General features: G+C 62.7%; 195 protein-coding genes, 6 tRNA genes, 3 pseudogenes, 1 CRISPR repeat array and 1 riboswitch (2 of these 206 running past the window's edge). Of the genes and pseudogenes, 99 read left to right on the plus strand and 105 right to left on the minus strand.

Annotation, left to right across the window (positions count from 1 at the left end):
• Window positions 1-360 carry the 5' end (the start) of a J domain-containing protein gene (locus tag MacB4_RS07265; protein WP_206863220.1) on the minus strand. 420 nt of this gene lie to the left of the window's left edge, so only the first 360 of its 780 coding nucleotides appear in the window; its start codon is at window positions 358-360; the stop codon falls past the left edge of the window.
• A 393-nt stretch (window positions 361-753) separates the two neighbouring features.
• On the opposite strand from MacB4_RS07265, the gene MacB4_RS07270 reads away from it, so the two are divergent.
• The 8 genes from MacB4_RS07270 (at window position 754) to MacB4_RS07305 (ending at window position 10,370) form a co-directional block, all read left to right on the plus strand.
• Window positions 754-1,491 (plus strand): MotA/TolQ/ExbB proton channel family protein, encoded by a 738-nt coding sequence (locus MacB4_RS07270; protein ID WP_206863221.1) that lies wholly within the window; start codon window positions 754-756, stop codon window positions 1,489-1,491.
• Window positions 1,488-1,928: a biopolymer transporter ExbD gene (locus MacB4_RS07275; protein WP_206863222.1), complete on the plus strand. Its 441-nt coding sequence runs from the start codon at window positions 1,488-1,490 to the stop codon at window positions 1,926-1,928. Before MacB4_RS07270 ends, MacB4_RS07275 begins: the two co-directional genes overlap by 4 nt.
• 34 nt (window positions 1,929-1,962) lie before the next feature.
• The gene (locus MacB4_RS07280; protein WP_206863223.1) at window positions 1,963-2,769 is read left to right on the plus strand and encodes a TonB C-terminal domain-containing protein; all 807 of its coding nucleotides are present in this window, start codon (window positions 1,963-1,965) and stop codon (window positions 2,767-2,769) included.
• Window positions 2,770-2,854: 85 nt separating this feature from the next.
• Window positions 2,855-3,934: a biopolymer transporter Tol gene (locus tag MacB4_RS07285; RefSeq protein ID WP_242529167.1), complete on the plus strand. Its 1,080-nt coding sequence runs from the start codon at window positions 2,855-2,857 to the stop codon at window positions 3,932-3,934.
• Between the two features lie 6 nt (window positions 3,935-3,940).
• The gene (locus MacB4_RS07290; protein WP_206863225.1) at window positions 3,941-4,486 is read left to right on the plus strand and encodes an OmpA family protein; all 546 of its coding nucleotides are present in this window, start codon (window positions 3,941-3,943) and stop codon (window positions 4,484-4,486) included.
• Window positions 4,443-5,942: a replication-associated recombination protein A gene (locus MacB4_RS07295; RefSeq protein WP_206863226.1), complete on the plus strand. Its 1,500-nt coding sequence runs from the start codon at window positions 4,443-4,445 to the stop codon at window positions 5,940-5,942. Before MacB4_RS07290 ends, MacB4_RS07295 begins: the two co-directional genes overlap by 44 nt.
• A gap of 16 nt (window positions 5,943-5,958) precedes the next feature.
• On the plus strand, window positions 5,959-7,704 hold the full coding sequence (locus tag MacB4_RS07300) for a VWA domain-containing protein (protein WP_206863227.1): 1,746 nt from the start codon (window positions 5,959-5,961) through the stop codon (window positions 7,702-7,704).
• Window positions 7,705-7,706: 2 nt separating this feature from the next.
• Window positions 7,707-10,370, plus strand: coding sequence for a BatD family protein (locus MacB4_RS07305; RefSeq protein ID WP_206863228.1), 2,664 nt, complete (start codon window positions 7,707-7,709; stop codon window positions 10,368-10,370).
• Here the strand turns inward: MacB4_RS07305 and MacB4_RS07310 are convergent.
• Complete coding sequence (locus MacB4_RS07310) at window positions 10,280-11,413, minus strand: hypothetical protein (RefSeq protein ID WP_206863229.1); 1,134 nt, start codon at window positions 11,411-11,413, stop codon at window positions 10,280-10,282. The genes MacB4_RS07305 and MacB4_RS07310 overlap by 91 nt on opposite strands.
• A gap of 86 nt (window positions 11,414-11,499) precedes the next feature.
• Here MacB4_RS07310 and MacB4_RS07315 point away from each other — a divergent pair, with 86 nt between their 5' ends.
• Together MacB4_RS07315 and MacB4_RS07320 are read left to right on the plus strand one after the other, a co-directional pair.
• Window positions 11,500-12,369: a L,D-transpeptidase family protein gene (locus tag MacB4_RS07315; RefSeq protein WP_206863230.1), complete on the plus strand. Its 870-nt coding sequence runs from the start codon at window positions 11,500-11,502 to the stop codon at window positions 12,367-12,369.
• 130 nt (window positions 12,370-12,499) lie between these two features.
• Window positions 12,500-12,652: a small basic protein gene (locus tag MacB4_RS07320; protein ID WP_206863231.1), complete on the plus strand. Its 153-nt coding sequence runs from the start codon at window positions 12,500-12,502 to the stop codon at window positions 12,650-12,652.
• 57 nt (window positions 12,653-12,709) lie between these two features.
• Here the strand turns inward: MacB4_RS07320 and MacB4_RS07325 are convergent, their stop codons facing one another.
• Both MacB4_RS07325 and MacB4_RS07330 read right to left on the minus strand, forming a co-directional pair.
• Window positions 12,710-13,675: a ChaN family lipoprotein gene (locus tag MacB4_RS07325; RefSeq protein ID WP_206863232.1), complete on the minus strand. Its 966-nt coding sequence runs from the start codon at window positions 13,673-13,675 to the stop codon at window positions 12,710-12,712.
• Between the two features lie 44 nt (window positions 13,676-13,719).
• Window positions 13,720-14,868, minus strand: a complete 1,149-nt coding sequence (locus MacB4_RS07330) for a hypothetical protein (protein WP_242529168.1) — start codon at window positions 14,866-14,868, stop codon at window positions 13,720-13,722.
• A 297-nt stretch (window positions 14,869-15,165) separates the two neighbouring features.
• Between MacB4_RS07330 and MacB4_RS07335 the strand changes: the two genes are divergently transcribed.
• From MacB4_RS07335 to MacB4_RS07345, 3 genes are all read left to right on the plus strand, one after another.
• Entirely contained in the window at window positions 15,166-18,393 is a 3,228-nt protein-coding gene (locus tag MacB4_RS07335; protein WP_206863234.1) for an efflux RND transporter permease subunit, read from the plus strand.
• Between the two features lie 17 nt (window positions 18,394-18,410).
• Window positions 18,411-19,646 (plus strand): efflux RND transporter periplasmic adaptor subunit, encoded by a 1,236-nt coding sequence (locus MacB4_RS07340; RefSeq protein WP_206863235.1) that lies wholly within the window; start codon window positions 18,411-18,413, stop codon window positions 19,644-19,646.
• Window positions 19,647-19,675: 29 nt separating this feature from the next.
• A tRNA-Ile gene (locus MacB4_RS07345) sits at window positions 19,676-19,749 on the plus strand.
• Between the two features lie 39 nt (window positions 19,750-19,788).
• Here MacB4_RS07345 and MacB4_RS07350 read toward each other — a convergent pair.
• Window positions 19,789-20,367 carry a BsuPI-related putative proteinase inhibitor gene (locus MacB4_RS07350; RefSeq protein ID WP_206863236.1) on the minus strand — a complete coding sequence of 193 codons (579 nt, stop codon included), beginning with the start codon at window positions 20,365-20,367 and terminating at the stop codon, window positions 19,789-19,791.
• A 109-nt stretch (window positions 20,368-20,476) separates the two neighbouring features.
• Here MacB4_RS07350 and pgsA point away from each other — a divergent pair, with 109 nt between their 5' ends.
• The 5 genes from pgsA (at window position 20,477) to MacB4_RS07375 (ending at window position 23,986) form a co-directional block, all read left to right on the plus strand.
• Complete coding sequence (gene pgsA / locus MacB4_RS07355) at window positions 20,477-21,142, plus strand: CDP-diacylglycerol--glycerol-3-phosphate 3-phosphatidyltransferase (protein ID WP_206863237.1); 666 nt, start codon at window positions 20,477-20,479, stop codon at window positions 21,140-21,142.
• A gap of 43 nt (window positions 21,143-21,185) precedes the next feature.
• Complete coding sequence (locus MacB4_RS07360) at window positions 21,186-21,677, plus strand: DUF1802 family protein (RefSeq protein ID WP_242529169.1); 492 nt, start codon at window positions 21,186-21,188, stop codon at window positions 21,675-21,677.
• 68 nt (window positions 21,678-21,745) lie between these two features.
• Window positions 21,746-22,375 (plus strand): IS607 family transposase, encoded by a 630-nt coding sequence (locus MacB4_RS07365; protein WP_206864984.1) that lies wholly within the window; start codon window positions 21,746-21,748, stop codon window positions 22,373-22,375.
• Entirely contained in the window at window positions 22,369-23,646 is a 1,278-nt protein-coding gene (locus MacB4_RS07370; protein ID WP_242529170.1) for a transposase, read from the plus strand. The genes MacB4_RS07365 and MacB4_RS07370 overlap by 7 nt, the downstream gene beginning before the upstream one ends.
• The gene (locus tag MacB4_RS07375; protein ID WP_206863239.1) at window positions 23,621-23,986 is read left to right on the plus strand and encodes a lipid-A-disaccharide synthase N-terminal domain-containing protein; all 366 of its coding nucleotides are present in this window, start codon (window positions 23,621-23,623) and stop codon (window positions 23,984-23,986) included. Before MacB4_RS07370 ends, MacB4_RS07375 begins: the two co-directional genes overlap by 26 nt.
• 38 nt (window positions 23,987-24,024) lie before the next feature.
• Here MacB4_RS07375 and MacB4_RS07380 read toward each other — a convergent pair whose 3' ends face one another.
• Window positions 24,025-25,044 carry an aldo/keto reductase gene (locus tag MacB4_RS07380; protein WP_206863240.1) on the minus strand — a complete coding sequence of 340 codons (1,020 nt, stop codon included), beginning with the start codon at window positions 25,042-25,044 and terminating at the stop codon, window positions 24,025-24,027.
• Window positions 25,045-25,123: 79 nt separating this feature from the next.
• Between MacB4_RS07380 and MacB4_RS07385 the strand changes: the two genes are divergently transcribed.
• From MacB4_RS07385 to tal, 9 genes are all read left to right on the plus strand, one after another.
• Entirely contained in the window at window positions 25,124-25,645 is a 522-nt protein-coding gene (locus tag MacB4_RS07385) for an NADH-quinone oxidoreductase subunit I (protein WP_206863241.1), read from the plus strand.
• 107 nt (window positions 25,646-25,752) lie between these two features.
• Window positions 25,753-26,244, plus strand: a complete 492-nt coding sequence (locus MacB4_RS07390; RefSeq protein ID WP_206863242.1) for an NADH-quinone oxidoreductase subunit J — start codon at window positions 25,753-25,755, stop codon at window positions 26,242-26,244.
• A 20-nt stretch (window positions 26,245-26,264) separates the two neighbouring features.
• Complete coding sequence (gene nuoK / locus MacB4_RS07395) at window positions 26,265-26,573, plus strand: NADH-quinone oxidoreductase subunit NuoK (protein WP_206863243.1); 309 nt, start codon at window positions 26,265-26,267, stop codon at window positions 26,571-26,573.
• Window positions 26,574-26,579: 6 nt separating this feature from the next.
• Window positions 26,580-28,355 carry an NADH-quinone oxidoreductase subunit L gene (gene nuoL / locus MacB4_RS07400; RefSeq protein ID WP_206863244.1) on the plus strand — a complete coding sequence of 592 codons (1,776 nt, stop codon included), beginning with the start codon at window positions 26,580-26,582 and terminating at the stop codon, window positions 28,353-28,355.
• A gap of 51 nt (window positions 28,356-28,406) precedes the next feature.
• The gene (locus MacB4_RS07405; protein WP_206863245.1) at window positions 28,407-29,870 is read left to right on the plus strand and encodes a NuoM family protein; all 1,464 of its coding nucleotides are present in this window, start codon (window positions 28,407-28,409) and stop codon (window positions 29,868-29,870) included.
• A 35-nt stretch (window positions 29,871-29,905) separates the two neighbouring features.
• Window positions 29,906-31,342 (plus strand): NADH-quinone oxidoreductase subunit N, encoded by a 1,437-nt coding sequence (locus MacB4_RS07410; protein WP_206863246.1) that lies wholly within the window; start codon window positions 29,906-29,908, stop codon window positions 31,340-31,342.
• 30 nt (window positions 31,343-31,372) lie between these two features.
• Window positions 31,373-31,444, plus strand: a tRNA-Val gene (locus MacB4_RS07415).
• Window positions 31,445-31,504: 60 nt separating this feature from the next.
• A complete protein-coding gene (locus MacB4_RS07420; RefSeq protein WP_206864985.1) occupies window positions 31,505-33,544 on the plus strand; it encodes a sodium-translocating pyrophosphatase in 2,040 nt (679 codons plus the stop codon).
• A 401-nt stretch (window positions 33,545-33,945) separates the two neighbouring features.
• Entirely contained in the window at window positions 33,946-35,031 is a 1,086-nt protein-coding gene (tal, locus tag MacB4_RS07425) for a transaldolase (RefSeq protein WP_206863247.1), read from the plus strand.
• Window positions 35,032-35,076: 45 nt separating this feature from the next.
• On the opposite strand, the gene MacB4_RS07430 is transcribed toward tal, so the two are convergent.
• Entirely contained in the window at window positions 35,077-35,868 is a 792-nt protein-coding gene (locus tag MacB4_RS07430; RefSeq protein WP_206863248.1) for an inositol monophosphatase family protein, read from the minus strand.
• A gap of 1,085 nt (window positions 35,869-36,953) precedes the next feature.
• On the opposite strand from MacB4_RS07430, the gene MacB4_RS07435 reads away from it, so the two are divergent.
• Together MacB4_RS07435 and MacB4_RS07440 are read left to right on the plus strand one after the other, a co-directional pair.
• A complete protein-coding gene (locus tag MacB4_RS07435) occupies window positions 36,954-38,120 on the plus strand; it encodes an IS256 family transposase (protein ID WP_206863134.1) in 1,167 nt (388 codons plus the stop codon).
• A gap of 440 nt (window positions 38,121-38,560) precedes the next feature.
• The gene (locus MacB4_RS07440) at window positions 38,561-39,166 is read left to right on the plus strand and encodes a Uma2 family endonuclease (protein WP_206863249.1); all 606 of its coding nucleotides are present in this window, start codon (window positions 38,561-38,563) and stop codon (window positions 39,164-39,166) included.
• Window positions 39,167-39,202: 36 nt separating this feature from the next.
• Here MacB4_RS07440 and MacB4_RS07445 read toward each other — a convergent pair whose 3' ends face one another.
• The 9 genes from MacB4_RS07445 to MacB4_RS07485 form a co-directional block, all read right to left on the minus strand.
• Window positions 39,203-39,778 carry a hypothetical protein gene (locus MacB4_RS07445; RefSeq protein WP_206863250.1) on the minus strand — a complete coding sequence of 192 codons (576 nt, stop codon included), beginning with the start codon at window positions 39,776-39,778 and terminating at the stop codon, window positions 39,203-39,205.
• A 36-nt stretch (window positions 39,779-39,814) separates the two neighbouring features.
• Window positions 39,815-40,621 (minus strand): hypothetical protein, encoded by an 807-nt coding sequence (locus tag MacB4_RS07450; RefSeq protein WP_206863251.1) that lies wholly within the window; start codon window positions 40,619-40,621, stop codon window positions 39,815-39,817.
• A gap of 8 nt (window positions 40,622-40,629) precedes the next feature.
• Window positions 40,630-41,409, minus strand: a complete 780-nt coding sequence (locus MacB4_RS07455; protein WP_206863252.1) for a TIGR00282 family metallophosphoesterase — start codon at window positions 41,407-41,409, stop codon at window positions 40,630-40,632.
• 81 nt (window positions 41,410-41,490) lie between these two features.
• Window positions 41,491-41,811 (minus strand): RNA-binding protein, encoded by a 321-nt coding sequence (locus tag MacB4_RS07460; RefSeq protein WP_206863253.1) that lies wholly within the window; start codon window positions 41,809-41,811, stop codon window positions 41,491-41,493.
• A 214-nt stretch (window positions 41,812-42,025) separates the two neighbouring features.
• Complete coding sequence (gene glcE, locus MacB4_RS07465) at window positions 42,026-43,090, minus strand: glycolate oxidase subunit GlcE (protein WP_206863254.1); 1,065 nt, start codon at window positions 43,088-43,090, stop codon at window positions 42,026-42,028.
• A gap of 55 nt (window positions 43,091-43,145) precedes the next feature.
• A complete protein-coding gene (locus tag MacB4_RS07470) occupies window positions 43,146-44,585 on the minus strand; it encodes an FAD-linked oxidase C-terminal domain-containing protein (RefSeq protein ID WP_242529379.1) in 1,440 nt (479 codons plus the stop codon).
• 155 nt (window positions 44,586-44,740) lie between these two features.
• Window positions 44,741-46,021, minus strand: a complete 1,281-nt coding sequence (gene glcF / locus MacB4_RS07475; RefSeq protein WP_206863255.1) for a glycolate oxidase subunit GlcF — start codon at window positions 46,019-46,021, stop codon at window positions 44,741-44,743.
• A gap of 132 nt (window positions 46,022-46,153) precedes the next feature.
• Window positions 46,154-47,758, minus strand: coding sequence for a phosphoenolpyruvate carboxykinase (ATP) (gene pckA / locus MacB4_RS07480; RefSeq protein WP_206863256.1), 1,605 nt, complete (start codon window positions 47,756-47,758; stop codon window positions 46,154-46,156).
• A gap of 62 nt (window positions 47,759-47,820) precedes the next feature.
• Window positions 47,821-48,786: a ketose-bisphosphate aldolase gene (locus MacB4_RS07485; protein WP_206863257.1), complete on the minus strand. Its 966-nt coding sequence runs from the start codon at window positions 48,784-48,786 to the stop codon at window positions 47,821-47,823.
• Between the two features lie 144 nt (window positions 48,787-48,930).
• Between MacB4_RS07485 and MacB4_RS07490 the strand changes: the two genes are divergently transcribed.
• Both MacB4_RS07490 and MacB4_RS07495 read left to right on the plus strand, forming a co-directional pair.
• A complete protein-coding gene (locus MacB4_RS07490) occupies window positions 48,931-49,725 on the plus strand; it encodes a CbiX/SirB N-terminal domain-containing protein (RefSeq protein ID WP_206863258.1) in 795 nt (264 codons plus the stop codon).
• Window positions 49,703-50,278 carry a DR2241 family protein gene (locus MacB4_RS07495; protein ID WP_206863259.1) on the plus strand — a complete coding sequence of 192 codons (576 nt, stop codon included), beginning with the start codon at window positions 49,703-49,705 and terminating at the stop codon, window positions 50,276-50,278. Before MacB4_RS07490 ends, MacB4_RS07495 begins: the two co-directional genes overlap by 23 nt.
• Here MacB4_RS07495 and argA read toward each other — a convergent pair.
• From argA to MacB4_RS07525, 6 genes are all read right to left on the minus strand, one after another.
• Window positions 50,262-51,542 carry an amino-acid N-acetyltransferase gene (gene argA, locus MacB4_RS07500; RefSeq protein ID WP_206863260.1) on the minus strand — a complete coding sequence of 427 codons (1,281 nt, stop codon included), beginning with the start codon at window positions 51,540-51,542 and terminating at the stop codon, window positions 50,262-50,264. The genes MacB4_RS07495 and argA overlap by 17 nt on opposite strands.
• Window positions 51,539-52,441: a 4-hydroxythreonine-4-phosphate dehydrogenase PdxA gene (pdxA, locus tag MacB4_RS07505; protein WP_206863261.1), complete on the minus strand. Its 903-nt coding sequence runs from the start codon at window positions 52,439-52,441 to the stop codon at window positions 51,539-51,541. Before pdxA ends, argA begins: the two co-directional genes overlap by 4 nt.
• Window positions 52,442-52,549: 108 nt before the next feature.
• Window positions 52,550-53,650, minus strand: coding sequence for a peptidylprolyl isomerase (locus MacB4_RS07510; protein WP_242529171.1), 1,101 nt, complete (start codon window positions 53,648-53,650; stop codon window positions 52,550-52,552).
• Between the two features lie 127 nt (window positions 53,651-53,777).
• Window positions 53,778-56,861, minus strand: a complete 3,084-nt coding sequence (mfd, locus tag MacB4_RS07515) for a transcription-repair coupling factor (RefSeq protein ID WP_242529172.1) — start codon at window positions 56,859-56,861, stop codon at window positions 53,778-53,780.
• A gap of 72 nt (window positions 56,862-56,933) precedes the next feature.
• A complete protein-coding gene (locus MacB4_RS07520; RefSeq protein WP_206863263.1) occupies window positions 56,934-57,287 on the minus strand; it encodes a hypothetical protein in 354 nt (117 codons plus the stop codon).
• Window positions 57,288-57,400: 113 nt separating this feature from the next.
• Entirely contained in the window at window positions 57,401-58,051 is a 651-nt protein-coding gene (locus tag MacB4_RS07525) for a hypothetical protein (protein ID WP_206863264.1), read from the minus strand.
• Between the two features lie 213 nt (window positions 58,052-58,264).
• Between MacB4_RS07525 and MacB4_RS07530 the strand changes: the two genes are divergently transcribed.
• The 6 genes and pseudogenes from MacB4_RS07530 to MacB4_RS07555 all read left to right on the plus strand — a co-directional run bounded on the left by MacB4_RS07530 (window position 58,265) and on the right by MacB4_RS07555 (window position 66,294).
• A complete protein-coding gene (locus tag MacB4_RS07530) occupies window positions 58,265-60,766 on the plus strand; it encodes a TonB-dependent siderophore receptor (RefSeq protein ID WP_242529173.1) in 2,502 nt (833 codons plus the stop codon).
• A 54-nt stretch (window positions 60,767-60,820) separates the two neighbouring features.
• Window positions 60,821-60,894: transfer RNA gene (locus tag MacB4_RS07535), tRNA-Arg, on the plus strand.
• Between the two features lie 234 nt (window positions 60,895-61,128).
• Window positions 61,129-62,253 carry an IS1380 family transposase gene (locus tag MacB4_RS07540; protein WP_242529174.1) on the plus strand — a complete coding sequence of 375 codons (1,125 nt, stop codon included), beginning with the start codon at window positions 61,129-61,131 and terminating at the stop codon, window positions 62,251-62,253.
• 297 nt (window positions 62,254-62,550) lie between these two features.
• Window positions 62,551-64,044, plus strand: a complete 1,494-nt coding sequence (gene ltrA, locus MacB4_RS07545; protein ID WP_206863265.1) for a group II intron reverse transcriptase/maturase — start codon at window positions 62,551-62,553, stop codon at window positions 64,042-64,044.
• A gap of 414 nt (window positions 64,045-64,458) precedes the next feature.
• Window positions 64,459-65,952 (plus strand): annotated as a pseudogene (gene ltrA / locus MacB4_RS07550) (group II intron reverse transcriptase/maturase).
• Between the two features lie 15 nt (window positions 65,953-65,967).
• Entirely contained in the window at window positions 65,968-66,294 is a 327-nt protein-coding gene (locus MacB4_RS07555; protein WP_255551671.1) for a transposase, read from the plus strand.
• 84 nt (window positions 66,295-66,378) lie between these two features.
• Here the strand turns inward: MacB4_RS07555 and MacB4_RS07560 are convergent, their stop codons facing one another.
• The 5 genes from MacB4_RS07560 to MacB4_RS07580 all read right to left on the minus strand — a co-directional run bounded on the left by MacB4_RS07560 (window position 66,379) and on the right by MacB4_RS07580 (window position 72,258).
• Window positions 66,379-68,412 carry a TonB-dependent siderophore receptor gene (locus tag MacB4_RS07560; protein ID WP_206863266.1) on the minus strand — a complete coding sequence of 678 codons (2,034 nt, stop codon included), beginning with the start codon at window positions 68,410-68,412 and terminating at the stop codon, window positions 66,379-66,381.
• Between the two features lie 35 nt (window positions 68,413-68,447).
• Window positions 68,448-70,010 carry a zinc ribbon domain-containing protein gene (locus MacB4_RS07565; RefSeq protein ID WP_206863267.1) on the minus strand — a complete coding sequence of 521 codons (1,563 nt, stop codon included), beginning with the start codon at window positions 70,008-70,010 and terminating at the stop codon, window positions 68,448-68,450.
• Window positions 70,010-70,957 (minus strand): IS1595 family transposase, encoded by a 948-nt coding sequence (locus MacB4_RS07570; RefSeq protein ID WP_206863268.1) that lies wholly within the window; start codon window positions 70,955-70,957, stop codon window positions 70,010-70,012. The genes MacB4_RS07565 and MacB4_RS07570 overlap by 1 nt, the downstream gene beginning before the upstream one ends.
• Window positions 70,958-71,005: 48 nt before the next feature.
• Complete coding sequence (locus tag MacB4_RS07575; protein ID WP_206863269.1) at window positions 71,006-71,314, minus strand: hypothetical protein; 309 nt, start codon at window positions 71,312-71,314, stop codon at window positions 71,006-71,008.
• Window positions 71,315-71,580: 266 nt separating this feature from the next.
• Window positions 71,581-72,258 (minus strand): lipid-binding SYLF domain-containing protein, encoded by a 678-nt coding sequence (locus MacB4_RS07580; RefSeq protein WP_206863270.1) that lies wholly within the window; start codon window positions 72,256-72,258, stop codon window positions 71,581-71,583.
• A gap of 167 nt (window positions 72,259-72,425) precedes the next feature.
• Here MacB4_RS07580 and MacB4_RS07585 point away from each other — a divergent pair, with 167 nt between their 5' ends.
• Window positions 72,426-73,799: an MBL fold metallo-hydrolase gene (locus MacB4_RS07585; RefSeq protein ID WP_206863271.1), complete on the plus strand. Its 1,374-nt coding sequence runs from the start codon at window positions 72,426-72,428 to the stop codon at window positions 73,797-73,799.
• Here the strand turns inward: MacB4_RS07585 and MacB4_RS07590 are convergent.
• The 6 genes from MacB4_RS07590 to thpR form a co-directional block, all read right to left on the minus strand.
• Window positions 73,694-75,238: a glycosyltransferase family 39 protein gene (locus MacB4_RS07590; RefSeq protein ID WP_206863272.1), complete on the minus strand. Its 1,545-nt coding sequence runs from the start codon at window positions 75,236-75,238 to the stop codon at window positions 73,694-73,696. The two genes, MacB4_RS07585 and MacB4_RS07590, sit on opposite strands and share 106 nt — an antisense overlap.
• 163 nt (window positions 75,239-75,401) lie before the next feature.
• A complete protein-coding gene (locus MacB4_RS07595; RefSeq protein ID WP_206863273.1) occupies window positions 75,402-76,001 on the minus strand; it encodes a methyltransferase domain-containing protein in 600 nt (199 codons plus the stop codon).
• Window positions 75,979-76,710 (minus strand): phosphoribosylformylglycinamidine synthase subunit PurQ, encoded by a 732-nt coding sequence (gene purQ, locus MacB4_RS07600; protein WP_206863274.1) that lies wholly within the window; start codon window positions 76,708-76,710, stop codon window positions 75,979-75,981. Before purQ ends, MacB4_RS07595 begins: the two co-directional genes overlap by 23 nt.
• Entirely contained in the window at window positions 76,707-76,967 is a 261-nt protein-coding gene (purS, locus tag MacB4_RS07605) for a phosphoribosylformylglycinamidine synthase subunit PurS (protein WP_242529176.1), read from the minus strand. Before purS ends, purQ begins: the two co-directional genes overlap by 4 nt.
• A gap of 6 nt (window positions 76,968-76,973) precedes the next feature.
• Window positions 76,974-78,281, minus strand: a complete 1,308-nt coding sequence (gene purB, locus MacB4_RS07610) for an adenylosuccinate lyase (protein ID WP_206863275.1) — start codon at window positions 78,279-78,281, stop codon at window positions 76,974-76,976.
• Window positions 78,282-78,328: 47 nt separating this feature from the next.
• Complete coding sequence (thpR, locus tag MacB4_RS07615; protein ID WP_206863276.1) at window positions 78,329-78,889, minus strand: RNA 2',3'-cyclic phosphodiesterase; 561 nt, start codon at window positions 78,887-78,889, stop codon at window positions 78,329-78,331.
• Window positions 78,890-79,017: 128 nt separating this feature from the next.
• Between thpR and MacB4_RS07620 the strand changes: the two genes are divergently transcribed.
• Complete coding sequence (locus MacB4_RS07620; RefSeq protein ID WP_206863277.1) at window positions 79,018-79,395, plus strand: NADH-quinone oxidoreductase subunit A; 378 nt, start codon at window positions 79,018-79,020, stop codon at window positions 79,393-79,395.
• A gap of 4 nt (window positions 79,396-79,399) precedes the next feature.
• Here MacB4_RS07620 and MacB4_RS07625 read toward each other — a convergent pair whose 3' ends face one another.
• Genes MacB4_RS07625 through MacB4_RS07635 form a run of 3 tightly spaced genes read right to left on the minus strand, consistent with a single transcriptional unit; the run spans window position 79,400 to window position 80,674 of the window.
• A complete protein-coding gene (locus MacB4_RS07625; protein WP_206863278.1) occupies window positions 79,400-79,726 on the minus strand; it encodes a multidrug efflux SMR transporter in 327 nt (108 codons plus the stop codon).
• A gap of 15 nt (window positions 79,727-79,741) precedes the next feature.
• The gene (pyrE, locus tag MacB4_RS07630; RefSeq protein ID WP_206863279.1) at window positions 79,742-80,287 is read right to left on the minus strand and encodes an orotate phosphoribosyltransferase; all 546 of its coding nucleotides are present in this window, start codon (window positions 80,285-80,287) and stop codon (window positions 79,742-79,744) included.
• Window positions 80,288-80,293: 6 nt separating this feature from the next.
• On the minus strand, window positions 80,294-80,674 hold the full coding sequence (locus MacB4_RS07635; protein ID WP_206863280.1) for a RidA family protein: 381 nt from the start codon (window positions 80,672-80,674) through the stop codon (window positions 80,294-80,296).
• A 91-nt stretch (window positions 80,675-80,765) separates the two neighbouring features.
• Here MacB4_RS07635 and MacB4_RS07640 point away from each other — a divergent pair, with 91 nt between their 5' ends.
• The 8 genes from MacB4_RS07640 to murD all read left to right on the plus strand — a co-directional run bounded on the left by MacB4_RS07640 (window position 80,766) and on the right by murD (window position 89,184).
• Window positions 80,766-81,407 carry a MarC family protein gene (locus tag MacB4_RS07640; RefSeq protein ID WP_206863281.1) on the plus strand — a complete coding sequence of 214 codons (642 nt, stop codon included), beginning with the start codon at window positions 80,766-80,768 and terminating at the stop codon, window positions 81,405-81,407.
• A 27-nt stretch (window positions 81,408-81,434) separates the two neighbouring features.
• On the plus strand, window positions 81,435-82,583 hold the full coding sequence (locus MacB4_RS07645; RefSeq protein WP_206863282.1) for an anthranilate synthase component I family protein: 1,149 nt from the start codon (window positions 81,435-81,437) through the stop codon (window positions 82,581-82,583).
• Window positions 82,580-83,545 (plus strand): HPr(Ser) kinase/phosphatase, encoded by a 966-nt coding sequence (gene hprK, locus MacB4_RS07650; RefSeq protein WP_206863283.1) that lies wholly within the window; start codon window positions 82,580-82,582, stop codon window positions 83,543-83,545. Before MacB4_RS07645 ends, hprK begins: the two co-directional genes overlap by 4 nt.
• A 14-nt stretch (window positions 83,546-83,559) precedes the next feature.
• The gene (locus MacB4_RS07655; RefSeq protein WP_255551652.1) at window positions 83,560-83,883 is read left to right on the plus strand and encodes an HPr family phosphocarrier protein; all 324 of its coding nucleotides are present in this window, start codon (window positions 83,560-83,562) and stop codon (window positions 83,881-83,883) included.
• 100 nt (window positions 83,884-83,983) lie between these two features.
• Complete coding sequence (gene ptsP, locus MacB4_RS07660; RefSeq protein WP_206863285.1) at window positions 83,984-85,738, plus strand: phosphoenolpyruvate--protein phosphotransferase; 1,755 nt, start codon at window positions 83,984-83,986, stop codon at window positions 85,736-85,738.
• Between the two features lie 13 nt (window positions 85,739-85,751).
• The gene (locus MacB4_RS07665; protein WP_242529178.1) at window positions 85,752-86,498 is read left to right on the plus strand and encodes a nucleotidyltransferase family protein; all 747 of its coding nucleotides are present in this window, start codon (window positions 85,752-85,754) and stop codon (window positions 86,496-86,498) included.
• A gap of 8 nt (window positions 86,499-86,506) precedes the next feature.
• Window positions 86,507-87,853, plus strand: coding sequence for a hypothetical protein (locus MacB4_RS07670; protein ID WP_206863286.1), 1,347 nt, complete (start codon window positions 86,507-86,509; stop codon window positions 87,851-87,853).
• The gene (murD, locus tag MacB4_RS07675) at window positions 87,850-89,184 is read left to right on the plus strand and encodes a UDP-N-acetylmuramoyl-L-alanine--D-glutamate ligase (protein ID WP_206863287.1); all 1,335 of its coding nucleotides are present in this window, start codon (window positions 87,850-87,852) and stop codon (window positions 89,182-89,184) included. The genes MacB4_RS07670 and murD overlap by 4 nt, the downstream gene beginning before the upstream one ends.
• Before the next feature lie 32 nt (window positions 89,185-89,216).
• On the opposite strand, the gene MacB4_RS07680 is transcribed toward murD, so the two are convergent.
• Window positions 89,217-89,288, minus strand: a tRNA-Lys gene (locus MacB4_RS07680).
• A gap of 125 nt (window positions 89,289-89,413) precedes the next feature.
• Between MacB4_RS07680 and folE2 the strand changes: the two genes are divergently transcribed.
• The 5 genes from folE2 to lpdA all read left to right on the plus strand — a co-directional run bounded on the left by folE2 (window position 89,414) and on the right by lpdA (window position 98,005).
• Window positions 89,414-90,235: a GTP cyclohydrolase FolE2 gene (folE2, locus tag MacB4_RS07685; protein ID WP_206863288.1), complete on the plus strand. Its 822-nt coding sequence runs from the start codon at window positions 89,414-89,416 to the stop codon at window positions 90,233-90,235.
• 107 nt (window positions 90,236-90,342) lie between these two features.
• Window positions 90,343-90,483: riboswitch (TPP riboswitch) on the plus strand.
• A gap of 43 nt (window positions 90,484-90,526) precedes the next feature.
• On the plus strand, window positions 90,527-92,449 hold the full coding sequence (thiC, locus tag MacB4_RS07690) for a phosphomethylpyrimidine synthase ThiC (protein WP_206863289.1): 1,923 nt from the start codon (window positions 90,527-90,529) through the stop codon (window positions 92,447-92,449).
• Between the two features lie 143 nt (window positions 92,450-92,592).
• Window positions 92,593-95,358: a 2-oxoglutarate dehydrogenase E1 component gene (locus tag MacB4_RS07695; protein ID WP_206863290.1), complete on the plus strand. Its 2,766-nt coding sequence runs from the start codon at window positions 92,593-92,595 to the stop codon at window positions 95,356-95,358.
• A gap of 8 nt (window positions 95,359-95,366) precedes the next feature.
• Entirely contained in the window at window positions 95,367-96,569 is a 1,203-nt protein-coding gene (gene odhB, locus MacB4_RS07700) for a 2-oxoglutarate dehydrogenase complex dihydrolipoyllysine-residue succinyltransferase (RefSeq protein ID WP_206863291.1), read from the plus strand.
• A 23-nt stretch (window positions 96,570-96,592) separates the two neighbouring features.
• A complete protein-coding gene (gene lpdA, locus MacB4_RS07705) occupies window positions 96,593-98,005 on the plus strand; it encodes a dihydrolipoyl dehydrogenase (RefSeq protein WP_206863292.1) in 1,413 nt (470 codons plus the stop codon).
• On the opposite strand, the gene alr is transcribed toward lpdA, so the two are convergent.
• The 7 genes from alr to metG form a co-directional block, all read right to left on the minus strand.
• A complete protein-coding gene (gene alr / locus MacB4_RS07710) occupies window positions 97,973-99,211 on the minus strand; it encodes an alanine racemase (protein WP_242529179.1) in 1,239 nt (412 codons plus the stop codon). The genes lpdA and alr overlap by 33 nt on opposite strands.
• An 18-nt stretch (window positions 99,212-99,229) precedes the next feature.
• Window positions 99,230-99,829, minus strand: coding sequence for a tRNA (adenosine(37)-N6)-threonylcarbamoyltransferase complex dimerization subunit type 1 TsaB (tsaB, locus tag MacB4_RS07715; protein ID WP_206863294.1), 600 nt, complete (start codon window positions 99,827-99,829; stop codon window positions 99,230-99,232).
• Between the two features lie 42 nt (window positions 99,830-99,871).
• Window positions 99,872-100,291: a tRNA (adenosine(37)-N6)-threonylcarbamoyltransferase complex ATPase subunit type 1 TsaE gene (tsaE, locus tag MacB4_RS07720; RefSeq protein WP_206863295.1), complete on the minus strand. Its 420-nt coding sequence runs from the start codon at window positions 100,289-100,291 to the stop codon at window positions 99,872-99,874.
• On the minus strand, window positions 100,263-101,186 hold the full coding sequence (locus MacB4_RS07725; protein WP_206863296.1) for a thiamine-monophosphate kinase: 924 nt from the start codon (window positions 101,184-101,186) through the stop codon (window positions 100,263-100,265). The genes tsaE and MacB4_RS07725 overlap by 29 nt, the downstream gene beginning before the upstream one ends.
• A gap of 31 nt (window positions 101,187-101,217) precedes the next feature.
• Window positions 101,218-101,988 (minus strand): CPBP family intramembrane glutamic endopeptidase, encoded by a 771-nt coding sequence (locus MacB4_RS07730; protein ID WP_206863297.1) that lies wholly within the window; start codon window positions 101,986-101,988, stop codon window positions 101,218-101,220.
• Window positions 101,989-102,079: 91 nt separating this feature from the next.
• The gene (gene sppA, locus MacB4_RS07735; RefSeq protein ID WP_206863298.1) at window positions 102,080-103,093 is read right to left on the minus strand and encodes a signal peptide peptidase SppA; all 1,014 of its coding nucleotides are present in this window, start codon (window positions 103,091-103,093) and stop codon (window positions 102,080-102,082) included.
• A gap of 82 nt (window positions 103,094-103,175) precedes the next feature.
• A complete protein-coding gene (gene metG / locus MacB4_RS07740) occupies window positions 103,176-104,693 on the minus strand; it encodes a methionine--tRNA ligase (protein ID WP_206863299.1) in 1,518 nt (505 codons plus the stop codon).
• Between the two features lie 254 nt (window positions 104,694-104,947).
• Between metG and MacB4_RS07745 the strand changes: the two genes are divergently transcribed.
• The 9 genes from MacB4_RS07745 to MacB4_RS07785 all read left to right on the plus strand — a co-directional run bounded on the left by MacB4_RS07745 (window position 104,948) and on the right by MacB4_RS07785 (window position 113,588).
• Window positions 104,948-105,283 carry an HU family DNA-binding protein gene (locus MacB4_RS07745; RefSeq protein WP_206863300.1) on the plus strand — a complete coding sequence of 112 codons (336 nt, stop codon included), beginning with the start codon at window positions 104,948-104,950 and terminating at the stop codon, window positions 105,281-105,283.
• 67 nt (window positions 105,284-105,350) lie between these two features.
• Complete coding sequence (gene hisS, locus MacB4_RS07750; RefSeq protein ID WP_206863301.1) at window positions 105,351-106,628, plus strand: histidine--tRNA ligase; 1,278 nt, start codon at window positions 105,351-105,353, stop codon at window positions 106,626-106,628.
• A gap of 2 nt (window positions 106,629-106,630) precedes the next feature.
• Window positions 106,631-108,415, plus strand: a complete 1,785-nt coding sequence (gene aspS / locus MacB4_RS07755; RefSeq protein WP_206863302.1) for an aspartate--tRNA ligase — start codon at window positions 106,631-106,633, stop codon at window positions 108,413-108,415.
• A 92-nt stretch (window positions 108,416-108,507) separates the two neighbouring features.
• Window positions 108,508-109,929: a pyruvate kinase gene (gene pyk, locus MacB4_RS07760; RefSeq protein WP_242529180.1), complete on the plus strand. Its 1,422-nt coding sequence runs from the start codon at window positions 108,508-108,510 to the stop codon at window positions 109,927-109,929.
• Between the two features lie 16 nt (window positions 109,930-109,945).
• Window positions 109,946-110,824: an SDR family oxidoreductase gene (locus tag MacB4_RS07765; RefSeq protein WP_206863303.1), complete on the plus strand. Its 879-nt coding sequence runs from the start codon at window positions 109,946-109,948 to the stop codon at window positions 110,822-110,824.
• Window positions 110,808-111,377: a dCTP deaminase gene (gene dcd / locus MacB4_RS07770; RefSeq protein ID WP_206863304.1), complete on the plus strand. Its 570-nt coding sequence runs from the start codon at window positions 110,808-110,810 to the stop codon at window positions 111,375-111,377. The genes MacB4_RS07765 and dcd overlap by 17 nt, the downstream gene beginning before the upstream one ends.
• Window positions 111,378-111,421: 44 nt before the next feature.
• Entirely contained in the window at window positions 111,422-112,543 is a 1,122-nt protein-coding gene (gene rlmN, locus MacB4_RS07775) for a 23S rRNA (adenine(2503)-C(2))-methyltransferase RlmN (RefSeq protein WP_206863305.1), read from the plus strand.
• A 17-nt stretch (window positions 112,544-112,560) separates the two neighbouring features.
• Entirely contained in the window at window positions 112,561-113,184 is a 624-nt protein-coding gene (locus MacB4_RS07780) for a DUF4412 domain-containing protein (RefSeq protein ID WP_206863306.1), read from the plus strand.
• 77 nt (window positions 113,185-113,261) lie between these two features.
• A complete protein-coding gene (locus MacB4_RS07785; RefSeq protein ID WP_206863307.1) occupies window positions 113,262-113,588 on the plus strand; it encodes a DMT family protein in 327 nt (108 codons plus the stop codon).
• Window positions 113,589-113,600: 12 nt separating this feature from the next.
• On the opposite strand, the gene MacB4_RS07790 is transcribed toward MacB4_RS07785, so the two are convergent.
• From MacB4_RS07790 to cysK, 3 genes are all read right to left on the minus strand, one after another.
• Entirely contained in the window at window positions 113,601-114,143 is a 543-nt protein-coding gene (locus MacB4_RS07790; RefSeq protein ID WP_206863308.1) for an adenine phosphoribosyltransferase, read from the minus strand.
• Entirely contained in the window at window positions 114,140-114,976 is an 837-nt protein-coding gene (locus MacB4_RS07795) for an RNA polymerase sigma factor RpoD/SigA (RefSeq protein ID WP_206863309.1), read from the minus strand. The genes MacB4_RS07790 and MacB4_RS07795 overlap by 4 nt, the downstream gene beginning before the upstream one ends.
• Window positions 114,977-115,147: 171 nt before the next feature.
• On the minus strand, window positions 115,148-116,113 hold the full coding sequence (cysK, locus tag MacB4_RS07800) for a cysteine synthase A (RefSeq protein WP_206863310.1): 966 nt from the start codon (window positions 116,111-116,113) through the stop codon (window positions 115,148-115,150).
• 59 nt (window positions 116,114-116,172) lie between these two features.
• Here cysK and MacB4_RS07805 point away from each other — a divergent pair, with 59 nt between their 5' ends.
• The 3 genes from MacB4_RS07805 to MacB4_RS07815 all read left to right on the plus strand — a co-directional run bounded on the left by MacB4_RS07805 (window position 116,173) and on the right by MacB4_RS07815 (window position 119,295).
• A complete protein-coding gene (locus MacB4_RS07805; protein WP_242529181.1) occupies window positions 116,173-117,198 on the plus strand; it encodes a glycosyltransferase family 9 protein in 1,026 nt (341 codons plus the stop codon).
• A gap of 80 nt (window positions 117,199-117,278) precedes the next feature.
• Window positions 117,279-118,106: a homing endonuclease associated repeat-containing protein gene (locus MacB4_RS07810; protein WP_206863311.1), complete on the plus strand. Its 828-nt coding sequence runs from the start codon at window positions 117,279-117,281 to the stop codon at window positions 118,104-118,106.
• A 163-nt stretch (window positions 118,107-118,269) separates the two neighbouring features.
• Window positions 118,270-119,295, plus strand: coding sequence for a transporter substrate-binding domain-containing protein (locus tag MacB4_RS07815; protein ID WP_206863312.1), 1,026 nt, complete (start codon window positions 118,270-118,272; stop codon window positions 119,293-119,295).
• Window positions 119,296-119,317: 22 nt separating this feature from the next.
• Here MacB4_RS07815 and MacB4_RS07820 read toward each other — a convergent pair whose 3' ends face one another.
• Entirely contained in the window at window positions 119,318-119,644 is a 327-nt protein-coding gene (locus MacB4_RS07820; protein WP_206863313.1) for a hypothetical protein, read from the minus strand.
• A 208-nt stretch (window positions 119,645-119,852) separates the two neighbouring features.
• Here MacB4_RS07820 and MacB4_RS07825 point away from each other — a divergent pair, with 208 nt between their 5' ends.
• From MacB4_RS07825 to MacB4_RS07840, 4 genes are read left to right on the plus strand one after another with little or no spacing between them, the layout of a single operon-like run.
• Window positions 119,853-123,041 carry an efflux RND transporter permease subunit gene (locus tag MacB4_RS07825; protein WP_206863314.1) on the plus strand — a complete coding sequence of 1,063 codons (3,189 nt, stop codon included), beginning with the start codon at window positions 119,853-119,855 and terminating at the stop codon, window positions 123,039-123,041.
• Complete coding sequence (locus tag MacB4_RS07830; protein WP_206863315.1) at window positions 123,038-124,432, plus strand: efflux RND transporter periplasmic adaptor subunit; 1,395 nt, start codon at window positions 123,038-123,040, stop codon at window positions 124,430-124,432. The genes MacB4_RS07825 and MacB4_RS07830 overlap by 4 nt, the downstream gene beginning before the upstream one ends.
• Window positions 124,433-124,436: 4 nt before the next feature.
• Entirely contained in the window at window positions 124,437-124,760 is a 324-nt protein-coding gene (locus tag MacB4_RS07835) for a hypothetical protein (RefSeq protein ID WP_242529182.1), read from the plus strand.
• A 49-nt stretch (window positions 124,761-124,809) separates the two neighbouring features.
• Complete coding sequence (locus tag MacB4_RS07840) at window positions 124,810-125,751, plus strand: 2-dehydropantoate 2-reductase (protein WP_206863317.1); 942 nt, start codon at window positions 124,810-124,812, stop codon at window positions 125,749-125,751.
• Here MacB4_RS07840 and MacB4_RS07845 read toward each other — a convergent pair.
• Genes MacB4_RS07845 through hisD form a run of 3 tightly spaced genes read right to left on the minus strand, consistent with a single transcriptional unit; the run spans window position 125,738 to window position 130,726 of the window.
• Complete coding sequence (locus MacB4_RS07845; RefSeq protein WP_206863318.1) at window positions 125,738-128,248, minus strand: ATP-dependent Clp protease ATP-binding subunit; 2,511 nt, start codon at window positions 128,246-128,248, stop codon at window positions 125,738-125,740. The two genes, MacB4_RS07840 and MacB4_RS07845, sit on opposite strands and share 14 nt — an antisense overlap.
• Window positions 128,249-128,263: 15 nt before the next feature.
• Window positions 128,264-129,364, minus strand: coding sequence for a protein arginine kinase (locus MacB4_RS07850; RefSeq protein ID WP_206863319.1), 1,101 nt, complete (start codon window positions 129,362-129,364; stop codon window positions 128,264-128,266).
• A 48-nt stretch (window positions 129,365-129,412) separates the two neighbouring features.
• Window positions 129,413-130,726 carry a histidinol dehydrogenase gene (gene hisD, locus MacB4_RS07855; RefSeq protein ID WP_242529183.1) on the minus strand — a complete coding sequence of 438 codons (1,314 nt, stop codon included), beginning with the start codon at window positions 130,724-130,726 and terminating at the stop codon, window positions 129,413-129,415.
• A gap of 252 nt (window positions 130,727-130,978) precedes the next feature.
• On the opposite strand from hisD, the gene MacB4_RS07860 reads away from it, so the two are divergent.
• A complete protein-coding gene (locus MacB4_RS07860; protein ID WP_206863320.1) occupies window positions 130,979-131,419 on the plus strand; it encodes a hypothetical protein in 441 nt (146 codons plus the stop codon).
• A 56-nt stretch (window positions 131,420-131,475) separates the two neighbouring features.
• On the opposite strand, the gene MacB4_RS07865 is transcribed toward MacB4_RS07860, so the two are convergent.
• Window positions 131,476-131,985, minus strand: coding sequence for a peroxiredoxin family protein (locus MacB4_RS07865; protein ID WP_242529184.1), 510 nt, complete (start codon window positions 131,983-131,985; stop codon window positions 131,476-131,478).
• Window positions 131,986-132,039: 54 nt separating this feature from the next.
• Here MacB4_RS07865 and MacB4_RS07870 point away from each other — a divergent pair, with 54 nt between their 5' ends.
• Window positions 132,040-132,723, plus strand: coding sequence for a TetR/AcrR family transcriptional regulator (locus tag MacB4_RS07870; RefSeq protein ID WP_206863321.1), 684 nt, complete (start codon window positions 132,040-132,042; stop codon window positions 132,721-132,723).
• Window positions 132,724-133,022: 299 nt separating this feature from the next.
• On the opposite strand, the gene MacB4_RS07875 is transcribed toward MacB4_RS07870, so the two are convergent.
• The 13 genes and pseudogenes from MacB4_RS07875 to MacB4_RS11385 all read right to left on the minus strand — a co-directional run.
• The gene (locus MacB4_RS07875; protein ID WP_206863322.1) at window positions 133,023-134,843 is read right to left on the minus strand and encodes a hypothetical protein; all 1,821 of its coding nucleotides are present in this window, start codon (window positions 134,841-134,843) and stop codon (window positions 133,023-133,025) included.
• Complete coding sequence (locus MacB4_RS07880) at window positions 134,822-136,099, minus strand: hypothetical protein (RefSeq protein WP_206863323.1); 1,278 nt, start codon at window positions 136,097-136,099, stop codon at window positions 134,822-134,824. The genes MacB4_RS07875 and MacB4_RS07880 overlap by 22 nt, the downstream gene beginning before the upstream one ends.
• Window positions 136,096-136,986, minus strand: coding sequence for a hypothetical protein (locus MacB4_RS07885; RefSeq protein ID WP_206863324.1), 891 nt, complete (start codon window positions 136,984-136,986; stop codon window positions 136,096-136,098). Before MacB4_RS07885 ends, MacB4_RS07880 begins: the two co-directional genes overlap by 4 nt.
• 194 nt (window positions 136,987-137,180) lie before the next feature.
• Window positions 137,181-138,071, minus strand: coding sequence for a hypothetical protein (locus tag MacB4_RS07890; RefSeq protein WP_206863325.1), 891 nt, complete (start codon window positions 138,069-138,071; stop codon window positions 137,181-137,183).
• 407 nt (window positions 138,072-138,478) lie between these two features.
• Window positions 138,479-138,879: direct repeats of the CRISPR family, unit length 30 nt; unit sequence ATGAGGCCGAGGCGCGAAAGCCTCGGATAC.
• A 268-nt stretch (window positions 138,880-139,147) separates the two neighbouring features.
• Entirely contained in the window at window positions 139,148-139,438 is a 291-nt protein-coding gene (cas2, locus tag MacB4_RS07895) for a CRISPR-associated endonuclease Cas2 (protein WP_206863326.1), read from the minus strand.
• A 9-nt stretch (window positions 139,439-139,447) separates the two neighbouring features.
• Window positions 139,448-141,126, minus strand: a pseudogene (gene cas1 / locus MacB4_RS07900) (CRISPR-associated endonuclease Cas1).
• 53 nt (window positions 141,127-141,179) lie between these two features.
• Complete coding sequence (csb2, locus tag MacB4_RS07905; protein ID WP_206863327.1) at window positions 141,180-142,697, minus strand: type I-U CRISPR-associated protein Csb2; 1,518 nt, start codon at window positions 142,695-142,697, stop codon at window positions 141,180-141,182.
• A 3-nt stretch (window positions 142,698-142,700) separates the two neighbouring features.
• Entirely contained in the window at window positions 142,701-143,933 is a 1,233-nt protein-coding gene (locus MacB4_RS07910) for a type I-U CRISPR-associated protein Cas7 (RefSeq protein WP_242529185.1), read from the minus strand.
• Between the two features lie 40 nt (window positions 143,934-143,973).
• Window positions 143,974-146,064 (minus strand): type I-U CRISPR-associated protein Csx17, encoded by a 2,091-nt coding sequence (gene csx17, locus MacB4_RS07915; RefSeq protein ID WP_242529186.1) that lies wholly within the window; start codon window positions 146,062-146,064, stop codon window positions 143,974-143,976.
• A gap of 140 nt (window positions 146,065-146,204) precedes the next feature.
• Window positions 146,205-149,030 (minus strand): DEAD/DEAH box helicase, encoded by a 2,826-nt coding sequence (locus tag MacB4_RS07920; protein ID WP_206863330.1) that lies wholly within the window; start codon window positions 149,028-149,030, stop codon window positions 146,205-146,207.
• Window positions 149,031-150,138: 1,108 nt separating this feature from the next.
• Window positions 150,139-151,041, minus strand: coding sequence for a DUF3800 domain-containing protein (locus MacB4_RS07925; RefSeq protein ID WP_206863331.1), 903 nt, complete (start codon window positions 151,039-151,041; stop codon window positions 150,139-150,141).
• Complete coding sequence (locus MacB4_RS07930; RefSeq protein ID WP_206865045.1) at window positions 151,038-151,223, minus strand: hypothetical protein; 186 nt, start codon at window positions 151,221-151,223, stop codon at window positions 151,038-151,040. Before MacB4_RS07930 ends, MacB4_RS07925 begins: the two co-directional genes overlap by 4 nt.
• Window positions 151,224-151,466: 243 nt before the next feature.
• Window positions 151,467-151,532, minus strand: a pseudogene (locus MacB4_RS11385) (hypothetical protein); the annotation flags it as partial.
• Between MacB4_RS11385 and MacB4_RS11325 the strand changes: the two are divergent.
• Window positions 151,533-151,658 (plus strand): hypothetical protein, encoded by a 126-nt coding sequence (locus tag MacB4_RS11325; RefSeq protein ID WP_255551653.1) that lies wholly within the window; start codon window positions 151,533-151,535, stop codon window positions 151,656-151,658. It abuts the pseudogene before it with no gap.
• 576 nt (window positions 151,659-152,234) lie between these two features.
• Here MacB4_RS11325 and MacB4_RS07940 read toward each other — a convergent pair.
• From MacB4_RS07940 to rsmI, 11 genes are all read right to left on the minus strand, one after another.
• Window positions 152,235-153,443 (minus strand): ISL3 family transposase, encoded by a 1,209-nt coding sequence (locus tag MacB4_RS07940; RefSeq protein WP_206863332.1) that lies wholly within the window; start codon window positions 153,441-153,443, stop codon window positions 152,235-152,237.
• A gap of 319 nt (window positions 153,444-153,762) precedes the next feature.
• Entirely contained in the window at window positions 153,763-154,740 is a 978-nt protein-coding gene (locus tag MacB4_RS07945) for a nucleotidyl transferase AbiEii/AbiGii toxin family protein (protein WP_206863333.1), read from the minus strand.
• Complete coding sequence (locus tag MacB4_RS07950) at window positions 154,740-155,549, minus strand: hypothetical protein (protein WP_206863334.1); 810 nt, start codon at window positions 155,547-155,549, stop codon at window positions 154,740-154,742. Before MacB4_RS07950 ends, MacB4_RS07945 begins: the two co-directional genes overlap by 1 nt.
• 171 nt (window positions 155,550-155,720) lie before the next feature.
• Window positions 155,721-155,846: a transposase gene (locus MacB4_RS11330; protein ID WP_255551672.1), complete on the minus strand. Its 126-nt coding sequence runs from the start codon at window positions 155,844-155,846 to the stop codon at window positions 155,721-155,723.
• A 12-nt stretch (window positions 155,847-155,858) separates the two neighbouring features.
• Entirely contained in the window at window positions 155,859-157,475 is a 1,617-nt protein-coding gene (gene guaA / locus MacB4_RS07960) for a glutamine-hydrolyzing GMP synthase (protein ID WP_206863335.1), read from the minus strand.
• A gap of 4 nt (window positions 157,476-157,479) precedes the next feature.
• The gene (locus MacB4_RS07965; RefSeq protein WP_206863336.1) at window positions 157,480-158,658 is read right to left on the minus strand and encodes a GuaB3 family IMP dehydrogenase-related protein; all 1,179 of its coding nucleotides are present in this window, start codon (window positions 158,656-158,658) and stop codon (window positions 157,480-157,482) included.
• Between the two features lie 244 nt (window positions 158,659-158,902).
• Window positions 158,903-159,655: a hypothetical protein gene (locus tag MacB4_RS07970; RefSeq protein ID WP_206863337.1), complete on the minus strand. Its 753-nt coding sequence runs from the start codon at window positions 159,653-159,655 to the stop codon at window positions 158,903-158,905.
• A complete protein-coding gene (locus MacB4_RS07975; protein WP_206863338.1) occupies window positions 159,652-160,095 on the minus strand; it encodes a biopolymer transporter ExbD in 444 nt (147 codons plus the stop codon). The genes MacB4_RS07970 and MacB4_RS07975 overlap by 4 nt, the downstream gene beginning before the upstream one ends.
• Window positions 160,058-160,807, minus strand: coding sequence for a MotA/TolQ/ExbB proton channel family protein (locus MacB4_RS07980; protein WP_206863339.1), 750 nt, complete (start codon window positions 160,805-160,807; stop codon window positions 160,058-160,060). The genes MacB4_RS07975 and MacB4_RS07980 overlap by 38 nt, the downstream gene beginning before the upstream one ends.
• A gap of 3 nt (window positions 160,808-160,810) precedes the next feature.
• Entirely contained in the window at window positions 160,811-161,332 is a 522-nt protein-coding gene (locus tag MacB4_RS07985; RefSeq protein ID WP_242529189.1) for a hypothetical protein, read from the minus strand.
• Between the two features lie 12 nt (window positions 161,333-161,344).
• On the minus strand, window positions 161,345-162,199 hold the full coding sequence (rsmI, locus tag MacB4_RS07990; protein ID WP_242529190.1) for a 16S rRNA (cytidine(1402)-2'-O)-methyltransferase: 855 nt from the start codon (window positions 162,197-162,199) through the stop codon (window positions 161,345-161,347).
• 88 nt (window positions 162,200-162,287) lie between these two features.
• Here rsmI and MacB4_RS07995 point away from each other — a divergent pair.
• From MacB4_RS07995 to MacB4_RS08030, 8 genes are all read left to right on the plus strand, one after another.
• Window positions 162,288-162,368: transfer RNA gene (locus tag MacB4_RS07995), tRNA-Leu, on the plus strand.
• 185 nt (window positions 162,369-162,553) lie between these two features.
• Window positions 162,554-163,327 (plus strand): NAD(+)--dinitrogen-reductase ADP-D-ribosyltransferase, encoded by a 774-nt coding sequence (locus tag MacB4_RS08000; protein WP_242529191.1) that lies wholly within the window; start codon window positions 162,554-162,556, stop codon window positions 163,325-163,327.
• Window positions 163,324-164,268 carry an ADP-ribosyl-[dinitrogen reductase] hydrolase gene (draG, locus tag MacB4_RS08005; RefSeq protein ID WP_206863340.1) on the plus strand — a complete coding sequence of 315 codons (945 nt, stop codon included), beginning with the start codon at window positions 163,324-163,326 and terminating at the stop codon, window positions 164,266-164,268. Before MacB4_RS08000 ends, draG begins: the two co-directional genes overlap by 4 nt.
• Before the next feature lie 197 nt (window positions 164,269-164,465).
• Window positions 164,466-164,546 carry a K(+)-transporting ATPase subunit F gene (kdpF, locus tag MacB4_RS11390; RefSeq protein WP_206864998.1) on the plus strand — a complete coding sequence of 27 codons (81 nt, stop codon included), beginning with the start codon at window positions 164,466-164,468 and terminating at the stop codon, window positions 164,544-164,546.
• Window positions 164,547-164,558: 12 nt separating this feature from the next.
• Entirely contained in the window at window positions 164,559-166,310 is a 1,752-nt protein-coding gene (kdpA, locus tag MacB4_RS08015) for a potassium-transporting ATPase subunit KdpA (RefSeq protein ID WP_206863341.1), read from the plus strand.
• Between the two features lie 11 nt (window positions 166,311-166,321).
• Window positions 166,322-168,361: a potassium-transporting ATPase subunit KdpB gene (gene kdpB / locus MacB4_RS08020; protein ID WP_206863342.1), complete on the plus strand. Its 2,040-nt coding sequence runs from the start codon at window positions 166,322-166,324 to the stop codon at window positions 168,359-168,361.
• Window positions 168,362-168,372: 11 nt separating this feature from the next.
• The gene (kdpC, locus tag MacB4_RS08025) at window positions 168,373-168,969 is read left to right on the plus strand and encodes a K(+)-transporting ATPase subunit C (RefSeq protein ID WP_206863343.1); all 597 of its coding nucleotides are present in this window, start codon (window positions 168,373-168,375) and stop codon (window positions 168,967-168,969) included.
• A 321-nt stretch (window positions 168,970-169,290) separates the two neighbouring features.
• On the plus strand, window positions 169,291-171,009 hold the full coding sequence (locus tag MacB4_RS08030; RefSeq protein ID WP_370569350.1) for an alpha/beta fold hydrolase: 1,719 nt from the start codon (window positions 169,291-169,293) through the stop codon (window positions 171,007-171,009).
• 10 nt (window positions 171,010-171,019) lie between these two features.
• On the opposite strand, the gene MacB4_RS08035 is transcribed toward MacB4_RS08030, so the two are convergent.
• The 4 genes from MacB4_RS08035 to MacB4_RS08050 form a co-directional block, all read right to left on the minus strand.
• The gene (locus tag MacB4_RS08035; RefSeq protein ID WP_242529192.1) at window positions 171,020-172,483 is read right to left on the minus strand and encodes a hypothetical protein; all 1,464 of its coding nucleotides are present in this window, start codon (window positions 172,481-172,483) and stop codon (window positions 171,020-171,022) included.
• Window positions 172,484-173,083: 600 nt separating this feature from the next.
• Window positions 173,084-175,633: a TonB-dependent siderophore receptor gene (locus tag MacB4_RS08040; protein ID WP_242529193.1), complete on the minus strand. Its 2,550-nt coding sequence runs from the start codon at window positions 175,631-175,633 to the stop codon at window positions 173,084-173,086.
• Between the two features lie 73 nt (window positions 175,634-175,706).
• Window positions 175,707-176,147 carry a Fe-S cluster assembly sulfur transfer protein SufU gene (gene sufU / locus MacB4_RS08045; RefSeq protein WP_206863345.1) on the minus strand — a complete coding sequence of 147 codons (441 nt, stop codon included), beginning with the start codon at window positions 176,145-176,147 and terminating at the stop codon, window positions 175,707-175,709.
• 30 nt (window positions 176,148-176,177) lie between these two features.
• On the minus strand, window positions 176,178-177,401 hold the full coding sequence (locus MacB4_RS08050) for a SufS family cysteine desulfurase (protein ID WP_206863346.1): 1,224 nt from the start codon (window positions 177,399-177,401) through the stop codon (window positions 176,178-176,180).
• Between the two features lie 233 nt (window positions 177,402-177,634).
• On the opposite strand from MacB4_RS08050, the gene MacB4_RS08055 reads away from it, so the two are divergent.
• A complete protein-coding gene (locus MacB4_RS08055; protein ID WP_206863347.1) occupies window positions 177,635-178,216 on the plus strand; it encodes a carbonic anhydrase in 582 nt (193 codons plus the stop codon).
• Window position 178,217: 1 nt separating this feature from the next.
• Here the strand turns inward: MacB4_RS08055 and MacB4_RS08060 are convergent, their stop codons facing one another.
• The 6 genes from MacB4_RS08060 to MacB4_RS08085 are packed head-to-tail and all read right to left on the minus strand — an operon-like array spanning window position 178,218 to window position 185,801.
• Window positions 178,218-179,486, minus strand: a complete 1,269-nt coding sequence (locus MacB4_RS08060) for an acetate/propionate family kinase (protein WP_206863348.1) — start codon at window positions 179,484-179,486, stop codon at window positions 178,218-178,220.
• A 34-nt stretch (window positions 179,487-179,520) separates the two neighbouring features.
• Window positions 179,521-180,636: a site-2 protease family protein gene (locus tag MacB4_RS08065; protein ID WP_206863349.1), complete on the minus strand. Its 1,116-nt coding sequence runs from the start codon at window positions 180,634-180,636 to the stop codon at window positions 179,521-179,523.
• Window positions 180,637-180,640: 4 nt separating this feature from the next.
• Entirely contained in the window at window positions 180,641-182,071 is a 1,431-nt protein-coding gene (locus tag MacB4_RS08070; RefSeq protein WP_206863350.1) for an RtcB family protein, read from the minus strand.
• Window positions 182,072-182,097: 26 nt separating this feature from the next.
• Entirely contained in the window at window positions 182,098-182,547 is a 450-nt protein-coding gene (locus MacB4_RS08075) for an archease (protein WP_242529194.1), read from the minus strand.
• Between the two features lie 24 nt (window positions 182,548-182,571).
• Window positions 182,572-183,384, minus strand: a complete 813-nt coding sequence (locus MacB4_RS08080) for a hypothetical protein (RefSeq protein ID WP_206863351.1) — start codon at window positions 183,382-183,384, stop codon at window positions 182,572-182,574.
• The gene (locus MacB4_RS08085; protein WP_242529195.1) at window positions 183,381-185,801 is read right to left on the minus strand and encodes a Lon protease family protein; all 2,421 of its coding nucleotides are present in this window, start codon (window positions 185,799-185,801) and stop codon (window positions 183,381-183,383) included. Before MacB4_RS08085 ends, MacB4_RS08080 begins: the two co-directional genes overlap by 4 nt.
• A 140-nt stretch (window positions 185,802-185,941) precedes the next feature.
• Between MacB4_RS08085 and MacB4_RS08090 the strand changes: the two genes are divergently transcribed.
• Both MacB4_RS08090 and MacB4_RS08095 read left to right on the plus strand, forming a co-directional pair.
• Window positions 185,942-186,595 carry a hypothetical protein gene (locus MacB4_RS08090; protein WP_206863352.1) on the plus strand — a complete coding sequence of 218 codons (654 nt, stop codon included), beginning with the start codon at window positions 185,942-185,944 and terminating at the stop codon, window positions 186,593-186,595.
• Between the two features lie 86 nt (window positions 186,596-186,681).
• Window positions 186,682-187,272: a Uma2 family endonuclease gene (locus MacB4_RS08095; protein WP_206863353.1), complete on the plus strand. Its 591-nt coding sequence runs from the start codon at window positions 186,682-186,684 to the stop codon at window positions 187,270-187,272.
• Between the two features lie 135 nt (window positions 187,273-187,407).
• Here MacB4_RS08095 and MacB4_RS08100 read toward each other — a convergent pair whose 3' ends face one another.
• From MacB4_RS08100 to MacB4_RS08120, 5 genes are read right to left on the minus strand one after another with little or no spacing between them, the layout of a single operon-like run.
• Window positions 187,408-188,352: a class I SAM-dependent methyltransferase gene (locus MacB4_RS08100; RefSeq protein WP_206863354.1), complete on the minus strand. Its 945-nt coding sequence runs from the start codon at window positions 188,350-188,352 to the stop codon at window positions 187,408-187,410.
• 5 nt (window positions 188,353-188,357) lie between these two features.
• The gene (locus tag MacB4_RS08105) at window positions 188,358-189,194 is read right to left on the minus strand and encodes an ATP-binding cassette domain-containing protein (RefSeq protein WP_206863355.1); all 837 of its coding nucleotides are present in this window, start codon (window positions 189,192-189,194) and stop codon (window positions 188,358-188,360) included.
• Complete coding sequence (locus tag MacB4_RS08110) at window positions 189,160-190,026, minus strand: ABC transporter ATP-binding protein (RefSeq protein WP_206863356.1); 867 nt, start codon at window positions 190,024-190,026, stop codon at window positions 189,160-189,162. Before MacB4_RS08110 ends, MacB4_RS08105 begins: the two co-directional genes overlap by 35 nt.
• Window positions 190,027-190,039: 13 nt before the next feature.
• Window positions 190,040-191,068 (minus strand): ABC transporter permease, encoded by a 1,029-nt coding sequence (locus tag MacB4_RS08115; RefSeq protein ID WP_370569351.1) that lies wholly within the window; start codon window positions 191,066-191,068, stop codon window positions 190,040-190,042.
• A 38-nt stretch (window positions 191,069-191,106) separates the two neighbouring features.
• The gene (locus tag MacB4_RS08120) at window positions 191,107-192,078 is read right to left on the minus strand and encodes an ABC transporter permease (protein WP_206863358.1); all 972 of its coding nucleotides are present in this window, start codon (window positions 192,076-192,078) and stop codon (window positions 191,107-191,109) included.
• Window positions 192,079-192,240: 162 nt separating this feature from the next.
• Here MacB4_RS08120 and MacB4_RS08125 point away from each other — a divergent pair, with 162 nt between their 5' ends.
• Entirely contained in the window at window positions 192,241-193,578 is a 1,338-nt protein-coding gene (locus tag MacB4_RS08125; protein WP_206863359.1) for a hypothetical protein, read from the plus strand.
• Window positions 193,579-193,695: 117 nt separating this feature from the next.
• Here MacB4_RS08125 and MacB4_RS08130 read toward each other — a convergent pair whose 3' ends face one another.
• Window positions 193,696-195,477, minus strand: a complete 1,782-nt coding sequence (locus tag MacB4_RS08130; protein ID WP_242529196.1) for an ABC transporter substrate-binding protein — start codon at window positions 195,475-195,477, stop codon at window positions 193,696-193,698.
• 144 nt (window positions 195,478-195,621) lie between these two features.
• Between MacB4_RS08130 and MacB4_RS08135 the strand changes: the two genes are divergently transcribed.
• The 3 genes from MacB4_RS08135 to MacB4_RS08145 all read left to right on the plus strand — a co-directional run bounded on the left by MacB4_RS08135 (window position 195,622) and on the right by MacB4_RS08145 (window position 198,798).
• Entirely contained in the window at window positions 195,622-196,935 is a 1,314-nt protein-coding gene (locus MacB4_RS08135; RefSeq protein WP_206863360.1) for a bifunctional UDP-3-O-[3-hydroxymyristoyl] N-acetylglucosamine deacetylase/3-hydroxyacyl-ACP dehydratase, read from the plus strand.
• 9 nt (window positions 196,936-196,944) lie between these two features.
• Entirely contained in the window at window positions 196,945-197,721 is a 777-nt protein-coding gene (gene lpxA / locus MacB4_RS08140; RefSeq protein ID WP_206863361.1) for an acyl-ACP--UDP-N-acetylglucosamine O-acyltransferase, read from the plus strand.
• A 135-nt stretch (window positions 197,722-197,856) separates the two neighbouring features.
• A complete protein-coding gene (locus MacB4_RS08145) occupies window positions 197,857-198,798 on the plus strand; it encodes an aldolase (RefSeq protein ID WP_206863362.1) in 942 nt (313 codons plus the stop codon).
• Here MacB4_RS08145 and MacB4_RS08150 read toward each other — a convergent pair.
• A complete protein-coding gene (locus MacB4_RS08150) occupies window positions 198,777-200,402 on the minus strand; it encodes a sodium/solute symporter (protein WP_206863363.1) in 1,626 nt (541 codons plus the stop codon). The two genes, MacB4_RS08145 and MacB4_RS08150, sit on opposite strands and share 22 nt — an antisense overlap.
• On the minus strand, window positions 200,399-202,297 hold the full coding sequence (locus MacB4_RS08155; RefSeq protein WP_206863364.1) for a phospho-sugar mutase: 1,899 nt from the start codon (window positions 202,295-202,297) through the stop codon (window positions 200,399-200,401). The genes MacB4_RS08150 and MacB4_RS08155 overlap by 4 nt, the downstream gene beginning before the upstream one ends.
• 215 nt (window positions 202,298-202,512) lie before the next feature.
• On the opposite strand from MacB4_RS08155, the gene rpsO reads away from it, so the two are divergent.
• The 4 genes from rpsO (at window position 202,513) to MacB4_RS08175 (ending at window position 206,688) form a co-directional block, all read left to right on the plus strand.
• The gene (gene rpsO / locus MacB4_RS08160; protein ID WP_206863365.1) at window positions 202,513-202,779 is read left to right on the plus strand and encodes a 30S ribosomal protein S15; all 267 of its coding nucleotides are present in this window, start codon (window positions 202,513-202,515) and stop codon (window positions 202,777-202,779) included.
• 71 nt (window positions 202,780-202,850) lie between these two features.
• On the plus strand, window positions 202,851-204,992 hold the full coding sequence (locus MacB4_RS08165) for a polyribonucleotide nucleotidyltransferase (protein WP_206863366.1): 2,142 nt from the start codon (window positions 202,851-202,853) through the stop codon (window positions 204,990-204,992).
• Between the two features lie 75 nt (window positions 204,993-205,067).
• Window positions 205,068-205,544, plus strand: a complete 477-nt coding sequence (locus MacB4_RS08170) for a redoxin domain-containing protein (RefSeq protein WP_206863367.1) — start codon at window positions 205,068-205,070, stop codon at window positions 205,542-205,544.
• A gap of 49 nt (window positions 205,545-205,593) precedes the next feature.
• Complete coding sequence (locus MacB4_RS08175) at window positions 205,594-206,688, plus strand: 6-phosphofructokinase (protein WP_206863368.1); 1,095 nt, start codon at window positions 205,594-205,596, stop codon at window positions 206,686-206,688.
• A gap of 52 nt (window positions 206,689-206,740) precedes the next feature.
• Here the strand turns inward: MacB4_RS08175 and MacB4_RS08180 are convergent, their stop codons facing one another.
• The 4 genes from MacB4_RS08180 to MacB4_RS08195 all read right to left on the minus strand — a co-directional run bounded on the left by MacB4_RS08180 (window position 206,741) and on the right by MacB4_RS08195 (window position 209,231).
• Entirely contained in the window at window positions 206,741-207,310 is a 570-nt protein-coding gene (locus tag MacB4_RS08180; protein WP_206863369.1) for a Slp family lipoprotein, read from the minus strand.
• Window positions 207,311-207,363: 53 nt separating this feature from the next.
• Window positions 207,364-207,924, minus strand: a complete 561-nt coding sequence (locus MacB4_RS08185) for a Slp family lipoprotein (RefSeq protein ID WP_242529197.1) — start codon at window positions 207,922-207,924, stop codon at window positions 207,364-207,366.
• Between the two features lie 148 nt (window positions 207,925-208,072).
• Window positions 208,073-208,630: a Slp family lipoprotein gene (locus tag MacB4_RS08190; protein ID WP_206863371.1), complete on the minus strand. Its 558-nt coding sequence runs from the start codon at window positions 208,628-208,630 to the stop codon at window positions 208,073-208,075.
• Window positions 208,631-208,652: 22 nt separating this feature from the next.
• The gene (locus tag MacB4_RS08195) at window positions 208,653-209,231 is read right to left on the minus strand and encodes a Slp family lipoprotein (RefSeq protein ID WP_206863372.1); all 579 of its coding nucleotides are present in this window, start codon (window positions 209,229-209,231) and stop codon (window positions 208,653-208,655) included.
• A gap of 179 nt (window positions 209,232-209,410) precedes the next feature.
• Here MacB4_RS08195 and MacB4_RS08200 point away from each other — a divergent pair, with 179 nt between their 5' ends.
• The gene (locus MacB4_RS08200; RefSeq protein ID WP_206863373.1) at window positions 209,411-210,058 is read left to right on the plus strand and encodes an energy transducer TonB; all 648 of its coding nucleotides are present in this window, start codon (window positions 209,411-209,413) and stop codon (window positions 210,056-210,058) included.
• A 26-nt stretch (window positions 210,059-210,084) separates the two neighbouring features.
• Here the strand turns inward: MacB4_RS08200 and MacB4_RS08205 are convergent, their stop codons facing one another.
• Window positions 210,085-210,855, minus strand: a complete 771-nt coding sequence (locus tag MacB4_RS08205; protein ID WP_206863374.1) for a hypothetical protein — start codon at window positions 210,853-210,855, stop codon at window positions 210,085-210,087.
• 319 nt (window positions 210,856-211,174) lie between these two features.
• Here MacB4_RS08205 and MacB4_RS08210 point away from each other — a divergent pair, with 319 nt between their 5' ends.
• From MacB4_RS08210 to MacB4_RS08225, 4 genes are all read left to right on the plus strand, one after another.
• On the plus strand, window positions 211,175-214,177 hold the full coding sequence (locus MacB4_RS08210; protein WP_242529198.1) for a tubulin-like doman-containing protein: 3,003 nt from the start codon (window positions 211,175-211,177) through the stop codon (window positions 214,175-214,177).
• Between the two features lie 68 nt (window positions 214,178-214,245).
• Entirely contained in the window at window positions 214,246-215,865 is a 1,620-nt protein-coding gene (locus MacB4_RS08215) for a phosphate ABC transporter substrate-binding/OmpA family protein (protein ID WP_206863375.1), read from the plus strand.
• A 134-nt stretch (window positions 215,866-215,999) separates the two neighbouring features.
• Complete coding sequence (locus MacB4_RS08220) at window positions 216,000-217,682, plus strand: hypothetical protein (RefSeq protein ID WP_206863376.1); 1,683 nt, start codon at window positions 216,000-216,002, stop codon at window positions 217,680-217,682.
• Window positions 217,683-217,796: 114 nt separating this feature from the next.
• Window positions 217,797-219,452 (plus strand): hypothetical protein, encoded by a 1,656-nt coding sequence (locus MacB4_RS08225; protein ID WP_206863377.1) that lies wholly within the window; start codon window positions 217,797-217,799, stop codon window positions 219,450-219,452.
• Window positions 219,453-219,561: 109 nt separating this feature from the next.
• Here the strand turns inward: MacB4_RS08225 and thiS are convergent, their stop codons facing one another.
• Together thiS and thiH are read right to left on the minus strand one after the other, a co-directional pair.
• Complete coding sequence (gene thiS / locus MacB4_RS08230; protein WP_206863378.1) at window positions 219,562-219,774, minus strand: sulfur carrier protein ThiS; 213 nt, start codon at window positions 219,772-219,774, stop codon at window positions 219,562-219,564.
• Complete coding sequence (gene thiH, locus MacB4_RS08235) at window positions 219,747-220,877, minus strand: 2-iminoacetate synthase ThiH (RefSeq protein WP_206863379.1); 1,131 nt, start codon at window positions 220,875-220,877, stop codon at window positions 219,747-219,749. Before thiH ends, thiS begins: the two co-directional genes overlap by 28 nt.
• A 102-nt stretch (window positions 220,878-220,979) precedes the next feature.
• On the opposite strand from thiH, the gene hemW reads away from it, so the two are divergent.
• Window positions 220,980-222,131: a radical SAM family heme chaperone HemW gene (hemW, locus tag MacB4_RS08240; protein ID WP_206863380.1), complete on the plus strand. Its 1,152-nt coding sequence runs from the start codon at window positions 220,980-220,982 to the stop codon at window positions 222,129-222,131.
• Window positions 222,132-222,161: 30 nt separating this feature from the next.
• On the opposite strand, the gene MacB4_RS08245 is transcribed toward hemW, so the two are convergent.
• From MacB4_RS08245 to MacB4_RS08255, 3 genes are all read right to left on the minus strand, one after another.
• Window positions 222,162-222,494: a septum formation initiator family protein gene (locus MacB4_RS08245; RefSeq protein ID WP_206863381.1), complete on the minus strand. Its 333-nt coding sequence runs from the start codon at window positions 222,492-222,494 to the stop codon at window positions 222,162-222,164.
• Window positions 222,495-222,574: 80 nt separating this feature from the next.
• The gene (gene eno, locus MacB4_RS08250) at window positions 222,575-223,852 is read right to left on the minus strand and encodes a phosphopyruvate hydratase (RefSeq protein ID WP_206863382.1); all 1,278 of its coding nucleotides are present in this window, start codon (window positions 223,850-223,852) and stop codon (window positions 222,575-222,577) included.
• A 61-nt stretch (window positions 223,853-223,913) separates the two neighbouring features.
• On the minus strand, window positions 223,914-225,500 hold the full coding sequence (locus tag MacB4_RS08255) for a DHA2 family efflux MFS transporter permease subunit (protein ID WP_206863383.1): 1,587 nt from the start codon (window positions 225,498-225,500) through the stop codon (window positions 223,914-223,916).
• 81 nt (window positions 225,501-225,581) lie between these two features.
• Between MacB4_RS08255 and MacB4_RS08260 the strand changes: the two genes are divergently transcribed.
• A complete protein-coding gene (locus MacB4_RS08260; protein WP_206863384.1) occupies window positions 225,582-226,097 on the plus strand; it encodes a histidine phosphatase family protein in 516 nt (171 codons plus the stop codon).
• Window positions 226,098-226,168: 71 nt separating this feature from the next.
• On the opposite strand, the gene MacB4_RS08265 is transcribed toward MacB4_RS08260, so the two are convergent.
• Window positions 226,169-226,243 (minus strand) — tRNA-Asn (locus MacB4_RS08265).
• A gap of 115 nt (window positions 226,244-226,358) precedes the next feature.
• Between MacB4_RS08265 and MacB4_RS08270 the strand changes: the two genes are divergently transcribed.
• Both MacB4_RS08270 and MacB4_RS08275 read left to right on the plus strand, forming a co-directional pair.
• A complete protein-coding gene (locus MacB4_RS08270) occupies window positions 226,359-227,243 on the plus strand; it encodes a 5'-3' exonuclease H3TH domain-containing protein (protein ID WP_206863385.1) in 885 nt (294 codons plus the stop codon).
• Window positions 227,244-227,301: 58 nt separating this feature from the next.
• A protein-coding gene (locus tag MacB4_RS08275; protein WP_206863386.1) for an iron-sulfur cluster assembly accessory protein crosses the window boundary here: on the plus strand, window positions 227,302-227,455 show its 5' portion. The gene runs 215 nt beyond the window's last position; the window shows 154 of its 369 coding nt (coding positions 1-154); the start codon lies at window positions 227,302-227,304; its stop codon lies off the right edge, out of view.

Raw genomic sequence — 227,455 nt, forward strand, 5'->3', positions numbered from 1 at the left:
GGGGTGGAGCCTTCTGGCCAGGATTCGGTAAGCCTTTTTCAGCCGCCTCCTCGTTTCTCCGATCTCCACGCTCTCCCGGAGCCCCGAATCGAGAGGCTCCTCTCCCGGGCCTCTCTTGCGATCGGGCTTCTCTGCCGCTGGGCGAGAGGAGCGCTTCGCCGACACCTTGCGATAGGACAGGGCGAGTCCTTGCCCTTTAAGCCAGCTCATCGACTCGACTTCGAAGACGAGCTGCCTGAGCTCGTGCAGAGACCCTTCCGCCTGCTCGATTTCGCGCGCCAATGCGGGAAAGTGCTTTTCGATCCAGGAACGGAACTGGCGGCGCTCATCAGAAAGAAACGTGCGGATGCGCTCGCGCACCCGCACAAGACGCTGTAGGAGAACCCGGTAGCGTTCCTCCCAACTTCTGCGGATCGTTCCCTCTTCCACGAGGAGAAGCCAACGGCAGGGCGCGGAGAGCGACGGTGCAGAGCAAATCCGGAAACGAGACCGCCGCAAACAGGAGTCGCCGCTTTGCAAGTGAACTGGATCCTTCCCGTTAGCGACCTAAGGCATTGGCCTGCCCTCCGCATCGTGGAGGATAGGCTCGGTCGAGCGGTCGGCGCCCGAATGAGATCCGTCCTCGCGCGAGGCCGACGCGCGAGCGTAGATGAGGCGTTGTTGCGGAAATTGCCGTCCTGCCATGAGTGACGCGGTCCGCATGCTCGGTCCGTTTGACGGCGTAGCCCCAAACGCGCATGCTCCTTCCAGATTATGGAAAGCCTTGCCTTGGTCAACTATTTTGCCGCCGCGGGTCTGGTTTACGCCTTTGAGAAGGCGACGCTGGCGAGCAAGTTGATCCTCTTCCTGCTGCTCCTGGCATCTTCGCTGAGCTGGACGGTGATCTTTGTCAAGCTGGGCCAACTCCGTTACGCACGCCGCCAGACCCGGCGCTTCCTCCAGAGGCTGCGTACCGATGCGTGGTATCTTCCGTATGTCAACCGGGAGCGGTTTCCTGGTTCTCCTGAGCACGCCGTCTACTCGGCGGCCTTTCGCGAGCTGCTGCACCAGGCGCATGCTCTCTCCGTTACGGGGGAATCCTCCTTGGAAACTCTGCTTCCCGAGATCCTGGTGAAACCGCCGGCAATGAAGGCGGTCGAGGGAGCGATCGAGCGCGAGCTGGGCACGCAGGGCCTCTACTTGGAGGAGCAGATGGTGCTTTTGGCGACCGCCGCCTCTGGAGCCCCTTTTCTCGGCCTTTTGGGAACGGTTTGGGGGGTCATGGATGCATTCAGCGACATTGCCGTTGTCGGCAAGGCGTCCCTTGCCGCGATGGCACCGGGAGTCTCTGGCTCTCTGATCTGTACGGTTACCGGGCTTCTGGTGGCGATTCCCGCGCTTTTCGCCTACAATTTCCTGATTGCGACCATTCGTTCGCAGGTCATTCGCATGGAAAATTTTGCTGCCGAACTGCAGAGCGAAATCGAGAGCAGATTCCTGGAACCGGAATGATGAAACGCTTTTCCGAGCGATCTTCGACGCGCGGGTTTGCGGAGCTGAACGTGACTCCGATGCTCGATTTTGCCTTTACGCTTTTGGTGATTTTTTTGATCACGACACCACTCCTGGAAAGCGGCATCGACGTCGCGCTGCCGCAAGCGGCCGCCAATCGCCATCCTCCCGATCCCCGCTTTGTGCAGACCCTTACGGTCGCCCGATCCGGAGCGCTCTATTGGAATCAGCAGCGGATCACGAGCGCGCAGCTCCCTGTCAAGATCGCAGAAGCTCTTCACGCTCATCCGGATCTGGCGGTCGCGGTCTACGCCGACCGCGATCTTCGCTACCAGGAGCTGGTGGCTGTCTTCGATGCGCTGCAAACCGGTGGAGTTCCTCAAGTGGCTCTCGTGCATTCGGATGGGCAGCCGGAACGCTCTCCTCCTGCTCCTTGACGCGGCGCTCCTTCCCCGCTCAGAATAGGGAGCCGTGCCGCGCGACTCGATCTCTCGTGAGCCATCCCTGCCGCAGGGAGAATCATTTCCGATCCGTTCCTTCCGGCGAACCTACCCTCTGGTGGCCGCCGGCCACCTCCTGGCGCTGCTGCTTTGCGTTCTGCTCGCCAAATTCATGTCGAACCGCTCGTCCGCACTCTCCTTTTTTTCCCCCGTCTCCGTGGGAAGAACGGGGGTGGGCGCGGGTCCGCCCCTGCGGAGTCATGCGGTTCCGGGAAAGCCTCCGCCCTATTCGACATCTGGAGCGGCGCCGACCCCGAAAGAGGCTTCCCCGGTGGGGAAGCTTCCTGGTGCGGCGATGAAGCCTCCGCCCGCTCCGGCGGCAAAAAAGCATGGCGAGCCGCCCAGGAAACCTCTTATTCGGCCCAACCTGCAGGAAGTCACGCGCGCTCTCCCTGCGGCTGCCCCCCGCCGCGCCCGACCTTCGCCCCAAACCGTCTCTTCGCAGACGAGCCCACCCGGCAACGGAGAGGCAGCCGGGGAATCAGCCTCGAATTCTTCCTCGCTCGGGCCTGGCTGGTACTACTCCCTCATTCGCGATCGTCTTTACGCGGCCTGGGATCAACCTTTGGGCCTCTCGAATCAAAACCTTGTCGCAAGGGTCCAGATTTTCGTTGCCAAGGATGGCCGCATCTCTAAACCTGTGCTCCTCAGCCCATCCGCCAATGAGGAGTTTGACCGCACCGTCCTGGCAGCGGCCCATCAGGTCGACACGGTGGGGGAGCCTCGTCCTTCCGATGTGCCCGAAATCGTCACGGTCACCTTCCGCATGGTGCATTGATTGGATTGGTTCCGGGAGATCGAGAGCGGTGCTTGGGGTTTTGTTGGTGCTCCTGGCGTTGCCTCTACCTCCATGCTGGAGTCAAGTGGAGGTGACCGGTGGCAAGGTGGGGGTGGCACTCCTGCCCTTCACCGGACCCGAATCGGCCAAGGCTCATGCCATCGTGAGCGCCGATCTAGCCCGGACCCTTCTCATTCAGGTGGCTTCTGGCGGGCCGGAGCGCTTCGAAGCCACCGCCACGGTGGGCAGCGGGTCGCTGACCGGCCGTCTTGTCGATCGACTCCAGAAAGGGGCACCGATGGAACGGACCTTCGCCGGCGATCTGCGCACGATTGCGCATCAGTTTGCCGACATGATCACCCAGCAGGCGACGGGCGTCTCCGGCTTTGCAACCAGCCGCATCGCGTTCATTTCGCAGGACACGGGTTTCAAGGAGCTTTATATCATGGACATCGATGGAGCGAATGTTCAGCGCCTTACCGCGGATCGGTCCATCAGCGCCCATCCTCGTTGGAGCCGCGACGGCGCCCTTTTGGCCTACACCTCCTACCGAAGCGGCTACCCGGATGTATTTATCGTGAAGCTCGGCAAACGGACGCGCAGCCGAGTGGCCTTTTTCCCCGGCATCAATTCGGGTGCGGCTTTTTCGCCCGACGATCTGACCCTGGCGCTCACGCTCAGCAAGGACGGAAACCCGGAAATCTATCTTATGCCCGTCGAAGGGGGAATTCCCCGCCGACTGACGCATAACCGGGCGACCAATACCTCGCCGAGCTGGTCTCCCGACGGAAAGGAGATCGTCTACACCTCGGACGAACGAGGGAGCGTCCAGCTATTCGTGATTTCGGCCCAGGGGGGAACGGCTCGCCGCCTGCTGACTGGGAATGCCTACAGCTCGGAGCCCGATTGGTCTCCGGACGGAAAGAGAATCGCCTATGTCGCCCGGATTGCCGGGGAATTTCAAGTCGGCGTCTATGAGCTCTCTTCCGCGACGGCGACGCTGCTGAGCAGCGGGGGGGGCGAAGACCCGTCCTGGACGAGAAACTCCCGCCACCTGGTGTTTGCGCATAGCGGCTCCCTCTACCTCATGGATTCGGTCACCAAGCAGATCGTGGCTCTTCCGAACGGTCTTTCTCGTTGCTCCGAACCCTCTGCCTCACCCTGAACCAAGATGAAGTCATCCCCCCTTCTTCGCCGTTTTCTCCCCACGATCGACTCTCCCGAGCTTTTTCTCCTCCTGACTCTTCTCGTGGGTGCCTCTGGTTGCGCTGGCCCAAAGAAAAGTGGGGGCGTCTCGGCTCCGGAAGAGGAATCTCTCACCACTTCCCCCCTGCCAAGCCGTGGAGACTTCAATCCCGAGACCGATGTTAACTATGCCCCACTTCACGCCGAGACCGTCTATTTTGCGTTCGACAGCTCGGCGATCCCGAACGGAGAAAGAGGCAAGCTGGAGAAGGTGGCGCAGTGGATGACCGACAACCCCGAGAGCTCCCTTCTTTTGGCGGGCCATTGCGACGAGCGGGGCACGGAGGAATACAATCGCGGACTCGGAGAGCGCAGGGCGCTCGCGGTCCGCGAATATCTCATCGGCCTTGGCATCTCGCCCCAGCGGCTTCATACAATCAGTTACGGAAAGGATCGACCGGTCTCCTCCGGGCACAGCGAGGCGGCCTATGTCCGGAATCGCCGGGTCGAGCTGGGAGTCATCGGACGATAGCCGCTCCCTGGAGTCGCTCCCACGCAGACGGCAGGAAGGCGCGGCCTTTGTGGCACGCGCCGACTTGGGGTATCATCGAGGAGTGGACGAACTCTTCCCAACCGCGAGCGATTCCTTTCCGCGTGATTCGAAAACCATCCCGTTGGCGACCCGGCTTCGTCCGCGCGCCTTGGAAGAGATCGTGGGGCAAGAGGCCCTGCTCGCTCCCGGGAAGCCGCTGCGTAGGCTCGTCGATGCCGACCGGCTCGGTTCCGTAATCCTCTTTGGACCGCCGGGTAGCGGCAAGACCTCCTTTGCCGAGGCTGTCGCGTCCGCAACCAAGCGGCCATTTGCGCGACTCAACGCCGCGGATTCCGGCGTTCCGGAGCTTCGCAAGATCCTGGAACGCGCCTCCCTCCATTCTTCCCGGCGGGGCGAGCCGACCGTGGTATTTCTCGACGAGATCCATCGGTTCAATCGGGCGCAGCAGGACGCGCTGCTTTCCGGAGTAGAAGAGGGGGTGATCCGGCTGATCGGTGCGACGACGCACAACCCGTGCTTTGCGCTGACGGCACCCCTTCTTTCGCGGTCCCAGGTCTTCGAGTTTGCTCCCCTTGCGCCAGCCCATTTGGACCGCCTCCTCTCCCGAGCCCTGGAAGATCCCGAGCGCGGCCTGGGCCGGTTTCGCTGCCGTTTGGATCCCATGGCCCGCAAACACTTTGTTGCGACCGCCGAAGGGGATGCGCGGCGTCTCCTCAATACCGTGGAGGTGGCCGTTCTCACGACCCCGCCTTCCCCGGATGGGATCATCGAAATCGACTTGGCGACCGCCGAAGCTTCGTGCCGGCGGAAGATGCCTCGCTACGATCGGGACGAGGACGAGCACTACGATACGATTTCGGCGTTCATCAAAGCGGTTCGCGGGGGAGATCCGGACTCGAGCCTGTACTGGCTGGCGAAGATGCTGGTTGCCGGCGAGGATCCGCGATTCCTTGCCCGGCGGCTCGTCATCTTGGCATCGGAAGACATCGGACTCGCCGATCCCTCGGCCCTCTCGCTCGCCGTTGCCGCCTCTCAGGCAGTCGAGCAGATCGGGATGCCCGAAGGCCGGATCCCGTTGGCCGAGGCGACCGTCTACTTGGCCACCTCCCCGAAGAGCAACGCTGCCTACGCGGCCATCAATCGGGCGATCGAGACGGTGGAACGCGGAGAGACCGTTCCTGTTCCGGTCGCCCTCCGCGATGCCCACTACGCGGGCGCGGCCCGAATGGGACGCGGGATCGGTTATCAGTACAGCCACGACTATCCCGAGGCGATCTCTCCGCAAGGCTATGGCGTTGCTCCCGGCAGCTTCTACCAACCCACGGATCGGGGGGCGGAAAGGGAGATCGCCGACCGTCTGAAGCGATGGCAGCTCCTGCGCTCGCAGGCGAGCCGGCCGTCCGTGGAAGACGCCGCGTCTTCCGAAAAGCAGTAGGGCCTTTTTACCGGCTATGACCTGGCGTTCTCCTTCCTGGCTCATTCTGGGAGTTCCGCTCTTGGCCACGGCCGCATTTCTGCTCTGGCGGTCGAAGGCGCCCGCCCCGAAGGGGAAATCCTTTCTCCGTCTGGTTCCCGAGGAGGGGCGCTGGGCCATCCGGAGCGGCCCGCGCGTTTTCCGCCGGCGGCCTTGGCTCCTGATCCTCTCCGGCCTCCTGTCGATCCTGGCGCTCGCTGGACCGCAGTGGGGCCAGAGCCCTCGGCAACTCCTTCGCCCGTCGAGCGACGTGATCCTTGCCTTGGACCTCTCCCGGAGCATGACCACCCCCGATCTGACTCCCTCTCGCCTCGATCGCGCCAAGCTCTTGATTCGAACCTTTCTCCAGGAAGCTGCCGGCCAGCGGATCGGCCTCTTGGTCTTTTCCAACTCGGCGCAACTCGCCGTGCCTCTGACTACGGACTACAGGGCCCTCGAGGAGCTACTGGGCGAGCTCGGTTCCGCCAGTCTTCCGGAAGCGGGGACCGATTTCTCGGCCTTCCTGGAGGAGGCTTGCGATGCGTTTTCCCAGAGCGATGCGGCTCGCCGGATTCTTCTGGTCCTCAGCGATGGGGAAGACCACGGAAACGGTTGGAAGGAACGGCTTCCCCGGCTGATCCGTGAAGGCGTACGGGTTTATGCCATCGGTTTGGGCACAGACCGGGGGGGGTTGATTCCCGATCCCAAAGGGGGCTTCCTCAAGGACGAGGCGGGGCATCCGGTGCTCTCGCACCTGCAACCGGAGGGGCTGCGCGCCTTGGCCTCCGCCACCGGCGGGCAGTATTTTCGCGGGGACCGGTGGGTCAGCTTGTCCGACATCTTCGGATTTGACGCGACTGCGGACCCGTCCCGATTGGAGAGAACGTTTGGCCGGACGGAACGGTTCGCCTATTTCCTTCTTCCCGCTGTTCTCTGCTGGTCGGCCAGCCTGCTTTTAGAGCTGCCCGCGTTTCGTTCCTCTCCTCGTGTGCGTTCGCCGCTCCGCCCTGCGGCTTCCGGATCGAAGCTCCGCCTTGCTCTGCTTCTCGGGCTGGCGGGGCTGCTCACCCTTCTCTGCTCCACCCCGGCTCATTGCGGTCCAGCCACGGCTTCCGGCCGCGAAGCGGAGGACCCCCTGGTCCGATCCGTCCAGGCTCTTGTGAGGAAGGATCGGCTTTCCGCATCCGATTACGGCACTCTCGCCCGGGAAACGATCTCTTGGTGCCAGAGCCGGCGGGAGCAAGGGCTATCCACCGGGGTGATTTCGGACGGATTGGCCGCGGTCGACCAAGGGGAACGGCTGGATCCGCGTCTTTTCCCCTGGGAGCAGCTCCGCAAAGAGCTTCGGGCCTTGCTGGAGTCGGCTCATCCTCGGGACGCAGCCCCAGAGGGCTCTTCCCCTTCGTCCGAGAACCAGGGAGACTCTTCTCCAAAACTATCGCGGTTTCGTCCCTGGCCGACCGGTCGGCCCGTGCGGCCCGAGGGCAACGGCCGCCCACGCCCCTTGCCTGGAGGCTCCGCGGGAAAGAGGCAGACTTCCCCGCCGTCCTCGACGGCGGCCTCCTCTCTGCCCAAGGATGGAGAGGAGCCGCAGGCCCGTCCGGCGCCTTCGGAGCCCCGGAACGGAGCCAGAGCCCGCCTGCGCCAAGTGGAACGTCTCGACCGCCCGGCGCTCCTCTTTGAGCGAATGCGGCAAAAGGAGGCGGAACAGGTCGATGCCCCGCCGGACACGATGGATTGGTGAAGGTGAAACGACTTCTGGCTTTTCCTCTTCTCGGTGCGATTCTTTCGAGCTCTCTTCTCCATGCCCAAAGCGCTCACTGGAGTCCTCCCGAGAGCAGGGCGGCTCTCGATTCGTCCTGCCGGTTGGAGCTTTTCATCGAGGGCGGGGTTCCTCCGACCGATCCCGAGCTTCCGGTGGTCCCCTATCTGGAGGTGAGCGCACCGAAGAGAGAGCGTTCCATCGGGCTGGAGCAGGGCAAAGAGTCCTCCGTCGCCTATGCTTACACCGTGCACCCGCTTCGCGCCGGTCCTTATACGGTCCCTGCGTTTCCCCTGGTGACCGATCGAGGCGTCGTTTCCGTCCCGCCCCTGACGTTCTGGGTTGGCGAACCATCCCTGGCTCCTTCCTTTGCCTCGTCGGCGGAGGCGTCGCTCACCCTGTTTCGAAACGAGGTCTGGCAGGGAGAGCCGTTTCCCGTCGAGTATCGCCTGCTCGCCCATGCGGGTGCCTTTCTTGAGATCACAGGGCAGCCGGAGTGGACGCCCCCCGATCTTCTCGTCGACCGCTGGAGCCGCCCCGAAAGGGTGAGCGGCGAATCACGCGGGGCTTTCTTCAGCGGCCTGCGCTATTCGGCGCTCGCAATCGCCCTTAGTCCCGGGAAGATCTCCCTTCCCCCCGTCAGCCAACCTGTGACCATGGAAGCGGGAAAGTTCGGCCAAGGGCTTTTTTCCCAAGCGATCATTCGGCCACTCATTCTTCGCTCCGCTCCCTTCTCCCTCCAGGTCAAGCCGTTGCCCTCGCCGCCCGGCGAAGGGTTTAGTCAGGCTGTGGGAACCTTTCGGTTAACCAGCCAGATTTCTCCCTCTGACGTCCAGGTCGGGGAGCCGGCCACCTGGATGCTTCGCATCGAGGGCATGGGCAACTGGACATCCCCTTGGAAGCTCACACCCCCGGTGGTTCCCTCCGGGCTGCGCGTGATCGAGCCGGCTCCACGGCGTCAAAATGATCCCGATTCCCTCTTCTGCGCCTCCCTGGTCATGGAGCGGATCCTGGTGGCCGATCGTCCCGGCCGGTATGCGATCCTTCCCTATCGGTTTACCTACTTCGACCCCCTCGCGGGTATCTACCGGACCGCTCTGGCACCATCCGCCGTCCTGACGGTCACTCCCGGTTCCTCGGCCTCAGCAGGCTATCCGCCGGACCGGTCGTCTCTGAGCCGAGAAGAGATCCCCAAGGCCGAAGAGCCCGGAAAAAATCGGCGGCCGAGAGCGCCCCTTTCGGGGTTTGCGCGCGGCCTCGCTCCGATGGAGAACGGCTGGCTTCTTGGCGAAGCGGGCGGACTCGGAGCGGTGATCCTTGCTCTTTGGCTCTCCCTGGCGCGGCGGCACGCCCGCCTCGCCGATCCCCTGCAACGCCGCCGCGCCGGGCTGCGTCGCCTTCGGCGGATCCATCGGGAGATGGGTCGAGCGGTCGCGCCGGCGGAACGGCAGAAACAACTCTTTCGCTGGCAATCGGCGATTCGGGATGCCTGGCTCGTCGTTCCCGCCGCCCCGGAGCTGGCAGAGCTCCAAGCGGCTCTGGAGCGGGCCCAGGTCGATCCTGTCATTCGCACAGCTTGGATGAGGCTCTGGCAGGAAGCGGAGGTTCATCTTTACGCGAGAGAGGCGAGTCTCCCTCCGGATTGGATCGAGCGATCCCAAGAGCGGGTTCGAGAACTCCGCATTCCTCGATCATCCTGGAAGACGACTTTTGCCCTACGTCACCTGTTCCCTCTCTTGACGATCTCGGGCCTCTTTCTTTTCTCGGCTTGGGGGACCAGCGGCGCGGCTCCTGAGGGTTCCGGGCGATGGGCGCATTCTGGAGGGCTTCAGGACCTCAGCCTACAAAACCGCCCGACCGACTGGATTGCCCGGAGCAACGCTGGCGCCGTGCTCGCCGGGGAGGGACGCTGGGCGGAAGCCCTCGCCCAATGGTCGGCCGCCTTTCTGCTAGCGCCCCGGGATTCCGCCGTCCGTTGGAACTTTTCCCTGGCGCTCTCCCGCTGCCCCGGGGTCGACGAGAGGCTCTCGGCCTTGGCGAACGGACCTCTCTGGATTCGCTGGATCAGCATCGGATCTCCCGCGGAATGGCAGATCCTTCTTGCGGCCGCTCTTGCGGCTCTCTTCCTGGGCGGGGTCTTGCTGCTCCTGGCGCGCTACGGCTTGATCCCACCGGCGCTTCCGCTCCAGAGGGCTTTGCTCGCCTGCGGTTTGGCCCTGTCCGGGATGGCGGCAATCGCCGTGGCCCTCTACGGACCGATGGCCGATCCTTGCGCCGGCCTCGTGACCGAAGAGGCACCTCTTCGTTCTGTGCCGACGGAAGCCCAACCGCAGATCCGGGCGGTGGTCTCTCCCGCGCTTGTCGTGATCGGAAAGCCGTTCCTTCATTGGGTCCAGGTGCGCCTTGCGAGCAGCCACTCGGGATGGATGCGTGCGGAGGCCGTCGTCCCTTTCTTCCAACCCCCGCTCGAGGCTCCGATCTCTCCTGGGGCAAGGAGTGAAAAGACGGTTCTGCGGTCGCCTCCTCCCCCGGTGGAGGCGCTCGAAGGAACGGTGGATCAGAGCTGCTCCAGCAGGCGGCCGATGACCTTTCTGGCATCGAGCGCCTCCACCGCAAAAGACCGGGCTCCGTCTGCTTCCATGGAGTAGTGGGCTTCGGCCGTTTCGATGGCATGAGCCGCCTCGTCGATCGAGGAAAAGGAATGCAGCCCGCGCGCCGGCAAGAGCAGCGAGCTCCAGCCAGTTTCCTGGAGCACCACCGGTTTGCCCAGAGCAAGGTAGCAGGCGCTCCGATCGCTGAACCAACCGCAACCGGAGATCCGATATCCGCCTTTGACGACGGAAAATTCCCCGCGGCTCCCGTTCAGGAAGGTACGGTACTGCTTCCAATCGTTTGCAATCCCTCGACTTGGCACCAGCTCCCATCCTGCGGCACGGAATCTTTCGGAGACATCCTCCTCCTCCAGGTCGGAGGCGATGCGAAAGGGAACGCCGACCCGCCGGGGCAGGTCGATGAACCTTTCCCATTCCGGAGCCTTGTTCGTAAAGGTGCATCGGCCCCAGCGGACTTCCGGGTAGGCGCGCCAATGGGTGACCGTAGTCCAGCTCTCTCCGCCGCCCGGGATCCCCGTCCAGTAGTCGAGAGCCACGGGTGGCAAGGTGGGAAGCCAGCGTACGCCCAGGTCCGGAGCACGGACTCCGGGCGCATTCATGCAGAGCCCGACGGTCAAAAAGAGGTCGTGACCACCGAGGCCGAGATCGCATCCATACTCTCGCACCCAGATCGATGTGAATGCCGGATCGAGATCGAGGTAGATGCGCCGTCTGGGTAGCTCCAAGAGATCGCGCCGGCGACAGACGCCCGATATGTTCAAGATCAGGTCGGCCTCTCGGGCAAAGTCACGCAGATCGTCCCACTCCGCTTTTTCTCCCTCTCGAAAAAGTGTCGCTTTCCCGCTCCACCCGAAGTCCTGGATCGCCTCTTGCCAACGGATGGCATTGACGGAATGGCCGGAGGTGGCGGGGTTCCCGTCGGCGTCGACGCAAGCCGAGGCCGGGAGCTCTTCGACGAGCCAAGTGTCCCAGCCGAGGGAGCGGAAGCCGAGCGCCCATTGGAGAAAGGCCCAGGTTACGCCCGCGGCATTTTGGGGATAGCGGGCAAAAGCCGTCGTGAGGATTGCCTTACCGCTCAAGCTGCCTCCACGGCGGTGACTCGCTGCGCAGCCGCGAAAAAAGGCTTTTCGGAGGACCTCTTCTCTCGCTAGAGTTCCCTGATTTCATGCGACGTGTAGGCCTGGGCGGTAAGCTTTGCATCTGCGCCCTCGCGGTCCTGCTCTCGAGTTGCGTCACTTCCACGACCTATAAGCCGACCACCGTCGTGCGCGTGAGCGTGCACGATCAAGCCCTCGAAGTGGTCAAGGATGGGACTCCGACACACCGGTTTCCGGTCTCCACCTCTCGATTCGGCCTAGGGGATCAACCGAACAGCTTTCGTACGCCGCTTGGCCGCTTCGTTGTCCAGAACAAGATTGGCGACGGAGTCCCATTGGGAGGAAAGTTCTATCATCGCCACTATACCGGGGAACGGGTCGACTTGGAACGGGGAAGCGCGCCTGGCCACGACAGCCTGCTCACTCGAATCCTCTGGCTCCGCGGTCTGGAAGAGCAGAACCGCAATGCCTATGGCCGAGGAATCTACATTCATGGAACGAATCAGGAGGCGTTGATCGGCCAGCCCGCGAGCTATGGCTGCATTCGCATGCGGAATCGGGATGTCCTTTCCCTTTACGAAAGCGTGCCGGTCGGCAGCTTGGTCGTGATTCAGCTCGACCCTCTTTCTCCCCCTCCTCGTATTGTGGCCGCATCCTCCGTGGCGCGACCGGCTCTCGCATCCCCCCCGCCGCCTGCCGCGACCCTGCCGCCGTCGGCCAATCCCTCCTCGGTCCCTCCAAAGGCTCTCCCAGTCCAGGCGAGTCCTTCGCCGCGGCCCGCCGCCACTCGCAGCCAGCAGCGACGCTCCACTTCCTCTCGGAAGGGGGATCGGCATGCCCTAGCCCACCACCCTGCTCGGAGCCGGGGGCATTCTCACGGCAATCGCTCCGTTCGAGGGAAGCCTCTGGCCAAGGCAACTACCCGCAAGGATGCCTGACCGCCGCCCACAAACGCGCTCCCCCGGGCATGGGCGACGCGGAAAGGCTTTCCTCGGCAGGTTTTTCGTGACAGAGGCGCCCCGCTTTGCGATAAGCGACTCTCTTAGCCTTTTTTGGAGGGCAATCGACATGTCGCAACACCGGAGTCTTCGCAGAGGTTCGCAGCTCGCCACCAAGCGAAACGTGCTGAAACGCTTTGAGCGCATCGCCCTTCTGAAGAAACGGGGTCGATGGAAAGAGGGCATGCGCGTTTTCGGGCTGCCCAAGACCCGTCCGCTCTAAGCGGGCCCGCAGGAGCCGCCCGTTATTTTGATCTTTGGGGCGCTTCGCGGGCGGCTCTCAGGGAGCCTCGTTGCGGGATCGGGAAGCATTCTTGACCGGAAACGCACGGGGAGGAAGCCAGAGATAGTCGGCAAGCGGACGGTCGACGAACGCGAGAGCGGCGTGGGAAAGAGGGGGAGGGGCCGCTGCTCTTCGAGCGAGCGGGAGACCCGAGGTTCTCGCGCGTTCCGGGGGGGGTGCGAGGAGGAGAATCCGCTGCGGGAGCGACAGGCGGCGGGCGACATGCTCGGGCAAGCCCAAGCCGAAGCGTAGATGGCCCGCTCCACAGACGACCAGCGCGCGTTCCTTGCGGCCGTGGGTCGTGCGCAGAGCCTCGACGATGCGCTCCGCCATCCAATCGTCGCGCACTTCCTGCGCCTCGGCGGCCCGGACTTGCCACGATCGCCCCATTCCGCGATGAATGGGAAGGAAAAGCTGAAGAAGGCGCTGATAGAGCGGATCGAAACGGACCTGATTCAATCCCAGGCGCTCCCGTTCGGCAGGAGGCACCGACCGCCACCCTTGCCGAGCGATCCGGTGGAAGAGTAGGGGGGGGCCGTCGAGGCCGAGGACCCGAACGCGCTTTTCTCGGGCGCCAAGGCAGAGGCCGCGGTAGTCCTGATAGTTGCTCCACCGTCTTGGCCAGTCGATCTCCTGAGCGAATTCCTCGAAGGAAAGCGCCCCAGCGAGAAAGCGGGAGAGGACCGGGGAGTCCTTCGCATCAAGCGCCTCCAGAAAGAGAGAGAGCGGAGCGTTTCCGGCGGCAAGCGAGCGGAGCAGTCGCTCCTCGATCCGGTGGTGGGAGGGGGCGGTGTGCATTTCCCCCAGGTAGATGATTCGCGCATTCTGCAGGTCGGAGAGAAGGTCTGCGTCCGAAACGGGCTCCCCGGCCAGAAGATCAATCCATCCTTGGCCGGATGCTTTCCCGGCGTAGCAGAGAAGGAGCAGGGTGAGTGCCGCGAGCGTCTCTCGAAGCGAAAGCAACCGGTGGATCCTCCTATCCTTCCGAGGGAAGGGCGCGCTCTGGGTCACGCGGTCGCGCGCGGCGGCTCCTCCGGTGCAGAAAGCCGCAGGGTCCGGATCGCAGCGATCCGCTCCGTGGTCCGAAAAGGGTCCCCGAGCCGACAGACGAAACGCTCGACGTCGTCGAGGAGGCTGTCGGAAAACGAGTGCCACTCCCACTTCAGCAAAAGGACCAGAAGGCGGCGGATTCCAAAAAGAGCCAGAGAGTCTCCCGAGAGTCCGGATTGCGCAGCGCTCAGACCTTCGGAAAGGGCGCCCATCCGAAACAGGGCCAATAGGATCAAGTAGGCGACGGCGCCGTAGCCCCGCTGGCCCTGGAGCCGCTCGCAGAGGGCCGTCCGGAGGCGCGTCTGCTCCTCCTCGGAGGGAAGACGCGAAAACAGTCGGAGCAGGGCCTCCACGTTCGGAGAGGAAACCTGCCGTTGGGCGCAGCCCGCGGCCTGGCTTGGCTCCCAAACCAAGCCGTCGGCCCCATTCTCCTGGGGTGCCGAAAGGCTGCCGAGCTGCGCTGGACCGCGAGAGCGAAGCTCCACGAGCTCGAATTGGAGCACCGAGGTCGCATTTTTCTCCATGGGGTCGGAAATCTGAAAGCCGGGCTCCTGCGGTAGCTCGATGTCACTCAGGATCGCCTTAAGCGGGCGGAGAACCAAGTGGATCGGCACGTGGAACTTGCCTTCGCCTCGGAGAGAGAACGCGACCCAGAAATCCGTCGTTCCGGCCGGCGGCGCTCCGCGCAAGCCCATTTCCAAGGAGAGATCGAGCGCTCCTTGCGGCGGAACCTCGACATCCCGATTCGGTGGCGCATGGGAGGAGAGAATCGAACGGTAGCAGAGATCGGCGCCGACGCGCGACGAGACGAGGCGGACGTCGAGCAGGTGAAACGGCTTTCGGGTGTGGTTGAGAAGAGAGCCTCCCGCGCACAAATAGGACATTTCACTCATGCGGGCAGAGAGGTCGACCCACCAGCAGCGATCCCTTTTCCATTCCACCTCTACGCCGGGACGACCCGTGAAGGGATAGAGCCGGTGGACCCAATCGAGCGCGGAATCCGCAGCTACGCCCAGCGATTCCGGGGAAATCCACTTATCCAGCCAGGCGAAGGCTTCCGATTTTGCGGGCTTGTCCTCCGGCGGTGCTGCTTGGGGATCTGCCACGAAACCCAATTCTAGCCGATTCCTGACCGACTGTCGAGCGGCGCATCGACCCAAGCCCCGAAAGGGGTTGCCGGCGGCTGCCTTGCCCTTGATGCGCGAGCCGTTGGGCTCGGGATTGTTGCGAAGCTCGCTGGGAAAAGCAAAAGCCAGACCACGCGACACCGGAAGGCCGTTGGACCCTGCGCGGGAGAAAGCTTGCCAGGCATGCCGGCCAGATATCGCGGTTGTTGCTGACAACGGCTTCGCCTATCATCTCTTGACGGGAAGAGCCTTCGCAAGGCAACAAGGGAGTCGGAAATGTGGCTCGTTCGTACCGCCCTCAAGAAACCCTATACGATTGGGGTGCTTGCGATCCTGATCCTCTTTCTCGGGTTTTTCGCCATCCGAAAAACGCCCACCGACATCTTCCCGGAGATCGACATTCCGGTCGTGATCATCGCTTGGCAGTACCTGGGCCTGGTGCCGACCGACATGACCAACTACATCACGACCTTCAGCGACTACCAGATCGCCAACTTTGTCGATGGGGTAAAGCGGGTCGAGTCGAACGTCTTCTTCGGCTTTTCGGTCACGAAGGTCTATTTCCAGCCGAACGTCAACATTTCCATGGCCGTCGCCGAGATCACGGCGGTTCTCCAACCGCTCATCAAGCGGATGCCGCCGGGGACTACGCCTCCGTTGATCTTTCGCTTCAATGCCTCCTCGGTTCCGGTCGTCCAGATCGCCGTCTCCAGTCCCGTCCTCTCAGAATCGAAGCTCTATGATTACACGGTCTGGCAGCTCCGCCGGGACCTCCTGGCGGTCCGCGGAACCCTTCTCATTCCCCCGTGGGGCGGCATCGTGCGCTGGATGACCGTGGACTGTGATCCCAACCAGCTCTTAGCCCGGGGCTTGACGGCCCAGGATCTGCTGAACGTCGTCAACGGGCAGGTCATCGACTATCCGTCGGGAGACGTGAAGATTGGGGAGCGCGACTATTTTGTCACCCTCAACAACGTTCCGAAAGACATCTTCGAGGTGAACAACTTCCCGGTGAAGCTCGTCCCGGATCCGAACACCTCGGTCGTCCGGAAGAACATCAACGACCGCGTCGTCTACGTGCGCGACATTGCCAATGTCCACGACGGCGGAGTGCCGCAATGGAACCTGGTCCGGCTCAACGGACGGCACGGGGTTCTGATGACGGCGCTCAAGATCGCCGGGGGCTCCACCATCCAGATCATCGACCAGATCAAGGCGCTTCTGCCCGAGATCCGCCGGGCCAATCCGCAGATCGAGATCCGGGAGCTCTTCGACCAGTCGGTTTACGTGGAGGCGGCGATCAAGGGGGTGGTCAGCGAGGCGGGGAGCGCAGCGTTCCTGACAGGGGTCATGATCTTTCTCTTCCTGGGGAGCTTCCGGACGACCTTGATCGTCGTGACCTCGATTCCGCTCTGCATCCTTCTGGCGCTCTTCGTGCTCAGCAGCCTGGGGCATACCCTCAATCTGATGACCCTCGGGGGGCTTGCGCTCGCGGTCGGAATCCTGGTGGACGATGCAACGGTAGCGATCGAGAACATTCACAGGAATCTCCAGTTGGGAAAGCCCTTCCGGCAAGCGATCCTCGATGGGAGCCAGGAGATCGCTGCACCCGCGTTCATGGCGACGCTTTCGATATCCGTCGTTTTCACTTCGGTCGTCTTCTTGGAAGGCCCGCCCCGCTTTTTGTTCATCCCGATGGCGCTGGCCGTCGTCTTCGCGATGCTCTTCTCCTATTTTCTCTCCCGGACCCTCGTTCCCGCGATGGCGGTGCTCTTGCTGCGCGAGGAATCCGAAGGCGCTGAAGAGGCACGGGGCTCGGCCATGCAGCGATTCAACGCGGCATTCAACCGAGCGTTCGATGCGCTCCGCGAACGGTACGCACGAATCCTCGCCTTCCTTCTCGCTCATCGCCGGCGCGTCTTTGAGACCGCGGCCATGCTCGTGCTCGTGAGCCTGGCGGTGGCGTTCTGGGTGGGTCGTGACTTCTTCCCGGTCGCCGACGCCGGGATCTTGCGGCTCCATGTCTATGCGCCTACCGGGACTCGGATCGAGGTCACCGAAGGAATTTTTGCTGATGTGGAAAAGACCATTCGGGAAGTCATTCCTCCCGAAGAGTTGCAGACGGTCGTCGACAACATGGGAATCCCGATCTACTTCATGTCGACGCTCGCACTTTCCGATTCGATGAATGAAGGAGTCTTCGACGGCGAGATCTTCATTCAGCTCCAGGAGCGACACCATCCGACCGCTCAGTACGCCAAGCGCCTGCGGGATCTCCTTCCGAAGCGTTTTCCCAGCTGCGAATTCTTTTTTCAGCCAGCCGATATGGTCAACGAGGTGCTCAATTTCGGGATCGCCGCTCCGATCGACATCCACGTCAGCGGCCTGGATCTCGACCTCGCCTATAGGTTCGCGGGCGAGATCCGTGATCGGGTCCGATCGGTGCCAGGGGCGGTCGACGTCCACATCCACCAGCGAATCGATTATCCCACCCTGCATCTCGAAATCGATCGCGTGCGCGCGATCGAGATGGGGCTCAAGCAGGTGGACATCACCAACAACGTCCTCAACAATCTCTCCAGCAGCTTCATGGTCAGCCCGACCTACTGGGTCGATCCACGAACGACCATCAACTATCCGTTTCTGGTCTTCACCCAGCAGCGAAAGATCTCCTCGATCAACGATCTTCTCAACATGACGCTGGCTCCCACGACGGCAGAGACGGTTCCTCCGGCCGCCTCGACGCAGACCCTCCTCGGAAACGTTCAGAATGCGGAGCTGCTGGCGAACGTGGCCCAGTTAACCGAAACGCTCCAACCGGCCATGATGAGCCGCTCCACCATGAAACCGGTCTTCGACGTCTTGGCGAATGTCCAGGGCCGCGATCTGGCGGGGGTAGCGACGGAGATCGAAAAGATTCTGCGAGACGTGCGGCACAGGCTGCCACCCCTCTATCGGGCCGAGGTCATGGGCCAGGTAGTCAGCATGCACGATGCGTTTTCCCAGCTCGGGTTCGGCGTCCTCTTCGCCGTCGTGCTCGTCTACCTGCTGCTGGTCACCAACTTTCAGTCCTGGAGGGAGCCCTTCATCATCCTCTCGGTCCTGCCGATCGGAGCTTGCGGGATCATCTGGATGCTCTTCCTGACGGGAACTGCCTTCAGCGTGCCCGCCTTGATGGGCACACTCATGACCGTCGGGGTGGCCAGCTCCAACAGCATCCTGTTGATCACCTTTGCCAATCAGCGCATGGCGCAGGGATTGACGGCGGTCGACGCGGCCGTGGAAGCTGGCAGGATCCGGCTCCGCCCCGTCTTGATGACGGCTGGAGCGATGATTGTGGGCATGCTTCCGATGGCCTTGGGAGTGGCAGAGGGAGGCGAGCAATATGCTCCTCTGGGACGCGCGGTCATCGGAGGATTGGTCCTCGCAACCGTTGGCACGCTGCTCTTCGTCCCTACCGTCTTCGCCTCGATTCGGAGCCGGGAGGCTGGGAACCGGCGGTAACCCAAAAAGGAGAGAAGTTGCGGAAAGAACCGGCATCGCATCAGAATCTCCTCCTGCGGTTTGTACCCGCTTTGCGGCCGGGAGGCCTACCGGCATTCTGGACGCGGTTCTCGAAGTCGGTGGCCAGGATTGCGGGGAGGCGGCATCCCGGCTGGATCGTGGGCGCCATGCTCGTCGTGCTCTTCGGGGTCGGGCTGGTGAAGCGGGCCATCGATTGGAGGGCCTTGCAGCGGATCGTTGCGGAGAGCAAGAGGATCTACGTACAGCTGGTCACCCCGGAACCGACCCCCGCTTCGCTCCCTCTGGCCTTGCCGGGCACGACGCAGGGCTTCTATGAGACGCCGATCTGGGCTCGGGTCAGCGGATATGTCAAGAGGTGGTATCATGACATCGGCGAGCGAGTGAACGAAGGGGACCTGCTCTGCGAGATCGATGCGCCGGAAGTCGACCACACCGTATCGAACTTGAGAGCCAAGGCAGACATCGCCCGAATCAACTTCGATCGCTGGAAGGCGCTAGTACAAACCAGGGCGGTCTCGCAGGAGGAATACGATGTCCAGCGAACCGGGTACGATGCGGCCCTTGCGGAGCTCAACCGGTGGATCGAATGGCAGAAGTTCGAAAGGGTGACCGCTCCCTTTGCCGGCGTAATTACGGCGCGCAACATCGACATCGGAACCCTCGTCGCCGGCCAGGGCGAATTTCCCTTTGGAGCGTTGCGGCAGCTCTATCGGATGGCGCAAATCTCTCTTTTGCGCATCTACGTCGCGGTGCCCCAATCCTACTCCTTCGCGGTCCGGGAGGGCATGACGGCGAAGGTGATGATCCCGGAGATGCCGAACGAGATCCGGGACGCGCTTGTCGTCCGTACCGCGATGGGGCTCGAGTCGGCCTCGCGCACCCTGCTCACCGAGGTCGACCTGCCCAATCCCGATCAGAAGCTCCTGCCGGGTCTCTACGTGCTGGTCAGCTTTCAGGTCCCAAGCCGGGCTCCCTTCACCTTACCAGTCAACACGGTCTTCGATCGCCCCGATGGCCATTATCTCGTCGTCGTCGATGCGTCCAATCGATGTCACCTCCGGAAGGTTGATCTCGGGAACAACGACGGATACAAGGTAGAGATTCAATCCGGCATCCAGGCGGGGGAGCGAGTGGTCTTGAGCCCTCCGGACCGAGCGAAGGTGGAGGGCGCCACCGTCACGGTCGTCTCCGTGCGGGAAGGCCCTCGACCAGAACCCAAAGGGAAGCCGTAGGGGCCCCGAGCTGGCACCGTCCCAGAAGAGGGTCCGTAGCTCAATCGGTCAGAGCAGGGGACTCATAATCCCTTGGATGCGGGTTCGACTCCCGCCGGACCCACGCCGGAGGCAGCGCAGAAAAGAGGCGTTGTGCGGGAGGCTACGGCACCACGGTGAAGGAGGTGGCCGCGGTGACCTCGGGATACCCGGCCAGGGTCATCTCGACGTGGTAGGTCCCCGGGGAAAGCGGACGGTCGAGATCCTCGACCGGCAACACATCGGTAAATGTCAGCGAATCACCCGGGTCGAGCATCGACATCCCCTCGATCGAGAGAAATTCCTTATCCGCTGACCAGACGTAGATCGGCTGGTTCGACGCATCGCGCAGGACGAAATCGTAGCGCTGGGCATTGGGAAAGGTAAACGAGTAGGTCTGCTTCCCCTTGTTGAATACCTGAAAGGTGAGCCGTATGGTAGCCGAGTCGAGCCGATCGTGAAGCAAGGCCAGGGGAAACGGATTCCGCTCGACCTGCAGGCGCGCTTCCAAGTTGCGAAAATTGACCTGGTTTGCCTTTTCGATTCGCTTCGGGTCGCCAAAGCGAAACGAAAAGAGGCTCCAATGCTTCCGCGGCGTGTCGTCGATGATGTTGGGATGGGTGTTCTTGCTCGGGCTTACATCGATGCTCCATGCCGGAAGCAAGGCAAGCCACCAGGCGAGCAGCACGATCGCGCGTTTCACCAGGACAAAGTTTACTTCGTCCGAGGCCCGCGTCGAATGCTTTCTTGAGTGTGCTCTCGCAGGTTTCTCTTGCTCAAGGGGGTGGATCGGAGGCTTACTGCGAGGAGCGGTGGCGACTGCCAAACAGTGGAACCTCCCGAACCAGATCAGTCTGGCAAGGCTGTGCATCTGCGGGCTCTTCGTCGCGGATGTCAGCGTGACTTGGCCCTATTCCACCACGACGGCGCTGGTGCTTTTCGCGGTGGGCAGTCTCACGGATTGGGTGGATGGTTGGATCGCACGGAGGAATAACCTCGTCAGCGATCTGGGGAAGCTCCTCGATCCCCTGGCCGACAAGATTCTGATCTGCGCCGCCTTCCTGGTTTTGCTCGAGCGAGGAGCCGTTCCTCTTTGGGCCGTGGTCGTCATCATGGCTCGGGAGTTTCTCGTCACGGGGTTGCGTGCCCTGATGGCCGCGCGAGGCGCGGTCCTTGCGGCTGCATCATCGGGGAAGTGGAAGACCTTGGCGCAGATGCTCTACGTTCTCCTGGTGCTGACGCAGATGGCCCTGGCGGAGCTGGGAGGGGGACAGCGTGGGGCGGCCCAGTTGCTGCAACTGCCTGCGATTGTGCTCCTCTGGCTGGCTGTAGCGACCACCTTTACCTCCGGCGTGCTCTACTTTTATCGTTGCCGCGCCCTGGTTTTTTCGGGAGAAAGCGAGACGGAAGGAGGGGAAGCAGGCCTTGGTCGCCGACGATATTCGTCCAGCTCCGAGAAGCGGATGGCCCGCCCTTAAGGAGGCGGAGCCGATTGTCCGAGCATTGGGAACGGGAAGGCAGATGTTGCTCCTTCGAAAAGGGGGAATTGCCGAAGGGCGCGGCGGCTTCATGGCAAGCCATTCCGACTTCTGGCTCTTGCCCACGCGCTTTCATGCCCAGTCCGTTCGGATTCGTCCGGAATTCCGCTTCCTGGTGGAAGAGGGAGAACGAGCGGAATCCGAAGAAGCGGAGCTGCAATTCGTGGCCAAGCTCCTCTGGTCGCGGTTTCTCGGGGATTGGGAGAGCGTCCGCCGCCTCATCGTTTTTCAGCTCTGGGAGGAGGAGCTGCTCCGAGAGCGATTTGCCTACGGAGCCAAAGAGGGGTTACATCTCTTGCTCGTGCGCGTCTACCAGAGCCAGAAAGTGGTCTGTCCTTGGGAGGGCAGCCTGGCGGGATGCCGCTCCTGGGTGACGGTGCGGCATCCGTGGAGCGACCGATTGGTGCCTGTGGTTTCCGATGAGGAATTCGTCCCGAGGGAGCGGGAGGTGCGGATCGCGGCTATGGCGGGATGAGGGAAGAGAGGGCTTGAACAGTTAATTTACTTATTGCTTATTCCTGCGCTTGTTTGAATAGTTTATACATAAATCGCAAGCTGGTAAGCATCCGCGAAGCTGCCGAGTTCCTTGGTGTCTGTGCCCAAACGCTGCGGCGTTGGGAACGGGAAGGCAAGCTCATTCCCGATGAGCGCACCACTGGTGGGCGGCGACGCTATGACCTTGCCAGGTTGCGTCCTGGGCAATTCCATTCACCCGAATCGGAACGGCAGACCATCGCCTACGCCCGCGTATCCAGTCATGACCAGAAGGAGGACCTGGAGAGGCAGAAGCAGGTTCTGGAACGCTACTGCGCCCGGCAAGGATGGACGTTCGAGGTCATCTCGGACCTGGGTTCGGGCAGGAACGATCACAAGAAGGGACTGAAGACGCTGCTCGATGCCGTCCTCGGCGGAAAAGTCGGCAGGTTGGTTATCACCCACAAGGACCGGCTGCTGCGCTTTGGCGCGGAGCTTGTGTTTGCCATCTGCGAGGCCAAGGGCGTCGAGGTCGTGATCCTCAACCAAGGCGAAGACACGACCTTCGAGGAAGACTTGGCGAAAGACGTGCTCGAGATCATCACGGTCTTCAGCGCCAGGCTGTACGGAGCTCGCTCGCGCAAGAACCAGAAGCTGCTCGAAGGTGTCAGGGCCGCCGTGGAGGCTGTGCAATGCTGATCGCCCACAAGATCGCCCTCGATCCAAACAACGCGCAGGCGACCTATTTCACCAAAGCTGCGGGCACGGCACGCTTCTACTACTGGGCGCTTGCGGAGTGGAAAGGGCAATACGAGGCAGGGAAGGCCGACAAGAGATTGCCCAAGCCATCGCAATATTCTTTGCGCCGCCAGCTCAACGCCATCAAGCGCGAGCGCTTCCCCTGGATGCTCGAAGTCACCAAGTGCGCTCCGCAGATGGCGATCATCCAGCTGGGAAAGGCATTCCAGAACTTTTTGGCCGGTCGCGCCAGATACCCGACCTTTCGCAGGAAGGGCGTCCACGACCGGTTCACGCTCACCAACGACCAGTTCGACCTCGACGGCTCCCGCATGCGCATCCCGAATCTTGGCTGGGTGCGCCTGCGCGAGACGTTGCGTTTTCCTGGGACGGTGATGTCGGCCACGGTCTCCCGGGTGGCCGACCGCTGGTTCGTCCGCATCGTTGTCCAGATGCCGGAGGGGTTGCGTCCGCCAGAAGCCGAAAGCCAAGGCGTGGTTGGCGTGGATCTGGGCGTCTGGGCGCTGGCGACGCTCTCGACGGGGGAGAAGGTGCCTGGCCCCAAGCCGCACAAGGCGCGGCTGGGCCGCTTGGGCAGGCTCTCGCGGAGCCTGAGCCGCAAGAGGAAGGGGTCGGCCAACCGGCGCAAGGCCAAGGAGAAGCTGGCGAGGCTGCACGCCCGAATCACCAATGGCCGCCTGGACGCCCTGCACAAGCAGTCGGCTGGCCTCAGGCGCCGGTTTTCGCTCATCGGCGTCGAGGGCCTGAACGTGCGCGGCATGATGGGCAACCGGCGTCTGGCCCGGTCGATCGGCGACATGGGCTTCTTCGAGTTCCGGCGGCCGCTGGAATACAAGGCCGCGATGCGGGGCGGAGAGGTGGTGGTCGCCGATCGGTTCTTCTCCAGCCGCAAGACCGGCTCCCACTGCGGCCATCGGCTGGAGAGCTTGCCGCTCTCGGTGCGGGAGTGGACCTGTCCGGCCTGCGGCGCGGAGCATGACCGGGACGTGAACGCCGCGATGAATCTCAAGAATGTGGCCGTGAGTTCCACGGTGTCAGCCTGTGGAGAGGAGGGCTCTGGCTCGGCACGCAAGCGCCGGGTGAAACCAGCCTCAATGAAGCAGGAAGTCAGCTTTGTTCCTGTTTTAGCAGGAATGAGTAAGTCTGACGGAACGGAACGCACCGCAGGAAAGAGGGAGAAGAGGAATGAGCGCGCTTTTCTTGGCCGATAGCTCCTGGTTGGGAGTGCACTGGAGCCTCATGAAGGTCATCGGGTGGGCCGGCAACCTGCTTTTCTTCTCGCGCTTTGTCATTCAGTGGCTGGCCACCGAGCGAAAGAGGAGCGTGGTCATCCCGGTGGCCTTCTGGTACTGCAGTCTCGGAGGCTCGCTGCTACTCTTGATCTACGCGCTTTCGCGGCGGGACTCGGTATTCGTCTTCGCCTACCTCTTCACCTGGATTCCCTACATCCGGAACCTCTACTTCGCTCATCGGGAGCGACGGTTGAAGATCGCCCCCCTTGCGGCCCCCCCATCGGAAGTTGAAAGAGTCGTCCCCCCCGCAACGCGATAGCAAGGAGCCGCTCTAGGACTCGTAAGCTTCAAACGGCTCTACGCCGACATCGCCGGGGTCATGGTGCCTTTGTAGGCTTCCCGGGGCTCCTCGATTCCGAAGTTCGCGGCGAGGAGTCCGTCGATTCGGTCGAGCTCGCTCGGGGAAAGGGGAGGGGCATCGGGGGCTGCGGCGAACTCCTCGAGCTGCTCCGTGGTGTAGATGTTGGGGAGGCAGGAGAGAATGCGCGGCTCGCAGAGAATCCACTGCAGGGCGGCTTGCCCCAGGGTCCTCCCAGGTACTTCCAGAAATCGGAGTTGTTCTACCTTTTTGAGCCCGTTGGGGAGCCAATGGGCCGGCCGATGATTGCGATGATCTCCTTTCGGAAAGGTCGTGTCGGCGGTATACCTTCCTTCGAGCAGCCCGCTCGAGTGAGGCACGCGGACGAGGAAGCGCGGGCTCAAGTCCGGAGCCGCGTCCATGAGCGGCCGCCCGGGGAAAGGCTCGAGGAGGTTGTAGATGTGTTGCACCACGTGGGGCCTGCGGCTCCGGAGGGCGTGGATCCCTTCATAGAGCCAGCCGATCGCCGGCCCGAGAGCGATTCCGTAGGAGCGTATCTTGCCTTCCTGGCGGAGCGTTTCAAGAAGTGTCCAGATCTGGTCGTCGTCGACGTGCTCCATCCGGACATTGTGGAGCTGGAGGTTGTCGATTGTCTCCCGACGGAGGCGGCGCAGGGAGCTTTCGACAGCCTCCCGGAGGAAGCCCTCGGAAAAGTTATGGGGGAGCTCGCGCTGGCCGCGGCTGCGGGCGGGGCCCGAAAAGTCATACCCGACCTTGGTCGCGATCACCACCTCGCGGGGATCGCGGTCGAAGGCCTTGCCGAGCAATTCCTCTCCGTATCCGTGTCCGTAGACATCCGCCGTGTCGAAGAAGTTGACCCCTAGATCGAGCGCTCGGTGGAGAAATGCGAGCGCCTGCTTTTCCGTATATTCCCCCCACCAACCGGTCGAAAGCGTCCAGACGCCAAAGCCGACCTCGGAGACCCTCTGTCCCGTCTCGGGCAGCAACCGATACTTCATGCCCTTATCCTGGAGCAGCCTAGGGTGGGAGGAAAAGAAAAAAGGCTGACAGCAGATCCATTGCCGGTAGAGTAGCGTCATGATCGTCGTTCGCAGGCCCGATCTCTCTTGGGTCGAGAAGCTCTATCTGCCTGGTTTCTGGGAGGGGTTGAGAATCACCTGGAGCCATTTCGTGGCTCGGCTCGCGGGGAAGACGCACATCACCCTGCAATATCCCGAGGAGCGCCCACCGATCCCTCCCGGATACCGAGGCGCACCCGTCCTGGTGAAGGATGAGGAGGGGCGGGAAAAATGCGTGAGCTGTCAGCTCTGCGAGTTTATTTGCCCTCCGAGGGCGATCCGGATCATCCCGGGGGAGATTCCGGAAGATTCTCCCTACGCCAAGGTCGAGAAGGCGCCAAGGGAGTTTTGGATCGACATGACGCGCTGCATCTTTTGTGGCTATTGCGAGGAGGTCTGCCCGGAGGAGGCGATCTTCCTTCTGCCGCAAAACTACTCCTTGAACGGGCGGAGCCGCAGGGAGCTTCTTCACGACAAGGCCAAGCTCTATGAAATGGGGGGGGTCTTGCCGCTGCCGATTCGGAAGTGGGCCAACAAATAGGCCCAAGGCGTCGGCGGTCGCACGTCTCTGGAAAGCGGAGAGTTTTTCAGAATCGCTCTTGATTTTCTGTGGGGAGTCGCTAACCACGGAACAGTCAGAAGGAAAAGATGGAAGGATTTTTGTTTTGGTTTGCGGCCCTGGTGCTCTTGGGGAGCGCTGCCGCAGTCATCCTCAATCGGAGCCCCGTTGCTTCGGCATTGAGCTTGGTGACCATGATCCTCGCGCTGGCCGGACTCTTCGGTCTCCTGGGGGCCTACTTTCTGTCCGCCGTCCAAGTCTGGGTCTATGCCGGGGCGGTCATGGTCCTTTTCCTCTTCATCATCATGCTGCTCGATCTGAAGGCCGAAGAGGGAGCCCCGCTCCGCCCGCTTGGCTTTGGAGCGGGCCTGCTCATATTGGTGCTCGTCGGGGCCGGGTTCTGGAGGGCCATTCCGCCCTCCGCGTGGGAGGCGAAGAGCGCCCGCGTCGCAGAAGCCAATGAGGCGACGAGCATCGGGCACCTGCTCTTCGGCACTTATGTGCTCCCCTTCGAGGCGGTGGGGCTGCTCCTCCTCGTCGCGATGATTGGGGTCATCGTCTTGAGCAAGAAAGACGTGTAGGAAAAACGGACACATTGGGAATGGGAACGCCGACTCTCGGTCATTACTTGGTGTTAAGCGGGCTGCTCTTCGCGATCGGCTTGGCAGGGGTTATCGTCCGGCGGGACTTGCTGATCATGTACATGTGCCTGGAGATCATGCTCAACGCGGCAAACCTCTCCCTGGTCGCCTTCAGTCGGTTTTCGCAGCAGGTGCGAGGACAAGTGCTCGTCTTCTTTGTCATCACCGTAGCCGCAGTGGAAGTGGCCGTGGGCTTGGCGCTCCTCGTCTCTCTCTATCGGATGAAGCGGACGACGAAGGCGGAAGAGATTACCGCTCTCAAATTCTAAGCGCTTATGGCCTGGCTTCTTCTTCTGGCTCCTCTGACTTCCGCCTTTCTGGTGTGGGTCGCCCTCCGGCCCTATCCCCGGCTCAGCCAAGCGGTTTCGCTTGCGGCGAGCGGGCTTACCTTCTTGACCGCCCTGGGGATCGTCCTAGGGAAGATCGAGGCGCCCGCAGCACTTTCCTGGGTCGACCTGCCCGGACTCCGGATCGAGATCGGAATGACCCTCGATTCCCTGGCTCGCCTCATGCTGCTCATGGTGACCGGAGTCGCCTTTCTCATCCACGTCTATTCCCTCGGCTACATGGCCGAAGACCCCGGCCGAGCCCGGTTCTTCGGCGAGCTCTCGCTCTTCCTTGCCTCCATGATCGGGATCATCGTCTCGACGAATTTCGTCATGATGTACATCTTCTGGGAGCTCGTCGGGGTAAGCTCCTACCTGCTCATCGGCTTCTGGTTCGAGAAAAACTCGGCCGCAGATGCGGCCCGGAAGGCGTTCCTGGCGAACCGAGTGGGAGACTTTGGCTTTCTGTTGGGAATCCTGACGTTCTGGGCCACTTGCGGAACGGTTGCCTTCGATCCCGGAGCTGCGCACGGACTCGCCGGGAGCTGGCTGGCTCCGGTGGCCGCACTCCTTCTCTTTTGCGGTTGCGTTGGTAAGTCGGCGCAGATTCCCCTTCACGTCTGGCTGCCGGACGCGATGGAGGGTCCGACCCCGGTCTCCGCCCTCATTCATGCGGCCACGATGGTGGCGGCGGGCGTGTACATGCTCTGCCGCATCTTCTTTGTCCTCGAGCTCTCACCAGGGGCCCTTTCGGTGATCGCGTGGACCGGCGGGATCACGGCACTCGTAGCCGGTCTGATCGCCACGCAGCAGAACGACATCAAGCGGGTGCTTGCCTATTCGACGATGTCGCAGCTCGGCTACATGGTTCTCGCCGTGGGCTGCGCCAGCACGACAGCGGCGATGTTCCACTTGACGACCCACGGCTTCTTCAAGGCTCTCCTCTTCATGGGTGCGGGCTCCGTGCTCCACGCGCTCCATCACGAGCAGGACATCTGGAGAATGGGCGGGGTCGGACGAAAGATGCCGCTGACCTTTGCCACCTTCGGAATCGGGGCGGCCGCGCTTGCGGGAATACCGGGCCTATCGGGATTCTTCAGCAAGGAAGAGATTCTGCAGGCGGCGGCACGCAGCGAGCCTATCCTGTTCTGGATGGCGGCCCTTACCGCGGCGCTGACGGCTTTCTACATGACCCGGATCACCTTGGTGGCGTTTCTCGGGAGGCCTCGCACGAAGGCCGCCGAGCATGCCAAGGAGTCGCCGTTTGTCATGGGGTTTCCCTTGATCGTCCTATCGGTTCTGGCGGTCATTGCTGGATACTCGTTCTTCGGGATCGAGCATCTGCTCGGGGGCCACGAGAAGGAAGGGAACAACCCGCTGGTGCCGATGGCATCCTTGACTGCCGTCCTGCTGGGCCTTACTGCGGGCGCAATCACCTATGGGCGCGCCAACCGGGAGCGGATTGCCATCCCCCTCTTCGAGAGGAAATTTTACTTTGACGAGATCTACGACTGGACGGTTCTCAAGCTGCAGGAGGAATTGGCGCGGCTTCTCGCTTGGGCCGATCAATGGATCGTGGGGTTCGTCCTGGTTCGCGGCGGGGCTTTTGTGGTCAGCCTGGGAGGAGAGATGCTGAGGCTGCTCCAGGCAGGAAACTTGCGGGAATACGCCTTTTTCTTCGCTTTGGGGGCGGGGGGAATCCTCCTGTTGCTCTTCGGTCGCTGAGGAGGCGAGCGGCACAATCGGAGAATGGAAGGATCACGCGCTGAATTGCTTATGTCACCCTTAACGCTCCTGCTCCTCGTCGAGGCCGCCGCGATCGGCCTGATCCTCTTCGGCGCTTCCCCCAAAAAGGTCTCCCTGGTGGCGGCGGGCACAAACTTCCTCCTGAGCCTCTGGATCTATGCCCAATTTCCCGTCGGCCTCGGCGGGTATCATTTCGTGGAGAATCGCAGCTGGATCGCGCTCGGCGGGCTTCCGGAAATCCGGTACCACGTGGGTGTCGATGGGATCAGCCTCCCTCTGGTCCTTCTCACGACGCTCGTCACCCTGGCCGCAATTTGGGTGGCTCCTGCGAAGATCAAGCGCGCCAGCGAGTTCTATACCTATCTCCTCCTCATCTCGCTCGGGGCGCTGGGAGCGTTCGTCTCCCTCGATCTCTTTTTCTTCTACGCCTTCCACGAGTTTGCTCTGATCCCGACGTTTCTCCTGATCGGGATTTGGGGGGCGGAAAATCGCCAATTCGTGAGCCTGCAGATCACTCTCTACCTCGGTCTGGGGAGCCTGGTCCTTCTCGCCGGAATTATTGCCCTTCTGGGCGTGTTGCCTGCGGAGGAGCGAAGCTTCGACATTCCCCGGCTGACGGAGTACCTGCGGGAAAATCCGCTGGCGACCAGCCAGCAGATGTTGCCCTTTCTGCTTCTGGCCATCGGCTTCGGGACGCTGGTTTCCCTCTTCCCGTTCCATTCGTGGGCCCCCTTCGGGTATGCGTCGGCTCCCGCCTCGACCGCCATGCTGCACGCCGGGGTTCTGAAAAAGTTCGGTCTCTACGGCCTCCTGCGTGTGGCCATGCCGCTGCTTCCTGGAGGGGCAGAGGCATGGAAGCCTTGGATCCTCGCGCTCCTGTTGGGCAACATCCTCTTCCTCGGGCTCACGACCATCGCCCAGAAGGAGCTTCCCGCCATGCTTGGGTTCTCCAGCGTGATGCACATGGGGTACCTCTTTCTCGGTCTGGCCTGCTGGAATGCACTGGGGGTCAGCGGGGTGGTCTTCCTGATGGTTGCTCATGGCTTAAGCGCCGCACTCCTCTTCGCGGTCGCCGGAGAAGTACGCGAGCGAGCGGGAGAGATCCGCTTTGCGGAGCTGGGCGGACTCGCCCGGCGGATGCCTTTCATCGCGGTCGCGTTTCTGGTCGGCTCCTTTGCATCGGTGGGCGTTCCGGGCCTCGCGAATTTCCCCGGGGAGCTCCTGATCTTTTTCGGATCGTGGAAGAGCCAGCCGCTGCTCACCGCCGTGGTGGTCTGGGGGATCGTGATCTCGGCGGTCTACCAGCTGCGGGCCGTTCGGGCGGTTTTTTACGGCGACCTGCCCCAACATCTGGCCGATACGGGAGATGTGGAAGGGGTCGAGCGGATTCCCTATGTCCTGTTGATGGCCGCGCTGTTGATTCTGGGAATCTGGCCCGGGACGCTCCTGGGAGTTGTCGGATCCGGAGTCAAGGGATTTCTCTCGCTAAATTAGGGAGAACACGGAAGGGGAGCGGGAGGGACAACGGCATGCACGAAGGATTGTGGATCATTGGGGCGCCGGAAGTCATCTTGTCAGTGGGCGGGGTCTTGCTCTTGCTGGCCGAGTCGGTAGCGAAGCTTCAATCCAAGGCCGTCGGGGTCCTGGTCCTCGGCGTTCATCTGATCGCCGGGCTCTGCCTCCTGCCGTTTGCCACGACCGGAGCGGTGCTCTGGGAGGGGATCTACACCTGGGATCGGTTCGCGGTTTCCGGGAAAGCCTTCTTTCTGCTGGTCGGCATGCTCGTTACCTTTCTGAGCCTGGAAGGGGAGCAGAAGATCCCGGCGGCGCGAGCCGAATTTTATATTCTCCCGCTCTTTTGCACCGCGGGCATGGCCCTGCTCTGTTCCGTGCGCGACTTCGTGCTGCTCTTCGTCGCCCTGGAGCTTGTGACCGTCACTCTCTTCGTCCTGGTCGCCTATCGCCGAACCGACGCCTCTTCCTTGGAAGCCGGCGCCAAATACCTCATTGTCGGCGGCCTGGCGACCGCCTTCCTGGTCATGGGGATTGCCTACCTCTTCGGTGCCACCGGCTCGACCCAGTTCGATGGGGTCGCTCGTTCGGCGGAGAGCGAGGGGGTGGGCCCCGTCCTGCTGCTGGGCTTGGCATTCCTTTTGGTTGGATTGGGCTTCAAAGCGGCGGCAGTCCCTTTTCACATCTGGGCACCCGATGTTTACCAAGGTGCGCCGACCCCGATCACCGCCTACCTTTCGGTCGGCTCCAAGGCGGCAGGCTTCGTGGTGCTGCTCCGGGTCCTCCTTTTGCCCTTTTGGAGCACGACCTTCCAAAGCCATTGGGTGCCTTTGATCGGATTGCTCGCCGCCCTTTCGGTTCTCCTGGGGAACCTCGCGGCGCTCCCGCAACGGAATTTGAAGCGGCTGCTGGGATACTCGAGCATCAGCCATGCCGGCTTCCTCCTTCTGGGGCTGGCGTCCCACAGCTTCCTCGGCTTCGCTTCCCTGCTTTACTATCTGTTGGCTTACCTGGTCGCGACCTTCACGGCGTTCCTGGTTCTGGTTCTCCTGGAGCGGGAAAAAGCGGGAGAGACGATCACCGACCTCTCCGGCCTCGCCCAGAGGAGCCCGCTCCTCGCCTGGTCGATGGCGCTGGCGATGGTCTCGCTGGCGGGGATTCCGCCGCTCATGGGCTTCTTCGGTAAGCTTCTGGTCTTTTTTGCGGCCTGGCAGAGCGGGCTACACCTTTTGGTCATGATCGGAGTGGCTGCGGCGGCTGCGGGCATCTACTATTACGTCGCGGTCGTTCGGGCGATGTTCTGGAGCGATCCCGTGCAGCATGGGCCGATCGACGTTCATCCGGCCACACGGACGCTGCTCATCGCGCTCAACGTGGGGAGCGTCCTCTTCGGCTTCTACGCCAAGCCGATCCTGACCCTGGCGGCTGGGGCGGTGGCCGGAATCGGGGGGTAGAGCGTTGCGGTTTTACTCCGAGGAGGCATCGGGCAGTTAGCTCAGAGGCAGAGCGTCTCGCTTACACCGAGAGGGCCGGGGGTTCGAATCCCTCACTGCCCAGTGTGACAAAAAAGTGGGGAAGAAGAAAAAAAAGAGGGATTGCGCGGCATGCAAGAGTATTTGATCGATCACGCCCTCGGGCTCTCCATCGGCTTTGCTCTCGTAGGGATTGTTGCCGCCATCGCCTTGGCCTGGCAAGTACGCGGCATGGACGCCGGCAACGAGCAGATGCGCTTGATCGCTGGCGCCATTCAGGAGGGAGCCGCGGCTTATTTGGGCCGACAGATGCGGGCAGTGGCGGGGATCGCCGTCGTCCTCTTTCTTCTCATCGGTTTCTTCAAGAGCTGGTGGGCCGGCGGAGGCTTTCTGCTGGGTGCGGGCTGCTCCTTCCTGGCGGGATTCATCGGGATGCGCGTGGCCGTGCTGGCGAACGTGCGAACGGCGCAGGCGGCCACGATGGGGCCGGAGCCAGCGATGCACGCGGCTTTCCGTGGGGGAGCGGTGACCGGGTTGCTCGTCGTCGGGCTCGCCCTCTTTTCCGTGGGAGCTTTCTATTTGCTGTCAGTCTCCTATCAAGGCTTGCGAGAGACCGTTTCGGCGCTCGTCGGGTTGGCGCTGGGGGCTAGCTTAATCAGCGTCTTTGCACGGCTGGGTGGTGGGATCTACACCAAGGCAGCCGACGTGGGAGCCGACCTGACCGGCAAAATCGAGCAGCGTCTGGAGGAGGACGATCCGCGCAACCCGGCCACGATCGCGGACAACGTCGGTGACAATGTCGGTGACTGCGCAGGAATGGCGGCAGACGTCTTCGAGACCTACGTCGTCAGCCTGATCGGAGCGGTTCTCGTCGCGGCGATCAGCCTGGACGGAAACCCCGCCGCGATGATGTATCCCTTTCTGGTCGGCTGCATTACCATCCTGGGGGCCCTTTGCGGGATCGGCTATGTGAGCTTCTCGAAGGCACCAGCGGGGAAGGCTCTGGTTCAAGGGGTCGTGGCCAATGGGGTCGTTGCATCCGTTCTTTTCCTGCCCCTCTGCTTCTGGCTCTTCCCGGACCGGTGGGCACAAGAATACAGCTGCTCGGTGATCGGGGTGCTGATGACCGCCGCCATGGTCATCATCACCGATCACTATACAAAGACCACGGCGAAGCCGGTGCAGAAGATCGCGCGTGCCTCTCAAACAGGTCACGCGACGAACATCATCGCGGGATTGGCCTTGGGGATGGAGGCGACCGCCTTGCCCGTCCTCTTCATCGCGATCGCGGTGCTCGCCACCTTCTGGCTCGACCGGCTTTATGGCGTCGCCATCGCCGTTCGCTGCATGTTGAGCATGGCGGGCGTGGTCATCTCGTTGGACAGCTTCGGACCGATCACGGATAACGCGGGGGGAATCGCCGTCATGAGCGGACTGCCGAAGCAGACGCGCCAGGTGACCGACGAGCTCGACGCGGTGGGCAACACGATGAAAGCGGTTACAAAGGGCTATGCGATCGGCTCGGCGGGGTTGGCAGCCCTGGTCCTCTTTGGTTCCTATGTCGAAGAGCTCCGCCACTACAGCTCGCAGGCAACCGCCGAGGTCTTGCAGTTCCGGCTCCAGGATCCCAAGGTGATCGTGGGCCTCTTCCTGGGCGCTCTCCTCCCCTACCTCTTCGCTGCCCGGAGCATGGCCGCGGTCGGGAATGCAGCCGGTGCGGTCGTCGAAGAAGTCCGGAAGCAGATTGCGGAGATCCCGGGCCTCCTCCAGGGGACAGCCCGGCCTCTCTACGGCCGGTGCGTCGACATCGTGACCAAGGCTGCCCTGCACGAAATGGTCCTCCCCGCGCTCCTCCCTCTGATCCTGGTGGTCGCCATCGCCGTGATCCCTGGGCTCGGTCCGATCGTTCTTGGAGGCGCTCTCATCGGCACCATCGTCACCGGCCTCTTCGTCGCGATCTCCATGACCTCTAGCGGCGGCGCATGGGACAACGCCAAGAAATACATCGAGGAAGGTCATTACGGGGGCAAGGGATCCGAGACGCACGCCGCCTCGGTCACGGGCGATACCGTGGGTGACCCTTACAAGGATACTGCTGGGCCCGCCATCAACCCGATGATCAAGGTCGTGAACGTCCTGGCGATTCTGGTGATCGGGATCTTCGCCCACTACTGGAAACTCTAGGGTGGTCTCGTCCGAGCGGGACGCAAGCCCCGGGCGGATCCGAGAGGTCGACGAAGACGGGGTTTGAACAGTTGATTAATTATTTGAGCTTTTTCAATCTTTCTTGTAGATTTTAATTTACAGTGGCCATCCTGGACGGCCCTACGGCGAGTTCCGCCGGAAGTCACGCCTGTGGAGAGGAGCGCTCTAGCTCGGCACGCAAGCGCCGGGTGAAACCAGCCTCGACGAAGCAGGAAGTCAGCTTTGTTCCCGTTTAGGCAGGAATGAGCAAGTCTGACGAAACGGTTGACCCGCCCGTGGCAGAACGGATAGCATGGGCGCGAAGGCTCCTCGTATCGCGCGTGCGATAGAGGAGCTAGCCTACGGGCAGACCGCCCGAAGGGACCGAACGGCACATCCCCATGAAAGCGACGCAAACACTCCACGAGCTTGGTCAAAGTCTCTGGGTAGACAATATCTCTCGGCAGATGCTCGATGATGGACTGCTCGATCGATATATCCGGGAGTATTCCGTTACCGGATTGACCTCGAATCCGACCATCTTCGACCATGCGATCGCGAAAAGCCATTGGTACGACGAGGCGATTCAGGAGCACGCCTCGCGCGGGCTGGAGGGTGAATCTCTCTTCTTCGGTCTGGCCATGGAGGACCTTCGAAGAGCGGCCGACTTGTTTCGCCCGACCTACGAGGCGACCGAAGGGGGCGACGGCTGGGTCTCCCTGGAGGTTTCGCCGCTGTTGGCTTACGATGCGAATCGCACCTTGCAGGAGGCGAAGCGGATTCATGAAGCCATGGGGCGCCCCAACCTGTTCGTGAAGATCCCCGGTACGCGGGAAGGGCTTCCCGCAATTGCGGAGTCGATCGCCGAAGGGGTCTCCATTAACGTTACGCTCCTTTTCTCCGCTGAACATTACGCGGCGGCGGCCGATGCTTATATGACCGGTCTGGAGCGGCGAAAGGCGGCAGGGCTTCCCTTGGGGGTGGTTTCTTCCGTGGCCTCCGTTTTCATCAGCCGGTGGGACAAGGCGATCATGGGCAAGGTCCCAGAGCGGCTTCGAAACCGGCTGGGGACCACGGTAGCCAAGCAGGCCTACCGTGCCTATTGCGAAGTGCTGGCTTCGGATCGCTGGCGCTCGCTCGAGGCCGCGGGTGCGCGACCCCAGCGGCTTCTCTGGGCCAGCACCGGCACGAAAGATCCACACGCTTCAGACATTCTCTACATTCGCGCCCTTGCCGCCCCAAAGACAATCAACACGATGCCGGAGGAGACGCTGCTGGCCTTTGCGGACCATGGCGAGATTGGAGAGCTTCTTCCGGCCGATGGAGGGGACGCAAGTGCTCTCCTTGCCGAATTCCATGACGCGGGCATCGATGTGTCGGCTCTGGCCGCGCAGCTGCAGCGTGACGGGGCGGAAGCCTTCGTCTCCTCCTGGAAAGATCTCCTGCGATCCCTTTCCGAACGAAGCGCGCTTCTGCAGAACGCCTAGGGAATATCGCCTTCCGGGCGAGCTCGCCCGAGCAGGCAAGCGGGGCTATTCGTCAACCGGCAGTCCGCTCAAGTCAAGCCGGCCGTTGGTCGCCGTCACGCGGAAAGTGTCTGTACCCGGATTGGGAAATTGGTGCATGTGGCCTCCTGCTTGCTGGAGGAGGAGGACTCCTGCGGCGATATCCCAGAGGTGGATTTCCTGCTCCAAGTAAGCGTCGATTCGTCCGGCGGACAGGTAGGCCAGATCAAGGGCTGCCGAACCGGTGAGCCGGACCTTTCGGACGCGCGGGACGAGGTATTGAACGAGCCGTAGCCCCTGTTCGATTCCCGCTCGGCTTCGGGAAAAGCCGACGACGCAGACCGCTTCGGAAAGGTGAGCTCGCTTGCTTGCGGCGATCGGCTTCCCGTTGAGTCGGGGAACGCGACCCCGTTCGGCGGTAAAAAGCTCCTGGCGGATCGGATCGAAGATCACCCCCACGAGCAGCTCTCCCTCCAGCCGGACGGCGATCGAGGTGCAAAAGTGGGGAATTCCGTAGGTGAAGTTCACCGTCCCGTCGAGCGGATCGACGATCCATTCGACCGCACCGGTGGGCGACCCCGCGTTGCCCTCTTCTCCCAAGATGCGATGATCGGGGAAGTCGTGCAGGATCATCTGGGAGATCAACCCCTGGCACTGCCGATCCGTTTCGATCTTGATGTCGTAGGCCTTCTCCTCGCAGACGATGACGGGCCCTCCGAAGCTCCGCCGGAGGTGATCTCCGGCAACGAGGGCGGCGTCGACCGCCGTGCGTGCGCATCGCGCGGAGAGGGCGGAAAGTTCAGCCGGACGGTGACTCATAGGCTACTCCGCAGGGCGGGGGTGAGGAAGGCGGGTGGAACGCGAGATTGGTCCAGCGCCTGCGGGCTCTGCTTGTCCTCATTATGGAAGCCCGGAGGGGTGGTGGAGCGAGTAGATCCGGGACGTACCCCGCTCCGGCATGCTCCCTCCGTAAGCCCGATCGGCTGCCGCTACGTTAGGGAGATTCTCTCGGAGGATCAAGAACTCTGAAGAGCTCCGAAAAGGAAGGATCAGGCCAGCCGGGGCGCAAGGTCGCTCCTTCCTCTTCTTCGCCCGGGAATCGCTTGTGCTCGGGGGATGTGTCCATCGCCAACCGGTCCATGCGGTTGCGAAGGTACAGACGCTGATGTGACTGCCTGTGGTTTTTTTCGGGTTTGGCATGGACTTTTGGGCGTTTGAGTGTCGCCTTGAGGACGCAGCTTCGTGGCAGCTCTGGTTCGCGGAGCTTCCCGAGTTGATCCACCGCCGGACGGGATCGCGCCTAGTCGCTGATCTCGCATCTGTCCCTCTGGTCGCTGTGTGCGTTGTGCCACTCTGGAGGCTGCGTGAGATGCTGCTTGACCGACTGATACCACTCCGAGACCGGCTGCCTTCTCATCTTGCGGAGCTGCTTAGGCGGTAATCAGGGATGATCCCGCATGGATTCTTCTAATCGTCTGCCCGACTCGTCCACGAGAATTTCGGTTTCCCTGCGCAAGTAATTTGTACGGACAATGCTAGCCCATTCTTTGAGAATGGGTAGTGCATCCGGCGAGATGTGTCCCGTGCCGGTCCTTGGCAAGTCGGCCGACCCTGAGAGAGTGTGGCGGAATCTGTCGTACCGATAGGATGCGGTCCAGTCTGCGCTTACTCCGCAAGGAAGCGTGCGGCTTGGCGTCACAGAGAGCGTTGTGAGTGCAACGAAAGCCCCCCAGTGTGTGCGGAGGACCTCCGTCGTGAAAGGTGGAAGTGCAAACACGCTTTGTCCAAAAAGGCCCTCTTCAGTTGTGTATCGTCCTTTCTGTAAATTCTCTTCCAGCCGCTGGCTGGCTGGTTTGCCCAGCGCAATCATGATGCCATGACTTTGACAAAGGAGCGTAACGATCATGGTAATGCGAGTCGAAACAAACCCTTTGGAAGCAGCCTATGCGGTGCTACTCGAGCATGGGCTGGATGGCGCAGGCGAAGCCTTGCGCATTTTGGTGAATGAAGCGGCCAAAATTGAACGGGTCGAGTTTCTCGGCGCCAGGCCCTACGAGCGCACCGCAGCCCGGCGCGACTGGGCCAACGGTTATAAGCCCAAGACGGTGCTGACCAAGCTGGGCGAGCTCACCTTCGAGGTACCGCAAGTGCGTTCTGGCGACTTCTATCCTTCTGCGCTCGAGAAAGGCACCCGCACCGATCAGGCGGTGAATCTGGCCTTGGCCGAGATGTACGTCCAGGGCGTCTCCACCCGGCGGGTGATCGACGTGTTGCAGCGGCTCTTGGGGCCGGAGATCAAGCTTTCTTCAGCCCAGGTCAGTCGCGCTGCCGCCAGACTCGATGAAGGGCTCAAGGCCTGGCGGGAACGCCCGTTGGGCGAGGTGCCTTATCTCTTTCTGGACGCCCGCTATGAGAAGGTGCGCCTGGAAGGACGGATCGTCGATTGCGCGGTACTGATTGCAGTGGGTATCGAGGCAACGGGCAAGCGCCGGGTGCTGGGCTGCGAGGTGGCTACATCGGAAGCGGAGATCAACTGGCGCCGCTTCCTGGAAAGCCTCCTTGCCCGTGGATTGAAGGGGGTCAAGCTCATCGTTGCCGACGACCACGCGGGACTGAAGGCCGCGCGCCGTGCAGTGTTGCCTTCCGTGCCCTGGCAGCGCTGCCAGTTCCACCTGCAGCAAAACGCCGGTCAGTTTGTCACGCGCCAAGAAGCGAAGAAGACCGTTGCCCGGCAGCTGCGCACGATCTTCAATGCGCCGGATCGAAGCGAGGCCCAGCGGCTGTTACGGGAGGCGCTTGCGCAATGGCGCACGGAGCATCCCAAGCTCGGGGAGTGGGCTGAGGAAGCCATACCAGAAAGCCTGACCGTCTTCGACTTCCCTGTCGAGCACCGCGTGCGGCTGCGCACCACCAACGGCCTGGAGCGCATCAACCGGGAACTCAGACGCCGCACCCGGGTGGCAAGCATCTTCCCCAATCCCGAATCGTGCCTGCGGCTCATTTCCGCCCTGCTGGCCGAACTCGACGACGAGTGGATGACCGGCAAGGTCTATCTCAACCCCAACCCGTAACCCAGGCATCATGATCTGCTGCGCGGAAATTTACAGAAAAGGAGTTGCACCATCCCCTCTTCTTGGCGAAGCGCGGTGTAGATCATATTGCTGACCTCCACCCTCGTCTGCTCGGTGATCGGCGGACATCCTCCTGGCAGGAACCCCCAAACCCATTCCGCGCCGATCCGGTCGGCACGGCGTTGGGAGGCCCGCCCTGTTGGCGGTGCTGCGGCGGATTGCCGGATCCGCTCCAGGGTGAAGAGCAGGTCGGAAGGCCGACGGCGAGGAGCATGGGGAGCAGCAGGATTCGCATCGTTGATGTCTCCTGGGGGAAGGTATTGCGCTTACTTTGGTCTGAATTCGTCAAGCCGATTCTCATGCCCGATGAGCCGATCGAGTGGGCTATTGCCGCTTCCCACCAGCGGGCGTATTGTCGAAACCGAGGGAAGTAGCTTTCCATGGCAACAGCGGCTCTTGGACCGTACACGCTGAAGGATTGGCTCTCGACTCCCGAGGGAGAACATTGGGAGCTCATCCACGGGAATCTCGTCATGACGGGGGAGACGGCAGGCAATAGCAAGCTGGCGCGGAAAATCCTGGTTGCTCTGGACAACTATCTTGAGCGGCATCCTCTAGGCGAAGCGGCGCACAACACGGCCTTCGGCTTCCCCGGGATCATCGATCTGGACCGTGAGGGCGTCGTTCCCGACCTCTGCTACATCCCAAACGACCAGCTCTCGAAATGGGATGATGAGGCCAACGTCCAAAAAGGCGTGATCCCGGCTCTCGTGGTCGAAATCCTTTCCCCTTCGACTAGGGAGATCGACCTTGTGGACAAGGTCGAGATCTACCGCGAGGCGGGCGTCTCGGAGTATTGGATCCTCGATCGCTCCCAGGAGGCGATGCGGATTTGGAGATTCTCGGAGAATCCGAATGCGCCGATCGCGGTCCAAAGCTTCGCCGAGACCATCACGACTCCACTCCTGCCCGGCTTCGTCCTGGATCTGCCGAAGATCCGGAAGACGCTGGTGGTGGGAAGAAAGTGCCCGGACCAGTCGCGCTAGGCGTTGGGCGTGTTGCCGCCGCGATCAGCGGCCTCTCTATGGACAGTTGATTCCCAGCAAGCGATAGGCGGTCCTCTGGAGAGGCGCCGAATGAAATTGGCTGTTGGCGACCATGGCCTGGAGAGTGGTCCGCCCCTCGCTGTTCAGCTCGTGCTGAGCCCAAAGCAGCGCCACGCAGAGGGCCTCGTCCTGAGAAAGGCCGATCTTGGGAAGCTCGGCGTAAGGGCTGGAAAAGGAGAAGTAGTGGAGGAAACGGAACTCGTTTCCGCTGGTGCCGAACAGAAGGTTGCCGCGCCGCTCGTTTCCTCTCTCGATCACGAAAAAGAAGCCCCGCTTTTCGCACATCGAGGGTCCCACGAGGGAGTGAGTGCAGTCGAAGGCCAGGTAACTGCGAATCAAGAGTTGGTTGCTCTCCGGTAACGTATCGAGAAAACGGGCGAGCCGCTCCGTCAAGAATGGAGTCATCGCCGCCCGACGACCCTCCACGGGACCTGGACGGAGAAGCATCAGGAACGCCAGGGAAGCGGCGAACCAGCCCGCGTAACGCAGCTTTCGAAGCGGAGGCCAGGAGGGCTTTTGACCGGAGCCGGATCGGATGGGGTGACTGTTCATGCGGGACCTGGATCTTTCCTCAACGGGTGATGGCATTCATTGGCCAGGCACATTCGCGGCCGGCTTGGCGAGACGATAATCGACGAGCTCGATCTGCTGTCGCTCATGCCGAGAAGCGAAGGGAATCCGAACTCGATAATGAAACACGACCGTCTTGGGAACATAGCCGAGAGGGATGCGCTGTGCCACATAGGAAAAAGCGAGCCGCTCGAAGCGGACGAGAAACCACGCGACGCTGACCGGCCGGGCCAGGAATGCGTGCGTTTCCAAGATCGAATAGTCTCGGGCGCTTACGTGCATCTCTCCATGTACTTGGTTGAGAATCTTTTCCAAAGGGGTTCGATAGGGTTCGTCCGGCTTGCCGGAAAAGCCGATATGATAGGCGGGCTCTCCATGCCAGTCGCCGTGGTCAAGGAGCACGACGCGGAACCGGGGAACCGCCTTTCGGAAGGAATAGACCGTTTCAATTCCCCGGCGAGCTCGTTTGACCTCTGCCTCCGACATCTCCCTTCTGGCCTTCTCGTCACCACGCACATCCGTGAGGATCAGTGCATGGCTGTTCGGGAGAACCCGGATCACGAAGTGGGAGCGCTTTCGGGAAAGATTGTCGGATCCGAGCGAATCGACCTCAATCTGCTCGAGAAACTGATAGGCATTCAACTCATGAGCCAGCGACTCCTGCCTCTTGACCATCCGATCGACAATCAAAGAGAGTGGCGGAATCGGAGTGGAAGAAGAGGCAGGCTCGGTCTCCGCCAGCAAGCCCGTTTGCAGGGCGAAGCCCCACAGGCAAAGGAAGAGGGTGGTGCCCCCCCGAAACGGCTTCAAGGGAGGAAGCCGCATAGGCTTTCCTAGATAGCAAGTTGGATCGGCTCGATCGCAATCGCTCGCCCGGAAGGGTCATCCAGGGTGAGCAAGACTCCGTCGGCCTGAAGGCCCTTGGTAGCCAAACCAAAGCGCTGGGGAAGAAGGGTGACATACCTCTGGATCACGGGCCCGACTTCTCGCCCGATGACCGAATCGTGTGCACCGCAGAAGCCAACGTCCGTCAGGTAGGCTGTGCCTCCCGGAAGAATCTTGCCATCCGCCGTTTGCACATGCGTATGCGTGCCCACGACCGCCGACACCTGCCCGTCGAGGTATCGACCGAAAGCGATCTTTTCCGAAGTCGCCTCCGAATGGAAATCCACAAGAATGCAAGAGGTTTCCCGTCGAATCGCTTCCAAGGCGGGACGAACCGTCAGGAACGGGTTGTCCGTTTGCGGTGTCATGAACGTACGCCCGAGCGCACATACGACGCCCAGCTTCTTCCCGTTGCCCTGGACCACGATCGAGCCGCTGCCCGGAGTGTTCGAGGGGTAGTTGAGCGGACGGAGCAGGCGGGGCTCGTCGGCCAGAAACGGGACGATTTCGCGCTGATCCCAGGCATGATCGCCCAACGTGACCACGTCTACGCCATAGCGGAGAAGCTCGTAGGTAATCTTGGGGGTGATTCCACTGCCGCCGGCCGCGTTCTCCCCGTTGACGACGACGAAGTCGATCGTCTTCTCCTGGCGCAACCGGACGACGGCAATGCGAACCACCTCTCGTCCGGCTTCGCCGACGACATCGCCCAAAAAGAGGACCTTCACCGAGCCAGCGTCGTCTCTCGCGGACTCCGCCGACAGGGGAAGCACGAGAAGAGCGACTGTTCTCCAACATGCGAGAAACGGCTAGCGCCGATCCCGCTTACGGAAGCCTCCGGAGCCGGAGCCAGAGCCAGAGCCGGAGGGCGCGAAACGTTCCTCCTTCGGTTTCGCCTCGTTGACGACGAGACTCCTCCCTTCGACTTTCGTGCCGTGCAGCTTGTCGATCGCTGCCTTGGCTTCGTCCGGGGTTTCCATCGTAACGAAGGCAAAGCCACGGGACTGGCCGGTCATACGGTCGATGATCAAATTTACCTCGGTGACTTTCCCGTACTGGCTAAAGAGCGCGCGCACGTCTTCCTCTCGGTGAGAGAAAGGGAGGTTCCCGACATACAATCTTCTATTCATGCAATCTTTCCTCAGTACAAACACATCCGATCTGCCGGGTCTCCCCGATCGCAGTGGCCATCGGAAGGAGCACGTTCAGCCCTTGCTGTCCGGCCCTCTTTCGCAGACCTCGGTCACAATCCCACATCGCGGAAAAGAGTCAAGCGGAAAGCGGCGGACCCAGCTGCGATCCATGACTGGCTTTGCCGTACCGAGGGCCGATGGGCCGGTGCAATCAAACCTCGTCGTAGAGGCGTCCCGGATTGAGAATTCTTTTCGGGTCGAACGAGGCTTTGAGCCTCCTGTGAAGAGAGAGCAGAGCCGGCTCGAGGGGCTGCAGGCAGGATCGACCCGCATCGAGCAGAGTGGCATGCCCGCCCCTGGATCGGGCCCACTCCCAGACGGCGGCGGGCTCGAGCGCCCCTCTCCACCAGCGCTGCGCTCCACTCCAATCGAGGAAGAGGGAGCCTCTGCCTGGCGCAGGAGGGAGGGTCGCCGGAGGGACGGAAAGCCGCCAGAGCGGGCCCGGCCGGGCGAAAAAAGAATGGGTGCGCTCGCGGACCGACTCCCAAAAGAGCTCTGGATCGACCATGCGATCCCCTCCGATCCGCTGCGCCGCAGCCTGCACTCCCGCTTTCGAGCCGCACAGGCGCACGAAGAGCCGTTCCCCGTCGTGGCAGGCTGCGCTGATGGGGAAGGGCTCTGCTGCCAGCCGGCAGAGCCGCCGGACCGCCGTCTCGGGCGCCTCTTCCCATGCGAGCGTTTCCGAGGCGGGCGGCCTCGGGCTCACCTTGAGGCTGATCTCCAGCAAGACCCCGAGAGTTCCTTGCGCTCCCGTCACGAAGCGTGACACATCGTATCCGGCCACGTTCTTGATGACCTCCCCCCCGAAGCGGAGAATCTCTCCCTTCCCGTTGAGCAGGCGGACGCCGAGCACAAAGTCCCGAGCGGCTCCGGTGAAGGGGCGCGCGGGTCCGGAAAGGCCGCAGGCGATCGTGCCGCCCAGCGTCGCGGACGCTCCAAAGGAGGGCGGCTCGAAGGGGAGCCACTGGCCCTGCGCGGCGAGCAGGCCATGGATCTGGTCCAAGGGTGTGCCGGCGCGGGCGGTCAAGACGAGCTCGGTTGGCTCGTAGCGGAGGATGCCGCGATGCTCTCCCAGAGGAAGGCGTCGGCCCGTGACGGAGCGGCCCAGGAAGCTCTTGGTCTCACCACCAACGAGGGCGAGCGGAGTTCCCAAATCATGGGCTCGCCTGACCTCGTCCGCCAAGACGTCCGTAAGATCCTGGTCCTGGTGGCTCACGCGCTTCTCCTGCCGTGCGATCGGTCGACGGCTCTGGTGGATCGCTGCTTCGACATCAGTACCGTTCGATCTCGGGGAAGGGTAGCCCGCCGCGGTGGAGGTGCATCGCGCCCAGCTCGGCGCAACGATGGAGCAGCGGAACCGCCTTGCCCGGGTTGAGGATGCCGTCTGGATCGAACGCCTCCTTGATGCGGTGAAATTGCCTCAGCTCCGGGGCGCGAAACTGGAGGCACATGGACTCAAGCTTTTCGACTCCGACGCCATGTTCCCCGGTGATGGCCCCACCCAGCTCCACGCAGAGCTCCAGGATCCGGCCGCCGAGGCGCTCGGCTCGCTGAAGCTCCTGCGGTCGGCTCGCGTCGTAGAGGATCAGCGGGTGCAAGTTGCCGTCCCCCGCGTGGAAGACGTTGGCAACCGGCAGACGGAATTCCTCCGAAAGCCGGGCGATGCGGAGCAGCGCTTCCGGAAGGCTCCGCCGGGGGATGGTGCCGTCCATGCAATAGTAATCGGGGGCCATCCGGCCGGCAGCGGGAAAGGCCGACTTTCTCCCCTTCCAGAGCAACTGCCTTTCCTCTTCGGAGGAGGAGAGGCGCAAAAAGCAAGCGCCGCTCTCCCGTAACCGCTTTTCGGCAAGCTCGATCTGCTCGTCGACCTCCTCGGGTCCCCCGTCGAACTCGCAGAGCAGGAGCGCGGCCGCCTCCACCGGATAGCCGGCATGGACGTAGGCCTCGGCTGCTCGAATGGCCAAGTTGTCCATCATTTCCAGGCCTGCTGGCGCGAAGCCCTCCCCAATCAGCTTTCCCACCGCTAGGGAGGCTGATTCGACGGAAGGGAACCCCGCGACGATCAGACGGGCGAAGGGAGGATTTGGCAGGAGCCGAACCGTCGCCTCCACAACCACCCCCAGTAGTCCTTCGGACCCGATGAAGAGGGCGAGAAGATCGAAGCCGGCCGCGTCGAACGCTTCCGCCCCAAGGACGAGGAGCTCTCCCTCGGCGGTGAGGATCTTCACCGAAAGGACGTTGTGAACGGTCAGCCCATACTTGAGGCAGTGGAGCCCGCCCGCATTCTCGGCAATGTTGCCCCCGATGGTACAGGCGACTTCTGACGAAGGGTCCGGAGCGTAGAAGAGGCCGAAGGGCGATGCGGCTTGCGAGATCGCGCGATTGGTCACCCCGGGTTCGACCCGAGCCGTCCGGTTGAGCGGATCGACAGCAAGGATCTTGCGAAATCGCGTCATGCTCAGGACCAGCCCTGACCGATTCGGGAGAGTGCCTCCCGACAAGCCGGTGCCCGCCCCGCGGGGAATCACCGGAACGCGAAGCGCACGGCAGACGCGGAGGAGCTCTTGGACCTGAGCGACCGACTCCGGGATCGCGACCGCCAAGGGGAGCTGGCGGTAGGCGGTCAAACCATCGCATTCGTACGGTCGCAGCTCCTCGGGGTCGGAAAGCAAGGGGCAGTCGGGCACGGCACCGCGCAATCGGCGCAAGATCTCCTGAGGGGAGCAGGAAGGGCCTTCCGTTCCCGGCGTCCCGTACGGGCGATCCGCTTGCTCCCCCCGCTCAGCGCGGAGGCGGCGGAATGAGCCAAGAGACAGAGGAGTCACAAGTGACGATTGCCTGGAAAGGGAGGCTTTGACAACTCTTCCTATGCCCTGGGGCACGCCTTGCGTTCATGCCCATTGGCCTCCCCTCGGGTGCAAGCACCGGGAGAAGCGCGGGCTTGCTCCTGGCATTCATCGATCAGCTCGATCCAGTGACGGACCCGGAGCTGGCTCCCGCCCGCAAGATGGAGTTGGCAGCCGATATTGGCCGTGAGAATCTCCGCGGGTGCCCCCGCTTCCAAGGCGGATAGTTTCTGTGCCCGAATCTGGTGGGAGAGCTTCGGCTGCAGGAGCGCATACGCCCCGGCGGCCCCGCAGCAGGCAGGGGAGTCGCTCTGCGGAGCCAGGGGGATTCCTAGGTTGCGAAGCAGCGCGTTGAGCAAGCCCGGTTGCTGCGTGCATGGGCAGTGGACCGCAACCGCCCGCTCGGGCGGGATGATTGGATGGCTTAGTCCCTCGGAAAGGAGCAGATCGGCGGGGTCCTTTACCGCGTCCGCGATCCGGCGGGCACGGTCGGCGTAAGCCGGATCGCTCGCGAGAAGGTCGGGATACTCGTGGACCATGAGGGCACAGGCGCTTGCGGGAATGAGGAGCGCTTCGGCCCCCGCGTGCAGCTCCGACCACCAGAGATCGATGTTTCGCCGGATTTGGCGAAGAGCCGCTTCCTCGGAGCCGAGGTGGTGGAAGAGGGCGCCGCAGCAGCCGGATCCGGGGGAGAGGATGGGCTCAATCCGCAGCCGGTCACAGACGCGGGCGAGAGAGAGATGGGTGGCGGGAGAGAGAACCGATTGGGCGCAGCCAGGAAGGAGCAGCATGCGGCGGGGGTGAGACCGGAGAGGGTGGGGAGGTGCGGCCGGAGGAGGAGGTGGGGCCGGAAGCTTGACCGCAAGGGAAGCCGGAAGGAGCGGCCGGAGCCGCCGGGCGATGGCGACGGCGCGGGAGAGCCGGGCGGGATGGGGGACCACGGCCCGGATCAGCCACCGAAGCAAGCGGTCCCTCAGGCTCCGAGCAGCCTGGGCTGTCAGCAGCTCCCGGGTCGTTGCAACGAGCCGTCCATATTCGACCCCGGAAGGGCAGGCCCGCTCACAGGCCCGGCAGAGGAGGCAGCGATCGAGGTGCTCCCGGGCAATGGCTCCCCCCCGGCCTTCCAGCACCTCCTTGATCAGGTAGATCCGGCCTCGAGGGCTATCGAGCTCATCCCCTAGCAGCTGGTAGGTCGGGCAGGCCGGCAGGCAGAAGCCACAATGGACACAGGCACGGATCAGCCGCTCCCCTTCCCGGGCCGCAGGCTCGCCTTGCAGGGAATGGGAGAGGCGAACTTCCATGGAGCGCTATGCGGAGGAAGCTACCCGCTTCGGGTTCTTCTTGCAAAACGATTGTAGTGATTGCGTTCCCCAATGAAAGGGAGCGCACGGGTTGGTACCGCAATCGACTTACAATGGCTGGGCAAGAGAGGCTCACATCCGAGGACCTGCGTCCGCGAGGTCGGCGGGAACATCGGTGCCGAAGCGTGCGAAGTTCTCCCGGAAGAGAGCGGCGAGCTTGCGGGCTTGGCCGCGATAACGCTCCGGATCGTTCCAGGTTGTCGCGGGAAAGAGCATTGCCGTGTCGACATTCGGGCAGGCGCGGGGGATCCGGAGGCCGAAAAAGGGCTCTTCGACGCAGTCGGCCTTGGCAAGGGAGCCGTCGCAAATGGCGTGGACGATGGCGCGTGTCGTGGAGAGGGGGATTCGCCGGCCTTCTCCATAGGGCCCCGCCGTCCAGCCGGTGTTCACGAGCCAGACATGAGCGCCGTGCTCCTCGAGCTTTTTCTTCAGTAGCTCCGCGTAAACCTTGGGAGGATGGACGAGGAAGGGGGCGCCGAAGCAGGTGCTGAAGGTAGCCTCCGGGCTCCGAACGCCAACCTCGGTCCCCGCCACCTTGGCGGTATAGCCCGATAAGAAGTGGTAGAGGGCCTGATCCCGGGTGAGCCGGGAAACGGGTGGCAAGATGCCGAAGGCGTCGCAGGCGAGAAAGACGACCTGTTTTGGATGCCCTCCCATCCCGTCCTCGACCGCATGCGGCAGGTAGTGTACGGGGTAGGCCGAGCGCGTGTTTTCCGTCAGCGAGGCATCGTCGAAGTCCACGCGGCGACTGTCGACATCGAGCGAGACGTTTTCCAAGAGGGTGCCGAACCGCTGGCTCGCGGCGAAAATCTCGGGCTCGCCATGGGCGGAGAGGCGAATCACCTTGGCATAGCAACCCCCTTCGAAGTTGAAGATCCCGGTGTCGGTCCAGCCGTGCTCGTCGTCGCCGATCAGCGTCCGATGCGGGTCGGCGGAAAGGGTGGTCTTACCGGTGCCGGAAAGCCCGAAAAAAATGGCCGTCTCCTTGGGAGACGCGCCGAAGTTGGCCGAGCAGTGCATCGAGAGGATCCCCTGCGGAGGGAAAAGATAGTTGAGGATCGTGAAGACCGATTTTTTGATCTCTCCGGCGTAGGCGGTCCCGCCAATCAGCACCAAGCCCTGGCCGAGATGGATCGTAATGAATGCTTCGGACCGGATCCCATCGACCGCGGGGTCGGCGCGGAAATCGGGTGCGTGCAGGATCGTAAAGGCGGGGTTGGCGTGGGGCAGCTTCGACCGGTCTTTCTCTCGCACGAAGAGAGTTCGAGCAAATAGGGAGTGGACGGCCCGCTCCGTGATGATCCGCAGGGGGATGCGATGACGCGGGTCGGCGCCGCCGTAGCAGTCCTGGATGAACAGGTCCTTGCCCTGAAGGTAGGCGAGGAGCCGTCTCCGCAGGAGCTCGAAAGCCTCTGGGGAGAGCGGCTGATTCACGGCTCCCCACCAGATCTTGTCCCGGGAAGCAGGCTCCTGAACGAGGAACTTGTCCTTGGGGAGCCGGCCGGTGTGCTCTCCCGTCCGGAAGACAAAGGGGCCAAGATGGCTCACCATTCCCTCGTAACGGCGGATGGCGGCCTCGTAGAGGGCTGGCGTTGTCAGATTCCAATAGACTTCGCGAACGTTCCGGATGCCGAGAGATTCCAGACCAGCGGTATAGGCCACGTACCCTCCGTTCATGTGCGCCGGGCGCCGCTTCTCTGGCGGAGCCTCTTGGCTCGGCCAAGAGCCGAGCCTGGAGCCTAGGCACCTCGCTGAGCGAGGATCGCCTTGCGCACCGACTCGAGCTGCTTGGCGCAACCCAGCTTTTCGCTCTTGTGTGCGATGAAATTCGCATACTCGGCCATGTAGGTCCGGCCCGCTCCGCGGAAGTCGAAGTCCTCTGGATGATCGCGCAAATACTCGCGGTGGACGCGCGTCCATACCAGGCGTCCGTCGGTGTCAATGTTGATCTTGGTGACTCCCAGCCTTGCCGCAGGGAGGTATTCGTTGTCGTCCACGCCACAGGCGCTCGGATCGAGCTTCCCGCCCGCCGCATTGATCCGACTCACTTCCTCCTGAGGAACGCTCGAGCTTCCGTGCATCACGAGCGGAAAACCGGGCAGGCGCTTGGAGATCGCTTCCAGCACGTCGAAATGGATCGACTGTCTCCCCTTGAACTTGTAGGCCCCGTGGCTCGTTCCGATCGCGCAGGCGAGGGAATCGCAGCCCGTCCGCTCGACGAACGCCTTTGCCTCTTCTGGGTCGGTGAGGCAGGCGTGACCCTCTTCAACCTTGATATCCTCTTCGACCCCGCCGAGCATTCCGAGCTCAGCCTCTACGCTCACCCCCTTGGCATGGGCCCGCTCGACCACGCGACGGGTAACGGCGACGTTCTCCTCGAACGGGTGGTGCGAGGCATCGATCATGACCGAGCTGTAGAAGCCCGAATCGATGCAGTCATAGCAGGTCTCCTCATCACCATGGTCGAGGTGAACGGCGAAGATGCTTTCCGGATAGATGCTTTCGGAGGCCCGGATGATCGCTTCGAGCATTCGCTTGTCCGCGTACTTCCTTGCTCCTCTCGAGATTTGGATGATGAAGGGAGCCTGTGCCTGCGCGCATCCCCGGAAGAGGCCGAGGGACTGCTCCATGTTGTTGATATTGTACGCGCCGATCGCATATTTTCCATAGGCGCAACGAAACAGTTCCGCTGTCGTGACAATCATGGCATCTGCCTCCTTTCCCTTGGCTTGCCGGAGCCCATCCGGCGATCTCTGCTCATGTAGGGTAAGCGCCAGAGTACGTTTCCCTCCATTCCTGAGCAAGCGTGAAGTAGGGGGATCGGCGCAGGCGAGGAGCGGGCAGGGCGTGTGAGCAAGTTCCGCGATCGGGCCCTCGTCCTGGCGGGTCACGGTTCGATGTTCTCTTCCGAATCGGCTCTCCCGGTCTATCGGCATGCCGCGTCCTTGCGAAGGTCGGAGACATTCGCCGCAGTCTATGAGTGCTTCTGGAAGGAGGAACCTTCCTATCGCACCGCGTTGTACGGAGTGGAAGAGGAGTGCATCTATCTCGTTCCCGATTTCCTCAGTCATGGCTATTTCACCCGGGAGATCCTTCCGCGGGAGTTCGAGCTGCTCGGGCCCCTCACCCGACGGGGCTCACGCGAGATCCGCTATTGCGAGCCGCCGGGGCGCCATCCGCGCATGGCGGAGGCGATCGTGGAGCAGGCGCTGGGGGCGCTGCGGGAAGTCGACTGCCGCGACGTCACTCTGCTCCTGGTCGGACATGGAACCGACCGAAACGAGAATTCCGCAGAGACCGCATGGGAGCAAGCCGAGCGCATTCGCGCCTCCGGCCGATTTGCCGGATGCAGCGTGGCATTCCTGGAGCAGGAACCGTGTGTCTCCCGATGGCGCGAGCTGATGAGCACGCGGGATCTCGCCGTCGTTCCGTTCTTTCTCTCCGAAGGGAAGCACTCGTATACCGACATTCCTCGGCTGATGGGCTGGACCCGGCATCCGCGGGATCCGGAGTTCTGCCACCCACAAGCGACCGAGGGAGGACGACGAGTCTACTATGCCGGAGCGGCGGGAATGGCTTCCATCGTGGATCAGGTCATCCTGGCACAGGTACTCGCATTCGATGAAGCTCACGGACTGGCTTGAAGCTCGGCTTGCGCGGACCCGCTCTCCCTGGATCCTGGGGGAAATTCGGATCTCTCCCGGCTATCTTCTGACACATCGAGAGGACCTTCCGGAAGATGCTCGGCTGGAGCTCGTATCGAGTGACCAAGCCTTTCTGGATCTGGTCCGCTTCGATGCTTCCGGCCATTTTCGGCCGCTGCGAGGAGCTCCCGGATTGTGCAAGGGGTGGCGGCGCGGACCGCTTTCGGCCACTCGGCTCATTGCCGACCTCCAGCTTCTCTATCCGGGAGCGGTAGCACTGCTCGCCGCCTGGGAGGAAGGGAGGCTCGCGCCGACGCCTTTTGCGGAGACGGCCGGTCGCCAGACCGGCCTCTACCAGGGCACACGGCGGCTCTCCTCCGAAGACCTCCCCCCCTTGGTCGGCGAGATCTGCACGCAGGGCTGCCTGCGCCGACCTCTTTGGCATGCTCCAGAGCTCGGGTCGAATACGGCAGGCACGCTCTCTCTCCTCTGCCCCGAGGCGTGCCCATTTTTCCTCCACAAGGCTCGCTCACGAGTTAAAGGACCGGCTTGAGGAGAACCTTCGAGCGCCGACCGCTCTGCTCGTAGAGGAGCCGGCGGCTCGGCGGCAGATCGTCCGGAGTCCCCTCGCGGAACCCGACCTTCTGGGTAAAGAAGTTATACGTCCGGGCCGAGAGCGCGAAGAGCTGCCGGATTCCCTCCTCGCGCGCGACCGAGTGGGCGAAATGGACGAGCTTTCGTCCGAGCCCTTGGTTTTCGTAGACTCGAGCGACAGAAAGGCAAGCGACTTCGGCCTGCGAGGAGTCCGGGAAGCGATGGAGGGCCACGCAGCCGACGAGTCCCCGGTCGATCTCCAGTACGTAGTAATCGTCGAGCCGGGCCAGAATGCTCTGTCGGGTGCGGGGCAGCAGCTCGGCGGCATCCACCGATTGGGAGATGAGCTGGAGGATCGAGCGGACATCCTTTTTCTGCGCCTTTCGGATCGACTCGTACCCCTCGGCGTAGACCATCGTACCCACCCCCACCTGGGAAAAGAGCTCGGAGAGGAGCGCTTCATCGATCCGAATGTCGAGGAGGTGAATCCGCCGCACTCCGCTCCGGCAGGCGGCAATCGAGTGGGAAAGCTTGGAAAGCAGGAGCGGGGAGGTCGTGTTCCCATGGCGATGAACGAAGGACTCGGCCTCGCTCACGGAGAGCTGTCGCGCCAGGTCGCTCTCCTTGGCGTAATCGACTTCACCCGAAAGGTAGATCAGCTTCACCGCACGGACGGCCTCTGCGATGGCGACCGCCACCGCATCGGAGTTGACCCGGAAGAGATTGCCCTCTCGGTCGGAGCCGATCGGACTGATGATCGGTACGATGCCGCGATCGAGAAGGTCGTGAAGGAAGGCGGTGTCGACCCGCTCGATCCGTCCGGTCAGCAGGTAGTTGACTCCTCCGACGATCCCGAAGGGGTGGACCACCAGCGCGTTGGGCAGGGCCGCCCGAAGATCGGCGGCTCCGAATGCGGCGAGAATCTGCTGCGCCACCTGGCAGGATGCGGCCAGGCTCACCTTCAAGGTCGCGGTGTCGGTGGGTCCGGTTCCGTCCGAGGAAGAGAGAGGGATCGAACGTTCGGCGGCGAGCTCCCGCATCTGGCGGCCGATGCCGTGGACGACGATCACGCGCACGCTCAGGCTGCGGAGAACGGCAAGGTCGAGCGCGAGATTCGCGAAGTTTTCGTGGGTGACGACTGCCCCGTCGATCGCGATGACGAAGATCTTGTCTCGAAACTCGGGAACATAGGTGAGAATCCCCCGCAGGTTCGTGAAGTTCATCGGCTCTCTCTGGCAGGTTTCCGGCTTCGTCGGGCTTCCACCAAGCGTGTGGCCAGCCGGATCGCCGCAATCATGCTTCTGGGATCCGCAGCGTCCTTGCCGGCGATCGGGAATGCGGTTCCGTGATCGGGAGAGGTTCGGATGAGCGGGAGGCCGAGCGTGACATTCACCCCGGTCGCAAAGGCCACCAGCTTGAAAGGGATGAGTCCTTGATCGTGATAAGCGGCCACGACCCCGGCAAATTCCCCGCGAAAGGCTTGGCGGAAGACGGAGTCGGGCGGCAGAGGGCCGGAAACGTCCCAGCCTCTCTTCTGCAAGAGAGTTATGGCCGGCTCGAAGAGATCTCGCTCCTCCGATCCGAAGAGGCCGCCCTCTCCGGCATGTGGATTGAGCCCCGCGACGGCGATCCGCGGAGACGGGCGTCCGAGTCGAGCCAGGAATTCGGCGAGAAGCTCGGCCGAAAGCACGATCTTCTCGGGACGAATTGAGGCGATCGCCTCGCGGAGGCTGCAGTGCGTGGAGAGCAAGGAAACCGAGAGCCTTGGATGCCAAAAGCCCATTACGACTCTTCCCATCCCGCACCCGGTCCGTTCGGCAAAGAACTCGGTCTGCCCGGGATAAGGGAAGCCCGCCGCCTGTAAGCCCGCCTTGTGCACGGGCCCGGTTACGATGGCCTGGATCGCACCCTCCTTCCACAGGAGGATCGCCTCCTCCAGCCATTCCCGCGCGGCTCGGGCGGACGAGAGGCTCGGGCTGCCCGGGCGAAATCCCTGGTCGGAGCCGATGATGCGATAGTCGAAGCGAGCAGGAAGTCGGCCGGAGCGAACCGCCTTGCGGACCACTTCCGGGCCGATTCCCGTCGGTTCTCCTACGGGGATGCCGATGACCCCTGTTTTCATCTTAGGGCTTCCCGATGAGGATTTCTTCTCTGGAGGCGAAGCCCGCACAGAGCCCGGGCTCGTGTTGGATGGGGGACGGAGAAGGAGGAAGCGCCTCTGCCATGGAAGCTAAAACATCTTGATGAACGCCTTGACTCGCAGGCTGTCGAGCCATTCTTGCTGGCGCTTCTGCCGCTTTTCTTGCAGGAGCGCGGTCTCGATCTGGGTGCGCACGCTCGAGATCGGCTTGACCCGCTCCCGCCGCTTGTCCTCGAGGTGGAGAAGATAATAGCCATCGGGAGTGGAGATCACGTCGCTGGTCTGTCCCGGAAACATTGCAAAGGCGGCGTCCGCAATCTCGGGACGCAGCGTGTCCCGGGTCACCCAGCCGAGATCGCCTCCCTCCTGCTTGCGAGGTCCTTCGGAATAGCTGCGCGCCAAGTCGCCGAAGTTGGCTCCGAAGCGAAGCTTCGTTTCCAGGTCCTTGGCGGTCTCCAGTGGCTGATCGTACTCTTCCTCCTGCCCATCGGGTCCAACGCGACGCTCCTTTAAAGCGGACCTTTGGAGGAAGATCAACCGCAGCTTTACGCTCGGGGGCTCGACAAAAACGGCGAGGTGATCGTGGTAGTACTGTTCGACCTGATAGGGGGAAATCACGATGCTGTCGGAGACGTTCTTCATCCGCATCGCCTGAACGACGATCTGGTCGAGGAGGTTCTGCTTATACCGCTCTTCGGTCATCCCGCTGGCCTGCAAGGTCCGAATGAAGGCGATGCGGTCCCCGTCGAACTGGCTCCGAATCATGTCTCGGACGCGCGTTTCAATGAAGGTGTCCGGGATCTGGTAGCCTTTCTTCTTGAAGTCCTGAATGATGAGCTCTCGCTCGATCAGCGCGCGCAGCGCATTGAGCCGCGCATCCTTGACCCGGTCGACCAACTCTGGGCCTTGATAGGTTTCCCGGAGGACCGCCTCATTCGGCTCGACCTGCTTCTTTACCTCCGAAAAGGTGATCACCTTGTCGTTGACGATCGCCGCAACCCCGTCGACGCCGGCCTGCGCGAAAAGGCGGCAGGGGATCGCCGCCAGGACGAGCAGCAAGCCGGCGAAAGACGCCGACCGGCTCACCATCCTGGGCTCGCGCCCGATGGAGAGGCTCCTTGGGCGAAGGCCGAGCCGCCCGGCCCAGAACCGGGACTGGGGCATGCGCAGCATGGAGGAGTAGGAAATCACCCGACCGCTCAAGGATCTCGTCTCAATCGCGAAGGGCACCCGTCAAAGAAACCCGCCGCAACCCACACCTGGAGGCAACCGGATTGAAAAAACCCGTTGCTCCTGCGGCTCCGATGCGTGGTGGCGCCTAGGCAAGGGTCAGGATCCACTTCTTGACCGACGCGAGCTTACTTCCCGCATCTAGTCCGGTCAAGCGGGGGAATCGGCCGCCGACCATGAGGTAGCTGCCTTTGCGCTGCAAGAGCACCTTCTCTCCTTGCACCTCGATGCGCTCCAGCGAGCGCTCGCTTCCCAGGATGCGCAGCTCCACCTCCTCCAAGAGGAGGCGTACGGGTTCGGGTAGCGGGCCGAATCGGTCGCGCCAGGATTGCTCGAGCTCCCGCCGTTCCTCAAGAGACGCCGCTTCCGCAGCCTGACGATGCGCTGCGATCCGTTCTTCGGTGGAGGAGATGTAGGATGCGGGGATACCGGGCCGCTCGAAAGCGCTCTCGAGAAAGTCGATCGAGACCTTGCAGGCGAGTGGGCTTCGGGCCTTCTTCCCTTGTACCGCGGCAACCGCCTCCCGGAGCAGGCGGCAGTAGAGCTCGAAGCCGATGGCGGCGATATGTCCGCTCTGGGCTGTTCCCAGCAGATTGCCCGCTCCGCGAATCTCGAGGTCGCGAAGGGCGATGCGGAAGCCCGCCCCGAGCTGGCTGTATTCCTGCATGGCCCGGATGCGGCGCTTGGCATCGGCGGCAAGGAAGCGGTCGCGGGGCAAGAGGAGATAGGCGAAGGCTTTTTGGTTGGACCGGCCGACGCGACCCCGGAGTTGATAGAGGTCGGCCAGGCCGAATCGGTCCGCCCGATCGACGATGATCGTGTTCGCGTTGGGAATGTCGAGACCGTTTTCGATGATCGAGGTGGCCAAGAGAACGTCGGTCTCGCCCGAAACGAATCGCTGCATCACGCTCTCCAGATCCTCTTTGTCCATCTGGCCGTGCCCGATTTCGACGCGAGCCGCGGGAATGAGCTCCCGAAGACGACGGCAGACCCGGTCGATCGAAGCGATCCGATTGTGCAGGAAGTAGACCTGCCCGCCCCGAGAAAGCTCCTTTTCGATCGCAGAGCGGATCGTCCGCTCGTCGTAGGGGCAGACCAGCGTTTCGATCGAGAGGCGATTGGAGGGCGGAGTCTCGATGAGGCTCAGGTCGCGCGCGCCCGCCAGCGCGAGATAGAGGGTGCGGGGAATCGGGGTGGCGGAAAGGGCGAGCATATCCACGGCCCGAAAGCGCTCCTTCCAGCGCTCCTTCTGGTGCACCCCGAATCGTTGCTCTTCGTCGATCGCGACGAGTCCCAGACGCGCGAAGCGAATGTCCGGGGAAAGGAGCCGATGCGTGCCCACGACGACATCACATTCACCGGAGGCGATCGCGGCCAGCACCCGCCGCTCCCCCGCGGCCGAAGCGAGGCGGCCGAGGAAGGCAACTTGAATGGGATAGTCCGCAAATCGCTGCCGGAGGGTCTGGTAGTGCTGGTAGGCGAGCACGGTCGTCGGAGCGAGCAAGGCGGCCTGCTTGCCGCCAACGGCGGCTTTGAAGATGGCCCGAATGGCGACCTCGGTCTTGCCGAACCCCACATCACCGCAGACGAGTCGATCCATGGGCCGCGCCGCTTCCATGTCCGCCTTGGTCTGGGCGATGGCGCGGAGCTGATCGGGGGTCTCCCGATAGACGAACGATTTTTCAAACTCTCGTTGCCAATCGGAGTCAGGAGGGCAGGCGCTTCCCGAAAGAACCTGCCGTTCCGCCTGGATGCGCAACAACTTGGCCGCATAGTCTCGAATTGCACCCTGGGCGACCGCTCGCGCCTTTTGCCATCGGGTCCCTCCAAGCGTGTCCAGCTTCGGGGCGCGACGAGTACCTCCAATATAGCGTGAGACCAGGTAGCTCTGATCGATCGGCACGAAGAGCTTCGCGGCATCGGCAAATTCCAGGAGCAGCGCCTCGCCGCCTTCGTCCGGGAGGGTTTCTACGCCCCGGTAGCGGCCGATGCCATGCTGCAGATGCACGACGAAATCTCCAGGTTGCCATTCCGCAAAGGGCGTTTCGACCGCGCGAACCTCTGCGGCACCCTGCGCCCGCTTTCCCCGCTGGGGGATCGTCTGATAGCGGCCGAAGATCTCGGCGTCGCTCAGAATCGCAAGCCGAGCCGCAGGCCAGGAGAAGCCCCGTGTGAGAGCTCCCGAAATCCAGGCAACTCCGTTCGTATCGATCTTCTCCGCCGTCAAGAGCTCCTCGAGCCGCTTCTCTTCCCCTTCGTTGTTGACGAAGATCCCGACCTCCCACTCCTCGGAAAGCCAACGACGGAGCTCGGCGGCGAAAAGCGTCCAGCGGCCCTCCCGCATCAGGTGGTCTTCCCTCGGCGTGCCCAGGAAATCGTGTTCCCGAAAATCGGGCTCCGGCTCCAAGGTGTCGCTCTCGATCTCGGCGCAAGCGCCGTCGATCAGGAAGCGACACGGCGCATCGGGGAGATAGTCCTGCAGGGTGGCAGCCTGCTCCTCGGCGAGCTCGGCCGGGGGGAGGAGAGAGATCGTAGCGGAGGGGAGGGTGCGCAGGGAACGTTGGGAGATGGGGTCGAATTCCCGAAGGGAAGCCAGGGCGTTCCCTTCCCATTCCGTTCGCAGAGGGCAAGCAGCCGTCCAGGGGAAGAGGTCGAGGATGCTGCCGCGCAGGCTCATTTGACCTCGGACGCTGACGCGCGGGCAGCGCTCGAACTGGGCGGCCGCGAGTTCCTCCAGGAAGGTTGCCCGATCCGGTGGGAGCGCGGGAGAGAGCCGGAGGGTGCTTTTTTCCAGGGCCTGTGCCTTGGGCACGGGGTGACGCAGGGCAGCGGGAGTCGCGATCAGGCCGGGAAGCTCCTTATGGAGAAGGGAGGTGGCGATTTGCAGCCGGGAGGCCGCCAGATCGAGATCGGGAAGAGCGCCTTGCGGCACGGGAGCGCCTTCCGGAAGAATAGGAATTCGCCGGTCCCATGCTTCCAAGGCGGAGGCCAAGGCGGTTGCCCGCTTCGGAGAGCTGGTAAGGATGAGCAGGAAAGGCGAAGAAGCGCAGAAAAGGCCAGAAAGAAGAAAGGCCTGCGCGGAGATCGGGAGCGACGCAAGGCTGTAGGCCCCTCCCGGCCGCGCCTGCGTTCGCCACCGATCAAACGGGCTCGCGGCGAACCAGCGCGCCATAGGGTGCGTGCCTTGCGTCATCTTCCTGCCAGAGGTCGGATGTTATCGATGGAAAGCCTCGTCTTCCCGTATCTAGGGGAGGGGCTGCACGCTCAAGCGCCCGGCTTGGGGCTCGAGATGAATTTCCAGCCGTCCATAACGGAGAATCTCGTGATAGCCCATCTCCTCTTTGGCACTGCCTAAATCGCAGCAGGCCGAGACCCGTTCCGCGAAGGAGACTGACAAGACCACTATGACCCCGCTCCCGCTCTTTCGGATTGCGTCAATATGGGCCCGCCACGGCCCGGGCCATCCGCCCTCTTCGCAAAACGACTCGAGCGGAAGCCGCTCGGGCTCCCGTTCCAGGCGATCGAGGATCGCTGGACCCAAGGCCTGCTCGTCTCCCGGCAATCCATTCGCGTCGAACCAAACGATCCGTTTCTTCATTCGCCTTCTTTGGTTCCCCCGGAGACTTCCACAAGCTAAACCTGAGGGGAAGGGAAAGAGAAGTCAAACGGCGGCGAGTCCGTCATCCATCCCCACTTTCGAGCGGATCGGCTTCACTGCCGTTGCGAGACGAGGCTACGGTACGCGATGGCCGTCATGGTGTAGCAGAGGGGAATGCTCACCAGGGTGCCCACGATCAGCAAGGCGCCAATCTCGACCAGGCCGACCACCAGGATGCCGACCGCCAGTGCCTGGGCATAGTGGGAGACTCCCAGTCGAAACGAGGCGACAAACGCATCGGCCGCTTGAGTCACGGCTCCGTCGGCGATGAGGAACGGCCCGAACAGGACCAAGGGGAGCAGGCCCAGGACGAGCAATAAGGCGAGCGGAGCCCGCCCCAAGACCAGCAGGACCAGCAGGATGAACGTTCCGACGAGCCAACCGAAGAGAGTTCCCGCCAAAATCTTCCAGGGAGCGCGGAAGCCATCCAGGAGCTCGCGGAAGTCCGGATCGTTGCCCTCCGACAGGGAGAGGAAGAAGCGGGCAAGGCCGACGATCAGAATCCCCAGGAGCCCCTGGCAGAGAAGAACGGCGAGGATCACCGAGAACCTGCCGGGCAAGAAGCGAAGGGAAGCAATCCACTGGAGCCCGAAGGTGAAGGCAAAGTAGGCGGCCCCAACGGTGAGCGAAGGACCCGCCGCTTCGCGGACGCGGGCGAATGCCAACTTCAAACATTCGAGCGCGAAGCGGAAGGATGGGGCCATGTGCCATTTAGGCTGTGCCGGAAATCCCGGTCAAGGATTTGGGATCGGCGCCGTTCCACAGAGTTGCCTTGGCAACAGGAGCTGCCGTTACAGGCTCGTCTGTGTGACATCCAAGCTATAAGTTAGGCTTGGCTAAAAAAAGACTTGTCCATCCTGGGCGACGCCCTACATTTGGCTCCCATGTCCGTGGGGAGAAGCGTCTCGCCGAAGGGAATGGCCTTCTTCCCCTGGGTGCTTGCCGTTTGCTTCTGCCTCGAAGCGCTTCCGTGCGCTGCTCAAGAAGAGGCCTCCCCCTCTCCCGCAGCAGCCGGCCTCATCCCCGATGCCGGAACCCCATCCGAGGTGCCTTCTGGTGCTGGGGCGGCAGCGCCCGTTCTCCCGGCCCAGGAGAATGTCCCTACTCTCTTGCCGGAAGTGGAGGTGACCGAAGGCCTCCCCGGCCCGGCATCGACGCCGACGAGCGCCTACGGCACGGAGATGAGCATCCTCGATACGCCGCGGGAAGTGACCCCAGTATCGCGAGAGCAGCTCGACACGGTCGCACCCGGGAACCTCATGGGATACGACGACCTTGCCCCACTCATCCCTTCCCTCACTACGATGGCTCCCGCCGGGGACTATTCGGTGGAGCCCTTCATTCGGGGGCTTCCCGGCACGGTCTTCCGCAATGGGATGCTGGTTGGCCTGGAAAGCTACGGAACCTCGGGGCCCATGCCCAATTTCTTGGCGTATGAGAACCTCGATGTGGTGCAAGGGCCGGTGGCTGCCGTTTTCGGCGCCCGAGAGATGGCGGCGGGCTACGTCAACGACGTGACCAAGCAGCCCTACTTCGACCGCTTTCGCGGAGACGCCCAATACAGCATGGGGATGTACGATCAGAACCGGTGGAACGTCGATCTCGGGGGACCTTTCGCCGGGGGGAAGGCGGCCTACCGCTTCGACTACTCGGGGCAATACTCGGGCAGCTACTACGAGGGGGCCTACATGCACAGCCAGGACTTCTACCTGGCCCTCTCCGCCCATCCCTCGGAGAACTACACGATCGACTCCAATTTCGAGCTCGATACCCTCGGCTTCAACCTGCCGCTCGGGATCAACCGGCCCGATCCGGCGTTGATCGATAGCGATCTCTACCAGAGCGGAGACATGATCGGATGGCTCGGGCCCAACGGCACCTTCCATCCCGGAATCGGCAACACCGGGAATGGCATGGTCATTCAGTGGGGACCGCAGGTGCCGATCAGCTTGCGGGACAACCTGGCGAATCTCGCCGGCTCGGGAAACCGGAGCGAATACGGAGTGGCCCAGGTGATCCAGACCCTCAAGCTTTCGGACGACCTCCGCATCGTCAACAACACGATGTTCGAATATTTCAGCATGCTCCAGGATCCGCTCGCCAACTCCAACTGGAGCTACACACCGGGTGATTGGCTGATCGAGCATCGGATCGAGGCGCAGGCCAAGGCCGAGACCGGGCTGGGGGAGCTCTCCCTGGCTCATGAGCTCGACGGAGGGCTCTTCCTCTGGTTCGATAGCCAGGTCGACTATTGCGAAACGAGCCGAATCGCCGATAACAACTGGAACATGGCCCAGCCGCTCTCCCGTTCAGGGCTCCTTCCGCCGATCACGATGGCCGAGGCCTTGCGTGCCAACAATATCTATCTCACGGACATTCCGGTGCCGGGTGTCCCGGGCATGACCTACAACGTGGACAACTTCTCGAGCGCTCGGTCCCAGTTCTTTCAGGTCTCTCCGTTTGTCCAGGATAATATCCGCCTGGGCGATCATTGGAGCCTGCTCTTGGGAGCCCGCTTGCAATGGTATTCGGTCGCCAACAGCACTCCCCCAGGGACCCCGGCTCTCTTGACGATGCAGAGCAACTATTCGATCCTGGAGCCGCAGGCGAACGCGAGCCTGAGCTATAAGCCCTACCCGTGGATGAATGCCTACTGCACCTATTCCTATGCGCAGACGGCGGCCATGGACGTCTTGGGTGCGTTCTGCCCGGAGTTCACGAGCTCCTACTACCACCTCTCAAACATCATGTACGAGTCGGGTGTGAAGTTCAACCTGCTCCGTGACAAGCTCTTCTTGAGCGCCGAAGGCTTCTACTACTCGACCTTCTTTCCCGTGACGGTCCTCCCGGGAGGCTTTACCCCCATCACCCCAGCCGACGTGCTGGGAGCGGAGCTGGCCGGCACCTATCAGCCGGACCGGAATTGGACCTATACCTTCGGCTTCGACTATCTCACCGGCGAGGAGTTTTGGACGCAGAGCGCAGCCCAAACAGGTCCCACCATCATCCAGAGTTACTCCGCCGCGACCGCGGCACGCTACGGCCTCCCGGTTGATAACTATCCGACCCTTCCGACGGGTACATACCCGTTCATCGGCTTTCCCCACGAGCATGGGACGGCGATGGCAACCTACAAGTCAGACCAGGGGTTCGGTGCCTCTCTCTGGCTCTGGATCCAGAGCGGGATGTTCCTCTCCTACGACTACTCGACGCGGATTCCGGTCGACTACACGCTCAACGCGAGCGTCTTCTATGCCACCAAGCGGTGGGAGGCCCGGGTGCAGATTTATAACTTGACCGATAACCACTACTGGTTCCCCACCGGGACAGGCTTCCAGGGAGACCGGGTTTACAATTACGACAAGGTCCTGATCGGCCTTCCCTTCTGGGTCATGGGAACCGTCCGCGTCTTCTTTTGAGGAACCACCCCGGCTTGACGGCGGAGGGAAAATCGCTCAGCCTGTACCCTTCCGGCACCCATAGCTCAATCGGATAGAGCACCGGGCTTCGGACCCGGGGGTTGGGGGTTCAAATCCTCCTGGGTGCAACTGACGCTCTTCGGTTAAAACTTCCAGGTCACGGTTCCCTCGATCCAAAAAGGCCACCCCGGGTAGATCGTGTCGAGGTTGAGGGTGCGCACTCGGCTAACCGCCATTTCTCACGAAGGCCGACCAAAACGGGAAGCAAAAAGCCTGCAAAAGAGCATAGGAAAGGCCGCCTTTCCCTGGTATAAAGTGCGTGAACGATACGTAATTACAACCAGGAAGGAAAGCGGCCTTCGATGACAGAGTGTAGCCAAGAGACTTTTGGATTTACAGCCCATTTTTCGCGTCGGGTGGAAGCGGGATTTACCGCGGGTCGGGTTTCGAGTGATGGGGGCGCGATCCTCTTACGAGAAGCGGATCGGAAGATCGGGTTGTTAAGACGGCTGGAGCGTTGCTTCCGGGATCGACGCCATCCGGGGCGCATTGTGCATCGGGTGCGGGAGATGCTAGCGCAGCGCATCTTCGGGATTGCGCTGGGCTACGAGGATCTCAATGACCACGAGCAGCTGCGTACCGATCCTTTGGTGGCTCTCCTAAGCGGTAAAAGGGATCTGGAAGCGGATCTGGCGGGCAAGAGTACGCTCAACCGCCTGGAACTGGTAGGTCGAAGCGAACGCTACCACAAGATCGACTACTCGGCCGAAGCGATCGACCGGCTGTTGGTCGATCTCTACCTTGAATCGCATCCCCAGGCTCCCAAGGAGGTGGTGCTCGATCTGGATGCGACCGACATCCCTCTTTACGGCCATCAGCCCGAGCGCTTCTTCCATGGCTATTATGATGCGTATTGTTATTTGCCGCTCTACATCTTCGCCGAAGATCAGCTCCTCGGCGTGCGGCTTCGGCCATCGAACCAGGATGCGGCGGAGGGATCCCTTGCCGAGATCATCCGGATCGTGGGACAACTCCGCACCCATTGGCCCGAGGTCAAGATCGTGCTCCGGGCCGACTCGGGCTTCTGCCGGGAAGAGATCATGGCCTGGTGCGAAGCCAATCAGGTCGACTTCCTCTTCGGCCTGATTCGCAACGAGCGCTTGTGCCGACCCATTGAGGCGTCGATGAAGCAGGCCCGTCGTCTGCACGAGTCCACGGGCAAACCGGCTCGCGTCTTTTCCGAGTTTGCCTATCGCACCTTGAGTAGCTGGTCGAGGGAGCGCCGAGTGGTCTCCAAAGCTGAGTACTTGGAGAAAGGAAAGAATCCGCGCTTTGTCGTCACCTCTCTCTCCACCGAGGAGTGGCCCGCCCAGGCCCTCTACGAGAAGCTCTACTGCGCGCGCGGAGAGATGGAGAATCGGATCAAGGGTGCGCCGGCAAAACCGGCGAAGAGTAGGTGGTGCAAGTCCACTACACTGAAGAAATAGCGAATCACAGTGGCCCTGAGTCATGCGCCGTTGACCGTGAGGACAACGGTGAAGCGTTGACAAGGGTACGCACAGGCCAGCCATGGAGCCGCGAAAATGGTTTATGTTCCGAACGCTGACACGGTCTTTGACGTGGAAGGCAACACGGCCGGAGGCGATAACGCGAGCCTTCGATCGGTTCGGCGTGGTCTTTAGAACCTGGCATGTGCGCACGCTCTTCGTACGGGAACCGGGAGATCTTGGGCCTGACCGGCAAGCACTACCGGTCCGCATCGGGAAGGTGAGGAGCCAAAGCCGATGATGAACGGACCCAAGAAGTCTGACCTCGCCATAGTAGCTGAGAAGCCGACGAACAAGGCCGGGAAACCGGCGGCGGAGCCGGTGGAGCCAAGGGCGAGGACCGAGGGGAACACGCATCAGCAAAGCACGGACCGGACTCAGGGCCGGGTTCGCGTGTCACAGGCGCTGGAGCGTGTACGGCAAGTAGCAAAGGCGAGGAAGAAGGAACGGTTCACTGCGCTGCTCCACCATATCAGCGTCGATCTACTCCGTCAGTCGTTTTACGCACTCAAGCGCAACGCGGCTCCCGGAGTGGACGGGGTGAGATGGTCGGACTACGAGGCAAACCTGGAGAGCAATCTGCAAGGTCTGCATGATCGGGTTCGTCGGGGCGCGTACCGGGCACTGCCCAGCCGGAGGAAGTACATTCCAAAGCCGGATGGGCGGCAGCGGCCGTTGGGCATCGCGTCGTTGGAGGATAAGCTCCTCCAGCGGGCGGTGGTGGCGGTGCTGAATGCGATCTACGAGGAAGATTTCCTCGGGTTCTCGTATGGATTCCGGCCGAAGCGCAGTCAGCACGATGCGCTGGATGCTTTGGCAACCGGCATTCAACGACGGAAGGTGAACTGGATACTCGACGCAGATTATCGAAGCTTTTTCGACACGGTGAGTCATGAATGGCTTATTCGTTTCCTGGAGCATCGAATCGGCGACGAGCGCATCCTCCGTCTGATCCGCAAATGGCTGAAGGCGGGAGTACTGGAGGCGGAGGTTGTCACGGAGAGCGAAGCAGGCACGCCTCAGGGTGCGACGGTGTCGCCCCTGTTGGCCAACGTCTATTTGCATTACGTGTTCGATCTCTGGGCGCAACAGTGGCGGAAACGCCACGCCCGCGGGGACATGATCGTAGTGCGCTACGCCGATGATAGTGTCCTCGGCTTTGAGTATGAAGCCGATGCCCAGCGGTTTCTGGCGGAGATGGGGACGCGGTCGAAGGCATTCTCGCTGCAACTGCATCCGGACAAGACACGGATCATTCGGTTTGGCCGTTTTGCGGCTCTCAATCGAAAAGAACGTGGTCGGGGCAAACCGGAGACCTTCAACTTTCTCGGCTTTACCATGATCTGTGGCCAGAAGCGCACGGGTGGCTTCCAACTTCTGCGAAGAACCCGCCGCGACCGTCTGCAGCGCACGATACAGCGCGTGAAAGAGGAATTGCAGCGAAGGCGGCACCAGCCGATTCCTGATCAAGGAAAATGGCTGGCGCAGGTGGTCAGGGGCTTTTATGCATACCACGCAGTGCCGACGAACTATCCGGCGCTGCGGCTGTTTCGGGTTCGCATTGCACAGCTCTGGAAGCGCGCGTTGTCACGGCGTGGCCAGCGCGGTCAGTTGACCTGGAAGCAAATGCCCAAACTCGTTGATGCCTGGCTGCCACCACCGCGTATTCTGCATCCTTGGCCCGAGCGTCGCTTCGCCGTCAAGCACCCAAGGTGGGAGCCGTGTGCCTGAATCGGGCTTGCACGGATCTGTCCGGGGGGCGTTCCGCAAGGAGCGTCCCTACCGGGAAGTGCGCCGGCAAAACCGGCGAAGAGTAGGTGGTGCAAGTCCACTGCACTGAAGAAATAGCGAATCACAGTGGCCCTGAGTCATGCGCCGTTGACCGTGAGGACAACGGTGAAGCGTTGACAAGGGTACGCACAGGCCAGCCATGGAGCCGCGAAAATGGTTTATGTTCCGAACGCTGACACGGTCTTTGACGTGGAAGGCAACACGGCCGGAGGCGATAACGCGAGCCTTCGATCGGTTCGGCGTGGTCTTTAGAACCTGGCATGTGCGCACGCTCTTCGTACGGGAACCGGGAGATCTTGGGCCTGACCGGCAAGCACTACCGGTCCGCATCGGGAAGGTGAGGAGCCAAAGCCGATGATGAACGGACCCAAGAAGTCTGACCTCGCCATAGTAGCTGAGAAGCCGACGAACAAGGCCGGGAAGCCAGCGGCGGAGCCGGTGGAGCCAAGGGCGAGGACCGAGGGGAACACGCATCAGCAAAGCACGGACCGGACTCAGGGCCGGGTTCGCGTGTCACAGGCGCTGGAGCGTGTACGGCAAGTAGCAAAGGCGAGGAAGAAGGAACGGTTCACTGCGCTGCTCCACCATATCAGCGTCGATCTACTCCGTCAGTCGTTTTACGCACTCAAGCGCAACGCGGCTCCCGGAGTGGACGGGGTGAGATGGTCGGACTACGAGGCAAACCTGGAGAGCAATCTGTAAGGTCTGCATGATCGGGTTCATCGGGGCGCGTACCGGGCACTGCCCAGCCGGAGGAAGTACATTCCAAAGCCGGATGGGCGGCAGCGGCCGTTGGGCATCGCGTCGTTGGAGGATAAGCTCCTCCAGCGGGCGGTGGTGGCGGTGCTGAATGCGATCTACGAGGAAGATTTCCTCGGGTTCTCGTATGGATTCCGGCCGAAGCGCAGTCAGCACGATGCGCTGGATGCTTTGGCAACCGGCATTCAACGACGGAAGGTGAACTGGATACTCGACGCAGATTATCGAAGCTTTTTCGACACGGTGAGTCATGAATGGCTTATTCGTTTCCTGGAGCATCGAATCGGCGACGAGCGCATCCTCCGTCTGATCCGCAAATGGCTGAAGGCGGGAATACTGGAGGCGGAGGTTGTCACGGAGAGCGAAGCAGGCACGCCTCAGGGTGCGACGGTGTCGCCCCTGTTGGCCAACGTCTATTTGCATTACGTGCTCGATCTCTGGGCGCAACAGTGGCGGAAACGCCACGCCCGCGGGGACATGATCATAGTGCGCTACGCCGATGATAGTGTCCTCGGCTTTGAGTATGAAGCCGATGCCCAGCGGTTTCTGGCGGAGATGGGGACGCGATCGAAGGCATTCTCGCTGCAACTGCATCCGGACAAGACACGGATCATTCGGTTTGGCCGTTTTGCGGCTCTCAATCGAAAAGAACGTGGTCGGGACAAACCGGAGACCTTCAACTTTCTCGGCTTTACCATGATCTGTGGCCAGAAGCGCACGGGTGGCTTCCAACTTCTGCGAAGAACCCGCCGCGACCGTCTGCAGCGCACGATACAGCGCGTGAAAGAGGAATTGCAGCGAAGGCGGCACCAGCCGATTCCTGATCAAGGAAAATGGCTGGCGCAGGTGGTCAGGGGCTTTTATGCATACCACGCAGTGCCGACGAACTATCCGGCGCTGCGGCTGTTTCGGGTTCGCATTGCACACCTCTGGAAGCGCGCGTTGTCACGGCGTGGCCAGCGCGGTCAGTTGACCTGGAAGCAAATGCCCAAACTCGTTGATGCCTGGCTGCCACCACCGCGTATTCTGCATCCTTGGCCCGAGCGTCGCTTCGCCGTCAAGCACCCAAGGTGGGAGCCGTGTGCCTGAATCGGGCTTGCACGGATCTGTCCGGGGGGCGTTCCGCAAGGAGCGTCCCTACCGGGAAAACAGCTCTACCTCTTTGCCGAGCGCCTCTCGACCGCGCAAATGGCCAGCAATCAGCTTCGCCTCTACTTTTCGGCTTTGGCCTATGCCCTGGTCGAAGCGCTGCGACGGCTGGCTCTGCAAGGAACGGAGTGGGCCAACGCCCAGGTCGACACCCTCCGGCTCAAGCTCGTCAAGATCGGCACGCTGGTCCGTGTCAGCGTCCGACGCGTCCTCTTGTCGATGAGCAGCGCCTATCCTTGGAAGCACCTCTTCACCCACGTCTTCCAGATGCTGCGTTGCTGAGCATCCCTGAAAACCAGAGCGCTTCCCCCTGCAGTAGAGCCTCCCATCGGGCGGAGCCTTGTTCCCAAAGCGGATTTTTGCCCTTTACAGAGCTCGCATTAAGCCAAATCGAGCAAAAATCTTGCTCCATCCCCACTCACGAAGACCCTTTCCTCGCCGAACATCCTCGCAATCGACTCGGCCCTTCCTTTCTTGCGCGAAAGCTCGCGTTGGTGAGAAATGGCGGCTAAAGGCAAAGCCGTTGGGCAGCCAGTAGTGCTCATTGGTGAAGTTGAAGAGGTAGAGACGCGCCTCCCAGCGGGGCCGAGCGTAGAATGCCTGGGCGTTGAGCACGAATTCTGGGGGAATCCGCACCTGGTGCTCGTAGCCCAGATACATATCGCTCAAGAAGAGCCCTCCAACGGTCGCCCCTAGGCCGTTGTCGAGTTGGTAGGTTGCCATGCCCGAGACCGTCTCTTCCGGCCAACCGATCAGCGCGTAGCTCCCCGGCGGGAAGCTCCCCGAGTTGTCGAGGGGCAGGCCGAGCCGATCCGCCTGCGCGGTCGAATAGGTCTGCACAAGCGGCGGCCCGTAGGGCGAAGCGCTCCAGTTCTCGACTCCGCTCATGAAGAGATAGTTGGCGCGGATCCAGAAGCTTTGGTTTGGCTGGTAGGTCGCGGTCGTTTCAAACCCGTTGATCTGCGCAGGGTTGGCTGGCTCCAGGTAGTTGAAGAGGTAGGTGTCTTCGTGGAAGACGTCCGCGGAGAGGAAAAGCCGGTTCCGAGCGAGGCTCAACTTTACCCCCAGCTCCTCGAGCTCGTTGAGGAGATGAAACGCCTGGTTCGTGAATGTCGGCGAGTAGCCGCCTCCGCCGCCCACGTCGGTCGCCTGGGCCCAGTTGAAGTTGAAGTAGGTGGTCATCCAGGGAAAAGGCTTCCAGGTGGGACTGGCGTTGAAAAGGGGTAGCGCTTGGGTTGTGTTGAGCTGCTCGAAAAGCACGGCGGGCGTACCGGGGGGTGTCTCGGCCGAGATCAGGTAGAGGTCGAGCCGTGCGCCCAGGATGAGCGAGAGCGTGTCCGTGAGCTGAATCGTCTGCTGCCAGAAGGGGGAAGCCTTCCCATAGCGCGTGAAATTGGTGCCGGTGGCGCCATTGAGCGGCTCGAAGTAGAAGGGATAGGGCCCACCGGGAACCAACCACTCGCCTCCACCGGGGGCCGAAGGATTGCCGACCAGGGTTTGGAAGTAGGGGGAAAAGGCGCCGTTGCGGAGATTGGGATTCTCGAAGACGCTCCACTGGTTCGGGACCGTAAACTCGAGAGAGTCGTAGGCGAGCACGTACTGGTAGCGCCATTCGACTCCCACATCCAGGAAGTGCTTCATCGGTCCGAAGAAGCCCGGAGTCGTGAACCTCTCTCTGAGCTCGGTGCGGTTGTCGATTTCGTAGCAGCCCTTCCACGCCTCTTGAAAGAAGATCTCGTCCTCGCTCGCGAGATGATCCGCGTACCAGAAGAGGGTGTTGTTGACCAATTGCAGGTCATCGCTCATCTGGACCGATTGAACGAGCTGCGCCATGCCGGTGATCGCCCGTCCGAGGTCGCCGGGATATTTGATCGTCTGCCGGGGGCTCACCGGAACGGGGGTGCCGAGGAAGGTGTTTGCTGGCGGGGGCGTTGGGGAACCTACCTGAGAAAGCGGCGGATAGCCCGGATAATAGAGGCCGTCTTGGATCAGGGATTCCGTCGGACGGTTCATGAGCACGTCTTCGAGCATATACGAGTAAGTGCCGAAGTCGGCAAAAAGGTCGGCATGATAGCGGTCGTTTGGGTGCCAGCCGATCGCGCCGTAGAAGTTCTCCTGCTGATCGAAGATCGAGTCGTAATAGCTGCCGTTATTCATGCCCAGGTAGCTCAACCGGTAGCCGAGCGTGGAGGACTGGCCTGCGCTCGGATGGTCGATCGGTCCGCCGACCTCGGCACCCCACAGATACTGATCGTACATCCCGATCGTCGCCCAGGCGTCGCCGCGGAAGCAGTCGAAGTAGGGCTGCTTGGTAATATAATTGACGTAGCCGTTGGAAGGCTGGGTCGCTCCAAAGACGGCACCCGGCGGACCTTCCACAAGATCCATGCTTTCCACCATGTTGAAGTTCCAAGGAAGGGTACTATCGCGTTGACTCAGGCAGCCACAAGGGCTGGAGGATCGGGCGATTTCATGGACGCCTCGCGGCGTTCGGATGACCTCACCACGGTCGACGGCACTCCACCGAAGTAGGGATTGGTGGATCGTGGGTCGGCGGGGGCACCCCGGCTCCCGGTTCTGCCCAGGCCCAGCGCCCGGACAGGTCGCTCCCCGAACTCGCGCACGAGCTCGGCAAGGACCGCAGCCTTCCCCTGGAAGAGCCAACCATTGGGGCGCGCACGGCGCGCTTCGATGTTGGCCGCCGCATTGAGGTCGGCGTGCATTTGGTGACCGCACCAAAGGCAGACGAAGGTCTTCTGGTCGCGGCGGTTCCGCTTGTCCACATAGCCGCAACTCGAACATGCCTGAGAGGTGTATGCGGCGTTGACCTCGGCGGAGGGGATTCCGAACCGCTCCTCCAGGTCGCGCAACTTCTCCTGGACGATCGAGCGTCCGCAGTTGCGCAGGATCGCGTTGAGCCGCCTTGAGAGGTCGGAGTGGCGGAAGTCGAGCCGCTCCAGCACCAACTCCTTGGGCTTGCCCTGCTCGACAAGGCGGTTGAGCACGCGGCCAACCTCGGTGCGAAGGAAGCCGCGCACATCCTCCACTAGCGCCCGATACCGCTGGCTCTCCCGCGGCCTGCGTCCGGCACGCTGCTGGCTGGCCGCGATCAAGGCAAGCAGCGCGTCGTACCGCTTGAGCCGCTTGAGCCAGCCCTGGCCGAGCAGCCGGCCATCGGATGTGGCCAAGAGCGTGGACAGCCCAAAATCAAGCGCCAGCGCGCCGTGGCCGTCGTAGGCGGCGCGGCTTTTGGCGCAGACCTCGCCCATGTCGGTCACCACGCCGAAGCTCAGGCGACCCTCGCGCTCGTTCACCTGGATGCCGTTGGTCACGCGGCCAGGGCGCTTGGCATGGTAGTCGTAGGTGAGCAGCGGGATGGCGATCTTGCGCCCCTTCTCGAGCGTGGAGAGGCTCACCCACCAGCCGACCCTGCCGCGCTGCGTCGCCTGGATGGGGCGGGCGATGCTCCCCGCGCGGTGGTCGAGGCGCATGGAGATGCGCGAGAGGTCCGGGCGGCGATGCCGCGCCATGCAGTGGCGCATCATGGCGCGCGCCAACCGTCGCACGGAAACCGGAATCACCTCGCCCGTGTCTCTCCTCGCCACCTCGCCGCGCCAGAACCACGCGCCCAGGCCGTTGATGGCGTGGAGCATCTGCTTGGTGGCGGGTGCCAGCGTGCTGTGGTTGACCATGTCTCGAAACTCATTGGCCCGGTTGCGGATCCAGCCCTGGAGCTGCCCGACGACCTGCCAGCGGGCCATCTGGACGCGGTTGGCCGCGCCGATGACGGCGGCGAAGGTGACCTTGTCCACGTCGTGGTTCTTCTCCAAGCGGCCCGTCTCGAAGAAGAGCCGCCACTGTTCCCGGCCCAGCAGCACCGCACCCCGGCGGTAGGCTCTAAGCAGCGCGCGCACGGCCGCCTCTTTGCTGGCCGTCAGGTTCGACGGCAGCAGGTCGGTCCGATGGACGGGCGGATGCTCGGGCTTGGTGCGGGCCATCAGGCGGTTCCCGTGAGAAAGCGGTAAGGCAGCGTGCGCCCAACGCCGCCCCGGACGAGCAGGGCCATGCGCTCCAGGCAGGCGTCGGCCTTGCGGTTCCAACGGAAGGCGGCTTCGCTGGCGTAGCGTCCGAGATGCTTGGGCGAGACGAAGTGGAAGACGCCGACCACCGCGCGTCCCAGGAACCCGTTGAAGGATTCGACGCGGTGGCCGGTCGCGGAGTCGGTGCGGACGTACTCCCGTTGGCTCTGGTTGACGGACAAGTGGGTGCGTTCCGCGCCCAGGTGCCTGTAGACCGGGAGACCATCGGTCATCGCCAGCGCATCGGCGGAGAGCACGCCGTCCAGAGCCCGGGCGACGGGGGCCTTGCCGTGGGTTGGAATGACCTTGGTTGCCACCTCGCCGCCACGCTCTGCGGCGACCAGCAGCAGCGGACGTTTGGTGCCGCGCCCCTCGGGGTTGGGCGGAGGCGGGTCGCAGTCGTCGTCCGCGCGTTCCGGCTTGGCGCGCTTGCGCGGCGTCGCTTCGGCATGGGTCTTGTCGATCTCGGCGAGGTTGGACAGCAATGGGCTATCCTCGGCCATCATGGCACGGATGCGGTGGCCGAGGTGCCACGCCGTCTGGTAGGATACGCCCAGGATCTCCGAGAGCTTCACGGCGGAGATGCCCTTGCTCGACGCGACGATCTGGTAGATGGCCTGCGCCCAGGTGAGCATCGGCAGGTGGGTGCGGTGCATCGGCGTGCCAGCGGTGACCGAGAACTGTCGGTGGCAGGCGGTGCATTCCCAGCGGCGGATCGTCCGCAGCCAGGAAGCGTGGTTGACGCATCCGCACACCGGGCAGATCGGGCCGTCCGGCCAGCGGGCGCGCTCAAACCACGCCCGCGCGGCGTTCTCGTCCGGGAAGAGATCGTGGAAGGCGCGGAGCGTAAGGGCGGTGCCGGACATGATCAAAATCTAGGGATTGTGGCGGTCTGCGTCAAGCTGATAGGCCCGTCAAGGAATATCCTGGAGGCCGAAGTTGACGTTCTCCTCGATTCCGTTGAGGAAGGTCAGGCCCTGCCGCCCGCGGATATCAGGGGCAGAAGCGCAGGCGGCTTGCGAGGGATCGACCATCGCTGCGGGGTTGAGGTAAGTGATCGAAAGCGGGTCCCATTTTCCCCACTGTCCGATTCCGGCCGCTTCCATGAGCGTCTTCGAAACCGGAGTAACCGCCCTGGGCGTATCGACGACATCCATGGGAATGGCGTAGGCGGAGGAGCAGCTTCCCGGAAGGATGCCGCCCGTGCTTGGGACCGCCTCCACGATGACTGGCGAGAGCGTGGTCGTCTCGTCCGCACCTTCATTCCCGACTTCTGCTGCTCGTCCGGGAACGGGACGGAATGCGAGGCACGCAAGGAAAACCGCCAAAGGAGCTGAGACGCCGCGCGCCATGCAGAGAATCGATAATCGAATATCATATATAAGCAAAGAAGAATCGGGAAGCAGGACAAAAAAGCGGGCCTCCTCGACTCGGAGGAAGCCCGCTTCTTCTCCTCTGAAAGGTACGAATGCGCGTCTCTGTCGGGGCCCTACTTGCGATACGGCGCTTCGAGCGCGCGGATGAGTTCCTTGGCCCCCGCCGGAGGGAGCACCTTGCGCTCCAGGATCTCCCGGGTCGTGACCGCCTTGCCGTAGTACTCCTTGTCGGTTCCCCGATCCGGTTCCACGCTGCTCTCCTTGAGGGCGATGGCGGTCCAGAACCCTTTCTTCCGGGTGTAGACATAGACCGGAGCGACCTTGTGGTGCTTGATTTCTTGCTCCGAGGTGGGGCCTGCCGTCATGGCGAGATCCGCGCCGAGCTTGAATTTATGCCCCTTGGCGAAGTGCTCGACCGCTTCCGCAGTGTTCAGGATAAAAAGAAGCTGCTCCGTCTCTCCCCCGACTTCGAGGCCGAAGCTCATTCCGCCGCTCTTCATCGCCGCAGGGCCAGACCAGCCGTGGGCCGTCTTCGCCATGACCAGGCCCTTTCCGGAGGAGAATCCGAGGATGAAGCCCTCCTCCTGCTTCCGGAGATAAGCGATTCCTTTGGCATGCTCCAGCACGGACCGAGGGATCGTGTGGTCGCTCCGGCCCTTAAAGTGCCGGACATCCTTGGTGGCCCGGTTGACCGTGTCTTGCAGATCCCATGCGGCCCATCCGGAGGTGGTGATGCCGAGAAAGCCCAACACCGCGACCGCTAACGCAAGAATTCGTGTAGAGTGTTTCATTGCATGACGTTGATAGCAATCGGTGCGAAAAACGCAAGCGCTACGGAAGAAAAGTTGCCGGAAGGGGGGCGTCGGGAACTTTGTCTTGACGGCGTTCCAGATTCCCGCTCTCTTATCGAGATCGAGGACCAAGGTTGATAGCGCCGTCTTCCTCGCACCTACCGTTCGTGAAATTTACCAATTTGACTCGCGCCAACGAGATTGGCGCAAACTCGTACCTTCTTGAGTTTGATGGCGAAGGACGGATCGTTCTCGATGCGGGGCTGCATCCCCGGAAGGAAGGGGAGGAGGCGACGCCAAACTTCGGAGCCGTGGGAGAGCGGCCCGCGGATGCATTGATCGTGAGCCATGCTCATCACGATCATATCGGGGCGCTCCCGCTTTTTGTCCGTCGCCGGGAAAAGATGCCCGTCTACTTGAGCGAGGCGACCTGCCTTCTCGCGGAGCCGCTCTTGCACAATTCGGTCGAGGTCATGCTCAAGCAGAGGGCGTCATTGGGGGTCACGAGCTATCCGCTCTTTACTCACAAGGAAGTCGATCGGTCGGCGAAAGCCTACCGGATCTGTCGGCCCGGACAGGAGTTCTCGATTCAGGAAGATTCCGATCCAAAGGGTGAGCCGCTCAGCTTCCGGCTCTACCCGGGCGGGCATGTTCTTGGGGCCGTAGGAGTGCGCTTCCGCCACCGGGATCGCCAGATCTTCTACACCGGAGATGTGAGCTTCCAGGAGCAGACCCTCATGCCGGCCGCGGATTTCCCTCTCGATGGGATCGACACGCTCATCATCGAGGCGACCCGAGGAGGCAAGGAGACACCGGAGAACCAGAGACGACCGAGGGAGATCGAGCGGCTGATCTCCTCGATCGAGTCAACGTTTCGGCGGGGAGGGGCTGTCCTCATCCCGATCTTTGCTCTCGGGAAGACTCAGGAGCTTTTGGCGACCCTCCATTTGGAGCAGAAGGCGGGCCGCCTTCGCCGCTGCCCGATCACGATCGGAGGCTTGAGTCGGAGCTTCACGCAGATCTACGACCGGCTGGCAAAGCGCTCCTTTCGCCGACATCCGGGGCTGAGCCTCCTGGGGGATGTCGCTCCCACGGTGCTCGACGGACGCAGCGTCCGCCAACTCTCGCCCAAGCCGGGGGAGCTCTACCTGATCTCCTCGGGGATGATGACCGAGCGCACTCTCTCGAACATTCTCGCGCGGCGCTTCCTTTCGGAGGAAGGGCATTCGATCTTCATCGTCGGCTATTGCGATCCGAACTCGCCTGCGGGACATCTCTTGCAGACCTCACGAGGCAACCTGGTCGCCCTCGATTCCGAGCTGCCTCCCCAGCCGCTTCTCTGCGAGGTGGACCAGTTTGATTTGACCTCTCACGCCATTCGCGAGGACCTGCTCGCTTATATTTTGCGAGTGAATCCGCGGCTCTGTGTGCTTGTTCACGGCGATCCTCCCGCCCTTGCCTGGTTCCAGGAGCGGCTCCGCGAAGAAAGGCCGGGCCTGGAAGTAGTCGTGCCCCCGCCAGGCGAGACGCTGGAGTTGTAAGCTCCGTCCGGACCGCTGAGGAGCCAGAAACGGAAATACTCGATCCGTTGGCCGTTCCATTGCCTCCAAGCTCCGCCGAGGTATCGGGCCTTCGGAAACTCACCAAGCAACCTCGTGGGCACGATCCCCTCGGTTTCGCTGGAGATGTAGAGGGCGCGGCTGCCCGGAGTGGGGCGGTAGCCGGGCCAGAGGGCAAACTGGGTGCCCTCCCTCCGGAAGTTCGGCACGAAGACCTCTCTCCTGTGGGCGTAGAAGGCGATCTCGCTCGCTACCGCATAATCGTTCGCAATCCAGAAGTCCGGATGGCTAAGCAACGCATACCCCTCGGCTTCCCGGCCGATCTCTGCCCATCCGCGAGCACGGAGGAGCGGGTTTTTCGGGCCGAGCAGGCCGGAGCCCAAACCGTGCAGGAAAGCGGTCTCGATCAGGGCCAGCGTCAGAGCAGAACCGACCAGGAGTCGAGCCCATGAGGAGCGGCGAGCGCGCTCGCCCCAATAGGCCACCGTTACAAGAAGCGCGGCCGAGGAGCCGGTGACGGTCCAGTTGGCTTTAGCGGCCTGGTGCAGGCTCAAGATCGCGTAGAAGAGGAAGACGGGAAAGAAAAGCGTGGCCAGGAAGAGGGAAGGGGCGGTGGGCGACCGGTCTCGAAGGCCGACCGCAGCCGCCCAAAGGAGGGCGAGGAAGACGAGCGGCGAAAGAGAGAGCGCCTGTTCGATCCAGAATTGCTCGATCTCCTTCGGTTGGAGGGTGAATGGCTCGCGCAACCCACCCCGGTGCAGGAGGTGATCGACCGTCACCCCCCCATGCGCGGCATTCCATGCCAGGAAGGGGAGGAGGCCCAAGGCGGCTGAGCCAAGCAGGAGCAGGAAGCGGCTCGAAAAGAGGTTGGATCGTGCCCTTCGGCTGTGCAGCAGGAAGAGCGCAAAGGAGAGCGGCTCGAACCAGTTGACGAATTTGGCCGCGAATCCTGCGGCCACCGCCAAGCCTGCCGCCGCCCAAGGCCACCCGGACGCGTTCTCGCGTCCCTCCCAGAAGAAAGCGGCCGCGAGCAGCCAGAAGAAGACCGACGGCGCGTCGATGGTCATCAGGACCGATCCCACCGCAAAGATGGGCAGGATTGCGGCGACCGCGGCGGTGGCTACGCCGCACCAGGAAGAGAAGAGCCGCTGCCCCAGCCGGTAAAAGAGCCAGCCAGTTCCGACGGAAAGCAAGACGCTGGGGAGGCGCACTCCCAGGACGGTATCTCCAAAGAGGGTCGTGCCGAGCCCGATCAGCCAAGCCACGATCGGCCCCTTGGTGACGTAGGATAGCGCCGGGTGCTGGGCCCAGAGCCAGTAGTGCGCTTCGTCGGGGAGCAGATCGAGGGTCACCGCATAGCGGAGCCGGCAGAGTGCGACGACCACCAGGCCGGCGGCCATGGCCCAATCGAGCCGGGTCATGGGAAGGAAGAGAGGGGGAGAGGAAGATTCGCCCTGCACTGCCCCTGAATGTGCATCCACCTTCGCTCTTCCCCCTACCTCGCCCCTCTCTCTGCGGGAGCGGCTGGCGAGAGGCGGAGGCGAGAGCAGAGCAGGCGCATGCCGATCGCGCGAAAACCGGGGCTCAATCTTTTCGGGAGAAGAGCCGAAGAATCTCTTCGCCCTCTCTTCCCGGATAGCACTGCCCGGGCAGCCATTCCGCTTCGAGGAGAAAATGGGATCCGAAAAAGAAGTCGAGCTCCTCAAGGGTGAAACAATAGGGCGGGGGATCGAGAGGGCCCGTCCGGAGAAAGAAGACGCCAAGAAGCTTTCCACCCGGCCGTAGCGCTCCGTGGGCCGACCGCACGTAATCGTGCCGGCGCTCCGGCGGGATGGCGCAGAAGCAGGTGTGTTCCCACACCAAGTCAAACGCACCGCGGAGCCAGTCTGGCAGGGTGAGGAAATCGGCTTCCTCGTACGCGAGGTTCGCTGGCTCCCCATGGCGTCGAGCCTGCGCAAGGGCCTCCGGCGCGAAGTCGATGCCCACCGCTTCCCAGCCTCGGGTGGCCAGCAGCCGGACATCGTGACCGCATCCGCAGCCCGGGATGAGTGCGCGGCCGGGCCGCGACAGGCGCAGAAGGGCTTCCTCCAGGGCGGGAGAGTGGCTCCCTCGATTCCAGGGCGCGTCTCCTTGCCGGTAGCGGCTGTTCCAATAGTCGGGGTTATCGAGCGGCGCTATGGACATGGGCAGTTCTAGCCTCTGCGCCGAAAGGCAGAGAGCCGACGGAGAGAAAGAGCCTGAGCCCGTCGGTCGAGGCGAGCAAAGGTTCGCAGGCGCGCTCCGGATGGGGCATGAGCCCGACCACGTTCCCTTCCTCGTTGGAAATTCCGGCAATGTTGGCCAGTGACCCGTTCGGGTTGGATTCGAGGGTGGTCTCGCCTCGGGCATCGCAATAGCGGAAAAGGATGGAGCCCGACCTTTCGAGTCGATCGAGCGTCGACGGGTCGGCGTAGTACCGTCCCTGGCCGTGCGCGATTGGCATTCGGACCACTTCCCCGGAGGCATAGCCCCGGGTAAAGACGCAGCAGCTACTTTCGACACGCAAGCAAGCCGGATGGCAATGGAAGAGGCCGTCGACGTTGGTCAGCAAAGCGCCGGGGAGGAGCCCCGCTTCGCAGAGAATCTGAAATCCGTTGCAGATCCCAAGGACGGGCAAGCCGTTACGAGCCGCCCGCGCCACCGCCGCCATGACGGGAGAAAAGGCGGCGATCGCCCCGGACCTCAGATAGTCGCCGTAGGAGAATCCTCCCGGAAGCACGACGGCATCGACGGTCGGCAACACCCGCTCGTCGTGCCAGATTGCCACCGCCTCATGGCCAAGGACGCGCTGCAGCACGGCAAGGCAGTCGCGATCGCAGTTCGAACCGGGAAAGACGACGACGCCCCATCTCATGGAACCGCTTCGATGTGGAGCTCGAACTCCTCGACGACGGGGTTGGACAGAAAATCGCGGGCGATCGCTTCCAGCCGGGGGCGTATTGCGGCCAGGTCACCCTCGCCCGGAATCTCCAACTCGATTTCCTTGCCGACGCGCACCCTTTCCACAGAGGCCAGCCCGAAGTGGGCTAACGCGTGGCGAACGGTCTCTCCTTGGGGATCGAAGACGGAGCGTTTCGGCAGAATCGATACGCGGGCTCGGATCATCGCCATCGCAATCTACGGTTCCGGTGCTTCCAAGCCAACTCTTTTGAAGGTCTCCCCGACATGGCGGCAATAGGTCTTCCAATCGCACGCATGCTCGATCTCCTCGGGGGAGAGAAGCCCGGCGATCCTCGGCGTGTCGTGCAGGTAAACGGCAAAGGGCTCCTTCCCTCGCCAGCATCGCATCGCCGCCTCCTGAACCAGCTCGTAGGCATCCTTGCGCGACAAGCCCTTTCGTACCAGGGCGAGAAGAATGCCCTCCGAGGCATAGAGTCCCTTCGATCGTGCCAGATTCTCAGCCATCCGCTCGGGATAGACCGACTGATCGGCTACGAGGCGGTCCAAAATGACGAGCATATAATCGAGGGTCGCGGTGGCGTCGGGAAAGAGCACCCGTTCGGCGGAAGAGTGGGAGATGTCGCGCTCGTGCCAGAGCGGCACATTCTCCATGGCGGCCAGAGCGTAGCCGCGCAAGAGGCGCGCAAGGCCGCAGAGCCGCTCGGAAAGGATCGGATTCCTCTTGTGAGGCATGGCGCTGCTCCCCTTTTGTCCCTTCGCGAAAGGCTCCTCCACCTCGAGGACCTCGGTTCGCTGCAAATGGCGAAACTCGATCGCCCACCGCTCGATGCTCGCGCCAATCAGGGCGAGGGTCGTAGCCAGGTTGGCATGGCGGTCTCTCTGAATGATCTGGTTGGAAGCGGGGGCGGGGGTGAGGCCGAGCCTGCGGCACACCTCTTCTTCCACCGCGGGGTCCAGATGGGCGTAGGTCCCAACCGCACCAGAGAGCTTCCCGACCGAAATTTGCTCCCGAGCAGCGAGAAGCCGGTCGGTAGCGCGGCCGAACTCATCATACATCAGGGCCAGCTTGAGGCCGTAGGTGACCGGCTCGGCATGGACACCATGGGTCCGGCCGATCATCGGCACGAAAGCGTAACGGCGTGCCTGCTCACCAATGGTCATGCGGAGGGCGAGCAGGTCTTGGTGAAGCAGGTCGCAGGCCGCCCGAAGCTGAAGGGCAAGGGAGGTATCGAGCACGTCCGAGGAGGTGAGGCCATGATGGAGCCAGCGACCCGCCGGCCCCGCATGGGAGGCGACCTCCTCCAGGAAGGCGAGGATTTCGTGTTGGGTCTGCACTTCCCTCTTCTCGATCTCATCCGGAGAAAAGCTCACGCGCTCGCGAATCTGGGCAGCCTCGTCGGCGGGAACGCGGCCCAGGCGTGCCATCGCCTCGACGGCGAGCAGCTCGATTTCCAACCAGAGCTCGAGGCGACGCTCTTCGCGCCATATGGCGCGCATGGGCTCGCGACTATATCGTGCCAGCATCCCTTCTTCCGTACGGGCTTCTCTGGGAAAATACAAGAGGAGTTCGACTAGGCGGGCGTTGGCAGAGCCCAGGAGGCGAGCAGGGTGTAGCGGCTGCCCTCGGGCCGCGTCTCCGAGGAGACCAGCGCCAGCTCCCGCACCGCCCAGTCGATCGGCGGCTCGAGGCGGTGGAGCAGAACCGGCTGCCGCCGGCTGCTCCGTGGTCGGCACGGCAGGACTGCGCGGCGTGCCAAGGTGATGTGAGGGGAGAAGGAGCGTCCAAACGATAGAGGGCAGCCCATGGCGCGGAGCCGTGCCCGCAAAGATTCGACCAGATGCGCCAGCCCGGAGTGACCGCTCGGAACGAGCCAGAGGAGCCCCTCGCGCCCGGCGGGCTGGAAGAGTAGCCGGTCGAGCCGGAGGAAGATGTTGGGGAGAAGAGAGCGGTCCACCAGAGAAAAAAGGGGACCGGTTCGCTCCTCGTCCACGGAAGGCAGAAAGAGGAGGGTGAGATGAAGGTTCTCCCGCGCGATCCAGCGGCCGGAAACGATCGGCACCAGGTCGCGCGCGGCGTCTCGGAAGCGCATTTGCTCTTCCATGGTGGGCCAGAGTGCAAAAAAAAGTCGCATGCGGCTCAGCTATGTTCCTTCTCCGCTCTCTTTGGGGAGCCTGCCGAGCGCCCCCACGCAGGGAAAAGAGAAAAAACGTGCTTCCCCCATAGGAGGCTTCCTCGTAGGGTAGGTCGCCGGAGCTTGTCATGAATCTCGAGTACGTCCCAGTCTTGTTCCAGATGGTGATCGCGGTCGTCGTTGCCGTCTCGATGCTCGGAGGAGCGATCTTGATCGGTCAGCGGGGACGGAGGACCCCGGCCAAGGACATCCCCTACGAGTGCGGGAAGGATCCGATCGGTCCGACCAATCCCCGCTTCTCGGTGAAGTTTTACATGGTGGCGATGCTCTTCATCCTCTTCGACATCGAAACGGTCTTCTTTTTTGTCTGGGCGGTCGTCTATCGTCAGGAGCTGGCCTACGGCCTCCGGATTCTTTTCGCCATGCTTTTCTTCTTGGCCGTGCTCGGCGTCGGCCTCGTCTACGAGCTGCGGAAAAAGGCGCTCGACTGGACCAGGCAGGGATAGCGGGTCAACCTCGGACGGACTGGAGGGCGGCGACCCCCACGATGATGCAGGCGATGCCGAGGATCTTCTGCCAGTGGAAGCCTTCGCCCAGGAGCAGGATGCCGATCGTCGCCGTTAGGGCGGTGCCCGTTCCCGCCCATACCGCGTAGGCGACCCCCATCTCGAGGCCCTTCATCGCGCGCGCAAGGAAGACAAAGGCTCCGGCGTAAAAGACGATCACCAAGCCGGCGGGAAGGGCGCGGGTGAGCCCATGGGAGATCTTCAAGCAAGTCGTGCCCGCTACCTCGAGGAGAATCGCACCGGACAATAACCACCAACAGAGCGAGCTCATTCGGGGAATCCTTCCTCAAGGCCGGACGGCAGGGGTATGCCGCAGATCCTCTGGCAGCTGGTCCGCGGAGAAGACCTCGATCGGCAACCGGAGAAGGGAAAAGAAGGGGACGCCGAAATCGATCGGCTCCGGGCTCCGGTCGACCAGGCAGGCGATCCCGACGATCCGTCCCCCCGCGCGCCGGGCGGCTTCCACCACCTCCCGGACCGCTCCTCCGGTCGTTACCACGTCTTCGGCAACGAGCAGCGCTTCGCCCGGAGCGATCGTAAACCGTTTCAAAAAAAGCCGATCCCCTTCCTTTTCCGTGTAGATATGCCGCCGGTCAAGCTGGCGGGCCAATTCCTGCCCGAGGGGAATGCCTCCCAACGCCGCCGAAATCACCGTGGGGAACGAGAGGTTCCGGACGCGCCCGGCGAGCAATTCGCAGATTTTCGAGGCCAGCCGGGCGTGCTGGAGGAGGAGGGCGCACTGGAGAAATTGGCGGCTGTGCAAGCCCGAGCGAAGGAGGAAGTGTCCTTCCAGGAGCGCTCCCGTGGCGCGCAGTTGGTCGAGAAGGTCCATGAGCGTTTAGCGGTGGGCAATCGCTTCGATCTCGATCCGGCTTCCTCGGGGGAGCCGGGAGACCGCGACGACGGTACGAGCAGGTCGCGGTGCGGGAAAGTGCCGCGCGTAGATCTCGTTCATCGCCGGGAAATCGTCGAGATCGCTCAGGAAGAGCGAGACTTTGACGACATGGGCCAAGCTGAACCCTTCTTCGCTCAGCACGGCCTCGAGGTTGCCGATCGCCCGCTCGGTCTGCGCTTCGATCCCTTCGGGAATCGGCCCGCCATCGAGAGGCAGCGGGAGCTGACCGGAAACAAAGCAGAATTCCCCAATGACGACTCCGGGCGAATAGGGGCCGATCGGAGCAGGGAGTCCGGGGGGGATGATAGCCTTCTTAACAGCCATGGCGACTATTGAGGCTCAAGGACCTTGGGTTGACAAGGAATTGCTGCTTGCGGTTGAAGGGTGGCTTGGCCAGAGTTCACGAGTCGGATCCATGGAGGGGCTCACCACACAGAAACTCGGGCAGGATGTCTTGATCTTCTTTGCGACGATCAACCCCGTGGCCACCCTGGGCTTCTTTCTCCAGCTGACCCCGGGTTTTTCCGATCGCGAGCGGGCTTCGGTCGCCCGGCGGGCGGTCCTCTACGCGACGCTGGTCTTAGTCGGGGCCCTCGTCCTCGGCCAGCTCTTGCTCGAGGCGATGCATGTGAGCGTGGCCTCGTTTCAAGTTGCCGGGGGGGTCGTCCTCTTCCTTTTCGCCTTGCAGATGATCTTTGCCCACCATGAGGACCCGAAAGGAGCCAAAGGCCAGGACCCGGCGATCTTTCCTTTGGCGATGCCGGTGATTGCGAGCCCGGAGGCCATCCTGGCCGCCGTCTTGCTGACGGACAACCACGTCTATCCGATTCCGGTCCAAGCGATCGATGCCGGCTTGATGCTTGGCGTCCTCTTGCTCACCTATCTTGTCCTGCGCGGGGGAGCCCGCATCTCTCGGCTGCTCGGACAGGGCGGGATCGCGCTGCTCGTACAGATCACGGGGCTCATCCTCGCCTCTCTTTCCGTCGAGATCGTTGCCCACGGGGTCTTGGCCCTCGTCGCATCCAAGGGTGCTACGTCCGTCCACACCTCATGGTAAGCCTCGCCGACGGTGAGCGCAGGACCCATGAATCCAGACGATGAGCTTGGCGTTGTTCCGCTCTGGGGACGGGGGAGCGGATATCTCCTGGCGGAAGAGCCCGTGGAGATCGTTCGGGGTAGAGGCGAGGAGTGGGAGCGACTGCGGGAGGCCTACCTGGCCCATGCGGGAAGCGGCCCCTTCGGTTCTTCTGGCGGGCTGCTCGGCACGGTCTCCTTCACTGGCGACTTTCGCTTCGGCATCTACCGGACTTGGCACAGGAGTGCTGCGCCCTGGCGGGAAGAATCCTGGCGCCGGAGGAGTCCCGGGCATCGGGTCTTTCCTCGGCCGCTTCCCGCCGCTTCTTCTCGAACAGGGCGCGAGAGGTTCGTTGCGATGGTCCGGGAAGCCCAGGAGTATATCCGATCGGGGGACATCTACGTGGTCAACCTCGCCCGGCGGCTCTGGTGGGAAGTTGCGGCCGATCCTTTTCGCCTCTGGGAGTGCCTGCTCGCGCAGGATCGTCCCCCAGGCAGGGGCTTCCTCAGGACCGAGAACGGATGGCTTCTCTCCGCTTCCCCAGAGCTCTTCCTGCGGATCCGAGGCAGGCGCATCGAGACACGACCCATCAAGGGCACTCTGCGCCGCTCCCTGCGCGCTGAGGTCGATTCTCCCCTGGCGCTCCAGGCAAATCCGAAGGAGCGAGCGGAGCTGCTCATGGTCACCGACATCGAGAGAAATGATCTCGGGCGGGTCTGCCGGTTTGGGACAGTGCGAGTCAGACGGTTTGCGGCGACGACGCGTCATGCCCATCTTTGGCATCTCTATTCTTCGATCGAAGGGATCCTTCGTCCGGACATCGATCCGGTGAGCGCCCTCTTTGCCTGCCTGCCCGGCGGATCGATCACCGGGGCACCCAAGCGGCGGGCCGCCGAGATCCTCTCGCGTCTCGAATCCGAGCCCCGGGGACTCTACACAGGGGTTTTCGGATATATCGCCTTTTCCGGAGATGCGGCTTTTACCATGACGATCCGTTCCTTGGAGGTGACCTCCGAAACGGTTTCCCTAGCGATCGGCAGCGGGATTACCATCGATTCGGACCCCGTCGCGGAATACGAGGAAACCTGCCTGAAGGCGAAAGCCGGGGAGGAGGCGCTCCGTGCATACGCGGCGGGAGAGAGGAGGGTATGGGGATGACGAGGCCAAAAAGCACGGTCGGCTCGGTGCCGAGAGTTACGGCAAGAGAGTTCTTTGCGCAGCACGAGGAAGCCCTGCAAGGAAGGCTCGTTGCCGGCCGCTCCGGCTTGGGGCGGATGATCCTGGAAGGCTCCGTGAACCGGCCGGGCCTCCAGCTTTCGGGATATTTGAAGAACTTCGCCTGGCAAAGGGTCCAGATCATCGGCGCAGGGGAAACTTCCTACTTGAAGAGCCTGGCGACGGAGGAGGCTCGGGCCAGAGTGCGCGCGATCTTTCTGCGGAAGATCCCCTGCCTGATCGTCTCGCGCGGGATCGTGCCCCCCGACTTTCTGATCGAGGAAGCGGAGGAGACCGGAACCCCACTCTTCCTTTCGAGCTTGCACACCATGCGCCTGATCAACACGGTGACGATCTGCCTCGAGATGGATTTCGCTCCTCGGGTCAACGAGCAGGGCAGCATGGTCGATATCCAGGGGATTGGCGTCCTGCTCAAGGGGGCGAGCGGGGTCGGGAAGAGCGAGTGCGTCCTCTCTCTGATCGCCCGAGGGTATTCCCTGGTTGCGGACGACATCACGACCATCTTTTGCCTGGAGGGGAGAGAGCTGGTGGCCCGTGCCCCCGATATCAGCCGGTTTTACATGGAGGTCCGAGGAATCGGCATCATCGACGTGACGAGCCTGTTCGGCTTGCGCGCCATTCGGATCGAAAAGCGGGTGGATCTCGTTGCCACCTTGCGCGAGTGGGAGCCGGGCGACGAGATCGAGCGGGTTGGCCTCGATCAGGACGAGTACGAGATCTTGAATATCCGGATTCCCCATGTTATGATTCCCATTCGTCCTGGCAGAGACTTGGCAACCCTGGTCGAGGTGGCGGCCCTCGATCAAAAGCTTCGATCGATGGGGCATAATGCCGCTCAGGAATTCAATGAGAAGCTAACGAAGCTCACCAAGAGAAAGCAATAGTACGAGCAAGCGCCATGGAGAAACCGGCTGCCGGCAACGCGAACGGAACGGAGAAGGCTGCTGTAGGAGAAGCTGAGGCGGAGGTCATGATCCGCAACAAGCTTGGGCTCCATGCGCGTCCAGCGGCCATGTTCGTCAAGGTCGCGAACCGCTTCGTCTCGAATATTCAGGTCGAAAAGGACGGGGAGGTCGTTAACGGCAAGAGCATCATGGGGATCATGATCCTCGCCGCGAATCAAGGATCCCGCTTGAAAGTATCCGCAAAAGGGCCCGATGCGGCGGCCGCGGTAATCGCACTGTGCGATCTGGTCCAGAAAAATTTCGATCCGGAGCCTTAGCCGGACGTTCCTTTTCGGGGCGCCGGGACTGTCGCGTCCTCCCATTTCCAGCTCTTGCCTCTGGCCGGAAACCGCTTCCCTTCCTCCAACGAGTCTCTTCATGAGCGGCAGAGCGGAAGAATGCTTTGCGGGCGTGGCGGCCGCGCCGGGCATCGGGATCGGGCCGGCGCTAGCGGTTCGCGGAGATTACGAGTTCGTCCGTCGACGGCCCATCACGGCCGCGCAGGTCCCGGAGGAGCTCGACAGGCTCGAGAGCGCGTTGCTCAAGACTCGGGGAGAGCTCTTGCAGGCCAAGGAAGAGCTGGTCCGCTCCTGGTCCCAGGCAAGCGATTCGCTATTCGAGGCCTATCTGCTGGCGGTCGACGATCCCACGATCCTCGAGGCGGTGAGAAGGCGGCTCGAGTCGGAGAAGGTCTGCGTCGAGGCCGCCTATCAGGACGTGATTCGTTCCTTCGTGGCGCAGATGGAGCGGATCGATGATGCCTATCTTCGGGAAAGGGCGCTTGACGTTCGCGATGTCGGAAAGCGGGTGCTCCGAAACTTGCGGGGGGGCGAGGAGGAAGGTTTTGAACTCGACAAGCCCCGCGTCGTCGTGGCTGACGCTCTGCTGCTTTCCGATCTCGTCTCCCTCGATCGTCGCCTGCTCTTGGGAATGGTGACCGAGGAGGGGAGTCAGACCTGCCATGCGGCGATCCTGGCGCAATCGCTGAACATCCCCGCCGTCGTGGGCGTTCGCGGCATTCTCGATCGGATCGATGAGGAAGCGGAGGTCTTGGTGGACGGCTTCGCCGGCGTCGTGATTCTCCGCCCATCGGAGCAGAGGAAGTTCCAGGCGCGGGCCGACCAAGCCCGCTTCTTCGCCCAGACCCGGGCGGCCCGAGAAAAGCGAGGGCCGGCGGCCACGAGCGACGGGCAGCGGATGCGGATCTCGGCCAACGTGGAGCTTCCGGAGGATCTGCCCCTCATCCGCGAAAACGACGCCGACGGGGTCGGGCTCTACCGTACCGAGTTTCTCTTCCTTCGCTCCGAGAATGGGCCTTCCGAGGAAGAGCAACTGGCCGTCTATCGAGAGGCGGCCGAATGGGCGAAGCCTCATCGGCTCGTGATCCGCACGCTCGATGTGGGCGGAGACAAGCTTCTTCCTTGGCTTGCCGTCAGGCCGCTGGAAAGAAACCCGACCCTGGGTTTCCGCGGGATCCGCCTTTCCTTGGAAAGACAGGAGATCTTTCGTACGCAGCTTCGCGCGATCCTTCGCGCGTCGAGCCAAGGCAATGTTTCGCTCATGTTCCCGATGGTGACCGACGTCGGCGAATTTCGCCGCGCCCGCGCGCTGTTGCAGGAGGTTCGCCAAGAGCTCGTGGCGGAAGGACATGACCTTCGGGATATACCTTGCGGCGTCATGATCGAAACGCCGGCCGCCGCCCTCATGGCCGATCTGCTTGCCGAGGAAGCGGATTTTTTTAGCATCGGAACCAACGACTTGGAGCAATATACGCTGGCCGTCGATCGGCTCAACGACCGGGTTTCCTCCCTCTATCCGACTCCGCACACGGCGGTGCTCCGGTTGATCCAGGGCGTCGTGGGCCAGGCGCACAAGCTTGGCCGTTCGGTGAGCGTCTGCGGGGAGATGGCCAGCAATCTGGCGCTGCTGCCTTTTTTTATTGCGCTCGGCGTGGAAGAGCTAAGTATGGGCTCCGTTCTCATTCCTCGGGTAAAGACCGCCGTCCGGAGCGTTTGCGCCGCGGACGCCCGTGACGGGGTGTCGGCCGCCCTCCTCCGGAAAGAGGCCTCCGAGGTGTTGGAGGAGCTGAACCGGCTGGCGGAGCGCTTTTATCCCGAGCTGCTCGCCCGGTAGAATGGGAGGGACGATGCGTGTACTGATTCTGGCGGCTGGCTATGCAACCCGGCTTTATCCCCTCACGCAGAACCAGCCTAAGCCGCTTCTGCCCATCGCGGGGCGTCCCATCCTCGAGCACATTCTCGACCGGGTCCGCTCGCTGGGCGGCCCGGTTGAATGCCTGATCGTCACGAACCACCGCTTCGCGGAAGCCTTCGAGGAATGGGGTCAACGCTACCGAATAGAGCAGCCTGGGCTTGATCTCAAGATCTTGGACGACGGCTCCACCTCGGAAGCGGACCGTCTGGGTGCCATCGGCGATCTCGCCTTCGTGATCGAGGAGGAGAGGATTTCCGAAGAGCTCCTGGTCATTGCAGGAGACAACCTCTTCGATGCGCCGCTCGGCGATTTCGTAGCTTACGGACGAAAGATCGGCAAGCCCGTCGTCGGAGTCTACGACGTGGGCGATCGGGAGGCGATCCGTCGATACAACCACATCCGGCTCGACGGGGAAGGACGCATCGTCTTCTTCGAGGAGAAGCCGAAGAATCCCGAAGGGACCCTCACGGCCATCGCCCTCTACTACTTTCCTTCGGAGGCATGGACTTACCTCCGTCAATATCTGGCCGAAGGAGAGAGTCGGGATCAGCCCGGCCGATTCATCGAATGGCTCTATCGGCGTCACCCCGTCTTTTCCTGGCGGCTTCCGGGAAGATGGTTCGATATCGGCGACTTTCCCATGCTCGAGCAGGCGGATCGCGCTTTTGCCGAAGGTTGAGTGGATCGATGTCGAGCCTGTCGAGAACGAGTTGGCGGCGCTGTGAAGAGCTTTGCTACGAAGGCTTTCGCTACTGGCTGCATAAGAACCGGATCTCCGTGCTCTTTTCCTTCCGCCTCGGCGATTCCCTGGTGTTTCGTCCACGCAGCTCCTTCCCCGTCGCTCCCCCCCTTCCGGGCAAGGAGATGCTCGACCCGCTGATTTTTAGCCTGGGCCTCATCGAGCTCGTCAGCTACTGGAAGGCGGCTTGCCCGCCGCGGATTCGCATCCAGGCGGGGCGGTTGAGCGACGAGCAGATCGCCTGGTGGAAGCGGCTCTATTTCCGGGGGCTGGGCGAGTTCTTCTTTCGCAATGGCCTTGCCGTCACCGAGGACGAGTTCGCCGAAATCCAGGCCTCGGGACCCCGCTTCGCTCCGTTCGAGCGGCGCGACTGCACCGGAACCCTCGTTCCGGTGGGTGGCGGAAAGGACTCGTTTGTGACCCTCGACCTTCTTCGCGCAGGGGAGGCGCCCGTGACCCCCTTTCTGCTCAACTCCTCTTGGGAGCAGCGAAGCACCCTTTCCGCCTTTGGCTTTTCCCTCTCGCGTACCGCAATCGCGAAGCGAACGATCGATCCCCTGCTTTTGGATCTCAACCGGCGAGGGTTTTGGAACGGACATACGCCATTTTCCGCTCTCCTGGCGTTTGCCGCCCTCTTGACCGCCGCAACACTGGGCAAACGGTGGATTGTGCTCTCCAACGAAGCGAGCGCTGAGGAGCCGACCATTTTGGGAAGCCAGATCAACCATCAATATTCGAAGAGCTTCGCCTTCGAGCGTGACTTCGCGAGCTATGCGGCCCGCTGGATTACGCCAAGCGTGGGCTACTTCAGCCTCTTGCGTCCCTGGAACGAGCTGCAGATCGCCGCGCGATTTGCCCGCATCCCGGGAGCGCTCGGACGGTTTCGGAGCTGCAGCTCTCCCGGCCGGAGCTGGTGCGGTCGCTGCGCGAAATGTCTCTTTGTCGCCCTGATTCTCTCCCCTTTTGTGGAAAGACGGAGGATAGAGGAGATTTTCGGCCGGGAGTTGCTCGAGGATGTTTCCCTGGCTCCATTCTTTTTTTCCCTTCTGGGCGGAGAGAAGAGCAAGCCATTTGCCTGCGTGGGAACGCTCGCCGAGTGCCGGGCGGCGGCGGCTCTGCTCGCCCGTCGCCCTGCCCCTCCTCTCTTGGTGAGGCTCGCCAAAGAGCGGGGCCTCCTGAAAGCTGCCGATCCCTCGGTCGAAACGCTGCTGGCTTCCTGGAATTCCGATCATGGTCTTCCCTCGGAGTTCCTTCCGCTGCTCGATCCCTTTGGGCCGGCTTCCTTCTTCGCATGACTCCCCATCTAGAGCTGGTCCGCTTTCTCGAAGGGAAGAAGATCCTCGTCTGGGGCTTGGGTCGGGAGGGCAAGGCGACTGTCAATCTCCTCCGGCAGCTTCTCCCCGGGCAGCCCTTTGTGGCCGCAGATCGGAGCTTGGCTGCTCTGGAAGCCACCGAGCTCGTCCCGCTCCCGGTCGATCGGATTCCGGAATCCGAAGCGCTGCGGCGGCTTCCGGAATTCGACCTCGTTTTCAAGGCGCCGGGCATTCCGACGCGCCAGCTCGCTCTCGACGGCCAGGCGGGAAAGATCGCCTGCCAGGCCGATCTTTTTCTCCAATTTGCCCCTTGCCCGATCGTTGGCGTCACCGGAACCAAGGGCAAGAGCACGACCGCAACCCTCTTGGCGCATATCTGTCGGTGCGCGGGCCGGCAGACCTTCCTTGTCGGCAACATCGGCATTCCGCCCTTTACCGTCTGGAGCGATCTCCGGCCCGAATCGGTCGTGATTTGCGAGCTCTCCTCCTATCAGCTCGAGCTTGCGCGAAGCTCCCCCCACATCGCTCTTTGGACCAATCTCTATCCCGAGCACCTCAACTTTCATGGAAGCTTCGCCGCCTACGGGCTGGCCAAGAGCCGGATTGCTCGTTGGCAATCCGCGGATGACGTCCTGATCTACTCGGGTGAGGACGTCAGGATTGCCGACCATCTCCGGATCGAAGGGGGAGCCGCTCGGAGAATTCCCTATCAAGGTCCGGAGGATCTGCCGGAGATCGATTTTTCCCGCTTCCAGCCACTCGGGGGGCATAACCGGAAGAATGCGGCGGCCGCGCTGTTGGCCGCAAAGGTCTTGGGAATCCCGCCATCGGCGATGCAGGAGGCGATCGACTCCTTTTCGCCCTTACCCCATCGGCTGGAGCCGGCGGGCTCTGTCCGGGGGATTGCTTTCTACAACGACTCGATTTCGACCGTTCCCGAGTCCGCTCTGGTGGCGCTTGCCGCCCTTCCCCACGCCCGGACCCTGATCGTGGGAGGGCAAGACCGGGGGCTACCGCTCGAAGGCTTTGCGCGTTCCCTGGCGGCTTCTCCTGGCTTGCGGTCGATCATCCTTCTCCCGGAGACCGGTTCCCGGCTCGGGAATCTCCTGCGGGGAGCCGACGTCTCGTTCTCCGGAAAGCTTTTCTTCGTGGAAACGCTCGAGGCTGCGGTTCGTACGGCGATGGCCCAGACTCCGGAAGGGACATGCTGCCTCTTCTCTCCGGCCGCTCCCAGTTATAACGCCTACCGCAACTTCGAAGAGCGTGGCAACCATTTCCGGGCCCTGATTTGCCGGGCGCAAGGCGAGGCCTAGGAAAGAGAAAAAGGATGCGCCAGAGACGAACCTGGGCAGGCAGGGATTCGAACCCTGAACCAAGTGCTTAAAAGGCACCTGCTCTGCCGTTGAGCTACCTGCCCACGGGTACGCTAGCGAAGGGGGAAGGCCCCTCCAAGTGAAAAGCGTGCGTTTGCGCGCGGAGGGCGGGGACAAACACGCTTTGCAGCGGGTGACCGAATGGATATGCTGAGAGACTTTCTCTCCCATGAACAGCAAGAGCCAAGGAATACTTCTCGCCGATTGCCAAAGCCAGCAGGACCATCGCCGCATCCGGATCGATCGCGTTGGCGTCAAAGGGCTGCGCCATCCGATCGAGGTTCGCGACCGGAGCTTCGCCACACAGTCAACCGTGGCCACGGTGAGCCTGCTCGTCGATCTGCCGCACCATTTCAAGGGAACGCACATGAGTCGGTTCGTCGAGGTGCTCAACGCCCATGGGCGGCTCATTCACGTCAAGAACCTGTTTTCCATGGTTCACGCGCTCCAGAAGCGACTCGATGCCGAGGTGGCACACTTGATCATGGAGTTTCCTTATTTTCTTGAGAAGAGGGCCCCCGTGACCGCCGCGACAGGGCTGGTCGACTATCAGGTGCGCTTTGAAGCTGCCGCCTGCGGCCCGGAGACTGACTTCGTGATGACCGTGATTGTGCCGGTCACGACCCTCTGTCCGTGCTCCAAGGCGATCAGCGACCGGGGCGCTCACAACCAACGGGGATATGTGACCTCCTCGATCCGGTCGGGTGAGCCGATCTGGATCGAGGAGGTCATCGACCTCGTCGAGGGCTCGGCGAGCAGCCCCATCTATTCGCTCCTCAAGCGACCCGACGAAAAGTTCGTGACCGAGCAGGCCTATGACCATCCGGTCTTTGTCGAGGACTTGGTGCGCAATGTAGCTGTCCGCTTGAACGCACGCAGCGATATCCTCTGGTATCGGGTGGAAGCCGAGAACATGGAGAGCATCCACAACCATGCGGCCTATGCCCTGATCGAGAAGCAGCCGGGGCCCAACGGCTCACTCTCCTCTTAAATTTTCAATTCATCTCCGATCGAGCTCCCCGACGCCCCCCCTCTTTCCCTGGCGGGATCTGTACCGCTGCGCGATTGCAAATGGGCGAAGATCGGTTAGGATCTACCGCATACAGCGCGGGGAGCCGGAAACGGCTGAGAGGCGATTCCTCGGATCGGCGTCAGGCGCAAGGATGCCGCCGAAGGAAGAGCGACCCGAGGAACCTGATCCGGGTAATTCCGGCGGAGGGAGCGCTCGAGCGCTCTGTGCCCGTCGGAGCGGATCCGGTTGCAGCCCGCGAGGGAGAAGACTATGGCAGAGAATGATCAGCGGTCGGAAGGGACGGGCCTTCTCAACCGGGAGACGTTGCGATCCTATTTCCCGCAGTCGGAGCGCGTCTACGTCCACGGGAAGAACCCCGGCGTGCGCGTCCCGTTCCGGGAGGTTCGCCAGGAATCCACCCGGCTGGCCGACGGAGGGCACGAAAGCAACCCGAACGTCCGTCTTTACGATACTGCGGGACCCTATGCCGATCCTGCGGTGGCGCTTGATCCGGCAAAGGGCCTTCCCGCGATTCGCCTTCCCTGGATCGAGGCGCGAGCCGATAGCGAGCCTTACGCCGGGCGCGTGCCGCAGCCGATCGATGACGGCTATCTGAGCTGGCCCCACAAGGAGAAGGCGGAGGCCCGCAACGGCATGTCCGGTCAGGCTCCTCTCTCTTCCTCTTCCCGGAGGCCGCGGCGGGCGAAGGGAGAGGCGGTCACGCAACTCGCCTATGCGCGGCGGGGCATCGTGACTCCTGAGATGGAGTTCGTGGCGATCCGGGAGAGTCTCGGTCGGACAGCCTACGTCCCCGAACGCCGCGATCGCGAGGCCCTCTCCTTCCAACTGGCCGGAAACTCTCTGGGCGCGCGTATTCCCGCCCAGATTACGCCCGAATTCGTCCGCGATGAGATTGCCGCCGGCCGTGCCATCCTCCCGGCGAATATCAACCACCCGGAGACCGAGCCGATGATCATCGGGCGGAATTTCCGAGTGAAGATCAACGCCAACATCGGCAACTCGGCGATCGGTTCTTCGCCTGAGGAAGAGGTCGAGAAGCTCGTCTGGGCGATCCTCTGGGGGGCGGATACGGTCATGGATCTTTCGACCGGGAAGAGCATCCATCAGATTCGGGAGTGGATTCTCCGATCGAGTCCGGTGCCCATCGGCACCGTGCCGATCTACCAAGCGCTCGAAAAAGCGGGAGGAAGGGCTGAGGAACTCACCTGGGAAATCTATCGCGATACGCTGATCGAACAGGCCGAGCAGGGGGTCGATTACTTTACGATCCACGCAGGGGTGCTTCTCCGCTATGTGCCGTTGACCGCCCGTCGCCGTTGCGGCATCGTCAGCCGCGGCGGCTCGATCCTGGCGAAGTGGTGCCTGGCGCATCACGAGGAGAACTTCCTCTATACCCACTTCGAGGAGATCTGCTCCATTCTGCGGACCTATGATGTGAGCATCTCCCTGGGAGACGGCCTGCGCCCGGGAGCGATCGCCGATGCGAACGACGAAGCGCAGATCGCCGAGCTCAAAACCCTCGGGGAGCTGACCCGGGTCGCCTGGAAGCACGACGTTCAGGTCATGATCGAGGGGCCGGGTCATATCCCGCTGCAGCTCATCCAGGAGAATATGGATCTGGAGTTGCGCCACTGCTGGGAGGCTCCGTTCTATACCCTTGGGCCGCTCACCACCGATATCGCTCCGGGATACGACCATATCACGAGCGCGATCGGCGCAGCCCTGATCGGCTGGCAGGGATGCGCGATGCTCTGCTACGTGACTCCGAAGGAGCATCTGGGGCTTCCGACGCGTGACGATGTGCGCGCAGGTGTTGTCGCCTACCGGATTGCCGCACACGCAGCCGATCTGGCCAAAGGATTTCCGGGAGTCCAGGAATGGGACAACGCGCTGAGCAAGGCGCGCTTCGAGTTCCGCTGGAACGACCAGTTTGCCCTCTCCCTGGACCCGGAGATGGCGCGTTCCCTCCATGATGAGGCCTTGCCACAAGAGGCCGCGAAGAGCGCCCATTTTTGCTCCATGTGCGGACCGCAGTTTTGTTCGATGAAGATTACCGAGGAGGTGCGCCATTACGCGCGGGAGCAGGAGATCTCTCCGGAAGACGCACTGGCACGAGGCTTGGAGCAGAGGGCCGAGGAATTTCGCAAGAGCGGAGCCACAATCCACCCCTGATCTCGTCCTCCGAGCGGGGAGCGGGCTCGGGGAATCATGTTGAAAAGCCTTCTCTCCGACGCTACCTTCGGCTTGGCCCTGGCTGGGGCCGAGGCAGGCAGCAGAAATAGCAAGACCCTTCTCTCCAGCCGTCGCTTCTCGCTATGACTACACTTCCGCCACGCGCGGAGCGCCCGTTGGCACTGGATGGCGCGTCGCTCGTCTATAACGGCGCCCTGATCGAGGCGTATTACGCCCAATGGGTTCAGGATCCCGCTTCGGTTGACGCGAGTTGGCGCCGCCTCTTTGAGAGCTCGACCCGCAGCGGCTCTCCGTTGCCGTCCGGCCCGGAGGCCAGCAGACGACCCTCCCCGCGGGCGGAAGGCAGTGCCTTGGCCAAGCAGCGGGGGGTCTACGAGCTGATCTTCGCTTATCGTACCCTGGGTCATTTCGTCGCCAATCTCGATCCGCTTGGTTTCAATCGCTATGCCTTCGACGACCTGGAGCTCGAACGGTTCGGACTTGGGGAGGAAGACCTGGAGGTCGTGTTCGATTCCGCATCGCTGGCGGGGGGAGGCCTGCGGACCCTGCGGGAGATTCTCGAAATCCTCCGCGAAACGTTTTGCGGGACCCTGGCCGTCGAATTCATGCATATGCACTCCTTTGCCCAAAGGCGGTGGATTGCTGAGCGGCTGGAGGGAGTCTCCATCCCGAAAAGCTCTTCCGGAGAGGAACGGCGCCGTGTCCTGCAGGCGATTTTACGAGCGGAGGAATTTGAAGCGTTCCTCCATACCCGCTATGTCGGCCAGAAGCGCTTTTCCTTGGAAGGCAACGAGACCCTGATCCCCATGCTCGATGCGGTCGTGGAAGCCTGCCCTCTTCACGGAGTCGATCGCATCGTGATGGGGATGGCGCACCGCGGGAGGCTCAATGTCCTGGCGAACGTGCTGCAGCAGGATTTTAAGACCATTTTCGACGAGTTCTCGGAAAACTATTTTCCGGAGGGCGTCTTGGGCGACGGCGACGTTCGCTACCATTTGGGGTTCGAAGCGGTCCGTAAGACCGCTTGCGGATCGGTCGTCACCATCGGGCTCGCTCCCAACCCGAGTCATCTGGAGGCGGTCAATCCTGTGGTCGAGGGGAAGGCAAGGGCCTGGGAAAGAAGGCTGGGAGACACGGCGGAGCGCCGCAAGGTGCTCCCCCTTCTCATCCATGGCGACGCTTCCTTCATGGGGCAGGGGATGGTGCAGGAGACGCTCAACCTCTCCCAGCTTCAAGGCTACCGGACCGGAGGCACGCTCCATATCGTGATCAATAACCAGATCGGGTTTACCACATTGCCCCAAGATGCTCGATCGACTCATCACTGCACGGGCATTGCGCGGATGCTCGGGATCCCGATTTTTCATGTCAACGGCGACGACCCGATGGCGGCCGTCTTCGCGATCCGGCTGGCTTTCGAATATCGTCAGCTCTTTGCGCGAGACGTGGTCGTCGATCTGTTCGGCTACCGGCGGCACGGGCACAACGAAGGCGACGAGCCGAGCTTTACGCAGCCGACCCTCTATCAGGAGATCGCCGCGCATCCGAAAATCAGCGAGGTCTTTCTCGAGCGTCTGGTCGCTTCCGGGGAAATGAGCCGGGACGAAGCACAGGCCTACCGCAAGGCATTCGTGGAGCAGCTCGCCGCGGACATGGCGCAGTCGAAGCAGTGGGCAACCCAAGCCAAGCCGAAGCTCCGAGAACGACTCTCCTGCCCACGGCTCTTGGAACCCGTCCGTACCGCCGTGGTGGAGGAAGAGCTGCTCGCGATCGGCCGGGCGATCACGCAAGAACCGCCGGACATTAGCCTCAATCCCAAGATCGCCCGAATGCTGCAGGATCGCCGAGCGGTCTTGGAGAACAAGGGTCCCATTCTCTGGCCGCTGGCGGAGGCGCTCGCGTTTGGCTCTCTGCTCAAGGAGGGAGTGCCGGTCCGGCTTTCGGGGCAGGATAGCCGGCGCGGTACCTTCAGCCAAAGGCACGGGGTCCTGTATGACATCCATTCCCGGGCGAGGTATGTCCCCCTCGACCATGTCAGCCCGGATCAGGCGATCTTCTGCATCTACAATAGCCCGCTTTCGGAGAATGCCGTGCTCGGGTTTGATTTCGGCTACTCTCTGGACTATCCCGAAGCCCTGATCCTCTGGGAGGCGCAGTACGGTGATTTTGCGAACGGGGCGCAGGTGATCATCGACCATTACCTGTCGAGCTCGGAATCGAAATGGGGCACGGTGGCCAACCTGGTCGTCCTTCTCCCTCACGGCTACGAAGGCCAAGGGCCGGAGCACTCGACCGCGCGCATCGAGCGCTTCCTGCAGCTCTGCGCCGAGGACAACATGGTCGTGGCCCAATGCTCGACTCCGGCCAACTACTTCCATATCCTGCGCCGTCAGGCCCTTCGAGGCTTTGTGAAACCCCTGGTGCTCTTCACGCCGAAAAGTCTCTTGCGCGATCCACACTGTTCCTCGCCGCTTGCCGATTTCTCGCAAGGCGGCTTCGAGGAGATTCTCCCGGATCCGGCCCGACCGGAAGGGGCGCGGCGAGTTCTCTTCTGCTCCGGCAAGATCTACTACGATCTGGTCGCCCATCGGGAGAAACTCGGGGAGAGCGACACCGCCATCCTTCGGCTCGAGCAGTTCTACCCGCTCCATCGGGAAAAGCTCTCCCGCTTGCTCGCGGGTCACCGCGCGGAAGATCTGGCTTGGTGCCAAGAGGAGCCCGAGAACATGGGCGGGTGGCATTATATGGAAAGGCGGCTGCGCGCGCTCCTCGGTCGGGAGATCCGTTACGTGGGTCGCGAGGCTTCCGCGAGCACGGCGGCCGGAAACCTCGGAGTCCACCGCTTGGAACAGGAACGGATCTGCCGGCAGGCCTTCGGGGAGGGCTAGGGAGGGACATGGCGGTCGAGGTGAAAATGCCCTTCCTGGGCGAGTCGATCCAGGGAGGTGTGCTGGGAAAGTGGCTGAAGAGCAAGGGGGATCGAGTCGAGCCGGGAGACGCTCTCGGTGAGATCGAGACCGAAAAGATCACTTCGGAGATTTATGCCGAGGTCGCTGGTTCCTTTACCCCGCTGGTCGAACCCGGGACGAAGGTCGAGATCGGACAGGTCGTAGCGCAAATCGAGGAGAGTCCGGGCCCGGGCGACGGGGAGAATCGGCCGAGCCGCCCACCCGCAGCCTCGGCGCAGAGGCTCCCTCCGATGGTCGAAGCCCGACCCGTTCCTGTGGAGGCGCCGGGTGCTGCGGAAGCCCGCAGGGAAGCATCCGCAGCTCTTCCGGTCGCACCAGAGCCTGCGCCGCCGTTCCGGCCTTCCGGCGGCGGACGGGTGCTGCGGGAGGAAGAGTGGCAAGGGTTTGCTCCGGCCCAGAAAGAGTCGCCGGAGGAACCCGGCGCTTCTCCGAAGCCTCCGCATCGCAAGCCGATGAGTCCCATTCGGCTCAAGATTGCGGAACGTCTTTTGTCCGCGCATCGGAACACGGCCCATTTGACGACCTTCAACGAGGCCGACCTTACGGCGGTCAAGGATCTGCGGGAGCGATTCGGGGAACGATTCGAGAAGAGGCACGGAGTCCGACTCGGCTTCATGGCCTTTTTCGTCCGGGCCGTTGTGGAGGCGCTTCGACAGGTGCCCCAGGTCGGAGCGCAGATCGACGGAACCGATCTCGTCTACCCCGGTCGCTATGATATCGGAATTGCTGTCTCGACCGATCGGGGCTTGATCGTTCCCGTTCTCCGCGACGCAGAGGAGAAGAGCTTTGCGGAAATCGAGCGGTCGATCCGCGAATTCGCAGAGCGGGCCAAGTCGGGAAAGCTGACCCTTCCGGAGCTCGACGGCGGTCTCTTTACGATTACCAACGGGGGAGTCTTCGGTTCGCTGCTCTCGACGCCGATTCTCAATCCTCCGCAAAGCGCCATCCTCGGCATGCATGCGATTCAGGACCGTCCCGTCGCCGTTCGCGGCTCCGTGGAGATTCGTCCAATGATGTACCTGGCGTTGACCTACGATCATCGGGTGATCGACGGGAGGGAAGCCGTCACCTTCCTGACGCAGGTCAAGTCATTCCTCGAACATCCGGGGATCGTCCTGCTCGATCTCTGAGCAAGGCGAGAAGGGAGGCTCCGGTGGCCAGTCAAGCCGCCTTCGATCTGGTCGTCATCGGTGCAGGGCCGGGAGGCTATGTCGCCGCGCTTCGCGCCGCCGAGCTCGGCCTGCGAACGGCGTTAGTCGAGCGCTGCTCTCAATTGGGAGGGACCTGCCTCCGGGTCGGCTGCATTCCCAGCAAGACCCTTCTCTCCTCGACGGAAGCCTATGTCCATGCCCGCGATCGGCTTTCGCAGAACGGCATTATGGCGAATGGCTTCGGGATCGATCTGCCGCAGCTTCAGGCGCACAAGGAGGCGGTCGTGGAAAAGCTGGCCAAGGGCATCTCCTTCCTGATGCGGCAAAACGGCGTCCACGTATGGGAGGGGACGGCCCGGGTCGCCGGGCCGCACGCCGTTGCGGTACGGGGAGCCGAGGGCGAGGAAATCCTGGAGACGCGCGCCATTCTGCTCGCCACGGGCAGCGAACCCGCCGAGCTCCCCTTTCTCCCCTTCGACCAGAAGCTCGTCGTCGACAGCACCGAAGCTCTCTCCTTCCGGGAGGTCCCCAAAAGGCTTCTGATCATTGGAGCGGGTGCCATCGGGCTTGAGCTAGGATCGGTGTGGAGTCGGTTGGGAAGCGAAGTGATTGTGGTGGAGCGGCTCCCTCGCATCGCGGCGGGATTCAGCCCGATCGTGGCCAGGGTGCTGCAGCAAGAGCTCGAGAAGCAGCGGATGCAGTTTCTCCTCGGGGCCCGGGTTGCCGGTGCGGAGATCGGAGAAGCCTCCGTCACGGTACGAGCCGAGGAAAGAGGCAAGGAGCGGACGCTCACCGCCGAACGAGCTCTGGTCGCCGTAGGGAGAAGACCGCACCATGCGGATCTTGCGCTCGTCGAGGCGGGGATCCACTTGACGGAGAGCGGTCGGGTTGCGGTCAATCGGTTCTGGCAGACTTCTCTCCCCTCGATCTATGCCATCGGCGACCTGATCGAAGGCCCGATGCTGGCTCATCGCGCCCAGGCCGAAGGCAGGGCCGTCGCCGAGCTGCTGGCGGGAAGGCCTGCCCGAGTCCGCTACCGGAACATCCCGAACGTCATCTACACGGAGCCGGAGGTGGCCTGCGTCGGCTTCTTGGAGGAAGATCTGCGCGTCGCCAAGCGCCCCTATCGGCGAGGAATCGCTTATTTTCAGGCAAACGGCAGAGCGCTGGCGGCAGACACGCCCCATGGGTTCGTCACCGTCTGGATGGACGAACTCTCGGGCAAGCTCGCAGGCATGGAGATTGTGGGCAGTCGCGCCTCCGAGCTGATCGGAGCGGGTGTCGTCGCCTTGGAGACGGGAGCCACCGTCGAGTCCCTGGCGCAGGCGGTTCCGGCCCACCCCTCGCTCATGGAAAGCGTCCATGAGGCCGCGCTTGCCGCGCTAGGTGCGCGGCGATCGGATGGTCGTCCTTGACGCTCCAGCGCGAATGCCTTCAGAGGCAGCAGAGCGGGCCTCTGGCGCCTTTTCCCGGCGGGCCTCGGCAGCTTTTCGACTCCGCTGCGTCTCTTCGCGTTGCGACAAGGAGTGAAAGTTCCGGTAGATCCGAAAGACGCGCCCGCCGACGGCGGTGACGATTTCGTATCCGATCGTTCCAGCAATCTTCGCCAGCTCCTCGGCGTAGATGACCTGATCACCCTGGGGGCCGAGGAGAACGACCTCATCACCGACCTTGCATCCCGGCACACCGCTCACATCGACGATCGACTGGTCCATCGTCACCCGCCCCCGAATCCGGCAGCGGCTCCCGCGGACCAGGACCTGCGCACGATTCGAAAGGGTGCGGAAATAACCGTCTCCATATCCGACGGCAAGCGTCGCCAGCTTCTGTGCCTTGCGAAGCACATAGGTAGCTCCGTAGCTAACGGTTCGACCGGCCGGGAGGTGGCGGAGGAGGGTGATCCGCGTTTTCCAGGATAGGACCGGTCGAAGCAGCCGGCGAAGGAAGGGCATGGGAGGCAATCCATAGAGAGCGAGGCCAACCCGGACAAACGAGCAGGCGTAGACGGTCTTGCGCCAAAGGGCAGCGCTGTTGGCGACGTGGAGCTTCTTGTCGGCGAAGTGCGGCCGCCAGCGCATGAGCTCGTTCCACTGCTCCTCCGTTCTCTCCGGATCCTCATCGGCCGAGCTGAAGTGGGTACAGACGCCTCCGATCTCGACGGCAGGAAGCCGCTCGGCCCGCTTGAGCTCCTTCACGGCTTCCGCTCCCCATAGGCCGAGCCTGCCCATGCCCGTGTCGATCTTGAAGTGAGCGGTGGCGCGCACCCCGGCCTTCCGGGCCGCGGCATTGAGCCGCTTCGCCTCCTCATAGGTCGAGATGGTCGGCCAAGCGTGGTATTCGATCGCCCGCGCGAACTCTTCGGGAAGGCAGGCACTCAGCAGGAGGATGGGAGTCGTCGCTACGCCCGCCGCTCGAAGCTCGGCCGCCTCCTCGACGTTACTGACGCCGAGGATATCCGCCCCTCCTCCGACGAGCTCCTTGGCTACCGGGATCAGGCCGTGGCCGTAGGCATTGGCTTTGACCACCGCAACAAGCTTGGTCTCCTCTGAAATCCGGCTTCGCACCACGGCGAGATTGTGGCGAAGCGCGGAACCATCGATTTCCGCCCAACAGCGTGGCACGCGATCTTTCATGAAAGCCTAGGATGGGGAACCGGCCGGAGCGGCAAGCGGGCTCCGGAAATAAAGGGGTTCGGGAAAGGGCTCTTCCGAAAAGGCGGGGCTCTCCTCCTCGATCCGAAGAAAATCCTCGGCCCGCGGGAAGGCGCGGTGCAAGCCTGGCCCGAGCTCTTCAGATGCGATGGCCAAATCCAGGCTTTGCACCCGGATCGCCAGCTCCTCCTTGGGAAAGACGAAGGTGGATCGCACCAGTCGGCCGAAGGAGAAAAGTGTTCCGTAAAGCTCTCCCCGCCGGGCGTCGGAAAAGACGCCGAGCCGTGCCACATCGCAGAATTGGAGGGCGAGGGAGCAGGCGCTGCAGACGGAACGGAGACGGGAGCCCTTGGCGAACGCGATTGCCTGGGCTGCGGCGATGGAAGCACGGATCGAGGAGAAGGAGCCCGGTCCCACACCGACGATCACGGTCTCGATCCGGAGCGAGGGAAGCGTCAACTCTCGCAGGGAAGAAAAAAGAGCGGCGGAATGGCGAGCACCGGCAAATTCCCGGGTCTCGACGAGTCGCCCCGGCTCCCCGATCGCCAAGCTGCCCAGGGACGAGGACGTTTCCAGGGCGAGAATCATGGGAGCGCAAGATCGGATGCGGGTCTTCGTCCGAGCGAGTCCTTACCCCGCCTTTCGGCGGATCATCCGCTCATTTTCCGAAAGAAGCAAGAGCTCCCATCGCTCGGTTTGCGGGGGAAGCAGCTCTTCCATCTTCTCGGGCCACTCGATCACGACGACCGCCGGCTCGTTCCAGAACTCCTCGAGATGAAGCGCCTCCGCCTCCTGGGGCCCCTCCAGCCGGTAGAGGTCGACGTGAACAAGGGGAAGCCGCCCGCTTCGATATTCCTGCACCAGCGTGAAGGTCGGGCTGGTTACCGGCTCCCGGGCGCCGATCCCGTGAGCGAGGCCGCGCGCGAGGGTCGACTTGCCGGCTCCCAGCTCGCCGTAGAGGGCGAAGACGGAGCGAGGAGAGGCTCCCTCCCCGAGGCGGCGGCCGAAGCGCTCGGTTTCTTCAGGGGAGGCGGAAATGATCGAACCCATAGGCGGTGGATCTCTTCCTGGAGATGGCGGAGGAGGGGTGGAGGCAGGCACCGATCCGGGTCAATCGCGTGGAGAACGGCCACTCCTGGAGAAGGGCACTCTCGCGATCCGGTTCCACGGTGAAGAGAAGCTCGTAGTCCTCTCCATCGCAGAGCGCCTGCTGGAGTGAGCAGCCTCGGCGTCGAGGGACACGGTTCTCGTCCAGGGACCAGTCGACCTCGGAAGCCTGGGCGAGCCGTGGCAGGTCGGAGGCCAGTCCGTCGCTGATGTCCATGAGGGAGCTGGCCCAACGGCCTTGGGCAAGCCATTGTCCTTCGGCCAGACGTGGCCGGAATCGAAGGTGACGACCGCTCCCCAGGCTGCCGCCGAGGCTTCCGGTCACATAGAGCCCCGCCCCTGGCTCGGCTCCCGAACGCAGGACCGGAGGATAACCTGGAGTCTCCCCGATCAGCGCAACCGTGAGAACGATCTGGCGGCTCCGGCTGAGCTCCCCACCAACCAGATCCACGGCGAACCGCCGGGCTAAGCTCTCGATGCCTCGATAGATCTCCTGGACGAGAGCGGGGGCGGCCGTAGGCGGCAGGGCGAGCGCGATCAGTGCGTAGAGCGGACATCCCCCCATGGCGGCGATATCGCTGAGCGCCCGTCCGAGCGCCTTGCGCCCGACCAACCGCCATGGGGTTTCCCGAGAGAAGTGAACCCCCTCGACCACCGAGTCGGCCTTGAAGAGCAGGGAGTTGTCCTTTCCCCGCCCTTCGAGAACGGCGCAGTCCTCACCGACCCCCGCCCGCACGCTGGGCCCATGTCGCCAATGCCGGGTCAGCAGGCGAAGCAGCCCCTCTTCACCCAAGGCATCGAGGGAGCGGCAATGGGCAAGCGGCTTTCTCGGGGTCATCGGGCGCGTTCGCAGGCCTCTCTTCACTTCCTCAACCGAATTTCGCCAGGAGCAACAGGCCTGTCGTAAAGCTATTGAACCAGCAGTGAATCGCAATGGAGAGCAGGAGCGATCCCGAAAATTCGTAAGCGATGCCGAGCAGGAGTCCAAAGAGAAAGAGCGGGAGAAAGGTCGGCCAGTTGAAATGGAGAAAGGCGAAGAGGAGAGCGGTTACGATGAGTGCGGATCTACGCGAGAGCCGGTTTTTCAGATAGACGTAGAGGAATCCACGGAAGAGCACCTCCTCCCCCAACGGGGCCAGCACGAGAATGAAGACGAGGAGCAGGGAGAGGGACGGCCAGTTGTGGGTGCGTACAAAGATCTCGACTGCGGGCTGGGGAGGGGCGGGAACTCCGAAGACTTTCCCGAGCAGCTCGCCAAGAGCCGCCACGAGGCGGAGAGGAAGGTCGGCCGCCAGAGCGATCCAGAAACCGGCTCCGAGGCTTTTCCAGACGGGGAGGCGGTTGGTGCCGAAGTAGGCGTCGAAATTGAGCCGGTGAAAGCGGACCAGGAGCAGGACGGCGATGAGGGCGAGAGTCGTGCCTGCCGAGAAGAAAACCCCGGAGATCAGGAACAGGGATACGGTTACGAGCTCGATCGAGGAAAAGGGGATCGTTGGAGCCTGCCCGTAGGGTAGTGCTCCCGCATGGCGGAGCTTACGGAAAGCCAGGCCCAAGGCCGCCGCCGCCGCCGCGCTAGTCAGGAAAAAGCCTGCAACCAGCGCTCCATATTGGTGCAGAAGCTTGGCGGTGACCTCGTTCATTCCCGGCGGCGGCGCAGCTTGAGGTTCCGGAAGCCGATGAGCAATCCGGAAAGAGGAGAGGCCAAGGGCGCAGAGGAGAGCCGCCGGAATCTCACGGGAGGAATCCACCGGATCCAAAGACGGTCGGCGCCAGGTAGTAGAGACGACCGGAGATCAGGGGAAGCCGATCGGAGGAGAGGAGGCTTTTCGCACGAGCTTCGCTCCCGAAAAGGCCTCGGACCAGCGCCGAAAGCCGGAAGGGGGGAGCGTACCGGACGACGCGGGCCGTCTTGACCTTGCCGAGCTCCTTGCATTTGTCAACGGCGTCTTCAAAGTAGCCGAGCTCGTCGATCAACTTGGCCTGCAGGGCCATCGCGCCGGAGAGGATTCTCCCGTCGGCCCAACGGACCTTCAGTTGCTCCAAGTCCAGGTGCCTTTCCTGGGAGACGATGCCGACGAACCGATCGTAACTGGCGTTGATGAGCCCTTGAACGTAGGCCTGCTCTTCCGGAGTCATTTCCCGTGTCGGATTGAGAATGTCCTTCATTTTGCCCGACTTCAGGGTCAGCGCCTTCACGCCGATCTTGTCGAGAAGATCCTTGACGTTGAAGGTTTGGAGGATGACCCCGATGCTTCCGGTGAGGGAGAGATCGTTGGCCATCAGGTAACTGGCGCCCATGGCCGCGTAGTAGCCACCCGAGGCGGCAACCGATTCCATGTAGACGACGATCGGCTTGACCCGCCGAACCCGTTCGAGCTCGTGATAGAGAACGTCACTCGCATCGACCTCTCCGCCCGGGGAGTTGATCGCCAGGAGGATGGCTTTGACCCGACGGTCATCGCGTGCCTGCCGGAGCTGGAGGGTGATGTCCTCGATCATGCTGTCTGAGAATTGGCCGGGCTCCTCTCGTGCGATCAGCCCTTGCAAGCGAATCAGGACGATCTTCTGGTCGCGATCGGGATCGCCAGCGACATATTCCTCCGGGAACTCCGGAGGTTTCATGTCCGGGCTGGTGCCCTTCTTCATCTGGAGCGCGTTCCAGAAGATCAAATTGAGCAAAAGGCTGACGGCCAGGAGGACGAGGAAGGACACCGTCCCGCATCCGACCCGTCTTTCGACCCTCATGGCGCAAGAGCATGACAGAGAGAGCAGTGCTGAGCAATGGCAAGCTCGTGAACGGACGGAAAATCTTCCGATCTCACAGCCCCTATCCCTCCACCCGGGGGAAAAGGGGCTCGGGGGCTCCGGCGGAGTAGCTCTCTCTGGGCGGTGCAAAGACGGCACGGGAGAGGAGCGGGGGTTCGGAGACGCCGAGCTCGGTCAGCAGCTTTCGGCTGCTTCGAGGTAGTGCGGGTTCGATGAGGATGGCAATCCGCCGGAGCGTCTCTGCCAGGATCGCCAAAATGAGGTCCAGCCGCTTTTCCGAAGCGGGTGCCCGGGCTACTTTCCAAGGAGCGGCCTGGTCGACGTAGCGGTTGGCTCGGCCGATGAAGGCCCACGCAACCGCGAGGCCCGTGCCCGTGTCGCCCTGGTCGAAGGCGACTCGGTAGGCCTCTTCGTCGAAGGCCGAAGCGAGCTCCCTCTCCGACTGCCCGGCTTCCGAATCGATCCAGCCGGGAACGCGTCCTCCCCGATAACGTGCGATCATGGAGAGGGAACGGTGCGCGAAATTCCCCAAATCGTTGGCCAGATCGCTCTGGTACCTCTGGAGAAGCTTCTCGTCCGAGAAGTCGGCATCGTTGCCGAGGGTCATCTCTCGCAAGAGAAAGTAACGGAGGGCTTCGGAACCGAAGCGGTCGAGGTAGGGGAGGGGATCGATTGCGTTCCCCGTCGATTTGCTCATCTTGGCTCCCCGATTGAGCCACCAGCCGTGTACCAGGAGCCTCCGCGGGAGCGGAAGCCCTAATGCCGCGAGGATCGCCGGCCAGTAGACGCCGTGCGCCGGCACGAGGATGTCCTTTCCGATGATCTGAAGGTCGGCGGGCCACCAGGTGCCGCCCTCCCCTTCTCGGGCAAAAGAGACATAATTGAGGAGGGCGTCGAACCAGACATAGGTGACATAGCGCTCATCGAAGGGCAGCGGAATGCCCCAGGCAAGGCGGCTTCGCGGCCGGGAAATGCAGAGCTCCTGCAGTGGACGTCGCAAGGCGGCCAGGAGTTCGTTACGGCGAAATTCGGGGACGATCCAGTCCGGTCGGGATTCGATTTCGCGCCGGATCTGCTCTCCGAATCGGGAAAGAAGGAAGAAGTAGTTCGGCTCGCGCATCGGGACCACTTCGCCGAAGATCTCCGGCCAGCGGCCATCCACCCTCTCCTTTTCGGTCACGAACTGCTCTTGCCGCAGGCTGTAAAAGCCCTCGTGCTCCTCAAAGCGGAGGAGCTCCTTCTCCTGGAGACGGCAGAGACAGGACTGAACCGCTTCCTTGTGCCGTGGTTCGGTCGTGCGGGCGAACTGGTCGAAGGAGATGTCGAGTCGGTCCCAGAGCGCGCGGAAGAGGCCGCTTTGCCGATCGCAGAAATCCTGCGGATCGAGCCCGAGAGCCCGGGCCGATTGCTGCACCTTTTGCCCATGCTCGTCGACCCCGGTCAGGAAAAAGACTGAGCGCCCGCAGAGGCGCTGGTAGCGCGCAAGGGCGTCGGCAAGGGTCTTTTCGTAGGCATGCCCCAGATGAGGGGAGCCATTGACGTAGTCGATCGCCGTCGTGAGGAAAAAGCGCTCTGCCATGAAGGGCATCCTCCTCAGCGGGAATGCGGCCGCAAGAGGTGATTGAAGAAGGACATGCTGAGCCCAACAAAAGCAGACGCATCCCGATTTGCAAGCCGCAGAGACAACTTTTGCGGACCGAGGGCTGCAAAAAGAGGTGCGCCTCCGGCGCTCCAACGGCCCTTCGACCGCTTTTTCTGTTGTGCAACCTTCTTTTCAGATTATCCTTTCCCTAGAAAGGGCTTCTGGAGGGGGGAGCCGCAACGGATCGATCTATGGGAAACCTGACGCGAAGGGATTTGGTGGTGCAGGTTGCGGAGGAGACCAATCTACCGCAGCAGCAGGCGGCAAGGGTCCTGGGCTCTTTATTGCGAATTCTCATGGAGAGCTTCGGGAATCGCCAGAATATCGAGCTGCGGAATTTCGGCGTGTTCGAAATCGCGTTGCGTCGTGCCCGTGTCGGCCGGAACCCTCGGAGCCCGGGACGGGACATCACGATCCCTCCTCGCGCGGTCGTCCGCTTCAAGCCAGGGAAGCAGGTCAAGCGAATCCTGCAAAAGGTGACGCAAGAGCTTCTGGAGGAGGGTGCGGCGAAAAAAAGCTCGCCCTGAACCAGGCGGTTGGGGATAGTGCCTGATCTCGCTATCCCGCTTGGAAGCTAGAGCGGGGAGCCGCGCCATGCAGCCTCTTCCCGGATTTCGAGACTTTTACCCGGAGGAACTCGCTTTCCGGGAAGCGATCCTGTCCCGCTGGCGGGGCACCGCGCGACGCTATGGCTTCGTCGAGTACGACGGTCCCGTCCTTGAGCCGCTCGATCTCTATCGAAAAAAATCCGGCTCCGAGATCCTGGATCAGGTTTACCAGTTCAGCGATCGCGGAGGCAGGCTGGTCGCCATGCGGCCCGAGATTACGCCGACGCTCGTGCGCATGGTCCGGGCGCGTCACCGGGACTATCGCAAGCCGTTGAAATGGTTCTCGATCCCCCAAGTGTACCGCTACGAGCGGGCGCAGCGAGGCCGGCTGCGGGAGCATTTCCAGTGGAATTGCGACATCCTCGGGGAGGAGTCCCGGGAAGCCGATATCGAAGTCATCGCCCTGTTGATCGACTCGCTCCGCGGCTTTGGGCTGGGGCCGGAGGACTTCGTGGTGCGGTTGAGCGACCGCGGGTTCTGGGCCAGGTTTTTTGAGCGGCACCAAGTGCGGGAGGAAGAGCGGTATGGCCTCTTTCAGGCGATCGACAAGATCGAGCGTCAACCGCGCGAAAAGACCGAGGAGGCCCTGGGCCCCTTGGCGGCTCCGGTTTTTCGGCTGATCGAGGAGGGTGAGCCTTGGGAGCCGGTGGAACGGGTGTTGGCCGGGTTGGGCGCGCGCGGGCTTGCGCCATTCGCCGAGCAGGATTACCGCGTCGTGCGCGGCCTTGCCTATTATACCGGGACCGTCTTCGAAGCGTTCGACCGGCAAGGAGCCTTTCGGGCCATCGCCGGAGGGGGTCGGTATGATGACCTTCTGGAGCGTCTGGGCGGCGAGTCGATGCCGGCGGTCGGATTTGGCATGGGCGATGTGGTGCTGGGAGAGCTGCTTCGCGAGAAAGGGAAGCTTGAGGCGACGCTCCCGCAGCCGGAGATCTCCGTCATCATTTCCGAGGAAGAGGTTCGTCCGGCGGCCGTCCGGCTGGTACAGTTGCTGCGGGATCAGGGATTTTCGGTCGATTACCCTCTCCACGCCGCCAAGCCCAAGAAGCAGTGGGAGCGGGCCGAGGCGATCGGCGCCCGTCATGCCCTCGGTGTGGACGTCCGCGTGATCGAGGGGATGGTGGAATTCCGGGAGATGGCTTCCCGGAAGAGCCGGCTCATATCGCTGGAAGCCATCGGATCGCTTCTCCAAGCGGCGAGAGCGGAGCCCGAATTTCCTGGAGAATCGACGACGCTCGGGCTGCCCCGGGAGGGGAAGGGATAGGCATGAGAACCGCGAATCGGTGGCGCACGCATCATTGCGCTCAGCTGCGGAAGACAGACGTGGGCCGAAACGTGCGGCTCTGCGGCTGGGTCGACCGGCGGAGAGACCATGGCGGGCTTGTCTTTGTCGATCTCCGGGATCGAGAGGGAATCTCCCAGATCGTCTTTCATCCAGAGGAGCACCCGGAGGCTGCGGAGATCGGGAAGGCCCTGCACGCCGAGGATCTCGTGCAGGTGGAAGGGTTGGTGGCGAGACGGCCCGAAGGGACCGAAAACACCGGTTTGGCCACCGGGGAGATCGAGGTGGTTGCCCAGTCGGTTCGACTGCTCAACTCCTGCCTGCCGCTGCCGTTTCCCCTCGATGCGACCGTGGAGAACGAAGAGCTGCGGTTAGCCTTCCGTTTCCTCGACTTGCGGCGTCCTCGGATGCTCGAAAACCTCCGGCTCCGCCATCGGATCGTCAGGGCGGTGAGAGAATACCTGGACGGGCAGGGCTTTCTGGATGTGGAAACTCCCATCCTCTCGAAGAGCACACCCGAAGGAGCGCGGGATTTCCTGGTTCCAAGCCGGATGGCTCCCGGCTCCTTCTATGCCCTGCCTCAGGCTCCCCAACAGTACAAACAGCTGCTCATGGTCGGCGGAGTCGAACGCTACTATCAGATCGCCCGCTGCTTCCGCGACGAAGACTTGCGGGCGGACCGCCAGCCCGAATTTACCCAGATCGATCTGGAGGCGTCCTTCGTCGAGACCGAAGACGTCCAGTTCTGGGTCGAAGGAGTGCTTGGGAAGATCTTTCGCGATGTTCTCGATACCGGCCTCCCGCTCCCCTTCCCTCGAATGAGCTATCACGAAGCGATGGATCGTTACGGGAGCGACAAGCCCGATCTGCGGTACGGGATCGACCTTTACGATGTTGGGGAGATCTTTCGGGAGTCGGACCTGAAAGTCTTCCGAACGGTCCTGGATGAGGGTGGGGTAGTCAAGGCGGTGAACGGGAAAGGGCTGGCGAAGATGGGAGCCTCAGAGCTGGCGGCGCTCGAGGAGCTCGCTCGAAGCCTGGGGGCCAAGGGCCTGGCCTACGTTCGGGTGGAGAGTTCCGGCTGGAGATCGCCGATCGGGAAATTTCTTACGGCCGGGCAGCGGGAGGCGCTTGCGCGCACGCTCGGTGCGAGCGAAGGCGATCTGCTCCTTTTCGCGGCCGATCGCTGGGAGCTCGCCTGTGAAATTCTTGGCCGCATCCGGCTGCGGCTGGCGGAGCTCTCCGGGGAACGAAGAGCCCATTCCGAATGGAAATTCCTCTGGGTGACCGATTTTCCTCTGTTTGCCTTCGACCGGGAGGAGGGCCGGTGGACTTCCATGCATCATCCCTTCACTCGGCCGCATCCGGAGGATCTGGAGCTTTTGGAGGAAGGGCGCTTTGGAGCGGTTCGGGCGTTGGCCTACGACGTCGTGCTCAACGGGACGGAGCTGGGCGGGGGCAGCATCCGGATTCATGAGTCGGAACTGCAGCAGAAGATCTTTTCGATCCTGGGGATCGATCCCCAGATGCAGGAGGAGCGTTTCGGCCATCTGCTCCGGGCCTTCCGTTATGGAGCTCCTCCCCATGGGGGCGTCGCGCTCGGCCTCGACCGGCTCGTCATGCTTTTGGCTGGCGCGGAATCGATTCGGGACGTCATCGCCTTTCCGAAGAACCGGCATGGTGCCGATCCCCTCACGGGCTCTCCCTCGGGGGTCGAGGCGAAGCAGCTTCGGGAGCTGCGGATCACTGCGGGGAGGGGAGAGGCGTGAGCGCGCGAAGCGACCGTCCGGGGCCGCACCCCTTCGGATCGATGGGGTTGGACGTCTCAGGGAGAGGGGAAGAGGATCGGAGGGAAGCAGCCGTGAACGAACCGATGTGGAAGCGGAAAACGCGGATCATTGCCACGCTTGGGCCGAGCACGGAGTCCGAAGAGAAGATCGGTGAGCTGATTTCTCGCGGGGTCGATGTCTTCCGTTTCAATATGTCCCATGCTTCTGCGGATTGGGTGCGGAGAACCAGCGCCATCGTGCGCGAGCAGAGTCGCCGCTTCGGGAGACATGTGGGACTCCTTCTCGACACCCAGGGGCCGGCCATTCGCACGGGAGATCTCTCGAGCCGGCTCGAGCTTCATCCCGGCGACATCTTCACCTTTACGGTGAGGGGGGATCCGAGCGTCGATGAGCGCTCCGTCTCCGTGAACTACGACGACCTGGCCCAAGACCTGCGAGTCGGCGACGTGGTTTTGGTGGACAACGGGGTCATTCAGATGAAGGTGCTCGAGAAGCAGGGATTCCGCGTCCGCTGCGAAGTCGTCACCCGTGGCGTCATGGGGAGCCGACGGCACATCAATCTGCCTGGCGTTCGAGTGAACCTTCCTCCTTTGACCAAGAAGGACTTGCTGGATGTCGACCTCGGAGTGGAGTGCCAGATGGACTATTTCGCGCTCTCCTTCGTGCGGGAGGCGAACGACGTCGATCTGCTACGGCAGATCCTGATTGCCAGGGGATCCAAGGCGGTGATCGTCGCAAAGATCGAGGACCAAGCCGCCGTCCAGAACCTGCCGCAGATTCTCGAGTCGGCCGACGCGATCATGGTGGCCCGCGGGGATCTCGGGATCGAGTGTCCCTTCGAGGAGCTGCCGATCATCCAACGACGGATCGTGAAGATGTGCCTCCAGAAAATGAAACCAGTCATCGTGGCGACGCACCTACTGGAGAGCATGACCCAGAATCCCGTGCCCACCCGAGCCGAGATCACCGACATCGCCAATGCGGTCTACGAGCAGGCCGATGCCTTGATGCTTTCGGGTGAGACCGCGGCGGGACGCTATCCCCTCGAGTGCGTCTCTCTCCTGGACCGGGTCATCCGGCGGACCGAGCGGAGCGGAGGAGCCGGCTACGCGGCATTTGCCGAGCTCCTCGAGGATCAGCAGAAAATCGCCAGCGCGGCCGTTCACTTGGCGGACCAGGTCCGTGCGGCGGCCATCTGCGTGTTCACTCGTCAGGGGAAGCTTACGGCGACGGTGGCCAGCCTTCGACCTCGCTATTCTCCCATCTACGCCCTGGCCGGCGAGGAGGACCTCTGCCGCAGGCTCATCCTTCGCTACGGGACCGAACCGATCCCTTCGCGCTATCCCACGAGTCAGGAAGAGGGGATCGTGATCGCGGAAGAAGAGCTGCGGAAGCGAGGGGTCGTTAGTTCCGGAGACAAGGTCATCCTCCTTTCCGAGGTCCCCCTTCACAGCGAGAGGGCCCGTCTGGTCGTCTTCTACCAGGTCGAATAGGCGAATCGGGAGAGCGGTGAAGCATTCTTTTTCGGGTTCTTCGGCATGGATCACCGGAGCCTCTTCCGGGCTGGGGGCCGAGTTTGCGCGGCGGCTCGCTCCGGAGGTTGCCTGCCTGATTCTCACGGCTCGCCGGGAGGAACGGCTACACGAGCTGGCCAGGGAGATCGAGCGGGAGCACCGGAAGGTGCAGATCCTCGTAGCTCCCGCTGACTTGACTGCTCCGGAGGGCATCGAAGGGGTGATCGATCGGATCGCGGCCAAGCGGGTCGAGGTCGATCTGCTGGTCAACAACGCCGGAGTCGGAGATTTCGGGTTGTTTTATCAGGGCGACGCGGACCGCCTTCGTGAGATGCTCGACCTCAATGTCAAAGCCTTCACTTTTCTTCTCTGGTGGTTGTTGCCGGGAATGATTCGGCGAGGGAGAGGATGCATCATCAACGTTGGATCGATCGCCGGGCTGCGGCCCGTTCCATCTTATGCGGCCTATGCGGCGACCAAGGCCTACGTCCACAGCCTCTCTCACGGATTGGAATGGGAGCTGGCGGGAACCGGTGTCACCCTGACCCAAGTCTGTCCCGCGTCGGTGGCGACCGAGTTCTTCGAGCGGGCGGTCCGATGCCCGGAAGACCAGAAGAAGGTTGGCGGTCCCCCGTTCATGTGGACCTCCCCCGAGGAGGTCGTCCGCATCTCCCTTGACGCGGCCAGGCGAGGCAAGCCGCAGGTCACGCCAGGCTTCCTTCCCGGGCTTTGCGCGTCGATCTTCTCCTACGTTCCGCTCTCTCTCCTGGGGAAGGTCTACCGGGCGGTTCTCTCCGGAAAGCGCAAGCCGGGAGGGGAATGGGCGGAAGAGCGGATGCTTGTGGAGAAGCGGAGCCATGGGCGTCCACTCTGACTCCTGGATCCGTCGAAAGGCTCTGGAGGAGGGGATGATTGAACCCTTCGTCGAAACCCAGGTCCGAAAAGCCGCCTCCGAAGAGCCGGTGGTTAGCTACGGCCTCTCGAGCTACGGCTACGACCTGCGCGTGTCGAATGAATTCAAGATCTTCACGAACGTGTTCCACACCGTGGTCGATCCGAAGCTCTTCGACCCCCGCTCCTTTGTCGACGTCACCGCCGACGCGTGCATCATTCCCCCCAATTCCTTTGCGCTTGCGCGCAGCGTCGAGTACTTCCGCATTCCCCGAAGTGTGATCACGATCTGCCTGGGAAAATCGACCTATGCCCGGTGCGGGATCATCGTGAACGTGACCCCATTCGAGCCGGAATGGGAAGGGCACGTCACCTTGGAGATTTCCAACACGACCCCGCTTCCGGCCAAAGTCTACGCCAATGAAGGCTTGGCCCAGGTCATCTTTCTGGAAGCGGCCGAGCCGTGCGAGGTTTCGTACGCCGAGCGTAACGGCAAGTATATGCGACAGAGGGGAATCACTTGCCCCAGGCCGTGACGGCAGGGTTGGAGCCAAGGCGTACACGCATAGGAGGATCCTTCATGAAACGGCATCTCCTCGACCAGACTCCCGAGGAGTGGGAGATGGGAAGCGGGCCCCCCTATCAACGCAGGGTCTTGAGCCAATGGGTTTTCGAGAAGCGTGTTCCTTCCTTTGAGCAGATGACGAACCTGCCTCTCTCGCTACGGAAAGAGTTGGCCGACCGATACCGGCTCCGCTCGCTCCGCCTGGCCCGCCGGCTCGAGAACGCCGACGGCGTCCAAAAGCTGCTCTGGGAGATGGAAGGAGGGGATGCTGTCGAAAGCGTCTTGATCCCCTCCGAGGCGGACCCCGGCAGCGGGAGGCTTACACTCTGCCTTTCCAGCCAGATCGGCTGTGCCTACCGTTGCGCCTTTTGTGCAAGCGGCCTTCAGGGCTTCCGACGCAACCTCTCCTCGGGAGAGATCCTCGAGCAGCTCCTGCAAGCCGAGGAGGGGGTGGGTCGGCGCATCGACAACCTGGTCTTCATGGGAATGGGGGAACCGCTGGCCAACTGGGATTCCCTTGTGCGCTCCCTCCGCCTCCTCACGGCCCCCGGGGGTTTTGCCATGAGCCCTCGGCGGATTACGGTGTCGACCAGCGGCTTGGTTCCGGAGATTCGAAGGCTGGCGGAGGAGCCTTTGGCCGTGGGGCTCGCCGTATCGCTCCATGCCGCAAGCGATACCCTTCGTTCCCGTCTCATGCCGGTGAACCGCAAGTATCCCCTTCCCTTGCTGCTGGAGGCCTGCGAAGAGTACAGCCGAAAGAAGCGGCAGCCGATTACCCTGGAGTACATCCTCCTGGCTGGGGTCAACGACTCGGACGCAGAGAGCGCGCGCTTGGGCCGGGTCGCTCGTCGGCTTCGGGCGAAGATCAACCTGATCCCGTATAATCGGGTTCCGTCGTTGCCTTGGGAGCGGACCGAGCCCGACCGAGTGGATCGGTTCGAGCGCTTGTTGCGGGAGAGCGGCTGTCGGGTCACGGTGAGGAGGCGGAAAGGGGAAGAGATCCTTGCGGCTTGTGGCCAGCTTCGCCTGGCTGCCACCGAGGATTCGCCAGTTCCGGAATCCACCCAGCGCTCCAGGGATGCGTCGTTCTCGCAGCCGCCACATTTGTTGCTCGTCGATCCGCAAAAAGGTCGGTAGGGTTTCCCGCGGATCCTATGGAACATCGCTTTCCCCGAGGCGCCGCATTGCTGCGGATCGCCATGGTTCTTGCGGGAGGCTTTTCCCTCTGCGCAGCTCTGTCTGCGTCGAGCGAGCCGGCTAAGGAACCGTACAGGCTGGCCAATCAATTCTCCGTTATCCAGACGATCCAGGTCGATGGTGGGAAGGCCTTCGTGCAGCACCTCTATCGGGATGGGGACAAGCTTCGGGTCGACGTCCAGGAGGGCCCGGAGACCCAGATCATCATCCTGCGCAAGGACCAGAAGAAGGTCTACACGATTCTCCCGGCGCAGAAGCTCGTCCTGGAGAGCGCCTACCGGGATGCCGGAGCGTCGACCAATCTGGGCCTCCCAGGTGAGGCGGGTGCCGTCTGGGAGTGGCAAGGGAAGGAGACGATTCACGGTCATTCCTGCGCGAAGTATCTCGTACGGGGAGACTCGAAGAGCCTCTCTGTCTGGCTGGACGAAGCCGGCAACTATCCCTTGCGCGTCGCGCCAGCGGCCGGGAAGACCGTGATCGATTGGGATCAGTATCAAGTGGGACCGCAGCCTTCCAATCTCTTTGAGCCGCCGGCGGATTTCCGGAAAATGTCGATGAGCTTTCCCGAACGGCCGCGGTAAAGCCCTTCCGCCCCGCACCGATGCCGGCAATGCCCTGTCGGCCTTTGTTGGGTTAGCGGAAAGCGTTCCGGCTCGGCATGAAAACAATTCTTCTGCTCGTCGTCTCGAACCTCTTCATGACCCTTGCCTGGTATGGGCATTTGAAATTTCGCGAGCAACCGCTTCTGCTGGCGATTGTCGCAAGCTGGGGGCTCGCTTTCTTCGAATATATCTTTCAGGTGCCGGCCAACCGGATGGGATCCTACGAATTCTCCGTGACCCAGCTCAAGGTCCTCCAGGAGTGCATCACCCTCCTGGTCTTCACGGTCGTGGCCTATTTTCTCTTCGGCGCAGTCCCCCGATGGAATCTTCTGATCGCCTACGGCTTCCTGGTCGCCGCGGTCTATTTCGCCTTCAAAGGGTAGCCGGAGGGCCGGCTAAGGAAACTGCAGGATCGAGTAGACCGGGTATCGCGAGAGCCGCTCCTTGCCTTTGAGCCCGCGAAGCTCGATCAGGAAACCGAGCTCGATCGGGGTCCCGCCGCAGCGCTCGATCAGCCTGGTGGCTGCCTCCGCCGTGCCACCCGTGGCGAGCACGTCATCGAGAATCAGCACCTGCTCGCCCTTTGCCACGGCGTCCCGATGGATGGTCAACGTGTTAAGACCGTATTCGGAGCTGTACGTGACTTCGAAGGTCTCATGGGGAAGCTTCCCTTTCTTGCGAATCGGGATGAGCCCGATGCCGAGGATGTGGGCCAGCGCTCCAGCAAAGATGAATCCCCGGGCGTCAATCGCGGCGATCTTGTCGATCTTTCTCCGCTGGTATCGTTCCAGGAAGATCATCATCACCAGCCGGAAGAACTGTCCGTCACCGATGAGGGGGGTAATATCCCGATAGAGGATCCCCTTTTCTGGAAAATCCGGAATGGTCCGAACCTTCTCTTTGAGACGGGACAGGGTGCTTTGCAGAAGGAAGGTCATCGGACGAGTTGACGCTTCTCCTTCTTCTCCAGGGCTCGGCGCACCTTCCGCAAGGCGATGTTCTGGAGCTGTCGAATCCGTTCGCGTGTCACATGGAATTTCTTGCCGATCTCTTCCAAGGTCATCTCCTCGTTCCCCTCCAGCCCGAAGCGAAGCGCCAGGATCTTGCGTTCTCGGGCGTCGAGGATGGGCAAGAGCTCCATCACCGTCCTTTTCAGGTTTTCGCTCTGGATGATGGATGCCGGATCGATGGCGCTTTCATCCTTGACCAGCTCCCCGAGCGAAGTGCCGTCCTCCTCCTCCCCGACTGCCGCGTTGAGAGAGGCGGGCTGAATGGCGATCGTGCGAAGCTCCGCGACGCGGGAGGTGGAGATGCCCAGCTCATGCGCGAGCTCTTCGTCAGTCGGTTCCCGGCCAAATTCCTCTGCCAGGCGGATGGCCGTCCGCCGCATCCGCGCGATCTTGTCGACCAGGTGAACGGGAAGCCGAATCGTTTTGCTCTGGTTGGCGAGCGCTCGCTTGATCGACTGCTTGATCCACCAGGCCGCATAGGTGCTCAGCTTTCCTCCTTTGGAGGGATCGAAGCGGTCGACGGCTTTCATCAAGCCGATGTTTCCTTCGGAGATCAAGTCGAGTAGCGGCAGGCCGCTGGTGGAGTAATCGTGCGCGATTTTCACGACCAGGCGCAGGTTGGCTTGGATCATCTTCTGGCGGGCGGCCGCATCGCCTTTTTGAATGCGATGAGCGAGCTCCACCTCTTCCTCTCGGCGCAGGAGGGGGATTTGGCTGATTTCCCGCAGATAGAGCTTGAGCGCTGAATCGTTATCGATCATGCCGAATCTATGATACGCAAGGAGCTGCCCAACCGTTTAGGATTGAGCCAGAGGGCGAACTTCGCAATCAAAAAGCGCGGCTCCACAAGGCTACCGAAGACGTAGTGGTGGGGGAATGAGCGGTGAGGCGAACGCGGCCCCAAGCCGGAGAAGCAATGGGGACGATCGGGGCTACGCCGAACCGACGCGACGCCGGGCCTCTTCGGCGAGTGCAGTGCTCAGATAGCGCTCCCCGGTGCTGGCGCCGACGGCGACGATCAACTTTCCTCGATTTTCCGGCCTCTTCGCCACTTCGATGGCCGCATGGACGGTCGCTCCGGTGGAAATCCCGGCCAGGATCCCTTCTTCGTCGGCAAGACGGCGCGCCATGGTCAAGGCATCGATATCGGCGACGGAAAGGGCCTCATCGACCACCGAGAGGTTGAGATTCTTGGGAACGAAGCCGGCTCCAATGCCCTGGATCTTGTGGGGGCCGGGCTTAGGCGGCTCCCCACGCAACGTCTGTGAAATCACGGGCGATCCGGCGGGCTCCACCGCCACGGTGCGGAACTGGGGCTTTCGCGCCTTGATCACCTCACCGACGCCGGAGATCGTACCGCCGGTGCCGACACCGGAAACGAAGATGTCGATGGATCCCTCCGTATCCGTCCAAATTTCTTCTGCCGTGGTGCGCCGGTGAATCTCGGGGTTCGCGGGATTCTCGAACTGCTGCGGAATCCAGGAGTTGCCTCGTTTTTCCTTCAGGGCGATGGCCCGACGGATGGCTCCGGCCATCCCTTCGGCCGCCGGGGTGAGTACCAGATGCGCTCCCAGGAGGGCGAGCAGGGTGCGGCGCTCGAGGCTCATGCTTTCAGGCATCGTCAAGGTCAGGTGGTAGCCCTTGGCCGCGGCGACGAAGGCGAGCGCGATCCCCGTGTTGCCGGAGGTCGGCTCGATGATTTCGGTCTCCGGGGTGAGGAGGCCCGCGTTTTCCGCGGCCTCGATCATCGCGGCTCCGATCCGATCCTTGACGCTGCCGAGCGGGTTGAAAAACTCGGCCTTGAGTGCTAACCTTGCATCGATCCCCCGCGCAACCCGGTTGAGTTGAATGAGCGGCGTGCGCCCGATCGTCGCGATGACGGAGGGGAAGATCGGCATGCTTGATTCTCTATAGAGTTCCGGAACATATGTCAAGCGGCAGTCTCGGTCAAAATGGGATGACTGGTCGGGCGACCAGGCCTCGGGTTGGACGGATCGCGGAGGAGGGGTTCTCGCCGAAGAAGATCTTGATTCTCAAGTTCAGCTCCCTTGGGGACGTGATCCAGGCCTTGCCGGTGGCGTCCGGCTTGAAGCGCCGATGGCCATCGGCCCAGATTCATTGGATGGCCTTTGCTCCCTACCGGGAGCTGCTGGCGGATCATCCGGCGATCGACCGGTTTGTCGAGTTCCCCCGTCGGCGAGCGACGCGGGGCGGGCTCTTTCGCGATCTTGCGCACTGCCTTGCCTCCGTTCGCGGTGAGCAGTACGACCTGCTTCTTGACCTGCAAGGGCTTCTGCGCAGCGGCGTGCTCTGCCTTTTGAGCGGGGCAAAGCGTCGCATCGGCCCATGGAATGGCCGGGAAGGCTCGATCCTGCTCTATCGTGAGCGGATCATGCCTCCCCCTCCGCCGGCTCAGGAGCGGTACCTCGCCTTTCTTCGCTACTTGGGAGTACCCGAGGGGCCTGCGGACTATGGGCTGAGGGTCGAGCCGCTGGAGCTGGCGGGATTGCGGAAGGGCTCGTACGTGGTGCTGCATCCCTACGCCCGGTGGAGGACCAAGCTCTGGCCATGGCGGTATTACGAAGAGCTGGCACGGTCTCTTCCGGATCTCTCCTTCGTGGTGATGGGGATGGGGCCATGGTTTCCGCTGGAGGCGAGGAATGTGGTGGATCTCCGCGGCGCGCTTCCCATGCGGCGGATGACGGCGATCCTGGGGAATGCCGCCGCGGTCGTCGGCCCCGATTCTGGTCCCGCCCACTTGGCGGCCGCTCTCGGGGTGCCGACGTTGATTCTTTTTGGCCCTACCGACTGGCGCGAATCCGCGGCGGTGGGCGAGAATGTGCGGGTGCTCTCCGCGTCCGCGAGCTGTGCGCCTTGCTGGAGGACCCGATGTCCGCAGAAGAGACCGGTTGCCTGCCTCTCGGAGATTGGGCCCGGCTGGGTCCGTGAGGAGCTGAAGGCAATCTGCGCAGAAGCCTTCTAGCTGGCACGCGATGTGCTTTCATTAGGGAAGATAATTGACAGCGATCGCCGCAAAGACTATTCTCTCGAGTTAAGAGAACTATGAAAACAACCGAAGCTCCGGCTGAGAGCGGAAATCGGGAGTGGAGCGAAGAGATTCTCCTGCGAGAGATCCGTGCGTGGCGGCGCCAGGGGAGGCCGCTCTACTCGCACTACATGCGCCAGCATTATCAGGAACTGCTTGCGGCGGGAATCCGCTACTTCGGCAGCTGGGAGAAGGCCGTAGAAACGGCAGGAATTTCGTATGCGGAGGTGCGGCGCTACCAGCGGTGGTCCAAGAAGAGCATCGTCGAGAAGATTCGTGCGCTCCACGCGCAGGGGGCTGATCTCTCCTTCCGGGCCTTGATGCTGAGCCCCTATGCTCCCATGGTCTATGCGGCCATTCGTCCGGTCTACTTCGGCAGCTGGAAAGACGCCCTTCTCGCTGCGGGGCTTGCCCCTGCCGATATCTATCGATACCGGTCCTGGAAGGATGCAGATATCCTGCGGGAGATCCGTCGTCTCCATGCCGAAGGGGCTGACTTGAGCTCGAAGCACATGGATGAGCAGGCCAACTCCCTGATCGCCACCGCGAGGCGGCGGTTCGGGTGCTGGGGTGCCGCCGTGGAGCGCGCTGGGCTCGATTATGCGAAGATTCGGAAGCGGAAGCGCTGGAGCGAAGCGGAGATCATCGAGCAGATCCGCGCCCTGCAGGCGCAGGGGGTGCCCCTGACGAGCACGGAGGTGCGCAATCGGGAGCCTTCCCTCTTTGCAGCGGCATGCAAGCGGCGCTTTTTCGGAAGCTGGAGGCAGGCGATCCAGTCGGCCCTAGGCAAAGCGGAGAGAGCTAGCCAGGATTGCACGACGGCTGGCCGCGGGTCTAACCGCTAGGACGGCAGAACGCGATCGGTCGGGTACCCGTGCCTACCGGCGGAAAGGCTGGGCGCGCTGCATGATGCGCGGTCGCGGACAGGACGGCTCTCGCCATTGGCGCAGGGTATTGCCCCGCATCGGCCTAGCAGCGATCGTGGGATGGTCGTTCCTTTCGTCCTCTATGGCCAAGACGGGCTTCTCCGCCGTCTCCAAGCCCTCTCCAGTGCTGCGCGTCGGAGTCAGCGAGGAACCTCCGTTTGCCCTCCGCGATTCCTTGGGAGAATGGCGAGGCTATGCGGTCGACTTGTGGCGGGAAATTGCGGGCGATCTGGGCTTGGCCTATCGCTTCATCGATGTACCGGGCGACTCCCAAGCGATGCTCCGGGCACTCAAGGAAGGCCGAGTAGATGTGGTGGCCCTGGGGGTCGCCGTGACGCCGGAGCAGGCTCGCGAGGTTTCCTACAGCTACCCCTACTATCCATCCGCTCTGGCCTTGGCTTTTCGCTCGGAGAGATCGAGCACCGCATGGGCGGTGCTCCACTTTCTGCTCAGCCGCGAGTTCGCCTATGTCATGGGTGGCCTCCTTCTTGCCACCTTTCTTGCGGGAATCTTGATCTGGGCTGTCGAACGCAAGGAGAATCCGGATCATTTCGGCGGCAAGACCCTTCATGGCATTGGCAGCGCCTTCTGGTGGGCGGCCGTGACGATGACGACGATCGGGTACGGGGACAAGGTGCCGCGAACCCCGAAAGGGAGGGCGATCGCTCTGGTCTGGATGTTTGTGGGCGTGGTCTTGGTCTCGTTTTTCACCGCTTGGGTGACGGCGGCCGTCGCCGTAGAAAAGGTAAGCAACCGGTCTCTACAGCACCGGAGCCTGGAGGAGCTGCGCTTGGGGTGTGTCCGGGGTGGCATGGGCGAGAAGTTCCTGGCGGCGGAAAAAGTCCATGCGCTCTCCTTTTCCACGGCGCCCGACTGCCTGGCGGCGCTGGTCGCCGGAAAGATCGATGCGGCCGTTTTGCGTGAGCCTGAGCTGCGCTATCTGGTCCGAACCGCATACGCCGGGGAGATTGACATCGTACCCCGGTCGCTGGAACGGATCGACTATGCCTTTGCCTTCCCGCGGGGCAGCCCCTTGCAAGAACCGGTCAACGAAGAGATCATCCGCCGGATCGGACAGTTGAGCTACCGGGTGCGCCATGGGCTTTGAGAGCGGAGGCGGCCCGAGGCCGTCAAAAAAGAGGGATGAAGGCCAAGACCACCAGCGCGAGGAGCGCGTTGATGGCAACGCCGATCGAAGGGGTGACCTTCGAAGTCTTTCCCTGACTCAAGGCAAGGCCACCGACCAGGACCCCGGATGCATTGAGCATGAAGCCCGTCACGGCGCATAGCCCGAGGAATTCGGAGGTGAGCTCCGTCTGGCTGTCGGTGGAGCGAAGGATCAGGTTGAGGAAGCCTACGGCGATCCAGAAGAAAATTCCACCGATTGCCAGAGTGAGGGAGAGGCGACCCCCGATCGGGCTGAGCTTCTCTGCCGCTTCCGGCAACTGGATGGCCATTGCGTGGAAAGAATAGCAAATGCGCTGTTGTGCTAAAAGAGAAAAAGAAGCAAAGGCTCTGAAAATTTGCCCTGCGGCGCGCCGCCGGCGGCTTGACAAAGGGAGATGGCGGACGCATGAATCCATCAATTAACGCGTTCTTAAACGATCATCGGTACTTCTTCGCGGCCTAGCTTGGCTCCGCCAAGCGGTAGAGAGCATTTTCCCCATGATGGCGCTGGTTCGATTGGCCTTGCGGAAACCCTACACGGTTGCGGTGATGGCGGCGCTCATCTTCGTGCTCGGTCTATTGACCATCACCACCACCCCCACGGACATCTTTCCCGAGATCGACATCCCCGTCGTCAACGTCGTCTGGTTCTACCAGGGTATGACGCCGGAGGACATGACCAATTACATCACGACCTTCAGCGAGTTCACGTTGACCCAGTATGTCGACAACGTTCAGCGGGTGGAATCGAGGACCCTGTACGGGCTCAACGTCATTCGCATGTACTTTCAGCCGGGGACCAGCATCGACATGGCCCTTGCGGAGACGGCGGGGATCTGCCAGACCGTCATCAAGCGGATGCCCTTAGGGACGACCCCGCCCTATGTGCTCCGCTATTCCGCTTCGGAGGTCCCGGTGATCCAGGTGGCGGTGAGCGGGAAGACCAAGTCGGCCGCCGAGCTCTTCGATTACTCCTGGTACGGGCTCCGTAGGGATCTGGCGACCATTCGCGGATCGACCTGGCCTCCCCCGTGGGGAGGCACGCCGCGGTTCATCATGGTTGATACCGACCCCAATCAGCTCCTGGCCCGAGGGATGACGGCCGACGGCGTCATGACCGCCTTGAGCGATCAAAACCTCGACCTTCCCTCGGGAGACATCAAGATCGGCGACTACGACTACCTGGTCAGCGTCAACAACATCCCAAAGAAGGTCGTCCAGCTCAATGACTTTCCCCTGCAGAAGGTCAACGACCAGATCGTCTATCTCCACGACATCGGCCATGCGCGCGACGGGGGGGCGGTCCAGTGGAATGTCGCCCACGTCGATGGGGTCCCGGCGGTCGTCCTGCCGATGCTCAAGAACGGCATGGCTTCGACGCTCCAGCTGGTCGCGGACCTTCGAAAGCTTCTTCCCAAGGCGATGGCGGCGGCGCCCGAGGGAACCGACATCCGGCCGATCTTCGACCAGTCGGTCTTCGTGCGGGCCTCGATCGAGGGGGTGGTGAAAGAAGGGCTGATTGCGGCGGGACTGACCGGAATCATGATCCTGGTGTTTTTGGGGAGCTGGCGGAGCACGCTCATCGTCCTCACCTCGATCCCGCTCTGCATCCTGGTCGCCCTCTTTCTCATGAGCCGGATGGGCTACACCATCAACATCATGACCCTGGGCGGACTGGCGCTCGCGGTCGGGGTGCTGGTGGACGATGCGACCGTGGAGGTGGAAAACATCCACCGGAACCATGGGATGGGGAAGCCCCTGATTCAAGCGATCCTCGACGGTGCCGCGCAGATCGCCAACGCCGCATTGATGGCAACTCTGGCCATCTGCATCGTCTTCACCTCCGTGATCTTTCTCGAAGGACCGCCCAAGTTCCTCTTTACCCCGATGGCCTTGGGCGTCGTCTTCGCGATGCTCTTCTCCTACTTTCTCTCCCGGACCCTCGTGCCGACGATGGCCGATATGCTGATCGGCGCAGAGGAGGAGGAAAAGGAGCGCCGGCTGGCCGCGGGAAAGCCGCCGAGCTGGTTCGAGCGTTTCCACCATCGGTTTGAAGAGCGCTTCGAGGCCTTCCGGGACCGTTTTGCCGGCGTGTTGCGCCTCGCTCTTGACCATCGCTCGGCGGTCTTCGTTCTGCTCGGCGTTCTGGTCGCCGTGAGCGCTCTGGTCGTCCCGGTGGTCGGACGGGATTTCTTCCCGTCGGTCGACGCGGGGAAGTTCCGGCTCCACGTCTTCACCCCACCGGGCACACGGATCGAGAGGACCCAGCGGATCTTCAGCGAGATCGAGCGCTACATTCGAAAGACGATCCCGGAGGAGGAGATCGATTCGATCGTCGACAACATGGGCATCCCCTTCTTCTATCCCGCAGCCCTCGCCTACAGCGATACGATCAACGAAGGAACCTTTGATGGGGAGATCCTGGTTTCGCTCAAGGAGGACCACCGTCCGACGCCCTACTACATGAAGAAATTGCGGGTGGAGCTGCCGCGACACTTTCCGGGTTGCTGCTTCTTCTTCCAGGCTGCGGACATGGTCAACCAGATCCTCAACTTCGGGTCGGCCGCCCCGATCGACATCCAGATCGCAGGGAAGAACGAGAAGCTCGTGAGCGACGTTGCCATGGAGATGCAGAAGCGCATCCGGAAGATTCCCGGGGCGGTGGACGCGATCGTCTATCAGATGAAGCAGCCCTATCTCCACATGGAGGTCGACCGGATCCGGGCACTCGACTTGGGAATGACCCAGAAGCAGGTTGCCGACAACGTCCTGAACCATCTGAGCTCGAGCTACGTGGTCGCCCCCAACTATTGGGCGGATCCGGAGACGACCATCAACTATCCGCTCGTCGTGCAGAGCCCGCAATTCAAGCTCGACTCCCGAAACTGGTTGATGAATCTCAACGCGGGCTACCCCTCGAACGAGATCTATTCGCGGCTCCTGACCACGCATCTCGAGCCCCAGCTCATCAGCAACCTGATGGAGATCCACCGGACGAAGAAGACGGCCGTGATCAGCCACTACAACATGAAGCCGCTCAAGAACATCTTCGTGAACATCCAGGGCCGGGACCTCGGGGGTGTCTCCGGGGACGTGGAAACGGTGGTCGGCGAGTTTCAAAAGAAGCTGCCGCCCGGCTACGACATCCACGTCCGAGGCCAGGCGCAAAGCATGAACAGCGCCTTCCTCCGGCTGGGCTTGGGCACAGTCTTCGCCATCATGATGGTCTACTTCCTGCTTGTCGTGAACTTCCAGGGATGGCTCGATCCGTTCATCATCCTGACCGCTCTCCCTGTCGGCGGCTGCGGGATCATCTGGATGCTCTACCTGACCGGAACGACCTTCAACGTCCCCTCCCTCATGGGAACGATCATGACGGTCGGCGTGGCGACCTCGAACAGCATTCTCTTGATCACCTTCGCCAACGAGGCGATGCGAAACGGGAACGATGCCACCACGGCGGCATGGCTCGCCGGGAAGATCCGCCTGCGGCCGGTGGTGATGACGGCAGGGGCCATGATCTTGGGGATGTTGCCCATGTCCCTGGGATTGGGTGAGGGCGGAGAGCAGAATGCGCCCTTGGGAAGGGCGGTCATCGGAGGGTTGCTTTTCGCCACCGTGGGCACGCTCTTCGTCGTGCCGGTGATCTACTCGCTCATTCGAGGACGGACGGAGGCAAGGGAATGAGCTCGCCCGAAGGGTTGGATGGAATCGGAGGAGGCGAGCTTCCGCACAAGGAGAGGCCGATGCTGGACGATGCCGTGAAGCGTAGGAGCTTGGCCCACCATGGGGGAGACGAGGCGATCGAAACGCGAGAGCCAGACCGGATGTCAGAGTCGGCCGGGCAAGCGGGGTTCGTCGGGGGAGCGAACGGAGCGCCTTCGAAGGGAAGGGGAGTTCGCCGCTTCGCGGTCCTCTTTGGAGGCGTCTTGCTCCTTCTCTTCCTGATCGGGCTGGTTCCTCGCTTCTTCAACCAGATCTCCCTCCGGCGGGCGGTGGTGGCAAGCGAGAAGATCCCCGTTTCCGTGATCTTGCCTGAAAAGCCCAAGCCCGAGAGCGATCTTCTGCTGCCTGGGACCGCACGGGGTTACTACGAGACGCCGATCTGGGCTCGGGTCAACGGCTATATCAAGAACTGGTGGGTCGATATCGGCGAGCGGGTCCAGGAAGGGCAGCTGATGGCGGAGATCGATGCCCCCGATATCGACAAGTCGGTCGAAGCCTACGAGGGCTCGCTCCATCAAGCCGAAGCCAACCTGGTGATCGCCCGGATCACGCTCGACCGGTGGAAGGGGCTCATCCTGACGCGGGCGGTCTCCCAACAGGCGCTCGACGAAAAGCAGGCGATGTACGACGCGGCGCTGGCCCGAGTGAATGCGGCGCGCGGGCAATTGCAGCATTACGAGGAGCTCCAGAGCTTTAAGAAGATCATTGCCCCCTTCTCGGGAATTGTTACCGCGCGCAACATCGACATCGGGACCTTGGTTTCGCTCGGAAGCGACAAGGCGGTTCACGAGCTCTACCGGGTCTCGGTCAATGACCTGATGCGGGTCTACGTCGCCGTTCCTCAGAACTATGTCCCGCAAATCCAGTTGGGAACCTGGGCCGATGTGACCGCGTCCGAGCTTCCCGGGGTCATCTATCATGGGCTCGTCGTCCGGACCGCTCAAGCCGTCGATCCCCTCTCGCGGACCCTGCTGACCGAGGTAGACGTTGGCAATCCGGATGGAAAGATCGTCGTCAACATGTATGTCGACGTCATCTTCCATCTCCCGACCGCGAGCACGCTCCTGCTCGTGCCGGTCAATGCGGTTGTCTATCGGTCCGACGGAACCTTTCTGATCACCGTGGACAAGCATTCCAGGGTCCATTACCGGAAGGTCGAGCTTGGGCATGACCTTGGGAACCAGATGGAGATCGCCTCGGGCCTCCGTCCCGACGAGAAAGTGATTTTGAATCCGCCGGAGTCGCTCGAGGAGGGAGAGGAGGTCCTCGTAGCGTCCGATCTCAGCAAATCCAAACCGAGAAGCGAAAGAGCAGAAACGGGGGAGGGGAAAAAGCACCATGCCAGCAGGTGAAGCGATGAGCCATGGAGCAGGGGGAGCTACGGAGGGCGGGGGCATTCGGCAAGCGGAAGAGAGAGTCGCCTTCTTCAGCATCGAATCCCCGGGAAGGAGCTGGGTCTTTCCGTACAGCCGAGTGCTCTTCGCGCATGCAGACACCGAAGGCCATCGCTTCTTCATGCGCACCATGAGCCATGACCTCTGGGTGACCGGCAAGAAACTCGGGAACCTGATCCTGCTCTTCCAGCGGGAGCAGGTTGCGGAGATTCGCACGGGAAGCAACGAATGGGGAACGGTCGAGGAGATCGAGATCAGCGAGAACCCGGCGGGAATGTTCCAATAACGCCGGTCAGACTACGTCGCGGCAGGTCAAATCGGTCTTGCTTATCCGGGTGAAGATCGGGGTCGTAGGATCGGGGGCGGTGGGCTCCTACTACGGGGCTCGGCTGGCCCGGGCGGGCTGCGAGGTCGTCTTTCTTCTGCGCAGCGACTGGGAAGTCGTCGGGCGCTCCGGATTCTCGATCGAGGAGCCGACCAAGGAGTCCTTCCAGCACTACCCGGTGCGGGGCTATCGCCGGACCGAGGAGATGGGGCGCTGCGACCTGGTCATCATCGCCCTCAAGGCGACGGCGCGGGAGGCGCTGCGGGAGCTGTTGCCTCCGCTCCTCGGGCCGGAGACGGCGGTCTTGGCCCTGCAAAACGGCCTCGGCAACGAGGAGTGGCTGGCGCAGGAGTTTCCCAATCGTGCAATTCTGGGCGGGATCGTCTTCGCCTGCCTGACAAGGATAGCACCCGGGAGGATCAAGAACAGCGGGTTTGGCAAGATCGAGCTCGGGGCCCACGGGAGGCTAGATACCGCTCTTCTCGAGGATGTTGCTGCCCTCTTCGAGCGGGCGGAGGTGCCGTGCGCGGTCGTCGAAAGCCTCGAAAGTGCCCGCTGGCGCAAGCTCGCATGGAATATCCCTTTCAACGGTGTTTCGGTGGCCGCCGGCGGAGTTGACGTCGCGGAGATCCTGCGCGATGCGGAGTTGAGGCAATTGGCCGTTGGCCTCATGGAAGAAGTTGCGGCGGTCGCCGCAAAGCACGGGCTTCCCTTCCCCGAGGGCTGGATCGAGCGGTTGATGGCCGACACCGCCCGAATGGGGCCTTACCGGCCCTCCACGCTGCTCGACTTTCTGGCAGGGAGAACGATCGAGGTCGAGGCAATCTGGGGCGAGCCACTGCGGCGCGCCCATCGGGCGGGCATGCTCACCCCTCGATTACAGACGATCTACGCCCTTCTCCGCGCTCTGGATCGCCGCGAGGAGTCCGAGCGGGACCTCACGCCGTCGTAGCGGGAGAAGGCTCGCTCGGCTCGCTCTCCGCACCTCCAGGCGTGAAGGTCAGGACGCCTTCGCGAACATCGACCACGATCGACTTGGCGCCGTCGAAGCGTCCCCGGAGGATCTCCTCCGCCAGAGGGTGCTCGACATGCTTCTCGACTGCGCGCCGCAAGGGCCGAGCCCCGTAGGTGGGATCGTAACCCTTCTCGATCAGGAAGTCGGTTGCTGCCGGGGTCAGCTCCAACACCAGCTTGCGGCTTTTCAAGCGGGAGGTCACCTTTTCCACCTCCAGAGAGACGATCTTGACCATGTCTTCCCGGTTGAGGGGTCGGAAGACCACGAGCTCGTCGACGCGGTTGAGGAACTCGGGCTTGAAGGTCCGCTTGGCCGAATCGATCATCCTCTCCTTCATCTGGCCATATCCCGCCTCGTCGCGCTTGGCGGTGAATCCAAGAACCCCCTGCTTGACGCCGACGTCGGCCCCGACATTCGAGGTCATGATGATGATCGTATTGCGAAAGTCGATCTTCCGGCCAAGGCTGTCCGTCAAGATGCCGTCCTCCAAAATCTGGAGGAGGACATTCCAGACATCCGGATGCGCCTTCTCGATCTCATCGAAGAGGACGACGCTGTAGGGTCGGCGTCGCACCTTTTCGGAGAGCTGGCCGCCTTCCTCGTAACCCACATAACCGGGAGGAGCCCCGACGAGCCGGGAGACATTGAACTTCTCCATGTATTCGCTCATGTCGAGCTGAATCAGCGCCTCGGCGCTCCCGAAGACCTGTTCGGCCAATGTCTTGGCGAGCATGGTCTTTCCGACGCCTGTGGGTCCCAGGAAGATGAAGGAGCCAATCGGGCGCTTCGGGTCCTTGAGATCGGCGCGAGATCGTTGCAGGGCGCGAGCCAGGGCATCGATCGCCTCGTCCTGGCCGATCACTCGGCCTTTGAGATCCTCCCCGATGCGAAGGAATCGGTCCTGGTCCCGCTCGGTGATACGGGTAATCGGGATCCCGGTCGATTTCGCCACGACCTGCATCATGTCGTCCTCGGTGATGACGACCTCCTTCTCGTCGCGATTCTGCCTCCATTCGGCGAGCACCCGCTCGAGTCGCTCCTTGCTCTCGCGCTCCTTGTCCCGAAGTGCAGCCGCCTTCTCGAAATCCTGCAGCTTGATGCATTCGTCCTTCCGGCTCCGAACCTCGGCCAGCTCCGCTTCGAGCTCCTTGACGTTGGGCGGCCGCATCGTGGCGGAAATCCGGGCACGCGCTCCCGCCTCGTCCATCACGTCGATCGCCTTGTCGGGCAGGAAGCGTCCGGTCAAGTAGCGTTCGGAGAGATGGACGGCCGCCTCGATTGCGGCATCGGTGAAGTGGGCCTTATGGTGCGCTTCGTACTTGGGCTTGAGCCCATGAAGGATCTGCACCGCCTCCTCCCGGGAGGGAGCTTCGACCAGGACGGTCTGGAATCGCCGCTCGAGGGCGGCATCCTTCTCGATGTACTTCCGATACTCCGCCAGGGTCGTGGCTCCGACGCACTGGAGCTCGCCGCGGGAAAGGGCGGGCTTGATGATGTTCGAGGCATCCATCGCCCCTTCCGCCGAGCCAGCACCCACGATGGTGTGGAGCTCGTCGATGAAGAGAATCACATTCTTGCTCCGGCGGATCTCCTCCATCACGGCCTTGATCCGTTCCTCGAACTGCCCCCGGTATTTCGTCCCGGCCACCATCAGAGCCAGATCCAGGGTAATGACCCGCTTCTCCCGCAGCATCTCGGGGACGTTATCGGCCGCGATCTCCTGCGCCAGCCCTTCGACGATCGCCGTCTTGCCCACCCCCGCCTCCCCAATCAGCACCGGATTGTTCTTGGTCCTCCGACAGAGGATCTGCATCACCCGCTCGATCTCGTTCTTTCGGCCGATGACCGGATCGAGCTCCCGGCGCCGGGCGAGGTCGGTCAGATCGCGACCGAAGGCTTTGAGTGCGGGAGTCTTGACCTCCTTCTTCGTCCCGGCCTCGGCTCCGCCGGCAAATGCGGGCTCCGACCCTTCCTCTTCCGCCCCTTCGGAAGCGGAGAAATTGGGATCGAGCTCCTTGAGGATCTCGTTGCGAACCCGCTCCAGATCGATCTCGAGGTTCTTGAGCACCCGGGCGGCGACTCCTTCTCCCTCGCGCAAGAGGCCAAGGAGAATGTGCTCGGTCCCGACGTAGCTATGGTTGAGCCCCTTGGCCTCCTTCTGCGCGAGCGCGAGCACCTTCTTCACCCGCGGCGTATAGGGAATCGGGGTCGTGGGCTTGCCCTCGACCTCCGTGGTCATCTGCTTCTCCAGCTCGGCTCGCACCGTCTCCAGGTCGACGCCAAGCTTCTGCAGGACGTTGACGGCGACCCCTTGGGCCAGCTTGATGAGCCCGAGCAGGAGGTGCTCGGTTCCCACGTAGTTGTGGTTGAAGCGCTCCGCTTCCTTCCGGGCCAAAGTCAACACTTGTTGTGCTCGCGGAGTAAAATTGGTCATGGGTTTTCCTCTTCCTTAACTATGCAACGGCGGGGAGAGTTGTCCAGTTTCCGGAGGGGGCACATCCCGCAAACGCGCCCGGAGAAAGTCCGCCCGAAGAGCGTCCCGCTCCTCCGTGGAAAGCTTCTTTTCGTGGGAGAGCTGCAAATGCGCGGGCTGCGTGTTGATCAGGCACTCCTCGTCCACGACCGCCCGGCAACGAACCGGGAAGAGCCCCATATCCGTTCCCAAGCGCAGCAGCGAAAGAAGGTTGAGGGCTTCCTTGGAAGAAATCGTGTAGGCATTGCCCAGGACCCCGTAGGCCCGGCTCACCTGGTCGACAACGAGCCTCGGGCGCTCTTCCATCAGCTTCTGCCGGGCATTCTCCTCGTGCTGGACCACCTGGCCGATCACCTTGTGCATCCGCTCGAGAATCTCCTCTTCGCTTTCCCCGAGCGTCATCTGGTTCGAGATCTGGAAGAGATTCCCCAGCGCCTCGGTCCCCTCCCCGTAGAGACCGCGCACGGCGAGGCCGATCCGGTTGACCGCCTTGACGATCTGGCCGATCTGCTCGCTCAGGACCAGTCCCGGAAGATGCATCATCGCCGACGCCCGCAAGCCCGTGCCCACGTTGGTCGGACAGGCGGTCAGGTAACCGAGCTTGGGAGAGAAGGCGAACTCGAGCTTCTCGTCGAGCTCGGTGTCGGCTTTGTCCGCAATCCTCCAGGCGGCCTTCAACTGGAGGCCGCCCTTGAATGCCTGAATGCGAAAGTGATCTTCCTCGTTGATCATCAGGCTGATCGTTCGAGCCCGGTTGACCACGACCCCGCTACCGGCGTTGCGGCCCGCATGCTCCCGGCTGATCAGGTGCTCCTCCACCAGGACCTGCTTTTCCACCGGGGTGAAGTGGTCCATCGAGTCGGAAAGAACCGCTTCCTTCATGCCGCTCAACCCCACGGCCGTGGGCAGGGCCAGCGCCAACACCTTCTCCCGTTCGGTTCTCCTGGCCCAGCCGGGGAAGGGAAACCGGCTGAGATTCCGAGCAAGCCGGATCCGGCTCGACAGAACGATGCGGCTATTCTGCTCTCCGGCATGGAGCCATTCGCAGGGAGACTGCAAGAGCGCCTGAATCTTCAAGTTACCTCACCTTATCCGAAGGGGGACCCTCCCGCAAGGAAGCCCGCTTCATTTCCGCACATTCCTCGGGCGAATGCGGACGGAGGCTGACTGGCCATGCGCCGCGAGCCCTTCGATCTCTGCGAATTGCGCGATCTGGGGCTCCACGCGCGCGAGCGCCGCCCGCGAATATGCGATGAGGCTGGTGCGCTGGAAGAAGTGGTCCATCCGGAGCCCGTCGAAGGCGCGAGCCGATCCGCCCGTAGGCAAGGTGTGGCTCGGGCCCGCCAAGAAGTCACCGGCGGCGACGGGCGAATAGTCGCCCAGGTAGATCGCTCCACAGTGACGCACCTCTTTGGCGGCCAGCCGGGGATGGCGGACGGCAAGGCTCAGATGCTCGGGCGCAAACTCTCCCACCAGCTCCAAGGCTTCTTCCAGGTTCCGGGTCAAGACGAAGAGCGCATGCTCGGCCAAGACCGATCCGACCATGCTTCGGCGAGGCAGGGTTGGAACCGCCTTCTCGATCTCTTGGAGCACCGCTTCCAAGACCTTCGGGCTCGGGGTCAGCAGCAGGATACGGCTCGAGGAGCCATGCTCGGCTTGCGCCAGCAGGTCGGCGGCTACGAACTCTGCTCGCGCGCTCTCATCGGCCACGACGGCAACCTCGCTCGGGCCCGGGAGCAGGTCGACCGCGACCAGCCCGAAGAGCTGCCGCTTGGCTTCCACGACGTAAGCATTGCCGGGTCCAAAAATCTTATCGACCGGGCGAATGCTTTCGGTGCCATAGGCCAAGGCGGCGACGGCCTGGGCGCCTCCCACCGAGTAGACTTCGGTGGCTCCGGCGGTACGAAGAGCGTAGGAGAGAACGGGATGGATCGGTGGAGGGCTTACCGCTACGATCTCCTTGACGCCCGCTTCCCGCGCAAAGGGGATCGTCATCAGGGCGGTGGAGATCAAGGGAGCGGTTCCGCCTGGGACATAGACGCCGACCCGGTCGAGGGGAAGAAAGCGTTCCCCGACCCAAGCGCCCTCCCGGTTGCGCATCCGCCAGTCCCGCGGACGGGATGCCCGGGCGAAGCGGCGCACGTTGGAAAGCGACCAAGCCAGAGCCTTGCGGACCGCCGCGGAAGGAGCCTCGGCCACCTCCTTGCGGCGCAATTCCGAAGGCGCGAGGGTTACCCGGTCGAGCTCCTGGGTGAGCTCGACCAGCGCCTTGTCCCCTTTGGCTGCAACGCGTTCCAGGATGCCGCGGACCCTCTCGGCAAGCTCAAGGCTGGGAAGGGGGCGTCGGCGAAGCTGCTTTCGGACCAGGCGCGGGTCTTCCCGGTCGCAGTGAAGAATCCGGTAACGGCTCATCATGGCCGACTCATTGTAGCAGGTCATGCGCCAATCTCCCGCGAAATTTTGCCCTCCTCGTCTCTCAGGCATTCGCTTTCTCCCCGAATCTCTCTCCCACGGGCTGGCGAACGGATCACGGATGCGGGGCCTCGAGCAAGCCCTTCGGTTTCGAGGGAGAGAAAAAAGGGCTCGCTCTTCATCCGCCATTCTGATGTAATGTCAACCACTCAAGCCCCTGGGAGAGAAAGGATGGGGCCCATGCCCTTCCGATGCTCCGCAGGTTCCGGGAGAAACAACATGAAAAACACCGCGTTTGTCAGGAAATCGACCCTCTTGTTGGGTGCGCTCGGTCTCTTGGGAGCCTTCTCGCTTTTTCCGCTCCACGCCCAGCACCAGCATCACGGGGGAGCCAAGAAGGCCGATACCGAGCAGTCCGCCGAAGATCAGGACGAGCACGAAGGCCACGAGATGGAAGGAATGGAGCATGGCAAGAAGAGCAGCTGTATGGGTGGCATGGGGGGCATGGGAGGTATGGGTGGGATGGGTGGCATGAGCCACGGCATGGGCGGTATGGGTGGCGGAGGCGGGGAGAATTGGGATCAGATCATGCACGAGGTGGAAACCACGAAGAACCCCAAAGCCACCGCCCGCAAGCTCCGGATGAAAGCCGATCTCATGAAGGCCGATGCCGAAGTCCTGGAGAAGTACGCCAAGGAGCTCGAAGCCGGGAATCCCTAAGCGCTTCTTCGAACCACCCGCGGCGAGGAGGCATCGCGGGCGGAGCGGAAGCGCCATCACGCTTTGGATTGGAGATAGGAGACCATTCCGATGACATCGTCGGCGACCAGCCTGCCGATCGGTCCGCTCGAATAGACCGCATTGAGGACCCGACCGTCGGGATCGAGCAAAAATCCCGTCGATTGCAGGTAGTGCGACTCCTCATTGGTGTACGCGCCGGTGAGCGCCGCAATCCCGTCGGCATCGGCGCTATGCCCTACGGGGAAGCGTAGCCGAAACTTTTCGACGGTTTCTTGCGCGCTCACCTCGTCGTCGACCGAAAGCGCCGCGACCTGAATGCCGGTTTGGGTCAACCTTTCGCTCGCGCGCTGGAAGCCTCCGAGCTGGGCGGCACAGTAGGGACACCAGGCGCCGCGGTAGAAAAGGACAACGCCAAAGGATCCGGCAAGGCGGTCGGGGAGGCGAAGCGTGCCGCCCCCGACCGCAGGGACCTCGATCGTCGGAAACTTCTGGCCATTCTGCAAACGGAGCGTGGGCGTTTTCATATTATGGACTGTATAGTCCATACAATGCCCTCCTTTGAACTAGACCGTCAAGTCCAATGTTGTCACAATCGGCGTATGCCGAAGGAGACGGAGCCCCAAAGACGCCTCACCGCCCGCGGCGCTGCGATGCGCGGTCGCTTGATCGAGGTGGCGGCCGCGCTGATCTACGAAAAGGGAGCCAGCCGGACGAGCCTCGACGACGTCCTTGAGAAGAGCGGAGCAAGCAAGTCGCAGCTCTACCACTACTTCGCCGACAAGGACGCGCTCATCCTCGGCGTCATCCGTTGGCAGATCGAGCGGGTGCTTGCGCTGCAGCAGCCCCACTTGGCGCAGCTCGACTCCCTTGAGGCGCTCTGGCGATGGCGGGATGCCGTTCTTGCCCTCGCAACAGCCGCACCCGGGTTGCGGGGTTGTCCGCTCGGCTCGCTTGCCAATGAATTGGCCGGCCGGTTCGAGAATGCCCGATCGCTCTTGGCCGGCGGCTTCGACCGTTGGCGAGAGGCGCTCGAAGCGGGTCTGGGGGCGATGCGGGCCCGCGGGGAGCTCGCAGGCTCAGCGAACCCCCGCGAGTTGGCGCTGGCCATCCTTGCGGCGCTACAGGGCGGCCTGCTTCTCGCCAAGACGGCCCAGACGATTGAGCCACTCGAAGCCGCGCTCGAGATGGCCCTGGAGCATGTCGCCCGTCACGCGACCAGGAAATCCGCTCGCAAAGGCGGAGCTGCGGCTGCGCGATCGAGCCCAGAACCCAGGAGACCTTGAGCGATGGGCTGGCATTCTGCCTCGCGGTTCGCCGGATCGCTGATTTCCTGTCCAGCGGCCAGGGAGCAGGATTTTGCCGGCGGATCGGAGAAGCGCTTCTGCCGCTCTTCCTGCTCTGCCGATCTCTTTGGGGTCACGCTCGCTCAATCGGCCAGACCGCTCAGATGGTGGCGAGGAGGCGGGCAATCCGCCTGCAGTGCACACATCGCGACCCAGAGCGGCGAATGCGCGAGCTGCGACCATTGGCTCCTTGCGTGCTCAGCAAAGCTTGGGCCTCCCTCGCGTCGCCGAATCTCCTATTATGCTCTCCCTCCCCGGTCGGCTTGGCGGCTTCGCTCCACCCTGGGATCCGTTCGGGTGAACTCGATCTTCTGGAGCCCTTCGGTCGAAAGGGGCGGGGGCGAATGGGGATCGAAGGGCTGCCTCCCCAAGGAGCTCTGCCGAGCGTGGATCTTCTCCCACATCTGCCCGAATGTCTCGGCTTGTCGCTGGGCATGGATCTCTTGACCCTGGACGAGCAGCGCCAGCAGCTGCGCCTTCCGCTCGCGAGCCATGGGCGGAGAAGAAGCCACCTCCTTTCGAGCGGGGGGCTCTTTGGGAAGCTCCTGGAGCCGAGCAACCGCCTTGGCGATTTCGGCAGAGGCGAGGCTCCGGAGCGTCCCAAACGGGTTTTTGGAAAGATCGATCGGCCGTTCCTCGGCGCGCCGTTGCCGAAGGGCATCTAGGCCCCCATTGCGAGCCCAGTTCTCCCTCGCGATCGCGATCTTCTCCCGCATGACCGCGATCCAAGCCTCATGCGTCAATGGCCCGCTTTTTGCTACCTTCTGGTTGGAGGCCTTCTCGAGAGAGGCGCTGGGCTGGCGCTGCGGGGAGTCGGGCATGCCCGGAGGGTCCTTTTGGGGCGGCCGTGCCTCGAAGAAAGCCTTCCCCGCCTTTTTGGTCTCGTGCTCCTTCCCATCCGAGACCAGCTTCCCGCCCACTTCGGAATAGATCTGCCAGAGCTGCGAGCCGTCAGCGGCACTAACGGGCTCGCCATTCTCGTCGATACTGGCTACGATGATCTGCCTCCGCGCAATGTTCTGAAAGAAACGGGGCAACGTTCCATTGGGGAGCTCTGGGTGGACATGGGCATCGCCATTCCAAGCAAAAATGCCGCAAGAGCCTTCCTTCGACACGACCGATTGCCCAATCGCTTGGAGCTTGCTGGCCATGTACTCGTTCCGCTCCCGGATGTTCTTGGGGGTGAGCCCGTCACCAAGCGGTGGCACCAATTCGGAAGCCCTTTCCCCTAGACGCTCGCGTACCTTGTTCCAAAATTGGGTGTCATCGACCCCGCTGGTCCGTATCGTAATCTTTCCGCCGGCCCACCGACGCTCGGCGTTGATCACGGAAGTCATGCCCTCCATCTGCTCCCAAAAATCGTTGGACGGCTGCCATTTCGGATTGCCCTCTTGGAGCTTATGCGCGATCGCTTCCCCAAACCATTTTGCGTCCCGTGCCGAAAGGGTCTTACCCACCTTGGCGAGCGCCTCCCCGCGAGCAAGATAGTCATCGATCACCCCCTGGCAGCTTCGGGGAACGCCCATCACAAGACACACATCTCCATCCCGGTATGCCTTCCGGTACCGCTCACTAGGTACATCGATGCAGTGGACCCGCATTCGCGCTTCGGGATGTTGAGCGTTCTTGTATGCGACCTCGGAGAGGACCGCGCACCATTCCCGGCTGTGGAGATTGTCATCCAGTAGGGATGCAGGGCCTGCCTTTTGTGCCACGTTCCGCCACATCCGCTCCCCAAGCTGCCAGATCTGGTCAGCTGCCTCCGCTACCGCCTTGTCGCGTGCGCCTCCGACTAATCCCTTCTCGTGGATCTTCCTTAGGCAGGAACCCCACCGAGCCTCGGCTTGCCCGAGGAAGTGATCGACATCCCGCTGGATATCCTCCGGGAATTCGAGCGCAAGGTCCCGAAAGCCCCGCTTGCGCAACTGCTCGAGAAATTCCGGGTTTTTCAGCAGCTGGAAGCAGTGGTCCTTTAGCGGGCGTTGGTCGCCGTATGAGTGATACTCTCCCCCGAAGGCGATCTGAAAATTATGGGGATTTAGGGTCGTTTGGTGGCGCATGGCGCTTTTGCCTCCTTTTGGCTTGGGCTTTCCGAAGGACGATCACGGGGATAGCGACACAAGACCGTCAGCGGTACCTCGAGAGCCTTGTCACGGCCCTCGTCACGGAAGGTGCGGTCAGGGTTGAGGTAAAAGTAGAATTCTGCCGAGCAGTGGGGGCCGGCATGGTCGTATGCCAGCTTGCGATATGACCGCCCTTTGGAGAGTTGATCGGTCGTGTTTTCGGGCAGTTCGCACACCGAGCTCGGCTCTCCCCACCGCCGGATCAGCTCGGGCCCCTGCAAGGAGCAGCGGCCCTTGCGGAAGGCCAATGCCACCACCGTCTCAGGGGCCTTAGGATAGGGATCAGACCAGAAGGCGATCGCGCCAACCGCCCGATCCTTGGGAGCCGATATCCCCTTGTGCTTATTGTGCTTCCCGGCACCACGGGGATAGCCAATGGGGTACCACTCCGGAGGCGTCGGCGGGCGGCCAACAATGATGCCGCCGACAGGGAGACTCCCAAGCCAGATCCACCAATTCTTACGGACGGCTATGTAGTTCGGATAGATGGGGGGCCAGTCTGGGCTTGAGAGTGGGAAAAAGACGTTTCCGGAAAATCGAGAAAATCCAAAATAAGGAGGATCAAGGGAGCTCCACTGGAGATCGAAGGATTCGTCGGGATAGTTACCCTCTCGCTTACCGACAAACTTCACCCCAAAGGCATCGGGCAGCTTCCCAAGGTCGGCGATCGGCCAGTTGGCGATCGTCTGGACCATGGCGAGAACCTCCTCGTCGGTGAGCTCCTGCTTTTGGACGAGGGCCGCCAGGTCGATCTTTGGTGAAGGTTCCTCCGCGCGGAGGGAGAGCGGGGCGGTGGCCAGGACGAGGAGCAAGGAGAGGGAAAGTAAGACGGTCCTGATGCACTTCTCGACCCTGCCAAAGTTCATGGGGGAGACCTCGCGGAAGGCCAATGCGCCTTGTACGGGAAGCGCCGCCTTCGGGTCAACCCCTTTTCCAGCCCGGGCTGGCGCGGCCAACCCGGCCCACCGAGCCTCGGCTTGCCCGAGGAAGTGATCGACATCCCGCTGGGAATCCTCCGGGAGTTCGAGCGCAAGGTCCCGAAAGCCCCGCTTGCGCAACTGCTCGAGAAATTCCGGGTTTTGCGGCAGATGGAAGCAGTGGTGCTTTAGCGGGCGACGGTCGCCGTATGAGTGGTACTCTCCCCCAAAGCCGATCTGAAAATTATCGGGATTTAGGATCCTTTGCTGGCTCATGGCGCTTTTGCCTCCTTTTGGCTTGGGCTTTCCGAAGGACGATCACGGGAATAGCGACACAAGACCGTAAGCGGTAGCTCTTGAGCCTCGTCACGGCCCTCGTCACGGAAGGTGCGGTCAGGGTTGAGGCAAAAGTAGAATTCTGCCGAGCAGTGCGGGCCGGCATGGTCGTATGCCAGCTCGCGATATGACCGCACTTCGGACAGTTGAAAGGCCGTTTTTTCGGGCAGTTCGCACAGCGAGCTGGGCTCTCCCCACCGCCGGATCAGCTCGGGCCCCTGCAAGGAGCAGCGGCCCTTGCGGAAGGCCAATGCCACCACCGTCTCAGGGAGCTTAGGATTGCGATAAGACCAGAAGGCGATCGCGCCAACCGCCCGATCCTTGGGAGCCGATATCCCCTTGCGCTTATTGTGCTTCCCGGCACGACGGGGATAGCCAATGGGTTGCCACCCCGGAGCCGACGACGGGCCGCCCATAAAGATGTCGCCGACAGGGGGGCCAATAAAGATGCCGAAGGCAGGAGGCAAAGGCTGGCACCACCTTTCGTAACGGTCGGCTGTGTACGCCGGATAGACGGGGGGCCAGCCTGGGTGCCCGAAATAAGGAGGATCAAGGGTGCTCCACTGGAGATCGAAGGATTCGCCGGGATAGTTGCCCTTTCGCTCACCGACAAACTTCACCCCAAAGGCATCGGGCAGCTTCCCAAGGTCGGCGATCGGCCAGTTGGCGATCGTCTTGACCATGGCGAGAACCTCCTCGTCGGTGAGCTCCTGCTTTTGGACGAGGGCCGCCAGGTCGACCTTTGGTGAAGGTTCCTCCGCGCGGAGGAAGAGCGGGGCGGTGGCCAGGACCAGGAGGAAGGAGAGGGAAAGTAAGACGTTCCTCACGCACTTCTCGACCCTGCCAAAGTTCATGGGGGAAACCTTGCGGAACGCCGATGCGCCTTGTACGGGAAGCGCCGCCTTCGGGTCAACTCCCTTTTCCAACCTGGGCCTGAGGGATCGAGTCGGCCAAGGAGGTTGATCCCTCGGAAAAGAAGCTCCGAGTCGGAGGACGAGAGTTGGAGTGGCCCTCTCTCTTGCTACGGATGGGAACCGGTTGCCGGGGCCGGCTCTGACTGCTCGACCCCTTTGCTGCCTTCATGGGGTCTTCTCTCCATCAGGGCTTGGCCCTTGGATGGAGGAGTGCTGGAAAACGTGCACTCGATCACCAGGGGAACTTTTTTCTTTTTGGCCGTATAGAAAAAGAACGTTACGGAGCAGTGCGGGCCAACCTGCTCGTAGGTTAGCTTTGAGCCGGGGCCTCTGTCCTCGACAGGGCTCCGGTGCTTGAGCAGCTCGATCGAGGTGGGCTTGCCCCATCGCTCGATGAGCTCCCACTGCCGCAAAGAGACGCGGCCTTTTCGGAAGGCAAAAGCCACGGTCGTCCAACGTGCATGGAGGGATGGCGCCCAGAAAGCGATGGCCCTCACTGCCGCCTTCTTTTCAACATGGGGCTCAAGGGTGGAGGACCAGGGGAATCGCATCGATATGCCTTGGAGGACGGGCTTGGCGTCGCCTGGCGTCCAGTCCTGGCCAACGGGATTTCCGGAGATCTGCGATCCTCCATGGAGCAAGGTCTGGCCATTGGTGCGGAAATAGGGACGGCCCCACTGGAGATCAAAGGGGTAGCCGAGAGATGGGCCCGTCGCGGTTCCGTGAAAGTCGACGTGAAAGGCAGCGGGCAGCCATCCAAATTCGGCAATCGGCCAGTTGGCAACCGCCTTCACCATGGCGAGGATCTCCCCACTGGAAAGCTTGCGCTTTTGGACAAGCTCTGCCAGGTCGACCTTTGGTGGAGGCTCTTCCGCCCGCGAAGAGGACGGCGAGCTGGGCAGGACGAGGAGGAAGCAGAGGGAAAGTAAGACGAGTTCTCGGCAGCACCGCCTTCTAGCCAAGTGCATGGGAGAGGTCTCGCGGAGGAGCCGCAGCATCTATGCAGGAAGGGCCGCACTCTCGTCAATCCCTTTCCCAATCCGGATGGAAGCGCTCCAATTGGGCGCACCCAGCTTCGGCTACGGGAAGCAAGCTCCTCACATCGGGCGGGGCATCCTCGGGGGAGCTCGAGGGCAATCTGATGTTACCCCTCCTTGAAGATGCCCTCGACAAGCGCCAAATCCCTGAGGCGCCCAAAACAGTGCTTTGGATGAAGCGCGAGCCTTCCGCATCGGCGCTCCCTCGGCGGGGATCAGCCCCCCTTGCTGGGCCGCAAAGAGGGGCTGACCCGCGATGCGATCGTTCCCTTCGAGAGCGTCGGGTCGATCTCACCAGAGAGGGCGGCTTCCATTGGAAGCGGTGCCTGGCGTGGGCCGGACTACGCAAGGCGGCGTCCGAGATGGTGCTTCCATGAGGCCGAGGCGCGAAAGCCTCGGATACATCTGGATTCTTCCCGCCCATCCCGCTATGGACCCAAGTGCTTCAATGAGGCCGAGGCGCGAAAGCCTCGGATACTCAAGATCTTTCGCGAGGTTAATCTCCCTCGAATCGAACTTCAATGAGGCCGAGGCGCGAAAGCCTCGGATACTTCGGTCTCGTCGGACTGCAGCCATTCATGCGACCAGCTTCAATGAGGCCGAGGCGCGGAAGCCTCGGATACCCAGGATGCGCGCGGGAGAGCCGCCATGGAGGACCAGCTTCAATGAGGCCGAGGCGCGGAAGCCTCGGATACCTGCGGAAGGAGAACGAGACGCTTCCCCATGAGGTCCTACTTCAATGAGGCCGAGGCGCGAAAGCCTCGGATACGCCCACCTTAGAAGCTTCTGGATACCAGCGCAATCTCGGTGCCTTTTCGACCGGTGGCAATTCGAGACCAGCGAAGCCTGCTGGATTCTACGCCTGATCACATCCCCCATATCAAAGAACGCACGACTCCAGCAGCTTACCAAGATTCGAGCGGGTTTGGGCTCCCGTGCAGCACCTCGCCGCTTGAAGACATCCGGCAGCGCCGGAACGCCTTCACTCAAGCCCGTTCTTCCTTTTTCGGAATTGCCAAGGAACGTATCAGACTCCGCTAAATGACAATAGCTCGACGTTCCATTTTTGAGAATGTCTTTCCGATGCTCTCTATCGCCAGCTTGATTCTATCTGCGGGTCCGACGTCGATCAGGAGCACATGATCCTCGCCATTCTTGATGAGCTCCCGTAGGCGCGTCTCGAGCTCCGCGCGACGCCGTCGCGTAAGCCGACACTGGAAAACGGAAAGCTGCAGCCACTCCCCATACCCATGCAGGGCCTTGAAGACGCATCGCCAACGCTTGCGGTTGGAAATGTCGTAGGCCACGATCCACACGTGTTCGTCCATCGGAAAGCCTCAGCGCAGTAGAAAATGGGGATAGCTCGAGAGCTCACCCAGCAGGAAACGGGAGAGCAGCCGCGCCTGCACCAGCAACAGACGCCGCATGCTCAGCTGGTAGCCGAAGATGGGGTGTCTGGTCTCCTGGGAGAGCCGGCGCTCAAAGGCTTCGATAAAACGGCGGCGTCCCGCTTGGGATAGGGCTGTGCCGGTGACCGCTACGACGAAATCGCTCGGCCCGACCTCGCCGGTATTGACAGCGGAAAGCACGACCGAATCAGCGATGATCGCGCGGAACGGCTCCATAAGATCAAGCGCCAGAGCCGGACGGCCGTAGCGCGGCGCGTGATAGAAGCCGCGATAGGGATCAAGACCGACCGAAGCGAGCGCGATCGTCAAGTGCCGAGTCAAGAGGGCGTAGGCAAGGGAGAGCATCGCATGGATTGGATCCCTTGGCGGTCGGCGATTGCGCGCCTCGAACCGGAAGACCGCCAGCTCGCCTGCTTATCCTCGGGTGGCTTCCATAGGCTCGCGAAGGCCCGGAAATAGACCGCTGCCGCGTCCCCCTCGATGCCGAGCAACTGCGTGAGCGTTGTCGCAGCGTCGGCGGACTTGCGCGCGGCCGAGAGCCGGTCGAGAACCGCCTGCCGCTCCTCTGCCGTTCCACGCCAGTTGCGGCGAAGGATCGTCCGCTGGTTGGCGATCTTTGCCGCGACCAGGTCTTTTGCGAACTTCCGGCAGGCAACCTCCTCAAAGCTCATGCGATCTTGCGCCGTGCGGACCTCGACATTGCGCTGGCCGATGCCGTGGGCCACACCGCGAAACCACCCGCCATGACTGTGGAAGGTGACGGGAATCTCTCGCTCCAGCAGCGCTGTAAGCGCTGGCGTGATGATCGATACATTGCCGAAGAGCGCCACATCCGAAATGTCAAGGAAACGCACCACCGTCTGGCCGCTCCCCTCATCGGTAATCTTGAGCGCCTCACCCTCCTTGCCAATCCGCGCATGCTGGGACTGCACGACGAGGGGGAGAGCCTCGTCGGGGGGAACGGCGATCGGCCGCGGCGCAAGGGAGGAGCCCGAAAGGGTGCGCACCTCGTCCGGAAGGCAGACTGTCACAAGCGCACAGCGTGGGCATTTTGGGCTGTCCTCGAGGGGAGGGGGAATGCGATGCTCCAAGACCGTCCGGCGCAGCTCCTTCACCGCGCTTCGTGCGGCCAGGCGCAGCGAATCCTCGAGCGCAACGCGCACCCGTTCCCGGCTCTCGGCGTAGTAGATGACGCCCTCTTTGACGCGGTAGCCATGCTCTTCCAGCAGCAGGGCTTGAAGGCAGATCTGGATTCGCTCCGGTTCGTAAGCTCCCTGCCCTACATGCGGGCGCTTGCCCCGCTTGTAATCAACCGGTACGGTAAACCCATCCTCTGCCTCGGCGAGGTCGAGCTTCGCGATGACGCCCAGCTCCGTCGACGAAAGCAACAGCGAGCGAGTGACGATTCTCTCGCCCCCTGTTGCTTGATCGCCTTCGAGGGCCTGCGGGGCTGGTAGCGGCGCATTGGCGCTGTCCACGCGCGCGTGAGCACGGTGGCCTTCGACCGTATCGGCTGTTTCCGCCCACTCGCCTTGCGCCCACATCAAGTAGGCGAGCCGGGGACAATACACGAACTCGTTTACCATGCGCGCAGGGATGAGCGGCATATCGCCGCTCACCGGAGGCGCGGAGAGGGGGGATTCAGGTTGTGTGTCGGAGCTCACGTGGCACTTGGCGAAAACAGTCCAAGTCCAAAGCTGCTCGAATGTCCCAACCGAATCGGCCCAACCAGTGGATTTTTGAACGCGATCCGGAGCCAGTAGCCGCGGCGGCCGCCATGAAATGACCGTTGACCGGCGTGCCGCCGTGGCAGATGTACGGCCACCCATGTCGGAGGCGCGATTTCCTCAACAGATAGAAGCTCGGTGTCTGACAAGTAGCCACGAGCGGCAAGCTCACGACGAATTTGATTTCCTATCGTCTCCGATTCCCGGACCTTTCCTCGGCGCAAATTGTGGCGAGGTGGAACATAAGGCGTGAGGGTTTCCCAAATCGACCTTGGCGCTCCGTCAAATCCCGGCGGTGGTGGCACTGCGGTGTCGAGTGGAACAAGCTTGATCTTCCACAAATCCGCTTCCGGTCCGATGGCCGCCCACGACAGTTCTTGTGCAGCAGCCTCAAGGATCGCATTCTCCTCCTCTTCATCGAAGGGCCTGGAGCCTCTCCAGACAAGAAGGCGTGTCGGGACACCACCTTCCCACCAAAGGAGAAACTCAGCATGCCGTCTTGGCCCCCGCAGGGGTTCGCCTCGCGAGTCCTTGCCGGTCATCTCCGCGATCGCTTCGCGAATCTCCACGGGCGTTTCGCTCCATTTCTTAGCAGTATTGTTTGTTCGTGAGCGGATAAGGTTGCGGAGCACGGCAGCACGAAATCGATCCGTCAACCGAACAGTTGCGCGCGCTTCCGGCCGTACCGCCCAGCCGAGCGCAAACTGAATGAGCTGCCTGTGGGAGCGCTTGGGCGTACAGCGGGGCTCGCAAGCGGAAGGTCGCTGCGGTCTTTCCGTATAGAATAGGCGCGCGCCTTGCGGGACGTTGCGCGCGGCGACTTCCTCTTCAGTAACTCGCTCGATGTCGGCTCGAGGTTCATCCGGAGTTGCCTCCGAGTCTGGGGCGAGCACCGGCACCTGGTTTTTGGATGTCCTTTCTTTCAATAGGTTCACGTTTGGCGACTTAGATGTGTGATCGATGCGGCTTAAGCTTGTCAGTGACTCAGCGCGCCCGAAATAGACGATCCGTTGCAGGCATTGATCGAGAACGCGCGCAAGATCATCGGTCCAGTCATCTCCTTCAATGAACCAGAGCAACTCTTTGTCGGGTGAAACGCACCAAGCATTGTCCTGGATAAGGCTGGTCACGTAAGACCTGATCCCGAGGGGGGGGCGATCAGGCTGAACTGGATGGTATTGGCGAAGACTGAAGGACTGACGAGCCTGCTCCGGCAGATAAAAACGGTATTCACTCTTGCACAAGGCCCGGACGAGTCTGTTCAGTTCACCCTCGGGCGCAGCGTCGGTTGTCTCGCGGCGCCATTGATGCCAGCGCGCGACAACAGCGCGGATCAAACGCCAAGGACTCGGAGGCCATTCGCCAGAGACCTCTTTGTCAAAGGCATTCGTCTTCCAAAACGTCGCGTGGAAACGCCCTAAAGGAAACGACTGGCGCAGGATTAACCGCATTGCTCAATCGCCCTCACTCTCGTCATTGTGAGCTTCGTTGCCCTCGTCGTCTTCGGCGGTAGCGCCCACCGCAGGCTTGGCCGCATTCTCTTCCTTTTCCTCACGGTAGATGTCGTCTCGCTTCCAGAACACGTCCGTAATGATCGGAGCCTTATCGCCCTCCTCTCTGAACGCAGCACTCTGGATTGCCTGCTTGATGTCTACTTCCAGTTTGACATGCGGCGAGTAGTCATTGTTGGGATGCCCGAGCTTGAGACCAACGAGCTCTAGATGACATCCCGAACGGTATCGGAACGGTGCCTTGAGCAATCGGTCGATCTTCCAAAGCGCCAGAGCAGCGAGAAACTCCTTCTGCTTTTCAGACAAGCCCAATAATCTGCCCATCGTTTCCGAGCGGCCGAACGAGCGCAAGAGCGCCAGGTCGAGAATGAAAGTTGCCCGGATTTCGCGGGCGGTGACGTCATCCACGGCGAAGATCGGCTGGCCCGACTTCGTCCGACCGAGTCGGTCGAACTTGACCCCTGAGCGATCGACGCGAGCAGCGCCGAATGCCTCAAGATGCGCGGTCAGGAAGCGGGCGATCCGGATCTGCCACTGCGGAAATAGAACCCCGTGGACGAGCGCATTCGGATCGTAGCGAAATATCGTTTGAAAGACGTTCCACCATTTCTCCGAGGGCGGATGGGCTTTCTTGTCGTTCGGGAGAACGATGCCAAATTCCTTAACAAGGAAATCTAGGAATGGCTGCGGCTGATCTTCCTCTTCTATCGTTTTGCCGGTGGCCTTGCCCTTTTTCTTCGACTTGACTCGTTTGGTGGCCAGTTCGCCGTTAGCATGGAGGAATTGACCTTCGAGGAAATATGTCGAGGCAAGCCGGTGACCTTCCGTCAAGCTCGTGACCACAACCTCACGCCGATCTTCCGGCAGCGCCCCGTTCACCTCCTCGCCAGTCACGCAGCGTACGTAAGGCATGCCCGCAAGCTCTTCGACGAGTTCATAATCATGCTCGCCGCGCAGGCACACCGATTCTAGGTGGTTCGCCATGCTGGCGGAGCTATCGACGATGCAGACATTTTCAACGTGACCGTCGCTTCGCAGCGCCTTGTAGATGACGTGTCCGATCTCAGGAAATCCGGCGGGCTGGAATCGGTCGCTGGCGACAGGGGCCAACGTCGCGCTCAGCACCAGCGGCCTACCTTTTAAGATCTTCTTGTTGAGATCGCTTTGAGGATTCACCAAGTCGGCTGGCGTTAGGACAAGTGGCTGAGTCTGGGTTTCAGGCATAAGGGACCTTCGAGAGTTGGCGTTGCGGGCGCCGCCACCGCCAGAAAAGGGCGGAGCGATCGGCATGGGAAATGGAAAACAAGAAGGCGGCCAGCAGGCGCTCGGGGTCTTCGGCGGCAAACGGCGCGTCAGTCCGCACAAGAGGGGCACGCGCCATCGCGTAGCGAGAACGAGCTACCTCAACCGCTCGCTCGATATCCCTACTACGGATCAGCGCCGCGATGCGCCGTGCGGCCGCAGGCGTACGTGCGCCGCTTTGTGGGTCGAGAAGATCAGGTCTCTCATCAAGGTCCTCGTCGAAAAGCGGCCTCAGATCGAAGAGCGGATGAAGGAGGCCGTAGAGCGCCAATAGGGGATCCACTGAGGGCTGCGCGTTGTTCTTGAGCCGAGGAGCGGGGTTGCGCGGTGGATGGGACCAGTCGAATAGCGCAAGACGAGAGATCCAGCGCGTCAGCAATGCTTCATCGATCTTGCCGTCGAGCCAGTCTCTGACGTCGACCAAGCGGGCGGCTATCAGCGTGGGAGTGGTTGAACCTTTTCTCTCTCGCTCGTTCTCCCAATCAAGCAAGCGACGCTCCAGGACCGCGCCGAGGTTTTGCGTGAGCGAACCGATGCGCCATACCCAGCGTGCCGGCTCTCTCCGCGGATGAAAGTAGGGGGAATCCTTTCTTGGCCGTCCGTCGTCAGCCTGGTTCGCCCATTTCACTCCAAAGCGGTATAGCGCAAAGGGATAGTCGCGAGGGAAGGCCGAGACCAACGATCGGGCGAGGCGGAGCTCGGGCGTTTCGTCGCCGAGCGGCAGCCAAGCGACCGGCAGTGGCCGCCAGGTCACCTTTTTTTCGCGAAATGATCGATTTGCATCCACCCGGTCAAGCGCTTGCACCGCAGCGTCGAGCAGAGCGGCAGCCGCTTCGGGATCATCCGGCGCACTAGATGCATCGATCAGAGCGCGTTCCATTGGCCCGCGAAGGCCAACGAAGCGCCGCCGGCTCCCTTCTTCGTCTCGGGGTAGGCTTTCCAACAGCTGGAGCATCCGCTCGAATGCCTCGGATCGCTCATATGCCTCGGATCGCTCATATGCCGCGGATCGCTTATCGGACGAGTCCGGCGGAACCGTTATCGCACCGAGATAGCGGGGCTCGAAGGTTTTTTTGCTTGTGGTCTTGCCCAACGCGAAGCGACGGAACTCGCTGACCCCCGCATCCACCCCGCGCCGCGTAATGGCTGCGGCGAAGGCAGCGGGCGTGACGGCACCACGCCCGCCGATCTCGGCTCGGCCCCGAGCGAACAAAGCGGCGACTTCGGGCACTGTCATGGGCCGGGACCAGAGCGGAGCCCAAACTTCTCCCTTGTCGCGACCGGCTTCTCCCGCCGTTTCTGGGGCGGCTGCCGCGATGACGAACGGAAAGGCACCGATGGAGCGGGTGCGCGCACCCAGCCGACGTGAGGCGCTGCCAGCAAAAAACGCTAGCCCCTCGCATGCCAGCACCATTGCCCAAGGAGAGATGCCGCCCTCGCGGAATGGGCCCTGCCCGTTGTTATAGAGCTTGTTCCCCTCGCTGAACCATGAGGCAGCATTCAGTGACCGCCCTTTGCTTTTCTTGCTCGAATGACCGTTGGAATTGAGAGACGCTTTACCGACAGGCCAGCGGATTGGCCTGTCGTAGAGGAGGTCCTTCAAGTGGTCCATCTTTTGAGCGCGATCCGGTCCCTTCTCCGTCTTTTGCGCGAGCAGTTCTTTTGCCAGATTACAGCCATCCGAGAAGTCTCGCCGTCCCGCGTTGCCGCCAGATCCAAGCAAGGGATTGAAACGACCGTGAACCGCCGGCGCTATGTGAGCCGCAAAGAGCTCCAACTGTTCCTCCTCTGCTGTCGATTGCCAAAGAAGCAATGAATGATCGAACGACGAATCCTCGCGGTCCTTATCTTGCGACTGGTCGTATTCCTTCTTTTGTTTCTTGCCTTCGTCCCGATCCCTGTTCCAATCGCGCTTGTAGGGCGTCCAGGCTTTTTCATCGGCGATCTTCATCAGGGCCTCTGCGAGCTCCTCACCGCCTTTGGGGCCGCCGACGATATAAAGCACCCCGTCCCGCCATGCTGCGCGCACTTGCGGCCACTGCCCGGAGAGGACTCGCAACAATCCAAGCGCAGCAAGATAGCCACCAAGGCTGGTTGGGCGCAGCCCCGGAAGGGCAATAGCCGGTAAGACCAGTCGGTTTGTGCTCATCCGCCATCTCCCGGCCGAATGATCTGAGATGCGCGCTTGCTCGCACGCCAGTCGGCAACGCGAACGAGCGCCTCGAGCCACGCGAGCGCGAAAGGACCGAACGCACGTGGTTCGTCCTTGGGAACGGATCCAGTCCAAGCTGCGTCCGCTTCGCCGCGCCACGGGCCAAGCAGGTCGGCGACGATGCCGGTCCATCCAGGGCCGATCATCTCAAAGCCCTCGTCGGTCCATTCGCCCGCCGCGCCGTCAAAAGCTATCGAAAAGTCCATTGGCCACTCCCGGCCATCGTATTCGAGTGCTTTGCGCTTTCGATCGACTCCAAATACGTCGTCGCCCTTGCCCGAAAGAGATCTCAGGACGGTGCGAACCTTGCCGTGGTGTGCTGCGGCGAGATAGACACTCAGGGCGGGATAAGGTGCTGGGTTCGAGATCCGGTATTGGTGCCACAGGGCGAGGGCAGACGCGGCCTCGTGTCGCATCCCAGTACCTTCTGGGCCCGGACGAAAAGCACGGTATCCCGCACGGCGGACGCCCGGCAGGGCTCGAATGCTTGCAAGGACGTCGTAAGACTTGCTAGCAAGAGCCCAGCAGAGGCAAATGCCGCTCTCATCGTCCAGGAGTTCGTCGGGTAAGGCCTCGGCTCCCTGAAGCTTCGCCTCCACCGCGCCTCGCACGGTGCTCACATCATCCTTGGAAGCCTTGACGCGCAAGACGGTCGGAAACTTCGCCACTGCATCGTGGTCAAGTGGGCCGCCCTTGGGTACTGCTCCTTGCCAATCCGGGTGCGCCTTGCCAAGGTCATGATTCCCTGTGGCTTCGACAACGGCTTTTCGAATCGGGCCTTCCAGATGAAGCCCATCGCATAGGTTTTCGGCTTCGCGCCGTGCATCGGCGTGGTGCGATGGTAAGCTTGACCAGTAGCCTGCTTCCGCGCGCCGGTCCTCACGCAAGGCGCGCCCAGGACCCGGCTGTGGCAAGTCGCTCAGCCGGTGCTCGGGTTCACCCGTCCACCCAAGCTCCCGGCTGTAGCCACCGAGATTGCCCCGGAGCATCACAATCATGCCCGGTTTTATGTTCTGCGGACGAACGGGTGACCACGACTCCTCCTCATCGTTCCAAAGCCAGGCCTCTTCATCCGCGGTCTTGAGGAATTTCTGCAATGACCAGTGCGCGACCGGGCAAGTCTCAGCATTGAGATCAAGCGGCGGGCCATCAAGGTCGCCACCCGACTGTGGCCCCCGATCATCCCAGTCTCGCCAAAACACGGTCACGTCAGCGTCGGGATCCGTGCCGCGCACGAACCGGCTCACATCCGTGAAGCCCCCGTACGGATCTGGCTCTGTCGAGAACAGGGCATGCATGTCGAAAGCCCGCGGGCAGGGTTCAGGCGGAATCGCAATCGCTTTCTTGATCGCCTCGGGAGCATCCCGCTCAAGTTCTTCGAGCGCTTCGCACGCCTTCTTCCCCCTCGCCTGCGATCGCGGCGCGAACTCCTCAAGCAGCGACCATGCCCGATCCAGGTCCGCCTTCCGATAAGGTCCGACCCACTCTTCGTTCTTGAACTTCTTTTCCGGTGTCAGCTTCCAAACAACCGCGCAAGCTTCATTGTCCTTGCCGTCACGATTGAGACGGCCAAGACGCTGGATTAGCGGAGCCCAGGGGGCGTGTTCGGTCCATAGACGATGGGCCGAGATATCGAGGCCTGCTTCGACGACCTGCGTGCTCACGCAGATTAGCCCTAAATGATCTTCGACGCGACCGGCTGAACAAGCGCTCCGTCGGGCTTCAAAGTCCAGCAACGCCTGCTCGTGGCAACGACGATCGCATGCCCGAAAGCGCGACGTGATGAGAATCTTCTTCATCGTTTTGCACACTTCCAGCTTCTGAAAGACCCTTTGCGCCGTCTCTACTGTGTTGCAGACGATGAGCGTCAGCGTACCAGGTACGTGCTTGTCTCGTGCTTCCAAAGCGATCTGCTCTGGAACGCTTTTGGCGTTACCGCCTTGCTTTGGCTTGTGGATTTCGGTCTTCCGGCAGGCCGACCGACGCCGCTTGAACTCCTCGCTCGCGTCGTCGAAGTCTAGATGAAAAGCCTCGACTTTATCGCAGCCATCGCGCTTTCGGTCAGTCGTTTGGAGGAACTCCTGGCCCATCGTTGCGCTCATCCAGGTTGTCCGACAGGGCTTTAGACAGGGCTTTGATGAGGGGAAGCGCTTTTGCCGCATCCAATCCAGTTGAGCCGTAGTCCAGAGACCAGGCCCCATGAGCTGCACCTCGTCGATGATCCAACGGCAATCCTGATTGAGAAGGCCGAAGTGCACAGGCCAATCAAAGCGGCTCACCCCATAACCTCGGTTCAATGCGCGGGACAAAAGCATGTCCTGCGTACCCACAAGCACCCAGGAACGATCCGGCATCGAAGTCCAAGTGTCGTCGGCTTCCCCACCGATGAGCTGATAGACGGGAATATCGCACCATCCGTTCTGTCCTTGCAGCTTCTTAAAATATCCTTCGAGTCGCGTGGTCGTTTGCCGGACGAGGCTCCGCATCGGAAGGCAATAAATGAGATGAAGCGGTTCGCAATCCCCAGCCACGGAGCGGCGCCACGCCCACGCGAGTACGCTTCCTTCGGTCTTTCCCAATCCGGTTGGGACCGGCAGTATCTCTGGGAGTCCTTCTTTTCTGAGAGCAACGCAAATTTGCCATCGGTATGGGGGGAAACCCGTTGCGGATTGGAAGAAATGAACGAACTCCTGCTCCCTCGCAAAAAGAGAGTTCCCGAGATCCGATTCTCCCGAAAGCCCGCTATCCTCGGTGCTCATGCTAGCCCACACCGAAACAGCGGTACGGAAGCCTCATTGTCCCTTTCCAACCCCATCGCCATGGGCCCGCTCTGACTTCCCCTCATCCGGTCGCCGCTCGAGGTGCCTGTCGATTGGAACTACGTAGTAGCCACATTTCGGGTGCAACTCAAGGCCTATGGCATATCTCGAGCAACCACGGTCAAGGCGCGAGACGAGCAGCGGAAATCATGCATTTCGGGGTATGAGAAGGAGCTGTTCCAGAGCACTGTCGAGGCGCGGAAAGCAACGCAGCAATTCTCGGTAAGCGGAAGCTGCCAAAGCCGCTGGCCATCCTTGTGAACCGTTGGATCTGGCCGTGGATCGTTTCGATGGTGCCGCCAGTGATCCGACTCTGGAGAAAGGCGCCTGATTCCCCCGCAGGTATTCTTGTGATTGTCTTGGAGCATCTCCGGAAGGAGCCAAGCTCTCCGCCATCTCCCTACGGGAACCACCACCCGAGCTCTTGGGGATCCCCCTGGGAGAGCATTGCGTGCCGAGCCTCCCGCAACCCAATGGCTGCTTGGCAGCAAAGACCGGAGAGGCAAAGGGGACGGCGTATCCCTTGCCATTCCCCGCTTCGCGTGGTTTCGTTGACTTGGATCTCCCTGCGCATCGGATCGACCGCCCCTCCCGCCTCCACTCGCCGAGCCCGATGCTCCAGGCAGGCGGCCCGAGGAACCCAAGCGATTCACTCCGTCCGGCTCTGCTAGCAGGCTACGCGCCTCCACCGCTTCACTCCCGTGTCGTGCATACAGGGGAAGGTCTTGGGCAATCCGGATAGGGGAACCGATGACCTTGCTGAAAAGCCTACCGAGATCTTCAGAGCATTGTCCTCCGGGGGAAGGTCATTCCGGCTCCTCTTCGCTTCCTAACCCGGTGGCACGGCCGCCTCCAAACGCTTCTTGAGGTCTATCTCGCAAGCATCAAGCAAGCTGCCCGGTCCGGCCGTCGAGGCCGATCGGCGAAGTCGAAGTGCCCTGATGAGCTCCGGGCTCCTCTCTCCCCAAAAATCCTTCGAAGATAGATGGCAAGAACCCTGCCTCTTGCCGTCCCCTAACGGAAAATCCGCTCCCCTTACCGGCTCAATTCAGCGGGGAGCCCGTTTTCCCTTTTGCGGAGCCTTGTCTTCTGGATGCTGCGGTTCGTACATCCAGAAGTTGATCGGGTTCTTTGGGTCGCGAGTCCGAAGTCCTTGTGTGCTCTTCAAACTGACGCCCAATTTACTGCCCTTGCACAGCTCATCAAACTCCTTCAACACCTGGAACCGTGCCCTCTCGCTCTGCGACATGCTGACTTGCTCCTCGGCACTGTCAAATAACCGCGCCTGCGGTGATTGATTCGCGCGCCACTGTTCGTATTTCTCATATTTGTTACGAGAGAACACGGCCAAACCCGCGAACAGGTCGGCAAGCTGAAGGACCGGATTAGCTTCCGAATGCACCGACTGTATGACTTCAATGCCAAAATCGCGGCGCAATCTGATGGGGAACGGCCCGCCAGCAAAAAGCGAATCATCTATCTTAACCCGGGTGCTTTGCGCCGCAAGACAGTCTTGCAGCGTTCCCCAGTCTAGCTCGGTGTGCTCGTCGGGATGCAGTCTCCAGACTGCATCATTCGGCCATCGCTTTCTCAAGACGTTGCAGAAAAGGTGGTAATACATCCGCTCAAGATTGGCGATGTCGTCTCGCCTCAGTATAGTATGCCGGCTGTCTTCGGTATCCCAAACAAGCACATCAATGCGAAGGTGATGAGCGGACGCTTCTTTGACGGCGAATGCACAGAGCCTATTGGCAGCGAAGCGCTCCTTCGCTCCTGCTAACTTATTCCACTTGAACTCAGTAAGCTGCGACTTTTCAAGCAGCTCCCGAAGCTCGGTGTCGAGCGCATCGACAAAACAGGCGGACGTGCTTATCAGGCCAAGGCTGCGAAAGCGACCAGTTTTCCAATTGGATTCGTCGGCGAAGCCAATGTGGGTGATCCTACTGCTCATAGCGCACGTTCCCTCAGAAATCCCTCTGCATCCTTCACCCGCAGTTCGTCGGAAATAAGCTTGGGCAGCAGCTCATCGCGCAGGGTGGCGAGGGCGCGGGATTGATGAATATCAGCAACAATGGCCTGAAGCATCGGATGTGCAAAGTTGTCGGATTCCGTCGCAACGTCATCGGATAGCATGGGCAGAGTTTAGCGGGACATTTCCGGCCAGCTGATCTTAAGCATCATCGTTCCCGTCGAGCCAAGGGCTGCGAAGGCAACGAATTCAATGCTGGAAACCACGAGTAAAAGAATCTCTCCGCTGTTTCAAGTGCGTAGAGCGGGAAGATCGAGCCGCAACTTTCCGGCTTTGAGGAAGGCGGCCATTCTCCGGTAGCGGAAGCTGCGAAAGCCTCTGGCCATCCTCTTGGCTAGCTGGATAAGCCCGTGGATCGCTTCGATGGTTTCCTTGGTGATCCGGCTCTGGAGAAAGGCGATGATTCCCCTCAGATGCTCTTAGATGGTTTTGGAGAGCCTTCGGAAGGGGGCAAGCCGACGGCGATCCTCCCACTGGAACCGCCGGCGGAGCTCTTGGGGATCCTCCTGGGAGAGGATCTCTGGGAGGGCCTCCCGTAACCCAATGGCTGCTTGGCAGCGAAGACCGGAGACGCAAAGGGAACGGCGTATGCCTTTCCGATCCCCGCTTCGCGTGGTTTCGTTGGCTTGGATCTCCTTGCGCATCAGATCGACCGCCTCTCCGGCCTCCACTCGCCGAACGCCATGCGCCGGCCAAGCTACCCGAGCAACCCGAGTGATTTGCTCCGCCCGGTACTGCTAGCAGGCTACGCGCCTCCACAGCTTCTCCCCCGCGTCGTGTATGGGGAAGGTCTTTGACATTCCGGACAGGGGAACTAATGGCCTTGTTCAAAACGCTAGCCAGGCCTGAAGAGCATGCTCGTTCGCGGAAAGTTCACTCGGCCTCACTTTTCACTCCGAACCCAATGGCAGCACCGCGGCGAAAAGCTAGTTTTCGTTCATCCCGCAAGCAATAACCAGGTAGCCCGGCCGGGCAATCCGCCGTCGAGGACGATCGACGAAGTCGGAGTGTCCTTGATGGCGTCCGGCCCTCTCTCTTCCCAGAAATCCGTCAAAGACGGATGGCAAGAACCCCCCTTCTTGCCATCCCTTAACGGAAAATGCCTCTTCGCTGTTTCAAGTGGGTAGAGCGGGAAGATCGAGCCGCAGCTTTCCGGCTTTGAGGAACGCGGCAATTCTTAGGTAGCGGAAGCTCCGAAAGCCTCTGGCCATCCTTTTGGCCAGCTGGATCAGCCCGTTGATCGCTTCGATGGTTCCGTTGGTGATCCGGCTCTGGAGAAAGGCGATGATTCCCCCCAGATGCTCTTTGATGGTTTTGGAGAGTCTTCGGAAGGGGGCAAGCCGACTGCGATCAGCCCACCGGAACCACCAGCGGAGCTCTTGGGGATCCTCCTGGGAGAGGATCTCTTGGAGAGCCTCCCGCAACCCAATGGCTCTTCCCAATCGAGGATAGGCGGCGCAAAGGAAACTCCGCAGACCCTTCTGCTCCTCGCTTCGCGTCCATTCGTTACCTCGGAGCGCCCAGAGGCTTCCTTTCGGCAGCAACCCTTGACGCCCGAACTCCTTGCGCACCTGGTCGACCGCCTCTCCCGCCATCTGCATGACATGGAAATGATCGAAAATCCTCTCCGCCTTCGGAAAAAACTCCCGGGCTCCAGAGATGTAGGAGGGGCTCATATCCATGCAGATCGCTTCGATCTGCCCCGGATCGGCATTATGTTCCTTCATCTCCTTGGCGAAGGCCTCCAGAGCCTCCTTTCCTCTCCCCTCGGCCAGGAAGAGCAGCTTCCGGCTCTCCGCATCGGTAACGACCGTCACGTAACGGTGGCCCCGCTTGCTACTGGTCTCATCCACCAGGATCTTCTTGACCTCGCTCCAGTCCTCGCGTCGGTAGGCCTTTTCCACGTAGTGCCCCAAGACCCGCCAGAGCCGGGTATCTTGCTCCTTGAGCATCTCCGCCATCGCGGAAACCGACATCTCCCGGGAAAGCATCAAAATGACCGCCTCCATCATGAGAGTAAACCCGCTCCCCGCCCTGGCCCAAGGAACCTCCACCAGCCGAACTCCATGCTCCGGACAGTCGATCCGAGGAACCCGAGCGATCAACTCGGTCCGGTACTGCCAGAAGTTCATGTGCCTCCACCGCTTCTCCACCGTATCGTGTACGGGGGAAGCTCTTCGACATTCCGGACAGGGAAACCGATGACCTTGCTGAAAATCGAGCCAGATCTTCAGAGTGTGCTCCTTCGCGGAGAGCTCACTCCGGCTCACCTTCCATTCCGAACCCAGTTGCAGCGCCGCAGCAAAAAGCTTGTTCGCATCCATCCCGCAAGCATCAACCAGGCAGCCCGGTCTGGCAATCCGCCGTCAAGGAGGATCGACGAAGTCGAAGTGTCCTTGACGGCTTCCTCTCTCCCCAAAAATCCGTCGAAGACGGATGGCAAGAACCCCGCTTCTTGCCATCCCTTAACCGAAATCCGCTCCCCCCTTACCCACTCAATTCAGCGAGGAGCCCGGAAAATCCGCTCAGCTTACGCACACAATTCAGCGGGGAGCCCGAAAATGTGTCCACGCTTGTGCCAGTCGAGGTCGAGACTCCCTCAAGGCGCGACGAAGTTTCGTCATTGTCCAACAAGCTGGGCTTTCAACCGTCGAGTCCCCGATGCTTCCGCACGTTCTGGCACTTCCAGGCAAGCATCGGCATGGCGCCGATGCGAGCCCGGATCTCGGGTTCAAGATCCAGTAGATCGGTATTGACCTCCCCACGGTCGAGTACGCAGTCGAGGAACTCCCGCTCGGCCGGCGTCAAGTCGAGAAGGAAGGCAAATTTCTTTCGGCAGAGCGCGACGCTTTCCTCAACCCAACTGTCAATCGCACGCCGGTTGGCAAAATAGCCGCGCGGCAGACAAATCGTAAGCTTTTGCCGAAACTCGCGCGGATCACCTTTGATGGAATCGATGGACACTGTTCGCCAGTCTCGGCGCCCGCAGGCGCCAAAAGCGAGCATGGCGGCCTTGATCTTCTTCCAGTCGAGGCCATCGAGCGACAGGATGCGGCGTGCGTCAAAAAGATCGCGTGCTGCGTGCCGGTCGAAGAGTGCAACAAGCTTGCCGGCGACGATCTCATGGAGGTCGAGGATCAGCACCCGTTCTGCTCGCATGTCGCCAAGAGCGGTGGAGGGCATGCGAGTGGCCCCAAAGAGCGGCTGGCGCGCCATGTAGTTCACATCGAGCTCGAGCGCGGCATTACCGCCCAAAGCGGACGCAAAGCGCAGAAGCCACTTGCCGCCTGCATGTTCGTCAGGCTGGCGCCGAACGAAATAGCCTTGCGAGGCGAGGAGGCGGTTCAGAGCAGCTTCGACCTCTGGCCGCTCAGCTTCCATCGCCGACCGCTCAAGTGCGCCAACATAGTTGAGGTCGATATCAACCGAGAGTCGGTCGAGGCTGAGATGAAAGAGATTGAGCGCCGTGCCGCCCTTGAGAGCGAACCGTTCACTCAAGATGGCGTCGCTCGCTACCTCCCGCAGGAGATCAAGGAGCCGGAATACCTTTTCGAGCGTCCCGGCCTGATGGCCCGTATCCTCAGCAATCCGCTGAAGCATTTGAACCGAAGGCGCTGCCATCACAACCCCTCGAACGGGCGTTCCACGACGTCGAGGGGTAGGATGACGTTCCAGCCCTTGGCCGTCCTCCCCTCTCCTGGCTTGGCGCCCAAGGTATACCGAGCCTGACGCGGCGCCATCGCGTGTAACGCGTTGAGCGCCGTCTCGGGCACGCCGAGCCGGCTCTGGTGACGCTCCAGCCAATAGCCGAGCGCCCCGGCTGCCGCAGCGTTACCGATTGTGCGCATGTAGCGGACGAGCGCTGCAGCATCAATCCGTGCGACGAGGTCGAGAGAGTTGAACAGCTCCTCCCTCCCGCCGGCGAGTTCGTAGCGGTCGAAGAGATCCGCGATCGTGCGCTCGACCGTCGTGACGCGAACATCGAGCCCCATCCGGTCAACCACCATCACGCCGTCCTGCAATTCTCCGTCTTGTCGGGTAAAGCCGCGCCGCGGCCGGATGAAGCGGCACGAGAAGCCGGCGGCTTCAAGCACGCCTGGCTCCCCGGGCGCGATCACCTGGACCTCATACCCCTCCGTGTAGGCAAAGCCATGCAGCTCTAGCGCTGAGTGATAGGCGATGACACCCCCTCGGCGCAGTCGGGAGGCTGCCAAGAACCGATCGACTGACCACTTTCGGGCATCGGCGTGTCTGGGAACAGATGCGAAGACGCCACGCGCGAGCCGCTTGATGTTGCCGGCTTGAAGGTGCTGGGCAAGCATCGCGGTGACGACCTTGTCACTCGGATCCCGGCCTACCGCAGTCGCATACTCCGCGCGGTCGAAGACCGGATGTGCGCTAAAGAAGGGGGCGGAGACGAGCCGGGGCATGGCACGAGTTAATTTATTCTAAACGGACATAGCCATGTGGGAAATATGGTTGTATCCGTCAACGCAAGAGTCGAGCTTCGCAAGGCAACACTTTTCACGAACTGAAATTAACCATATATAGTATATGGCTTTGTACAATAATGCAAAAGATAGAGCGGCCTCTTCGCTCTTTCAAGTGGGTAGAGCGGGAAGATCGAGCCACCGCGCTCCCGCTTTGAGGAACGCGGCAATTCTCAGGCGCCGGAAGCTGCGAAAGCCTCTGGCCATCCTTTTGGCAAGCTGGATCCGCCCGTGGATCGCTTCGAGGGCTCACTCCCACTCGATCGTTGCGGGGGGCTTGGAGGAGATGTCGTAGACGACCCGGTTGATCCCACGGACTTCCTGGATGATCCGGTTGGAGATCCGGGAGAGCACCTCGGAAGGGAGCCGGGCCCAGTCGGCGGTCATGCCGTCGACGCTCTGCACCGCGCGGACGGCGGCGGTGAGCTCGTAGGTCCGAGCATCCCCCATGACGCCCACGCTGCGGGCCGGGAGAAGGACGGCGAAGGCCTGCCAGACCTCCTCGTAGAGGCCGGCTCGCCGGATCTCCTCGATGACGATTGCATCGGCGGAGCGGAGCAGGGCGAGGTTCTCCGGGGTGATCGGGGCCAGGCAGCGGACGGCCAGGCCGGGGCCGGGAAAGGGGTGGCGGTAGAGGATCTCCCGGGGGAGGTCCAAAAGCGCGCCGAGCTCCCGGACCTCATCCTTGAAGAGGAGGCGCAAGGGCTCGACCAGGCGCATCTTCATCCGCTTGGGCAGCCCGCCGACGTTATGGTGGCTCTTGATCACGGCGGGCCTGCCGTGGCCCGCGGCAGCGCTTTCGATGCAGTCGGGATAGAGGGTGCCCTGGGCGAGGTAGCGGACCGGCCCGAGTTTTTGGGCGGCTTCCTCGAAGACCTGGATAAACTCTCTCCCGATGATCTTCCGCTTCCGCTCGGGATCGGCGACTCCCCGGAGCTTGGCAAGAAAGCGCGGAGCCGCATCAATGACATGGAGGGCAAAGCCCATCTCCTCGCCGAAGAGGTGGCGCACGGTCTCGGCCTCGCCCTGGCGCAAGAGCCCGTTATCGACGAAGAGACAGTGGAGCCGGTCTCCGATCGCCCGATGGAGCAGGGCTGCGGTGACGCTCGAGTCGACTCCCCCGCTCAAGCCGAGGATCACCTGCTCGCTCCCCACCTGCGCCCGGATTTCGGCACAGCTTCGTTCCAGGAACGACGAGAGCTTCCAGGTGGCCGGAGCATGGCAGACCCGGAAGAGAAAGTTGGCGAGAATCTCCTTCCCCAGATCGGTGTGGGTCACCTCCGGGTGGAACTGGAGCCCGTAGAGCCGCCGCTTCGGGTCGGCGATCGCCGCGTGGGGCTCCTCCTGAGTCCGCGCGAGCACGCGGAACCCCTCGGGCAGCCGAGAAACTCGGTCTCCGTGGCTGTTCCAGACCGTCGAATGGTTGGGAAGCTCGGCGGAGAGGGGGGAAGCCTCCTGCCATTCGAGGATCGCCCGCCCGTACTCGCCGGACTTGGCCCGTTCGACTTCTCCGCCCAGGAGCTGCGCCATGGCTTGGAGCCCGTAGCAGATGCCGAGCACCGGAACCCCCAGGGTGAAGATCGCCGGATCGGGCAGGGGCGCTCCTTCCTGGGCGACGCTCGAAGGTCCCCCGGAGAGGACGAGCCCCCGCACATGGGCACGAGCCAGCTCGCTGGCAGGGCTCTCCGGGGAGACGATCTCCGAGAAGACCCCGAGCTCCCGGATGCGGCGGGCGATGAGCTGAGTGTACTGCGAGCCAAAGTCGAGGACGACGATCCGGCTTTCGGCCTCGCCATCGTCCGTCTTCCGCACGCTCGGCTCTGCTTCTTCGCGCGTTCTTTCCCGATCGCTGGGCGGATGCGCCATTACCTTAGCGGCTGCCCATCCCGACCGACTGCACCATCTGAAAGAGCTTTCCTTCCGACTGGATGCTCGGGGCGATGATCACCTCGGTCTCTTGGAATGCCGCAATCGTGGCGGCTCCGACATTGCCCATCGAGGTCATGAGGGCGCCGACCAGGTTCTGCGAGCCATCGTCGACCGTTGCGGGCCCGAAGAGGATCTGCCGCAAGGGGCCGCTGATCCCCATCTGAATGCGCGTTCCGCGGGGAAGGTTCGCATGGGGTGTGGCCATCCCCCAATGACTTCCTTGACCCGGGGACTCTTCGGCCCGGGCGAAGGCCGATCCGATCATCACGGCGTCCCCGCCGCAGGCGATCGCCTTGCAGAGATCTCCCCCGCGGCGCATGCCGCCGTCGGTAATGATCGGGACGTAGCGCCCGGTCTTCTTGTAATAGGTATCGCGTGCCGCCGCGCAGTCGACGGTCGCCGTGACTTGAGGTACCCCGAGCCCGAGCACCCCGCGCGAGGTACAGGCGGCGCCCGGCCCGACTCCGATCAGGACGCCGCTGACCCCGCATTCCATCAGGTCGAGGACGACGTCGTAGGTGACCGCATTTCCGATGATGACCGGAGCCTTCATCTGGCGGCAGAAGGCGGCAAGGTCGAGGGAGGCGTATTGACGGGAGATGTGCTTGGCGGTGCTGACCGTCGACTGGACGACGAAGAGATCGACTCCCGCCTCCTGGGCGATGGCGCCAAAGGCCTGGGCCTTTTGCGGGATCGCCGAGACAGCGGCCGGCACCCCTTGGGCCTTGATCTCCTCGATCCGCTTCCCGATCAGATGCTCCCGGATCGGAGCCGAGTAGATCTTCTGGAGGAGCTCGGTGACCTTGCTCTGGTCTGCCGAGATGATCTCCTGGATGACCGCCTTCGGGTCGTCGTAGCGGGTCTGCACCCCTTCAAGGTTGATGATGCCCAAGCCCCCTTGGCGGGCCATCTCCACGCAGAACGGTACGTCGGTTACCCCGTCCATGGCGCTGGCCAGGATCGGGATCTTGAGCCGGATCGGCTCGCCCGAGGGATTGGGGATCGTAAAGCTCGTATCCACCTCATCGGGATTGATCGTGATTCTTCCCGGGACGAGCGAAATCTCGTCAAAGCCATAGCACACCCGTGCCTTTCGATTCTTTCCAATCCACATTCCCATGATCAGATTGCCCCTTTCTCCTCATTGGCGATCACTCGTTGCTCCGCCGAGCAGGACGGGCAACGGAACTCCTGGCGATTCGGCGGAATCGTGATCTTCTCCCCGCAGAACCGGCAAACGACCCTGATCCGGGCCGAACGCCGCCAAGCGCCTCTCCTTGCGCTAAAAGACAACCATACCCAAAGAAGGACCGCAAGAGGAACGGCGACATAGAGGAGGAAGGCCTCCGGCATCGTGATCCGCATCATGGCGTGCCCTGCTCCCGAAAATGCCAGAACACCTTGGCGCGGCCCCAGGTCAGGGGGGCGTCGGAATCGGGCAGGAACCGGAGCCGCTGGATCTCCCGAAGGGCGATCTCGTCGACCTTTCGCTCCCCGCAGCTTTCCTGGAGCAGGACAACGCAGGGGAAGCCCTGCGCATCGACCGCCAGGCGAACAACGGTAGGGCCTGTCTCCGAAAGCAGCTGGACGGAGACGGTCGGGGGCTTCCACCAGCTGCGGAGACGACGGGAGAGCGCCTCGTCGAGCTCCGCGACGCTTTCGGATGGCACCGTGGCCTGCAGGTCCGCATTTGCGGGAGAGGGAACGGGGGGGAGCGGGAGCCAGAACGTGCTCCGCGTGTCTGCGGCTCCCTCGGGAAAGAGTTGCGGATCGCTGGGAGAGGCGGCCAGCTCATCCCCCTTCTCCCGATCGGCGGGGAGCGGTTGCAAGGGAACTGGCCTCGGAGCGGCGAGGAGCGCGTGACGAGGTCGGATCAGACGGCTCGGGTCAGCCAGATCGAGCCAGAGGCTGACGTTGTGGGTGAAGGTGGGGTTCGGGTCGGAGGGCGAAAAGAGATAGACATGGCTGGTCGGAGTGGGTTCCAGGAGAGGGGGCACGTAGGTGACATCGCAATAGATCAGGACAAAGAGATGGGCGAGGGCGGCAGCCGCGCAGGTCAGGACCAATCGCAGCCGGAGCTCTCCGACGGGGGGTTGGCTTCTCTCTGCCGAGGTCACGGCCCTCCTGGTTGCTCCCCCTCGGGCTGAGTGGCCAGTAGAACCGACCATTTTTGGGTGAGGGCGATGTTCATGATCTCGACCAGAAGGCCGGCGGGAGCCTCTTTGTCGGCGCGAATCACCAGGGTTTGCGGAGGGCGGCCGCGGCTCGATTCCTCGAGGAGCTTGCGGAAGCCCGGCAGGTCGAGCAGCTCGTCGTGGCAGAAGATCAGCGGCTTTCGGCCGCCGTTTCCTTTGGTCTCAGGGGTCAAGGTGACCGAGACGATCCAGCCCTCGGAAGGCAGCCGCACTCCGAGGGAGCTTTTGGGCAGTTCGACCACGAACCCCGGCTGGGTGACAAACGAGGAGCCGAGGAGGAAGAAGAGCAGCAGCAGGAAGAGGACGGTGACCAGGGGGACGAGGTCAGTCGTCCCGCGGAGCAGCGCCAAGCGAGGCTGCAATCTCGTCGGGGAAGGGGGCGGCACGGTTGGATCTCTTGCCATCGGCGAGGGCATGCAAGACCTCAATGGCTACTCGATCGATGTCCTGCGCGATCGCCGTAAGGCGCGTTAGAAGGTAATTGTAGGCGATCGAGGTGGGAATGGCTACCGCGATTCCCGCCGCGGCGCTGACCAGGGCCACCCAGATGCCGGAGGCCAAGTCGCTCACGGAGACCGAGCCCGAGGCCCGATTCATGGCCAGAAACGCTTCGATCATGCCGGTGATCGTCCCCAAGAGGCCAAGAAGCGGGGTGATGTAGCTGATCGTTGCCAGGATAGCCAAGTGCGCCTCGAGCGGGGGCAGGGCGAGCTGGGCCGCCTCCCGCGTCATCTCTCGCAGCTCCGTCGGCGGATAGTCCCTCCGGAGAATGGCTTGGCGGGCGATCTCGGCCGCCCGTGCGGGTGTCTCCTGGCAGCGGAGCAGCGCTTCGTCGTATCTCCCCTTGCGCAGCAGGTTGCCCAGGCCCGTCAGGAAAGAGTCTACGTTGCACTCCGCCTTTCGGTAGAAGAGCATCCGTTCCAGGAAGACTCCGGCGGCCAGAATGCTGCAGAGGAGAATGGGCCACATGACCAGGCCTCCTCGGTGGACAATCTCGAAGAGGCTGATCGCTTCCGGGACGACGCGAGGGTTGGCCTGGCCGGTTGCCGAAAAGAACAGGGCGTAGGAAAACATGGCTTACCAGATAAAGGACTTGGCCTGAGCGAGGATCCGGTTTCCGTCGACCAGCGTAAAGCGCCATGCGTAGATCCGCCCATGCTGCGTGAAGTCGTCTCCGGTGACCATGAAGACCGACCGGAGGGTGCCGTGGGCCCCTCGAACGAAGTCGACCTGCGACCAGACGGCCTCGCGCGTTCGCGTCTGGCGGTATTCGAAGCGGGCCAGAAGATCCCGGCTCCTTCCCCCGTTCTTCCAGTTGAAGATGTAGATCTCCCCCTGTCGCACGGCCATCTCCTCGGGGGTGATGGCGCCCCAATTCCAATAGGTCCTCTCGAAGACCATGCTCTGGTTGCCGAGCTGCTTTCCTTTCTTGGCGGGAGCGTTGAGGAAGTTCCAGATCTTCCCCACCTTGACTCGAGGGTCGGGCGCGAGATATTCCCCACCCGGCTGCATCTCGTAGGCTCGACGCACCTCCCCGGCTACCCCGGACGCCGGGAGCCCGAGCAGCCCAAGCCAGAGAAGAAGCCAGAACTTCGGCACCGTTCCTTCCTTCTACACTACCTGGGTCGGCCTGAAAAGCGCGGGATCAGAGGAACCGCTCCTCCTTCCGCGGCCGGCCTCGGCCTCGTCCAAGCCTTCCACCACCACGCAGAACTCCCCCCGCGGTTCCCGGCGCTGAAACTCCAGGAGCAGAGCTTGAGCACTCCCCCGGAGCACCTCTTCGAACTTCTTGGTCAGTTCCCGGGCCAGGCAGATTCTCCGATCTCCCAGCGCGGCCGCGTCCTGGAGGGAGCGGCGGAGCCGGTGCGGGGACTCGAAGTAGACGGAGGTGCAAGCGCGCGCCTCCGCCGCTTCCCACTCCCTCTTCCGCGCTCCCCCTTTGACCGGGAAAAACCCTCCGAAGTAAAAGGGAGTGGTCGAAAATCCCGAAGCCAACAGGGCGGTCAATACCGCGGAGGGCCCCGGGACCACCTCGACCCGGATTCCCTCTTCCGTGCATGTCCTCAGAAGCCGCTCTCCCGGATCGGAGATGCCCGGCATCCCCGCGTCGCTGACGAGCGCCACCTTCTTGCCTTCGCGCAGGGCCGCCATGAGTCCCGCGAGCCGCTGGGCTTCGTTGAAGCGGTGGTAGCTCACGAGCGGCTTATGGAGCTCATAATGGCGCAAGAGCTGGCCCGTCCTCCGGGTATCCTCGGCCGCGACCAGGTCGGCTTCCCGCAGGATTCGCAACGCGCGCAGGGTGATGTCCTCGAGGTTCCCGATCGGGGTCCCGACGACCCAGAGCCGGGGCTCCTGCCCGGTCGCGGAAGCCGGGGAGGAGGCCTCTTCTGGCAACGCCTCCCGGCCGGAGGCCTCCTGCTCGGTCTCCTCTCCCTTTCGTTGGCGCGATTTCTTCGCCCTCGTCACGATCCATTTCTCATTACCAGAGAACGGCCGCTCCGGCGAGCCCCGCCTCGACAGGCGGGTGCGGGAACGCTACGCTCGCTGTCACCCTGGGCTCGTGGCGAAACGGTAGACGCGCTAGACTTAGGATCTAGTGGGGCAACCCATCCGGGTTCGAGTCCCGGCGAGCCCACTGGCGGACCATCGGCGAGGCGGGAATGCGGACGGACGCGGTCCTATTCCCAGGCAAAGGGAGCACCCTCGCAAAGGCTCTTGTGGACCGGAGGGGCGGGGAGGCTATACTTCGCTACTCTGTCCACCACCAGCGGAGCTTCTCCCAGCCGAACGGTTGCCGCGCTCGGCCACGCGACCAACCTCGTGGGAATTCCTTCGGCCCTGCTGGCGAGCCCCGCCTTCAACGAGCACCCGGTCCGACTCTCGATCCATGGCGTGCGCGAGATGAACCCGGGACTTTTCGCGAAGCTCGGGGAAGCAGGAGACGCGGCGGAAGCGACGAAAATCTTCGAGGACTATATGGACGTCCTCTTTGGGCTCAACGAGGAGCAGAGGATGCGCTGCGGCCCGGATAGCCGGCGACGATACCGGGCGAGCTACCAGCGGCTTCTCGAAGGTTGGGCTTTTGATTCGAATGGCCCGGAAGGTGCTGTGCTCAAAGGATGGGTGGAAAGCCGCTTCGGGCTCTTTCCGACGTTCCACAAGAGCCCGATCGAGCGGTTCTCCTCGCCCGCGTGGATCCGCTACGTGGAGGAAAAGATGTCGAGCCGCTTTCACAACAATGCGATCCAGATGCAGCTCGACCTCCTCTACGAGTTTGCCCAGTGGTCGCTCGATCGGTCGGAGGCGAGGAGGGAGCGCTACCGGACCCTCTATCGGGGCGTCGAGGGATTCGAGGAGAACCAGATCCTGGAGCGCTACGGGAAAGGACAGGCCCTCGTCCTGCTCAACAACCTCGTTTCCTTTACCGCCGAGCGGGAGGTGGCCGAGCAGTTCGGGGGCTGGATTCTCACCGCGCGGGTGCCGTTGGTCAAATTGCTCTTCTTTCGGGAGCTGCTTCCCCATCATGCCCTGCAGAGCGAGGCGGAGCATCTGGTCATTGGGGGAGCCTTCGTGGCCGAGATCGAGCGGCCATGACTGGGGTTTCGCGGGAGGAGCGGAGAGCGCGGGCGCTCGGAGCCTATCTCGGGTTTGCGGTCGGCGATGCCCTGGGTGCGACGGTCGAGTTTCTCTCGGCGCAGGAGATCGCGGAGCGGTACGGAATCCACCGGCGGATGATTGGCGGCGGGTGGCTCGGGCTCAAGCCGGGACAGATTACCGACGACACGGAGATGTGCCTGGCCCTGGGCCGGGCGATTCTCCGGTGCGGAGGCTTCGCTCTTCCCGCGATGGCGGAGGAGCTCGTCCGCTGGTATCGTTCCCGGCCTGTCGACATCGGTGCCACCTGCCTGCGGGGCATTCGTCGCTATCTGACCGACGGCTCCCTGGCGGCGGAGCGAAGCCGCTGGGATGGGGGCAACGGCGCTTGCCTGCGGAATCTTCCGGTCGTTCTGGCGACGCTGGGGGACGAGGAAGCGTTTCGGCGCCCGACGGTTGAGCAGTGCCATTTCACCCACAACCACCCTTTTTCGGACGCGGGAACCGTTACCCTCGGGGAGATGGTTCGGAGCCTGCTGGCCGGAGGAGGGATGGCCGAGGCGCGAGCGGCGGCCGAGCGGCTGATCGCCCGCCATCCGGTCTTCGCCTTCGATCCCTATCCCGTCAGCGCCTCGGGCTATGTGGTCGATACGCTGCAGACGGTCTTCTTCACCTTCTTTGGGACCGATTCTTTCTCCTCTTGCCTGATCGCGACGGTCAACCGTGGAGGAGACGCGGATTCGACGGGAGCCCTTGCGGGGATGTTGGCCGGAGCGCATTACACGGTCGAGGGGATCCCGAAGGGGTGGCTTCGGAAGCTCAATCCCAAGGTGGCCGCGGAGATCGAGTCCCAGGTGGATGGTCTGCTCGCCATCGCCGACTCGCGGATGGGGAGAGGTGCGGCGGGGGGAGGAAGGGCGGGAGTGGGGGAAATGGGGTGACTCGGGACCCTCGGGGCCGGGCCGTTTATGGTTTTTTGATCCCTGGCCGAGTGCTTTTGAGTCTACAGGCCGGCCGGGCTGGGATAGCCTCTGGAGAGCAGGAATGGCGGACGTGTTTTACATAGCCGGGACGCTCATCTTCTTCGCGCTGGCGATGGCCTACGGGGAGTGGTGCGACCGAATCTAGCGAGGAAGGGATGCTCGCTTTTCTAGGCATCGTCTGCGTGGGCCTTCTGGCCTATCTTTTCGCAGCCATGATCTGGCCCGAGAAGTTCTAAAGTCTTTCGGAAATGACCACCTCCTTCTGGCTTGCCGTCGGGCTGTTTTTTGCGCTCCTGGCACTCATCAGCTGGGCTTTGGCCCTCTATCTGCGAGCGGTGCTCGATCCGAACGGCAAGACCTGGCTCGACCCGGTCTTGCGACCGCTCGAGCGGTGGACCTACCGGCTTTGCGGGGTCGATCCCCGGAAGGAGGAGAGCTGGAAGGGCTACCTCGCCTCGCTGCTGGTCTTCAACCTGGTGGGCCTCTTGCTTACCTATCTCATCCTGCGGATCCAGCAGTGGCTCCCGCTCAATCCCAAGGGATTCGGCCCGCTTTCGCCCGACTTGGCCTTCAATACGGCCGTGAGCTTCACCACCAACACCAACTGGCAGAACTATGCCGGGGAATCGACTCTCTCCTACTTCTCCCAGATGGTGGGGCTTGCCTCGCACAACTTCACCTCCGCAGCCACAGGGATCGCCATTGCCGCAGCCTTCCTCCGTGCGCTCACCCGGACCGGGGCAAGGACGATCGGCAACTTCTGGGTCGATCTGGTCCGGACCACCTACTACCTGCTTCTCCCTCTTGCGTTCGGGATGGCGATCCTTCTCGTCTCCCAAGGGGTTCCACAAAACTTTGCCCCCTATGCCCAGGCGCAGCTCGTCGAGCCGGTCTCGGTCATGGGCGCCGATGGGAAGGAGCGCCGGATCGAAAGGCAGGAGATCGTTGCGGGTCCGATCGCCTCCCAGGAAGCGATCAAGCAGCTGGGCACCAATGGGGGAGGATACACGAATGCCAACTCGGCGCATCCCTTCGAAAACCCGACCCCGCTGTCGAACTTGCTCGAAATCTTCGCGGTGCTCTGCATTCCCGGGGCGCTGGCGGTCTACCTTGGGCTCGCCGTAGGCCGCCGCTCCCACGGATGGGCGGTCTGGGGGGTGATGGCGATCCTTTTTCTCGGAGGCATCCTGGTTTGCTGGCATGCGGAAGCGGGAGGCAACCCGCTTCTGGTGGAGCTCGGGCTCTCTCCCTCCGAAGGCAACCGCGAAGGAAAGGAGAGCCGCTTCGGGATCCTCGATTCGGCACTTTTTGCCGTCGCGACGACGGCCACCTCCTGCGGAGCGGTCAACTCGCTGCATGACTCCTATATGCCCCTGGGAGGCCTGGTCCCCCTGTTCAACATGGAATTGGGCGAGGTCGTCTTTGGCGGAGTCGGATCGGGGCTCTATGGGATGCTCGTCTTTGTGGTCCTCGGAGTCTTTCTCTTCGGGCTCATGATCGGGCGGACTCCGGAGTATTTGGGGAAGAAGATTGGAGCGAGCGAGGTCAAGAGGGCCGCCCTGAGCATTCTCGCGCTGACCCTCTCGATCCTCGGGTTGAGCGCCTGGGCGATCGCAAGCCCCTGGGGCTGGGCGGGAATCGCCAACGCAGGCCCCCACGGATTGAGCGAGGTCCTCTACGCGTTCAGCTCGACCACGGGGAACAACGGGAGCGCCTTTGCGGGCCTTTCGGGGAACACCCCATGGTACAATACGACCCTCGGGATCGCCATGCTCGCCGGGCGCTACCTGATGCTCGTGCCGGTCCTGGGGCTAGCCGGACTCTTGGCTGCCCAGAAGACCGTGGCGGCGAGCCAAGCGGCCTTTCCGGTCTCAGGCGGGCTCTTCATCCTCCTGCTGCTGGCGACAGTCTTCATCGTGGGGGCGCTCAACTTTTTCCCCGTCCTTGCGCTGGGGCCGATCCTCGAGCACTTCCTGCTCCATGCGGGCCAGACCTTTTAAGGGAAAAGACGATGAAACCCAAGCAGTTCAGCTTTGCCGACCCGCAGCTCTTGGCCTTCTCTCTGCGCGGGGCGATCCTCAAAGCCAATCCTTTCGTCCTCTGGCGCAATCCGGTCATCTTCGTCACCGAGATCGGGGCGATCGTGAGCACCCTCGAAATCTTCCTTTCCCCGGAGTCGAAGCTCTTCACCGTCCAGATCTCGCTCTGGCTCTGGTTCACAGTCTTCTTTGCCACCTTTGCCGAAGCGATTGCGGAGAGCCGGGGGAAAGCCCAGGCGGACAGCCTGCGGCAAGCGAGGACGATCACGATGGCCCGGAGACGCCGGGAGGGGAGGGAAGAGAGCGTCTCGGCGAGCGAGCTGCGGAAGGGAGATCTGGTGATTTGTGTCGCAGGCGATCTCATCCCCGCCGATGGCGAGGTGATCGAAGGCGCGGCGACCGTCGACGAATCGGCCGTCACGGGAGAGTCGGCACCTGTCGTCCGGGAGAGCGGTGGTGATCGGAGTGCGGTGACGGGCGGAACCAAGGTGATCAGTGACCGGATCGTGGTGCAGATCACGAGCGACCCGGGACAGACCTTCTTGGATCGGATGATTCAGCTCGTCGAAGGGGCCAAGCGGCAGAAGACGCCCAACGAGATCGCCCTGGGCATCCTCCTGGCGGCGCTCACCTTCCTCTTCCTCTTGGTCATCCTCACCCTGGTCCCCTTCTTGCACTATCTCCATGCTCCCGTCTCGATCCCGACGCTGGCCGCGTTGGTCGTCTGCCTGATCCCGACGACAATCGGGGGCCTCCTCAGTGCGATCGGGATCGCGGGAATCGATCGGCTGGTGCAGCACAACGTGATGGCGACCAGCGGCCGCGCAGTCGAGGCGGCCGGGGACATCGACGTGCTTCTTCTCGACAAGACCGGCACGATCACGCTCGGAAACCGGATGGCGACCGAATTCGTTCCCGCGGCGGGAGTCGATCGGCTACGGCTCGTCGACGCAGCGCAGCTGGCTTCCCTCGCCGACGAGACGCCCGAAGGCCGCTCGATCGTGATCCTGGCCAAGCAGCAGCACGGGCTGCGGGGCCGGGAGGTGTTGGAGAACCAGGCCCGGTTCGTTCCGTTTTCGGCGCAGACCCGGATGAGCGGAGTCGACTTTCCCGAGAGTGACGGCGCTCCGGCTCGGATGATCCGCAAGGGATCCGGTGATGCGATCGAGGCCTTTCTGCGCAAGCAGGGGGGGGCGTTGCCCGCGTCAGTTCAGCAAGCGGTCGATCGGATCGCTCGGGATGGCGGGACACCCCTGGTGGTCGCCGAGGGGAAGGAGGCGTTAGGCGTCATCCATCTCAAGGACGTAGTCAAAGGGGGGATCAAGCAGCGGTTCGCGCGGCTGCGCCAGATGGGCATCCGGACGATCATGATCACCGGCGACAATCCCCAGACCGCCGCGGCGATTGCGATGGAGGCGGGGGTCGACGATTTCCTGGCGCAGGCGACGCCTGAGGCGAAGCTCGCCCGCATTCGGCGCGAGCAGGAGGGTGGGCACCTGGTAGCGATGACCGGGGACGGTACCAACGACGCGCCAGCACTCGCCCAGGCCGATGTGGGGGTGGCCATGAACACGGGAACGCAGGCCGCCCGGGAGGCGGGCAACATGGTCGACCTCGACAGCAATCCCACCAAGCTCATCGAAGTGGTCGAGATCGGCAAGCAGCTCCTCGTCACCCGCGGAGCGCTGACCACCTTTAGCGTGGCCAATGACGTGGCAAAATACTTTGCGATCATCCCGGCGATGCTGATGGGAACCTTTCCGGCAATCGCGCCCCTGAACATCATGAAGCTGCGGAGCCCGGAAAGCGCAATCATCAGTGCGGTGATCTTCAACGCCCTGGTCATCGTGGCGCTGATCCCGCTCGCCCTGAAGGGCATTCGCCTCCGCGGCCTGACGGCCCAGGCCCTGCTCGTGCGCAATGCGTTGATATATGGTCTCGGCGGCTTGGCGGCCCCCTTCGTGGGGATCAAGGGGATCGATCTGCTGCTCAGTCTCTTGCCCTGGAAATAGGGAGGCTCCCGATGAAGGGTCTTTTGTCACGCATCCGGATCTCCCTCGTCCTCACAGGCGTGCTCTTGGCGACCTTGTGCGGGATCTATCCCTTGGCCGTCTATTGGGTCGGCCAGTTCCTCTTCCCTTTCCAGGCGACGGGGAGTCTCGTTCGCTCTTCGGATGGGACCGTCTTGGGCTCCGCCCTGCTGGGGCAGAACTTCCGAGGCCCGCAGTATTTCCATCCTCGCCCCTCGGCGGCGGGCGTGGCGGGCTACGATGCTGCCGCTTCCGGCGGTCGGAACTTGGGGCCGACCTCGAAAGGGCTTATCGATGCGGTATCTCGGAGCGTAGCGGATTACCGGAAGGAAAACCTTCTCTCCCCCGACCAGAGGATTCCTGCGGATGCGGTCACCGCTTCCGCGAGCGGCCTCGATCCGCACATCAGCCTCGCCAATGCGCTTCTCCAGCTCCCCCGCGTCGCTCGAGAGCGGAAAAGATCGCACGAGGAGCTGCTTCCGATCCTGGCTCGGTATACGAGCAAGCCCTGGCTGGGACTCTTTGGTGATCCGGTAGTCAACGTAGCGATGGTCAACTGGGCGCTCGACGGCAAGCTGGGCGGCCGGTGAAAAAGGGAGAAGTGGGGGAGCGGAATCTTCCCCGAACCCGGGGTTGTCAAGAACCCGGCTCTTCTTCTAAGGTCCCTTCGATTCATCGCCATGTACCCTCTTCCTTCTTTTCACCTTGCTCTTGTCCTGCTCACCGTCGGGCTTTTTCAGGTTCCGGCGCTCCTTTTCTCCGCCCCACCCGACCGGAAGGCTGCGCCGCTTATCCCCCTCCGGGTGCTTTTCGAAGAGCCGAAGTGGGCCTCGCCGCGGCTCTCGCCCGACGGGGCAAAGCTAGCGTATCTGGCTCCTCACCAAGGCGTATTAAATGTTTGGGTCCGATCCTTGGGCTCCAAGGACGATCGTCCGATCACGGCGGAAAAGGGACGAGGCATCCGCTCCTTTTTCTGGTCCCCGGATAGTCAAACGATCTTCTATCTCCAGGACCAGGGCGGAAACGAGAACAACCACCTCTTCGGTGTCGATCTGGCCAAAGGCTCGGCGAGCGACCTGACCCCGTTCCAGGACGTCAAGGTCCATCTTCAGGCGGATGATCCCGCCCATCCCCGATCCCTTCTCCTCGCGCTCAATCGACGGGATCCCAAGGTCTTCGACATCTACCGCCTTGCCCTCCCCGACAATCGGCTCAGCCTGCTCGCGGAGAATCCCGGGAATGTGATCGAATGGGAAGAGGATCATCAATATGCCATTCGGGCCCGGCTTTCGATGCTGCCGGGTGCGCGGCAGGAAGTGAGTGCGAGGGTGGCAGTCGAAGCACCCTGGAAGGCGCTGGCATCCTGGGGGCCGGACGAATCGGGGAGCCTGGCGGGGTTCTCCCCGGATGACCGCTCGCTCTGGATCCTTTCGACCGTCGGGGCGAATGCCGAGCGGCTTTTGGAAATCGATCCTGCGAGCGGAAAGCAGACGGTGCTGGCGGAGGACGCCCACTACGACGTAGCGGCCATCCTGACTCATCCGAGGACCTATCGACTCGAGGCGGTGGCTTTTGAGCGCGAGAAGCTCGAGTGGCAGTTCTTCGACGATCGCATCCGCGAGGCCTTCGACTACCTCCAGCGCCAGCATCCCGGAGAGGTGATGATTTCCAGCCGCGATTTTGCGGACAAGACCTGGGCGGTCGCCTACTCCTCCGACGTCGACCCCACGAGCTTTTACCTCTTCTGGCCTGGCGAGAAGAAGCTCGAGTTTCTCTTCTCGTCCCGACCCGAGCTCGCTTCCTATCGCCTCGCTCCCATGGAGCCGATCACCTTCCCGGCGCGGGACGGGCTTCTGCTCCATGGTTACCTCACCTTGCCCCTCGGGGCGACCGGCAAGGTACCCTTTGTGCTTCTGGTCCATGGGGGCCCCTGGGCGCGCGACAGCTGGGGCTTTAGCCCTCTGGTTCAGCTCCTGGCCAACCGGGGGTACGGCGTCCTGCAGGTCAACTTCCGCGGCTCCACGGGCTATGGGAAGGAGTTCGTGAATGCGGGAGACCGCGAATGGGGCGGAAAGATGCAGGCCGACCTGATCGATGCCAAGCACTGGGCGGTCGCGCACGGCTACGCCGATCCGGCCCGCTTCGCCATCATGGGGATGAGCTACGGCGGCTATGCGACGCTGGCAGCCCTGTCCTTCGTGCCCGGGGAGTTCACCTGCGGGGTCGAGGCGATGGGTCCGTCCAACCTCATCACCATGAGCCGCTCGATCCCGCCCTACTGGGAGCCGATGCGGGCCCTCTTTGAAAAGCGCCTCGGGAGCCCGGAGAAGGACGAGGCATTCTTGCAGGAGCGATCCCCCCTCTTCTCCGCGGACCGGATCCGGGTGCCTCTCCTGATCGCCCAGGGAGCCAACGACGTCCGGGTCAAGCGGGTGGAGAGCGATCAGATCGTCGAGGCGATGCGCAAGCACGGGCTTCCCGTCGAATACCTGCTCTTTCCGGACGAGGGGCATGGGTTTGTCCGCCCGGAGGATCGTCTCCAGTTCTTTCGGGCGACCGAACGCTTCCTGGCCAAGCATCTTGGCGGACGGTCCGAGGAAGGGGCGGGGGCCAAAGAGGCGGTCCGCTGAGGCTGGGGATTCAGTACCACCACTGCCAGGAGACCGTGGCCATCCAGCCCATTCCGTACTGGACGCCATTCCAGGATTGATAGCAGGGCACCACGATCTGGGCCGTGAGAAAGTTCCCCTGGAGGGCGCTTTCGGGCGAGGTCGCCATCTTTTGAAACCCATCGCTGGCGAAGCCCGGCATCCGCATGTTGACGCCTAGGCCAACCCCGGCCCACTCCCCTCCGGTCCAGGCCGCCACGATGTCGGGCATGGCGATGAAGGGAGCGGTCTGGATGGAGAGCTGGTCGACCGGGTTCGCTCCGTGGATGCCCCCTTGGTAGTTGCCGAGCCCGCTAAAATTGAGGGAGATCGCTTCGGTGAAGTTGTAAGAGATCCACCCCGTGCCGGTGAAGGTGTTCCCCCAGGCGTATCCTTGGGAGTTCCGTCCCACAGGGATCGTGGCATAGCCCTGAACTCCCCAGCCCCAGTGGCGATCCTCGCTCTGCCCGAGGTAGGTGGCCGCCGTGATGAAAGCGGGCACGCCCAGGCCGAGCTGCATGTCGTAGGGATAGACATGGTGTCCAGCCATGTCGGGCATGGTCTCGTCGATCGAGCCTGTCGGAACCGAGAAGCCATAGTTCATCTGGAGCCGGTTCCGGTGAAAGTCCAGGACCTTCCAGATCGCCTGGAAGTTGACATCCCCCAGCCCCAGCGCGGTCATCCCCATCTGCGCACCGGGAGGCATCGGTTGGAGGGGAAGGCCGTTCTTTCCCATGGCATGGCCCATCCCCATCCCGTGGTGCATCCCCATCCCGGGGCCCATGAAACCACCCATGGGCAGCCCGACCATCGTCATCTGCTTGTCCCAAATCGGGAACATCGCCATGAAGGTGAGGTTGTCGGTGATCCCCATCATGAGCATCGGCATATACTGGGCCATGAACATGTCGATATTGCCCATGGCGACGGGCTTCCCTCCATACTGGACCGCGCCGAGGCCGGTGAGGTTCATGGCATTAGAGCCCTGGTAGTAATCGGGGCCCATGTTCATGTACATCCACCAGAACCCGATCATCGGCTGGTACTTCCGGTGCATGTGCCCGGTTCCCATGAGGTTGGCCGGGGTGTCGCTCGCAGCGATCTTGTCGCTCCAGATCTCCGGAGAATCGAGGCTCCATTTCGAGTTTTCCCAGGGTGCGAGCGGCGTCGGCTCCTTGCCGTAGACGACCGTCTCCGCGGCGGTCGAGGTCGGGAGGTTCTGGGAGAGAAGGGGCTTCCTTAAGGATTGGCCTTGGGATTGGGCTTGCCCCGATGGGGTGGAGGGTTCCTCGCCGGAAGAGATTTCCGCAGGGATGCTGGGGGGCAAAGCCGCGTAGACCCCGGTCCCCGGCAGCAGCAAGAGGGCCAGCAGCGCAAAAAAAATGATGTATGGGACGGGGAGACCCCTTCGGCAAAGAAGTCGCCCGCCGACGGAACTGGTGTGAGTCGTTGTCATGATGCCTTTCGCGTTTCGCCGGAAGCTTAGCGGGGAGGAAAAAGGTCGGCTACCGACGCGCACACCGGCTGCTTACGGGTGTGGTGGAAAATCGCCCTCGGCCAGGGATCGGGGTAACCCCTAGGGAGGGTGGGGAAGGGCGCACTTTTGCCCCGTTGCGATGGGGGAGGCGTCATCCCCTAGCTGCTGGAGGGATTCGGTGCCTTCGGCAGCGAGGACGAGAAAGGCTGTGGAATCCTTTCCGGCAGCACAAAAGATTCCCCGCCCGCTACCGAGACCGACAGAGCGCCGGCCCAAGATCCGGCTGGGGAGCCCAAAGGAGCTCAAGAATGCCCGAAATCGGCACTGATCGCGAAGCAAAGAGTTGTCTCTGGATCGGAGCTGATGGTTGGGATTCGGGGTCCGCCATGAGGGTACCAGAAGCATTCCTCGTAGGAATCCTCCACCGTGCCGATCCTTTGCGAGGAAGCCTCTTGCCGGGACGCGGCTGCCTTGCCTCTGTCTCGGGCTTGGGCCTCTGGCAGAACGCGAAGGGGCGGCGTCGGGGAGGGGGCCTGAAAAAGGGGGGAAGCCCTGCTGCCAAGGGAGAACGCTCCTTGCTCAGAATTTGTAGGCCACTGTGCCTTGCACCCAGAAGGGCATGCCGGGGACGATGTCTTCGTAGTTGAAGGTGCGGGTCCCATTGGCTCCCATGCCAAAGCTCAGCCAGTAGGGCTCATTGGTGAAGTTATAGAAAGAGAGGCGGGCCTCCCACCGGGGGGCAGCATAGAAGAGGGCGGCGTTGAGGATGAACTGGGTCGGGATCTTCGTGCCGTAATCGTAACCGAGGTACTGCTCGCTCATCACGAGTCCGCCGACGGTGACACCCAGCCCGGTGTCGGTGCGGTAGGTGACCATACCGCTCATGACCTGGTCGGGAAAGCCCAGGAAGTTGTAGATACCGGCGGGGTAAAGGCCGCTATTGTTGAGCGGGAGGTTCTGCTGGAGGGCGAGGGCCGTCGAGTAGGTCTGGTACATTGGTGGGCCATGGCCGACAGAGGTCCAGTCTTCTGTGCCGTGCATGTAGGCGTAGCCCAGCTTTGCCCAGAAGTGGCGGTCCGGTTGGTAGGTCATGCTCGCTTCAAATCCCGTGACCGTGGAAGGCGTGGCTGGGCCCGTGCGGTTGTTCAGGTAGGTATATTGGGAGAAGGCGTCGATGGAGGCGAAGAGGGTGTTCTTGAGCAGGTTGAACTTGAAGCCTCCTTCATAGAGCTCATTCAGAAGACGGAATTGGGAGCCAGTGAAGAAGGGCGAAAATCCTCCCATGTCGGCAGCATTCACGACGTAGCCCCAGTTGTAGTCGAAGTAGGCGCTCATCCAGGGGAAGATCCGGTAGACGGGCCCGACCGTAACAAGAGGGGCCAGCTGTGTCGTGTTGAGCTGGGTGAAGAGCACCGCAGGGGTGCCCGGAGGCGTCTCAGCGGAAACAAAGTAGCCGGTAGCGCGGGCCCCCACTTGAAGAGAGAGTCTGTCAGAAATTTCGAGGCTGTGCTGATAGAAGGGAGAGACGGCCGCGTAGTGGCAGTCGGTGCTTCCGGCCGCAAGATTCGCCGGTTCGAAGTAGTAGCCGCTTGGTGCACCCGGAATGGGCCATTCGCCTCCGAAGGGAGCCTTTGGGTTGCCGATGCGGGCCTGAAAGGCCTTAGAAAGGGTAGCGTTCCAGAGGAGCGGGTTCTGGCCGACGAGGCTATAGCTGTTGAGGACGATGAAGGAGTCGGAGTTGTAGTCGAGGTTCTTCTGGTAGTGGAGCTCGACCCCCGCATCGACGAGATTGTGGAGGCGCAGCTCTCCCAGGAGGGCTTTGCCTTCTTTTGGCTCTTCTTGAGCTTCGGCGTGCGGGATGTCAAAGGTGAGCCGGCACTCGGTTCGGTTGTCGATCTCGTAATCTCCGCGGCAAGATTCGCTATAGAAGATCGGGTGAAGAATCCACTGGTCGTCGTGATACCAGAAGAAGGTGTTGTTGATGATCTGGAGGTCCTCGTTGACCTGGATCTTTTGAATCACCTGCATGAGCCCCGTGGTGCCGTATCCGCCGTCGGTCGGGTTAAGGAGCACATCGCGGCGGCTGATGCCAACGGGCGCACCAAGATAGGTGGCCGCTCCGGGATTATTGACCAAGCCCGTCGTGGCTTGAGAGGGTGGAAGCGCTCCGGGGAGGTAGAGGCCGCTATCGATCAGGGACTGGGTCGGCCGGTTGATCATCCCCCACATGGGCGTGTAGTCATAGGTGCCAAGATCTCCGTAGAAGTCGACCGTGTACGACTCGTCGGGATGATAGCCCAGGGCGAGATAAAAGTTCTGCTGATCGTTGCGCTGGTACTGATAGTAGCTTCCGTTTTCCTGGCCCATGTAACTGAAGCGGTAGCCCAGCTTCTTGTCCTTGTCGATCGGCCCGCCAATATCCGCCCCCCACATGTATTCCTGGTACATTCCCATCGTATCCCAGAGATACCCTCGAAACTGATCGAAGTAGGGCTGCTTGGTCGTATAGTTCACGTATCCGCCGGAGACCTGAGTCGCGCCGAAGACGGCGTTGGATGGGCCTTCGACGAGATCCATCGACTCCACCATGTTGTAATTCCACGGGATATTCTGCTCGCTGTTGTTGTTGAGCGTCTCCTCGATCCCGTTGATCAAGGTGAGCCCGTTGCGGCCGCGGATCGTGGGTGAGCTCGCGATTCCATAGTTGATCTGGGTAAGTGCGGCGGGGGCGAGCATGGCGGTGGAGAGCGGATCCAGATAGCCGAACTGACCGATCCCTGCGGACTGCGCAAGCCCTCGAGAGATCGGAACCACGTTACGGGGCGTGTCCATGACGTCGATCGGAATTCCATAGACCGACGAGTTGGGCTGCGCACTCGGAACGATGCTCTCCTCCGTGCCTACTCCCGTCACCGTCACCGCGGGCAGGGTGACGGGTTGGGAGCCGGAAGGAGGCGTTCCTGGTGAAAGAGCGGCGGGCTTGGCCTTCTGAGAGGCGGAAGGGAGCGGGTCGTCCTCCGTCGAGAGGCTCGGATCGGTTGCCGAGAAGGCGACTTGGCCCAAGAGGAGCCAAGAGAGAATTGCGATACAAAGGGAGAGAGAAGGCCAGGCAGAGCAAGGGTCTTTCATAGCTTTCGTTAGTAATGTTTACGTTACGTAAGGAAGCAAAAAGCATTCCACACTTTCCATTCAATCCGGAATTTCAGGCCGAATTCGTTTCGCCCGCTCGGAGCGCGTCTTCGAGGGCGTGCCAGGAGAGCATCGCGCAGCTCACCCGCTGCGGGAAGCGCCGGACCCCCGCGAGGGCGGCGAGGTCTCCCGAAAGCTGGTCTTGGGGCTCGGAAGCGCCGGTGAGCAGCCGCCGGACGCTGGCAACAAGCTGCAGGGCCTCCTCGATGCGCTTCCCGCGAACGGCCAGGGTCAGGAGGGAAGCCGAAGCGGTGGAGATGGCGCAGCCCGACCCGCTGAAGCGGATCTCCTCGATCCTTTTCTCGGGGGAGATCCGGAGAGAGAGTCGGACCGCATCTCCGCAGCTCACGTTCTTGGCCGCAGCCGATCGGTCGCATCCTTGGAGATCGCCGAAGTTGCGCGGATGCCGAGCGTGATCGAGGATCGCCTCCCGGTAGAGTTCGTCGAGCTCCATCGCTGCCGTGCGTCCTCCTTGCATTCCCCGCTATCCCGCGAAATAGCGGCGCGTCTTTTCGACGGCCTCGACCAGCCGGTCGACCTCCTCTCGAAGATTGTAGAGGTAGAAGCTCGCGCGGGCCGTGGCGGCGAGCCCGAGCTTGCGGAGCAGCGGCTGGTTGCAGTGGTCTCCGGCGCGCAGTGCCAAGCCTTCCTGATCGAGGAAGGCCACTAGATCGTGCGCATGCACTCCTTCGAGCACGAAGCTGACGATTCCGGCCCGATGGTCGCGGGGCCCAAGAATCCGGATGCCGGGAATCGAGGCGAGGCCGGAGGCCGCGTAGGCGGCCAGGGAGGATGTATGCTTCTCCACCATGTCGAGCCCGACGGACTGGAGGTAGTCGATCGCGGCCCGGAGGCCGATGGCGCCGCCGATATTGGGCGTGCCTGCTTCGAAACGGTGCGGGGGAGCCTTCCAGCTGCTCTGGTCGAGCCGGACCTCGGCGATCATCTCCCCACCGGTTTGATAGGGAGGAAGGGCGGACAAGAGCTCCTGCCGGCCGTAGAGAATGCCGATTCCGGTCGGAGCGCACATCTTATGGCCAGAAAAGGCGAGAAAGTCGCAGCCGATCTCCCGCACGCTCAGACGCTGGTGGCCCGCGCTCTGCGCGGCATCGACAAGTGTCAAGAGGCCGAGCGACCGCGCCCGGGCGCAGATCTCCGCGGCCGGATTGACCTTGCCCAGGGAGTTGGAGACATGGGTGAAGGCGAGCAGCCGAACCCGGTGTCTTTTGGCCATTTCCTCGATCCGGTTCCAGTCGACGGTTCCCTGCTCGTCCTCGACGGGGAGGAAAGAGAGGCGAATCCCCAAGGAGCCGAGCATCTGCCAAGGGATGAGGTTGGCGTGGTGCTCCATTTCCGTGAGGAGCACTCCGTCCCCGCGCTGGAGCAGGGAGCGGCCGGCCGTGGAAGCGAGGAGGTTGATCGCCTCGGTCGTTCCCCGGGTGAAGACGATCTCTTCGGGCGAGGCCGCCCCGATAAAATCCGCAACGCGTCGCCGGGAGGATTCGAACGCTTCGGTTGCCCGGATGCTCAGATCGTAGAGACCCCGGTGGACGTTGGCGTAATCCTTCTCGTAGAAGCTGCGGACGGTGTCGAGAACGGCTTTGGGCTTCTGCGTTGTCGCGGCGTTGTCGAGATAGGCGAGCGGATGGCCATGCGCGGCCTGGGAAAGAGCGGGGAAATCGGTGCGAAGCTCTTCCGGCGGGCGCATGCCGTGGGAAGATACGGCGAAGCGCTCTCCTGCACAAGGGGAAGGAGGGGCCTCCCTCAAGGCGCTTGGGCTTGGTGGAGCGGCAACAGATCTCCTTCCTTAGCTCCGCTGGCTCCCTGGGAGCAGGCAGAGGCCGCCCATCAGAGGCGGATCGAGGTTTGCGTCGAAGGTCCATGCATCGGATGCGATTGCGAGCATTGACATCGAGAAAGCGCCGGGGTAGCTATTTGGACATGGCTTCAACATTAGAGACAATCCTGGATGCCAATCGGCGATATGCGGAAGGCTTTGGGGAAAAGTGCAACCTGGCGATGCCGCCAGCGCGGCGTTTTGCAATCCTCACCTGCATGGATGCGCGGCTCGACCCGGCCAAGTTTGCGGGCTTGGCGGAGGGGGATGCCCATGTGGTCCGCAATGCCGGGGGGAGGGCGAGTGACGATGCAATCCGCTCCCTTGTCATCTCGTATAAGCTGCTGGGAACCCGGGAATGGTTCGTCATCCACCATAGCGATTGCGGAATGGAGACCTTTTCGGATGAGGTGATGCGCGGATTGCTCGCGAAGAGCCTCGATCACGCGGTGCTGGAAGCCGATGGATGGCATGACCGAGGATCGGGCCCAGGCACTTCGGAAGGGCAGTATATCGACTGGCTGACGATTCGGAACCAGGAGGAGAGCGTCCTGGAGGATGTCCGGCGCCTCCGCGGGCATCCGCTGGTCCCCCCGTGGATTCCCATCTACGGCTTTATCTACGATGTGCGCTCCGGCGGCCTGCTCCCTGTCCCGGCGGCAACCAAGCTGGGAAGCGCCAAATAGCCTAGCCGAAGGGGTGGCCCTCTTCTCTTCGCGGCAGGGGGGTTAGGTCCGCAGAGAGCTTTTCGGGCTCAAGGGAGGCGCGCCCGGAACGGATGAGCGCCCGGGTCTGCCGGGCGATCATCCGTTCCTCGTCGGTGGGGACGACTCGGATCTCGACCGGGCTTGCCTCGGAGGAGATGACGGGCTCGTTCTTCTGGTTCCTCTCGGGATCGAGCTGGAGGCCAAGGAAGCCGAGCGGGGAGCAGATCCGCTCGCGAATCTCGGGCGCATGCTCGCCAATCCCGCCCGAGAAGACCAGGAGGTCGAGTCCTCCCAGCGCGGCGGCCAGGGAGCCGAGGAACTTGCGAGCCTGATAACAGAAGATCTCGACCGCGGCGGCTGCTTTCTCGTCGCTCGCCTCGGCGCAGAGGAGGTCGCGCATCTCGCCCGAGCGCTCGGAGAGGGCGAGGAGCCCCGACTCCTCGGAAAGCAGCCGTGCAACCGTGGTGAGGCGAAGGCCCCGCTCGCGCAGCAGGTAGAGGACGATCCCCGGGTCGAGATCGCCGCAGCGGGTGCCCATCACGAGCCCCGAGGTCGGCGTGAAGCCCATCGTGGTGTCGACGCTCTTCCCTTCGCGAACGGCGGTCATGCTCGCCCCTCCGCCGAGATGGGCGAGCACGATGCGGCCCCGTGCCCGCTCCGTTGGGAGGATCGTCTGGAGGACGGAGAGGAGATATTCGCAGGAGATCCCGTGGAAGCCGTAACGCACCAGGCCCTCCCTCCGAAGAGAGAGGGGTAGGGCGTAGGTCCGCGCCCAAGGAGGCATCGACCGGTGGAAGGCCGTGTCGAAGCAGCCGACCTGGGGGAGGTCCGGTTGGAGCTTCCGAATGGAACGGACCGCCTCGAGCTCGTGCGGGAGATGCTCGGGGGCTAGCCCAGAGAGATCCTGAAGCTTCTGGAGGACGGGGGAGGTGAGCAGCCGGGGAGCGCCGAAAGTGGGGCCGCCATGGACGAGGCGGTGGCCGACGGCGTCGAGGCCGCTCGTCGGAGAGACCGATTCGAGCCAGGAAAAGAAGCGGGCAAGCCCGGCCCGGTGATCGGGGAGAGGCAGGCGTTCCTGCCAGACCGTGGTCCCTTGCGCATCGTGGGCTTCGCAAAGCCCCTCACCGGCTCCTAGGTGCTCGAGCTTCCCGGAGAGGAGCCGCCGCTCCAAGGAAGCCATCTGGAAAAGAGCGAACTTGAGGCTCGTCGACCCGCTGTTGATCGTGAGGATCTTGTCAGGGTCAGCCATCGCACTTCCTTCGAGACCTTCCGCGCCTGCGGGGTTAGAGGCCCGGGAAAACGGTCCGGGCTCTCCGTTTGCGCTGATCGAGGGCCCCGTGGATCAGCAGAAACTCTCCAATGTTCTCCAAGGAGAGGAGGCCTGCGAGCTCCCCGTTGTGCATGACGACCGCCGAGCGCTGCCCCAGCTGCTGGAGGCGGGCGATCGCCACATCCGCCATCTCCGAGGCGTCCACCGTGAGGAAGTCGCGATTCATCACCCCTTCTACGGGACTCTCTTCGCCGAAGCGGGAGAGCCCTTCCACGAGATTGTTTCGGGTGAGGATGCCGACGACGGTCCGGTCGGAGACCACAGGGAAGTCGAGGTGGTAGCCAGCCAGGAGGTGATGGACCGCGATCCGGAGGGGGTCATCGGGGCCGAGCGTGTGAAACTCGGTCATCATCAGGTGGCTGACGGGGATCGCACCGAGGACCGATCGTACCTGGACGAGGCTCGCTTCCTGGGCGGCTCCCATCCAGACGAAGAGGGCGATGAAGAGCAGGAAAGGATTATGGCCGAAGAAGCCATAGATGCCAAAAAAGAGCGCCATTCCCTGCCCGACCGCTGCGGCGATCTGGGTGGCTCGGACGGCGTCCATCCGGGAAGCGAGCAGGGCCCGCAGCACGCGGCCTCCGTCCATCGGGAAGGCGGGCAGAAGGTTGAATCCGGCCAGCACTACGTTGATCCAGAAGAGGTTGAGTAAAAGGTTCCCGCTGACCCAGTGGAGGTCGGTCCACGATTCGACATGTCCACCGACGAGCAGGATCGCATAGAGGAGGAGGGCAAGGACGACGTTCACCGCGGGCCCGGCCAGAGCCACCAGCAGCTCCTGCCGGGGATCGTCGGGCATTCGCTCGAGCCGGGCGACCCCTCCGATCGGATAGAGCGTGATGTTGCGCGTCTGGATGCCGAACCGCTGGGCGGTCAAGGCATGGCCGAGCTCATGGAGCACGATGATGGCGAAGAGCGGAATCAGGAAAAGGACCGAGGAGATGGCGTCGGAAAGGCTCCCCCTGGGCGCATAGGCGCCGACCGCTACCCAGGCCACAAGAAGGAGGAAGGTGACGTGGACATAGATGCTGATTCCCCGGACGACACCGATTTTCCATGCCCATCGCATAACGCTAGCCCTTCACGCAGATCAGCGGCTCGACTCGAGCCACCCGATGGGCCAGCCCAGCCGCCTCGGCCGCCTCGACGACCGCTGAGACATCCTTATACGCTCCGGGGGCCTCTTCGGCTACTCCGCGGTGAGAGCGGGCGCGGATGAGGATGCCTCGGCGCTCCAGATCTCCCAGGAGCTCCTTCCCTTCCCAAGTCCGGGCCGCCTGGTTGCGGCTCATCCGGCGGCCCGCCCCGTGGACCGCCGAGGAGAAGGCTCTTGCCTCACTCTCCTGAGCCCCGGCGAGGATGTAGGAGCAGGTCCCCATGCTCCCTCCGATCAGAATGGGTTGTCCCCAAGGAGCGAAATCGACGGGAAGATCGGGGTGGCCCGGGCCTAGCGCCCGCGTCGCTCCCTTCCGATGGACAAAGAGCCGAAGGGGTCTTCCCTCGACAGAATGGATCTCCTCCTTGCAGGTATTGTGGGAGACGTCGTAGAGGAGGGCGAGGTGGCGATCGGGGAAGAATCGCCCAAAGACCTTCCGGATCAGATCGGTGAGAATCTGCCGGTTGGCCAGGGCGCAGTTGATGCCGGCGCGCATCGCTCGAAGATAGCGCTGGCCCAGCTCGGAAGAAAGGGGGGCGGAAGCGAGCTCCCGCTCCGGCAGCAGAAGCCCGAAAGCTTCCGCGGCGGCCGCCATCTCGCGCAGGAAGTCGGTGCCAATCTGGTGTCCCAGCCCTCGGGAGCCGCAGTGGAGGGAGATCACAAGATCGCCCGAGGCGAGGCCGTAGGCTCGGGCAATTTCCTCCTGATAGAGCTCGGTGACTTCCTGGAGTTCGGCGTAATGGTTTCCCGAGCCGAGCGTTCCCATCTCCTCCCGCCCGCGCCTCTTCGCTCCCCGAGAGACCGCGGCGGGATCGGCCCCATTCATGCAGCCCCGCTCTTCGATTCGATCGAGATCCTCAGGCTCGCCGAAGCCCGATTCGACCGCCCACTGCGCCCCGCCCCGGAGCATCGCGTCCATTTGGGAATCGTCCAGATGGATCTTCCCCCGGGCCCCGACTCCCGCCGGGATCTCCCGGGCCAGCGCCGCGGCGAGCTCCTCTTCCCGGCCGGCGATCGATCCTCTTGGCAAGCCCGTCAAGAGGGTTCGGACCCCGCAGGAGATGTCAAAGCCGACTCCTCCCGCCGAGATGACCCCTCCTTGCTCCGGGTCGAACGCAGCCACCCCGCCAATCGGGAACCCGTAACCCCAATGCGCGTCGGGCAGCGCATAGGCTGCCCGGACGATCCCCGGAAGCGAGGCGACGTTCGCAGCCTGCTCGGCAACCTTGTCGTCCATCTGCTCGAGCAGCGACCGGCTACCGTAGAAGATTGCGGGAACCCGCATCGTCCCCTGCGGAGGAAGCTCCCAGGCGGTCTCGGAGAGTTTCTGGAGGGGAGCAAGGTCCATGAGAAAGCGGAGGCGATTCCCCTGCTCTAGACATCGACGATGCACTGCGCGACCCATTCGCCGACTGGGTTGCGGAAGAGCCGCAGCTCGGTGTAGGTGGCTCCCTTCACCTCGACGGCCGGTTCGTGGCGTTCGGGGTCGATGGGCTCTCCCCATGCCTCGGCTTCGAGGCGATCCTCGTACAGCGCAACCAAAAATCGGGAAAAGAGCATCCGGCGGGTAGCCATCTCAAAAATTATGGCGTTGAGCCATTCGAAGAGCAGGGACTCCCCGCTCGGAGCGGTGCAGGCGATCGACACCGGCTCCCGCGGCACGACTAGCCGCGGATCGGTGATGACCGCCGTCAAGGCGAGTGCAGCTTGCACGAAGGCTTCTTCCCGGGAAGGACCGATGCCGCGAATCCCGACGTCGGCAACGTGGGGGAAGTGCTCCCAGCGCGCACGGGCAGTAGCGAGCGAAGATTGTGCGATCGCCACGGCGACGAGTCTCCCGCTTTCCTCTTAGGGAAGCAAGAGAATCGGGCAGAGGGCCTTCGCGCAGATGGATTCGATCTCCTCGGGTGGGAGGGGAGAGTCTCCGATCGAAAGCGCCAGCAGGCCAAGCCCTTCGTGCGCCGCGGCCGTCAAGATCCGCTGGGCCTTCGGAGGGATGCCGGTCCGGAGGGTCGAGGAGGGGGCGTCTTGGAGGAGCTCCTGGATTTCGGGATCGAGGGAGCCCCCTCCCCCCGGACCGAGCGAGAGCACGACGAGCTTTCCCGGGAAGTCTCGGGCCAGGGCCGCAACGAGCCGCAGGGTCCGGACTTCCGAAGGCTTTCCGGAATAGACGACCCCAAACGGGGGTTGGACCGGCGTCCCATCGGAGAGATAGAGAACGGCGGCTCCCGAGCGGGAGACGATTTCTCGAGCGAGAGCTTCTCCCCGCGTCGGGATGCCGACATAGAGCTGGGAGCGGAGGAGGAGAATCAGGTCGGTTGCCGAGGCGGCTTCCGAGAGGGCCTGAGAGGGGATGCCGCGGAGCACCTGAAAGGACCAAGGGATGCGCAGGCGCCGCGCCACGCTGCTCACCGCCTCCTGGGCCTGGGAGGCCAGAGTGCGCAAGGTTCGCTCGATCGTGGAGAGCTCGAGCTCGTGCCAGCAGGCGGAGTCGATCCCGATTTCGGAAGCGAAGGGAAGCCCAGCCAACCGGAGAAGGTTGCTATCCTCCAGGAACAGATAGGCGAGCTTGGCTTCAAAGCGCGCGGCAAGCTCGGCGGCCGCCTCCGCTCCCCCTTCGGAGAAGGCTTGGCCGAACAAGACGATCCGCTCGATCCTCACGTCTTTGCCTCGCCAGACGCAAGGGAGCGTGCCCTGCGGGCAAACTCGCCGAGCTTCCGTTCGACCCGTCCGTTGATGCTCTCATCCGGATAGCGGCCCTCTGGGTTCCGCTCTCCCGCGGGAAATCCTGTCAAGAGCTCCATGGCCTGGTCGACCGTCTGCACAGCATAGAGGTGAAAGAGCCCTTGCTCGACTTTTTCGAGCAGCTCCCGGCGGAGGACCAGATGGTCGACGTTGGCCGCTGGGACGATTACCCCCTGGTGACCCGTGAGGGTGCGTGCGCGGCAGAGGTCGAAAAAGGCCTCGACCTTTTCGTTGACGCCTCCGATCGCCTGCACTCGTCCTTTCTGGTTGATTGATCCCGTGATCGCCAGCGACTGCCGGATCGGGAGTTCGGCCAGCGTCGAAAGCAGAGCGCAGAGCTCCGCGCAGGAAGCGCTGTCCCCTTCGACCACCCCATAGGACTGCTCGAAGACGAGGGTCGCCGCGAGCGAAAGTGGTTCCTCCGGCACGTAGCGGCCCGCCAGGAATCCTGAAAGGATGAGGACCCCCTTGGAATGAATCGGACCCCCGAGCTTGGCTTCGCGCTCGATGTCTACCACCTTCCCGCCACCGAAGCGTACACGCGCGGTGATTCGGTTGGGATGGCCGATGAGCACGCCTCCCGCTTCGAGGACGGCCAAGCCATTGACTTGGCCTACGCTCTCTCCTTCGCTGTCGACCAAAAGGGTGCCACGCAGGACCTCTTCGCGGAGGCGCTCCCGGATCCGGCCCGAGCGTGCCTCCGCAGCAGCAACCGCCTTCTCGACGTGGGCTTGGGTGATGATCGGCGCCGAAGCATCCCGGGCCCAGAAGTCGGCTTCCTGGAGGAGATCGGTCATGGTTCGTCCACGCAGCGAAAGTTTCTTGGCGTCCGCCGCGATCCGGCTCCCTTCTTCCAGCAGGCGGGCCACCGCCCCGCGGTCCAGAGGCAGGAGATTCCCCTTACGAGCCTCGTCTGCCAGGAACTGCGCATAGGAGACCACGATCGCCTCGCTCCGGTCGACGTCCTCCTCGAAGTCGACGACGACCTTGAACAGCTCGGAGAACTCGGGGTCGAGCTCGTGCAGCAGGTAGTAGAGCGACCGCTCCCCGAGCAGGATCACCTTCAGCTCGAGCGGAATCGGTTCGGGCTCCAGCGAAACGGTGCTGAGGATCCCGAGAGCTTCGCCCAGCGGCTCGATCCGGATCTGCCGGCTGCGAAGAGCCCGCTTGAGCCCTTCCCAGGAGAAGGGATGGGAGAGGAGGCGGAGCGCATCGATGGCCAGGTAGCCCCCGTTGGCCTTGTGGAGCGAGCCCGGACGAATGAGGGAAAAGTCGGTGACCAGCGCTCCCATTTGCGCGATGTGCTCGACCGTGCCGAAGAGGTTCGAAAAGGTCGGATTCTCTTCCAGGACCACGGGGCAGCCCTTGGCCCCGCATTGATCGATAACGACGTTTACCCGGTAGCGGCGGAGGAAGGCGTCGACCGCATCAGGGCCGATGCCGGGAGGGATCATCCCTGGAGGCAAGGTGTCGGCTTCCTTGGGAATCCGGAAGTTTTCGGCGTTCTTGAGCGCATCTCTTTCGACCGACTCCAGGTGGGAGCAGATGGCCGGCATCTCCGCATACTTGGCCTTGAGCTCGTCGAGCAGGTTCGAGACCGTCGAGCGGACGAGCGAGCGGTTGAGCTCGCGCAGCTTCGCCTGCGCTTCCCTCCGCCACTTGGGAATCTCCCGGATCACCTTGGTCAGCTCCTCCTGTAGAGCGGAGACCCGCGCCTGGATCTTCTCCTTTTCCTCATCCGGCAGCTTGGCGAAGCTTTCCGGGTCGAGCACCTCCCCGTTCTTGAGCGGAGCAAACGCGAAGCCGGCCGGCGTCTGGAGAAGGGCGATCGCGTCCTTTTGTGCGCGCTCCCGGAGGTCCGAGAAGGCCCGCTCCCGCCGCTCGTGGAAGCTCTGCTCGATGTCCTGGGTGCGCGCTCGGTATTCGTCACTGTCGAAAACCGCAGGAATGCCGACGCGCAGGTCCTCCACGAAGCGATTCATGTCCTCGGCGAACTCCCCCGCCTTTCCCGGCGGAAACGCGAGGGCCCTGGGCCGCCGTTCGTTCTCGAAGGCAAAGACGTAAGCCCAATCCCGGGGAATGGTCCGACCCCCCGACCGCTCCTCGAGGAAGCGGAGGACCAGGGAGCGCTTTCCGATCCCGCTCGGCCCCATGACGAAGAGGTTATAACCCGGCTGCTCCATGGCGACACCAAAGCGCACCGCTTCCATGGCTCGTGCCTGGCCCAGCACACCCGGACTCTCGCTCAGCTCCGCCGTCGTCTCGAAGGGAAGCCGGCTCGGGTCGATGCGGCGATCGAGAGCCTGGGCATCCAGGCGGAGGTCGGATCTCACAATGGCTTTTTCGGGAACAATCCTCTTCCTGTAAAGGGTTTTTGCAGCGACCGAGATCCGGAAGAGCGGAAATTTTCCTTCAAAAAAGACCGCGCCATCGCCTTCTTCGGGCGATATGGTTTTTCGTTCGGGCCCGCACCATGGAACGAGTCGTCCATCCAGCCATTCTCGGTCGGCTTTCGCCGGAAAGCCCCGAGGAGGAGCGGAGGCTCCGGGAGCTTCGCCGGATCCATCGCCTCATGGGGAACCTGGGCTGGTTCCGCCGTCAGGTGCGTCGGCGCGTAAAGGAGTTTACTCGCGGCATCGAAATCGGCCCCGGTGACGGGGTGCTCGGTCGACTGCTCTACTTGGATCCCAAGCTGCGGGACAAGCTGGCTTTGACGGGGCTCGATCGGAGCGCCCGTCCGGCGGCTTGGCCTCTTCCTTGGGAGTGGCGGCGGGAAGACGTGCGGGAGTTTGCCGGATGGGGAGACTACCCCTTGGTGGTAGCAAACCTCGTCTTGCACCGGTTCGTCGACGAGGATTTGGGAAAGGTCGGCAAGGCGCTCGATCAGTCCTGCCGGCTCCTGCTCGCGGTCGAGCCGGCTCGGCGCGAATTGCATCTGACCGAGCTCCGTCTCCTCCGGCCCTTTGGCCTAAGCCGAACCGCCTATGAGGAGAGCCGGGCCGCCGTCCGCGCGGGCTTCCTGGGGGGCGAGCTCGTGGAGGCCCTGGGGCTCTCGGTGAAGCATTGGAAACTCGATGTCGAGATCACCCTCCGTGGGGCCTACCGGCTGGTGGCCGAGCGCCATTGAGACAGGGGGAGCAGGATGGGGGGGGAAGGTCTCGGCCTTGCCGTCGAATCGAGGCGCTAGTACCGTCGAAACGGAAGGAGATGGCCATGACGACGACTCTCGGACCGCACACCGTGAAAGAGTGGCTTGCGACTCCCGTGGGAGAGCATTGGCAGCTGATCGATGGGAATCTGATCATGACCGAAGAAAGTTACGGGAATAGCCGGTTGGCAAAGGAGATCGAGCTCGAGATCGGATTTTACCTTCGGCAGGAGCCTCTGGGAACGATCGAGCGCAACGTCGCATTTCGTTTTCCTGGGATCGCAAATGCCGATCGCGAAGGAGTGGTTCCCGACCTCTGCTACATCCCGAGCGATGAGCTGAAAAAGGCCAATCTCAAAGCGAACGTCCAGGAAGGAGTTGTTCCGGCTCTTGTGATCGAGATTCTCTCTCCGTCGACCGAGAAGATCGACCTGGGACCCAAGGTGGCCATCTACCGGGAAGCCGGGGTTCAAGAATATTGGATTTTTGATTGGGAAGGGGAAACGGCGCGGATCTATCGTTTTGCGGAATCCGCTGAGAAGCCCGTCGCCGTCAAGAGCTTCGACGACACCTTGACTACGCCTCTGCTTCCCGGATTCTCCTTGGAGCTGCCGAAGATGCGAGCGGCGCTCGATGCCATACGGCGGCACGGGTAAGCCTCTTTCCGTCCGCCGCCGTCGCGGAGTCGAGCCGGAGCGCGGCTGCAGGCGGAAAGTTGAGCTTATCCTCGCCCCGGCCGGTCGCCCGGCGGGATTCGATGCGAGAGGCAAGGTGGAGCTGCCATTGCCCGCTCAGGTCCTAGGACTGATTCGCAGCCAGAGGGTGGCGGGTCCAGTTCCTTCGGGCAGATCCGCGGGATGAGGCAAAGGCGGCAGCGGCTCGACTTTCGCTCCCGCCCGCTCGCCAGCGCGGGACCCTTCGCGAAAGAGGTCATCGGGATGCCACGGCCCAAAGTTGGTCGAGAGCAGGAGAAGGGCGCCGGGCTCGCAGAGCGGGAAGAGCCCCGAGAGCAGTCCCGCGAGATCGCGGGGGAGCGAGAAGTCGCCGCCCTTCCGCCCGTGGGCGTAGGTCGGAGGATCGATCACGCAGGCGTCGAAGCGCACCTTGCGCCGGAGGAGATAGGGGACGATCGCCCGAGCATCCCGCGCCAGAAACCAGTGGGCGTTCGGGTCGAGGCCATTCAAGCGGTAGTTTTCCTTGCCCCATTCGAGGACGCGGGGGGAGAGATCGACATTCCAGGTTTGGGCGCCCGCCGAGGCCGCCGCGACGCCGAAGGAGCAGGTGTAGGCGAAGAGGTTGAGGAGGCGGAGCGGCTTCTTCTTCCGAAGGAACGAACGATTCTCCCGCTGATCGAGAAAGAAGCCGGTCGACTCTCCGGCGTCGAAGCGGAGGCGGTAGGCGAGCCCGCTTTCCTGGGCCGCTGTCTCCATCGGAAGAGAAGGGTCGCCGGAAAGAAGGGTCAGCTTGGGGCTTCCCTGTCTTTCCCACCGCTTGCGCAGGAAGATCCGATCGATCGGCAGGGCCAGCCGGCTTTTCCGACCTTCGAGCTCGACCAGGAGGGAAGCGAGGGTTTCGGGGGAGCTGCAGGAAATCAGAAGGTCTCGGCCCAGCCGTTCGATCCAGCCACCCGGGCCCGAAAAGAGCCGATGCATGGTCGTTCCGGCCGCCGTGAAGGCCGCGATCTGCTCCGGCCCGACCCAACCGGGCTCGGCTGCTGAGGGGCGGGAAGGAGGCACGGCCACTAGAGAGAGGGTACAGCCGCGAGGAGCTTCCGCGTGTACTCGTTCTTGGGATTCCGGTAGAGCTCCTCGGGCGGTGCCGCCTCGACGATCCTGCCCTCGTTGAGCACCAGCACCTCGTCGCTCATGTGCTCGACGACCGCCAGGTCGTGGGAGATGAAGAGGTAGGCGAGGCCGAACTCTTGCTGGAGGTCCTGGAGGAGATTGACGATTTGCGCCTGGACGGAGACATCGAGAGCGCTGACCGGCTCATCGCAGACGATGAGCTCGGGCTCGACCGCAAGTGCCCGGGCGATGCCGATCCGTTGCCTCTGGCCTCCGGAGAACTCGTGCGGAAAGCGGTCCAGGGAGTCGGAGGGAAGCCCGACGCGCCGGAGCAGGTCGGCCGCCCGGGAGCGCCGCTCCTCCGCACGGAGGGCCGGAAAGTGGATCTCGAGCGGCTCTCCGAGGATGCGGGCGACCGAAAGCCGTGGATTGAGGGAGTTGTGCGGGTCCTGAAAGATCATCTGGACGCGTTTCCGGTAGGGATGCAGCCGCGCGCCCGAGAGGCCATCGATTCTCTCCTGCCGGTAGCGGATCTCCCCCGAGTGGGGCGCGATTAGCCGGACGACCGCTTTCCCGATCGTCGTCTTCCCGCTTCCGCTCTCGCCGACGAGGCCGACCGTTTGGCCCGCCCGGACGCCGAAAGAGACCCCCTTGACGGGCTCGACGAAGCGGCGAGAGCGAAAAAAGAGGCCGCCGGGCAGCGGGTAGCGGACGACGAGGTCTGTGACTTCGAGGAGCATCGGGGCGGGATCGGCCGAATCAGGAAGGGGCGAGGAGGCTATCGAGTCTGGCATAGTCGATCGTGGTGAGCCGTTTCTTGGATTCTCCGAGGCGGGGGACGCAGGCGATCAGCGCCTGTGTGTAGGGGTGACGGGGGCGGGCGAGAAGGGAATCGGTGGGCCCCTGCTCGACGATCTTCCCCCGGAACATGACGATGACATGGTCCGCGAATCCCTTGACGAGGCCAAAATTGTGGGTGATGAGCAGGATCGCCATCCCGAAGCGGCTGCGAATGTCGCGCAGCAGGCTCAGGATCTGCGCTTGAATGGTGACATCGAGGGCGGTGGTCGGTTCGTCGGCGACCAGGAGCCGCGGCCGGCAGACTAGCGCCATCGCGATCATCACGCGCTGCTGCATCCCCCCCGAGAGCTCATGCGGATAGCTCCTCCAGCACCGTTCCGGGTCCCGGATGCCTACCTCGGTCAAGGCCGCGAGCCCGGCTCCGCGCCGATCCGCCAGATCGTGCCGGTGCAGCGCCATCGCTTCACTTAGCTGGAAGCCCACCGAAAAGACCGGGTTGAGCGAGGTGGAGGGCTCTTGGAAGACGTAGGCGATCTTCCCTCCCCGGTAGCGGCGCAGAGCCGGCTCAGGGAGGGTCAGGAGATCGATCCCCTCGAAGAGGATCCTCCCCGAGCGGATGCGGGCGGGCGGCGAGGGGAGGAGCCGGCCGAGCGAGAGGGCAGTGACACTTTTGCCGCTGCCGCTTTCTCCAACGACGGCGAGGGTCGAGCCGGCTGCCATGGAGAAGGAGACGCCGTCCACCGCGAGGACCGTCCGTTCCGCGCTCGCAAACTCGATCGAGAGATCGGAAACCTCCAAAAGGGGGGTGACATCTGGAGCGGCCATAGTAAGGAAAGGATTATCGGCTGCCGGTGCGAAAATGGGGGTCGATCACGTCCCGGAGCGTATCCCCGAGCAGGTTGAAGGCGGCCACCGTCAGGAAAACCGCCGCTCCGGGCGTGAGGAGCCACCAGAAGTTGCACATGAAGACCTTCATCTCCTGCGCTTGCGCGAGCATCAGGCCCCAGGAAGCCGCCGGCTCCTGAATGCCGATGCCGAGGAAGCTCAAGGCGGCTTCCCCCAGGATGTACCCCGGAATGCTGAGCGCCGAGGCGACCAGGAGGTAGCTCGCCAGGTTGGGGAGCAGATGCCTCCACAGAATACGCCAGGGAGAGAGACCCGTCACGATCGCGGCGTCGACGAAGGTCTGAGCCCGTAGTGAGAGGGCCAGCCCGCGGATGACCCGAGCCGCCCCCGACCAGCCAAGGAAGCTCAGGATGACTACGATCAGCAGATAGACCTCGCCCGAGCTGAATTGGCTCGCAAAGGCTCCTCGCAGGGCCAGGAGCAGATAGAGCCCCGGAATCGCCATCAAGAGCTCGGTCGTCCGCATGACGAGCGAGTCGAACCAACCGCCGAAGTATCCGGCGAGGCCGCCCGCGATCAGGCCCACGCCCAGGCTGATCGAAATCCCGATCAAGCCGATGCTCAGCGAGACCTGCGCCCCGTAGAGCAGGCGGGTGAAGACGTCGCGGCCGGTGCTGTCGCTGCCCAGAAGATAGATCTTTTGCGGGGGTTCGACTCCGAAGAGATGGCGACGGCAGGGGAAGAGGCCGAAAAGGCGGTAGGGATGGCCGAGCGGCAGCCAGCGGACGACGGCTATCTTGCCGGGGATCGGCTGGTAGAGCGCCTGGGTGGGGTCGGCATTTTCGTAGAGGCGGACGGAGAGGCCTTCCCGCGTCCAGGTCAAGGCCATCGGGGGATGATAGGTCCTTTGGAGATCCTGGTCGCTGGGCCCGTAAGGGGCCAGGAAGGGGGCGAAGAGAGCGCAGAGGTAGAGAAAGCCGAGGAGCCCGAGAGCGAAGGCTCCCTGCGGGCGGGAGATCACCTGACGCCAGAGACCGGAGCTTTTCGCGGGAGGAGAGTTCATCGGGCGGGGAGACGGACGCGGGGATCGACCCAGGCGAGCAGGATATCGGAGAAGAGGTTGCCCAAGACGAGCAGGATGCAGCTGAGGACGACTGAGGCCAGGACCACGAACTGATCCTGGCGAATGAAGGCCGAATAGATGAGCTGCCCCAGGCCGGGATAGCTCATCACGTTTTCCACGAGCAAGGAGCCGCTCAGGAGTCCCGCGACGACGTAGCCCAGGGTGCTCAAGAGGGGATTGACCGCATTCCGGAAGACATGTCGCCAGATCACGACGTTTTCCGGAAGCCCTTTGGCCCGCGCGGCGGTGACATATTCGGCGCGGATGACATCAAGGAAGTTGGCGCGCAGAATGCGCATCAGGGTAGCGACTCCGCCGAGGCCGAGGACGAAGGTCGGGAGTACCAGATGGTAGGCGATGTCGGCGAGGCGGCCGACGGGGGAAAAAAACTCATGTTCGATCGACATGAGGCCCCCGAGCGGAAACCAGCCTGTACGCGCAGCGAAATAGACGGCGAGAAGCGCGAGGAAGAACTCCGGGATCGAGAGGGAAGCGTAGGCGAGGAAAGCGGTCAGGCGATCCCACCAGGAATTTCGATGAACGGCCGCGAGGACACCGAGAGGGATCGCGACCGTCCAGGCGAAGGCGAAGCTCGTCAGATTGAGGAGGAGGGTCGCGGGCACCCGTTGCCAGAGCAGATCGACGACAGCAACCTTATAGGTCCAGGAATAGCCAAAGTCCCCGTGCAGTACGTTGCGCAGCCAGAGGAGATAGCGGGTGTACCAGGGCTGGTCGAGCCCAAAGCTCTTCTCGAGGGCGGCGAGAAACTCGGGGCTGATGTCGCGCTGGGCCTTGATCGGGGTCAGAAAGTTGCCTGGCGTGAGCGACATGAGGAAAAACACGAGCAGAGTTACGCCGAGGAGCAGAGGGAGGAGAAAGAGCAGGCGTCGGAGAACGAATAGAACCATCGGAAAGAGGCTGGTCGCCTTTCGAGTTTTGGCTCTTGATAAGGGCTCGGAAGTGGGGGAAAGACAATACTTTTCCTCGGGCGGGAAACGGGCCGCAGCCGATCGGGGGAGGAGAGAGCGTTGGATCTTTGGGAAGATTGGGAAGATGCGGCCGGGAAAAAGATGGTGAAGAAACTTTTCGGACTACTGGGATTGGTCTTCCTGGGGGCCTTGGCTATCGTCTTTTGCGTGGCGGCGGCCTACTGGAACGGAGAGGGCTTCCGTTCCTACCTCTCGCGGGCGGTCGCGAAGGCGATCGGGGTTGAGGGTCGCTTTTCCCCGCTCCGGTTTCGCGGCATTGCGCTCGGAAGCGACGAGTTTTCCGGGGTCGGCGGCCCCAGCTCCCCGATCGCGGAGCTGCGGGCCGAGCGCCTGGAGGCCCGCGTTCCGTTCTCCGCGCTGGCCCATGGGATCTGGCGAATCGATCCTCTCCGGGTTGGCCATCTGGAGCTTGCCTTTCGCTCCGTCGGGCCGGAGGAAAAGCCCATGCGCTCCGGCGCCCAGCCAGCCGCGCGGCAAGAGGCGAGCGGAGCGCCCGAGCTGGCGGCGGGGCTCGGCCGGGTGAGCCTCGATCGGGGAGACATCGAAACGGCGGATCTCCGCTGGCCCGCATCCATCCTCGGTGGGGGAGCCTTGACGGGAACCCGCGTGACGATGGAGGCGGACGCATCGGCGTGGAACGGCAGGGCGAGCGGAGGCAGGCTCACTTGCGCCTCATTACCGAGCCTCGCCCTCGAAGAGCTCCGATTCCGCCTCGACTCGGGTGCGATCTCCTTGGAGGAGGGGAAGCTCCACTCCGAGGGCTCGGGATCGATCCGCCTCGCCGGGAGCTTTCGATGGGAGGAACCGGAGCGGGGCGAGCTCCATTTTTCGTCCTCGGGAGTCGCGCTTTCGCCGTGGCTGCCTCAGGCGTGGCGGAATCGGGTCGAAGGGGAGTTGGAGGCCAAAGGGGAGCTGGACGCCGCCCGCGGGCGGCCGTGGAAGGTGGATGCCGATCTATCCTTGTTCCACGGGAAGCTTGAGGATCTCCCCTGGCTCGTGGGGCTGGCGCTCAAGGGTGGTGCGGGCGAGGCGCTTCCCCTCGACCAGGCAGAGGCGCATCTGAGAGCGGGACCCGAGGGGCTCACCTTCGAGCGGATTGCGATCGAATCCAAGGGTCGGCTGCGGGTCGAGGGGGACCTCCGCGTCCAAGGAGAGCAGCTCCATGGCAGCTTGATGGTGGGTCTCTCCCCGGAGCGGGTGGCCCTCTTGCCGGGCGCTCGGGAAAAGATCTTCTCCGAGGAGCGGGGCGGATATCTCTGGGCTCCGGTGGCGGTGACCGGGACGGTCCGGGATCCCCAGGAGGACCTCAGCCCGCGGGTCGCCGCCCTCGCAAGGGAAGCGGTGAAGGCCGGGGTCGAGCGGGCGATCCACTCGGCCTTGGATTTCCTGCGACGCTCCCAGCAGCCGCCCAAGCCATAGCGCCTCGGGAGCCGCGTCGCTGGTGCCGGAAAAGACAGGAAAGTCCTGGTGGAGTTGGCCGAACTGGCGATCGAAGGATCAATCTGGGATTTTCGACGGACTCTGCGAGCTGTGTGCCTATGGGCACCAGACCTCTTCCAGATTCCAGACGACCGAGCCGATCTTCGGGATCTGGACGTTGCGCCATTTGTCCCGCAGCCCCGCGTAGATGTTGGGTGTAACTAGATAGATGTAGGGAACTTCTTCGCTGAGGATCTGCTGGACTTCGTCCCAATCGCGCTTGCGAACCGTTTCGTCCAAGGTCGTGAGCTGGGCGAGCATGAGGGAGTCGATCCGGGCCTCCCAAGGAGTGGAGGGCTCGGGCTCGCTCGGATGCCACTGGTGCAGCCGTCCCTTGCTCATGAAGACCGACATGCCGTCGGCGGGATCGCCTCCTCCCGTCAAGCCGAGCAGGCAGGCCTCGTAGTCGAAGGAGTCGCTGATCTTGGTCACCAGCGCCCCGAAGTCGAGGAATTGGAGCCGCGCATCGATGCCCAGCGCCTTCATGTTCTGCTGGAAGACCGTCGCCATCGCCGTGCGCAGGGAGTTCTCCTGGTTGGTCAGGAGGGTGAAGCCCACCGGATGACCCTCTGCATCCTCGAGCGTGCCGTCTCCCCGACGATGGAAGCCCGCTTCGGTCAGCAGCTGCTCGGCGCGTGCGGGATCAAAGGGATACTGGCGGATTCGCGGGTTGAACCACTTGGTGTTGGCCGGGCTTTCCGGTCCCCACAGAGGCTGGCCGCGGCCGAAGAGGATGCCCTTGACCATGCCCTCCCGGTCGATCCCATAGGAGATCGCCTGTCGGAAGCGGCGGTCTTGGAACCAACGGAGCTTATAGGGGGTCACGAAGGGCTTGCCGCTCTTGTCGCGGCCCGGATTCTGGTTGAACCAGAGGAAGGTCGATGCGGTAGAGGGGCCCCGGTCGTGCACCGTGTAGTGGTAGATCGTCTCCCCGCGACGGACCCACGCGACGTCGTCGGGAGGAATCGTGTCGGCGTCGGTCTGCCCGGAGGCGAAGGCGACCACGCTGGCGTTCTGGTCCTTTACGAACTTGACGATCAGAAAGTCGACGTAGGGGAGACGGCGGCCCTCTGAATCGACCCGCCAATAGCGGGGATTGGCATCGAGAATGATCAGCTGGCCGGGTCGGTAGCTGTGCAAGCGGAAGGCGCCGCTGCTCGCAATCGCCCCGGGCGTCTTTTGCGCGGTAAAGATGCTCCAGGCACGGAGCAGGGTTCCGTCCTCATAGGCGCCTTGGAGGAGATGCTTCGGCATGATCGTCACCCCGGACATGTAGCGCAGGAAAGGGGCGAAGATCTCCGGGGTGCGGATCCGCACGGTATGGCGGTCGAGCTTCTCGACCAGGAAGGGCTTGCCGTTGACCGAAAGGTCGTAGGAATTCCGGTTGGGATACCGCGGGTCGTAGACGCATTGAAAGGTGAAGAGAACGTCATCGGCGGTCAGGGGGACGCCGTCGCTCCAAGTCAACCCTTCGCGAAGGTGAAAGGTGAAGGTGCGGCTATCCGCCTCGACCTCCCACGATTTGGCCAGTGCCGGAACGACTTCTTCCCGAATCGGGTTGTACGAGGTAAGCCCATCGAAGAGCAGGCCGAGAAAGGAGGCCGAGGAGGCGTCTTCAGCGACCAGCCAGTTGAAGGTATTGGGCTCTCCGGGGCTGACCTCGACGAAGAGGCCGCCCCGTTTCCCCGGCTGGGCCTGGGAGACGTCGGCGTCCTTGGGAATCGGGAAGATCGGCCGCTCCCCGAGGTGGGAGGGGCGGGAGCAGGAGAGGGTTGCCAGCCCCAGGCCGACCGAGAGAAGCGCATGGAGCGGGCGAAAGCTTGTCTTCCTGCCGATCATCCCCTATGGCATACCGCATTCCGCGCCCTTCTCGCCAGCCGAGTCTTGCGTCCGCGCGGCGGGAAGCCGTTGCGCAGGAGCCGCGATGAGAAGAAGCTTTTCGTTTCCTGGATCCCAGGTTAGACGAAGCAGGAGGAGAAGAGAGTGATTCGACAAAAGACTTTGCGCGAGCCCGTTCGGATCGAAGGGAGCTCCCTGCACACGGGCCAACCGGTGTCCCTGGTGTTGCGTCCGGCCGACCCCGACACGGGCTACCTGTTCAAGCGGGTGGATCTGCCCGATGAGCCCACCGTCGCCGCCCGCATCGAGCATGTGCGGCAGACGGAGCGGGCGACGACCTTGGGGGAAGGCAACGTGAAGATCCACACGGTCGAGCATGTCTTGGCGAGCCTGCGGGGCAGCGGGGTCGACAACGCTCTCATCGAGCTCAGCGCCAACGAGCCGCCGATTGGGGACGGCAGCGGAAGGATCTATGTCGAGGCGATCCGGCGCGTGGGGCTCGTCGAGCAGGATCGGCCGGTATCGTTCTTCGAGTTGCGGGATCCTCTCTACGTCCAGGGCAGGGATGGAGCCTACCTCGTCGCTTGGCCGAGCTCATCCTTCTCTCTCACCTGTACCCAGGTGACGCATACCGGAAAGTTCACGCAGTTCCTCCATTGGGAGCATGACCCCGAGCGCTTTGCCGCGGAGATTGCCCCCGCCAGGACCTTTGTCTTTTACGAGGAGGTACAGCCTCTGATGGAAAAAGGATTGATCAAGGGGGGGAGCCTCGAAAATGCGATCGTGATTCGCGGGGATACCGTCTTTTGTCAGGAGCCCCTCCGGTTCGAGGATGAGTTCGTCCGTCATAAGGTCTTCGACATGATCGGGGATCTCGCCCTCTTCCCGCACCGGCTCAAAGCGCATATCCTTGCGGCGAAGCCGAGCCACACCCTGAACGTGGAGATGGCGCGGGCACTCCAGAAGGCGCACCGGGATTATGTTTCCCAGCTCATGCCGCTTGAGAATATTCCCACGGGCGAAGGGGCTCTGGACATCCGGGAGGTCCTCAAGATTCTTCCGCACCGCTACCCCTTCCTGATGATCGACCGCGTCCTCCGCTTCGAAGGAAACGCCAAGGCGGTCGGGCAGAAGGCGGTGACCATGAACGAGCCCTACTTTCAAGGCCACTTCCCCGGACATCCGATCATGCCGGGTGTGCTACAGCTCGAGGCCATGGCCCAGCTGGCCAGCATCCTCTTGCTCCGGCAGGCGGGCAATGCGGGGAAGCTCGGATTCTTCATGAGCGCAGACAAGGTGAAGTTCCGCCGGCCGGTGATGCCGGGGGATACGCTCATCGTCGAAGCGGAGCTCGTCAGCTTCCGGGGCAAGATCGGCCGGGCTTCGGGAAGGTGCCTGGTCAACGACCAGGTATCCTGCGAAGGGGATCTCCTCTTCGCGCTGGTCGACTCCATTTGACGGCAGACGATGGCGACCTCGGTCCATCCCACCGCGATCCTGGAGCCTGGGGCCCTGCTGGCAGACGGCGTTGAGGTGGGACCCTACGCCTTCGTCGGCGCGGAGGTGCGCCTGGGGGAGGGATGCCTCCTCCATCACCACGCATCGGTGGTGGGAAGAACGGAGGTCGGGCCCGGCAACGAGTTTTTCCCCTTCGCCTCGATCGGGCAGAAGAGCCAGGATCTCAAGTATCGCGGGGAGCCGACCTATCTCTCCATTGGCTCAGGCAATCGATTCCGGGAATTCGTGACGGTCAATCGAGCGACCGGAGCGGGTGGACGAACGGTGATCGGCTCAGACAACGTTTTTCTTGCCTATGCCCATGTTGCCCATGATTGCGTCGTCGGGAGCGGCTGCGTCTTCTCCAATAACGCCACCCTGGCGGGTCATGTGCAGGTTGGGGATCATGTGACGATCGGCGGGTTGACGGCGGTTCACCAGTTCTGCCGGCTCGGCGCGCACTCGATGCTGGGAGGCTGCACCAAGGTCGTTCAGGATGTTCCGCCCTATTGCCTGGTCGATGGGAATCCGGCGCGCCTTCGTGCCCTCAACCTGATTGGGCTCAGGCGGCGCGGGTTCGTCGAAGAGAGGGTGCAGAGCCTGCGCCGGGCGTACCGGCTCCTTTTCGAGGAGGGCAAGAACCTGAGCCAGGGGATCGAGGCGGTCGAGGCGAGCGGGGAATCGACCGCGGAGGTGGCGACTCTTCTCGAGTTCTTGCGCTCCTCCGAGCGGGGCGTGACGCGCTGAGCAGGCTCCCGAGCTCGGGCTCGCGCCGGTCTTGCCAAGCCGGTAGAGCCTCGATAAGCTCATTTTCATCCACTCCCGCTAGCCCAGGGCGATCCCGCTTCAGGGCATGGCCGGGCCAACCCCCAGGAGGACCAGATGAGTCTATCGCCCATCCAGAAAGCGCCGCTCGATGTCCCGAGCGATCTGCGGCGGCTCTATGAGCAGAACTTCGAGGAGATGACCCGAGGAACCGGGCGGCTCATGATGATGGCCGCCGACCAGAAGGTCGAGCATTTGAACGACGACTTCTACGGGCCCGGAATCTCCGAGGACGATGCCGATCCCGAGCATCTCTTCCAGATCGCCTCTCGCGCTCGAATCGGGGTCATGGCGACCCAGCTCGGCTTGATCGCTCGCTATGGAGCGGACTACCCGGGCATTCGCTACGTCGTCAAGCTCAACAGCAAGACGCATCTGATCCCCACCAAGCTGGGCGATCCGGAGAGCTACCAGTGGCTCGACTTCGAGCAGCTCGACCGGTTTCGGGAAAACTCTTCCCTGCCGGTTTTAGGTGTCGGCTATACGATCTATCCCGGCAGCCGAGCGGAGCCGGAAATGCTGCCGGAGGCGGCCCGCCTCGTCTTCGAGGCGCACCAGCGCGGCCTCTTGGCAATCCTTTGGGCCTATCCCCGCGGGGAGGCTGTTTCGAGCGAGCAGGACCCTCATCTGATCGCCGGAGTGGCCGGGCTCGCCGCTTGCTTGGGAGCCGATTTTGTGAAGGTCAACGAGCCGAAGGCGGAGGACGGACGGAACGCGGCGGCACTCCGGGAGGCGGTCCGCGCGGCGGGGCGGACTCGCCTGATTTGTGCCGGAGGCAAAGAAGAGAGCGTGCCCGACTTCCTGGCGCGGCTCCATGCGCAGATCCATGAGGCGGGAGCTTCGGGGAATGCGACCGGCAGGAATATCCATCAGCGGGCCCTGCCCGAAGCTGTGGCCTTCTGCAATGCGATCTCGGCGATTACCCTGGACGGAGCGAGCGTGGAGGAGGCGACCGCGTTGTATCAGAAGGAGCTTGCTCACGCTTCCGCGGCCGGATAGAGGCGCGCGGAGGAGCGGAAGCAGAGGCCGACCAGGAAGGTCGAGATGCTGCCCACGAAGACTCGCCAAGGGAAGGAGACGCTCGGGAACCAGGCCAGCCGGCCCGCCTCCGCCGGCGAAACGAGGCCGAGGAGGGCCTGAGGTGCCCCGCTCAGCAGGGCAACCACCGCCAGGCCGCAACTCATCGCCAGGCAGTTCCCGAGGTCGCTTCCCCGGCTTCGGGTGAGCACTCCGAGGAGGAAGACGCCCAAAAGAGGGCCGTAGGTGTATCCGAAGAGCCCGAGGACGATCGGAAGGATGCGGGATTTCGGCGAGTGGAGGGCGAAGAAGGCGGTCGCGCAAGCGATCGCCACGCTCAGCAGAGCGAAGAGTACCGTAGAGCCCCGGAGAAGGCGCACCCGGGCCTTCTCGTCGGAGGCAACGGGAAGGAATCGGAAGGCCCAGTCCTCGCAAAAGGAGGTCGCCAGAGCATTCAAGGCGGCCGAGAGCGAGCCCATCGCGGTCGCGAAGATGGCCGCCACCAGGAGGCCGCGTACACCCGGAGGGGTTTGGCAGAGGATGAAATAGGGAAAGACCTCGTTGGCCTGTGCGGGGAGACGAGGGTCGCTTGTGGAGCGCGCCAGGAGGCCGAGAAAGATTCCGATGGTCAGGAAGAGGAAGACCAGCGGTACGTCGGTCAGCCCGGAAAGAATCAGCGAGAGCCGGCTCCGGTGATGGTTCTTGGCCGTGAGAAGGCGCTGCACCAGGTCCTGGTCGGCTCCGTGAGTCGCCATCGTGATGAAGGTCGAGCCGATCAGCGCGGCCCAGATCGTATAGTCGGAGGAGAGCACGAAACCGAGGTTCTCCCAGAGATTCCGGTGGGGATCGATTCCCGTTTCGGCCCAAGGGAGGGCGGCCAGGAGGTGAGCGGCTTCGGTGAGCGGAGAGCTCGATCCCCACGGGATCTTTTGGAAGAGCAGCAGGAGAGTCAGGAGGCCACCGGAAAGCATGAGGCCGGCCTGGAGCAGATCAGTCCAGATGACCGCACGAATCCCTCCGGCGACTGTGTAGAGTGTTGTGAAGAGCGTGAGCAGCAGGGCCGAGGCGGTATAGATCGAGAGCTCCTGCCCGGCGGAGACGCCACCTCCCCAAAGCAGCTTGACGGCGAGTACCGGCAAGATGGAGGCAACGTAGAGGCGGGCACCCGAGGCGAGCAGGCGGGTCAGCAGGAAGGTCGCGGATGCGGCCGACTTGGTCTTTGGGCCGAAACGGAGATCGAGGAACTGGTAGATCGAGGTGACACGGTAGGTAAAATAGGGCTTGACGAAGAGGTAGGCGACCAGGACGCGGGCGAGGACCGTTCCCAGCGAAAGCTGAAGATATTCATAATTTCCGAGCGCGTAACCCTCCGCAGGGGTTCCCAGGAAGAAGGCCGCGCTGGTCTCCGCCGCGATCAGGGAGCCGAGGACCGCCCACCAGGGCATCTTGTGCCCGCCGAGCGCGAACTGCTCGACCGTCTTCGGTCGCTTCCCCGCCCGGAGTCCTACCCAGAGGACGGCGATCAGGTAGAGGAGGAGGACGGCGGCATCCATTGCGGGGAGGCCGCCGGAGAGAGGAGGCCTCATCGGGAACGGCGCGACTCCACCTCGGCCTCGATGGTTTGCCACCAAGAGGAGAGGCGCGCCTCCGCCCGCTTTTCCTGGGCGCGGAGGTCGTCTTCCGCCTCGGCCCGGTGGAAGAGATAGAACTTCATCTTGGGCTCAGTACCGGAGCAGCGGATCGCCAGACGCTCTCCCCCGGGAAAGGAGAAGCGCAGAAAAGCTTCTCTGGGCAGGAGATCTCCATCGGCATCCCAATGGCGCTCCCGGTCGAAGTCCTCCGTGTCCATGGGGAGAACGCCGTCGGGTCCGACGGGAGGTGACTGCCGAAACGACCGCAGAAGCCGGCTTCTTTGCTCGGACCCGTCGGCGCTTTCCAGCGTCAGGGTCTCCAGCCTTTCGGCGAAGAAGCCGAAGCGTCGGTAGAGCGAGTCCAGGAGGCCCAGGAGGGTCTTCCCCTCTCTGGCAGCCCATCCGGCCACCTCGACGAGCTGAAGAGCTGCAGCGTTGCCATCCTTCTCGCGCACGCGATCGGTCGCCAGGCTGCCGTGGCTCTCTTCGCCTCCAAAGACAAGCCAGTGGCGATCCCGCGGATCGCCTGACGCCATCTCCTCGTACCGTCGAAGCTTGGCCGCAATATACTTGAATCCGGTCAGCGTCTCCACGCAGCGGACCCCAGAAGCCTCGGCGATCGCGCGGAGCAGGTCGGTCGTCACGAAGGTCTTGAGCAGGACCGGGGTTCCAGAGATCCGGTCCTTTCCGCTTCGATGGACGGTTCGCTCGCACCGGTGATAGGCGAGCAAGGCCGCGATCTGATTCCCAGTCAGGATGCGCCACCCGGCGGCGGGATCGAAGGTGGCGGCACCCAGACGATCGGCGTCGGGATCGGTGCCCAGAACAAGATTGGCTCCCTCCGCTTCCGCTTGCCGGATCGCCTGTGCGAGCGACCGGGGATCCTCGGGATTCGCCGAGGAGACGCCGGGAAATCGCCCATCCGGTGATTCCTGGCCGATCGCAAGGGAGCAGGCAATCCCTTGGCGGGCGAGGAGAGCGGGAACCGCGTGGACCCCGACCCCGTGCAAAGGGGTATAGACGATCCGGATCGACCGCCGGGCGCTCTCGATCGCATCTGGCTCCAGAATCGTCGATTCGATCGCCTCGAAGTAGGCCTGGTCGCAATCGGCCCCGAGATGGCAAAGAGTTCCGGGTGCTTCTCCTTCTGGCACTGGGCTAGCGAAGGAGATCGCCTCGATGGAGCGGCTCACGGCTTCGGCCGCCTCAGCCGTGATCTGGCTGCCGTCGGAGAGGTAGACCTTGAGTCCATTGTCCCAGGGCGGGTTGTGACTCGCGGTCACCATGATGCCGGCGTCGGCGGCGAGCCGACGGATCGCAAAGGAGAGCTCCGGGGTGGGGCGCTCCACGGGAAAGAGCCAGATTTGGAAGCCGAGCTTTCGGAGGGTCTCGGCGCAGACATCGGCAAAAGCGGCCGAGAAGAGCCGCGTGTCCCGAGCGATCACGACGGAAAGCGGCCGTCTGGCCGACGCACGCCGCAAGTACTCTGCGAACCCGAGCACGGTCCGGCGGACCGTCCTCTCGTTGAGCATCGCGCTTCCCACCGCCGGGAAGCGCGGGGGATCCGCAGGATCGGCGCCCCCTCGCTCCGCCGCCGTGGGAACGCGGCCGATCGTCCGGCTGCGAATGCCGCCAGTTCCAAAAAACAGGCCTCTCCCGAACCGGTGCTCAATCTCCTCCCATCGCGCATCGGCGAGCAATTCGGCAATGCTTCCCGCCTCGACAAAGGAGAGATCGGGAAGGGCGAGAAAGTCGGAAAGAAGTGCTGCGGTACGCGGCGCAAGGTTGTCCTGCGCCCGTTCGGGCAGCCGGAAGGAGGCGGGAGAATGAGACGTTTCGAGCGGCCGCACGCAAGGGACACCCTACTGAGCGGGAGAGCGGCTGACAAGAGACCGGGAGGAAGAACTTGCGCCGCATCGGTCGTGCCTGCCCCAGCAGCGAGCGAGCATCAAGCTCGACCGGAAGGCCGCATTCCCTGTTTTCCCGGGGTGAACGCATCCTGCCGTGAGAAAACAATTGGCCAAGCGCAACCTTTCTGATTATTTTACCCGAAAAAGAAAAAGCGATGCTCGATCAGGAGAAGAAACAAGCAATCATCACCGGGTTTCGTCGTCATGACGGCGACACGGGATCGGCAACCGTACAGGTGGCCCTCCTTTCCCAAAGAATCCAGCAACTCACCGATCACCTCCGACAGAACCAGAAGGATCATAGCTCGAGGCGCGGACTATTGCGGATGGTGAGTCGTCGGCGCAAGCTGCTGGATTACTTGAATCGGACGGAGCCTGTCAGCTACCGCGACCTGATTGGTCGGTTGTCGTTGCGCAAGTAGCCGTTGCTACTGGAGCAGCGGAGCCCTGTATTTTTGGGCTTCCACGTATCGCAGAGAAGAAAGGACTAGGAATGGAACTTCCAGTACGCGTATCGGTCGCTTGTGGCGAATCACCGATCACATTACAAACCGGGGAATTGGCCAAGCTCGCGGACGGCGCCGCCGTGGTCAGTTGTGGAGAGACCGTGGTCTTGGCGACCGTGGTCTCCACAAAATCAGTCAAGCCGGAGCAGGATTTCCTGCCCCTCCAGGTGGAATATCGGGAGCGGGCGGCCGCCGCAGGTCGGATTCCGGGAGGGTATTTTCGACGGGAGGGGCGTCCGACCGAGAAGGAGATTCTGACCGCGCGGATGATCGACCGACCGCTGCGGCCTCTCTTTCCCAAAGGATATTTTTACGAAACACAGGTCATCATCGCCCTGCTGTCGGCAGATGCACAAAACGACCCGGATATCCTGGCCATCAATGCTGCATCCCTTTCCTTGATGGTATCGGACATTCCTTTTGCCGGTCCTGTCGGTGCGGTTCGCCTGGGCCGACTGGAGGGGAAATGGGTGATCAATCCCACCCACCGGGATCGCGAGTTCAGCGATCTCGATCTGGTCTACGTGGGAACGGAGACCGAGGCGCTCATGATCGAAGGGAGTGCCCGGGAGCTGCCGGAGGCTGACTTCCAGCGTGCGCTCGAGGTGGCGCAAGAGGCCATCGAGGGCTTGATCCAGGGGCAGAAGGAGATCGCGGCCAAGGTTGGCCGGCCAAAGAGGAGTTATTCTGCTTATCTGGCAGACCCCCAGATCGTCGCATTCTCCGCCGAGCAGATGGGCAGCCGGCTGGAGGAAGCCCTCTATCTCCCGCAGAAGCAGGACCGGGAGAACGCACTGGATCGACTGAACGCCGAACTGGCCGAGAAGATCCGCGAGCGTTTCCCGACGGCTTCGGACGCCGACATCGCCAGGGCGTTCACGAAGCTCCAGGTGCAGATGTTCCGCCACCGGGTCCTGGAAGAAGGGAAACGGTGCGACGGGAGGAGATTTGACGAGGTGAGGCCTCTATCGGCTCGGACGGGGATCCTTCCGCGGGTTCACGGAACGGCCCTCTTCTCGCGCGGAGAGACCCAGGCGCTCTGCATGGCGACCCTGGCCTCGCTGAGCGAGGCGCAGGAGATCGACGCCTACGGGGGTGGGGAGACGACCAAGCGATTCCTCCTTCATTACAACTTCCCGCCGTTCAGCGTCGGGGAGGTGGGGCGAATCGGAGGGCAGAGCCGACGGGAGATCGGCCATGGCGCGCTGGCCGAGCGTTCCATTTTGCAGGTCGTCCCACCGGAATCGAGCTTCCCCTATGCCATTCGGGTGAACTCGGAGGTTCTCGAGTCGAACGGGTCGACCTCCATGGCTTCGGTCTGCGGGGGCACGCTCTCCCTCATGGACGCCGGGGTGCCTCTGAAAGCTCCCGTGGCGGGGATTTCCGTGGGGCTCGTGACCGAAGCGGACGATGCGGGCAGTATCGGTCGTTACGTGCTTCTCACCGACATCCTTGGCTTGGAGGATCATTACGGCGATATGGATTTCAAGCTGGCGGGCACCGAGCAGGGGGTCACGGGGTTTCAGCTCGACCTGAAGCTTCCAGGGATTCCGATCCGGCTCTTGCAGGAGGCGATCGGGCGGGCCGCCGAAGCCCGGCGCCAGATCCTGGCCTTCATGCAGCAGGTCTTGCAGGCGCCGCGCAAGGAGCTTTCCAAGCATGCGCCCCGCATCGACACGCTCAAGATTCATCCGGACAAGATCGGGCTGCTGATCGGACCAGGCGGCAAGAACATCAAGCGGATTTCCGCCGAGAGCGGTGCGGAGCTCAGCGTGGAAGACGACGGGACCGTCCGCATCTATTCGCCCGATGGCAATGCGATGGCGCTCGCGCGGGAGATGGTGGAGGAGCTGGTCGGCGAGCTGGTCGTGGGCGGGCTCTACCGGGGGCGCGTGAGCGGGATCAAGGACTTTGGCTGCTTCGTCGAAATTCGCGGCAAGGGAGAGGGCCTGGTCCATATATCGGAGCTTGCGGAGACACCCGTCCGCCGGGTCGAGGAGGTCGTCCGGATGGGGGAAGAGGTCTGGATCAAGTGCATCGGCATTGACGATCGCGGGAGGTATAAATTTAGCCGCAAGGCGGCTCTGCGCGACAAGCGTCTGGAGGAGGAGCAGCCGACCGCGCAGTAAGGCTCGGACGATCAGCCGCTCCCTCTTTCGGCGGCAGAAGGCCAAGCGAGCTTGGGAAGGGGAAAGGAGGACCCGATGGCGCTACCGGTAGGAACAGCAGCACCCGACTTTGCGCTCAAGAGCAAGACACCGGAAGGGCTCGTCGAAATCCGGCTGAGTTCCTTTCGTGGCAGAAAGGTCGTCCTTCTCTTCTTTCCTCTAGCGTTCACGAGTGTCTGCACCGAGGAGATGTGCCGCATGACCGAGGCGCTCAACGCCTACGGGCGACTCGATGCGTCCATCCTTGCGGTGAGCGTGGACAGCCCTTTCGCGCAGGAAGCATGGGCGCAGCGGGAAGGAATCCACATTCCCCTTCTTTCGGATCTCAACAAGGAGGTTACCAGGACCTATGGGGTCCTGCTTCCCGGGGTTCTGGGCATCGGTGATGTGGCCGCCCGGGCGGCCTTCGTGATCGACCGGCAGGGGAAGATCGCCTATGCGGAAGTGACCGCCAATCCGACCGTCCTTCCCCGGTTTTCCGCGATCGAAGAGACCGTGGGTCGACTCGACTGAAGAGCCGACGAGAGGAAGAAGAGACGGCGGACGCGGGCAATAGGGCGGTATGGCGGCGTTCCGTGTCGGCATCCTCACGAGCGGCGGAGACTGCCCGGGTCTCAATGCGGTGATTCGCGCTGTGGTGGCGGCCTCCTCTCAGCGCGGATGGGAGGTGTTTGGGTTCATCGATGGCTTCGAGGGGCTCCTCTCTCCGGTTCGCTATCGAATCCTTGAGGATCCCGCGACCGTCGGGATCGCGAGCCTTGGCGGCACCATCCTGGGTACGACCAACCGCGGCCGATTTGCAACCCGAGTAGGGCTCGGCGAGATCCACCAGATCCCCAAGGCGGTGCTCGACGAGGTCTGGGAGACGGTCGAGGGCTTGGAAATCGGGGGGCTCATCTGCATTGGAGGGGATGGTTCGCTCACCGCCGCGCAGCAGCTCTTCGAGGCGAAGCTACCGATCGTCGGCGTTCCCAAGACGATCGATAACGACATCTCGGCGACCTCGATCTCCTTTGGCTTCTACTCGGCTGTCGAGTTTGTCACTCAGGCTCTTGACCGTTTGCGTTCGACGGCGGTCAGCCACAAGCGGGTCATGGTCGTCGAGGTCATGGGAAGATATGCCGGTTGGATCGCGCTCTTTGGCGGCCTGGCGGGCGGTGCCGACGTGATCCTTCTGCCCGAGATCCCCTTCCACTATGAAAAGATCGCCCACGAGGTGCGCAAGCGCGTCGCCGAAGGGGCCCTGCAGACGATGATCGTCGTCGCGGAGGGGGCTCGTCCGGATCACGGCCAGTTTGTGACGCAAGACGACGAGATGGAAAAGGGATTCCTGGGGGAAATTCGGCTGGGAGGGATTGGCCGGCATGTGGCCAAGATGGTCGAGCAGATGACCGGCCGGGAGAGCCGGGAGGTCGTGCTGGGACATCTCCAGCGCGGCGGTCCTCCCACGGCGATCGATCGGAATCTCGGAATGCTCTTCGGGGTGGCCGCCGTGCGGCTCGTGGAGCAGAAACGCTTCGGAGAGATGGTCGCCTTTCAGAACGAGCGCGTGGGATCGGTGCCGATTCTTGACGCGGTCCGCGAAAGCAAGACCGTTCCGCTCGACTGCGAGGAGATCGCCGCCGCGCGCGCGGTCGGCATCGCCTTCGGGGATTGACCGGAGCCCATGCATGCGACGCGCTGACCAGGCGTCGGCAACGGAAGCCTGATCATTGAGGAACGGTCATCGGAGGAACCGAGCCCCAGGTATTGCTCCAGCCCTTTCCGGGATACCCCCAGACCCAATCCCTCCTTGGATAGGAGGGAGAGTCGCGCTGCCCTCCATATTGGGGCCACAAGTGGATCTCCATCGCGGCGACCAGGGGGTAGGTGTAGGGCCGATCGCCGATCTGCCCCGCCTGTATGCCAAGGGCGTGCCCCAAAACCGTGACATCACGCCCTTTGCGATAGACGGATGGATCCAAAAAGGTCGCGCTCCGTGCGAGGAAACGGCCACCGATCCGGTCGGAGGCGATCGGTCGATCGGAGCCGTCAAGCCGCTCCTGGAGAACTTCGAGCAGTGTACCCGCCTTGAGGTTCGTTGTTCGCAGGATGGCCCCTCCGAGCATTACGATGCGGCCCTGGTAGGAAGAAGGCTTCTGCACAAGCGCGCTGAAGGAAGGTTGGTCGCGGACCCGCCGCCTCACTTCGTCAGAAAATGGGCTGCTGCAGCCGGCAAGAAGCACCGCGAGAGCGAGGCAACCGATCGTTCTCCTTTTGCCATCGAAGAGCCGATTCATCAACCCCGTGCCTCTTCCAACCCCCGCGAACGCCGCTCCCTTCGGGCCACCCTTTACCAGAAGGTCAGCGGCGGCATCAAGGGCCAGCCCATGCCCCAATCCATCCCGGGATAGCCCCAGCCCCACTCGACGCGTGGATCGTTCCAGTGGTCGTCCACCACGTGCTCCCGCCACAGATGGATGGACCTCGCTGCAATCAGGGGGTAGGTGTAGCGCCTCTCCCCGATTCGCCCTGGCTGGGGCCCGACGACCCGTCCGACGATCGTGATCTCGCGGCCCTTGCCATAGACCTTGAGGTCGAGAAGGGTCGAGGTTCCCGCCACGAAGCGGCCTCCGGTTCGATCGGAGGCGATCGGCCGGTCGTAGGCATTGAGCGGCTTCTCGAGCACTTCCAGGTAGGTGCCGCCCTTGCGATGCTTGGCATAGAGGATGGTTCCGCCGACCATCACCGTGCGACCCCGGTAGGCGGAAGGATTGCCTCGAATCGTCGCGAAGGAGGGTTGATTCTGGACCTGCTGCTGGACCTCGTTGGGAAATGGGCTGCAGCTAACGGCGACCAGAGCGAACAGCGGGAGAAGATGCCGCCCCAGCCGCCTCCAGAAGAGCGTGTTCATCGCTTTCGATCCTTCCCCGAGAGGATTTGGATCGGCACGAGGAGCCAGCTTCGGCATTCAGGAATGTGCCACTACGGAATTTAGCCGCCGATTCGAGCCGGTGCAAGCGCGCGCATGGGAGAGGGCGGTGCCAGCCTCAAGGGGACTGCTACCACCACCAAGGGCCAAAGCCCCACCCCATGCCCAATCCCATCCCCGGATAGCCCCAGCCCCAGCCCATGCCGGGATAGCCCCAGTAGGAGTCGGCGGCCGTGTATTGCGGCCACAAGTGGATATGGGTCGCGGCGACCACGGGATAGGTGTAGGGCTTTTCGCCGATCACCCCCGGCTGGGGCGCAGCGAGGCGTCCGACGACCGTGACATCGCGTCCCTTGCTGTAGACCGACGGGTCGAGAAAGGTCGAGGTCCGGACAAGGAAGCGACCACCGATCTTATCCGAGTCGATCGGTTGATCAGAGCTATCGAGCCTTTCCTGGAGCACTTCGATTAGCGTGACGTCCTTGAGGTTCTTCGTTTGGGCGATCGTCCCCCCGAGCATGACCATGCGACCTCGGAAGGCGGAAGGGTTCTGCCGAATCGCGGCAAAGGACGGCTGACCCTTCACCTGCTGCTTTACTTCGCTTGAGAATGGGCTGCAGCTGGACAGAAGCGTCGCAAGAATCAGGCAAGCGAGAGCCCGCGGCCACCCCTGAAATTGCGGAGCCATACAAGCGAATCCCTTCTGCCGCTCACCACATGCCGAAGCCCGGCATGCCAAAGCCCGGGAAGAAGCCCATTCCCGACCCCCACATGCCCGGCTCGTAGCCCCAATTCATCATCGCCCAGTCGTAATCTGCCCCCACGCTGCTCTCGGGCTGCCAGAGATGGATCTGAGAAATCGAGACGACAGGGTAGGAGTAGCTTCTCTTCCCGATGGTTCCCGGCTGGATGCCGCTGACACGACCGGCCACGGTGACCTCGCGGCCGCGCTTGTAAATCGAAGGATCGAGGAACTTGGGAGTCACGGCGAGAAAGCGCCCGCCCGATTGATTGGTCGAGCGCGGGCGTTCGTCGCCTCCCAGCGGTCTTTGGACGATTTCCAGGACTGTCGCGTTCTTCTGGTTCTGGATTTGGGCGATCTTGCCGCCCAAGATCACGAGTCGGCCCCGGTAGGCGGCGGGGTCCTGGCGCAGGGCACCGAACGAAGGTTGGTCCTTGGCAGCCTCCAGGGTAGATTCGGCAAAGGGCCCGCCGCATCCGGCCAGGGTAGCAAGCAGGAGAGCCGCGAGAGTCGACCCGAGACTGAACCGCACGCGTTGACTACTCATCGCCACTGACCTATGGGCGATCGGCAGCCCCTCCGTCAAGGCCAAACCGGCTTTCCGCGAGCACGGTCGAGCTCATCCTTCCAGCGGCAAAAATGTCTTTGGCGGCAACCGGATCCATGCGAAGGTATGCCACTGCCAAGCGGCCGCCTGCGGGCAGTGGGACAGGAAGAGATCAGGGGATGGAACGGAGACGGTGGATCGGCCTTTTGGCCTCCGTGGCGCTGCATGCAGGCATCCTGCTCGGAACCGATGCCTGGGTCGTCAAACGGGCCGAGTATGGGATGGCGCTGGGAGAGAGGTCGATCGCCGTCGACCTGGTAGAAGGGGCGTCGGAACCGGAAGTGACCCCGCAACCGCTTCCGCAACCCGAACCGCCCACCAAGCCGCTTCCCGAGGAGATGGCGCAGGCGGTCGAGCGGAAGCCCGCTCCCCTGGCTGCACTGCCCAAGGAGCCGGAGAAGGCTGCGCGGAAGTCTCATTCAGTGGCCGAGCGAGGGAAGGGCGTTTGGGGAGCGGGGCGGGACGCGACGACCCTGAGGCGCGCAAGCGGCACCAGCGCCCAGCCGGACTATCTGAGCAACCCGCCCCCTCCTTATCCCGAGGAGTGCCGTTGCCGGGGCGAGCAGGGGACGGTGGTGGTGAAGGTCCTGGTCTCTCCTCGCGGAACGGCGCAATCGGTCGCACTGAGCCGGAGCTCGGGGTTCGGCCCGCTCGATCGCGCCGCGCTCGAGGCGGTCCGGCGGTGGCGGTTTCGGGCGGCAACGATGGGAGGGCTTCCCATCGAGTCCTATGTGATGGTTCCGATCCGCTTCGTCCTCGAGAACTAGCGTGGGCCTTCTCTGGGGAGGCCGCATCAGATCCTGACCTGAATGTCCCGGTAGGCGGCCCAGCCGATGAGCGTAAAGGGAACCGATTGGACGGCGAAGAAGAGCAGCAAGAGGATCAGCCGGAGCCGGGGAACGAGCTTCGGCGTCTGCGCATCAAGCTCCCGCTTGATGTAGTTGGCCACGATCTCGATTGCCCGAGTATCCGGATAGATCGAATAGACCTGGATGTATTGCTGCACGTCCCGGGAGACCGCCTCTTGTGCCGCGCCAGTTCGGACGGAGAGGATCCAGCTCAGGAAAGGGTGCATCCGCTGGAAATTCCGAGCAGCGCCCTTCGCGTAGATCTTGGCGACGACAAACGTTGTGTTTTGGTTCGTGAGCGGGATCTTCGGGGCCCCGAGCTCATCATACCACTTGGCCGGGTCGTGGGGCTCCTGGCCGAGCTGCCAGACGGTCTTCCGAGCCGCCTGGAAGGTGCTGCTCTTCCAGGCTTGGTCGACCTGAAGCGAAGCAGCCCAAAGATTGACGAACTGCTCGCCGGCCGTCTTCGCATGGCTGAGGGCGAAATAGAGGAGTGCGCCCAGCAAGGTGGCTGCTGCGGCGACGGCACAAAAGATGTGATGAATGGGGCTCGCGTGAAAGAGGAGATTCCAGAGCTTGGTGTAGTGGCTCGCCAGCCACCAGCAGCCGCCTGCCAGGAGAACGGCGACCGCGCAGGCGAGCACGAACTGCCCCGTTGCCTCGAGCAGGAAAAGTAGGATGCAGGAGCTGGTTACGGTGATCAGATCTCCGATCATAGGGAGGCCTTCGGGTTGTAAGGAGAGGGAGAGGGGCGAGTCAAGACGCAGGGTGGCCGCTCGATGCGCGCTCGACCGCTCGTGCCCCCGCGTCTTTCCAGGATAGGAGGCGCTCGCAAGGCTTCAGAGCAAAAGGGATTGCTTTTTTTCCCTGCGCGGGTAATCCGATTCAGGATAGCTCTCGACTGCGCGCGATTTTGCTGCAGCCGAGGAGGTTTCTGCTGATGATGCGCAGAGGGGGCAACCGGTCGGCGAAACGAAGGGCGAGGCGTGGGTCGGACGGTGTGAATCCAAGCAGGATACCAGGCGAATCGGATTGATGAATCCCAACCACATGATCATCGGCCTCGGCGGAACGGGAGGCAAAATCATCCGGGCCGTCCGAAAGACCATCTTTCAGGAATTTCGAAGCTTGAGCCCGGAAGAGGTGAGCGTCGGGTACCTCTACGTCGATTCGAGCGATGAGCTGATGCGCCTTGACGATCCGACCTGGAAGATCCTGGGGCAGAGCGTTCAGCTGGGCCCGAACAGCCAGCTTCACATTCGGTGCGCCAACCTCTCCTCCATTCTGGAAAATCTGACCAACTACCCGGGAATCCGCCCCTGGATCGGCGACCGCGCGATCTGGAACGATATCTTGGGAGGGATCGTGGGCGATGCGATCGGCGGCCAGAAACGGAGGCTCGGTCGATTCCTCTTTGCCAACCATGCGACCGAGTTTTGCGATCGGCTCACCACGCAGGTGCGCGAGCTCCAATCCGGTGGGGAGACAAGCGTGACCTTTCACGTCTGCACTGGTCTTGCGGGAGGGACCGGAAGCGGGACGATCATCGACACGCTTTGCCAGATTCGACGCCTCTATCCCGACTCCCTGCAATATCGCATCATCGGGTATCTTCTCCTTCCCGAGGAGCATCCGAAGCCCAATTGGAACACTGGGAACTACCATGCCAACGGCTATGCGGCGCTGGCGGAGCTCAACGCGCTGAGCATCGGGAAATTCGTTCCCTGCAACATTGCGGGCAACGGCGGCAAGATGACCGATCTGCAGACGCCCTTCAACGGTGCCTATCTCTTTACCACTCATAATGAGAATGGGCTCGCGCTCGGCGTCGACGACATTCCCAACGTGGTCGCGGACTTTCTCTATCAGAAGATCGTTACGGTCCGAAAGGTGAACTGGGCGAGCCTCGCCCGGCAGGAAAACGCGGAAAATGGAGACGGGATGCCCGAAACCATCCCGGGAACCAACAGTGGCGTCCGATCCAAAAGGTGGCTCACCTTCGGTGTGAAGAGAATCGCCGTGCCAGAGGAAGAGATCGCCGAATATCTCGCCTACCAGTTTGCCCGGCAGGCGGCCCTGCAGCTTCGCTATAACAACTGGTCGGAGACGGAGGGCTACCTGCCCAACGCCAAGAACGTCGATCTGATGAGCTACGTCACCGCCCCGGAACAGCTCGAGCGGTGGCTTCTTTCCGACGAGCACCTGATCTTGTCGGCCGCCGTCCTGGAGGCCGATGGGACGCAGGGCCGGTGGCAGCCGATCACGCGCTACTGGACGACCGTTGCCGGGGCCTTCAAGCAGGAGATCGAGGAGAGGGAGGAGGGAGCCAAATGGCTCGACAGCCTCAAGGGGAGGCTCGAGGTCCGCTTCAGCGACCAATACCGCGGTCACGGCGTGAAAGCCTTCTATCAGACCGTATCGGCCTCCGCCCGGGAGCGGGCGCGGGAGATCCGGCAGAAGCTCGAAAGAGAGCTTTTCGGCAACTGGCGCGACGGCATTCGATCCGTCCATGAGATCAGTGGCCTGGTCGGTGCCGTGATCACCTACTTACGCAGCCGTTTCGAGCGCTTCGATGACGATGTGACCAGAGCGAAGGCGCAGGAGGAGGCTCTCGCCAAGAAGCTCAAGGATCAGGAGAAGGAGTGGGTGAAGGTCGGTGTCATTTCCGACATGTTCGGGAAGCGGAAGCGGATCTTCGATGCGTGTGCGCTGACGCTCCAGGACCTCTATGCCACCCGGACGCGCATCGAAGGCTGGCAGTTCGCCAAGAAGTTTACCCCGGTCCTCACGGAGGAGATCACCCAATTGAAAGCCGAGCTCGACCGAAGCTCGGCGATGATCTCCGAGGCGGTCAAGAGCTTCGAGGAGCAGATCGCCGAGCGTTGCGTCGACGAGGGTGGGGAGGTCGATTATCGGCAGCAGATCATCCGATTCTATGACCCGGACCTGGTCCGAACGGTGACGCGTCGGTTGACCAAGGACGCCCGAGAGCAGCTCACGCAGACGCAGCGTGTGCGCTCTGCGCTCGTCGCCATGCTGGGCGACAAGCTCGATTTCCGCACCTTCAACGAGAGAATCAACCGAACGACCTTCCTGGACGTGCTCGAGAACCAGTGCATGGAGAATGCGAAGATCTCCCACAATAACCTCATCGAGAGCAGCAAGGAGAAGCTGATCGGTGTCAGCATCATCGACAAGCTGCGCGACCGATACGGCGATCGGCAGGCGCTCCGGCTCTTTATCGATGGAATCGTCAAGTCCGCCGGCAACTACTTGATCTTCAACCCGGACGAGATCAAGAGATCGGCCCCCGGAATCAATCCGGGCGCGCAAATCTGTGTCTCCACCTTCACGGTGATCCTCCCCAGAGCGCCGGAAGCGGAAGATTTCGTGAAGATGCTGCGGGAGGTCTTTTGGGAGTGCGTGCAGACGACGGCTCGGGAGTTCCTGGACGGCAGCCGGCCCAACGAGATCATCTTGACCAGCGTCACGAATCTCTTTCCGCTTCGCGTCGTCCAGCTGCTCTCCTTTCTCCGGGCTCGCTATCTTGAGCGGGTGAATGGCCCCAATCCGGCGCGGGCCCGGATGGAGATTCATATCGAGGAGGATGGGCAAACCCTTCCGAGCCTCTTTCTCCCGAGCCGTGGGGAGCTCCAGGACCGGATTGCACCCGGTCTTCTTCTCGGTAGCGCCTTGGGGCTGGTGGCCGACCGGGAGAACGAGCGGGGTGTGAAGGAGCTGGCGATGATCGTCAAGGACGAGTTTGGGATCGAAACGCCGATCTTCCTGGAAGGATCGACGATTCCGGAGGCGCTGGCCAACCTCCCCGAACCGAAGGCCCTCGTCTTAGAAGAAACGGTGGGCAAGCATCTCACGGATCCGGAGCTGCGCCGGGAGCCGAGGCGTACCGAGCTGACCCAGAGGCTGGCTGCCATGGTCAACGAGCTCTCGCGTCAGCTCCCTCCATCGGATCCTCGGACCAAGCTCTTCCCGGACTGGGGGCGGCGGGCGATCAAGCTTCTCCGCGGGGAGGGATAACGCCGTGCCATGCGAGCCTGGAGGGCTGCTGCGCCGGGCGGGCAGCCGCAGGAGAAAGCTTGGGAGATATGCCGGGTAGACGAGGCCTTTGTCGGAATTACGGAAACTGTCCGACGCGCGCCGATACGCGCGAGGTCATCGAAGTTCCCGAAGGCAAGGAGTTCGTCTGCCCGGACTGCGGGAGTCCTCTCGTTCCGGAAGAAGAGGCGATGCACCGTCCGAGGAGGAGGAAAAGGCCTGGAGCCGTGCTCTTCCTGCTCCTCCCCCTGTTGGTGGTGGGAGGTACCGTGCTCTGGCTTTTTCTTCGCGGGCATCCGCAACCCGCGCCCACTCCGGCGTCCCAATCCCCTCCCGCGTCCCGGGAGGTCCCTCCCGCCAACGAGCGGACGCTCTTTACGATTTCGGGCTCGCGCATCTTGGGGGAGAAGCTTGTTCCTGGTCTGGTAAAGGCTTTCTTCTCGGACGAGCTGCGCGCAGAGGCGGTTGCCGTGCGGCGGGAGAAAGACGGACGGTCTCTTGCGATCGTGGGCAAGGTGCCCAACGGGGAGGAAGCGATTGCGGTCCGGATCGTCTGCTCGAGCACTTCCGATGGATGGAGAGATCTGGCGGGCGATGGGGCGCAGATCGCGATGGCCTTCCGCAAGATTACTTCGGAGGAGGCGGCGCCCTTCGGCAAGACGGTCAACCTCACGGCTCCGGATTCCGAGCATGTGATCGGGGTCAGCGGTGTCGTGGCCGTCGTCTCGGCCGCCAATCCACTGTCGAAGCTCTCTTTGGCCGAGCTGCGCAGGGTCTTCGGAGGATCGGTCGCAGACGGCCAGGCGGTGGGCTTCCCTCCGGGGAAAATCGTCCTCTACGCCTCTCCGGTCGCCTCGGGGATCTGGCAGCTCTTTGCCCAGCACGTGCTGGAGGGTTCGTCTGGGTCAGCCGACATCGTTCGCCTGGAAAACGGAGCGGAGATCTCCTCCCGAGTCGCTGCCGACGCGCACGCCCTGGGGATCGTCGACCTGCCTCACGTCGGAAGTTGCAAGGCCTTGGCCCTTTATGAGAAGGGAACCCTGCCTCTTGCCCCGACTTTCGCATCCCTCGAGTCGGAGTCCTACCTCCTTTCGACCCGGCTCTACCTCTACACCAAGGGGAGCGGACGGAATCCCGATGTCGATGCCTTCATTCAATTCGTTCTCTCCGATCGAGGCCAGCAGGGGGTGCAGGAGGCGGGGTTCGTTGGGGCGGCGACGAAGTCCCCGAAAGGGGCCGAGTCCTTGATTCAACCGGAGATGGCAATCCCGCGCGATGCTCCCACGGCCTACCGGCACCTCGTCCAAGGGGGCAACCGGGTCGCCTTCGACGTCCGCTTTCGGACGGGGAGCGCCGAGCTGGACAACAAGGCGCTCGTCGACATCCGGCGGCTGGCGAAGCTGATGGGTGAAAGGGAAGAGAAGAGCCAAGCGGTTCTCCTGATCGGCTTTACGGACAACGTGGGGGATCGGGCCTACAACCTGCGCCTTTCGGTTGAGCGGGCGCAGAGCGTCGGGCAGGCGCTTCGCGTCCTGGGCATCCCCGTTGCGGCAACCGCAGGAGAGGGAGACCAGATGCCCGTGGCCTCAAACGACTCTCCGGAAGGTCGGGAGAAGAATCGTCGCGTCGAGCTTTGGATCGTTCGGGGGAAGGCTTCCGAGAAGCCTTGAGCGAGAGCGGCCCGCAGGGCCAGGAGAGGGCTCAGGAAGGGGCTGCAGCGCGCACAATCTGCTTTTGCGGTCTTACTTTGACAAAGCGGCGAAAATGAGAGAAGATCGGTTGGCAGCAAAGGCCCAGGAGATGCATGAGCGATCTTGTTGACCCCGATGCGGATGTGAAGCCGAAAAGCCGCCCGGGGAACCCGGCGGCGAAGGGATACGCCAACGGAGCTCCCGCCTCACCGCCTGCGGAGGGCGCTTCCGGACGCACGCAAAGGGGGAAATGCCCGAATGTCGGAGAGTGTCCGAACGGTGGAATGGTCGTGGAGGTGCCGAAGGGGGCGTCATTTGTCTGTCCGGAATGCCATAGCGAGCTTCTCTCGGAGCGAAGCCGCGGAGCCAGAAGCCGCAAGAAGCTCCTGACGTTGGCTGTGCTGGTGGGAGCACTCTGCCTCTTGGGGGCGGTCTCCTACTTCGCCCTGGTACCGTTCGTGATCAGCCTGAATGGGAAAAAGGCGACCGAGGGTTCCGGAACCATGGTGGGAAGCAATGGGTCTCCTTCTGGCTCGCAGAAGAGCGAACCTCCTCCGCCTGCTCCTCTGGAGAAAAAGCCGACCCTCGCCGAGGCGGAAGCGGCCTTGCGGAAGGAGTTGCCCAAAGGAATCGAGCTCGCCTCTCTCAAGCCGGTCGAGGGGCAGAAAAACCCGGATGGCTCATGGAACCTCACCTACGATGCGACCATCGTGGCCCAAAATGGCCAATATTGGGTTCCCATCGCCGACCTTGATGCGGCCAACCTCACGAAGCGGTTGAACGAAGTCCCCTCTCCCGAGCGTTCCTGGGCGCGTCGGCATTTGAAAGATCTGGTGCTGACGCAGGATCAAGCTCCCGGGCAGGAATATCTCTTCAGCCGGAAGAAGCCGCTTGCTTCTCTGACGCCAGGCACCCCGTTCCCGTTTGCCTGGAAGGCGGTGGCGACGCCTGGGGAGGAGGGGAGCTGGAAATTCGTCCCGACCTCCCCCCTGCCTTTTGCGGCCCCCGCTCCGAGCGAGGGGGGGGCAGACACGCGGGTCGTGCTGCGGAGTAGCCCGGAGCTCGAACAGGCGCAATTGCTTGATGAGCAGCGCTGGAATCGATTCGTCGAGCGCCTCAAGGAGATTGAGCGGGAGGCGCGGAGCCGATACCGGCAGGTCATGGATAATGCGCCCGCTCGAGTCCGGAGACCCGATGTCTTCCGGGCCGGCAGCGGCGGACCGACGACCATGGGAGAAGGAGCCGGGATCGGTGCCGCCGGTGGAGCCATGGGAGGAGCGATGTTCGGCGGGGGGGAGGGAGCGGCCATCGGGGCAGGGGTCGGTGCCCTCTTGGGAGCGCTGGGTGGAGGAATCTATTCCCATCAGAAGCAGCAGAAGCAATACGAGGCAGCGTTGGCCGAGCGACGCAGCTACGAGCGACAGGCAGCCTCCGCCGAGCGCGAAGCGCGGGAGCAGCTCCTCTCCCAATACGGCCAAGACCTGGAGGAGCAGGCGCAGCGGCAGCTCGCGCAGTTGGCGGGCGGGACGACCGGGGCTCCCAATCCATCGTCTTCCGGGGGAAGCACGGCTGGTCCCGCGAATCCTCCTTACTCACCCTATGGTTCCTCGCCATCGACCTCGGGGCCTCCACCCATGCCTCCGTTGCCGGCGCAACAGCCCTATGGAGCTCCTCCGGGATCGACACAGCCACCGGATGGTCCTCCCCCGGATCAGAATCCGTTTGGAGGCGCCTCCTCGCCGCCTCCAGCGGGTGATGGACCTCCCCCGCCGCCGCCTCCTCCCCCGCCTTATTGAGCCGTGGAGATCCTAGAACGGGTCTGCCGCTCGCACGATCTATCCTTCGGTCTTGCTTTCGGAGAGGCGCGGACACGACAGAAGGCTCAAGGCAGGGCAAAGCTACGGAGTCCTATGGACTGTCGGATTGATCCCGATGCGCAGGCAAAGCCGAGAAGCCGGCCGGCGATTCCGGCGGCGAACCGCCATGCCAACGGAGCTCCCCCGCGCTCGGAGGGCGCTTCCGGACGCAGCCAAAAGGGGAGATGCGCGAATGTCGGAGAGTGCCCGGACGCCGGAATGGTCGTGGAGGTGCCGAAGGGGGCGCCGTTTGTCTGTCCGGAATGCCATAGCGAGCTTCTGCCGGAACGAAGCCGTGGGGCCAGAAGCCGCAAGAAGCTCCTGGCGTTGCTTGTGCTGGTGGGAGCACTCTGCCTTTTGGGGGCGGTCTCCTACTTTGCGCTGGTACCGTTCGTTGCCAGCCTGAATGGGAAAAAGGCCGCCGATACTGGGACAACGGTGGGAAGCAGTGAACCTCCTCCGCCTGATGCTGCGGACATGAAGCCAACCCTCGCCGAGGCGCGAGCGGCCTTGCAGAAGGATCTGCCCAAGGGGATCGAGCTTGCCTCTCTCAAACCGGGTGAGGAGCAGAAGAATCCGGACGGTTCTTGGAACCTCGCCTACGAGGCGACCGTCGTAGCCAACAAGGGCCAATATTGGGTCCCCATCGCCGACCTCGATGCGGCCAACCTCACGGAGCGGTTGGGCAAAGTCTCCGAGGACGTGGGTTCCTGGGCGCGTCGGCACTTGAAAGATCTGGTGCTAACGCAGGATCAACCTCCCGGGCAGGAGTATCTCTTTGGCCGGAAGAAGCCGCTCTCTTCGCTGAGCCCGGGCACCGCCTTTCCCTTTACCTGGAAGGTAGTGGTGGCGCCAAGGGAGGATGGAAGCTGGCAATTCGTCCCGACCGTCCCGTTGCCATTCGCGGCACCCCCCCCGAGCGAGGGGGGGACAGACACGCGGGTCGTGCTGCGGAGCAGCCCGGAGCTCGAGCAGGCGCAATTGCTCGATGAGCAGCGCTGGAATCGATTCGTCGAGCGCCTCAAGGAGATTGATCGGGAGGCTCAGAGCCGATACCGGGAAGTGATGGAGGATGCCCCCGGTCGAGCCCGGCGACCCGACGTCTTCCGGGCGGGCAGCGGCGGACCGACGACGATCGGGGAAGCCGCTGGAATGGGTGCGGTTACCGGAGGTACTATTGGCCTGGCAGCCGGCGGAAGGACAGGAGGGCTTATCGGTTTAATATCCGGCGGCACCTTGGGTGCGATAACCGGAGCCCTCGTTTCGCATCACAAGCAGCAGCAGCAATACGCGGCGGTAGTGGAGGAGCGAAGCAGGTGCAGGCGCCTGGCGGCGTCCGCCGCGCACAAAAGGCGGGAGGAGCTCCTCTCCCAATATGAACAGGAGCTGGAGCAGGAGGCGCAGGGGCGGCTCTCGCAGTTGGCGGGGGGAACGACCGGGGCTACCGATCCATCGCCTTCCGGGGGAAGCACGGCTGGTCCCGCGAATCCTCCTTACTCGCCCTGCGGCTCCGCACCGTCGAGCTCGGACCCGCCGTCCAACCCTCCGTTACCGCCGCAACTGCAACAACCATCTGGAGCCGCTCCGGAGTCGACGCAAGCCCCTGGTTATGGTGGACTTCCCCCGGGGCAGAATCCGTTTGCCGGTGATTCCTCGCCGCCTCCTGCGGGTGATGCGCCTCCTCCTCCCCCTCCTTCTCCGCCGAATTAACCCGGGGAGATCGGAGGCGGAAGCGAGGCCTGACGGAGGTGCAAGGGAGCGGGTCGCATCCAGGCACGCTCTGTGGGGCATCGGATGCAAATTTTGTGAAAGATGGAGCCTATCCGCCGGCGACGACGCGCAGGATCTCTACGCGGTCGTCCCGCTCAAGCCGGCGTTCGGCCCATTCTCGCCGGGGAAGGACCTCTTTGTTGAGCTCGATGAGCACCATCTTGACGGGATAGCCGAGCAGCTGCAGGAGATCCAGGACGGAGCTCCCGGTCGGGACCGTTCGCTCCTTCCCGTTTACGTAGATGCGGCACTCGTCAGGCATTCGTCCCAATCCTTCCACACGGGCTCATACCCGAGCTCGCGAATCCGATCGGCGATCAGGAGTGGAGAGCGTTCGTCGGAAAGCGCGAATTGCTCCTCGGCCCCCTCGGCCGATTCCATGGGACTGGGCGGCTCCGAGCGACCGCCGATCGTCCGATGAAGCCGCTCCCGTCCCGCACCGGTGTAGCCGCCAGGATCGGTTCGAGACCCGGCGCTGACCAGCGTAATGCCCAGAGGGATCAGTCGATCACGCAGCGAGGGGGATTCCCGGGTCGAGAGGACGAGCCCCACCTGAGGGAAAAGGATCCGAAGGGCACAGTGGAGCTGCGCAAACTCTCGATCCGAAAGGGGGTATTCCGGAGAAAAGCCGCCGGCCGCCGGGCGCAGGCGGGGGAGGGAGATCGTCAAGTAGGATCGCCAAGCATGCTTGAGAAGCCATGCGGTATGCGCCGCCAGGGCGAAGGCATCTTCGCGCCAGGGCGCCAAGCCGAGAAGAGCCCCGATCCCGATCCGGCGAAACCCGGCGCGATAGGCCCGTTCCGGCGCTTGGAGCCGCCAGGCAAAGTCGCGCTTGGGTCCGGAAAGGTGAAGGGAGGCGTAGGCTTGAGGGAGATAGGTCTCCTGGTAGACAACGACTCCCTCGGCTCCCGAGTCGACGATTTCTCGATATTCCTCGGTTTCCAGAGGAGCAATCTCGATGGAGATCGAAGGGAAATAGGGGCGAATTCTCCGTATGCAAGAAGCCACATAACCGGGGGAGACCCATTTGGGGTGCTCTCCGGCGACCAGAAGAATCGATCGGAACCCTTGCTCGGCCAGGCAGCGTGCTTCCCGTTCTACCTCCTCTGAGCTCAAGGTAAGGCGGAGAATCGGGTTGGATCGGGAGAAGCCGCAGTAGCGGCAGACATTGATACACTCGTTGGAGAGGTAGAGTGGCGCGAAGAGCCGGACGGTCTTCCCGTAAAACTGGAGGGTCTGCGCCTGCGCGGCTTGCGCCATCGCCTCCAACTCTAGCGGCGTCTTGGGTTCCAAGAGGGAGCGACAGCGGGCTTGATCGCGAAAGAAGGGGAAGGTTCCCGCTTGGAGTGCTTCGAGAAAGGACATACCGCAACCCTAGCGCAGGCGGGAAACAGCCACAAGAGAGCGCGTCTCCACCGGGCAGGAGAAAAACCTCTCTCTTGCGCCATCCGGAGCCTATTGTTTCCTGTGCTCTCCGATCGCCTCCCCTCGTCCCGGCGGGGGCCGCTTGGCCTGCGGCTTGGCCCGGAGCCGATTCGGCACCTCTACCTGCACACTCCGTTTTGCGCAACGGTCTGTCCCTATTGCGCGTTTCATGTCCACACCGGATCGGCGAGGGAGATGCGCGTCTTCGTCACCGCTCTTTTGCGCGAATGGGAGAAGCTCAGGAAGAGCTTACCGGTCGAGGTCGAGACCCTTTATCTGGGTGGCGGCACTCCCTCTCTCCTCCCCCTCGACGCCTTCCGCCAGCTGGCGGACGCCTTCCGTCCCTGGGAGAGCGTGGAGGCGACCCTCGAGGCCAACCCCCGAACGGTGACTCGGGAGAAAGCGGCGGCATGGCGGGATCTGGGAATCGGTCGGGTCAGCCTCGGGGTTCAGTCGCTCGATCCGGCCGTGCTCCGCACGCTCGGACGCCGGCATGGACCGCAGGACGTGGAGAGGACGGTCGCCATCCTTCGGGAGGCGGGGTTCGGGAACATCAACGTCGATCTCCTTTTCGGGGTGCCCGGTCAGTCGCCAGCTTCTTGGGAAGAGACCCTGACGCGAGTCATTGCGATCGGGCCCGAGCACGTTTCCGCCTACGAGCTCACCTACGAGGAGGATACGCCCTTTTTCGAAGCCCGGGCGGCGGGAGTTTGGCGCGAGGACGAGGAGCTCTCGATTGCCATGTATCGGACGGCCTGGAACCTTCTGGAGAGCTCAGGGTATCGACAGTACGAGGTTTCCAATTATGCGCGGCCGGGCTGGGCGTCCCTGCATAACCAAGGATATTGGATGGGGAACGACTATCTTGGGCTCGGCCCGGGCGCGTGCTCGACGGTCGGCCTCCGTCGCTGGCAGAACCGGCGGAATACCACCGACTACATCGCCGCGCTCTCTGCCGGCCAAGATCCTCCAAGAGAGGAGGAAGCACTCTCCAAGGAAGTGCGGCAGAGAGAGCGGCTCCTGCTGGGTCTGCGGACGAGCCGCGGCGTTCCCTATTCCTGGATCGAGGGGGAAGCCGAACACGCGCGTGCGCTCATCGGCCAAGGCTTGGCCGAGCTCTCGGACGGTACATTCCGGCTTACCCCGGAAGGAAGGCTTTTGGCCGATGGAATTGCCGGCCTTTTCGTCGGATAGCCGGGGCGGAAGTTGTTCCACAGGGCAACCTTATTTGTCGCCAGCTCCCTCCCGGTCGGAGGGGAGAGGGAAGGGGTCGAAGCGGAAGATGATCTCTCCCTTCTTCCCCATGCTCAGCCGGTCTCGGGCGATTCGCGTCAGATAATTCGGGTCTGACTGAAGAAGCTCGAGCTGGAGATTGAGCTCCTGATTGCGATCCTGCTCGGCCGCAACCTGGTGCTGGATCTGCTCCTTCTGGCGCTCCAAGCGGTCGATCTGTTGGACCAGCGGCCAGAATGCCGTCAATAGCAGACCTCCGCCGGCGAGCAGGATGCCGATTCCGAGGAGATGGCTCAACTTGGCCCAAACCGTGCCGCCCTTCATGCCTCGCGCACTCCCTTCCGGGCGCCTCCCGCTACCGCGGATGCGCGTCGGCACAAGCCGACGGAGCATCCGCAGCGAGATCACCAATGCCCGTATCGACCATTCTTTCCCAAATCTTCTTCGATCCGCAGAAGCTCGTTGTACTTGGCGATCCGGTCGGAGCGCGCAAAGGAGCCCGTCTTGATCTGACCGGCATTGCAAGCGACCGCCAGGTGCGCGAGGAAGGGATCCTCCGTCTCTCCCGATCGGTGGCTGAGCATGACGGCATACCCGCTTCGCTTGGCGAGATCGATGGTTTCCAGGGTCTCCGAAAGGGTCCCAATTTGATTCGGCTTGATCAGGATCGCGTTGGCGACACCGAGCTCGATCCCCTTGCGCAGAAATTCGGGATTGGTGACGAAGAGGTCATCTCCAACGAGCTGGACATTCTTTCCCAGCTCCCGTGTGAGGATCTGCCATCCTTCCCAGTCGTTCTCGGCGGCTCCGTCTTCGATCGACAGGATCGGAAAGCGCTTGCAGAGCTCCTTGTAGTACTCGACCAAGTGGATCGCCGGCATGCGCCTCTGATCGGACTTGCGGAAGACGTAGGCCACCGTACTCGAATCGAAGAATTCGCTCGCCGCTGGGTCCATCGCGAACCAGATCTCCTTGCCGGGAGTATATCCCGCCCGCTCGACGGCGGCGCAAAGCAGCTCCAATGCTTCTTCGACCGAGGAGAGGTTCGGGGCAAACCCTCCCTCGTCGCCGAGGCCGGTTCCCAGATTCCGCTCCCGGAGAAGCCCGCGCAATGCATGAAAGGTCTCTGTGCCGTAGCGGAGCGCCTCCGAAAAGCTCGGAGCGCCTCGAGGCACGATCATGAACTCCTGGAAATCGAGCGGGGCATCGGAGTGGGCTCCGCCATTGATGACGTTTGCAAAGGGCACGGGCAGGAGAGCCGATCCCGCTCCGCCCAGATACCGATAGAGGGGGAGGCGCAAAGCGGACGCGGCCGCCCGAGCGATGGCTAGCGATACCCCCAGCATCGCGTTGGCACCCAGAGCGCTCTTATTCCTGGTGCCGTCGATCTCGCGCAAGACGCGGTCAATTTCCTGCTGGGAGAGAGCATCGAGTCCTTGCAGAGCGGGGGCGATGCGCTGTTGCACGTTCTGGACCGCTTTACGAACCTCCTTGCCCCCAAAGCGCGTCTTGTCCCCATCGCGCAGCTCAAGCGCCTCGTTGGCCCCTGTGCTCGCTCCGGAGGGAACCATGGCGCGCCCGCAGGTGCCGTCCTCCAGGGTAACTTCCGCCTCGAGCGTCGGGTTGCCGCGTGAGTCCAAGACCTGCCGAGCCCAGATCCGATGGAGGGAGAAGCGACCCATATCGGCCACTTTCTTGGCTCCGAGCGACTTTCAACACAAGCCAATTCTTGGGATCGGCCGGTCAGTGCATCATCCCCTCGCTCGACGGCTTGGCCCCCTTGGCGGGCGCGAGGAAGAGGACCAGGGGCAGCGACGCCAGGCAGATCCAGCCTGACCACTGGAAGATGTCGACGTAGGCCCAGAGACTTGCTTGGTTGGTGAGGGTCCGGTAGAGCACGCCCAGCGCCTGCTCCGCCCCCGGGACCGTTCCGGATTGGCTGGCGAGATAGCCTTGGACCGCGGCAAGGGTGTCCCGGTAGTTCGGGTTTTCCGGGGTATAGTAGCCCGCCAGGAAGTTCTGATGAAGCTGGGCGAATCTCTGGGAATAGGTGGCAATGAGCGAGGTGCCGACGCTGCCGCCGATGTTTCGGAAGAGATTGAAGAGCCCGGTCGCGTTTCCCATCTCTTCCCGACGCAGGGTCACGACGGCCGCCGTGGTCAACGGGACGAAAACCAAGGGCGCGCCGAACCCATTGAGGAGGTTAGGGATCACCACGTTGAACTGAGCGATCTCGATGTCGAAGTTTCCCATGAGGAATGAAGAGGCGGCCAGGAGGAGGAAGCCGAGGGCGACCAGCGTGCGCGCGCTCATGACACCGAGCATCCTTCCGGCAAAGATCGCTCCAGCCACGGCACCAATTCCGCGGGGGCTCACGGCGAGACCGCTCTGGAAAGCCGTGTAGGAGATCAGGGTCTGGAGAAAGAGAGGAAGGGCGGCCAGGGTTCCGTAGAGGACGATGCCGATCAGAAAGACGAGGCTGACCCCGGTGGCGAAGCTCCTGTCCTTGAGGATGCGCAGATCGACCAGCGGCTCGCGCACGGAGAGCTGCCGCATCACGAAGCAGATCAGCCCGACGACGGAGAAGAGGGCCATCCAGCGGAGCCAGACCGCTCCGAACCAGTCATCCTCCTGCCCCTTGTCCAGAAGCACCTGCAGGCAGCCGAGCCAGACCGTGAGGAAGAAGAGCCCCCAGACGTCGACCATCCTTGGACGATTGTTGCGGAGATAGGGCGGATCTTCGACAAAGAGGCCCGATAAGAGCATCGCCAAAAGGCCGACGGGCAGGTTGATGTAGAAGCACCAGCGCCAGTTGGCGTTGTCCGTCAACCAACCGCCGAGGACAGGCCCGAGGATCGGTGCCACCACGACCCCGAGGGCAAAGAGGCCCATGGCCTGGCCCCGCTTGGAAGGCGGGAAGCTCTCCAGGAGGATCGCTTGCGAGATCGGCTGGAGCCCCCCGCCGCCTATGCCTTGCAGGACGCGGAAGAGGATCAGGGAGCCGAGATGGGAAGCGGCGCCGCAGAGGGCCGAGCTCACGGTGAAGAGCGCGATGCAGGCGAGGAGAAGGTTTCTTCGGCCGAAACGTCGGCCGAGCCAGTCGGTCAGCGGCAGGACCACCGCGTTGGAGACGAGGTAGCTGGTCAGGACCCAGGTAGCCTGCGAATTGCTTGCCGCCATCCCCCCCGCAATGTAGGGGAGGGCCACGTTGAGGATGGTCGTGTCGAGCACCTCCATGAAGGTGGCCAGCATGACGGAGAGGGCGACGACCCAAGGGTTGTGCTTCGGGTGCCAGCCGGCATCGGGATGGTTCGCAGGGCTGCCGTCCATGGAGAGCCCTGAAGCGTAACCCTCTCCGGGGGGGAGAGCCAAGGACAAGATCCACCCCCGCGCCCTTTCTGCCTGGATTGGGTGGCTCCCTCTGGTATCGTCTCTCCGGTGAATCTCTATCTGGTGGCGCATGGAAGCGCCCTGCCGGCCGAGAAAGATTCGGAACGGCCCCTTTCCGAGGCGGGAATCGCCGAATCTTCCCGTCTGGCCCAGATGGTGCGAAGCTGCGGGGTTCGCGTGCAGCTCCTCGCCCACTCCTCCAAGACGCGGAGCCGGCAAACGGCTCAAATCCTCTTACCGGCCGTTCATCCGGGCGGGCGCCTGACGTTGTGGGAAAGCCTCGATCCCGAGGACTCCCCCGGCCACGCCCTCAAGGCGATCAAGAAGGAAAAGGTCGATCTCCTGCTCGTCGGGCACGAACCGAATCTGGCCAAGATCGCCACGCGCCTCCTCGTCCCCAAGAAGGTCCCGCCCCTGCTCTCGCTCTCGCCCGGCAGCCTGCTCTGGCTCCAGCGCCAACGGACCGAGGAGGGAAAGGTCTGGCGCCTCTTCGGCATGTTCCGGGCGGAAGCGTTGCGGGCTTGGGAGCGGGGATGAGTGGCCGACAAAAAGGAGGGTCAGTTCTCGTGGTGCCGAGGGGCCGGACGTGGGTCGTCCGCCGGGAAACCTGGCTCCGGAGGTAGGATTCGAACCTACGACCAAGCGGTTAACAGCCGCTCGCTCTACCACTGAGCTACTCCGGAGTGGGAATGACCAATCTAGTGAGTCGTGGGGCATCTTTCCAAGGAAAAATGGTGGCAGGCGGCGATGGCACGGGATCGTCTCGATTCCACAATCCGAACGGGATAAGAAGAAGGGATGCGCCTCCTTCTCGTCGATGGCAGCTACTATGCCTACCGCTCCTTTTATGCAATGCCCGCCTTGCAGACGAGCTCGGGGCAGCCAACGAACGCCCTCTACGGACTGATCATGGTGCTCCGGCGGATGCTCGCCGACCTGCGTCCGACGCTCGTCGGCTGGGCGGTGGACGACGGGCTCTGCGCGGAACGGGTGGCGCTCTGCCCGGAATACAAGGCGAATCGGCCAGCGGTGCCCGAGGCGCTCTCAGTCCAGCTCGACCAGGTCGAGGAGCTGATGGCGGCCCTCGGTCTCCCGGTGCTGCGCGTCGCTGGAGAGGAAGCCGACGACGTGATGGCCAGCTACACCGCCGCCGCAAGGCAAGAGGGCGAGGTTGTCCTGGCGACGAACGACAAGGATCTCCTGGCGCTGGTTTCTCCCCGGGTTGCGGTCTACCAGACCAACGGCAAGGGTTTCCATCTTCTCACGGAGGAGGAGGTCACCGAAAAGTGGGGGGTTGCGCCCGCGCAGATCCCCGATCTGCTCGCCTTGATCGGCGATTCGGTCGATAACATCGCCGGGGTTCCGGGGGTCGGCAAGGTCACGGCGGCTCAATGGCTTCGCCGCTACGGTTCTCTGGAGGAGCTCCTTCGAGCGGCACCGCAGGCGAGCGGGGCAAGGCTGCAGCAGCTTTCGGGCGCCCAGCGGGAGCGGGTTCTCCGCAACCGGAGGATGATCGAGTTGCGCACCAACCTCCCCCTGCCAATCCCGCTGAAGGAATTGACGATTCGCCCCGATTTGGCGAAGCAGAGTGAGCTCTTTCACCGATGGGAGTTCCGAAAGCTGGCCAAGGAAGCGGAAGAGGGCTTGCTGAGGGAGCGGGGCCAGCCCGAGCTCTTTTCCTGACCGAGGGGACTTGACCCGGTTGGGCGAGCGGGGGAACATTCCGGCGGACGGAAAGGCCATGGAAGGAGCATCTTCGGTTTCCTACACGATCGGCAACGAGAAGCTTTGCCAAATCACGAGCGAGGCGGCACGGCAGCTTTCCCGGCTTCTCCAGGAGTCGGAAAAGGGGGGAGGAGCTCTGCGGATCGCTGTCGTGGGGGGCGGCTGCTCCG

The organism is Methylacidimicrobium sp. B4 (genome assembly GCF_017310545.1).
Classification (GTDB): Bacteria; Verrucomicrobiota; Verrucomicrobiia; order Methylacidiphilales; family Methylacidiphilaceae; genus Methylacidimicrobium.

What these genes read in the sequence shown, in the direction of transcription:
- MacB4_RS07270 (WP_206863221.1), top strand. Translation starts at nt 754, where the DNA reads ATGGAAAGCCTTGCCTTGGTCAACTATTTTGCCGCCGCGGGTCTGGTT.
- MacB4_RS07275 (WP_206863222.1), top strand. Translation starts at nt 1,488, where the DNA reads ATGATGAAACGCTTTTCCGAGCGATCTTCGACGCGCGGGTTTGCGGAG.
- MacB4_RS07290 (WP_206863225.1), top strand. Translation starts at nt 3,941, where the DNA reads ATGAAGTCATCCCCCCTTCTTCGCCGTTTTCTCCCCACGATCGACTCT.
- MacB4_RS07295 (WP_206863226.1), top strand. Translation starts at nt 4,443, where the DNA reads ATGTCCGGAATCGCCGGGTCGAGCTGGGAGTCATCGGACGATAGCCGC.
- MacB4_RS07300 (WP_206863227.1), top strand. Translation starts at nt 5,959, where the DNA reads ATGACCTGGCGTTCTCCTTCCTGGCTCATTCTGGGAGTTCCGCTCTTG.
- MacB4_RS07315 (WP_206863230.1), top strand. Translation starts at nt 11,500, where the DNA reads ATGCGACGTGTAGGCCTGGGCGGTAAGCTTTGCATCTGCGCCCTCGCG.
- MacB4_RS07320 (WP_206863231.1), top strand. Translation starts at nt 12,500, where the DNA reads ATGTCGCAACACCGGAGTCTTCGCAGAGGTTCGCAGCTCGCCACCAAG.
- MacB4_RS07335 (WP_206863234.1), top strand. Translation starts at nt 15,166, where the DNA reads ATGTGGCTCGTTCGTACCGCCCTCAAGAAACCCTATACGATTGGGGTG.
- MacB4_RS07360 (WP_242529169.1), top strand. Translation starts at nt 21,186, where the DNA reads ATGTTGCTCCTTCGAAAAGGGGGAATTGCCGAAGGGCGCGGCGGCTTC.
- MacB4_RS07370 (WP_242529170.1), top strand. Translation starts at nt 22,369, where the DNA reads ATGCTGATCGCCCACAAGATCGCCCTCGATCCAAACAACGCGCAGGCG.
- MacB4_RS07375 (WP_206863239.1), top strand. Translation starts at nt 23,621, where the DNA reads ATGAGCGCGCTTTTCTTGGCCGATAGCTCCTGGTTGGGAGTGCACTGG.
- MacB4_RS07380 (WP_206863240.1), bottom strand. Translation starts at nt 25,044, where the DNA reads ATGAAGTATCGGTTGCTGCCCGAGACGGGACAGAGGGTCTCCGAGGTC.
- MacB4_RS07385 (WP_206863241.1), top strand. Translation starts at nt 25,124, where the DNA reads ATGATCGTCGTTCGCAGGCCCGATCTCTCTTGGGTCGAGAAGCTCTAT.
- MacB4_RS07390 (WP_206863242.1), top strand. Translation starts at nt 25,753, where the DNA reads ATGGAAGGATTTTTGTTTTGGTTTGCGGCCCTGGTGCTCTTGGGGAGC.
- nuoK (WP_206863243.1), top strand. Translation starts at nt 26,265, where the DNA reads ATGGGAACGCCGACTCTCGGTCATTACTTGGTGTTAAGCGGGCTGCTC.
- nuoL (WP_206863244.1), top strand. Translation starts at nt 26,580, where the DNA reads ATGGCCTGGCTTCTTCTTCTGGCTCCTCTGACTTCCGCCTTTCTGGTG.
- MacB4_RS07405 (WP_206863245.1), top strand. Translation starts at nt 28,407, where the DNA reads ATGTCACCCTTAACGCTCCTGCTCCTCGTCGAGGCCGCCGCGATCGGC.
- MacB4_RS07410 (WP_206863246.1), top strand. Translation starts at nt 29,906, where the DNA reads ATGCACGAAGGATTGTGGATCATTGGGGCGCCGGAAGTCATCTTGTCA.
- tal (WP_206863247.1), top strand. Translation starts at nt 33,946, where the DNA reads ATGAAAGCGACGCAAACACTCCACGAGCTTGGTCAAAGTCTCTGGGTA.
- MacB4_RS07430 (WP_206863248.1), bottom strand. Translation starts at nt 35,868, where the DNA reads ATGAGTCACCGTCCGGCTGAACTTTCCGCCCTCTCCGCGCGATGCGCA.
- MacB4_RS07435 (WP_206863134.1), top strand. Translation starts at nt 36,954, where the DNA reads ATGGTAATGCGAGTCGAAACAAACCCTTTGGAAGCAGCCTATGCGGTG.
- MacB4_RS07440 (WP_206863249.1), top strand. Translation starts at nt 38,561, where the DNA reads ATGGCAACAGCGGCTCTTGGACCGTACACGCTGAAGGATTGGCTCTCG.
- MacB4_RS07445 (WP_206863250.1), bottom strand. Translation starts at nt 39,778, where the DNA reads ATGAACAGTCACCCCATCCGATCCGGCTCCGGTCAAAAGCCCTCCTGG.
- MacB4_RS07450 (WP_206863251.1), bottom strand. Translation starts at nt 40,621, where the DNA reads ATGCGGCTTCCTCCCTTGAAGCCGTTTCGGGGGGGCACCACCCTCTTC.
- MacB4_RS07460 (WP_206863253.1), bottom strand. Translation starts at nt 41,811, where the DNA reads ATGAATAGAAGATTGTATGTCGGGAACCTCCCTTTCTCTCACCGAGAG.
- glcF (WP_206863255.1), bottom strand. Translation starts at nt 46,021, where the DNA reads ATGGAAGTTCGCCTCTCCCATTCCCTGCAAGGCGAGCCTGCGGCCCGG.
- pckA (WP_206863256.1), bottom strand. Translation starts at nt 47,758, where the DNA reads ATGAACGGAGGGTACGTGGCCTATACCGCTGGTCTGGAATCTCTCGGC.
- MacB4_RS07485 (WP_206863257.1), bottom strand. Translation starts at nt 48,786, where the DNA reads ATGATTGTCACGACAGCGGAACTGTTTCGTTGCGCCTATGGAAAATAT.
- MacB4_RS07495 (WP_206863259.1), top strand. Translation starts at nt 49,703, where the DNA reads ATGAAGCTCACGGACTGGCTTGAAGCTCGGCTTGCGCGGACCCGCTCT.
- argA (WP_206863260.1), bottom strand. Translation starts at nt 51,542, where the DNA reads ATGAACTTCACGAACCTGCGGGGGATTCTCACCTATGTTCCCGAGTTT.
- pdxA (WP_206863261.1), bottom strand. Translation starts at nt 52,441, where the DNA reads ATGAAAACAGGGGTCATCGGCATCCCCGTAGGAGAACCGACGGGAATC.
- mfd (WP_242529172.1), bottom strand. Translation starts at nt 56,861, where the DNA reads ATGGCGCGCTGGTTCGCCGCGAGCCCGTTTGATCGGTGGCGAACGCAG.
- MacB4_RS07520 (WP_206863263.1), bottom strand. Translation starts at nt 57,287, where the DNA reads ATGAAGAAACGGATCGTTTGGTTCGACGCGAATGGATTGCCGGGAGAC.
- MacB4_RS07525 (WP_206863264.1), bottom strand. Translation starts at nt 58,051, where the DNA reads ATGGCCCCATCCTTCCGCTTCGCGCTCGAATGTTTGAAGTTGGCATTC.
- MacB4_RS07530 (WP_242529173.1), top strand. Translation starts at nt 58,265, where the DNA reads ATGGCCTTCTTCCCCTGGGTGCTTGCCGTTTGCTTCTGCCTCGAAGCG.
- MacB4_RS07540 (WP_242529174.1), top strand. Translation starts at nt 61,129, where the DNA reads ATGACAGAGTGTAGCCAAGAGACTTTTGGATTTACAGCCCATTTTTCG.
- ltrA (WP_206863265.1), top strand. Translation starts at nt 62,551, where the DNA reads ATGATGAACGGACCCAAGAAGTCTGACCTCGCCATAGTAGCTGAGAAG.
- MacB4_RS07560 (WP_206863266.1), bottom strand. Translation starts at nt 68,412, where the DNA reads ATGGTGGAAAGCATGGATCTTGTGGAAGGTCCGCCGGGTGCCGTCTTT.
- MacB4_RS07565 (WP_206863267.1), bottom strand. Translation starts at nt 70,010, where the DNA reads ATGGCCCGCACCAAGCCCGAGCATCCGCCCGTCCATCGGACCGACCTG.
- MacB4_RS07570 (WP_206863268.1), bottom strand. Translation starts at nt 70,957, where the DNA reads ATGTCCGGCACCGCCCTTACGCTCCGCGCCTTCCACGATCTCTTCCCG.
- MacB4_RS07580 (WP_206863270.1), bottom strand. Translation starts at nt 72,258, where the DNA reads ATGAAACACTCTACACGAATTCTTGCGTTAGCGGTCGCGGTGTTGGGC.
- MacB4_RS07590 (WP_206863272.1), bottom strand. Translation starts at nt 75,238, where the DNA reads ATGACCCGGCTCGATTGGGCCATGGCCGCCGGCCTGGTGGTCGTCGCA.
- MacB4_RS07595 (WP_206863273.1), bottom strand. Translation starts at nt 76,001, where the DNA reads ATGTCCATAGCGCCGCTCGATAACCCCGACTATTGGAACAGCCGCTAC.
- purQ (WP_206863274.1), bottom strand. Translation starts at nt 76,710, where the DNA reads ATGAGATGGGGCGTCGTCGTCTTTCCCGGTTCGAACTGCGATCGCGAC.
- purS (WP_242529176.1), bottom strand. Translation starts at nt 76,967, where the DNA reads ATGGCGATGATCCGAGCCCGCGTATCGATTCTGCCGAAACGCTCCGTC.
- purB (WP_206863275.1), bottom strand. Translation starts at nt 78,281, where the DNA reads ATGCTGGCACGATATAGTCGCGAGCCCATGCGCGCCATATGGCGCGAA.
- thpR (WP_206863276.1), bottom strand. Translation starts at nt 78,889, where the DNA reads ATGCGACTTTTTTTTGCACTCTGGCCCACCATGGAAGAGCAAATGCGC.
- MacB4_RS07620 (WP_206863277.1), top strand. Translation starts at nt 79,018, where the DNA reads ATGAATCTCGAGTACGTCCCAGTCTTGTTCCAGATGGTGATCGCGGTC.
- MacB4_RS07625 (WP_206863278.1), bottom strand. Translation starts at nt 79,726, where the DNA reads ATGAGCTCGCTCTGTTGGTGGTTATTGTCCGGTGCGATTCTCCTCGAG.
- pyrE (WP_206863279.1), bottom strand. Translation starts at nt 80,287, where the DNA reads ATGGACCTTCTCGACCAACTGCGCGCCACGGGAGCGCTCCTGGAAGGA.
- MacB4_RS07635 (WP_206863280.1), bottom strand. Translation starts at nt 80,674, where the DNA reads ATGGCTGTTAAGAAGGCTATCATCCCCCCCGGACTCCCTGCTCCGATC.
- MacB4_RS07640 (WP_206863281.1), top strand. Translation starts at nt 80,766, where the DNA reads ATGGAGGGGCTCACCACACAGAAACTCGGGCAGGATGTCTTGATCTTC.
- MacB4_RS07645 (WP_206863282.1), top strand. Translation starts at nt 81,435, where the DNA reads ATGAATCCAGACGATGAGCTTGGCGTTGTTCCGCTCTGGGGACGGGGG.
- hprK (WP_206863283.1), top strand. Translation starts at nt 82,580, where the DNA reads ATGACGAGGCCAAAAAGCACGGTCGGCTCGGTGCCGAGAGTTACGGCA.
- MacB4_RS07655 (WP_255551652.1), top strand. Translation starts at nt 83,560, where the DNA reads ATGGAGAAACCGGCTGCCGGCAACGCGAACGGAACGGAGAAGGCTGCT.
- ptsP (WP_206863285.1), top strand. Translation starts at nt 83,984, where the DNA reads ATGAGCGGCAGAGCGGAAGAATGCTTTGCGGGCGTGGCGGCCGCGCCG.
- MacB4_RS07665 (WP_242529178.1), top strand. Translation starts at nt 85,752, where the DNA reads ATGCGTGTACTGATTCTGGCGGCTGGCTATGCAACCCGGCTTTATCCC.
- MacB4_RS07670 (WP_206863286.1), top strand. Translation starts at nt 86,507, where the DNA reads ATGTCGAGCCTGTCGAGAACGAGTTGGCGGCGCTGTGAAGAGCTTTGC.
- murD (WP_206863287.1), top strand. Translation starts at nt 87,850, where the DNA reads ATGACTCCCCATCTAGAGCTGGTCCGCTTTCTCGAAGGGAAGAAGATC.
- folE2 (WP_206863288.1), top strand. Translation starts at nt 89,414, where the DNA reads ATGAACAGCAAGAGCCAAGGAATACTTCTCGCCGATTGCCAAAGCCAG.
- thiC (WP_206863289.1), top strand. Translation starts at nt 90,527, where the DNA reads ATGGCAGAGAATGATCAGCGGTCGGAAGGGACGGGCCTTCTCAACCGG.
- MacB4_RS07695 (WP_206863290.1), top strand. Translation starts at nt 92,593, where the DNA reads ATGACTACACTTCCGCCACGCGCGGAGCGCCCGTTGGCACTGGATGGC.
- odhB (WP_206863291.1), top strand. Translation starts at nt 95,367, where the DNA reads ATGGCGGTCGAGGTGAAAATGCCCTTCCTGGGCGAGTCGATCCAGGGA.
- tsaB (WP_206863294.1), bottom strand. Translation starts at nt 99,829, where the DNA reads ATGATTCTCGCCCTGGAAACGTCCTCGTCCCTGGGCAGCTTGGCGATC.
- tsaE (WP_206863295.1), bottom strand. Translation starts at nt 100,291, where the DNA reads ATGGGTTCGATCATTTCCGCCTCCCCTGAAGAAACCGAGCGCTTCGGC.
- MacB4_RS07725 (WP_206863296.1), bottom strand. Translation starts at nt 101,186, where the DNA reads ATGACCCCGAGAAAGCCGCTTGCCCATTGCCGCTCCCTCGATGCCTTG.
- MacB4_RS07730 (WP_206863297.1), bottom strand. Translation starts at nt 101,988, where the DNA reads ATGAACGAGGTCACCGCCAAGCTTCTGCACCAATATGGAGCGCTGGTT.
- sppA (WP_206863298.1), bottom strand. Translation starts at nt 103,093, where the DNA reads ATGAGGGTCGAAAGACGGGTCGGATGCGGGACGGTGTCCTTCCTCGTC.
- metG (WP_206863299.1), bottom strand. Translation starts at nt 104,693, where the DNA reads ATGGCAGAGCGCTTTTTCCTCACGACGGCGATCGACTACGTCAATGGC.
- MacB4_RS07745 (WP_206863300.1), top strand. Translation starts at nt 104,948, where the DNA reads ATGGGAAACCTGACGCGAAGGGATTTGGTGGTGCAGGTTGCGGAGGAG.
- hisS (WP_206863301.1), top strand. Translation starts at nt 105,351, where the DNA reads ATGCAGCCTCTTCCCGGATTTCGAGACTTTTACCCGGAGGAACTCGCT.
- aspS (WP_206863302.1), top strand. Translation starts at nt 106,631, where the DNA reads ATGAGAACCGCGAATCGGTGGCGCACGCATCATTGCGCTCAGCTGCGG.
- dcd (WP_206863304.1), top strand. Translation starts at nt 110,808, where the DNA reads ATGGGCGTCCACTCTGACTCCTGGATCCGTCGAAAGGCTCTGGAGGAG.
- rlmN (WP_206863305.1), top strand. Translation starts at nt 111,422, where the DNA reads ATGAAACGGCATCTCCTCGACCAGACTCCCGAGGAGTGGGAGATGGGA.
- MacB4_RS07780 (WP_206863306.1), top strand. Translation starts at nt 112,561, where the DNA reads ATGGAACATCGCTTTCCCCGAGGCGCCGCATTGCTGCGGATCGCCATG.
- MacB4_RS07785 (WP_206863307.1), top strand. Translation starts at nt 113,262, where the DNA reads ATGAAAACAATTCTTCTGCTCGTCGTCTCGAACCTCTTCATGACCCTT.
- MacB4_RS07790 (WP_206863308.1), bottom strand. Translation starts at nt 114,143, where the DNA reads ATGACCTTCCTTCTGCAAAGCACCCTGTCCCGTCTCAAAGAGAAGGTT.
- MacB4_RS07795 (WP_206863309.1), bottom strand. Translation starts at nt 114,976, where the DNA reads ATGATCGATAACGATTCAGCGCTCAAGCTCTATCTGCGGGAAATCAGC.
- cysK (WP_206863310.1), bottom strand. Translation starts at nt 116,113, where the DNA reads ATGCCGATCTTCCCCTCCGTCATCGCGACGATCGGGCGCACGCCGCTC.
- MacB4_RS07805 (WP_242529181.1), top strand. Translation starts at nt 116,173, where the DNA reads ATGACTGGTCGGGCGACCAGGCCTCGGGTTGGACGGATCGCGGAGGAG.
- MacB4_RS07810 (WP_206863311.1), top strand. Translation starts at nt 117,279, where the DNA reads ATGAAAACAACCGAAGCTCCGGCTGAGAGCGGAAATCGGGAGTGGAGC.
- MacB4_RS07815 (WP_206863312.1), top strand. Translation starts at nt 118,270, where the DNA reads ATGGCCAAGACGGGCTTCTCCGCCGTCTCCAAGCCCTCTCCAGTGCTG.
- MacB4_RS07820 (WP_206863313.1), bottom strand. Translation starts at nt 119,644, where the DNA reads ATGGCCATCCAGTTGCCGGAAGCGGCAGAGAAGCTCAGCCCGATCGGG.
- MacB4_RS07825 (WP_206863314.1), top strand. Translation starts at nt 119,853, where the DNA reads ATGATGGCGCTGGTTCGATTGGCCTTGCGGAAACCCTACACGGTTGCG.
- MacB4_RS07830 (WP_206863315.1), top strand. Translation starts at nt 123,038, where the DNA reads ATGAGCTCGCCCGAAGGGTTGGATGGAATCGGAGGAGGCGAGCTTCCG.
- MacB4_RS07835 (WP_242529182.1), top strand. Translation starts at nt 124,437, where the DNA reads ATGAGCCATGGAGCAGGGGGAGCTACGGAGGGCGGGGGCATTCGGCAA.
- MacB4_RS07845 (WP_206863318.1), bottom strand. Translation starts at nt 128,248, where the DNA reads ATGACCAATTTTACTCCGCGAGCACAACAAGTGTTGACTTTGGCCCGG.
- hisD (WP_242529183.1), bottom strand. Translation starts at nt 130,726, where the DNA reads ATGACCTGCTACAATGAGTCGGCCATGATGAGCCGTTACCGGATTCTT.
- MacB4_RS07860 (WP_206863320.1), top strand. Translation starts at nt 130,979, where the DNA reads ATGAAAAACACCGCGTTTGTCAGGAAATCGACCCTCTTGTTGGGTGCG.
- MacB4_RS07865 (WP_242529184.1), bottom strand. Translation starts at nt 131,985, where the DNA reads ATGGACTATACAGTCCATAATATGAAAACGCCCACGCTCCGTTTGCAG.
- MacB4_RS07870 (WP_206863321.1), top strand. Translation starts at nt 132,040, where the DNA reads ATGCCGAAGGAGACGGAGCCCCAAAGACGCCTCACCGCCCGCGGCGCT.
- MacB4_RS07875 (WP_206863322.1), bottom strand. Translation starts at nt 134,843, where the DNA reads ATGCGCCACCAAACGACCCTAAATCCCCATAATTTTCAGATCGCCTTC.
- MacB4_RS07880 (WP_206863323.1), bottom strand. Translation starts at nt 136,099, where the DNA reads ATGAGCCAGCAAAGGATCCTAAATCCCGATAATTTTCAGATCGGCTTT.
- MacB4_RS07890 (WP_206863325.1), bottom strand. Translation starts at nt 138,071, where the DNA reads ATGCTGCGGCTCCTCCGCGAGACCTCTCCCATGCACTTGGCTAGAAGG.
- cas2 (WP_206863326.1), bottom strand. Translation starts at nt 139,438, where the DNA reads ATGGACGAACACGTGTGGATCGTGGCCTACGACATTTCCAACCGCAAG.
- csb2 (WP_206863327.1), bottom strand. Translation starts at nt 142,697, where the DNA reads ATGCGGTTAATCCTGCGCCAGTCGTTTCCTTTAGGGCGTTTCCACGCG.
- MacB4_RS07920 (WP_206863330.1), bottom strand. Translation starts at nt 149,030, where the DNA reads ATGAGCACCGAGGATAGCGGGCTTTCGGGAGAATCGGATCTCGGGAAC.
- MacB4_RS07925 (WP_206863331.1), bottom strand. Translation starts at nt 151,041, where the DNA reads ATGAGCAGTAGGATCACCCACATTGGCTTCGCCGACGAATCCAATTGG.
- MacB4_RS07930 (WP_206865045.1), bottom strand. Translation starts at nt 151,223, where the DNA reads ATGCTATCCGATGACGTTGCGACGGAATCCGACAACTTTGCACATCCG.
- MacB4_RS11325 (WP_255551653.1), top strand. Translation starts at nt 151,533, where the DNA reads ATGCTCTTAGATGGTTTTGGAGAGCCTTCGGAAGGGGGCAAGCCGACG.
- MacB4_RS07940 (WP_206863332.1), bottom strand. Translation starts at nt 153,443, where the DNA reads ATGGATGCGAACAAGCTTTTTGCTGCGGCGCTGCAACTGGGTTCGGAA.
- MacB4_RS07945 (WP_206863333.1), bottom strand. Translation starts at nt 154,740, where the DNA reads ATGGCAGCGCCTTCGGTTCAAATGCTTCAGCGGATTGCTGAGGATACG.
- MacB4_RS07950 (WP_206863334.1), bottom strand. Translation starts at nt 155,549, where the DNA reads ATGCCCCGGCTCGTCTCCGCCCCCTTCTTTAGCGCACATCCGGTCTTC.
- guaA (WP_206863335.1), bottom strand. Translation starts at nt 157,475, where the DNA reads ATGGCGCATCCGCCCAGCGATCGGGAAAGAACGCGCGAAGAAGCAGAG.
- MacB4_RS07965 (WP_206863336.1), bottom strand. Translation starts at nt 158,658, where the DNA reads ATGGGAATGTGGATTGGAAAGAATCGAAAGGCACGGGTGTGCTATGGC.
- MacB4_RS07980 (WP_206863339.1), bottom strand. Translation starts at nt 160,807, where the DNA reads ATGTTTTCCTACGCCCTGTTCTTTTCGGCAACCGGCCAGGCCAACCCT.
- draG (WP_206863340.1), top strand. Translation starts at nt 163,324, where the DNA reads ATGACTGGGGTTTCGCGGGAGGAGCGGAGAGCGCGGGCGCTCGGAGCC.
- kdpF (WP_206864998.1), top strand. Translation starts at nt 164,466, where the DNA reads ATGCTCGCTTTTCTAGGCATCGTCTGCGTGGGCCTTCTGGCCTATCTT.
- kdpA (WP_206863341.1), top strand. Translation starts at nt 164,559, where the DNA reads ATGACCACCTCCTTCTGGCTTGCCGTCGGGCTGTTTTTTGCGCTCCTG.
- kdpB (WP_206863342.1), top strand. Translation starts at nt 166,322, where the DNA reads ATGAAACCCAAGCAGTTCAGCTTTGCCGACCCGCAGCTCTTGGCCTTC.
- kdpC (WP_206863343.1), top strand. Translation starts at nt 168,373, where the DNA reads ATGAAGGGTCTTTTGTCACGCATCCGGATCTCCCTCGTCCTCACAGGC.
- MacB4_RS08035 (WP_242529192.1), bottom strand. Translation starts at nt 172,483, where the DNA reads ATGACAACGACTCACACCAGTTCCGTCGGCGGGCGACTTCTTTGCCGA.
- MacB4_RS08040 (WP_242529193.1), bottom strand. Translation starts at nt 175,633, where the DNA reads ATGAAAGACCCTTGCTCTGCCTGGCCTTCTCTCTCCCTTTGTATCGCA.
- sufU (WP_206863345.1), bottom strand. Translation starts at nt 176,147, where the DNA reads ATGGAGCTCGACGAACTCTACCGGGAGGCGATCCTCGATCACGCTCGG.
- MacB4_RS08050 (WP_206863346.1), bottom strand. Translation starts at nt 177,401, where the DNA reads ATGCGCCCGCCGGAAGAGCTTCGCACCGATTTCCCCGCTCTTTCCCAG.
- MacB4_RS08055 (WP_206863347.1), top strand. Translation starts at nt 177,635, where the DNA reads ATGGCTTCAACATTAGAGACAATCCTGGATGCCAATCGGCGATATGCG.
- MacB4_RS08060 (WP_206863348.1), bottom strand. Translation starts at nt 179,486, where the DNA reads ATGGCTGACCCTGACAAGATCCTCACGATCAACAGCGGGTCGACGAGC.
- MacB4_RS08065 (WP_206863349.1), bottom strand. Translation starts at nt 180,636, where the DNA reads ATGCGATGGGCATGGAAAATCGGTGTCGTCCGGGGAATCAGCATCTAT.
- MacB4_RS08070 (WP_206863350.1), bottom strand. Translation starts at nt 182,071, where the DNA reads ATGGACCTTGCTCCCCTCCAGAAACTCTCCGAGACCGCCTGGGAGCTT.
- MacB4_RS08090 (WP_206863352.1), top strand. Translation starts at nt 185,942, where the DNA reads ATGGAACGAGTCGTCCATCCAGCCATTCTCGGTCGGCTTTCGCCGGAA.
- MacB4_RS08095 (WP_206863353.1), top strand. Translation starts at nt 186,682, where the DNA reads ATGACGACGACTCTCGGACCGCACACCGTGAAAGAGTGGCTTGCGACT.
- MacB4_RS08105 (WP_206863355.1), bottom strand. Translation starts at nt 189,194, where the DNA reads ATGCCAGACTCGATAGCCTCCTCGCCCCTTCCTGATTCGGCCGATCCC.
- MacB4_RS08110 (WP_206863356.1), bottom strand. Translation starts at nt 190,026, where the DNA reads ATGGCCGCTCCAGATGTCACCCCCCTTTTGGAGGTTTCCGATCTCTCG.
- MacB4_RS08120 (WP_206863358.1), bottom strand. Translation starts at nt 192,078, where the DNA reads ATGGTTCTATTCGTTCTCCGACGCCTGCTCTTTCTCCTCCCTCTGCTC.
- MacB4_RS08125 (WP_206863359.1), top strand. Translation starts at nt 192,241, where the DNA reads ATGGTGAAGAAACTTTTCGGACTACTGGGATTGGTCTTCCTGGGGGCC.
- MacB4_RS08130 (WP_242529196.1), bottom strand. Translation starts at nt 195,477, where the DNA reads ATGATCGGCAGGAAGACAAGCTTTCGCCCGCTCCATGCGCTTCTCTCG.
- lpxA (WP_206863361.1), top strand. Translation starts at nt 196,945, where the DNA reads ATGGCGACCTCGGTCCATCCCACCGCGATCCTGGAGCCTGGGGCCCTG.
- MacB4_RS08145 (WP_206863362.1), top strand. Translation starts at nt 197,857, where the DNA reads ATGAGTCTATCGCCCATCCAGAAAGCGCCGCTCGATGTCCCGAGCGAT.
- MacB4_RS08150 (WP_206863363.1), bottom strand. Translation starts at nt 200,402, where the DNA reads ATGAGGCCTCCTCTCTCCGGCGGCCTCCCCGCAATGGATGCCGCCGTC.
- rpsO (WP_206863365.1), top strand. Translation starts at nt 202,513, where the DNA reads ATGCTCGATCAGGAGAAGAAACAAGCAATCATCACCGGGTTTCGTCGT.
- MacB4_RS08165 (WP_206863366.1), top strand. Translation starts at nt 202,851, where the DNA reads ATGGAACTTCCAGTACGCGTATCGGTCGCTTGTGGCGAATCACCGATC.
- MacB4_RS08170 (WP_206863367.1), top strand. Translation starts at nt 205,068, where the DNA reads ATGGCGCTACCGGTAGGAACAGCAGCACCCGACTTTGCGCTCAAGAGC.
- MacB4_RS08175 (WP_206863368.1), top strand. Translation starts at nt 205,594, where the DNA reads ATGGCGGCGTTCCGTGTCGGCATCCTCACGAGCGGCGGAGACTGCCCG.
- MacB4_RS08180 (WP_206863369.1), bottom strand. Translation starts at nt 207,310, where the DNA reads ATGAATCGGCTCTTCGATGGCAAAAGGAGAACGATCGGTTGCCTCGCT.
- MacB4_RS08185 (WP_242529197.1), bottom strand. Translation starts at nt 207,924, where the DNA reads ATGAACACGCTCTTCTGGAGGCGGCTGGGGCGGCATCTTCTCCCGCTG.
- MacB4_RS08190 (WP_206863371.1), bottom strand. Translation starts at nt 208,630, where the DNA reads ATGGCTCCGCAATTTCAGGGGTGGCCGCGGGCTCTCGCTTGCCTGATT.
- MacB4_RS08195 (WP_206863372.1), bottom strand. Translation starts at nt 209,231, where the DNA reads ATGAGTAGTCAACGCGTGCGGTTCAGTCTCGGGTCGACTCTCGCGGCT.
- MacB4_RS08200 (WP_206863373.1), top strand. Translation starts at nt 209,411, where the DNA reads ATGGAACGGAGACGGTGGATCGGCCTTTTGGCCTCCGTGGCGCTGCAT.
- MacB4_RS08205 (WP_206863374.1), bottom strand. Translation starts at nt 210,855, where the DNA reads ATGATCGGAGATCTGATCACCGTAACCAGCTCCTGCATCCTACTTTTC.
- MacB4_RS08210 (WP_242529198.1), top strand. Translation starts at nt 211,175, where the DNA reads ATGAATCCCAACCACATGATCATCGGCCTCGGCGGAACGGGAGGCAAA.
- MacB4_RS08215 (WP_206863375.1), top strand. Translation starts at nt 214,246, where the DNA reads ATGCCGGGTAGACGAGGCCTTTGTCGGAATTACGGAAACTGTCCGACG.
- MacB4_RS08220 (WP_206863376.1), top strand. Translation starts at nt 216,000, where the DNA reads ATGAGCGATCTTGTTGACCCCGATGCGGATGTGAAGCCGAAAAGCCGC.
- MacB4_RS08225 (WP_206863377.1), top strand. Translation starts at nt 217,797, where the DNA reads ATGGACTGTCGGATTGATCCCGATGCGCAGGCAAAGCCGAGAAGCCGG.
- thiS (WP_206863378.1), bottom strand. Translation starts at nt 219,774, where the DNA reads ATGCCTGACGAGTGCCGCATCTACGTAAACGGGAAGGAGCGAACGGTC.
- thiH (WP_206863379.1), bottom strand. Translation starts at nt 220,877, where the DNA reads ATGTCCTTTCTCGAAGCACTCCAAGCGGGAACCTTCCCCTTCTTTCGC.
- MacB4_RS08245 (WP_206863381.1), bottom strand. Translation starts at nt 222,494, where the DNA reads ATGAAGGGCGGCACGGTTTGGGCCAAGTTGAGCCATCTCCTCGGAATC.
- eno (WP_206863382.1), bottom strand. Translation starts at nt 223,852, where the DNA reads ATGGGTCGCTTCTCCCTCCATCGGATCTGGGCTCGGCAGGTCTTGGAC.
- MacB4_RS08255 (WP_206863383.1), bottom strand. Translation starts at nt 225,500, where the DNA reads ATGGACGGCAGCCCTGCGAACCATCCCGATGCCGGCTGGCACCCGAAG.
- MacB4_RS08270 (WP_206863385.1), top strand. Translation starts at nt 226,359, where the DNA reads ATGCGCCTCCTTCTCGTCGATGGCAGCTACTATGCCTACCGCTCCTTT.